Annotated in this window: 206 protein-coding genes and 3 pseudogenes (2 of these 209 only partly in view); 106 read left to right on the top strand and 103 right to left on the bottom strand. The window is 65.1% G+C overall.

Annotated features, from left to right (window positions below; all coding sequences use genetic code 11):
- Together ACCQ10_RS18170 and ACCQ10_RS18165 are read right to left on the bottom strand one after the other, a co-directional pair.
- A protein-coding gene (locus tag ACCQ10_RS18170) for a sensor domain-containing diguanylate cyclase (protein ID WP_372361490.1) crosses the window boundary here: on the bottom strand, window positions 1–757 show its 5' portion. The gene continues 194 nt to the left of window position 1, outside the view; 757 of the gene's 951 nt are visible here — the first part of the coding sequence; its start codon is at window positions 755–757; its stop codon lies beyond the left edge, outside the window.
- A gap of 157 nt (window positions 758–914) precedes the next feature.
- Window positions 915–1,529, bottom strand: a complete 615-nt coding sequence (locus ACCQ10_RS18165) for a LysE/ArgO family amino acid transporter (RefSeq protein ID WP_372361489.1) — start codon at window positions 1,527–1,529, stop codon at window positions 915–917.
- Window positions 1,530–1,633: 104 nt separating this feature from the next.
- Here ACCQ10_RS18165 and ACCQ10_RS18160 point away from each other — a divergent pair, with 104 nt between their 5' ends.
- From ACCQ10_RS18160 to map, 5 genes are all read left to right on the top strand, one after another.
- The gene (locus ACCQ10_RS18160; RefSeq protein ID WP_372361488.1) at window positions 1,634–2,557 is read left to right on the top strand and encodes a LysR family transcriptional regulator ArgP; all 924 of its coding nucleotides are present in this window, start codon (window positions 1,634–1,636) and stop codon (window positions 2,555–2,557) included.
- A gap of 350 nt (window positions 2,558–2,907) precedes the next feature.
- Complete coding sequence (locus ACCQ10_RS18155; RefSeq protein WP_372361487.1) at window positions 2,908–3,441, top strand: hypothetical protein; 534 nt, start codon at window positions 2,908–2,910, stop codon at window positions 3,439–3,441.
- Between the two features lie 416 nt (window positions 3,442–3,857).
- Window positions 3,858–4,934 carry a chemotaxis protein CheB gene (locus ACCQ10_RS18150; RefSeq protein ID WP_372361486.1) on the top strand — a complete coding sequence of 359 codons (1,077 nt, stop codon included), beginning with the start codon at window positions 3,858–3,860 and terminating at the stop codon, window positions 4,932–4,934.
- A 189-nt stretch (window positions 4,935–5,123) separates the two neighbouring features.
- Window positions 5,124–5,351, top strand: a complete 228-nt coding sequence (locus tag ACCQ10_RS18145; protein ID WP_372363171.1) for a ParD-like family protein — start codon at window positions 5,124–5,126, stop codon at window positions 5,349–5,351.
- On the top strand, window positions 5,348–6,124 hold the full coding sequence (map, locus tag ACCQ10_RS18140; protein ID WP_372361485.1) for a type I methionyl aminopeptidase: 777 nt from the start codon (window positions 5,348–5,350) through the stop codon (window positions 6,122–6,124). The genes ACCQ10_RS18145 and map overlap by 4 nt, the downstream gene beginning before the upstream one ends.
- A 56-nt stretch (window positions 6,125–6,180) precedes the next feature.
- Here the strand turns inward: map and ACCQ10_RS18135 are convergent, their stop codons facing one another.
- A complete protein-coding gene (locus ACCQ10_RS18135; RefSeq protein ID WP_372361484.1) occupies window positions 6,181–6,396 on the bottom strand; it encodes a hypothetical protein in 216 nt (71 codons plus the stop codon).
- 322 nt (window positions 6,397–6,718) lie between these two features.
- Between ACCQ10_RS18135 and ACCQ10_RS18130 the strand changes: the two genes are divergently transcribed.
- From ACCQ10_RS18130 to ACCQ10_RS18120, 3 genes are all read left to right on the top strand, one after another.
- Window positions 6,719–6,889: a hypothetical protein gene (locus ACCQ10_RS18130; RefSeq protein WP_068838522.1), complete on the top strand. Its 171-nt coding sequence runs from the start codon at window positions 6,719–6,721 to the stop codon at window positions 6,887–6,889.
- 257 nt (window positions 6,890–7,146) lie between these two features.
- Complete coding sequence (locus ACCQ10_RS18125; protein ID WP_372363170.1) at window positions 7,147–7,377, top strand: DUF1653 domain-containing protein; 231 nt, start codon at window positions 7,147–7,149, stop codon at window positions 7,375–7,377.
- A 35-nt stretch (window positions 7,378–7,412) separates the two neighbouring features.
- Window positions 7,413–7,745, top strand: a complete 333-nt coding sequence (locus ACCQ10_RS18120; protein ID WP_372361483.1) for a hypothetical protein — start codon at window positions 7,413–7,415, stop codon at window positions 7,743–7,745.
- A gap of 51 nt (window positions 7,746–7,796) precedes the next feature.
- On the opposite strand, the gene ACCQ10_RS18115 is transcribed toward ACCQ10_RS18120, so the two are convergent.
- The 5 genes from ACCQ10_RS18115 to ACCQ10_RS18095 all read right to left on the bottom strand — a co-directional run bounded on the left by ACCQ10_RS18115 (window position 7,797) and on the right by ACCQ10_RS18095 (window position 13,699).
- Window positions 7,797–8,534: a DNA/RNA non-specific endonuclease gene (locus tag ACCQ10_RS18115; protein ID WP_372361482.1), complete on the bottom strand. Its 738-nt coding sequence runs from the start codon at window positions 8,532–8,534 to the stop codon at window positions 7,797–7,799.
- Window positions 8,535–9,060: 526 nt separating this feature from the next.
- Window positions 9,061–11,196 (bottom strand): methyl-accepting chemotaxis protein, encoded by a 2,136-nt coding sequence (locus ACCQ10_RS18110; RefSeq protein ID WP_372361481.1) that lies wholly within the window; start codon window positions 11,194–11,196, stop codon window positions 9,061–9,063.
- Window positions 11,193–11,621, bottom strand: coding sequence for a type 2 periplasmic-binding domain-containing protein (locus tag ACCQ10_RS18105; RefSeq protein WP_372361480.1), 429 nt, complete (start codon window positions 11,619–11,621; stop codon window positions 11,193–11,195). The genes ACCQ10_RS18110 and ACCQ10_RS18105 overlap by 4 nt, the downstream gene beginning before the upstream one ends.
- Window positions 11,622–11,631: 10 nt before the next feature.
- Complete coding sequence (locus ACCQ10_RS18100; protein ID WP_372361479.1) at window positions 11,632–12,801, bottom strand: hypothetical protein; 1,170 nt, start codon at window positions 12,799–12,801, stop codon at window positions 11,632–11,634.
- A 484-nt stretch (window positions 12,802–13,285) separates the two neighbouring features.
- A complete protein-coding gene (locus ACCQ10_RS18095; protein ID WP_184375456.1) occupies window positions 13,286–13,699 on the bottom strand; it encodes a Rid family hydrolase in 414 nt (137 codons plus the stop codon).
- Window positions 13,700–13,823: 124 nt separating this feature from the next.
- Here ACCQ10_RS18095 and ACCQ10_RS18090 point away from each other — a divergent pair, with 124 nt between their 5' ends.
- Window positions 13,824–14,750, top strand: a complete 927-nt coding sequence (locus ACCQ10_RS18090) for a LysR family transcriptional regulator (protein ID WP_372361478.1) — start codon at window positions 13,824–13,826, stop codon at window positions 14,748–14,750.
- Between the two features lie 21 nt (window positions 14,751–14,771).
- On the opposite strand, the gene ACCQ10_RS18085 is transcribed toward ACCQ10_RS18090, so the two are convergent.
- Window positions 14,772–16,640: a M14 family metallopeptidase gene (locus tag ACCQ10_RS18085; protein WP_372361477.1), complete on the bottom strand. Its 1,869-nt coding sequence runs from the start codon at window positions 16,638–16,640 to the stop codon at window positions 14,772–14,774.
- Between the two features lie 216 nt (window positions 16,641–16,856).
- On the opposite strand from ACCQ10_RS18085, the gene ACCQ10_RS18080 reads away from it, so the two are divergent.
- From ACCQ10_RS18080 to ACCQ10_RS18070, 3 genes are read left to right on the top strand one after another with little or no spacing between them, the layout of a single operon-like run.
- The gene (locus ACCQ10_RS18080; RefSeq protein ID WP_184389369.1) at window positions 16,857–17,597 is read left to right on the top strand and encodes an ABC transporter ATP-binding protein; all 741 of its coding nucleotides are present in this window, start codon (window positions 16,857–16,859) and stop codon (window positions 17,595–17,597) included.
- A gap of 10 nt (window positions 17,598–17,607) precedes the next feature.
- The gene (locus ACCQ10_RS18075; RefSeq protein WP_372361476.1) at window positions 17,608–19,044 is read left to right on the top strand and encodes an ABC transporter permease; all 1,437 of its coding nucleotides are present in this window, start codon (window positions 17,608–17,610) and stop codon (window positions 19,042–19,044) included.
- Window positions 19,044–20,312 (top strand): DUF3526 domain-containing protein, encoded by a 1,269-nt coding sequence (locus ACCQ10_RS18070; protein WP_372361475.1) that lies wholly within the window; start codon window positions 19,044–19,046, stop codon window positions 20,310–20,312. The genes ACCQ10_RS18075 and ACCQ10_RS18070 overlap by 1 nt, the downstream gene beginning before the upstream one ends.
- Window positions 20,313–20,476: 164 nt before the next feature.
- Here the strand turns inward: ACCQ10_RS18070 and ACCQ10_RS18065 are convergent, their stop codons facing one another.
- The 5 genes from ACCQ10_RS18065 to ACCQ10_RS18045 all read right to left on the bottom strand — a co-directional run bounded on the left by ACCQ10_RS18065 (window position 20,477) and on the right by ACCQ10_RS18045 (window position 26,663).
- Window positions 20,477–21,139, bottom strand: coding sequence for a DUF2894 domain-containing protein (locus ACCQ10_RS18065; RefSeq protein ID WP_372361474.1), 663 nt, complete (start codon window positions 21,137–21,139; stop codon window positions 20,477–20,479).
- Window positions 21,136–21,810, bottom strand: coding sequence for an OmpA family protein (locus ACCQ10_RS18060; RefSeq protein ID WP_184555746.1), 675 nt, complete (start codon window positions 21,808–21,810; stop codon window positions 21,136–21,138). The genes ACCQ10_RS18065 and ACCQ10_RS18060 overlap by 4 nt, the downstream gene beginning before the upstream one ends.
- Complete coding sequence (locus ACCQ10_RS18055; RefSeq protein ID WP_372361473.1) at window positions 21,807–24,464, bottom strand: DUF802 domain-containing protein; 2,658 nt, start codon at window positions 24,462–24,464, stop codon at window positions 21,807–21,809. Before ACCQ10_RS18055 ends, ACCQ10_RS18060 begins: the two co-directional genes overlap by 4 nt.
- Window positions 24,465–24,474: 10 nt before the next feature.
- A complete protein-coding gene (locus tag ACCQ10_RS18050) occupies window positions 24,475–25,212 on the bottom strand; it encodes a DUF3348 domain-containing protein (protein WP_372361472.1) in 738 nt (245 codons plus the stop codon).
- A gap of 263 nt (window positions 25,213–25,475) precedes the next feature.
- Window positions 25,476–26,663, bottom strand: coding sequence for an MFS transporter (locus ACCQ10_RS18045; RefSeq protein WP_372361471.1), 1,188 nt, complete (start codon window positions 26,661–26,663; stop codon window positions 25,476–25,478).
- Between the two features lie 102 nt (window positions 26,664–26,765).
- On the opposite strand from ACCQ10_RS18045, the gene ACCQ10_RS18040 reads away from it, so the two are divergent.
- From ACCQ10_RS18040 to ACCQ10_RS18030, 3 genes and pseudogenes are all read left to right on the top strand, one after another.
- Window positions 26,766–27,698: a LysR family transcriptional regulator gene (locus tag ACCQ10_RS18040; protein ID WP_372361470.1), complete on the top strand. Its 933-nt coding sequence runs from the start codon at window positions 26,766–26,768 to the stop codon at window positions 27,696–27,698.
- A 165-nt stretch (window positions 27,699–27,863) separates the two neighbouring features.
- A pseudogene (locus ACCQ10_RS18035) lies at window positions 27,864–28,076 on the top strand (hypothetical protein).
- 289 nt (window positions 28,077–28,365) lie between these two features.
- A complete protein-coding gene (locus ACCQ10_RS18030) occupies window positions 28,366–28,683 on the top strand; it encodes a hypothetical protein (RefSeq protein WP_372361469.1) in 318 nt (105 codons plus the stop codon).
- Window positions 28,684–29,008: 325 nt separating this feature from the next.
- On the opposite strand, the gene ACCQ10_RS18025 is transcribed toward ACCQ10_RS18030, so the two are convergent.
- Complete coding sequence (locus tag ACCQ10_RS18025; protein ID WP_372361468.1) at window positions 29,009–29,224, bottom strand: hypothetical protein; 216 nt, start codon at window positions 29,222–29,224, stop codon at window positions 29,009–29,011.
- Between the two features lie 9 nt (window positions 29,225–29,233).
- Complete coding sequence (locus ACCQ10_RS18020) at window positions 29,234–29,485, bottom strand: YkgJ family cysteine cluster protein (protein WP_039405871.1); 252 nt, start codon at window positions 29,483–29,485, stop codon at window positions 29,234–29,236.
- 448 nt (window positions 29,486–29,933) lie between these two features.
- Between ACCQ10_RS18020 and ACCQ10_RS18015 the strand changes: the two genes are divergently transcribed.
- Window positions 29,934–30,101 (top strand): hypothetical protein, encoded by a 168-nt coding sequence (locus ACCQ10_RS18015; protein ID WP_068835607.1) that lies wholly within the window; start codon window positions 29,934–29,936, stop codon window positions 30,099–30,101.
- Between the two features lie 175 nt (window positions 30,102–30,276).
- On the opposite strand, the gene ACCQ10_RS18010 is transcribed toward ACCQ10_RS18015, so the two are convergent.
- The gene (locus ACCQ10_RS18010; RefSeq protein ID WP_372361467.1) at window positions 30,277–31,440 is read right to left on the bottom strand and encodes a zinc-dependent alcohol dehydrogenase; all 1,164 of its coding nucleotides are present in this window, start codon (window positions 31,438–31,440) and stop codon (window positions 30,277–30,279) included.
- Between the two features lie 254 nt (window positions 31,441–31,694).
- Here ACCQ10_RS18010 and ACCQ10_RS18005 point away from each other — a divergent pair, with 254 nt between their 5' ends.
- Together ACCQ10_RS18005 and ACCQ10_RS18000 are read left to right on the top strand one after the other, a co-directional pair.
- Window positions 31,695–32,312: a DUF4142 domain-containing protein gene (locus ACCQ10_RS18005; RefSeq protein WP_039564012.1), complete on the top strand. Its 618-nt coding sequence runs from the start codon at window positions 31,695–31,697 to the stop codon at window positions 32,310–32,312.
- A gap of 42 nt (window positions 32,313–32,354) precedes the next feature.
- Entirely contained in the window at window positions 32,355–32,537 is a 183-nt protein-coding gene (locus ACCQ10_RS18000) for a DUF3606 domain-containing protein (protein WP_039405862.1), read from the top strand.
- A 103-nt stretch (window positions 32,538–32,640) separates the two neighbouring features.
- Here the strand turns inward: ACCQ10_RS18000 and ACCQ10_RS17995 are convergent, their stop codons facing one another.
- From ACCQ10_RS17995 to ACCQ10_RS17970, 6 genes are all read right to left on the bottom strand, one after another.
- Complete coding sequence (locus ACCQ10_RS17995; RefSeq protein WP_372361466.1) at window positions 32,641–34,419, bottom strand: ABC transporter ATP-binding protein; 1,779 nt, start codon at window positions 34,417–34,419, stop codon at window positions 32,641–32,643.
- Window positions 34,416–35,567 (bottom strand): beta-glucosidase, encoded by a 1,152-nt coding sequence (locus ACCQ10_RS17990; protein WP_372361465.1) that lies wholly within the window; start codon window positions 35,565–35,567, stop codon window positions 34,416–34,418. Before ACCQ10_RS17990 ends, ACCQ10_RS17995 begins: the two co-directional genes overlap by 4 nt.
- An 88-nt stretch (window positions 35,568–35,655) precedes the next feature.
- Window positions 35,656–36,828, bottom strand: a complete 1,173-nt coding sequence (gene glf / locus ACCQ10_RS17985) for a UDP-galactopyranose mutase (protein ID WP_372363169.1) — start codon at window positions 36,826–36,828, stop codon at window positions 35,656–35,658.
- Window positions 36,828–38,012, bottom strand: a complete 1,185-nt coding sequence (locus ACCQ10_RS17980; protein ID WP_372361464.1) for a glycosyltransferase family 1 protein — start codon at window positions 38,010–38,012, stop codon at window positions 36,828–36,830. The genes glf and ACCQ10_RS17980 overlap by 1 nt, the downstream gene beginning before the upstream one ends.
- Before the next feature lie 34 nt (window positions 38,013–38,046).
- Window positions 38,047–39,228, bottom strand: a complete 1,182-nt coding sequence (galE, locus tag ACCQ10_RS17975) for a UDP-glucose 4-epimerase GalE (RefSeq protein ID WP_372361463.1) — start codon at window positions 39,226–39,228, stop codon at window positions 38,047–38,049.
- 491 nt (window positions 39,229–39,719) lie between these two features.
- Window positions 39,720–40,586 (bottom strand): SDR family oxidoreductase, encoded by an 867-nt coding sequence (locus ACCQ10_RS17970; RefSeq protein ID WP_372361462.1) that lies wholly within the window; start codon window positions 40,584–40,586, stop codon window positions 39,720–39,722.
- Between the two features lie 231 nt (window positions 40,587–40,817).
- Here ACCQ10_RS17970 and ACCQ10_RS17965 point away from each other — a divergent pair, with 231 nt between their 5' ends.
- Together ACCQ10_RS17965 and ACCQ10_RS17960 are read left to right on the top strand one after the other, a co-directional pair.
- Entirely contained in the window at window positions 40,818–41,459 is a 642-nt protein-coding gene (locus ACCQ10_RS17965) for a DUF6766 family protein (protein WP_372361461.1), read from the top strand.
- Between the two features lie 143 nt (window positions 41,460–41,602).
- A complete protein-coding gene (locus tag ACCQ10_RS17960; RefSeq protein WP_372361460.1) occupies window positions 41,603–41,794 on the top strand; it encodes a hypothetical protein in 192 nt (63 codons plus the stop codon).
- 139 nt (window positions 41,795–41,933) lie between these two features.
- Here ACCQ10_RS17960 and cydB read toward each other — a convergent pair whose 3' ends face one another.
- The 3 genes from cydB to ACCQ10_RS17945 all read right to left on the bottom strand — a co-directional run bounded on the left by cydB (window position 41,934) and on the right by ACCQ10_RS17945 (window position 44,887).
- On the bottom strand, window positions 41,934–42,956 hold the full coding sequence (gene cydB, locus ACCQ10_RS17955) for a cytochrome d ubiquinol oxidase subunit II (protein WP_372361459.1): 1,023 nt from the start codon (window positions 42,954–42,956) through the stop codon (window positions 41,934–41,936).
- Window positions 42,947–44,356, bottom strand: coding sequence for a cytochrome ubiquinol oxidase subunit I (locus ACCQ10_RS17950; RefSeq protein WP_372361458.1), 1,410 nt, complete (start codon window positions 44,354–44,356; stop codon window positions 42,947–42,949). The genes cydB and ACCQ10_RS17950 overlap by 10 nt, the downstream gene beginning before the upstream one ends.
- Before the next feature lie 249 nt (window positions 44,357–44,605).
- Window positions 44,606–44,887, bottom strand: coding sequence for a hypothetical protein (locus ACCQ10_RS17945; protein WP_047694764.1), 282 nt, complete (start codon window positions 44,885–44,887; stop codon window positions 44,606–44,608).
- Between the two features lie 529 nt (window positions 44,888–45,416).
- Between ACCQ10_RS17945 and ACCQ10_RS17940 the strand changes: the two genes are divergently transcribed.
- On the top strand, window positions 45,417–46,697 hold the full coding sequence (locus tag ACCQ10_RS17940; RefSeq protein ID WP_184555780.1) for a sigma-54-dependent transcriptional regulator: 1,281 nt from the start codon (window positions 45,417–45,419) through the stop codon (window positions 46,695–46,697).
- A complete protein-coding gene (locus tag ACCQ10_RS17935) occupies window positions 46,697–46,954 on the top strand; it encodes a hypothetical protein (protein WP_372361457.1) in 258 nt (85 codons plus the stop codon). The genes ACCQ10_RS17940 and ACCQ10_RS17935 overlap by 1 nt, the downstream gene beginning before the upstream one ends.
- Here the strand turns inward: ACCQ10_RS17935 and ACCQ10_RS17930 are convergent.
- The gene (locus tag ACCQ10_RS17930; RefSeq protein WP_039405835.1) at window positions 46,948–47,331 is read right to left on the bottom strand and encodes a response regulator; all 384 of its coding nucleotides are present in this window, start codon (window positions 47,329–47,331) and stop codon (window positions 46,948–46,950) included. The two genes, ACCQ10_RS17935 and ACCQ10_RS17930, sit on opposite strands and share 7 nt — an antisense overlap.
- A gap of 200 nt (window positions 47,332–47,531) precedes the next feature.
- Between ACCQ10_RS17930 and ACCQ10_RS17925 the strand changes: the two genes are divergently transcribed.
- Together ACCQ10_RS17925 and ACCQ10_RS17920 are read left to right on the top strand one after the other, a co-directional pair.
- Window positions 47,532–51,071 (top strand): CheR family methyltransferase, encoded by a 3,540-nt coding sequence (locus ACCQ10_RS17925; protein WP_372361456.1) that lies wholly within the window; start codon window positions 47,532–47,534, stop codon window positions 51,069–51,071.
- A gap of 567 nt (window positions 51,072–51,638) precedes the next feature.
- Window positions 51,639–52,211, top strand: a complete 573-nt coding sequence (locus ACCQ10_RS17920; protein WP_184441612.1) for a hypothetical protein — start codon at window positions 51,639–51,641, stop codon at window positions 52,209–52,211.
- Between the two features lie 168 nt (window positions 52,212–52,379).
- Here ACCQ10_RS17920 and ACCQ10_RS17915 read toward each other — a convergent pair whose 3' ends face one another.
- The 4 genes from ACCQ10_RS17915 to ACCQ10_RS17900 form a co-directional block, all read right to left on the bottom strand.
- On the bottom strand, window positions 52,380–52,718 hold the full coding sequence (locus ACCQ10_RS17915) for a hypothetical protein (protein ID WP_372361455.1): 339 nt from the start codon (window positions 52,716–52,718) through the stop codon (window positions 52,380–52,382).
- An 81-nt stretch (window positions 52,719–52,799) separates the two neighbouring features.
- Window positions 52,800–53,699 carry a manganese catalase family protein gene (locus ACCQ10_RS17910; protein ID WP_039405823.1) on the bottom strand — a complete coding sequence of 300 codons (900 nt, stop codon included), beginning with the start codon at window positions 53,697–53,699 and terminating at the stop codon, window positions 52,800–52,802.
- A 130-nt stretch (window positions 53,700–53,829) separates the two neighbouring features.
- Entirely contained in the window at window positions 53,830–54,354 is a 525-nt protein-coding gene (locus ACCQ10_RS17905) for a YciE/YciF ferroxidase family protein (protein WP_372361454.1), read from the bottom strand.
- A 218-nt stretch (window positions 54,355–54,572) separates the two neighbouring features.
- Entirely contained in the window at window positions 54,573–55,124 is a 552-nt protein-coding gene (locus ACCQ10_RS17900) for a cysteine hydrolase family protein (RefSeq protein WP_372361453.1), read from the bottom strand.
- Between the two features lie 245 nt (window positions 55,125–55,369).
- On the opposite strand from ACCQ10_RS17900, the gene ACCQ10_RS17895 reads away from it, so the two are divergent.
- Window positions 55,370–55,564 (top strand): hypothetical protein, encoded by a 195-nt coding sequence (locus tag ACCQ10_RS17895; RefSeq protein WP_039405970.1) that lies wholly within the window; start codon window positions 55,370–55,372, stop codon window positions 55,562–55,564.
- A gap of 18 nt (window positions 55,565–55,582) precedes the next feature.
- Here ACCQ10_RS17895 and ACCQ10_RS17890 read toward each other — a convergent pair whose 3' ends face one another.
- On the bottom strand, window positions 55,583–56,791 hold the full coding sequence (locus ACCQ10_RS17890) for an FAD-dependent oxidoreductase (protein ID WP_372361452.1): 1,209 nt from the start codon (window positions 56,789–56,791) through the stop codon (window positions 55,583–55,585).
- Window positions 56,792–57,070: 279 nt separating this feature from the next.
- Between ACCQ10_RS17890 and ACCQ10_RS17885 the strand changes: the two genes are divergently transcribed.
- The 4 genes from ACCQ10_RS17885 to ACCQ10_RS17870 all read left to right on the top strand — a co-directional run bounded on the left by ACCQ10_RS17885 (window position 57,071) and on the right by ACCQ10_RS17870 (window position 61,336).
- Window positions 57,071–58,369, top strand: a complete 1,299-nt coding sequence (locus ACCQ10_RS17885) for a sensor histidine kinase (protein ID WP_228314846.1) — start codon at window positions 57,071–57,073, stop codon at window positions 58,367–58,369.
- Window positions 58,366–59,142 (top strand): LytR/AlgR family response regulator transcription factor, encoded by a 777-nt coding sequence (locus tag ACCQ10_RS17880; RefSeq protein WP_372361451.1) that lies wholly within the window; start codon window positions 58,366–58,368, stop codon window positions 59,140–59,142. The genes ACCQ10_RS17885 and ACCQ10_RS17880 overlap by 4 nt, the downstream gene beginning before the upstream one ends.
- Before the next feature lie 51 nt (window positions 59,143–59,193).
- Window positions 59,194–59,565 (top strand): hypothetical protein, encoded by a 372-nt coding sequence (locus ACCQ10_RS17875; protein WP_372361450.1) that lies wholly within the window; start codon window positions 59,194–59,196, stop codon window positions 59,563–59,565.
- Between the two features lie 175 nt (window positions 59,566–59,740).
- Window positions 59,741–61,336 carry an APC family permease gene (locus ACCQ10_RS17870; RefSeq protein ID WP_047694783.1) on the top strand — a complete coding sequence of 532 codons (1,596 nt, stop codon included), beginning with the start codon at window positions 59,741–59,743 and terminating at the stop codon, window positions 61,334–61,336.
- Window positions 61,337–61,521: 185 nt separating this feature from the next.
- On the opposite strand, the gene ACCQ10_RS17865 is transcribed toward ACCQ10_RS17870, so the two are convergent.
- Window positions 61,522–62,121 (bottom strand): hypothetical protein, encoded by a 600-nt coding sequence (locus ACCQ10_RS17865; RefSeq protein WP_039405802.1) that lies wholly within the window; start codon window positions 62,119–62,121, stop codon window positions 61,522–61,524.
- Window positions 62,122–62,615: 494 nt separating this feature from the next.
- On the opposite strand from ACCQ10_RS17865, the gene ACCQ10_RS17860 reads away from it, so the two are divergent.
- A complete protein-coding gene (locus tag ACCQ10_RS17860) occupies window positions 62,616–63,542 on the top strand; it encodes an oxygenase MpaB family protein (protein ID WP_372361449.1) in 927 nt (308 codons plus the stop codon).
- A gap of 500 nt (window positions 63,543–64,042) precedes the next feature.
- Here the strand turns inward: ACCQ10_RS17860 and ACCQ10_RS17855 are convergent, their stop codons facing one another.
- From ACCQ10_RS17855 to ACCQ10_RS17830, 6 genes are all read right to left on the bottom strand, one after another.
- A complete protein-coding gene (locus tag ACCQ10_RS17855) occupies window positions 64,043–66,112 on the bottom strand; it encodes a M13 family metallopeptidase (RefSeq protein ID WP_372363168.1) in 2,070 nt (689 codons plus the stop codon).
- 148 nt (window positions 66,113–66,260) lie between these two features.
- The gene (locus tag ACCQ10_RS17850; protein ID WP_228314848.1) at window positions 66,261–66,956 is read right to left on the bottom strand and encodes a glycosyltransferase; all 696 of its coding nucleotides are present in this window, start codon (window positions 66,954–66,956) and stop codon (window positions 66,261–66,263) included.
- A 69-nt stretch (window positions 66,957–67,025) separates the two neighbouring features.
- A complete protein-coding gene (locus tag ACCQ10_RS17845) occupies window positions 67,026–67,214 on the bottom strand; it encodes a hypothetical protein (RefSeq protein WP_372361448.1) in 189 nt (62 codons plus the stop codon).
- Between the two features lie 49 nt (window positions 67,215–67,263).
- A complete protein-coding gene (locus ACCQ10_RS17840; RefSeq protein ID WP_372361447.1) occupies window positions 67,264–68,259 on the bottom strand; it encodes an aldo/keto reductase in 996 nt (331 codons plus the stop codon).
- A 383-nt stretch (window positions 68,260–68,642) separates the two neighbouring features.
- Complete coding sequence (locus tag ACCQ10_RS17835) at window positions 68,643–69,212, bottom strand: flavodoxin family protein (protein ID WP_372361446.1); 570 nt, start codon at window positions 69,210–69,212, stop codon at window positions 68,643–68,645.
- A 94-nt stretch (window positions 69,213–69,306) separates the two neighbouring features.
- Complete coding sequence (locus ACCQ10_RS17830; RefSeq protein WP_372361445.1) at window positions 69,307–70,203, bottom strand: LysR family transcriptional regulator; 897 nt, start codon at window positions 70,201–70,203, stop codon at window positions 69,307–69,309.
- Between the two features lie 188 nt (window positions 70,204–70,391).
- Between ACCQ10_RS17830 and ACCQ10_RS17825 the strand changes: the two genes are divergently transcribed.
- From ACCQ10_RS17825 to ACCQ10_RS17815, 3 genes are all read left to right on the top strand, one after another.
- Window positions 70,392–71,189, top strand: a complete 798-nt coding sequence (locus ACCQ10_RS17825) for a dioxygenase family protein (RefSeq protein WP_372361444.1) — start codon at window positions 70,392–70,394, stop codon at window positions 71,187–71,189.
- A gap of 114 nt (window positions 71,190–71,303) precedes the next feature.
- On the top strand, window positions 71,304–72,548 hold the full coding sequence (locus ACCQ10_RS17820; RefSeq protein WP_039405785.1) for a putative DNA modification/repair radical SAM protein: 1,245 nt from the start codon (window positions 71,304–71,306) through the stop codon (window positions 72,546–72,548).
- Between the two features lie 346 nt (window positions 72,549–72,894).
- Window positions 72,895–74,334: a UdgX family uracil-DNA binding protein gene (locus ACCQ10_RS17815; protein WP_372361443.1), complete on the top strand. Its 1,440-nt coding sequence runs from the start codon at window positions 72,895–72,897 to the stop codon at window positions 74,332–74,334.
- A 465-nt stretch (window positions 74,335–74,799) separates the two neighbouring features.
- Here the strand turns inward: ACCQ10_RS17815 and ACCQ10_RS17810 are convergent, their stop codons facing one another.
- On the bottom strand, window positions 74,800–75,357 hold the full coding sequence (locus ACCQ10_RS17810; protein WP_047696413.1) for a fasciclin domain-containing protein: 558 nt from the start codon (window positions 75,355–75,357) through the stop codon (window positions 74,800–74,802).
- A gap of 482 nt (window positions 75,358–75,839) precedes the next feature.
- Here ACCQ10_RS17810 and ACCQ10_RS17805 point away from each other — a divergent pair, with 482 nt between their 5' ends.
- The 3 genes from ACCQ10_RS17805 to ACCQ10_RS17795 all read left to right on the top strand — a co-directional run bounded on the left by ACCQ10_RS17805 (window position 75,840) and on the right by ACCQ10_RS17795 (window position 79,471).
- Window positions 75,840–77,477, top strand: a complete 1,638-nt coding sequence (locus tag ACCQ10_RS17805) for a Na+/H+ antiporter (protein ID WP_039405778.1) — start codon at window positions 75,840–75,842, stop codon at window positions 77,475–77,477.
- Window positions 77,478–77,768: 291 nt separating this feature from the next.
- Complete coding sequence (locus ACCQ10_RS17800; protein WP_372361442.1) at window positions 77,769–78,713, top strand: ABC transporter ATP-binding protein; 945 nt, start codon at window positions 77,769–77,771, stop codon at window positions 78,711–78,713.
- A complete protein-coding gene (locus tag ACCQ10_RS17795) occupies window positions 78,710–79,471 on the top strand; it encodes an ABC transporter permease (protein ID WP_372361441.1) in 762 nt (253 codons plus the stop codon). The genes ACCQ10_RS17800 and ACCQ10_RS17795 overlap by 4 nt, the downstream gene beginning before the upstream one ends.
- Window positions 79,472–79,700: 229 nt before the next feature.
- Here the strand turns inward: ACCQ10_RS17795 and ACCQ10_RS17790 are convergent.
- A pseudogene (locus ACCQ10_RS17790) lies at window positions 79,701–79,950 on the bottom strand (hypothetical protein).
- A 185-nt stretch (window positions 79,951–80,135) separates the two neighbouring features.
- Here ACCQ10_RS17790 and ACCQ10_RS17785 point away from each other — a divergent pair.
- Window positions 80,136–81,059: an IS110 family RNA-guided transposase gene (locus tag ACCQ10_RS17785; protein WP_184386145.1), complete on the top strand. Its 924-nt coding sequence runs from the start codon at window positions 80,136–80,138 to the stop codon at window positions 81,057–81,059.
- 239 nt (window positions 81,060–81,298) lie between these two features.
- Here the strand turns inward: ACCQ10_RS17785 and ACCQ10_RS17780 are convergent, their stop codons facing one another.
- Entirely contained in the window at window positions 81,299–81,565 is a 267-nt protein-coding gene (locus tag ACCQ10_RS17780) for a DUF3297 family protein (protein ID WP_047696423.1), read from the bottom strand.
- Window positions 81,566–81,728: 163 nt separating this feature from the next.
- On the opposite strand from ACCQ10_RS17780, the gene ACCQ10_RS17775 reads away from it, so the two are divergent.
- Window positions 81,729–82,280, top strand: coding sequence for a DUF6630 family protein (locus tag ACCQ10_RS17775; protein ID WP_047696425.1), 552 nt, complete (start codon window positions 81,729–81,731; stop codon window positions 82,278–82,280).
- Window positions 82,281–82,659: 379 nt separating this feature from the next.
- Here ACCQ10_RS17775 and ACCQ10_RS17770 read toward each other — a convergent pair whose 3' ends face one another.
- From ACCQ10_RS17770 to msrB, 6 genes are all read right to left on the bottom strand, one after another.
- Complete coding sequence (locus ACCQ10_RS17770) at window positions 82,660–82,944, bottom strand: DUF4031 domain-containing protein (RefSeq protein WP_039405763.1); 285 nt, start codon at window positions 82,942–82,944, stop codon at window positions 82,660–82,662.
- Between the two features lie 8 nt (window positions 82,945–82,952).
- Window positions 82,953–83,546, bottom strand: coding sequence for a hypothetical protein (locus ACCQ10_RS17765; protein WP_372361440.1), 594 nt, complete (start codon window positions 83,544–83,546; stop codon window positions 82,953–82,955).
- A 475-nt stretch (window positions 83,547–84,021) separates the two neighbouring features.
- Entirely contained in the window at window positions 84,022–85,224 is a 1,203-nt protein-coding gene (gene motB / locus ACCQ10_RS17760) for a flagellar motor protein MotB (RefSeq protein ID WP_372361439.1), read from the bottom strand.
- A 10-nt stretch (window positions 85,225–85,234) separates the two neighbouring features.
- Entirely contained in the window at window positions 85,235–86,089 is an 855-nt protein-coding gene (motA, locus tag ACCQ10_RS17755) for a flagellar motor stator protein MotA (RefSeq protein ID WP_039405757.1), read from the bottom strand.
- Window positions 86,090–86,186: 97 nt separating this feature from the next.
- Window positions 86,187–86,675 carry an MliC family protein gene (locus ACCQ10_RS17750; protein ID WP_372361438.1) on the bottom strand — a complete coding sequence of 163 codons (489 nt, stop codon included), beginning with the start codon at window positions 86,673–86,675 and terminating at the stop codon, window positions 86,187–86,189.
- Window positions 86,676–86,829: 154 nt separating this feature from the next.
- Entirely contained in the window at window positions 86,830–87,294 is a 465-nt protein-coding gene (gene msrB, locus ACCQ10_RS17745; protein ID WP_104579479.1) for a peptide-methionine (R)-S-oxide reductase MsrB, read from the bottom strand.
- A gap of 340 nt (window positions 87,295–87,634) precedes the next feature.
- On the opposite strand from msrB, the gene ACCQ10_RS17740 reads away from it, so the two are divergent.
- The gene (locus ACCQ10_RS17740; protein WP_372361437.1) at window positions 87,635–88,063 is read left to right on the top strand and encodes a hypothetical protein; all 429 of its coding nucleotides are present in this window, start codon (window positions 87,635–87,637) and stop codon (window positions 88,061–88,063) included.
- Between the two features lie 145 nt (window positions 88,064–88,208).
- Here the strand turns inward: ACCQ10_RS17740 and ACCQ10_RS17735 are convergent, their stop codons facing one another.
- On the bottom strand, window positions 88,209–88,688 hold the full coding sequence (locus ACCQ10_RS17735) for an Lrp/AsnC ligand binding domain-containing protein (protein ID WP_116906902.1): 480 nt from the start codon (window positions 88,686–88,688) through the stop codon (window positions 88,209–88,211).
- 148 nt (window positions 88,689–88,836) lie between these two features.
- Between ACCQ10_RS17735 and ACCQ10_RS17730 the strand changes: the two genes are divergently transcribed.
- Window positions 88,837–90,126: a D-amino acid dehydrogenase gene (locus ACCQ10_RS17730; RefSeq protein WP_372361436.1), complete on the top strand. Its 1,290-nt coding sequence runs from the start codon at window positions 88,837–88,839 to the stop codon at window positions 90,124–90,126.
- Window positions 90,126–91,223 carry an alanine racemase gene (alr, locus tag ACCQ10_RS17725; protein ID WP_372361435.1) on the top strand — a complete coding sequence of 366 codons (1,098 nt, stop codon included), beginning with the start codon at window positions 90,126–90,128 and terminating at the stop codon, window positions 91,221–91,223. The genes ACCQ10_RS17730 and alr overlap by 1 nt, the downstream gene beginning before the upstream one ends.
- A 513-nt stretch (window positions 91,224–91,736) precedes the next feature.
- Here the strand turns inward: alr and ACCQ10_RS17720 are convergent.
- A complete protein-coding gene (locus ACCQ10_RS17720; protein ID WP_166749352.1) occupies window positions 91,737–92,312 on the bottom strand; it encodes a DUF3016 domain-containing protein in 576 nt (191 codons plus the stop codon).
- A 249-nt stretch (window positions 92,313–92,561) separates the two neighbouring features.
- Here ACCQ10_RS17720 and ACCQ10_RS17715 point away from each other — a divergent pair, with 249 nt between their 5' ends.
- From ACCQ10_RS17715 to ACCQ10_RS17695, 5 genes are all read left to right on the top strand, one after another.
- The gene (locus ACCQ10_RS17715) at window positions 92,562–93,008 is read left to right on the top strand and encodes a hypothetical protein (RefSeq protein ID WP_372363167.1); all 447 of its coding nucleotides are present in this window, start codon (window positions 92,562–92,564) and stop codon (window positions 93,006–93,008) included.
- Entirely contained in the window at window positions 92,995–93,285 is a 291-nt protein-coding gene (locus ACCQ10_RS17710) for a hypothetical protein (protein WP_184555838.1), read from the top strand. The genes ACCQ10_RS17715 and ACCQ10_RS17710 overlap by 14 nt, the downstream gene beginning before the upstream one ends.
- Window positions 93,286–93,506: 221 nt before the next feature.
- The gene (locus tag ACCQ10_RS17705; protein ID WP_228314558.1) at window positions 93,507–95,450 is read left to right on the top strand and encodes a hybrid sensor histidine kinase/response regulator; all 1,944 of its coding nucleotides are present in this window, start codon (window positions 93,507–93,509) and stop codon (window positions 95,448–95,450) included.
- A gap of 219 nt (window positions 95,451–95,669) precedes the next feature.
- A complete protein-coding gene (locus tag ACCQ10_RS17700; protein ID WP_039414184.1) occupies window positions 95,670–95,978 on the top strand; it encodes a DUF3247 family protein in 309 nt (102 codons plus the stop codon).
- Window positions 95,979–96,066: 88 nt separating this feature from the next.
- Window positions 96,067–97,404: a PQQ-dependent sugar dehydrogenase gene (locus tag ACCQ10_RS17695; RefSeq protein WP_372361434.1), complete on the top strand. Its 1,338-nt coding sequence runs from the start codon at window positions 96,067–96,069 to the stop codon at window positions 97,402–97,404.
- Window positions 97,405–97,608: 204 nt separating this feature from the next.
- On the opposite strand, the gene ACCQ10_RS17690 is transcribed toward ACCQ10_RS17695, so the two are convergent.
- Window positions 97,609–97,869, bottom strand: a complete 261-nt coding sequence (locus ACCQ10_RS17690; protein WP_372361433.1) for a hypothetical protein — start codon at window positions 97,867–97,869, stop codon at window positions 97,609–97,611.
- Between the two features lie 188 nt (window positions 97,870–98,057).
- On the opposite strand from ACCQ10_RS17690, the gene ACCQ10_RS17685 reads away from it, so the two are divergent.
- The 3 genes from ACCQ10_RS17685 to ACCQ10_RS17675 are packed head-to-tail and all read left to right on the top strand — an operon-like array spanning window position 98,058 to window position 100,512.
- The gene (locus ACCQ10_RS17685) at window positions 98,058–99,125 is read left to right on the top strand and encodes a class I SAM-dependent methyltransferase (RefSeq protein ID WP_372361432.1); all 1,068 of its coding nucleotides are present in this window, start codon (window positions 98,058–98,060) and stop codon (window positions 99,123–99,125) included.
- Window positions 99,122–99,835 (top strand): pseudouridine synthase, encoded by a 714-nt coding sequence (locus ACCQ10_RS17680; RefSeq protein ID WP_179456754.1) that lies wholly within the window; start codon window positions 99,122–99,124, stop codon window positions 99,833–99,835. The genes ACCQ10_RS17685 and ACCQ10_RS17680 overlap by 4 nt, the downstream gene beginning before the upstream one ends.
- Complete coding sequence (locus tag ACCQ10_RS17675; RefSeq protein WP_372361431.1) at window positions 99,832–100,512, top strand: HAD family hydrolase; 681 nt, start codon at window positions 99,832–99,834, stop codon at window positions 100,510–100,512. Before ACCQ10_RS17680 ends, ACCQ10_RS17675 begins: the two co-directional genes overlap by 4 nt.
- A gap of 74 nt (window positions 100,513–100,586) precedes the next feature.
- Here ACCQ10_RS17675 and ACCQ10_RS17670 read toward each other — a convergent pair whose 3' ends face one another.
- The 6 genes from ACCQ10_RS17670 to ACCQ10_RS17645 form a co-directional block, all read right to left on the bottom strand.
- Window positions 100,587–101,393, bottom strand: a complete 807-nt coding sequence (locus ACCQ10_RS17670) for an SDR family oxidoreductase (RefSeq protein WP_372361430.1) — start codon at window positions 101,391–101,393, stop codon at window positions 100,587–100,589.
- A gap of 178 nt (window positions 101,394–101,571) precedes the next feature.
- Window positions 101,572–102,132 (bottom strand): DUF1415 domain-containing protein, encoded by a 561-nt coding sequence (locus tag ACCQ10_RS17665; protein WP_039415418.1) that lies wholly within the window; start codon window positions 102,130–102,132, stop codon window positions 101,572–101,574.
- 130 nt (window positions 102,133–102,262) lie between these two features.
- Window positions 102,263–103,126 (bottom strand): alpha/beta hydrolase, encoded by an 864-nt coding sequence (locus ACCQ10_RS17660; protein ID WP_372361429.1) that lies wholly within the window; start codon window positions 103,124–103,126, stop codon window positions 102,263–102,265.
- Window positions 103,104–104,843 carry an ATP-binding response regulator gene (locus ACCQ10_RS17655; RefSeq protein ID WP_372361428.1) on the bottom strand — a complete coding sequence of 580 codons (1,740 nt, stop codon included), beginning with the start codon at window positions 104,841–104,843 and terminating at the stop codon, window positions 103,104–103,106. The genes ACCQ10_RS17660 and ACCQ10_RS17655 overlap by 23 nt, the downstream gene beginning before the upstream one ends.
- Complete coding sequence (locus ACCQ10_RS17650; protein WP_184555854.1) at window positions 104,836–105,300, bottom strand: hypothetical protein; 465 nt, start codon at window positions 105,298–105,300, stop codon at window positions 104,836–104,838. Before ACCQ10_RS17650 ends, ACCQ10_RS17655 begins: the two co-directional genes overlap by 8 nt.
- 144 nt (window positions 105,301–105,444) lie before the next feature.
- Window positions 105,445–105,930, bottom strand: a complete 486-nt coding sequence (locus tag ACCQ10_RS17645; protein WP_039409242.1) for a YajQ family cyclic di-GMP-binding protein — start codon at window positions 105,928–105,930, stop codon at window positions 105,445–105,447.
- Window positions 105,931–106,036: 106 nt separating this feature from the next.
- Here ACCQ10_RS17645 and ACCQ10_RS17640 point away from each other — a divergent pair, with 106 nt between their 5' ends.
- From ACCQ10_RS17640 to ACCQ10_RS17620, 5 genes are all read left to right on the top strand, one after another.
- Window positions 106,037–106,933, top strand: coding sequence for a DMT family transporter (locus tag ACCQ10_RS17640; protein WP_047693918.1), 897 nt, complete (start codon window positions 106,037–106,039; stop codon window positions 106,931–106,933).
- 192 nt (window positions 106,934–107,125) lie between these two features.
- Window positions 107,126–108,133 (top strand): methionine ABC transporter ATP-binding protein, encoded by a 1,008-nt coding sequence (locus tag ACCQ10_RS17635; RefSeq protein WP_047693900.1) that lies wholly within the window; start codon window positions 107,126–107,128, stop codon window positions 108,131–108,133.
- Window positions 108,130–108,825, top strand: a complete 696-nt coding sequence (locus tag ACCQ10_RS17630) for a methionine ABC transporter permease (RefSeq protein WP_039564295.1) — start codon at window positions 108,130–108,132, stop codon at window positions 108,823–108,825. Before ACCQ10_RS17635 ends, ACCQ10_RS17630 begins: the two co-directional genes overlap by 4 nt.
- A 206-nt stretch (window positions 108,826–109,031) precedes the next feature.
- Window positions 109,032–109,835 (top strand): MetQ/NlpA family ABC transporter substrate-binding protein, encoded by an 804-nt coding sequence (locus ACCQ10_RS17625; protein WP_039409234.1) that lies wholly within the window; start codon window positions 109,032–109,034, stop codon window positions 109,833–109,835.
- A gap of 141 nt (window positions 109,836–109,976) precedes the next feature.
- The gene (locus ACCQ10_RS17620) at window positions 109,977–110,534 is read left to right on the top strand and encodes a CcdC protein domain-containing protein (protein ID WP_184438193.1); all 558 of its coding nucleotides are present in this window, start codon (window positions 109,977–109,979) and stop codon (window positions 110,532–110,534) included.
- A gap of 247 nt (window positions 110,535–110,781) precedes the next feature.
- Here the strand turns inward: ACCQ10_RS17620 and ACCQ10_RS17615 are convergent, their stop codons facing one another.
- Window positions 110,782–111,453 (bottom strand): OmpW/AlkL family protein, encoded by a 672-nt coding sequence (locus tag ACCQ10_RS17615; RefSeq protein WP_047693898.1) that lies wholly within the window; start codon window positions 111,451–111,453, stop codon window positions 110,782–110,784.
- A 140-nt stretch (window positions 111,454–111,593) separates the two neighbouring features.
- Here ACCQ10_RS17615 and ACCQ10_RS17610 point away from each other — a divergent pair, with 140 nt between their 5' ends.
- From ACCQ10_RS17610 to ACCQ10_RS17585, 6 genes and pseudogenes are all read left to right on the top strand, one after another.
- Complete coding sequence (locus ACCQ10_RS17610) at window positions 111,594–112,154, top strand: DNA-deoxyinosine glycosylase (RefSeq protein WP_372361427.1); 561 nt, start codon at window positions 111,594–111,596, stop codon at window positions 112,152–112,154.
- Window positions 112,155–112,174: 20 nt separating this feature from the next.
- Window positions 112,175–112,663 (top strand): annotated as a pseudogene (locus ACCQ10_RS17605) (DUF2884 family protein); the annotation flags it as partial.
- Between the two features lie 127 nt (window positions 112,664–112,790).
- Window positions 112,791–114,560, top strand: a complete 1,770-nt coding sequence (locus ACCQ10_RS17600) for a dihydrolipoyllysine-residue acetyltransferase (RefSeq protein ID WP_372361426.1) — start codon at window positions 112,791–112,793, stop codon at window positions 114,558–114,560.
- Window positions 114,557–115,204: a hypothetical protein gene (locus ACCQ10_RS17595; protein WP_372361425.1), complete on the top strand. Its 648-nt coding sequence runs from the start codon at window positions 114,557–114,559 to the stop codon at window positions 115,202–115,204. The genes ACCQ10_RS17600 and ACCQ10_RS17595 overlap by 4 nt, the downstream gene beginning before the upstream one ends.
- Window positions 115,205–115,220: 16 nt before the next feature.
- Entirely contained in the window at window positions 115,221–117,053 is a 1,833-nt protein-coding gene (gene lpdA / locus ACCQ10_RS17590) for a dihydrolipoyl dehydrogenase (protein WP_372361424.1), read from the top strand.
- A 62-nt stretch (window positions 117,054–117,115) separates the two neighbouring features.
- A complete protein-coding gene (locus ACCQ10_RS17585) occupies window positions 117,116–117,403 on the top strand; it encodes a hypothetical protein (RefSeq protein ID WP_372361423.1) in 288 nt (95 codons plus the stop codon).
- Between the two features lie 138 nt (window positions 117,404–117,541).
- Here ACCQ10_RS17585 and ACCQ10_RS17580 read toward each other — a convergent pair whose 3' ends face one another.
- A complete protein-coding gene (locus tag ACCQ10_RS17580) occupies window positions 117,542–118,354 on the bottom strand; it encodes a hypothetical protein (protein WP_372361422.1) in 813 nt (270 codons plus the stop codon).
- 656 nt (window positions 118,355–119,010) lie between these two features.
- Here ACCQ10_RS17580 and ACCQ10_RS17575 point away from each other — a divergent pair.
- The 10 genes from ACCQ10_RS17575 to ACCQ10_RS17530 all read left to right on the top strand — a co-directional run bounded on the left by ACCQ10_RS17575 (window position 119,011) and on the right by ACCQ10_RS17530 (window position 127,281).
- Window positions 119,011–119,376 (top strand): hypothetical protein, encoded by a 366-nt coding sequence (locus ACCQ10_RS17575; RefSeq protein ID WP_074059361.1) that lies wholly within the window; start codon window positions 119,011–119,013, stop codon window positions 119,374–119,376.
- Between the two features lie 25 nt (window positions 119,377–119,401).
- Window positions 119,402–120,202 (top strand): F0F1 ATP synthase subunit A, encoded by an 801-nt coding sequence (atpB, locus tag ACCQ10_RS17570; RefSeq protein ID WP_047693890.1) that lies wholly within the window; start codon window positions 119,402–119,404, stop codon window positions 120,200–120,202.
- Window positions 120,203–120,274: 72 nt separating this feature from the next.
- Window positions 120,275–120,577 carry a F0F1 ATP synthase subunit C gene (gene atpE, locus ACCQ10_RS17565; protein ID WP_115513946.1) on the top strand — a complete coding sequence of 101 codons (303 nt, stop codon included), beginning with the start codon at window positions 120,275–120,277 and terminating at the stop codon, window positions 120,575–120,577.
- A 114-nt stretch (window positions 120,578–120,691) separates the two neighbouring features.
- Window positions 120,692–121,162: a F0F1 ATP synthase subunit B gene (locus ACCQ10_RS17560; RefSeq protein ID WP_039409208.1), complete on the top strand. Its 471-nt coding sequence runs from the start codon at window positions 120,692–120,694 to the stop codon at window positions 121,160–121,162.
- Between the two features lie 3 nt (window positions 121,163–121,165).
- Window positions 121,166–121,693 carry a F0F1 ATP synthase subunit delta gene (locus ACCQ10_RS17555; RefSeq protein WP_039409206.1) on the top strand — a complete coding sequence of 176 codons (528 nt, stop codon included), beginning with the start codon at window positions 121,166–121,168 and terminating at the stop codon, window positions 121,691–121,693.
- 47 nt (window positions 121,694–121,740) lie between these two features.
- Window positions 121,741–123,288, top strand: a complete 1,548-nt coding sequence (gene atpA / locus ACCQ10_RS17550; RefSeq protein ID WP_372361421.1) for a F0F1 ATP synthase subunit alpha — start codon at window positions 121,741–121,743, stop codon at window positions 123,286–123,288.
- Between the two features lie 144 nt (window positions 123,289–123,432).
- Complete coding sequence (gene atpG / locus ACCQ10_RS17545; RefSeq protein WP_047693887.1) at window positions 123,433–124,296, top strand: F0F1 ATP synthase subunit gamma; 864 nt, start codon at window positions 123,433–123,435, stop codon at window positions 124,294–124,296.
- Window positions 124,297–124,428: 132 nt separating this feature from the next.
- The gene (atpD, locus tag ACCQ10_RS17540; protein ID WP_003484008.1) at window positions 124,429–125,835 is read left to right on the top strand and encodes a F0F1 ATP synthase subunit beta; all 1,407 of its coding nucleotides are present in this window, start codon (window positions 124,429–124,431) and stop codon (window positions 125,833–125,835) included.
- A 169-nt stretch (window positions 125,836–126,004) separates the two neighbouring features.
- The gene (locus ACCQ10_RS17535) at window positions 126,005–126,427 is read left to right on the top strand and encodes a F0F1 ATP synthase subunit epsilon (RefSeq protein ID WP_005992065.1); all 423 of its coding nucleotides are present in this window, start codon (window positions 126,005–126,007) and stop codon (window positions 126,425–126,427) included.
- A 266-nt stretch (window positions 126,428–126,693) separates the two neighbouring features.
- On the top strand, window positions 126,694–127,281 hold the full coding sequence (locus tag ACCQ10_RS17530) for a chorismate mutase (RefSeq protein WP_228888613.1): 588 nt from the start codon (window positions 126,694–126,696) through the stop codon (window positions 127,279–127,281).
- Between the two features lie 412 nt (window positions 127,282–127,693).
- Here ACCQ10_RS17530 and ACCQ10_RS17525 read toward each other — a convergent pair whose 3' ends face one another.
- Window positions 127,694–128,077, bottom strand: a complete 384-nt coding sequence (locus ACCQ10_RS17525) for a GtrA family protein (RefSeq protein WP_039409185.1) — start codon at window positions 128,075–128,077, stop codon at window positions 127,694–127,696.
- A gap of 145 nt (window positions 128,078–128,222) precedes the next feature.
- Here ACCQ10_RS17525 and glmU point away from each other — a divergent pair, with 145 nt between their 5' ends.
- Window positions 128,223–129,587: a bifunctional UDP-N-acetylglucosamine diphosphorylase/glucosamine-1-phosphate N-acetyltransferase GlmU gene (gene glmU / locus ACCQ10_RS17520; protein ID WP_372361420.1), complete on the top strand. Its 1,365-nt coding sequence runs from the start codon at window positions 128,223–128,225 to the stop codon at window positions 129,585–129,587.
- Window positions 129,588–129,795: 208 nt separating this feature from the next.
- On the opposite strand, the gene ACCQ10_RS17515 is transcribed toward glmU, so the two are convergent.
- From ACCQ10_RS17515 to ACCQ10_RS17485, 7 genes are all read right to left on the bottom strand, one after another.
- Entirely contained in the window at window positions 129,796–131,142 is a 1,347-nt protein-coding gene (locus ACCQ10_RS17515; RefSeq protein WP_372361419.1) for a sensor histidine kinase, read from the bottom strand.
- A gap of 8 nt (window positions 131,143–131,150) precedes the next feature.
- Window positions 131,151–132,494: a sigma-54-dependent transcriptional regulator gene (locus tag ACCQ10_RS17510; protein WP_047692947.1), complete on the bottom strand. Its 1,344-nt coding sequence runs from the start codon at window positions 132,492–132,494 to the stop codon at window positions 131,151–131,153.
- A gap of 163 nt (window positions 132,495–132,657) precedes the next feature.
- On the bottom strand, window positions 132,658–132,972 hold the full coding sequence (locus tag ACCQ10_RS17505; protein ID WP_372363166.1) for a hypothetical protein: 315 nt from the start codon (window positions 132,970–132,972) through the stop codon (window positions 132,658–132,660).
- Between the two features lie 213 nt (window positions 132,973–133,185).
- Entirely contained in the window at window positions 133,186–134,412 is a 1,227-nt protein-coding gene (locus ACCQ10_RS17500; RefSeq protein ID WP_372361418.1) for an ABC transporter permease, read from the bottom strand.
- 55 nt (window positions 134,413–134,467) lie between these two features.
- Window positions 134,468–135,769, bottom strand: coding sequence for an ABC transporter permease (locus ACCQ10_RS17495; RefSeq protein WP_372361417.1), 1,302 nt, complete (start codon window positions 135,767–135,769; stop codon window positions 134,468–134,470).
- An 11-nt stretch (window positions 135,770–135,780) separates the two neighbouring features.
- Complete coding sequence (locus ACCQ10_RS17490; protein ID WP_372361416.1) at window positions 135,781–136,500, bottom strand: ABC transporter ATP-binding protein; 720 nt, start codon at window positions 136,498–136,500, stop codon at window positions 135,781–135,783.
- A gap of 48 nt (window positions 136,501–136,548) precedes the next feature.
- Window positions 136,549–137,820, bottom strand: coding sequence for an efflux RND transporter periplasmic adaptor subunit (locus ACCQ10_RS17485; protein WP_372361415.1), 1,272 nt, complete (start codon window positions 137,818–137,820; stop codon window positions 136,549–136,551).
- 205 nt (window positions 137,821–138,025) lie between these two features.
- On the opposite strand from ACCQ10_RS17485, the gene glmS reads away from it, so the two are divergent.
- The 3 genes from glmS (at window position 138,026) to ACCQ10_RS17470 (ending at window position 142,096) form a co-directional block, all read left to right on the top strand.
- On the top strand, window positions 138,026–139,855 hold the full coding sequence (glmS, locus tag ACCQ10_RS17480; RefSeq protein ID WP_372361414.1) for a glutamine--fructose-6-phosphate transaminase (isomerizing): 1,830 nt from the start codon (window positions 138,026–138,028) through the stop codon (window positions 139,853–139,855).
- Window positions 139,856–140,242: 387 nt separating this feature from the next.
- Window positions 140,243–140,716 (top strand): hypothetical protein, encoded by a 474-nt coding sequence (locus ACCQ10_RS17475; protein WP_039564281.1) that lies wholly within the window; start codon window positions 140,243–140,245, stop codon window positions 140,714–140,716.
- A 234-nt stretch (window positions 140,717–140,950) separates the two neighbouring features.
- A complete protein-coding gene (locus tag ACCQ10_RS17470) occupies window positions 140,951–142,096 on the top strand; it encodes a hypothetical protein (protein ID WP_372361413.1) in 1,146 nt (381 codons plus the stop codon).
- 134 nt (window positions 142,097–142,230) lie between these two features.
- On the opposite strand, the gene ACCQ10_RS17465 is transcribed toward ACCQ10_RS17470, so the two are convergent.
- The 6 genes from ACCQ10_RS17465 to ACCQ10_RS17440 all read right to left on the bottom strand — a co-directional run bounded on the left by ACCQ10_RS17465 (window position 142,231) and on the right by ACCQ10_RS17440 (window position 149,673).
- A complete protein-coding gene (locus ACCQ10_RS17465) occupies window positions 142,231–144,087 on the bottom strand; it encodes an XVIPCD domain-containing protein (RefSeq protein WP_372363165.1) in 1,857 nt (618 codons plus the stop codon).
- A 106-nt stretch (window positions 144,088–144,193) separates the two neighbouring features.
- Window positions 144,194–144,952 (bottom strand): hypothetical protein, encoded by a 759-nt coding sequence (locus ACCQ10_RS17460; protein ID WP_372363164.1) that lies wholly within the window; start codon window positions 144,950–144,952, stop codon window positions 144,194–144,196.
- 326 nt (window positions 144,953–145,278) lie between these two features.
- Window positions 145,279–145,803: a lactoylglutathione lyase gene (gloA, locus tag ACCQ10_RS17455; RefSeq protein ID WP_372361412.1), complete on the bottom strand. Its 525-nt coding sequence runs from the start codon at window positions 145,801–145,803 to the stop codon at window positions 145,279–145,281.
- 159 nt (window positions 145,804–145,962) lie between these two features.
- On the bottom strand, window positions 145,963–147,030 hold the full coding sequence (locus ACCQ10_RS17450) for a copper resistance protein B (protein ID WP_372363163.1): 1,068 nt from the start codon (window positions 147,028–147,030) through the stop codon (window positions 145,963–145,965).
- A 215-nt stretch (window positions 147,031–147,245) separates the two neighbouring features.
- A complete protein-coding gene (locus tag ACCQ10_RS17445; protein ID WP_372361411.1) occupies window positions 147,246–149,030 on the bottom strand; it encodes a copper resistance system multicopper oxidase in 1,785 nt (594 codons plus the stop codon).
- Between the two features lie 226 nt (window positions 149,031–149,256).
- The gene (locus tag ACCQ10_RS17440) at window positions 149,257–149,673 is read right to left on the bottom strand and encodes a CopL family metal-binding regulatory protein (protein ID WP_372361410.1); all 417 of its coding nucleotides are present in this window, start codon (window positions 149,671–149,673) and stop codon (window positions 149,257–149,259) included.
- 134 nt (window positions 149,674–149,807) lie between these two features.
- On the opposite strand from ACCQ10_RS17440, the gene ACCQ10_RS17435 reads away from it, so the two are divergent.
- Together ACCQ10_RS17435 and ACCQ10_RS17430 are read left to right on the top strand one after the other, a co-directional pair.
- Window positions 149,808–150,911, top strand: coding sequence for a PLP-dependent cysteine synthase family protein (locus ACCQ10_RS17435; protein ID WP_039403655.1), 1,104 nt, complete (start codon window positions 149,808–149,810; stop codon window positions 150,909–150,911).
- Window positions 150,912–151,004: 93 nt separating this feature from the next.
- A complete protein-coding gene (locus ACCQ10_RS17430) occupies window positions 151,005–153,029 on the top strand; it encodes a M3 family metallopeptidase (RefSeq protein ID WP_372361409.1) in 2,025 nt (674 codons plus the stop codon).
- A gap of 98 nt (window positions 153,030–153,127) precedes the next feature.
- Here the strand turns inward: ACCQ10_RS17430 and fabB are convergent, their stop codons facing one another.
- Window positions 153,128–154,336, bottom strand: a complete 1,209-nt coding sequence (gene fabB / locus ACCQ10_RS17425) for a beta-ketoacyl-ACP synthase I (protein ID WP_372361408.1) — start codon at window positions 154,334–154,336, stop codon at window positions 153,128–153,130.
- Window positions 154,336–154,851 (bottom strand): 3-hydroxyacyl-[acyl-carrier-protein] dehydratase FabA, encoded by a 516-nt coding sequence (gene fabA, locus ACCQ10_RS17420; RefSeq protein WP_372361407.1) that lies wholly within the window; start codon window positions 154,849–154,851, stop codon window positions 154,336–154,338. Before fabA ends, fabB begins: the two co-directional genes overlap by 1 nt.
- Before the next feature lie 345 nt (window positions 154,852–155,196).
- On the opposite strand from fabA, the gene dinB reads away from it, so the two are divergent.
- The 4 genes from dinB (at window position 155,197) to ACCQ10_RS17400 (ending at window position 160,700) form a co-directional block, all read left to right on the top strand.
- Window positions 155,197–156,276: a DNA polymerase IV gene (gene dinB, locus ACCQ10_RS17415; protein WP_184555935.1), complete on the top strand. Its 1,080-nt coding sequence runs from the start codon at window positions 155,197–155,199 to the stop codon at window positions 156,274–156,276.
- 119 nt (window positions 156,277–156,395) lie between these two features.
- Complete coding sequence (gph, locus tag ACCQ10_RS17410) at window positions 156,396–157,046, top strand: phosphoglycolate phosphatase (RefSeq protein ID WP_184438263.1); 651 nt, start codon at window positions 156,396–156,398, stop codon at window positions 157,044–157,046.
- Window positions 157,047–157,474: 428 nt separating this feature from the next.
- On the top strand, window positions 157,475–159,691 hold the full coding sequence (locus ACCQ10_RS17405) for a TonB-dependent siderophore receptor (RefSeq protein ID WP_506191967.1): 2,217 nt from the start codon (window positions 157,475–157,477) through the stop codon (window positions 159,689–159,691).
- A gap of 97 nt (window positions 159,692–159,788) precedes the next feature.
- A complete protein-coding gene (locus ACCQ10_RS17400; RefSeq protein ID WP_372363162.1) occupies window positions 159,789–160,700 on the top strand; it encodes an alpha/beta hydrolase in 912 nt (303 codons plus the stop codon).
- A gap of 106 nt (window positions 160,701–160,806) precedes the next feature.
- Here the strand turns inward: ACCQ10_RS17400 and ACCQ10_RS17395 are convergent, their stop codons facing one another.
- The gene (locus ACCQ10_RS17395) at window positions 160,807–161,199 is read right to left on the bottom strand and encodes a TfoX/Sxy family protein (RefSeq protein ID WP_372361405.1); all 393 of its coding nucleotides are present in this window, start codon (window positions 161,197–161,199) and stop codon (window positions 160,807–160,809) included.
- The gene (msrC, locus tag ACCQ10_RS17390; RefSeq protein ID WP_184375394.1) at window positions 161,196–161,678 is read right to left on the bottom strand and encodes a free L-methionine (R)-S-oxide reductase MsrC; all 483 of its coding nucleotides are present in this window, start codon (window positions 161,676–161,678) and stop codon (window positions 161,196–161,198) included. Before msrC ends, ACCQ10_RS17395 begins: the two co-directional genes overlap by 4 nt.
- A gap of 239 nt (window positions 161,679–161,917) precedes the next feature.
- Here msrC and bioD point away from each other — a divergent pair, with 239 nt between their 5' ends.
- Complete coding sequence (bioD, locus tag ACCQ10_RS17385) at window positions 161,918–162,592, top strand: dethiobiotin synthase (protein WP_372361404.1); 675 nt, start codon at window positions 161,918–161,920, stop codon at window positions 162,590–162,592.
- 325 nt (window positions 162,593–162,917) lie between these two features.
- Here the strand turns inward: bioD and ACCQ10_RS17380 are convergent, their stop codons facing one another.
- A complete protein-coding gene (locus ACCQ10_RS17380; protein ID WP_104581755.1) occupies window positions 162,918–163,253 on the bottom strand; it encodes a phasin family protein in 336 nt (111 codons plus the stop codon).
- Window positions 163,254–163,445: 192 nt separating this feature from the next.
- Window positions 163,446–163,799 (bottom strand): 6-carboxytetrahydropterin synthase QueD, encoded by a 354-nt coding sequence (gene queD, locus ACCQ10_RS17375; protein ID WP_008576903.1) that lies wholly within the window; start codon window positions 163,797–163,799, stop codon window positions 163,446–163,448.
- A 262-nt stretch (window positions 163,800–164,061) separates the two neighbouring features.
- Between queD and ACCQ10_RS17370 the strand changes: the two genes are divergently transcribed.
- Together ACCQ10_RS17370 and ACCQ10_RS17365 are read left to right on the top strand one after the other, a co-directional pair.
- Window positions 164,062–166,695 carry a TonB-dependent receptor plug domain-containing protein gene (locus tag ACCQ10_RS17370; RefSeq protein WP_372361403.1) on the top strand — a complete coding sequence of 878 codons (2,634 nt, stop codon included), beginning with the start codon at window positions 164,062–164,064 and terminating at the stop codon, window positions 166,693–166,695.
- 166 nt (window positions 166,696–166,861) lie between these two features.
- Complete coding sequence (locus tag ACCQ10_RS17365; protein ID WP_372361402.1) at window positions 166,862–169,159, top strand: transferrin receptor-like dimerization domain-containing protein; 2,298 nt, start codon at window positions 166,862–166,864, stop codon at window positions 169,157–169,159.
- A 204-nt stretch (window positions 169,160–169,363) separates the two neighbouring features.
- Here the strand turns inward: ACCQ10_RS17365 and ACCQ10_RS17360 are convergent, their stop codons facing one another.
- A complete protein-coding gene (locus tag ACCQ10_RS17360; protein ID WP_039403615.1) occupies window positions 169,364–170,746 on the bottom strand; it encodes a DEAD/DEAH box helicase in 1,383 nt (460 codons plus the stop codon).
- Window positions 170,747–171,124: 378 nt separating this feature from the next.
- Between ACCQ10_RS17360 and ACCQ10_RS17355 the strand changes: the two genes are divergently transcribed.
- Window positions 171,125–172,114 (top strand): fumarylacetoacetate hydrolase family protein, encoded by a 990-nt coding sequence (locus ACCQ10_RS17355; RefSeq protein ID WP_372361401.1) that lies wholly within the window; start codon window positions 171,125–171,127, stop codon window positions 172,112–172,114.
- A 43-nt stretch (window positions 172,115–172,157) separates the two neighbouring features.
- Window positions 172,158–172,820, top strand: a complete 663-nt coding sequence (gene maiA / locus ACCQ10_RS17350; protein WP_372361400.1) for a maleylacetoacetate isomerase — start codon at window positions 172,158–172,160, stop codon at window positions 172,818–172,820.
- Window positions 172,821–173,287: 467 nt separating this feature from the next.
- Here maiA and ACCQ10_RS17345 read toward each other — a convergent pair whose 3' ends face one another.
- Entirely contained in the window at window positions 173,288–174,421 is a 1,134-nt protein-coding gene (locus tag ACCQ10_RS17345) for a PilT/PilU family type 4a pilus ATPase (RefSeq protein ID WP_039403605.1), read from the bottom strand.
- A 98-nt stretch (window positions 174,422–174,519) separates the two neighbouring features.
- Between ACCQ10_RS17345 and ACCQ10_RS17340 the strand changes: the two genes are divergently transcribed.
- From ACCQ10_RS17340 to ACCQ10_RS17305, 8 genes are all read left to right on the top strand, one after another.
- Entirely contained in the window at window positions 174,520–174,903 is a 384-nt protein-coding gene (locus ACCQ10_RS17340) for a DUF4398 domain-containing protein (RefSeq protein ID WP_166744243.1), read from the top strand.
- On the top strand, window positions 174,900–175,790 hold the full coding sequence (locus ACCQ10_RS17335; protein WP_372361399.1) for a hypothetical protein: 891 nt from the start codon (window positions 174,900–174,902) through the stop codon (window positions 175,788–175,790). Before ACCQ10_RS17340 ends, ACCQ10_RS17335 begins: the two co-directional genes overlap by 4 nt.
- A gap of 353 nt (window positions 175,791–176,143) precedes the next feature.
- Window positions 176,144–176,362 carry an HP1242/YdcH family protein gene (locus tag ACCQ10_RS17330; protein WP_005991804.1) on the top strand — a complete coding sequence of 73 codons (219 nt, stop codon included), beginning with the start codon at window positions 176,144–176,146 and terminating at the stop codon, window positions 176,360–176,362.
- A gap of 232 nt (window positions 176,363–176,594) precedes the next feature.
- The gene (locus ACCQ10_RS17325) at window positions 176,595–177,965 is read left to right on the top strand and encodes a pyridoxal-phosphate dependent enzyme (protein WP_039403582.1); all 1,371 of its coding nucleotides are present in this window, start codon (window positions 176,595–176,597) and stop codon (window positions 177,963–177,965) included.
- Between the two features lie 102 nt (window positions 177,966–178,067).
- The gene (locus ACCQ10_RS17320; protein WP_372361398.1) at window positions 178,068–179,264 is read left to right on the top strand and encodes a cystathionine gamma-synthase; all 1,197 of its coding nucleotides are present in this window, start codon (window positions 178,068–178,070) and stop codon (window positions 179,262–179,264) included.
- Window positions 179,264–180,103 (top strand): ABC transporter permease, encoded by an 840-nt coding sequence (locus ACCQ10_RS17315; protein ID WP_372361397.1) that lies wholly within the window; start codon window positions 179,264–179,266, stop codon window positions 180,101–180,103. The genes ACCQ10_RS17320 and ACCQ10_RS17315 overlap by 1 nt, the downstream gene beginning before the upstream one ends.
- Window positions 180,093–181,430: an ABC transporter ATP-binding protein gene (locus ACCQ10_RS17310; protein ID WP_372361396.1), complete on the top strand. Its 1,338-nt coding sequence runs from the start codon at window positions 180,093–180,095 to the stop codon at window positions 181,428–181,430. The genes ACCQ10_RS17315 and ACCQ10_RS17310 overlap by 11 nt, the downstream gene beginning before the upstream one ends.
- The gene (locus ACCQ10_RS17305; RefSeq protein ID WP_372361395.1) at window positions 181,430–185,929 is read left to right on the top strand and encodes a glycoside hydrolase family 99-like domain-containing protein; all 4,500 of its coding nucleotides are present in this window, start codon (window positions 181,430–181,432) and stop codon (window positions 185,927–185,929) included. The genes ACCQ10_RS17310 and ACCQ10_RS17305 overlap by 1 nt, the downstream gene beginning before the upstream one ends.
- 554 nt (window positions 185,930–186,483) lie before the next feature.
- On the opposite strand, the gene ACCQ10_RS17300 is transcribed toward ACCQ10_RS17305, so the two are convergent.
- The 11 genes from ACCQ10_RS17300 to ACCQ10_RS17250 form a co-directional block, all read right to left on the bottom strand.
- A complete protein-coding gene (locus ACCQ10_RS17300) occupies window positions 186,484–186,675 on the bottom strand; it encodes an integrase core domain-containing protein (protein WP_372361394.1) in 192 nt (63 codons plus the stop codon).
- A gap of 648 nt (window positions 186,676–187,323) precedes the next feature.
- A complete protein-coding gene (locus ACCQ10_RS17295; protein WP_372361393.1) occupies window positions 187,324–189,282 on the bottom strand; it encodes a hypothetical protein in 1,959 nt (652 codons plus the stop codon).
- 173 nt (window positions 189,283–189,455) lie between these two features.
- On the bottom strand, window positions 189,456–189,863 hold the full coding sequence (locus tag ACCQ10_RS17290) for a GtrA family protein (protein WP_372361392.1): 408 nt from the start codon (window positions 189,861–189,863) through the stop codon (window positions 189,456–189,458).
- Window positions 189,860–191,167 carry an NAD(P)/FAD-dependent oxidoreductase gene (locus ACCQ10_RS17285; protein WP_372361391.1) on the bottom strand — a complete coding sequence of 436 codons (1,308 nt, stop codon included), beginning with the start codon at window positions 191,165–191,167 and terminating at the stop codon, window positions 189,860–189,862. Before ACCQ10_RS17285 ends, ACCQ10_RS17290 begins: the two co-directional genes overlap by 4 nt.
- 22 nt (window positions 191,168–191,189) lie before the next feature.
- Window positions 191,190–192,134: an NAD-dependent epimerase/dehydratase family protein gene (locus tag ACCQ10_RS17280; protein ID WP_372361390.1), complete on the bottom strand. Its 945-nt coding sequence runs from the start codon at window positions 192,132–192,134 to the stop codon at window positions 191,190–191,192.
- A gap of 1 nt (window position 192,135) precedes the next feature.
- The gene (locus ACCQ10_RS17275; RefSeq protein ID WP_372361389.1) at window positions 192,136–192,864 is read right to left on the bottom strand and encodes an SDR family oxidoreductase; all 729 of its coding nucleotides are present in this window, start codon (window positions 192,862–192,864) and stop codon (window positions 192,136–192,138) included.
- 2 nt (window positions 192,865–192,866) lie between these two features.
- Window positions 192,867–194,168 (bottom strand): FAD-binding oxidoreductase, encoded by a 1,302-nt coding sequence (locus tag ACCQ10_RS17270; RefSeq protein ID WP_372361388.1) that lies wholly within the window; start codon window positions 194,166–194,168, stop codon window positions 192,867–192,869.
- Complete coding sequence (locus ACCQ10_RS17265; protein WP_372363161.1) at window positions 194,168–195,556, bottom strand: UbiA family prenyltransferase; 1,389 nt, start codon at window positions 195,554–195,556, stop codon at window positions 194,168–194,170. The genes ACCQ10_RS17270 and ACCQ10_RS17265 overlap by 1 nt, the downstream gene beginning before the upstream one ends.
- Before the next feature lie 103 nt (window positions 195,557–195,659).
- Window positions 195,660–196,646: a lysylphosphatidylglycerol synthase transmembrane domain-containing protein gene (locus ACCQ10_RS17260; protein ID WP_372361387.1), complete on the bottom strand. Its 987-nt coding sequence runs from the start codon at window positions 196,644–196,646 to the stop codon at window positions 195,660–195,662.
- A gap of 15 nt (window positions 196,647–196,661) precedes the next feature.
- Window positions 196,662–197,606, bottom strand: a complete 945-nt coding sequence (locus ACCQ10_RS17255; protein ID WP_372361386.1) for an electron transfer flavoprotein subunit alpha/FixB family protein — start codon at window positions 197,604–197,606, stop codon at window positions 196,662–196,664.
- Window positions 197,606–198,352 (bottom strand): electron transfer flavoprotein subunit beta/FixA family protein, encoded by a 747-nt coding sequence (locus tag ACCQ10_RS17250; RefSeq protein ID WP_372361385.1) that lies wholly within the window; start codon window positions 198,350–198,352, stop codon window positions 197,606–197,608. The genes ACCQ10_RS17255 and ACCQ10_RS17250 overlap by 1 nt, the downstream gene beginning before the upstream one ends.
- A gap of 230 nt (window positions 198,353–198,582) precedes the next feature.
- Between ACCQ10_RS17250 and rfbB the strand changes: the two genes are divergently transcribed.
- The 5 genes from rfbB to ACCQ10_RS17225 all read left to right on the top strand — a co-directional run bounded on the left by rfbB (window position 198,583) and on the right by ACCQ10_RS17225 (window position 203,535).
- Window positions 198,583–199,638 carry a dTDP-glucose 4,6-dehydratase gene (rfbB, locus tag ACCQ10_RS17245; protein ID WP_372361384.1) on the top strand — a complete coding sequence of 352 codons (1,056 nt, stop codon included), beginning with the start codon at window positions 198,583–198,585 and terminating at the stop codon, window positions 199,636–199,638.
- Between the two features lie 50 nt (window positions 199,639–199,688).
- Entirely contained in the window at window positions 199,689–200,576 is an 888-nt protein-coding gene (gene rfbA / locus ACCQ10_RS17240) for a glucose-1-phosphate thymidylyltransferase RfbA (protein WP_166749541.1), read from the top strand.
- Complete coding sequence (gene rfbC, locus ACCQ10_RS17235) at window positions 200,573–201,130, top strand: dTDP-4-dehydrorhamnose 3,5-epimerase (protein ID WP_166749303.1); 558 nt, start codon at window positions 200,573–200,575, stop codon at window positions 201,128–201,130. Before rfbA ends, rfbC begins: the two co-directional genes overlap by 4 nt.
- Window positions 201,127–202,026, top strand: coding sequence for a dTDP-4-dehydrorhamnose reductase (gene rfbD / locus ACCQ10_RS17230; protein WP_372361383.1), 900 nt, complete (start codon window positions 201,127–201,129; stop codon window positions 202,024–202,026). The genes rfbC and rfbD overlap by 4 nt, the downstream gene beginning before the upstream one ends.
- Window positions 202,027–202,368: 342 nt before the next feature.
- Window positions 202,369–203,535 carry a nucleotide sugar dehydrogenase gene (locus ACCQ10_RS17225; protein WP_039403520.1) on the top strand — a complete coding sequence of 389 codons (1,167 nt, stop codon included), beginning with the start codon at window positions 202,369–202,371 and terminating at the stop codon, window positions 203,533–203,535.
- Between the two features lie 275 nt (window positions 203,536–203,810).
- On the opposite strand, the gene ACCQ10_RS17220 is transcribed toward ACCQ10_RS17225, so the two are convergent.
- Both ACCQ10_RS17220 and ACCQ10_RS17215 read right to left on the bottom strand, forming a co-directional pair.
- A complete protein-coding gene (locus tag ACCQ10_RS17220) occupies window positions 203,811–205,214 on the bottom strand; it encodes a mannose-1-phosphate guanylyltransferase/mannose-6-phosphate isomerase (protein WP_047692983.1) in 1,404 nt (467 codons plus the stop codon).
- A 45-nt stretch (window positions 205,215–205,259) separates the two neighbouring features.
- Window positions 205,260–206,606: a phosphohexomutase domain-containing protein gene (locus tag ACCQ10_RS17215; protein ID WP_372361382.1), complete on the bottom strand. Its 1,347-nt coding sequence runs from the start codon at window positions 206,604–206,606 to the stop codon at window positions 205,260–205,262.
- A 134-nt stretch (window positions 206,607–206,740) separates the two neighbouring features.
- On the opposite strand from ACCQ10_RS17215, the gene ACCQ10_RS17210 reads away from it, so the two are divergent.
- Window positions 206,741–207,472, top strand: a complete 732-nt coding sequence (locus tag ACCQ10_RS17210; RefSeq protein ID WP_372361381.1) for a CoA transferase subunit A — start codon at window positions 206,741–206,743, stop codon at window positions 207,470–207,472.
- Window positions 207,472–208,110, top strand: a complete 639-nt coding sequence (locus tag ACCQ10_RS17205; protein ID WP_372361380.1) for a CoA transferase subunit B — start codon at window positions 207,472–207,474, stop codon at window positions 208,108–208,110. Before ACCQ10_RS17210 ends, ACCQ10_RS17205 begins: the two co-directional genes overlap by 1 nt.
- Before the next feature lies 1 nt (window position 208,111).
- Here ACCQ10_RS17205 and ACCQ10_RS17200 read toward each other — a convergent pair whose 3' ends face one another.
- Both ACCQ10_RS17200 and ACCQ10_RS17195 read right to left on the bottom strand, forming a co-directional pair.
- Window positions 208,112–210,178 (bottom strand): glycoside hydrolase family 99-like domain-containing protein, encoded by a 2,067-nt coding sequence (locus ACCQ10_RS17200; RefSeq protein WP_372361379.1) that lies wholly within the window; start codon window positions 210,176–210,178, stop codon window positions 208,112–208,114.
- Between the two features lie 10 nt (window positions 210,179–210,188).
- Complete coding sequence (locus ACCQ10_RS17195; RefSeq protein WP_372361378.1) at window positions 210,189–211,838, bottom strand: electron transfer flavoprotein-ubiquinone oxidoreductase; 1,650 nt, start codon at window positions 211,836–211,838, stop codon at window positions 210,189–210,191.
- Between the two features lie 125 nt (window positions 211,839–211,963).
- Here ACCQ10_RS17195 and ACCQ10_RS17190 point away from each other — a divergent pair, with 125 nt between their 5' ends.
- The gene (locus ACCQ10_RS17190; protein WP_372361377.1) at window positions 211,964–212,560 is read left to right on the top strand and encodes an alpha-ketoglutarate-dependent dioxygenase AlkB family protein; all 597 of its coding nucleotides are present in this window, start codon (window positions 211,964–211,966) and stop codon (window positions 212,558–212,560) included.
- Window positions 212,561–212,761: 201 nt separating this feature from the next.
- On the opposite strand, the gene ACCQ10_RS17185 is transcribed toward ACCQ10_RS17190, so the two are convergent.
- From ACCQ10_RS17185 to ACCQ10_RS17170, 4 genes are all read right to left on the bottom strand, one after another.
- Window positions 212,762–213,406, bottom strand: a complete 645-nt coding sequence (locus tag ACCQ10_RS17185) for an ABC-type transport auxiliary lipoprotein family protein (protein WP_372361376.1) — start codon at window positions 213,404–213,406, stop codon at window positions 212,762–212,764.
- Window positions 213,403–214,329, bottom strand: a complete 927-nt coding sequence (locus ACCQ10_RS17180) for an MlaD family protein (RefSeq protein ID WP_039412542.1) — start codon at window positions 214,327–214,329, stop codon at window positions 213,403–213,405. The genes ACCQ10_RS17185 and ACCQ10_RS17180 overlap by 4 nt, the downstream gene beginning before the upstream one ends.
- 2 nt (window positions 214,330–214,331) lie before the next feature.
- Window positions 214,332–215,168 carry an ABC transporter ATP-binding protein gene (locus ACCQ10_RS17175; RefSeq protein ID WP_372361375.1) on the bottom strand — a complete coding sequence of 279 codons (837 nt, stop codon included), beginning with the start codon at window positions 215,166–215,168 and terminating at the stop codon, window positions 214,332–214,334.
- A gap of 85 nt (window positions 215,169–215,253) precedes the next feature.
- On the bottom strand, window positions 215,254–216,366 hold the full coding sequence (locus ACCQ10_RS17170) for an MlaE family ABC transporter permease (RefSeq protein WP_039412538.1): 1,113 nt from the start codon (window positions 216,364–216,366) through the stop codon (window positions 215,254–215,256).
- 166 nt (window positions 216,367–216,532) lie between these two features.
- On the opposite strand from ACCQ10_RS17170, the gene ACCQ10_RS17165 reads away from it, so the two are divergent.
- On the top strand, window positions 216,533–217,792 hold the full coding sequence (locus tag ACCQ10_RS17165) for a threonine/serine exporter family protein (protein WP_372361374.1): 1,260 nt from the start codon (window positions 216,533–216,535) through the stop codon (window positions 217,790–217,792).
- Between the two features lie 60 nt (window positions 217,793–217,852).
- Here ACCQ10_RS17165 and ACCQ10_RS17160 read toward each other — a convergent pair whose 3' ends face one another.
- The 3 genes from ACCQ10_RS17160 to ACCQ10_RS17150 all read right to left on the bottom strand — a co-directional run bounded on the left by ACCQ10_RS17160 (window position 217,853) and on the right by ACCQ10_RS17150 (window position 220,948).
- The gene (locus tag ACCQ10_RS17160) at window positions 217,853–218,317 is read right to left on the bottom strand and encodes an H-NS histone family protein (protein ID WP_179456680.1); all 465 of its coding nucleotides are present in this window, start codon (window positions 218,315–218,317) and stop codon (window positions 217,853–217,855) included.
- Between the two features lie 143 nt (window positions 218,318–218,460).
- Window positions 218,461–220,155 carry a proline--tRNA ligase gene (locus tag ACCQ10_RS17155; protein WP_372361373.1) on the bottom strand — a complete coding sequence of 565 codons (1,695 nt, stop codon included), beginning with the start codon at window positions 220,153–220,155 and terminating at the stop codon, window positions 218,461–218,463.
- A gap of 391 nt (window positions 220,156–220,546) precedes the next feature.
- The gene (locus tag ACCQ10_RS17150) at window positions 220,547–220,948 is read right to left on the bottom strand and encodes a DUF4124 domain-containing protein (RefSeq protein WP_047695001.1); all 402 of its coding nucleotides are present in this window, start codon (window positions 220,946–220,948) and stop codon (window positions 220,547–220,549) included.
- 118 nt (window positions 220,949–221,066) lie between these two features.
- Here ACCQ10_RS17150 and pssA point away from each other — a divergent pair, with 118 nt between their 5' ends.
- From pssA to ACCQ10_RS17130, 4 genes are all read left to right on the top strand, one after another.
- Window positions 221,067–221,840 carry a CDP-diacylglycerol--serine O-phosphatidyltransferase gene (pssA, locus tag ACCQ10_RS17145; RefSeq protein WP_039412527.1) on the top strand — a complete coding sequence of 258 codons (774 nt, stop codon included), beginning with the start codon at window positions 221,067–221,069 and terminating at the stop codon, window positions 221,838–221,840.
- 10 nt (window positions 221,841–221,850) lie between these two features.
- A complete protein-coding gene (locus ACCQ10_RS17140) occupies window positions 221,851–222,318 on the top strand; it encodes an alanine acetyltransferase (RefSeq protein WP_372361372.1) in 468 nt (155 codons plus the stop codon).
- On the top strand, window positions 222,315–222,797 hold the full coding sequence (rimI, locus tag ACCQ10_RS17135; RefSeq protein ID WP_372361371.1) for a ribosomal protein S18-alanine N-acetyltransferase: 483 nt from the start codon (window positions 222,315–222,317) through the stop codon (window positions 222,795–222,797). The genes ACCQ10_RS17140 and rimI overlap by 4 nt, the downstream gene beginning before the upstream one ends.
- Before the next feature lie 964 nt (window positions 222,798–223,761).
- A protein-coding gene (locus ACCQ10_RS17130; RefSeq protein WP_039412517.1) for a pectate lyase family protein crosses the window boundary here: on the top strand, window positions 223,762–224,331 show its 5' portion. Its footprint extends 564 nt past the window's final position; only the first 570 of its 1,134 coding nucleotides appear in the window; the start codon lies at window positions 223,762–223,764; its stop codon lies off the right edge, out of view.

Genomic DNA, 224,331 nt, shown 5'->3' with positions numbered 1-224,331 from the left:
TGCTGCCCGGCAGGAACAGCGCGAACTCCCCATGCGCCAGCCGCGCCAGACTGTCTTGCGGCCGGGTGGCCTGTTTCAGCACGCCGATGGCCGCCATGACGTCCTGCTCGGCGCCGAGCGGGTTTCCCGAGCTGCTGGTATCCAGATCGAACAACAGGACGCCGCCCTGTTCGGTGCGATGGCGGTGATCCGCCGCTGCCTGAAGCAGCTCACGGAAGGCGCCGAGGTCGTAGAGGCCGGCCAGCGTCTGTGTGTCGTCCACGGCCGCGGCATCTGCCGCGGGCTGCGGTAACGCCCCGAGGTGCTGGGCCCAGGAGCCGGCCAGGACGCGCCCGAAGGTCTCCACCAGAGGCAGGAGATGCTCCACCTTTCCCTCCACGACGCGATCGTCCAGGCCGCACAACATGCCCTCCACCCTGCCGGGGATGCGGATGGGAACGCCCAGGTAACTTGCAATGCCGAGTCTGCTGGCCACCGGCGACTGCGCCAGGTGCTCGAACTTCTGCAGGTCCGGTGCGAACTGCGGCCCGCCCATGACCATCATGCTGCGGCAGACCGATTCGGGCCAACTCAAGAACTGGTCCACCGCCAGGCCGAAGGACGCGTCCGTGCAGGCCCGGATGATCCAATGGTCGTTCTTGATTTCTGCGAGCACCCAGGTTTTCAGCGGTGTCAGCTCCGCAAGGCGCTGCAGCAGTTCCCCGGCAGTGTCGTCCAGGCCAGCGAAGGGCACCTGGGTTGTGAGTTCGTTGGCCATGCAGGCTTGCTCCATTGATTCAACCCATAGCGGCAGGATCGATCGGAGCTATAGTGGATGCACCCTCGACTTTATGAACCGAGCAGGCGTCAGTGCGCGGGAGTGCCCGAACGCCCGATCGCTGGCGTCGTCGTCGTGTGCACCATGCCCTGCGCATTCACAGCGGGCGAGTGAGCAGGGCAACGCTCAGGCCGATCATGAACACGGCGATCCCTGCATCGAGGACGCGCCAGGCCCGTGGGGCGTTGAAGACGGGCCTCAGCCACCTCGCACCGAAGCCGAGTGCGGTGAACCAGGTCACGCTCGCCAGGCAGGCGCCCAGCGCGAAGAACCAGCGGTGCTGGCCGGCATAACGGGTGGAAATGCTGCCCAGCAGCACCATCGTGTCCAGGTAGACGTGTGGATTCAAAAACGTAAACGCCGCGCAGGTCAGCAGCACGCGATACGGGCCGGCTTGCGCTTCGGGTGCCGCGGACAGGCCGCCCGATCCGCGCCAGGCACGCCTGGCGGCGAGCACGCCATAGCCCGCCAGGAAACAGGCGCCGCCCACCCGCAGCACCTCCAGCAACCCGCCATAGCGGTGGACCAATGCACCGATGCCGGCAACGCCAAGCACGATCAGCAGGATGTCGCCCAGGGCACAGATGGCCACCACGCGTGCGACGTACTGCTGCTTCAACCCCTGTCGCAGGACGAAGGCGTTCTGGGCGCCGATCGCGATGATCAGGCCGGCGCTGGCGAGGAAGCCGGCCAACAGGGCAGTGATGGACATGTAGGGCACCGATCTCAATGACAGGTGCCAGCATTGGCGCAGGTCGCGCATTAGACAAACGATCCATTCTTCTACAGCATTAGCGTTTCTAATGGAGCGCCACGATGATCCTCATGCATCCACAGCTTGCGGCATTTTCGGCGGTTCTGGATGAGGGCAGTTTCGAAGCGGCGGCGCGCCACCTGTCCATTACCCAGTCGGCGGTCTCGCAGCGGATCAAGGCGCTCGAAGACCGGCTGGGCCAGATCTTGATCGTGCGAGACGCGCCTTGCCGCCCCACTGCGGCGGGCGAGCAGTTGTTGCGCCGCGTGCGCCCGTTGCAGGCGCTGGAGTCCGAAGTCGAAGACGTGTTTGCGCGCTCTGAGAAACGTCGTGGCACCCAGTCCATTGCAATCGCGGTCAATGGCGATTCGCTCGTCACCTGGGTGATCCCGGCCATTGCGGGGCTGCACGCCGCGCATGGCTATCTGCTGGATGTGCGGGTGGATGATCAGGACCACACGCTGCGCCTGCTGCGCGACGGCACGGTGCTCGGCGCGGTGACATCCGAGCCTCGCCCCATCCAGGGCTGCAACGTGCATGCGCTGGGCGTGATGCGGTACGTGGCGATCGCTTCGCCGGCATTCGCAGGCCGGCACTTCGCTGACGGCGTGTCGGCCGCGTCGCTGGCGCGGGCGCCGTTGCTGGCCTTCAACCGCAAGGACGACCTGCAGGCACGATTCATCCGCCATGTGACGCGCGCCAGGCTGCAGCCACCGATTCATTACCTGCCCACGTCCACCGGCTTCGTCCGTGCCGCTGCCAGCGGGATGGGCTGGTGTCTTGCGCCGGATGCACTGGCATTACCCGCCGTGGATGCCGGGGATGTGGTGTTGATTTCGCCCACGCGTCATATCGATGTGCCGCTGTACTGGCAGTATTCGGCGGTCAGGTCCAGCACGCTCCAGCACATCACCAGCGCCATCCGCGACGCCGCCGCCACGGTGATGCATTCGAAAAAGGCACGCAGTTCCACCGTGCGCCGTTGAGCCGATCCTTCCGGACGATACCCACATGCACGCTCTGCGCATCAGCACCGACACTGCCGACATCGACATGGATGTCGTGCATGGATACCTCTCCGTCCACATGCCTACCTCTGAGGCCGGTGCCGGTGTGCAGTCGCACTGCAGCGTTTGCCGGTGCGTGGTGGTGACCTTGCGTGCACGATTGCGCCGATGATCACGTCCAGAAGTCATGGTGCCGCCCAGCACACGTGGCGCGCCGACGGCTGCGGCAAAGTGGTCGTGCGTCAGCGCATGGCGACGCAGGGCGCGCAATGACCACCACCAGGAGAGCACGGATGGCACAGCGGGACAGATCTTGGTGGCGTTGGGGCATGCCGTTGCTGGGTGTGCTGGTCGCCATCGCGCAACTGGCGTGGGAGCACAGCCACGGCGGCGTGCGTAGCCATCACCTGCTGAACCGCGCAGACCTGCCTGCCATCTCCAACTGGTGGGGGCTGCTCAGCTTGCCGCTGGTGGGCTGGCTTGCCGTCAGCGTGGTGGCACGCCGGGCCGCTGGCGATGGTGCGGTGTTCCGCAACGCGGTGGCAGGCGCGGTCGGCGCGTGGGCAGCTGGCGGGTCGCTATCGGTCGCCTTCGTGCTCGGCAACGAATCGGTCGCGTTCGGTGTGCTGGTGACGCTGCTGCTGTGCGCAGTGGTGGTCCGCGCGTACCGTGCCGAATATCTGTTCGGCTTCGTGTTGGGCATGACCTTCGTGTTTGGGGCGGTGCTGCCCTGCATCGTCTTTGTCGCGATCGCCAGCGTCTCTGCAATTGCTCATTTTGCGTTGTGGCCGGCGCTGCGGCGGCTGATTGGCAAGACGCGCCGGCGTCAACCGCAGGTCCAGGGCGGCGCCGTGCGCGACTGATCAGGTCCCCGAGCGATCGCCGCCGTGCCAGGCTTGCCGGTTGAAGGTGGAACGTGCAGCGGCTGTGCCGTTGGTGCTGCCGTGCAGGACTGCGCCGGCACCGGTGCCAACGATCCGCATGCACGTCCGGGCCATCCTGGGTGACCGCTTCGCCAGCGGACTGCGCCTGCGCAGGCTGCTGCCTGTCCGGATCGGGCGGCCCTCGCTTCCTTTGCGATGTCGCGCCGCAGAAGATCAAGCGATGTCATGCGTGTGAACCACGCATGCGCGCGGTGTGCCAATGCACTGCGCGTGCTGCAACGCGCTGCCAGGTCATGGTGTTGCACAGGCGCTGATCTGCGCTGGCCGTACATCTAACAAGCCATGCACGGCCACGCGTGCAGGTTGGTGACCTCAGGTTGTGTGTGAGGTCTACAATGCAACGCGATATCGTGGTCATCGGGGGCTCTGCGGGCAGTGGCGCGGCATTGCGCGCGTTTCTGGGCGAGCTGCCGCACGATCTGCCCGCGTCGATCCTGATCGTCATGCATCTCTCTGCGCGCGGCGATGGCATGGGCAGCATGGTGCGTCGCGCCGCACCGCAGTTCGCCGTACACGTTGCCGAAGACGGGCAGGTGCTGCTGCCAGGGCACATCTATGTTGCGGTGCCGGATCGGCATTTGATGCTCAACGGTGAGCGCCTTGCCCTGGGTGTGGGGCCGCGCGAGAACATGTCGCGTCCGGCCATCGATGCGTTGTTCCGGTCGGCCGCGCTCGCGTTTGGCCCGCGCGTGGTGGGGGTGTTGCTGTCCGGCATGCTGGGCGACGGCGCCGCCGGGCTGGAGGCGATCCAGGCCTGCGGTGGTGCGGTGATCGTGCAGGATCCGGCCGACGCCGATGCCGACGAAATGCCGCGTGCCGCCCTGCAGCGGCTGAGGCCCGATCGCATCGCCCGCGGCGCGGGATTGGCAGAGGCCATCGTGCAATTGCTGCAGCAGCGCCCGTCGCCGAACCAGGCCGATCTGGGTGCGCTGACGCTGGAGGTGGATATCGCGCTCGGCAGGCCGTCGACAGGAGAATTGATCGCACAGATCGCATCCCCCTCCACGCTGAGTTGCCCGGCCTGTGGCGGCGTGCTGAGCCAGATCGCAGGTGACGGCGGGCTGCGTTTCAGGTGCCAGGTGGGGCATGCGTATTCTGCGCAGGCGCTGGAAATGGAAAAGGAAGGTGCGGTGGACGAGGCCTTGCGGGTGGCGTTGCGCGTGATCGAGGAGCGTGTCGATCTGGTGACGCGGCTGGCCAGCAAGGATGGCCGGCGCCAACCCTCGGTGGCGGCGATGTATGCCGACCGCGCGGCCGAATACCGCAGCTATGCGGACCTGTTGCGCGGCGTGCTGCTGGGTTCGTTGAAGCCGGCAGTGGCCGCGGACAACTACCAGACACGCCAGCGTGAGGCGGTTGCCGACAAAGAAGTCATGGGCACGCTCGATGATGAGCGCCCCTCGAGACGATGAGTGTCCATCGAGCCAGTTAGGTTGTGCCCACCGGAGTGACGCGCAGTAGGTGGCGTGTGGCGATGCGGAGTTTGTGCAGTGTCCTGTCTGATGCCAGGGCACGCGGCCGAAGCGACGTTCGGTAGCGGCTGCTTGCTGCGAATATATGTTTCATATACGTTGCGTATATTCGCGACCAGGAGCTTACCGATGGGCATCGTCAATATCGACGACGAGCTGCATGACCAACTGCGCCGCGCCTGTACGGTGAGCAGCCGGTCGATCAATGCGCAGGCCAATTTCTGGATCAAGGTCGGCATGCTGTGCGAGATGCATCCGGCGATGTCGTTCCAGGACATCGTGGCGCAGGAGTTGCGCGCGGCGGGGGTGCGGCCGCAGGCGTTGAAGCCGCAGGTTCTGAAGCCTGGACGGGCATGATCAAGCAGCCGGAAGAGGTCGCAGCGATGGCCACGGCCGGCCAGCTGTTGGCGCAGGTGTTTCATGCGCTGGACCAGGTGCCGCTGGAAGGACGCAGCACGCTGGAACTCAATGCCCTGGTCGAGCGCATGATCGTGCAGGAGCTGGGTGCGCGGCCCGCCAGCAAGGGCCAATACGGCTTCGAGTACGTGCTCAACGCGTCGATCGACGATGTGGTCTGCCACGGTGTGCCATCGGCCGATGACGTGTTGCGCAGCGGGCAGATCGTCAACCTGGATATCACGCTGGAAAAGCACGGATTTATCGCCGACTCCAGCACTACCTATCTGGTGGGCGAGGTGTCCTATGCCGCCAGGCGGCTGGTGCACACAGCGTACCGGGCGATGTGGAAGGGCATTGCCGCGGTGCGGCCGGGCGCGCACGTGGGCGATATCGGGCATGCCATTGCCCGGCATGCGCGCGAACATGGCTACAGCGTGGTCAAGGACTACTGCGGGCACGGCATCGGGCGGCAGATGCACGAAGAGCCGCAGATCCTGCATGACAGCCGCCCGGGCACCGGCCTGCCCCTGCAGGAGGGCATGGTGTTCACCATCGAGCCGATGATCAATCAGGGACGCGCGGCGATCCGCTCGCAGCCGGACCAGTGGCCGGTGTACACGCGCGACGGCAAGCTGTCGGCGCAGTTTGAACATACCGTGGCGGTCACGCGCACCGGTGTGCGTGTGCTGACGTTACGGCCCGGCGAAACACCGCTGTGCGCGGTGGGGTGAGACTGCCAACCGCGCCAGGGCAGGTCGCCTCGGCCGGCGCCACCCGCCGCGCCTGATTAGAGCGTGGTGGTGGCGATTGGATGCGTGTGGGCAGCCACGGCCACGTCGGCCGTTGGCGGGTGCGCGCTGTGGCTGCCCAGCAATGCCGAGAGCCGGCGATGGCAGTCGCGCAAGGCCAGGGCAGAGGCGGGCATGTCGCAGGCATCAAAGGTGCGTGCTTCCGCCTTCCAGGCGGCGAGCAGGTCTTCCAGATCACGGTGCAGGCTCGGCATGGTGGGTGTCTCGATGGGTGTTCCTCTCTACGCAGGCAGCTGGCGCGCGGATGCAGGGCGGGCCCGCGGCGCGATGACGCAGTTCAGCCGCAGACGCGTGCAGCCTGCCGACGCGTGGCGTAGCGCGAGGCTGCGGCTGTCGTGACCGGCCGGGTGCGTGCGCCGGCCGGATGTGCGGGCATCGCCTGATGGCGCTGGTTTACCAAGCAGCTGCGTTGTGACGGCCATGCGTGCCTGCGCGCTGCGCATGCGTACGGCACACGTCCACATCACGGCGGCGGGGGGAAGGTGGCTGCGCGGCCTTCTGCCGCAGGAGAGCAGCATGCGTACCCAAGACAGCGGCGCGACACGGATCGACGACCCCACCCCGCCCAATGGCGTCAAGGCGCCGGGCAAGAACGAAGACCTGCTGCAGGATGGCCCTGCCCAGGACAGCGAGATCGACGACGACGATGGCATCGAAGACGACGTCGACGCGGACGAAGACGAATAGGTACCGTAGACGCCGCTCCAGGTGCCGCGTCGCGGCATCCGGAGCCGCGTGCGTGCCCGGTCCGGGTGCGCACGCCTGCGGGGTCAGTGAATGCCTGCCCGATGGCGTGTGTGCCGGTGCCACGGCCGTCATGACTTCGTTGGGCCAATGGAACGAACATGCTGCAGGTACACGACGATCGGCGCATGCGCGCCCGCCGGCTCGTCAGCAGCCGCTACCCGGCCTACACTCCACAGCCCTCGCTTGCGCTGACGACCATGCAGACACTGCCACCGCTACCGACCATTGCACTGGGCGAATATCGCCACTTCAAGGGCGGCCGCTACGAGGTGCTTGGCGTGGTGCGCAGCAGCGAGACGCTGGAACCGCTGGTGCTGTACCGGCCGTTGGACAACGACGTTGGCCTGTGGGTCAGGCCGTATGCGATGTTTCTGCAACAGGTGGACGTGGATGGCGCTATGCGCCCGCGCTTCGCACCGGTTGCCTGAGCAGGCATGCCGACCGCCGTGTCCCGGACACCGCAATGAGCACGACCGAGGCGCCGCTGCTGACGCCGGACGGGCGCTATGTCATCGTGCGTGGCCGGCTCTGGCGCACGGCCAATCCGCATCTAGGCGAAGATGCCCGTGCGGCGCTGGTGAGGGAATTGATGGATGCGCGGCGCGCGGTCAAGGCGGCCAAACGCGCTGACGATGCACACGCCCTGACGGCGGCACGTCGCCGGGTCGATGCCGCCAAGGTGGCCCTGGGAGAACGCGGCCCGGTGTGGTGGACCGACGGTGCCGACGATCTCAATCGGCATCTGGTCAGGAACACGCCCTACGCCGCATGGTTTGCCGCACGCGATGGCGCATGACCCAACCCGGCGCGTGCCGGGCTGGGTGCAGTGGCGTGGAGGCAGGGCGGCTCAGCCCAGGTCGCAGTTGCTCGGCTGCGGCCAGGTGGTGGCAGGCAGCATGGCCTTGACGGCGGCCGGCGCGGTGATGCCGATGGTGCTGGCGCCGTACAGGTCTTCGAGTTCGTCGATGCTGACGATGTAGCTGTCCAGCGAGCCGAGATTTTCGCGATTGGGAATCAGCCAGCTGATGGCGCGCGTGCCGCCGCCCGGATTGGCGGTGATGATGGTCTTCCAGAAGAAATCCGGGGTGCGGATGCCGTGGCTGGTCAGGAAGTAGTCGTTGCTGGTGTCGCTGTAGATCACCCCGCCATAGACCTGCACGCTGGCGATATCGCGGTAGCACTCGGCGACGTTTTCGGCGCGCACCCAGATGCCCTGGTTGAAGCTGGCCACCTGCGGCACGATGTTGGACATCAGGTTGGCGCGACGGATGTAGGTGGCGTTGTAGTCCATGTGGTTGGAGGTCACCAGATGGCCGCGGTCGTAGCCGCTGCGCACGCTGGCATAGGAGGCGGTGGAGGTCTGGCCGGCGCAGCCGCTGGGCAGCTCGGTGTCCAGATTGAAGCCGGACGGGCGCGCGGCCGAGCCGGTATCGGCCTGCAGCACATATTCGTAGCGTAGCGTGGTGTGGTTGGTACAGTCGTAACGCAGCGTGTAACCGCCTTTGTTGAGCGTGACGACCTGTGCCTGGGCAACGGCACTGAACGCGGTAAGAAGCACAACGGCAAGCAGGGTCCTGAAACGCATGCGGCAAATCTCCTTCGAATCGGTCGGACGCACGACGCCGCCGCCGATGTGCCAGGAGCAGACCGACGTGATGCGCAGTGCGCTGAGAGAGGTCAATGGCTCGCCCGTCCCCTAGCGAGCGCGACAGCTATCGCATGCCAATGTTGCTTGCGTGTGACGAACGTGACAACACACCTGCGCCAGGCGCGCCGCAGCGCCAGGCTGTGACGGACTTGGCATCTACTGATGTGCCGGGATGGGTGCAACAGCGCGATGCTGCCGGTCATTGCGCAGCTGCCGCGCAGGCGGCTGACGTCGTGTCACGTCGAATGGCGTAGGCACTAACCGGCGCCGTGCTCCCGCGCCGCGCCTGCCCGCAGCGCCTGCGCGACGCACTTGCCAAACGCTCCCTCAGGTCACGCAGCTCTGGTCGCCGCGGTCGCCGCGCGGTCGTCATCCAGCACACAAAAAAACCCCCTGCTGCATCGATGCAGCAGGGGGTCGTTGACGATCCAGCGAAACGATCCGCACGGCGGATCGCGATCTGCTATGCGACTTCTTCGAGCGCACGTTCTTGTTGGGTTGCCGCGTCCAGCTGGAACAGCGACACCAGCTGGGTGAGGGTGCTGGACTGCTTTTCCATCGCGCGGGCGGCGGCCATGGCCTCTTCCACCAATGCCGCGTTCTGCTGGGTGGTTTCGTCCATCTGGATGACGGTCTGATTGACCTGCTCGATGCCGGCCGACTGCTCGCTGGAAGCGGCAGTGATCTGCCCCATGATGTCGGTGACGCGATTCACGCTGGCCACGATCTCGGTCATGGTGGTGCCGGCCTTGTGCACCAGCGCCGAGCCTTCGGCCACCTTGCCCACCGAGGCGTCGATCAATTCCTTGATCTCCTTGGCGGCACCGGAGGAGCGCTGTGCCAGCGTGCGCACTTCGCTGGCCACCACCGCGAAGCCACGGCCCTGTTCGCCCGCGCGCGCCGCTTCCACTGCCGCGTTCAAGGCCAGGATGTTGGTCTGGAAGGCAATGCCATCGATGACGGAGATGATCTCGGCGATCTTCTTGGACGACGCTTCGATGCCGCTCATGGTGCCGACCACCTGGCTCACCACCTCGCCACCCTTCGACGCCACGCCGGCGGCGCTACGTGCCAGTTCGTTGGCCTGATGCGCGTGTTCGGCGTTCTGCTTGACGGTGGAGGTGAGCTCTTCCATCGAGGCAGCGGTTTCTTCCAGGTTGGCTGCCTGCTGCTCGGTGCGCCGCGACAGGTCCTGATTGCCGGCGGCAATCTCGCCGGCAGCGGTATCGATTTCCGCCGACGACTGCTGGATGCGCGCGACGATGTCGGTCAGGCGCTCCACCGTGGTGTTGGCATCGTCGCGCATGCGCGCGAACACACCGGCGAAGTTGCCGTGCATGCGCGTGGTCAGGTCGCCGTTGGCGATCGCCTGCAGTACCTGCGACAACGCACCCAGGCTCTTGTCGGAGGTGCCCATCAGGTGGTTGAGGTCCACCACGATCTGGCGGAAGTCGTACTCGAACGCGGTCTCGTCGCCACGCGCGCTGAAGTCGCCCGCCGCCGCGGCCGCCGCCAGGCGCTTGATCTCGCCATTGATCGACAGCAGGCTGGCCCGCACGTCGTTGATCGACTGGCTGATCACCGCCTTCTCGCCCGGCAATGCCTCCAGTTGCTGCGACAGGTCGCCGGCCGCATAGCGCTCGGTCAATGCCACGATCTGCATGGTGACCGCGATATGGCTGGACACCAGCGTGTTGCTGGCGCGCACCATGGTGCCGAACTCGCCGGGGAACTCCTGCTCGGCGATGCGGTGGCTGACGATGCCGGCCTCGTGCTTGTCGCCCATGTCGGTTTGCGCCTGGATCACGCGACGCAGCTGGCGCTGCATGCTGTCCATGGCCTGCAACAGCTGGCCGACCTCGTCATTGCGGTCGATCGAGATGGCGTTGTCCAGCCGGCCCGACGACACCGCATGCGCAATGCCCACCGCGCGGTTGAGCGGCTGGGTGATGGCACGCGCCACGATCCAGCCGAACGCGATGCACACCACCGCGCCGACCAGGCCCAGCAGCAGGCCGGTCATGCTGGCGGTGACCGAACTGTCCACCGCTTCCTGCACGGTGCCGCGAAAACGCGCATCGGCGCGCTTCTGCATGGCGGTGAGCGTGGTGCGATAGGTCTCCAGCGCCGGCGCCATGGCGCTCATCTGTGCGGCATCGGGTTCACGTTGCTCCACGAACGCCGCGGCCACGCCATGCGCCAGGCTGTAGTACTGATCGAACTGCTTGCCCAGGCGTGCCAGTTCCTGGGCGTTGGCCGGGTCGGCCTTCTGCAGTTTCACGTAGGAGTTGTGGATGTCGTCGGCCACCGGTTTGGTGGCCGCCAACATGTCCGCATCGCCTGCCGCGGCTGCGCCATTGAGCCCGCTGATGAGCTTGTCCAGCGCGGCCACGTTGCGCGTCATCGCGTCGAGCATCGGGAAATGCACGTCGCGCACCGCTTCCAGGCGGTCGTTGTTGCGATGGAACACCAGCGTGCTGAAAGCCACATAGCCCGATAGGCAAATGATTGCCACCGCTGCCGGCATCAGGATTTTCCAGAACAACGGTAGCGACAGAATGCGTCTCATGAGAGGGCTCTCGAGCAGGTGGCGGGTCACGGCTTCAGGACGACCTTGACGCTGGCGTCCACGGCTGTGGCACTGATGTAGCCGATCGCGCCGGGCGTGGCCGCCACGGCCTTCTTGACCGCGTCGTCGCCGCTGACGCGCTTGGGGCGTTGCGCCTTGCCGGTGAACATCAGCTGCGACCAGTACGACTTCAGCTGCGCCGCATCGCGCGAGGCGACCTTCTTGTAGAACTCATCGCGCGTGGCGGCACCTTCTTCCTGGTCGATCGGCACCGCTGCGCCGCCGCCGGGCAGACTGTTGGACTTGGCCAGGAAGATCTGCGAGACCTGCGCCGCGCTCAGGCTGTCCGGGCCGCCCTTGGCCGCCATCACCACCACCACATCGGCGTTGGCCGAGAATGCAACCAGCGACAACAGCGCAAGCGCGCAGCCTGCGGAATACTTGGAAAGTTTCATGGGGGCTCCCTTAGAACACGAAGTCGACGGACGCCGACAGCAGGTTGTAGCTGCCGCCCGGACGGAAGCCCGGCTGGATGTTGTTCAACGAGCCGAACGAGCCGGCGTTGTTGTTGATATGGCTGGCCTGCAGCTTGAACGCCATGCTCTCGCGCGCATCCCAACGCAGCGAGGCGGTGACGCTGTGACGGCCGCTTTCGGCCTGCGCCAGCGCACGGGTCATGATGCCGACCGGGTCCTGGCCCGGGGCGATGCGCGAGGCCTTGCGATCGACGCTGCCGAAGGTGACCGACGGGGTCAGCGTGCCGAACCGGCCGCCGACGCTGAGGTAACCGGAGGTGGTCTTGCCGTTGAGCGAGGGCGAGTAATCGGCCTGGATCACCTCGGTGCGCAGGAACCAGTTGCCCGGGTCGTAGGCGTAGCCCACGCTGGCGAAGCTGCCGTCCACGCCATAGGTGGTCAGGCGATTGGCCAGCGCCGGGTTGATGCGCTGGTAGGCGGTGAACAGGCGGTCCAGCGATGGCGTGTCGAAGGTGCTGGTGCCGACGATGTAGCCGGCACGGAAAGTCGATGCGCCCGATTCCAGGCCGATGGCCAACCCGCGCAGCGCGTCTACGTCGGCCTTCTTGGAATCGATGCGGCCATAGAAGCCCTGCACGCTGACCACGCTTTGGCCAACGTTGACGGTGTACACGCCTTCGATGCCGTCCATCGGCAGGAGGTAGTTGTAGACCTCGTAGGGCGGGCGCACCCACGGGGTGGCATAGCCCACGCGCTGGTACTCGGAGAGCATGTACAACGGCGCGGTGATGCGGCCCAGACGTGCGGCGAACTGCGGGCCGAACTGGTACTTCACGTGGGCCAGGGTCACCTTGGGCGCGTAGTCGGCGCGCTCGGCGTATTCGCTGGTCACCTGCAGCACGCCGGTGAAGTTGTCGGTGAAGTTGGCATTGACCTGGCCGGCGATGCGCGAGTCCGGGCGGGCGGAGGTGGAGTGGCTTGCGCCAACGCCTTCCACGGTCTGGATGTCGGGCGTGAAGTCGGCCTGATCCTCCGTCGAGTGCACCACGCCCAGCGTGCCGAAGCCGCTGAAGGAAAACATCGAGTCCTCCTGCGCGTAGGCGCAGGTCGACGAGGCCAGGGCGATGGCGCCACTGAGCAGTTTGACGGTCAGGTTCATTGCGGTCTCGCTAGGAAGATGATGGACGCCGCGCCAGGAGCGCAGCGGGCAGAACGGCGATGCGCATCTGGTGGCGCTGATCCCCGGTAGCGGCCGCCTCTGGTATCGCTTTAGCGAGTTTTTTACGAATTTAAGAAACGGTTAATTCGTCGTGGAAAATACCGAAATGAACGATAGTCCGGCGCTATCGGAATGCCTGGATTACCCAATCGCCACGGCTGGATGGACGTTTTTGTCCGGCACTGCTTCGATGTTGAGCGCAGCCGATGGCGCAGGAGTTGAAGATCGCGGGCGATGGCGCCACCAGGCGTCTCCTGAGCGTGCCGGCCTGTCGCACACGACAACGCCACGCGTGGGCGTGGCGTTGTCGTGTGGTGGCCAACCACCGGGAGTCATCCGCGTCGCTGGCATCGTCGCGGTCACCCGCCTGGCGCTCGACGGCCGTCAGCTCGTTGCCATCATGGCGTGGGGGCCCACGCCAGGATCAGGCCGCCGACGCGTGATCGGTCGCCGGCAATTTGACGATCACCTTGATCTCGAACCGGAAGCCGGCCAGCCAGGTCACCCCCACGGCGGTGACGGTGGGGTAGGGGGCCGGGCCCCAGTAATCGGCCCACCGGTTCCAGGCAGCGTCGAACACCACCTCGGGATCGACCATGAACAAGGTGACATCCACCACGTCCTGCGAGGTGCAGCCGGCCGCGCTGAGGATGGCGTCCAGATTGCTGAAGGCGCGCGCGATCTCCGCGTCCAGGTCGGGCTCGGGCGAGCCGTCTTCGCGGCTGCCGACCTGGCCGGCGACGAAGAGCAGGCCATCTGCACGTACCGCCGGCGAATAGCGATGGCGCTCATACAGGGCGTGGCGGCCCGGCGGTAAAACAACGTCACGTGTGGCCATGGAGGTCTCCTTCGAAGTGCGACAGAACGGACCTCCACCCTAAACGCGTGGCCGCGCGCGATAAATCCGCAGCCTTGATCAACACTGTTTGTAGAATCCAAACAATCTGGGTGCGGGAGTGGCGATGGATCGGTTCGATGCGATGCAGGCGTTTGCGCGGGTGGTGGAGGCCGGCAGTTTCACCAAGGCCGCAGACACGCTGCACATGAGCCGGGCCAGCGTCACCCAGCTGGTGCAGCAGCTCGAAGCGCGCCTGCGGGTGACCCTGCTCCACCGCACCACGCGCCGGGTGCAGGTGACCGCCGATGGCGCGGCCTACTACGACCGCGTGGTGCGTCTGCTGGCCGACATGGACGACGCGGAAACCAGCCTGTCCGATGCCTCGACACTGCCGCGCGGGCGCCTGCGCGTGGATGTGCCCAGCCCGTTGGCGCGGCTGATCCTGATGCCGGCGGTGCCGGCCTTTCATGCGCGCTATCCGGATATCCAGCTGGACATGGGCGTCAGCGACCGTCGCGTGGACCTGATCGGCGAGAACGTGGATTGCGTGATACGCGGCGGCACCATCACCGACCAGTCGTTGATCGCGCGCCACGTGGCCGACCTGCAGGCCGGCGTCTACGCCGCGCCCGCGTATCTGCAGCGGCTGGGCATGCCCACCCATCCGTCCGAGCTGGAAAACACCCGGCATCGCTGCGTCGGCTTCATGCGCTGGGGCACTACCACGACAGTTCCCTATGTGATGCAGCGGGGCGACGACGCGGTGCGCGTCCACGGGCGGCACGTTGTGGCCGCCGACGATGGCAATGCGTATCTCGCCGCCGGGCTGGCGGGAATGGGCGTGCTGTGGCTGCCGGTGTACATGGCCAACGCGCATGTCGCCAGCGGCGAGCTGGTTCCGGTCTTTGCAGACTGGCAACTGGAGCCGATGCCCTTGTCGATTGCGTTCCCGCCCAACCGCCACGTCAGCGCCAAGCTGCGGGTGTTCATCGATTGGGTGATTGCGCTGATGGCCGAGCATGCGCCGCCGATGGCGCCCGCTCTGCGATAAGCGCTGCGCATAAGGGCGGCGCTATTGCGTCACTTCGCGCCGCACCGGATACCGCCAGCCAGTGATCGCCGCGTAGGGTGAGCGTGCGTAGATCCACTGCAGTCGCGCATCGCCATCTGCGCGGAACGCAGCATCGCTGGCCAGCTTGTGCTCGAATTCGCGACGTAACGCGGCGTCGCTGCGCAACAGGCGTTCGGTAAAGTCCACCAGCTCGGCGCCGTATAGCCCGCTGTCGGGGCTGCCGGCGTTGCGGAACCGTCCGCTGGCCAGCAGGGAATCGCTGCTGAGCGGCTCCAGCAATGCGGCGGCCAACATGCGCATCGGTTGATCGGCGGGCACGCGGATGCTGCCGGCAGGAAAGAGCTCGTCCACGCTGTCTGTGCGCGCGACCTGCTTGCCGGTGGCGTCGGTATTGGTGTTGGTGTTGGTGATGCGAATCTGCTGCACCGTGTGCTGGCGCGGCTGCTGCAGACGTTCGTACTGGATGCCATGCGTGTCGAGCAACGCAAGCACGTCGTCGTAGCCGGGGGGGATCCACCAGGCCACCGGATACTGCACCGCCTGCGTCTGGCGGTAACCGATCACCGGCATCGTCCAGGTTTCATCGCGGCCTTCCCAGCGCAATTCCTGCCGGCCGGAAACCGGCGACAGCGCGCGGGTATAGGTCACGCCCTTGAACGCGATGTGGTCGATCGGCTGCGGCAGGCGTTCCCAGGCCACCATCAGTTCCTGCGGACGTGCGGCACGATCGGCCCGCTTGGCAGCAGCGATCTTGTTTGCATCGCGACCGACCAGGCGCAGCGCTTCTTCGAGCAGGACGTAGTCGCCGAGCACGCGCTGCCGGTACGACTTCAGCCGGTGGTTTTCCACCAGCACGGTGGGAATGCCGGCGAAATCGCCGTAGCCGGTGGAATAACGCGGGCCTTCCGGCGAATAGCGCAGGCCCGAGCGCGGCGCATCTTCGTCGATCAGGCTGGGGTAGATCGCAGGTGTGTGGCCCTGGTTGCGCAGCGCGGCGTTGACGGCCGGCGTGAAGCGTTGCTGCAGCCAGCCGGCAGTGGCGCGCGAACGTGCATACGTGCCCCAACCGGCGAAGGTAAAGGTGATGTCGTACTGATGATCGAGCCCGCCGCTGACATGCAGGTCGATGTACAGCGCAGGGTCGAGCGTGTGCAGCAACGTGACCATCGCGCGCGTCTCCGGCGCCTCCAGGTTGAGATAATCGCGATTGAGGTTGATGCCGCGCGTGGTGGTGTTCCAGCCCATCTGTTGCGGGCCACGCAATGCAGCGCCGACCAGCGGGCCGCGTTGTTCGTGGCCGTCGCTGTTGAGGATGGGCACGAACACGAAGTCCACCGCATCCAGTAGATCGTCCTTGCCGCGTTGGGCGATGTCGCGCAGCAGCATCAGCCCGGCGTCCTTGCCATCGATCTCGCCGCCATGGATGCCGGCCTGCGCCAGCACCACCGGTTTGCCCGGCTTGCCCTTGTGTGCGCGCACCAGCAGCAGGTCGCGCCCTTCGCTGGTCTTGCCGAAGACTTCAAGCGACAGCAGCGGCGAGGCCGCAACCAGGCGCTGCAACCACGCACGCGTTTCTTCGTAGCTGGGCGTGCTGACGAAATCGCTGCGCTCGGCCGGCGTGATCCACGGATCGCCCGGCGCCACGATCAACGCCTCGCTCGCCCCATGCCAGGTGCGCACCGGCGGCAACAGGGCAGTGGTTTCCAGTGGCTGTGCGCCAAGCGGCGCTGCAGCAAGACATGCGGCCGCGAGCAGGCAGGCAGAGGCGGCACGTGTCGCGCGGTGAAAGCCGGGGCGCGGGGAGCCCGGCGGGGCGACGCGGTGACCGGCGTGCGTGGAGTCGGGGCAGGTGCGTGGATCGGAACTCATGTGGCGTGTGCAATCTCGTGTGGAGGTGGTGACAGTGATGGGCCTGATGAAGGCAGTGGCCGTGCGCTCTGCCGCCAGTGTCGGGTGGCGGGTACGGCACTGGCCGCAACGGTCGGCTGCAGCCTGCGCAAGGCCACGCGGGCGTCGCGTGCGGCCGGGCATCTCAGGCCCGGGTCGGCAATGTGATAACGTATCATTTTATCCATGATCGGCACGATGTCCCCATCTCCACAGCCAGCGCCGGCGATCTCGATCGACAACCTGCATGTCGCCTACCGCGGACGTGCCGTACTGCAAGGCCTCACGCTTCAGGTCGCCGCCGGCAGCGTCTACGCCTTGCTCGGTGGCAACGGTGCCGGCAAGTCCTCGACCTTGTCTGCCTTGCTGGGCTTTGTGAAACCCGCATCGGGAACGCTGCTGGTGGATGGTGTCGACCCGGTGTCCGCGCCCGGCAAGGCACGTGCGCGGCTGGCTTATCTGCCGGAAAACGTAGCGCTCTATGAGCATCTCAGTGCCATGGAAAACGCCGACTACCTGCTCGCGCTGGCCGGGCAGCGCTGCGCCCACGCCGAGATCGGCCAGGCATTTGCCGCCGCAGGCCTGCAGCGCGAGGCGTGGGCGCAGCGCCTGGCCGGGTTCTCCAAGGGCATGCGCCAGAAGGTGGCCATCGCCGTCGCCAGCTTGCGCCAGGTGCCGGTGCTGCTGCTGGATGAGCCCACCTCCGGGCTGGACCCACGCGCCATTGCCGACTTCAACCGCCTGGTCGGCGGCGTGCGCGAACGTGGCGGTGCGGTGTTGATGGTCACGCACGATCTGCTCGGCGCGGTCGACGTTGCAGACCGTATCGGTTTTCTCGAAGACGGGCGCATTGCCGAACAGATCGGCGCCGGCGACAGCGGGTTCGATGTGCGCTCCCTGCATGCGCGCTTTGCGCGTCCGCAGGATCACGCTGCATGAGCCGCTGCGCATGAGGGCGGTGTGGTTGGTCGCCCGCGAAGAACTGCGCTTCATGGCACGCAATCGCTCCGCCGCCATCGGCGTGGTGTTGCTGATGCTGCTGACGCTGGCGGCCACGCTGACTGCCGCGCATCACCAGCGCCAGGTCACCGAGTTCCGCGCGCGTCAGCAACAGGCCGCGCAGCAGGCCTTCGAGGCCCAGCCGGACCGGCATCCGCATCGCGTGGTGCATTACGGCCACTTCATCTATCGCCCGTTGCCGGCGCTGGCCGCCTTCGATGCGGGCGTGGATGCGTTCACCGGCAACAGCATGTTCCTGGAAGGCCATCGCCAGAACACCGCCAACTTCGGCGACGTACGTCAGAGCTCGTTGCTGGTGCGGTTCGGCCAGCTGACTCCGGCGTTCGTGTTGCAGGTACTGGCACCGTTGCTGCTGGTGTTCCTGGGCTATGGCGCGGTGGCGCGCGAACAGGAGGCCGGCACGCTGCGCGTGTTGCTGTTGCAGGGCGCCACGCGCCGGCAAGTGCTTGGCGGCAAGTATCTGGCATTGGCTGCGGTGGCCGGGGCCTGCCTGCTGCCGGCGCTGGTCGGCCTGATACCGATTGCCCTGGTGCCCGGCCAGGCCGGGGCGGTGGCGCTGCTGGTGCTGGCGTATGCGGCGTATCTGCTGCTGTGGTGCGCGTTGGTGCTGGCGGTCTCGATGCTGTGCCGGCGCGGGCGCGATGCGCTGCTGGTGTCGCTGGCGCTGTGGGTGTGGCTGGCCGTGCTGGTGCCGCGGGTGGCACCGGATGTGGCCAGCGCGGCGTACCGGCTGCCCACGCGGCTGGAAACCGATGTGGCCATCCAGCGCGATCTGCGCACGCTCGGCGACAGCCATAACCCGGATGACCCGCACTTTGCGCAGTTCAAGCAGCAGGTGCTGCGCCGCTACGGTGTCCAGCGCGTGGAAGACCTGCCGGTCAATTACAAGGGCCTGCTCGCACTGGAAGGCGAGCGGCTCAGCGCCAGCCTGTTCGAACGCTACGCCGCGCGCGATGCCCGCATCCAGCAGGACCAGAACCTGCTGGTGCGCAGCTTCGCGGTGCTGAGCCCGACGGGGGCGCTGCGCGAGGTGTCGATGGCGTTGGCACGCACCGATCTGCGCGCGCACGCGCACTTTCTGGCGCAGGCCGAGCGCTATCGCTACACGCTGGTGCAACAGCTCAACCAGTTGCAGGCCGATGCGGTGCGCATGGCCGACGACACCGCGCAGGATGCCGGTGCGGACCGGCGCAAGCGCATTTCCGCAGCGCACTGGCATGCGATTCCGGTATTCGCGTTCGTGCCGGCGTCCACCGACGAGGTGATCGGCGCGACGCGCATCCCGCTGGGACTGATCGGGGCGTGGTTGCTGGTGGCGCTGTGCATGCTGGTCGTCGCCGGCCGACGTGTGGGAGTGACGCGCTGATGCTGCTGTGGAAATACGAACTGCTGTTGCTGCTGCGCGCGCGCGCTGCAGCGGCCGGCCTGGTGCTGCTTGCGTTGTTGACCGTGTGCAGCCTGCTCTCCGGGCAGCACGTCATCGCTGCGCAGCGCGCCAACATCGCACGCATTGCAGCGCTGCAGCAGGAAGACACCGCGGCGGTGGCCGCCTATGTCGCGCGCAGCAACGATGCCGGCAGCGCGGCCTACTACAGTTTTCACCCGACCTGGGATGCGCCCGCGCCGCTGGCATTTGCTGCGGTGGGCATGCGCGATGTGGCGCCGTACATCCTGCGCGTGCGCGCGCTGGGGCTGGAGGCGCAGATCTACGATGGCGACAGTTACAACCCCGAGCTGGCGCTGGCCGGCCGCTTCGACTACGCGTTCGTGCTGGTGTTCCTGCTGCCACTGTTCGTGATTGCGCTGCTGTTCGACCTGCGCTCCGGCGAGCGCGAAGCCGGGCGCGCGCGCATGCTGGCGGCCCTGCCAGGTGCCGGCGCCAGGGTGTGGATGCGACGGGTGACGGTGCGCGCATTGGCGGTACTGCTGTGCCTGGCCGCGCCGTTCGTCATTGCCGCCGGCGTCAACGGCGTACCGCTGCTGCAGCAACTGGCCGTGCTGGCGCTGACCTGCGCGTACCTGCTGTTCTGGGTACTGCTGGCGGTGGTGGTGGGCCGCCTGCGCTGGCGGCCCGCCGCGCATGCCACGGCACTGGCCACCTGCTGGGTGCTGCTGGCCCTGGTGGCACCGGCGCTGGCGCATGTGGCGATCAACGAGGCGGTACCGGTCACCCAGGGCACCGAGATCGCACGATTGCAGCGCGAGGCGGTCAACCACGCCTGGGATATTCCGCGCCAGGCCACCATGCAGCGCTTCTACGCGCGCAACCCGCAGTGGGCCGATTCGGCGCCGTTGACCGACGCCTTCCACTACAAGTGGTATTTCGCCTTCCACGAAAACGGCGACCAGTACGTGGCCACGCAGGTGGCCGCGTACCGCCAGGGGCTGGTGCGCCGCGAAGCGCTCGCGCAGCGTGCCGCCATGGTGCTGCCGCCGGTGGCGCTGCAGGCTGCGTTGACGCGGCTGGCGCAGACCGACCTGCGTGCACAACTGGCCTACCAGGACCGCATCCGCGCCTACCATCAGCGGTTGCGCACGTTCTACTACGGTTACCTGTTCCGCGACCGCCCGTTTACGCGCGCGGACTTCGAGCGCGCGCCGCGCTTCGATGCCATCGCCGAGCCGGCGTCGTAGGGCCATGCCGCGTTGCACGCGATGTGCAGCGTCGTGTTGGCGGAGCATGCCGCAGGCTGCATGCGCAAGATGGCGCGCAGTGCGCGCAGGATGAACACCCGGTGCCGGCCGTGCTAGATGAACAAGCGGATCGCCCCCCACGGGTTGCCGCACCGCGCACTAACTTAAGCCGGGCTGCGCCGCTTGGTGGTGCCGCTGCGGCTGCGCTTCCTGGGCGCTGGCAGCGGCGCGGCGGCGTCATCGGCCAGCACGCCGCCGCTTTGCATCTGCTCCAGCCACGACAGCGCATCCACATAGCCGAGGAAGTGCTGCAGATAGCCGGGTGAGCGTTCGCGCATCAGGGTGATGCAGCGGTGCACCAGCACGCTGGAATTGAGCGGGCCGGCGTCCTTGGGCGCATCCTGCAGCGACTGCCGCACCTGGCTGGCAGTGCGCACGGTGGTCCAGGTACGGCGGAAATCGTCCAGCGCCGGCAGTTCCGGGAACAGCTGCGCATCGGGCGCTGCGGTCTTTCTGCTGTCCACTTCCATCAAGGCGGCATGGCCTGCCAGCTGGTCGGTCACTGCGCGCAGGGCAGTGCGTTGCAAGGTACCTGGATCGGCAGGGCCGGTGGCACGACGACGCGCCGCATCCTTCAGCGTGGCCGCATACGCATCGACCAATGCAGCCAGCCTGTCTTCCAGCACCGCACGCACCGCATCGGCCTGCGTCTGCGCGCGTGCGGCCAATGCCTGCATCAGATGGAAGCGCGCCGGGTCGAGCTGGTCGGCACCCTCGTTGCGCCAGCGCGCCAGCCGCGCGTAGGCGGATGTCGCCGAGGTGGTCATCGCGTGGCCGGTGCCGGGGCCGGCGCTGTGGACGAGGGCGCACGCGCGGTCGAGGGGCGTGCGATCGGTGCGATTTCCACGCGGCGGTTCCTGGCGCGGCGCGCTTCGTCGGCGTTGGAATCCACCGGTTGCTGCGCGCCGAATGCGGCGGCGAACACCGAGGCGGCCGGCACACCGTCGGCGATCAGCGCCCGGGTCACGGTGAGCGCGCGCTGCGCAGACAGTTCCCAGTTGTCGGCATAGCGGCGGTTGCCGCCCAGTACCGGGCGGTCGTCGGTAAAGCCGCTGACCATCAGGATCTCTTCGCGGGCGCGCAGGTACTGCGCCAACGGGGCGGCAAGCGACTTCAGGACCTCGCGGCCGTCCGGCTGCAATTCATCGGAGTTGAACGCAAACAGCACGTTGCCGCGAATGCCGATGCGGCCATCCACCAGCGTCACGCGGCCGGCGGCCAGCGGCGCGGCCAGCGCCTGTTCCAGCGTCTTGCGGCGCTGCGCTTCGGCCTGGCGCTGCCTGACCTCCTGGTCCAGGCGGCTGGACAGCTGCAGTTGCACGCCGATCACGCCGACCAGGATCAGCACGAACGCGCCCAGCAGCACCGACATCAGGTCGCCGAAGGCGGCCCAGATCGGCGTGCCGGACTCGCCGTCGCTTTCGATCTCGTCGCTCATGCCGGCTCCGCTGCGCCGGCATCGCTGCGGCGGCCGTCGAACTGACGCAGTTCTTCGATGATCTGCTTCTGCGACAGCATGCTGAGGTCCACCACCTCACGCGCCTGCGCCACGTAGTACGCCAGCTGGTCATCGCTGCGCGCGAGCGAGGCATCCAGTGCGGTGGCCACGTGCTGCAGGCGCTCGTTGAGCTCGCCGGTGGCGCCGCTGAACAGCTGCACCGCCACGCCGAAGGCTTCGCCCAGGCTGGCCACTTCCACTGCGCTGCCGCTGACGTGCGCAGCCACTGCGCCGAGCTTGCCGGTTTCGCTGCCGATCTGCTCGGTGAGCTGGGTGCCCACCCGGTGCAGCAGGTCTGCCGAGGTGGTGACCAGCGCGTCCACGGCCTGGCGTTGTTCGGTGGAAGCGTGATTGACCGCGTCGAGCAAGGTGTCCAGCGTGGCCAGCAGGCGGGTGCGTTCTTCCAGCATGGCGGTGTCGCGCACCATGCTCTCGGACAGGTTCTGGCGCAGCTCGGCCACCACGTCGGCGGCGGCCTTGGGCGCTTCGGCGGCGATCTGCATCAGGCGCGAGACCTCGCTGATGGTGGCGCTGGCCTGCGCCTGCGCCTGCGTGGACAACTCGCTGGCGGTGCTGGCCAGGGTGTCGCAGATGGCCTGCTGTTGCCGGGTGACGCGCTCGCCGGTCTGTTCCCATTGCGCGGTAAGCGTGGCGCTCATCGCGGTGAAGCGCTCGCTCCACAGGTCAAGACGCTGCGCATCGCGCGCTTCCAGCGCGGCCTGCAGATCGCCATGCGCGTGCTGCAAGGTGCCCACCAGCGATGCGGCCTGTGCGTCGAAGCTGGCGGTGGCGGCGGCCAGTGCGGCCTGGTGCTGGGTGGCCAGCGTAGCGCTGGCCTGCTGCTGCTGTGCCAGTGCGTCCGTCCACGCGGTGGCGGCCTCGCTGCTGGACTGGTCCATGCGCGTGGCCACCGCTTCGACCAGGGCGCCGGAGCGCGCCTGGAAGGTACTGGCGAACTCGGTCAAGGCATGTTGCAGGTCCTGCGTGAGCGCGTGGTTGCTGCGCTGCTGCTCGGCCACCGCAGCGGTCCAGCTGGCCGCAGCCGCGGCCGTGCTGGTCTCGAACCCGCTGTTCAAGCCCTCCAGCTGCTGCTGCACGGCCTGCTGCACGCCGTCCTGCAGGGCGCTGGTCTGGCGGGCCAGCTGTTCCAGCGTGGCTTGCAGCTGGGTGCTGAGCGATTGGGTGGCGCGCTGTTGTTCGTCAAGCACCGTGGCCCAGTGCGCGGCGGTGGCGGCATGGCTGCGTGCAAGGCCGGCGTCGAGTGCGCTCAGTTGCTGCTGCACCGCGCGGGTGACGCTGTCCTGCACGGCGCTGCTGCGCTCATCGACCTGCGCCAGCAGTGACTGCATTTGTTCCGTGAGTGCCTGCTGCGCGCGCTCCTGCGCGGCCAGGGCGGCCTGCCACTGGTCGGCGGCGGTGCGTGCGCTGTCCTGGAAGCCGGCGCTGAGCCCGTGCAACTGCTGCTGCACGGCCGTGCTCACGCCTTCCTGCACGGCGGTGCTGTGGTGGGCGACCTGCTCCAGGGTGTCCTGCAGCTGGGTGTGGAGCGCGCGCTGCGCCTGTTCCTGCGCGGCAAGCGCGCTGGCCCAGTGGCTGGCCGCACTGCTCGCACTGCGATCGAAGCCGCTGCTGATGCCGTCCAGCTGCTGCTGCACGGCCTGGGTCAGGCGTTCGTGCAGCGCGGCGGTGTCGCGTGCAATGCCGGCCATGGTGGCTTCCATCGCCGGCTGCAATGCCGCGCCGACCGCGCGCGCGCTGTCGGCAACGCCGGCCTGCAGCGACTGTTCCATCGACGTGGCCAGCCGCGTGTACGCCGCCTCGGTTCTGGCATGGAACTCGGCCTGGTGCGCGGCCAGGCGTTGGTCGGCCGCGATGCTGTGCTGCTCGATGCTGCTCATCAGCGCCTGCATCCGGTCGATCAGGGCCGGCATCAACGCGCTCTGCTGCCGCTGCAGCTTGAACGCTTCGTCACGCTGGTGCGCTTCCGAATGCGGGTGCAGTTCGGCGGCGATCTTCAGGTCCAGCCGCTGCACCGCCTGCAGGCGCTCGCGCCGGCACAGCGCCGACAACAGGCCCAGCATGGCCGAGCTGGCGACGCCGGCGATGGATGTGCCGAATGCAAACGCCAGGCCTTCCACCGGCGCGGCCAGCGAGCCGCGGATGGCCTGCAGGTCGGTGGCGCTCTGCAGGGCAAAGCCGGTGCCCTTGAGCGTGGCCATCATGCCGAGCAGGGTGCCGAGCATGCCCAGCAGCACCAGCAGGCCCACCAGGTACGGGGTCAGCACGGGCGCCGGCAACGCCACGCGCGCGCCCTGGATGCGCAGACGCACCGCATTGCGCAGGCTCGGGTGCAGCTGCGCCAGCCACGCATCCAGTGCCGACGGCGCGGCGGTCAGCCCGGACACCGCGGTGTCCAGCGTGGCGCTGGCCTGGCGATAGCGATACAGCTCCAGCGCACCGGCCAGATAGCAGGCACCGATCACCGCGGCGATGCAGGCGCCCAACGGATTGGAGCCCAGATAGCCGAACCCGACCCAGCAAACCGCCAACAGGCCGACGAGAAACACACACACGTGTACAAGAGTTTTGAACATGACGTCCCAGTTAGCGGGTACGAAGCGCTGCAAGCAGGCCTTCGATCGGGTGAAAACGAACATCCAGTTCGGCGAGCAACACGCTCTGCATGTCCTTGCGAAAAACATCCAGCCAGCCATCGGACACCGCGCGCGCGGCGGCCTGGTCATCGCTTGGCGGGTGATGCGCCTGCGCGGCATGGCGCAGGCGTTCGAAATGCGCGCCGAGCAGGCTGGGCACGGTGTTCAACAGGGTCTGCTCGCGCGGGCTCAGGGTCAGCTCCATCACCGCATCCACTTCGGCCAGCCGAGCCATTTCGCTGGAGACCAGCGTCAGCAGGTCGCGCAGCCGCCCGCGCAGATCGCCGGTGGCGGTGCGCATGGCGCGCTGCATGGCCAGGTAATGCTGCCGGAACGGGGCATAGTCGGGCACCGGCGGCGCCGCGCCCGCCTCGGTGGCAGCACGTGCTTCGGTGCGCAAACGTGCCACCAGCGCATCCAGATCCGCCACGCTGCTGGTTGCCAGACCGGCGCGCACGCGGGCGCAGGCGTCGGCATCGAGCGGGCGCGGCTCGGGCAGGTCATCGGTGTCGGGCAGCTTGCCATCCAGCGCCTTGGACACGGCCACTGCGCGCGTCCAGTCGATCCATTGGCTCAGCCGGTCGGCCAGCGCGTGGTTGGACTGGGCGACGCGGACATCGCTGAGGCGTGCGAGCAGGCGAATGAACGCCGGGCCCGAGAGGGGCGCCCGTGGAGCAGCTTTCGCCATTGTTCCGGTCAAAGACCGCGCATTTTACACGGGAATGCGCGCGCCACCGCCGCCGCGCCCAGGCCCACGCTGCCTGGGCTGGCGGCATTCAGCAGGGGCTGGCGTGCAGTGCTGTCAGGGGGCGCTGCGGGGCAGCTCCAGGTCGCCGGGCGCGCTGGTGGCAGGGCACATGCGCGCCACCTGCGCCGATCAGCGCGTCACCCGCTGCCATGGGGGGCGCGTGCCACCTGATGGCCCGGGCGCAGCCTTGCCACAGGCGCCACTCACCGCCGGGCGCGGTGCACCAGCGGAATCAGCACCACCCCCAGCGCGGCGACCGCCGCGGCGACGTAGCCGATGCTGCCCAGGCCCCAGACCGGAATCGCCAGCCCGCCGATGATGGCGCCGACGCCGATGCCGGCATTGGCAGCGGACACGTTGGTGGTGCCGGCCAATGCCTGCGAATGGCCGACCGACTGCATCACCCGCACCTGGCTGATCGGAAACAGCGCGGTATACGCAATGCCCCAGATCGCCAGAGTCAGACAGAGCAGCACGCCGGTGCCGGCCACCGGCACGCACAACGCCATGCCCAACGCGAGCAACAGCAGGAACACCGCCGTGGCGCGCAGCGGTGAGCGGTCCACCACCCGGCCACCCAACCAATTGCCGATCAGGCCGACCGCACCGAACCCCATCAGCCACCAGCCGACGTTTGCCGCCGGCACGCCCACGTTGCGTTCGAGCAGGTCGGCCAGATAGGTGTAGGCGGTGAACATGGCGGTGAACACCACCACCGACAACGCCACATTGGCCAGGAAAAAGCGCTCGGTGAAGATCCCGGCCTGCTGGCGCAGGTTGACCCGTTCGGTGCGCGCCACCGTCGGCATCCACAGCGCCAACGCGGCGGCCATCGCCAGCGACAGCGCCGCCAGACTCCAGAACGCGCCGCGCCAGCCGATGCTGTTGGCCGCCACCGTGCCCAGCGGGATGCCGAACAGCAGCGCCGCCGAAATGCCCAGATACACCCGCGACACCGCTTGCCCGGCCTGTTGCGGGCCGGCCAGTTGCCCGGCGGTGTCGCTGGCAGTGCCCCAGAACACCGGCAATGCCAGCGCCGGGAGAAAGCGCGCGACCGCCAGCACCCAGATGTTGGGCGCCAGCGCAGCTACGGCGTTGGACACCGCGAACACCAGCAGGATCGCCACGAACAGGCGCTTGCGGTCCAGGTGCGACAGCCAGGCGGTCAGCGGCGGGCCGGACAGCATCACCGTGAAGGCGAACAACGTCACCAGCTGGCCGGCAGCGGAGATCGAGATGCCCATGTCGCGCGCCAGACCGGGCAACAGACCGACGATCAGGTACTCGGTGGTGACGATCACGAATGCGGCAAACGCCAGGATGAAGATCGCCAGCCCGCTGCGCCCGGTGGCGGCGGGGCTGGTCGCTGGAAGGGAAGGGGGAGCAGGCATGGCATCGGCCGGAATGGGGCCGGCCATGGTAAGAAAGAACTGAAGTCGTATATCGGGAGTATTTTCCGTACATTACGGATTCAATTTCTTTAATAGGTCAACATGCATCCTTCCGAACGCGTCAAGGGCATCGACGTCTTCGTCGGCGCTGCCGACGCCGGCAGCTTCACCGCCGCTGCCGAGCGCCTCAGCCTGACTAGCTCAGCGGTCGGCAAGGCGATTGCCCGGCTGGAGGCGCGCCTGGGCGTGCGCCTGTTCGCACGGACCACCCGGCGGCTGGAGCTGACCGATGCCGGCGCGGCGTTCTATCGGGTGTGCGTCAAGGTGCTCGACGAACTGGAGGACGCCGAGCACGTGCTGCGCGCCGAAGGCCAGGCGCCCACCGGCCGGTTGCGGCTGGATGTGCCGGTGAGCTTTGGCCGGCGCAAGGTGCTGCCGGTGCTGTTGCCGTTCTTTCAGCAGCATCCCGGCCTGCAGCCGAGCCTGTCGTTTACCGACCGCTTCGTCGACATGGCCGAGGAGGGCATCGACGTGGCCGTGCGGATCGGCGGGCCGGAGCAGTGGCCCGGCAGCCTGGGCCACCGCTATCTCGGCCACGAAACCTACGTGTTCTGCGCGGCGCCGCAGTACTTGGCGCAGCGCGGCACGCCGCAGCGCATCGACGAGGTGGTGAACCACGCGGCGGTGATCTACGCCAAGGCCGATGGCAGCAGCAGCCCCTGGCTGCTACGCCACGACGAAGGACCGGTGGAACAACGGCCGATGCACGGACACGTGGTGCTGGGCAATGCCGAGGCACAGGTGGATGCGGTGGCCGCCGGCCTGGGCATCGCACAATTGCCGACCTGGCTGATCGATGACCATCTGCAGCGCGGCAGTCTGGTCACGGTGCTGCCGCAGTGCGATACCGATGGCCTGCCGCTGCATCTGGTGTGGATGCGCGCACGGCAGCTGCTGCCCAAGGTGAGCCGCTTGCTGGAATGTCTGGAGCAGGGGCTGCGCGGCGCCACCCGGGCGGCACGCATGCATGCCTGAGCCGCAGCGGATGGCGTGGCGCATGGGAGGTTCCGCCACGACGGTGGCGTCGGCCGCGCTGCCTGACCGATTCAGCGCCGCCCGCCCGGTCGTCTGGCTGACCCGGTTCTGTCAAATGAACGGGTATAAGCTGCGGGCCGGGGAATTCCCCAGCGAGGTGACGCAATGGACCACTCCGACATGCAGGTGTCCGATCTGCTGGTCTTGGAGCTGCAAGGGTTCCATGCTGCCTACGGCAGCGGCCCGGACTTCTGAGATGCGTACCAACGCATCATGGGCATCGCGGCGCAGGCTGGCGGCAACCTGATCGACCTGGCCAACGAAATGGCCTCCCTGGCACAAGGGCTGGGCGCGATCGATCACGCGCAGTTGCTGTAACCGCCTGGTGCCGCGCGTCGCCTGCGTTGTGCCACTTGATCGACCGATCCGGGCACGCCATCACTGAATTTTTCTGCCGTGTTCACGCACGGCTGCTGCGCCCGTTTTTATCGTAGTGGCGTCGATGGCATTACGTGGTCTGGTTCGATCACGCAGTGCCGATCGGGGCGCCATCGGGCGATGCGCTGAGTGTGAGGCTGCACACGGAGGTGTTGCAGTCCCCCCGCAATGGCGCCCCCAACACCCGTGCCGGATGCGGACGTCCGGCACCTCGTTGAGGAGCTTGGTTGTGAATGAAGCAGGAGAAGGCGTGCGGGTGCATCTGGTTGGCGGGCCGCATGACGGGCAGATGCTGTGCGGCGCCACGCTCCCCGAGCTTGCGCTGCCGCAAGGCTACCGGATGGCACCCTGGCCGGGCGGGCAGACGGGCATCCACTGGCACCGTGAGTTCAATCTGGCCAGTGCACACGAGTCGGTGGTAGCCGAGCAGCTGTGTGATGCATTGAATGCGCGGTGGCGGCATTACCTGGCGACGCGGCGGCAGCAGGCGGCTGTGTCGCGCGGCGGCGATGTAAACAGCGGCTGTGCAGACGCTGCGCTTGCGTAAGGCCCGCTGATCGACCAGGGGTGATGGCGTGATGTGATGGATCGGCGCGCGCAGCCTGCGCCTCGAGGGCGCGATGCATGTCTGTCATGCCGCGCTGTGGTCGCCCGACATTGCGCTGGCGCGCCTGGTGAGGCACTCGGGGGTCAACAATGGCGGCCTTACCGACATGCCGGTGTTCACGCCCTCCCACCTGCAACGCATACGTGCACCGGCTACGGCGCAGTACCTATTCGCAGGATAAGTCGGTGGGCCCTCAAGCAGGCCCTAGCGCTGGAACCACAACGCAGCGTGGCGAGACGCCCACCGCCTGTGCTCCAACGCAGGTCTATTCCGCGTCAGCGCCCGACTTGACCGGTGTTGCTGGTATCGCTGCCGACGCACCGCGCGTCTTCTCGCGCCGCAGCGGGGTATCGCCCAGGCGTTCGATCGCACCGCCGGACTGCTGGAATGCTTCCAGATCGGCGGCCAGGCGCTGTTCGGACAGGCGCGGCTTGCCGGGTTGATTGCTGACGGTCATCGACTGGCGGCGGGAGTTATTCATCGCGAATCCTCATGCGTTGTAGAGCGTCAAGGGGATGCCCCGCCGGCGTTGATCGTCGTAGGTGGCACGCACGTCGCGGCAATACGGGCCGGACATGACGAAACGCCGGCAGATGGCCGGTCGCGTGTCGTAGATCGAGCAGCACATCCGCGCCGCATCGATCGCCACGCACCACCCTTCTTCATCGCGCGCCATCACGTGCCAACCTTCCGGTGTCACGCTGGTCAGGTGGTTGGGGATGCGGTCGGAAGGATCGACCATGACGGTGAGCCGGCAACAGACGGCGTCGCAGCGTTCGCAGAGATTCTTGATGGGGAGGCCAGAGAGAATGAGGGCGGCGCCGGGCGTCAGGCGCACTGGCACCATACACCTTGGGCGCGCCAGGATGTGAACCTGCGCCTGGTGCCGCGCGTGTCAGGCGGCAGCGACGCCGGGCAAGAACGCAACGTCAGGGACACATCGCCCCATCCAGCGTGCCGCACATTGGGGATTGCTGCGTCCATCGCGATCTCGGCAAATATATTGGCGATGCACCGTTGACGCCCGTTCGTGCTGGTCATGCCGTCTGTCACACAGAAGCCGAAACGCACACTGCGGCGGCGTTGCCAACGGTTGCCTTTGTCGCGCCCATGCGAAGACGGTTTTCACCTGTGCCATCGCTGCGGCGCCGTAGCGTGGGCAGTACCGATGCACGTCACAGGAGACAGGTATGAGCCCATCCAATCAGATTCCGTCTGCACACGATCAGGCCACAGGCCACGATCAGGACCACAGCGACAAGAAGAAGCAGGACGCGCTGCAGGACGAGGCGGTGGAAGAAACCTTCCCGGCCAGTGATCCGGTATCGCCGTTTGTGCCTGCAAAACCGCTGGACTGAGCGACTGCACACAGACGTCGCTTGCGCGAGGCGGCGTGTGCGCATCGCCCGGCATGCAGGTATGCCGATGTTTGCGTAGCGAGTTTTACGCCGCATCGCACGGCACCAGTTGAGGAGCGAAAACAACAAAGGCGCGGTCGGTGACCGCGCCTTTGTTCGTCCGTCTAGCCGAGGTTTACGGCGTCAACACCACCTTGCGGCAATCGTCCTGCTTCCTGTCGAACACCTCATAGCCGCGCGCTGCATCAGCCAGCGGCATGCGGTGGCTGATGATGGCGCTGGGCTTGAGATCGCCATTGCCGATGCGTTCGAGCAGATGCGGCATGTGCTTCTGCACGTGGGTCTGGCCCATCTTGAAGCTCAGTCCCTTGTCGAATGCATCGCCGAACATGAAGGCGTGGATGAAACCGGCGTACACACCCGGCACGCTGACCACGCCGCAGCGCCGGGTGGCGGCGATGCACTGGCGGATCGCCACGCCGCTGCTGCCCTCCAGCTTCAAGTTGGTGAGCGTGGTTTCCAGCGCACTGCCCTCGGCCTCGAAGCCGACCGCTTCGATACTGGCATCCACACCGCGGCCGTCCGTCTGCGACACGATCACATCGGCCGGGTCGTCGATCTCATCGAAATTGATCGGAATCACGCCATAGGCCTTGGACGCGAAATCCAGGCGATAGGCATGCCGGTCGACCATGAAGATGCGCTCGGCGCCGAGCATGCGGCAGCATGCCGCGGCCATCAGGCCGACCGGGCCGGCGCCGAAGATCGCCACCGTGGAGCCTTGCTTGACCCCGGCATCGACCACAGCCTGATAGCCGGTGGGCAGGATGTCGGACAGGAACAGCACCTGCTCGTCGTGCAGTGCATCGGGCACCACCAGCGGCCCGACATTGGCCTTGGGGACGCGCACATATTCGGCCTGGCCGCCGGAGAGCCCGCCATACAGGTGGCTGAAACCGAACAAGGCCGCAGGCGGGCGCATGTCCTTGTGGTTGAGCGCGGCGCCCTTGCCGGTGTTGGTGGTTTCGCAGGCAGAAAATTCCTGCAGCATGCAATGGAAGCACTGCCCGCAGGCCACCACGAACGGAATCACCACCCGGTCGCCGCGTTTGACAGCGGTCACGTCCGGGCCGACGTCTTCGACGATGCCCATGAATTCGTGGCCGAGGATGTCGCCATGCCGCAGATCCGGAATCTTGCCGCGGTACAGATGCAGATCCGATCCGCAGATGGCAGTGGCGGTGACGCGCAGGATCAGGTCATCGCGTTCCACCAGCACCGGGTCCGGCACGGTTTCGACCCGCACATCGCGTGAGCCGTGATAGTTGAGGGCAAGCATATCGATCTCCTGTTGAGCCGTAGGTTGCGGCAACGCACAACAGTGTTCGGGCACGTGCGTTAAGGACGTCAGCACGGTGCGTGGGCATGGTGTGCACGATGCCCGCGGCCACGCGCCGTTGATGTGCAAGTCACGGCTGGATAACCCACGCACTCGCACGCTGGATGTCCACGCCGTACTGCACGCGAGCCCGCCTGCAGTGGGCAAACCGACAATCAACGATCGCCAGACGGCGACCACTCAAGGAGACATGCATGGGACTTTTCAAGATGGTGACCGCCGGCGCTGTGGGCTATGTGGCCTACAAGGCGTGGCAACGCCGCCAGGGCCAGGCGAACGAGGGCGCACAGCAGGATCGACAGAGTGGGCAGGCCGCCATCGGCGCAACGCCGCCGCATGGCGACCCGTTGCGTGACAGCGTGGGCGATGCGCGAGACCGCAAGCAGGCGCTGGGCGCACTGGCGATCTTCAACGAGCAGGAGCGCACGCTGGCGCAGCTGGCCGTAGTCAAGGGCGTGGAAGGCGAAGTGCTGGACTTTGCGCGCAAGATGGACGAAGCGCACAGTGCCGCACTGACCGATCTCAGCCGGTTCGCACCCGATCGCAGCGGCAGCCTGGGGCAGGCAGCGTCCGTGCGTTCCAAGGCAGCACGCGACCAGCTGGAATCGCTGCATGGCCAGGCGTTCGAAAAGCAGTACCTGCAGACCGCCATCAGCAGTCACGAGCAGGCGTTGACGCTACTCGATGCACAGCTGAGCAGCGAGCCTGGCTCCAGCGACCTGGGCAAGGAACTGCAGCGTGCACGCGAGACCATCGCCGAGCATCTGGAACATGCCAAGACCCTGAGCACCAAGCAGACCCCGCCGCACTGAGGCGGGCCCGCACCTTCTGCGGGATCGAGAGCGGAGATCGCCATGGGCGAACCACAGGACGCAAACCGGCAACCCACCGACATGCACACGGTCAGCATCAGCGAGGAATGGGAGTTGCAGTACTGGGCGCGCGAATTGGGGATGTCCGAAGACGACCTCAAGAAAGCGGTGCAGGAAATCGGCAACGTCACCACCCAGCTACGCGACTACCGGCCACCGCACTGAGCGGAGCGATGCACACACGACAGGCAGCCTCGGCTGCCTGTCGTGTGTGCGATGTTCAGTGGGATAGCACCCTGCAGCAGCCCGCAGTCGTTGCCGCAGCGCACTAGGTTGCTGCGGACAAGAGTTGTTCGAAGCCGGCCGCCTGCCGCTGCCAGAGGCCATCGAACACACCGCCACGCCCACGCAGCGCCGCCGGTGCGCCGTCTTCCACCACGCGGCCGTCCTGCAGCACCACGATGCGGTCGAAGCCGATCACGGTGGACAGGCGGTGCGCCACTGCCAGCACGGTGCGGTCGCGCATCAGGTGATCCAGCGCCGCCTGGATTTCCGCTTCCGACTCGGTATCCAGCGCCGAGGTGGCTTCGTCGAGGATCAGGATCGGCGCATCCTTCAGAAATGCGCGCGCAATGCCCAGCCGCTGGCGCTGCCCACCAGAGAGCATCACCCCGCGCTCGCCGACCTGGGTGTCGTAGCCCTCCGGCAGCTGGCGGATGAAGCCATCGCAGAACGCATGCCGCGCGGCCTGGTGGACCTCCGCGTCGGTGGCGTCGGGACGGCCATAGCGGATGTTGTCGCCGATGCTGCGGTTGAACAGCGCCGTTTCCTGCGGCACCACCGCGATCTTTTCACGCAGGCTGTCCTGGCTGACGCTGCGGATATCCTGCCCGTCGATCAGCACGCGGCCGGATTCCACATCGTCCAGACGCTGGATCAGCGCGATCAGGGTGGATTTACCGGCACCGGACGGACCGACGATGCCCACCTTCTGGCCGGCGGGAATATGCAGGTCCACCCCATCAAGCACTGCCTCGCGCTCGGGATAGGCAAAGCGCACCTGCTCGAAACGCACATCGCCTTCGGCCAGCGCCAGCGGCGCATCCGTATCGACGATGGCATGCGGCTGCAGGATGATCTGCAAGGTGTCGGCGATCGCGCCCAGCTGCTGGGTGGTGTCCACCAGGGTCAACGCCAGATCGCGCGAGCCGTGCAGGATGCGGAAGGTCAATGCGCTGACCAGCACCACGTCGCCGGCACTGACCGCGCCGCCGCGCCACATGCTGATCGCCCACAGCAGCATGCCGCCGGCCATCAGCGACAGGCAGATGTCGTGGATCACGCGGGCTTTTTCCACGTACATCCAGCTGCGCCGATGTGCGACCGCTTCGTGGCCGATCTGTTCGGCCAGGCGCGCGCTTTCGCGATCGCGTGCGGCAAATGCCTTAATCGTCCAGACATTGGACACCGCATCCACCAGCTCGCCGCCCACCCGCGCGGCCTGCGCGGCAAACCGCTGATGCTTGGCACGCCCGCGGATGCCGAAGCTGGTGATGATGGCCGCCACCAGCGCAACAAAGCCGATCAAGGTAGCCGCCATGCGCCAGTCCACGGTCAACAGCAACACGACGGCTCCGATGAAATCCACGATAGGCGGCAGGATCTTCCAGGCCAGCCCGCCGTAGATCTGCCCGGCCGCGCCGCCAAGTGCGGAGATGCGGTTGCCCAGCGCGCCGGCAAAGTGCTCGGTGAAATAGCGCATCGGGTGGCCGGTGAGGTGGCGGAACAGGTCTACCCGGATATCCACCACGCTGGCCACCACGGTGCGGCACCCCAGCCAGCCGCCCAGCCGCCAGAACAGGTTTTCCACTGCAATCAGGCCGATGAACAAGCCCAGCGGCAGCCACACATCGGCGTGCTCGCGCTGCTCGGTGGCCATTGCATCGACCAGCATCTTCATGCCGTATTGCACCGTCACCGCGCAACCGGCCGCACCGATGATCAGCACCAGCAGGCCGCCGAAGTGCCAGGGACGTTGGCAGATGTAGTGCCACAGGAAGCGCGCCGGCGTATCCCGCAACAGGTCCGGCCGGGTGGATGTGCTCACGTGGCCATGTCCGCAAGCGGGAACTGCGGTGCACGCAGGCCGAAGCGGTCGTGTTCGCGCCTGAGCTGCGCCGCCAGGCGGGCATCGACGGGGCGCTGGCCGTGTTCATCGGCGTAGCCGAGCAGGCCGGTGGGGCAATGCCGGTAGTTGTCCCAGCCAGGGTAGTCCAGCACCGGATACAGGCAGATCCCTTCCATGGCCACGCCGTGCTGCAGGGCCAGCGCCACTTCGTCGCAGACATGCGCAAGCCAGGGGGCGCGTTGGTCGGCCTCGGCACCGGTTTCAGCCACGATCATCGGGCGTTGGTAGCGCTGCCAGAACTCGCCCAGGATGGACGAGAACGCGCGGTGATCCGGCGAACTGCGCAGGATCGGCGTGCCACCGGGGTACCACTGGTTATCGGAGTAGTAATTGACGCCGATGATGTCCAGATACTCCGGCGCACCGCCCAGCCCCGGCCATTGCCGGCCGCAGACCATGTCCCAGGCCTCGAATTGCGCCAGACGCAGACGTTCGGCTTCGCGGCGCGGGCCGGGGCGGTCGTTGGGGGCGGCCACATGGATGGCCGGATCCACCTGCACGAAGCGTGCGCGCGGCTCGACCTGGCGCACCGCATCGATGGCCGCGATGGTGGCGCGCACCAGCTGGTGCTTGAGCTCGAACCCGCGCCCGCGTGCCATCGGATGCATGCGCGCGTGATCGCCGCCATTCCACGCCCAGAACGAGATCTCGTTGAGCGGCGCATAGAACGGCACCGCATCGGTTTCGTTCCTGATGCATTGCGCGGCTGCCGCGGCAAACCGTGCGAAGCGCTCGACGAACTGCGGGGTCCAGATGTCCACATCGTCCGGCCAGCCGTAATGGCACAGGTCCCAGATGACCTGGGTGCCGGTGGCCTGGGCGGCATGCAGCATCGGCAGGAAGCTGGACCAGTCGTAGTGGCCAGGACGCTGCTCGATCAGGTGCCAGCGCAGGCCGTCGCGTGCGGTGCGCAGACCGTGCGTGCCGACGGCGGCATAGTCGTTGGCCGCCCAGCGGTCGTGCCGGGTGCCGGCCAGCAGATCCAGCCGGCGGCCGTCGCGACGGCGGTGGCTCGAACACTCGAAGCCCGCCATGAAGAAACTGTCGAACACTGTGGGGGTGTGCATCTACCATCCTGCTGCACGCGCACCGCTGGTGGCGGCATCGCGTCGATAACGGCCCTGCAGCGGGACTGCTGCAGGGCAGGGGAGCCAGTCAGACCGCCAGCGCGGCCGGCGCGTGCTGCGCGCGTTCTTCGATGCGCTTGTACACCGCCAGCGCCTGGCCCACCACCTGATCCATGTTGTAGTACTTGTAGGTGCCCAGGCGCCCCAGGAAGGTGACATCGGGCGTTTCCGCTGCCAGCCGCTCGTAGCGGCGGTACAGCTCGGCGTTCTCGGCACGCGGGATCGGATAATACGGGTCGCCCTCGGCCGACGGGTATTCGTGGGTGAGGCTGGTGCTGGGATGCTGCTGGCCGGTGAGATGCTTGTATTCGGTGATGCGGGTGTAGGCCACATCCTCGGCCGGATAATTGACTGTCGCCACCGCCTGGAACCGTTCCTGCTCCACCGTGCTGTGTTCAAAGCGCAGCGAGCGGTACGGCAGCTTGCCGTAGCAATAGTCGAAGTATTCGTCCACCGGACCGCTGTACACCAGCTGGTCGTACTCCAGCTCGTCGCGGATCTCGCGGAAATCGGTATTGAGCATCACCTTGATGTTGGGGTGATCGAGCATGCGCTCGAACATGCGCGTATAGCCATGCAGCGGCATCTGCTGAAAGGTGTCGGTGAAATAGCGGTCGTCGTCATTGGTGCGCGTGGGCACGCGCGCAGTCACCGACTTGTCCAGCTGCGATGGGTCCAGGCCCCACTGCTTGCGCGTATAGCCACGGAAGAACGTCTCGTACAACTCGCGCCCCACCTGGTTGATCACCACATCCTCGCTGGTCCGGATGTCCGCCACCGGCTCGGCGCGGCTGGCCAGAAACGCCGCCGCCTCGTCCTCGCTGGTCAGCTGCAAGCCGTACAGGCGATTGAGCGTGGTCATGTTGATCGGAATCGGCACCTGTTGCTCGCCCACCTGCGCGAGCACGCGATGTTCGTACGGGCGCCACTGGGTGAAGTTGGACAGGTAATCGACGATGCGCTGTGCATTGGTGTGGAAGATGTGCGGGCCATAGCGATGGATCAGCACGCCGGCATCGTCATGAAAATCGTAGGCGTTGCCGCCGATATGCGGGCGCTTGTCGACCACCAGCACGCGCTTGCCCAGCCCGGCGGCCAGGCGTTCGGCGAGCACGCTGCCGGCAAATCCCGCACCGACGATCAGGTAATCGAAGCCGCGCCGCGCCCGGGTGCGCGGTGGTGTGGCGCTGCCGTGAGGCATCACTGGTTCCAAGAGAGTGTCTCCTTCATCAATGCGTAGGTGTGGTCCCAGGACATGTCGCCCAGCACCTGGTCGGCGGTCGCGTACAGGCGCTCGGTGTCGGCGCTGTCCTGCAATGCGACCTCGCAGGCGGCAACGAAGGCGTCGGCCGTGTCGGCAATGCGCACCACGCCGGTATCGCCATAGGTGCGCACCACGTCGCGGATGGGCGTGGACACCACCGGGCAGCCGCCGGCCAGGTATTCGGGCGTCTTGGTCGGGCTGATGAAGCGTGTGGACGCGTTCATCGCAAATGGCATCAGTGCCACGTCCCAGCCAGACAGATACGCAGGCAGTTCGTCATAGGTCTTGCCGCCCAGATAATGGATGTTGTCCGCGCGCGGCAGCTCGGAGGGGTCGATCTTGACCACCGGGCCGATCATCACCAGCTGCCAGTGCGGGCGCTGCGCAGCCAGGCTGCGCAGCAGCGCGACATCGAAACGCTCGTCGATCACCCCGTAAAACCCGAGCCGCGGATGCGCGATGCCGGCCTGATCGGCGGGCTCGGGTTGCGGCGCGCGTGCGGCGGCAAAATGCGCCACGTCCACGCTGCTGGGAAAGGCATGCGCGTTGCCATGCAGTGCGCGCTTGGCCTCCCAAATGCTGTAGCCGCCGGTAAACACCACGTCGGCACGCTGCAACAGCGTGCGTTCGTGTTCGACCAGCTCCGGTGGCGCACCGCGGAACGCCGACAGCTCATCCATGCAGTCGTACACGGTGATGCGCGGCTGCAGATGCGCGCTGAAGCCCAGGCTCATCGGCGTGTAGTACCACAGCAACAGATCGGCAACGCCCAGTTCGGCCAGGTAGCCATCCAGCAACTGGCGTTGCACACGCACCGCCGCCTCGCCCTCGCAGCCGGCCGGCAGGCGCGGTACCAGCACGTGCACGCCCCCGTCCTCGCCACGCACCTGCAGCCATGGGGTGGGCTCGTCGCAGGCGATGGGTTCTTCCCAGAACAGCACGTTGGCATCGTGCGCAAAGCGCGACATCAGATGCTGGGGGCGCTGATAGACAAAACTCCAGCGCAGGTGCGACAGACATAACAGCGTCGGCCGGCCTGGATCGAACTGCGGTGCGCTGTCGGAAGCGACGGCACGGCGTGTCTTGCCGATGGCGTATTGAAACTGACCTGCCCAACTCATGAAATGCCCTCGCTAGGAAAGAAGTGACTGCGCCTCATGCGCGGGAGAAGCCGTCGGCGAGGACCAGTGCGCGTGTCGGCTCGCTGCGGCGGCGCGTGTCCGGTGCCGGCAAGGCGCGGCATGCCGGGGCCGCCAGCTCACGCGCGGCATCGCGCCCGGGCGATGCGGACGGCATGGCAGACGGCGTGCGTTGCCGCGCAAGACGCGAGTTGGCGTAGCCCTGTGGATGCATCGACTGCCAACGCCAGGTGTCGCGGCACATGCGGTCCAGATCGTACTCGGCCGTCCAGCCCAGCAGCCGGTTGGCCAGTGCGGTACTGGCGAAGTACACGGCCACATCGCCCTCACGGCGCGGCACGATGCACAGTGGAATGCGCCGGCCACTGGCGCGCTCGAACGCGGCCGCCACCTCGCGCACGCTATAGCCGCGCCCGGTGCCCAGGTTCACCACCAGGCCCGTGCGCTCGCGCTGCAGGTAGTCGATGGCATCCACGTGTGCGCGGGCCAGGTCCATCACGTGCAGGTAGTCGCGTACACCGGTGCCGTCGTTGGTGGGGTAGTCGTCGCCGAAGACCTGCAAGGCGTCGCGACGACCGACCGCTACCTGCGCAATGTAGGGCATCAGGTTGTTCGGCACCCCGCGCGGATCCTCGCCGAGGTAGCCGCTGGGATGCGCGCCGACCGGGTTGAAGTAGCGCAGCAGCGCGGCGTTGAATTCCGGCCAGGCCGCACTCAGGTCGCCGATCATCTCTTCCATCATCAGCTTGGTGCGGCCATACGGGTTGATCGCCTTCAGCGGTGCGCTTTCCTCGATCGGGCTGGTATTGGCGTCGCCGTACACCGTCGCCGACGAACTGAACACCAGGTTGGCCACCTTGGCGGTGCGCATCGCGCGCAGCAGCGCCAGCGTGCCGGTCACGTTGTTGTTGAAGTACAGCAAAGGTTCGCGGACCGATTCGCCCACCGCCTTGAGCGCGGCAAAATGCAGCACCGCCCCGATGCGTTTGCTGCGCATCAGCTCGGCCAGCTCCGGCGCGCGCACATCCATGCGGTGGAATTCCGGCCGATAGCCCATCAGGTGCTGCAGATGGTCGAGCACGCGCTCGGATGAATTGCTGAGGTTGTCGACGATGCATACCTCGTGACCGCGCCGTGCCAGTTCGACGCAGGTATGCGAGCCGATATAGCCGGTGCCGCCGGTGACCAGAATTCTCATAGTTGTCTGCCTTGTGGGGAGCGCGGATGCGCTGGCCTGCCTATGGCGCGGATGCACCACCTCGCATGTCTCGATGCGTGTTGCGTGATGTCGCGCCAGCCGTGCAGAGCACCTGTGCCACGCACATCGGCGGGCAGGTCTGGGCAAGAGGAAGGGGTGTGTGCATCACTGTCCAACGCCACCCACGGTAGGCCGCGGCGCGTGAGAACCGTCGCAGCGATGGGTGTGTGCCACGCGAGTGCGACGTCGACCGGAACCTCATCTGCACGGTGCGTTGACGATCGCCCGTGTTAAGCGGCCGACCGATGCAGTGCAGGTCGCGCAAGCCGGCTGTACACCGGTTGTGTGGTCGATAGGGGCCGGCATGATCGCGCGCGCCCTGTGCTTGGCACGACGTTGCGAGCAGCCGCGACCGGGTGGAATGAATCTCTGCAGACACAAAAAAGCCCGCATCACCTCATCGGTGATGCGGGCTCTGCAACGCGCAGGCGTCAGAGCGTGACGGCGCCGCCGGCGATGGTCAGCAAGGTGCCGGAGGTGTAGCTGGCCGTGTCGGACGCCAGCATCACGTAGGCCGATGCCAGTTCCACCGGCTGACCGGGCCGGCCCATCGGCGTTTGCGAGCCGAAATTCTCTACCGACTCATCGTCCATACCGGAGGGAATGAACGGGGTCCAGATCGGCCCCGGCAGTACCGCGTTGACGCGGATGTTCTTCTCCGCCAGTACGCCGGCCAGGCCGATGGTGAGGTTGGCCAGCGCCCCTTTGGTGGCGGCATAGGGCAGGATGTTCGGCGTGGGTTTCTTGGACTGCACCGACGCGGTGTTGATGATGGAGCCACCATCGGTCATCAATGGCGCAGACAGGCGCACCAGGTTGAACACGGCATGCACGTTGGTGTCGAAGGTCTTGCGCCATTCGTCCAGCGTGATGTCCTCGAAGGTTTCGAAATACTTCTGGTAGCCGGCATTGTTGACCAGGATATCCAGCCCGCCGAAGGTGCTGTTGACCTTGTCGACCAACGCTGCCGCCTGGCTCGGGTCGCTGATGTCGCAACCGACCAGCAACGCCTTGACGCCGGCCTTCTCGATCAGCGCGCCGATCTTGGCCGCATCTTCCTGCTCGTCGGGCAGGAACGCGATTGCCACGTCTGCACCTTCGCGGGCGTAGGCAATGGCCACCGCCGCGCCGATGCCGCTGTCGCCACCGGTGATCAGGGCGCGCTTGCCCTTGAGTTGCCCGTGACCGACATAGCTGTCTTCGCCATGGTCCGGACGCGGGTCCATCTGGTCGGTGCGGCCGGGGAAGCTCTGCGGCTGCGGCTTGAAGGGCGGGCGCGGATAGTTGGGTACGGGCATGGTCGTCTCCTGACGGTTGCGGTGGAAGCGCGGGTTGACGGCCAGTGTGGATATGCAGACGTAAACATCCGGGTGAGGCGATGTCAGCGGCGCGTGTGCTGGCAGCCCCACACGCGCCGCTGCATTCACGCCATCGGTCGTACCGCGCAACGCACTGCTGGCGCTTGACCAAACCTTCATGCGCTTTTGCCGGCAGCACTCGATACTGCGCGCACCTGCAGGAGGTCACCCATGTTCTTTCGCCGTAACGGGCTGTCGTTGTGTCTGCTTGCGTTGACGCTGTTCTTTATCGGATGTCAGATCTACGCGGGTCTGCATGCCTATAACGCGGAACTCCGCGAACAGGGGCTGCCCACCTTGCAGCTGGCGGCCTATCTGCACAGTCCGCACTTCATGTCTGCGCTGTTCGAGAACTGGGAGAGCGAATTCCTGCAGATGGGCATGTACGTGCTACTGACCGTCAAGCTGCGTCAGGTCGGGTCGGCCGAATCACGTCCGCTCGATCCCGAAGAGGAGCGCACCGAGATCAAACCCGGCACCGCGCCATGGCCGGTACGCGCAGGCGGCGTATGGCTAAGGTTGTACGAGCATTCGCTGGCGATTGCGTTCGGCGCGCTGTTTCTGATGAGTTTTGTGCTGCATCTGATCGGCAGCTGGCGGCTGGAGCTGCTGGAGCGTGCGCAGAAAGGCTTGCCGCCGATCAGCGTGTTCGCGCATTTCACCGACGCCGGCTTCTGGTTCGAGTCGATGCAGAACTGGCAGAGCGAATTCCTGGCGGTGTTCTCGCTGGTGGTGTTGACCATCTGGCTGCGGCAGAAGGATTCGCCGCAATCCAAGCCGGTGCGGGCACCGCATTCCCAGACCGGCGGGTAACCGCAACGGCACCCTCGCAGGGCGCCGCCAGGCGGGCGCGGCCGTTGGTGCCGATACGCACCACTTCACGCCGTCACCCGGCGGCGTTCACCGCGTTGCAATGCGCGCCTGCCTAGGTTGGGGCCACGACGAACGCGCAGGAGATGAACGTGGGTAGCGAACCGAAAAAGCCGTGGGGCCCTGACGATGATCAGAGCAAGCCGTTTACGCCGCAGGAAAAGCGCAACGAGAACGTGGAGTGGAAGGTGCACGACATGCCCGACGAGGACCCGGATGTGAACAAGGCCGACCCCGAGCACGATTACGAACGTCCGGACGGCTCGGAAAAGCGCTGACACCGCACAGCGCGCAGCATGCACGGTGCCCGCAGATGCGGGCACCGTGCGTTTTGGGCCCATTCCCCGGCGCCATGCCTGCGGTACCCAGGATCGATGCACTGCGGCCACACCCAGCGGCCGCACTCAGCGGCCACATTTAGTGATGGTGGTGATACCCCACATCGGCCGCGATCTTGCCGCGGAACACGCGGTACGACCACACCGTATAGCCCAGCACCAGCGGCAGCAGCACGATCAGCCCGACCATCGGAAACATCTGCGACGAGGTGGGCGCGGCCGCCTGCCAGATGGTGTAGGTCGGTGGTACCAGATACGGCCACATGCCCAGCACCAGCCCGATGAAGCCCAGGACGAAGATGGCCAGCGTGAGCAGGAAGGGCACCGCATCATGGCGTGAGCGGTCGCTGCTGCGCCACAACGCCAGCGCTACCGCTGCGGTGACCACCGGAATCGGCGACAGCCACCAGAAGTTGCCATGCGCGAACCAGCGCGCCATCACGTGCGAGCTCAGAAACGGCAGCCAGGCGCTGACCAGCACCACGAATGTCACCACCACGCCGACCAGTGGCTTGGTGAGTTGCCGTGCCAGGGTGTGGGTGCGGCCGTCGGTCTTGAGGATCAGCCAGGTGCTGCCGAGCAGGGCGTAGCCGAACACCAGCGCCGCACCGGTGAGCATGGTGAACGGGCTGAACCAGCCGAATACCCCGGCCGTGTAGCGGCCGTTGTCCAGCGGCATGCCTTCCACCAGTGCCCCCAGGATGAGGCCCTGCGCGAAGGCGGTGAGGATCGAGCCGCCGATGAAGGACAGCGTCCACAGCCGGCGCGAGCGCTGCGCCTTGAAGCGGAACTCGAACGCCACGCCACGAAACACCAGCGCCATCACCATCAGCAGCACCGGCAGGTACAGCCCGGACAGGATCACCGCGTAGGCCGCCGGAAAGGCGGCGAACAAACCGGCCCCGCCAAGCACCAGCCAGGTCTCGTTGCCATCCCAGATCGGCGCGGCGGTGTTCATCATCAGATCCACCTCCTGCTCGTCGCGTGCGAACGGTGCCAGCATGCCCAACCCCAGGACGAAGCCATCCAGCACCACGTACATCAGTACGCCAAAGCCGATCACGCCGAACCACACCACCGGCAACCAGTAGCTCAGTTCCATGGAGTGTTCTCCTGTTCCAATGCGGTATCTGCTGCCGACAGCGGGCGCGCCGGCGTGTGCTCGCCGCCGGCCACGTCCGGGCCGTCGCGGCTGGCTTGCGGGCCCGCACGCACCAGCTTGACCAGATAGAAGATGCCGAACCCGAACACGAAGGCGTAGCCCAGCACATACACCAGCAACGACACCGTCACGGTGGCGGTGGACTGCGCACCCACCGCGTCGGCGGTGCGTAGCAGCCCATAGATCACCCACGGTTGCCGCCCGATCTCGGTGACGAACCAACCGGCCACCAGCGCGATGAAACCGGCCGGCAGCATGACGTTCCAGGCCAGCACCAGGGCCTTGGCATGCAAGCGCCCGCGCCACCAGGCAAGCGCAGACACCCAGGCCAGCAACAACATCGCCATCCCCAATCCCACCATGATGCGGAAGGCGAAGAACACCGGCGCCACCGGCGGTCGCTGATCGCGCGGCACCGAGGTCAACGGCGTGATGTCGCCGTCGGTCGTGTGGGTCAGGATCACGCTGCCCAGCCGCGGAATCGCCACCTCGTAGTCGTTGCGCTCGGCCTCGGCATCGGGCACGGCAAACACCACCAGCGGGACGCCGGCGCCATCGGCCTGCCGATGCCAGTGCGCTTCCATCGCGGCCACCTTCAACGGCTGATGCTCGAGCGTGTTCAAGCCATGCTGGTCACCAACCAGTACCTGGATCGGCAACACGATCGCCGCAAACGCCACTGCCAGCCGCAACATGCGCGCCGCGGCGTCCACATGCAGGCCCCGACGCAGGTAATACGCCCCCACGCCGCCCACCACGAAGCAGGTGGTGATGAACGAGCCCAGCGCCATGTGCGCCAGACGATACGGAAACGAGGGGTTGAAGATGATCTGCATCCAGCGTACCGGCTGCACGATGCCGTTGACCATCGCATAGCCCTGCGGTGTATGCAGCCAGCTGTTGGACGCCAGGATCCAGAACGTGGATACCAGCGTGCCGATCGCCACCATGCAGGTGGCAAAGAAGTGCAGCTTCTCCGAGACGCGTCCCCAGCCGAACAGCATCACGCCCAGGAAGCTGGCCTCCAGGAAGAACGCGGTCAGCACCTCGTAGCTCAGCAGCGGCCCGATCACACTGCCGGCGATGCGGCTGAGTTCGGGCCAGTTCGCGCCGAACTGGAAGGCCATCACGATGCCGCTGACCACACCCATGCCGAAGGACACCGCAAAGATGCGCAGCCAGAAGAAATACAGCCGCTTCCAGAGCGCATCGTGCGTGCGCAGCCAGCGCCACTCCAGAAACCCGAGCAGATTGGCCAGCCCGATGGTGAACGCGGGGAACAGCACGTGAAACGAGATGACAAAGGCAAACTGGATACGGGATAGCAGCAGCGCTTCCACAGGGGTCTCCCTAGTGCCGGGTGCGCGTGAGCGCGGTCAGGTGGTCACGGCGTAGTGGTCCGGGCAGGCGCGAGATGACACCGGGGCACGTCGTTGCCGTCTGCATGGGCGCTGCGCGCGCCGTCGGGGCGTCTGTCGCCAGCGTGCGCGCATGCGACCGCAAAAAGCGTGACGTGCCGCACCGGACGCAGCCGCAAGGCAGGGAATCGGCGGTGACCGCGCAAAGACCACACCGCAGCGCCGGCGACCTCAGGCGCTGCGCAGATGACGCAGGCAGCGTGGCGCCAGCCAGTCCGCCAGTGCAGCGTTCATCGAACCCGGGGTCAGGCACAGCGCATCGCGGACTGCCTTGATCGCCTCCTGTTCGCTGAGCTGCGGGCGGGCGTTGTAGGCCGCGCACACTGCGCGCACGGTGGCATCGGGCACGCCGTCGAACGGGTAATACCCGAGTTGTCCGCGGCGATGTTCGCCGCGCCAGTACTCCAATTGGTCTTGCACATCGGCCGGGCGATGTGCGGAAACTGCCTGCATGGGACACCTCTTGCGACACAATGGCGCCAATGTCTGCGGCAACACGGAACGGGCACGTGAGCGCGCCGTGCACGCGCTCTCCACACAGTGTGCGTAGGCTGTGGGTAACCCAGCGGGCCCGACATCGTCATCGAACGGGCTGTTCCGGCTGCAGCTGCGGCCACTCGCGTCGGCGCTGGCCACATCCCGTCGCCCCGCAACGCACCAGCGAGCTGATCCACTGGTTCGATCACACGACCTGACGCCGACGCGCGTTGCAGCGGCAGCAAACCTTGCACTGTTTGGCGTTTCGACACTCCCGGTACGGCGACCGGACCCAACCATGACCCTTGGCACTGGCAAATTCCAGCGCAGCCGTGCGTACTTCTGGCACATCATTCCGGCGAGCTCGACTTGGGGGAAGAGCGCCGTACGATCACGATGGTCGTGACCGCAACGTGCAATCTCGTGGTGACGCGCAGGCGCTTTTTCGCGCCGCCGTCACAATTCTCAACTGAACATGTATTAGGCATTGCGGACAGAAGCGCTCATGGACCGTCTTTCCTGCGCCATCATCGACGACGACGTGGAGTTCTGCGATCAGGTGGTGGAGTTGGCCACCGATAGCGGCTTCCGTGCCAAGGGCATCCACACCCTTGGCGAAGCCAGCCGTTGGCTGGACAGCAACTTTCCCGACCTGCTGGTCGTGGACGTTGGCCTGCCCGACGGCAGCGGTTTCGATCTCATCGAACGGCTCGACCCGGACCACACCCCGCAGATCGTGGTGGTCTCGGGCGATTACGCCTACGAGACCCAGGGCCGCGCCCACCAGTTCGGTGTCAGCGAGTTCCTGACCAAGCCGTTTGCACCCGAGCGCCTGGAGCGGGTGCTCGGTGGCCTGCGCGAAGCGCAGCAGGGCAACCTCGGCATCGTCGGCAACAGTGACAGCATCGTGATGCTGCGCAAGGACATCGTGCGAGTGGCGCCAACCGATCTGAATGTGCTGGTGACCGGCGAAACCGGCACCGGCAAGGATCTGGTGGCGCGTGCCATCCATCGGGTGTCGGGCCGTCGCGGCCGCTTCGTGCCGGTCAACTGTGGCGCGATCCCGGAAGAGCTGCTGGCCAGCCAGTTGTTCGGCCACGAGCGCGGCAGCTTCACCGGTGCCGATCGCCGCCATGCCGGATTTCTGGAGCAGGCGGCGGGCGGTACGCTGTTTCTGGATGAAATCGGCGAGATGCCCAAGCGGCTGCAGGTGTATCTGCTGCGCGCGATCGAGTCGCGCAGCTTCATGCGCGTGGGCGGGAACGAAGAGATCCCGCTGGACGCGCGCGTGGTGGCGGCCACCCATCAGCATGTGCAGCGCGAGCAGGCGGTATTGCGTGAGGACCTGTTCTATCGCCTCAACGAGTATCCCATCCAGGTGCCGCCGTTGCGCGAACGGCGCGGCGATGCGCGCGTGCTGGGGCTGCGGGTGATCGACGAGCTCAACGTCAAGTACGGCAAGCGTAAGCTGCCGACCAAGTCGCTGCTGCGCTATCTGGCGTACCACACCTGGCCGGGCAACGTGCGCGAGCTGCGCTCGTTCATCCACTATCTGTACCTGCGCTCGGACGGCGATCTGCTCAGTGCACCGGATGTGGAGCAGACCGTGCCGCAGGCCGACGAAGACGGGTTGCTGATTCCGGCCGGCTGGACCATGCGCCAGGCCGAGGACGCCATGATCGAGTCGGCGCTGGCGCGCACGCGCTTCAACAAGAAGGCGGCCGCACGCGAGCTGGGGATCAGCGTGCGCACCCTGCACAATCGCCTCAGCGACAAGGACGCCTAGTGGTCGACGCTTCGCGGGGACGGCGGCGCGAGCTGCTGCATCAGTTGCGCAACCGGCTCAATGTGATGGGCTTTGCGTTGTATGCCTTGCGCAGCGAGGCCTCCAAACCGCTGGAGACGCTGCGCAACGCACATCAATCGGCCACCGAATTGCTCAACCAGCTGGGCGAAGAAGAACGCGCGCAGCACCGCGCCGACGGCCTCCAGGCGGAGATGCCGCCAGGCGACATGTCCCGCAACGATGCCGCCGGTCAGTGATGCTCGGCCGCTTGCGCCTGGTCGCTCAATAGCGTGGTGATGGTGCGCGGGTTGTAGGGCTTCATGCAGTACGACAGGTGCGCAAAGCGCTGCGGCAGGGTGTAGCGGTCGTAGCCAGAGCAGAACGAGAATGGCACGCCACGCTCGAGCAGGGCGTCTGCCACCGGAAAAACCGCCTGCCCCCGCACGTTGACGTCCAGCAGCGCGCCATCGATGGCCTGGCCCGAGGCGACCAGCGACAGCGCTTCTGGGACGTTGCCCACCGGCCCCACCACACGGACACCGGCTTCCACCAGCAGGTCGTTGAGCGATTCGGCCAACAGGTAATCGTCTTCCACCACCAGGATGCGACGGCCGTTGAGCGGATTGTCGAGCATGTGACCTCCTGAGCGACGCGCGATCAGCCGATGCGCGGCACATGGTGCGCGCAGCGGCGGTTAACGCAGTGCGTAAGCAGGCACTTCCAAGACCGGTCCGTGCAAGGCAGCCGGCACACCTGAGGTTTGCTGCAAGTGCCGGGTGTGCGCGATCATCCCGGCTTGCGCTTGATCACCGGCGCCGACGATACGACGCGGACATGATCGAAGACGACGCTTTTCCCGACGACACCGTGCCGGAGTCCTCCAGGCACGCGCCATTGTTCATTCTTGGCGTGGGTGCGGCCGGCCTGGACGCCACACGGCTGGCCGAACTGCTCGACGCGGTTGCAGGCGCGGCCAACCTCACGGTCATGCTGCTGCTGCGCGATCGGCAACTGCTCGACCCGGTCCGCCTGCGCGAACTGCTTGGTGCGCAGGCCAGTCTGTTGCTGGTCCCCGACGATGGCGACCGCCTGCAGCCGGGGCGTTTCTACCTGCCGCCCGACGGCGCCGTGGTCACCCTCGAAGAAGGCTGCCTGCGGTTGCGGCCGCTCAATGGCGAAAGCGGGCACGGCTTGATCGACAGCTTCTTCGTGTCGATGGCGCACGACCAGGATGGCAACGTGATCGGTCTGATCATGGGCAATACCGAAGGCGACGGCACCCTGGGCACCGCAGCGATCAAGGAGTGCGGTGGGCTGGCGCTGGCGGTGGACGACCCCTCCCTGCACGAACTGGATCTGCGCAGCGCCAGCAACCCGGCCGCAATCACCGACGACATCCTGCCGTTGCCACGGGTGGCTGCGCGTATAGCCGCGCACATGCAGCGCCACCACAGTTTCGGGCATGCGCTGCCGGTCGGCGTGCGCAACGGCAGCGAAAACGATCAGTTGAGCCAGGTGGCCAGCATCCTGCGCAACACCACCGGGCACGACTTCCACGGCTACAAGCGCGCGACCTTCCTGCGGCGGGTGCAGCGCCGCATGCAGGTGGTGCAGGTCGAGGCGCTCGAGCACTACCTGGAGGTGCTGCGCAACCGTTTCGATGAACCGCTGCTGCTGTTCAACGATCTGTTGATCGGGGTGACCCAGTTCTTCCGCGATCGTCGCGAGTTCGAGTTTCTCGAAGAGCAGGTGATTCCGCGCCTGTTCCAGGGCAAGCACCTGGGCGATCATCTGCGCGTGTGGGTGCTGGGATGCTCCACCGGCGAGGAGGCCTATTCGCTGGCGATGCTGCTGCGCGAACATGCCGAAACGCTGGACGCCCCGCCGCGCATCCAGATCTTCGCCAGCGACATCGACGGACGGGCACTGGCCACCGCGCGGGTAGGGCGCTACTCGTCGAGCATCGTCGGCGAAGTGGCACCGGAGCGCCTGCGGCGCTGGTTCGTGAAGGAAGGCGATACCTATGTGGTGCGCAAGGAGTTGCGCGAGCTGTGCGTGTTTTCCCAGCACAGCATCGTCAAGGACCCGCCCTTCTCGCGGCTGGATCTGGTGTCCTGCCGCAACCTGCTGATCTATCTGGATGCAGAGTTGCAGAACCGGGTGATCCCGATCTTTCATTTTGCGCTCAAGCCAGGCGGCTACCTGTTCCTGGGCAACGCGGAAAACGTCTCGCGGCACGCCAAGCTGTTCGCGCCGGTGGAGCGCAGCTTTCGGGTGTTCCAGAAGATCGATGCCGACAACCGTGTGCATGCCACCTTTCCCACGTTGCCGCACGCGCCCGCCAGCCGGGTGCTGGCACCGCCGCAGCCTCAGCGCAGCTCCAGCAATGCGCTGGTGCGAGCCGGCGAGCGGATCGCCGACCGTTACGCGCCGGCGTATGCAGTGCTCGACGAGCATTTCGACGTGCTGCATTTTTCCTCGCAGGCCGGGCGCTTCATCCGTCCCGGCGGCGGCGCGCCCAGCCTCAACCTGGTCAACCTCATCCATCGCGACCTGCGGCTGGACCTGCGCAGTGCGTTGACCCGCGCCGAAGCAGAAAGGGTGCCGGTGCAGATCAGGGGCATCCAGATACACGAAGATGCCTCGGCATGGGCGGTGGACCTGTTTGTGGAGCCCACCTCCGATTCGGAAGTTCCGCGCGGCTATGTGGTGCTGTTTCAGGAGGTGGAAGCGCGCGAGTTGCTGGAACTGACCGGCCCGCGCGATGCGGCTGCCGACAGCGGTCACGTGCAGGTGCTCGAGAACGAGCTGCGCATCACCCGTGAACGGCTGCAGTCGATGATCGAGGAGCTGGAGAGCACCAACGAAGAGCTCAAGTCCTCCAACGAAGAATATCAATCGCTCAACGAAGAACTGCAGAGCGCCAACGAGGAGCTGGAAACCTCCAAGGAAGAGCTGCAGTCGGTGAACGAGGAAGTCACCACCGTCAATGGCGAGCTGGCGCACCGCGTGCAGGAGCTGGCGCATGCCAACAGCGACCTGAAGAACCTGCTGGAAAGTACCCAGATCGCCACGGTGTTCCTGGACAACGACCTGCGCGTGACCAACTTCACCCCGGCGGTGACCGACATCCTGCCGCTGGTGGAAAGCGATATCCACCGGCCGATCAGCCATATCAAGCTGCATGTGGCCTACGACGAATTGCAGGACGATGTGCGACGGGTGATCCGCACCCTGGCCGTGCTCGACCGCGAGGTCGAGAATCCGTCCACGCGCGCGCGCTACATGGTGCGCGTGCTGCCGTACCGCACCGTGGACAACTTCATCGGCGGCGCGGTGCTCACCTTCATGGATGTCACCCCGCTGACGCGCGCCGAGCGCGCGCTGCGCAGCAGCGAGCAGCGCCTGCGAACCTTGATGGAAGGCATCCCCCAGCTGGTCTGGCGCTCGCTGGATGGAGGCCACTGGACCTGGTCGAGCCCGCAGTGGTCCAGCTATACCGGGCAGAGCGATGCCGAAAGCCTGGAGCTGGGCTGGTTGCAGGCGGTGCACCCGGATGAGCGCGAGCTCACCATGAACGCGTGGCACGCCAGTGCACGGACCGGCGGGCTGGATGTGGAGCACCGCCTGTTCAATGCAGCCGAGCGTGGCTATCGCTGGTTTCATACACGCAGTGCAGCGGTGCGTGACGAGCGCGGCCGGGTCCTGGAATGGCTGGGCACGTCCACCGAATCGGACAACCTGCGCCGGCTGCAGGAACAACAGCGCGTGCTGGTGACCGAGCTGCAGCATCGCACCCGCAACCTGATCACCGTGGTGCAATCGGTGGCCAAGCAGACCATGCAGAGCAGCCACGGCATGCCGGACTTCGCTGCCAAGTTCGAAGACCGGCTATCGGCGTTGTCGCGCGTGCAGGGGTTGTTGTCGCAATCGGACAACGAGCCCACCACCATCGGTGCCTTGCTGCGCATGGAGCTGGATGCGCTGGGCGCCGCACCGGATCAGCATCGCATCATCGTCGATGGCCCGGATGTGGCCTTGCGCAAATCCACCGTGCAGACGCTTGCGTTGGCGTTGCACGAGCTGGCGACCAACGCGCTCAAGTACGGTGCGCTGGCAGTGGACACCGGCACCTTGATGATCCGCTGGGACGTGGTCACGACCGACGACATCCCGGCGCGCCTGGTGTTGCGGTGGATCGAGGAAGGTGCCAACCAGCAGCTGCGCGACGACCGCGACGAGGCCGGCGGGTTCGGACGCCGCCTGATCGAAAAAGCGCTGCCCTACAGCCACGGCGCGCAGACCCGCTACGAGCTCAGCGACACCCGGCTGGAGTGCGAGATCCAGCTGCCGCTCAATCCCGTGAACGGGTAAGCCGGCGGGCATTCGCTGCGTGTGGACGGGTGAGGGTGCAGCAACGCAGGTTGTCTGAGCGACCGGTGGGAAGCCGTGCGCGTCAGGGGTAAAGGCTGCCTGCCTTGGTGTGCGTGACTGCACGCGAACGCACGACGCGCGTGCATGCCGCAACCTGGCCATCGCGTTGCTCAGCCGAGGCCAGCAAGCGCTGCGGGCAAGGCCCGCGCACGGTTGTGCTGCGTCATTGCTGCATGTGCTTTGCAAGGCGCTGCCGTCGCGCTCGGCGCTGCGGTGGAGCGACATGCAACGTACGGTTGTGCCGGTGCCCACGGCAGATCCTGCAGCTGCCATCCGCCACAGCAACCTCTGCTGCGCGAATCTGGCACACCTGCTCGCGGCAGGCGCGCTCGATGCGGAAAATCCTGCGCTGCGGTGCATATCTTGCGACCCATTCGCGCCTCGCAATGACAGCGTGCTGGGTGAAGCAGGCGCAAACGCCTGCACCGTCAAGGTCTGCGCCAGTCAAAAACTTGGCGCGCATTGTGCGTAAGCACTGATGTCATCTAGATGCACAGTGGAGTAGTCATGATTACCCGCATTTTTCAGTTGTCCGCCCGTGTGGCGAGCAACGCGTGGGTCGAGGTCGGTGTGGGGGCCGATGCCGACATCCTGGTCGCCGATCGTGGTGGCAAACGCGAGGAGCGCGCCACCTTCGGACGGCGTCCGCCCGGCCAACAACGTTCGATCCATATGCAGGAGCCGGCCTGGTTGGGCGGTGTCGACCTGGCCATCTGGGAGACCCAGCGCTGCGCCATTCCGTTGTGCGGATTTGTCTGCACGGCGTCCGCCGATGGCACCACCGCAGCGACCTGGCTGAGCCCGGATGGCGGCGCGCTGTATGCGGCAGGCTTGCGCAACGTGATGGACATCGGCGGTCGTCTCCAGATGGGATTTTCGTTGTTGGTGGCCTCGTCGGCGAGCATGCCCACGCATCGTCCGCTCTGCATCGCTGGCGACGTGCGGTCATGGTTGCAGATGGGTGGCACCGAGGCCATGCGGCATCTGGCGCCGTGGCGGCTGGAGCGTTGCACGGCAGCGGCGGGCGTGCGGCCGGAATGGGCGAACGAAACACGTCCGCCGTCCGTGGCTCGCGCGTGAGCCTGCCGCCACGCAACAACGACAAGGGGCCCGTCGGGCCCCTTGTTGATTGCGGTAATGCCTTGCAGTGACGCCTGCCACAGCGAGCGGTCATCACCAACAGCGATCCGCTCGGTCCTTCAGGCGATGACGTCGCGCAATCGGTCCGTGCGCCCGCGCATCGCCCAGCTATGTCTGCGACGTGTCGTCGTCGGTTTGCTCACGCGCCCGCTGCTGTGCGTCGATGTGCTGCTGCTTGCCATAGGTGCCGCTCTGGCCAAAGTTGGGCTGCGTGCTGCCATCGCGCTCGGCGTGCCCGTCGGGCTCGCCTTCGCCCAGACTGCCGCCACGGCCATGGCCACGCTGGGTGAGTTCTTCCGGCTTGCCGTCACGCGGCGGCGGCATGTCGCCCGTCTGCGACGCAGAGGGATCGGCGCGGCCGCGGCCATCTTCGGATGCGTCGGTTCCGCTGCCGCGGTAAGCCGACTGACGCGCGTCGTGCGTATCGAGTGTGGTCTTGTCGTTCATGCCAACTCCTGAAGTGTGCCAATAAAAAGCCCGGGTCGCTGACGGCCCGGGCCGGGATGGGCGCGGTGGCGCCCATCGGGTCTAGCGCTGAATGTCGCCGGTGGTGGAGCCGGCGCCCGGGCCTGCCCCCAGGTCTGCACCGGTCACGCGATCCAGTTCCGGGTTCGACAGCAGACGCTGCGACATCGCATCCAGCGCAGCGGTCTGTGTCTTGTCCAATGCCACCGTCGCCGAGCCATCGCCACCGTCCACGGCCGCCTGCTGTTCGCGGTCGGCCACCACTTCCCACTGCTCGCCCGCATTCCATGGGCCAACCATGTCGCCTTCGCCTTGGGAGGTGTTGTAGTACTTGTCGGTAAAGCGCGGGTCGCCCGGCAACTTGCCCGGCGGGAAGTTGGGTTCGATCGAATACAGCGCCTTCTCGAACGACTTCTGGTGCGCCACTTCGCGCGTCATCAGGAAGCGCAACGCATCCACGATGCCCGGGTCGTCGGTGACATTGATCAGGCGCTCGTAGACCAGCTTGGCGCGTGCTTCGGCGGCGATGTTGGAGCGCATGTCGGCGGTGGGGCAACCGATGCTGTCCACATACGCCGCCGTCCACGGCACACCGCTGGAATTGACCAGCGCCGGGCCGCCACCATACAGAATCTGCTGAGTGTGGCTGGTGCTGTTCTGGGTCATGGAACGCATCTCCATGGCCTCTTCCATGCCTTCGGACAGCACCGCCTTCGGCCCCTTGTTGAGCATGGCGATGATCGAGCCAATGATTTCCAGATGGCTGATTTCTTCGGTGGCGATATCGAACAACAGGTCCTTGCGGCCCGGATCGTCTTCACCCAGCGCCTGGGTGAAATAGCGCATCGCGGCGGCGAGTTCGCCTTGCGGTCCGCCGAACTGTTCGAGCATCAGCGTGGCCAGATCCGGATTGGGCTGGGCGACGCGGACGGTGTACATCAACCGCTTGTTGTGCATAAACATAGAGATGCTCCATGGCTGGCGCCCAGCAACTACAACCACTCAGGGAGCGGGCAGAAACGTGGGGCTTGGCTTTCAGGATGACCGCACGGGGCGGCAAACGCAGGGCGGCAGGGCCGCCCTGCGCGATGACTCAGGCCGCTTTGCTGGCCTTGGATGCCTTCTGATTGCCGGATGCCTTCTGATTGCCGCCCTGCTCTGCAAGCAGGGTCAGCTTCTCGTCGGTGGCTTTTTCTTCTTCCAGCGTGGCCAGCAACAGCGGCAGCGCATCGGCATAGCCCAGCTGCTTGGCCATCGCGGCGATGGTGCCGTACGAGGCGATCTCGTAATGCTCCACCTTCTGCGCGCCGCCGATCAACGCGGCATCGCGCACCGGGCCGGCTTCGATTTCGTCGATGACTTCGCGGCTCTCTTCCACCAGGCCTTCCATGGCGGCGCACTTGATGCGCTTGAGCTTGATGCCCAACACCTCGACCACCTGGTCGATGCGTTCGATCTGACCCTGGGTTTCTTCCAGATGGGTTTCAAAGGCCTCTTTCAGCTTCGGCTCGGTGGCAGCACGTGCAAGCCGCGGCAGCGACTTGGTCAGCTGCTTCTCGGCGCTGTAGATATCGGACAGTTCGTGGATGAAAAGCTCTTCGACAGTCTTGATCGCCATGGATGGCTCCTTTCGGTTGGTCAGAGGTTGAAACGCGGCACTTCACCGCTTGGCGGTGACGCGTGACTTGTTGTGCGCGTTCGAGAAGCAAGCACGATGACTGCCGTAAACTCGAAGCGTTGCTGCGTGATCGCTAAGCTAGTCCTGCGAGTGTTAGCGCGATTGGTGGAAACGGTGATCCCGACGCGATGCCGGCCTGGGCCGTGACGCAATGCGCGTCACCCAAGGGTGATCGAGCCGGAGCGTGCGAGGCTGGCTTCGAAGCCCTCCTGAAGCACGGTGCGCGCGCAGCTCTCGCGCGTATCGGTCTCGGCCGTCGTGCAATCGCGTGGCACCGCAATGGACAGGCCGCGCGCAACGGCGTCGACGGCGGTGGCCAGCACGCACACGTCCAGTGCCACGCCGGTGATCACCACCTGGTCGACCTGCAGGTCCTTCAACAGGGGCGCCAGCGGCGTATGCCCGAACGCCGAATGCGTGGGCTTGAGCATCCGGTAGTCCTGCGGTTGCGGCGCCAGCAGCCGTGCGATGTCGCAACCGCGCGCGTCGGGCTGCGCAGCAAGGGCGATGATGCTCGGCAGGTCGGCGTGCCAGTCTGAAACGTTGTCGTTGATGTAGATCACCGGCCGCTGTGCCTGGCGGAAGCGCGCAGCCAGTGCGTGGATGCTGTGGGCCGCACCTTGTGCACGGTGTGCGAGCTGCTCGCCGCCGTCGAAGTCGAAGCGGTTGAACATGTCGATGATCAGCAAGGCCGGGCGTGACAGGCTCATGCGGCACTTCCGGCGCAACGCGGTGCGCTGGCGTTGTGTCGTGCGGACGTGGCTGCGTGCGTCGGCAGGGCCGTGCCTGCGTGCAGCGTGAGATCGAACACCATTGCGCATGCACCTCATCGTTGGGGATGTGGGCAGGCTATGCGCGCGGCGTACATCGGCAATGAACGTCTTGTCGAGGACATGTCTGCGCACGCCGCGCGCAGATGCGCTACAACCGTGTTTCCTTTGCACGGGAGATGCGCATGACGCCACTGGATAAACCGCTACGCCGCGAGCTGCAGATCGGCGAGCAGGCCTATACGCTGATCATCGATCCGGACGGCCTGAAGCTGGTGGAGAAAGGCAAGCGCAAGGGCGTGACCTTGCGCTGGGACGCGCTGGTCAGTGGCGATGCGGCGCTGGCCACCGCGTTGCAGGCATCGCTGGGCGAGGCATGAGCCCGCCGCGCAGGCAGCTCAGCCCGATGCGAACAGGCGCGCCAATTCGCGTACCGCCGCTTCGGAGGCGGCCCGGTCCGGTGCGGCATCGGCATTGTTGAAGTCGTTGGCACCTTGCGACTGCACCAGCAGCCCGTCACGCCGCGGCACCACGTTGAGATTGTGGCCGCGCCAGACCAACCCGTAGGTCACTTCCGGTTGCGGGATCAGGCGCGCGGTCTGCCCGCGCACCGGGATCACGCTCTCGTCGCCCAGCAAGGCGCGTGCGCCATAGCCGGTGGCGTTGATGAGGATCTTTTCGCGCAGGTCGCCGAACTGGCGCGGACTGTCGAAGTTGCGCGTGACCAGCTCGCCGCCGGCCTGCAGGAAGTCCTGCAACAACAGGCGTGCATAGGCGCTGATGTTGAAGGTCAGCTGGCTGTAGCGGCGCACGAATGGTACCGGAAACGGATGGCTGCCGGCAGCGACCGGTTGCGAGTGCGGGCCCAGATCGTGCAATAGCGTGCGTTCCAGCGCGGGATAGTCCGGCTCGTGCGCCTCGGCCGAGGCGATCGGTTGGTCGAACGGCACATCCGACAAGGCGTAGCCATCGCGCCATTCGATCGGCTCGCCCGGCAGGCCCAGCAAGGTCTGGTATCGGCGAAAGGAAATCCGCGCCATCTCCTGCCAGCGTGTCTTGAAGTCCGTCGTGGCGTACTCACTGGTGCACACACGCGAATCCGGCGACCACACGCCGGTGGCATAGAACGAGCGCACGTCCGGCAGGCGCTCGCGCGCATAGATGCGCACGCGCAGCCCGGCGCGTTGCGCCACCAACGCCGTGGTCAGCCCGATCGCGCCGCACCCGATCACCGCCAGCTCGCGCGCATCCGCATCGGCGGCGCGCACCAACCGCACTGCGTGCTCGGCAGCACCCCACGACAGCGACCAGCCGCTGCCACCGTGGCCGTAGTTGTGCACCACCGTCTTGCGCCCGATGCGCTCGGCCTCGATGCGCGGGCCCTGCGCCCGGAACGGGCGCGTGCAGCCATCGATGGCGATGATGCGATCGACCGAGGCGCGGATCGGTACCAGTGCAGGTGCGGCGGCGAAGGGCAGCGGTGCGCCGATCGGCAGCGCTGCAGAGGGCAGGGCTGCGGCCGCCGGCGTGCGGCTCGCGGCCCAGCCGCCGGTCGATGCAGCCGCAAGCGCCACGCCGGCGCTGCGCAGGAAGTGACGGCGGTCCATGCGACTCCTTACGATCTGATCGGGTGTGGGCGGCACGCTGCAGCGTGCGGCAACGCCGCTCCGCCCAGCATGATACGCGCGCTGGCGCGGCCGCACCGGACGACCCACACGGCCGCGCTGGCTGCGCACACCGGGCCTGCCGTGCGGGTACGCCGCCCGGGTTCGTCGCCCGATCGCGGCACTTGAGGCGGCGCTGGTGGCCATTCGTCGCTTCGGGCGTTGGCGACGGCAGGTGCCGGCTATGCTCGCTCCTGTCCCAGCCCTGCGAGTTGCCCGTCCGTGTCTGCCAGCGTCTTCCTGATCGTACGCATCGTGTTCGCCTGGGCTGCCGCCCTGGTGGTGGCTGCCATCATGTGGGCGCAGCTGTTCGGTTCCACCGGGGCGTTCTTCGGCCTGATCTGCACCGTGCTGCTGACGCTGGCGTTGATGAGTTCGATCACGCATGTGCGGCGCGTGCGGCTGATCGCCGGGCGGCTGGATCACGACACCTTGTCCACCCGCCAGCGGCGCCAGATCGAAGTGCCGCTGGATGTGCGGGCCAGCTTTGCGGTGGTGGAAGAGGCGGTGCGCGCCCTGCCGCGCGTGCAGGACATCGAATGCGCGCCGGGCAGCCTGCTGATCCGCGCCAAGATCCGGCGCATCGACCCGTACGAGGGCCGCCAGCCGTCGCGCTGGAATCTGTTTGCACGCTTTGCCATCACCCACAACACGGTGCTGGTGACGATTGCGCCAGGGCAGGGCACCAGCAGCGTCACCGTGCTGTGCGAGCCCGACGCCGGCGCCTGGGTGGACCTGTTTGCGGTGGACGAGGGCAGCAACTTCGAAAACGCCGAGGCGATCAATCGCGCGGTGGTGCGCCGGGTCGGCGAGCAGCGTCGCGACGAACAGGCTGCAGCCGAGCAGTCGGTGATGGAGAAGGAACTGGCGGTGGCGCGCCTGAACCTGCTGCACGCCCAGGTCGAACCGCACTTTCTGTACAACACCCTGGCCAGCGCGCAGGTGCTGGCGCGTACCGACCCGCCACGCGCCGACATCATGCTCGGGCACCTGATCCAGTACCTGCGCAGCTCGCTGCCCAGCGCCGACGGCGCCATCTCCACCTTGGGCGAAGAACTCGAGCGCACCCAGGCCTACCTGGAGATCCTGCGCATCCGCATGGGCACGCGGTTGGCCCTGCAGGTGGAAGTGCCGTACGAGCTACGCGGCCTGCAGCTGCCGTCGATGATGCTGCAGACGCTGGTGGAAAACGCCATCAAGCACGGCCTGGAGCCCAAGCCCGGCGGTGGCACGGTGTGGATCCTGGCGCGTCGCCTGGACGACCACGCCACGCTAACCGTGGCCGACGACGGCCAGGGCTTCAACACGCACAGCCAGGGCACCGGCATCGGCCTGAAGAACCTGCGCGAGCGCCTGCAGCTGATCTATGCCGGCAAGGCGAGCTTTGCCATCGTGTCCAATTTCCCCAGCGGCGTGGCGGCCACCCTCACCCTGCCGCTGCCGGCGCAGCTGGTCGCGACGCGGTCGCCGCCGCCGTTGCCCGGCACCGCAACCGCACCCGCCCCGCAGGTGCAGGCATGAGCGCGCTGCGTGCGGTGATCGCCGAGGACGAGGCGCTGCTGCGGCAGTCGCTGCTGACGTTGCTGGGCGAGGTGTGCCCGCAGCTGCAGGTGGTGGGCGAATGCGAGGACGGTGCCGGCGCGCTGGAGACCATCGCCACCGAGCAACCGGATGTGGTGTTTCTGGATATCCGCATGCCCGGCCTCACCGGCATCGAGGTGGCGCGTGGCATGCGCGAGGTCAGCCCGCGCACGCAGGTGGTGTTCGTCACCGCCTACGACCAGTACGCCATCGATGCGTTCGAACACGGCGCGGTGGACTACCTGCTCAAACCGATCAGCCGCGAGCGGCTGCAGGCCACCTGGCAACGCGTGCAGCAACGTGCCGCCGCCGGCCAGCCGGACAGCAGCCTGCTGGAGGCGTTGTTGCAACGCCTGTCCGCGCGTCCCGCCGCGCCCGCGGCCGCTCCGCCGCTGGCCTGGCTCACCGCCAGCAGCGGGCGCGAGACGCGCCTGATCGCGCTGGATGAGGTGGCGTATTTCCAGGCCGATCAGAAATACACCACGGTGATGACCGCGGCCGGCGAAGCGGTGTTGCGCACGCCATTGCGCGAACTGCTGGATGTGCTGGACCCGCAGGTGTTCAAGCAGATCCACCGCTCGACCATCGTCAACATGAAGGCGGTGGCCTCGGTGGTGCGCGAGGACACCGGCAAGGGCCGGCTGGCGCTGCGCGGCCGCAGCGAGACGCTCACCGTCAGCCAGCCGTTCATGAGCCTGTTCCGCGGCATGTAACCCCGCCCATCCCCCATCCCCCATCCCGCATCGATACGAAGGACTGCCTCCATGCGCCTGATCGCCTCCCTGGTGTATTGCCTGCTCGCCCTGGCCGGTTGCCACGAACGCAACGGCACCACCTCGATCACCCGCGCCATCAGCGATGGCCGCGAGGTGATCTTCAGCAAGACCCTGGTCACCGCCACCGAAACCAACGTGCATTGCCTGGCCAGCAGCAGTGGCCGCTGCCACTACCTGATCTACGAGGAGCACTGCCCGCCGGCCACGGTTGCCGGCAACGTGCCGGCGCCGGCCTGCGTGCGCCGGACCCTGGACAGCTTTGCGCTGACGCCGGGCCAGGTCCGCGCAGTGCGTGGCATCCCGGCAGCGGCACACACCTGCGTGGATTTGAGTGTGCCCGGCGCCGATTGCCACGGCTGAGCCGCAGCACACAGCCTGCGTCTGCTGTCCGCCGGGGGGCCGATGCCGCGTTCCGGGCACGCGGCCGCATAGCCGTCTCGAGACAAGCCTGAATACGCACTGACGATCAGCGGCCGCTTCTGCGATCATTGCCGGCTTGTTGCCGGTTCACGGCGCCCTCACTGCCAGGCTACTCATGTCCGAACACTCGTTGCGCCGCGACGTCGGCCCCTTTGCGCTCATGCTCACCGGGCTGGGCTCGATCATTGGTTCCGGCTGGCTGTTCGGCGCCTGGCGCGCGGCCGGCCTGGCCGGCCCGGGTGCGATCTGGGCCTGGATTCTGGGCGCGGCGATCATCACCACCATCGCGCTGTCGTATGCCGAGCTGGGCGCCATGTTCCCCGAATCCGGCGGCATGGTGCGCTACAGCCATTACTCGCATGGCTCGCTGGTGGGCTTCATCGCCGGCTGGGCCAACTGGATCGCCATCGTGTCGGTGATCCCGGTGGAAGCCGAGGCCTCGGTGCAGTACATGGCCTCCTGGCCCTGGGCGTGGGCGCAAGGGCTCTACGTGCAGGCACCTGGCGGGGCCGGTGAATTGTCGGTGCCGGGCCTGCTGATCTCGGCGGTGCTGGTGCTGGTGTACTTCTTCCTGAATTTCTGGAGCGTCAAGCTGTTTGCGCGTTCCAACACGCTGATCACCGTGTTCAAGCTGGTGGTGCCCGCGGCGACCGGCGTGGCGCTGATCGCCAGCGGCTTCCACAGCGAGAACTTCAGCGTGGGCATCCACGGCGATGCGCACGTGATCGATCTGGCCGCGGTGCTGACCGCGGTGGCCACCGCAGGCATCGTCTTCAGCTTCAACGGCTTCCAGAGCCCGGTGAACCTGGCCGGCGAAGCGCGCAATCCCGGGCGCAGCATTCCGTTCGCGGTGCTCGGTTCGATCGCGCTGGCCACGGTGGTCTACGTGATCCTGCAGGTGGCCTACATCGGCGCGGTGCCGCCGGACCTGCTGGCCAAGGCCGGCTGGCACGGCATCGATTTCCGCTCGCCGTTCGCCGAGCTGGCCATCATCGTCAACCTGCATTGGCTGGCGATGCTGCTGTACATCGATGCCTTCGTGAGCCCCAGCGGCACCGGCATCACCTACACCGCCACCACCGCGCGCATGGTCTACGGCATGGAAAAGAACGGCACCATGCCCGCCGTGCTGGGCAAGCTGCACCCGGTGTGGGGCGTGCCGCGCATGGCGATGTTCTTCAACCTGGCGGTGTCGTTCGTGTTCCTGTTCTTCTTCCGCGGTTGGGGCACGCTGGCCGCGGTGATCTCGGTGGCGACCATCATTTCCTACCTCACCGGGCCGATCAGTGCGATGGCGCTGCGCCGCCATGCGCCGGAGCTGCATCGCCCGCTGCGCATCGCCGCCTTGCCGGTGCTGGCCGGCGTCGCGTTCGTGATGGCCACCGAGCTGCTGTACTGGGCGCGCTGGCCGCTGACCGGCGAGATCATCCTGCTGATGGTCGTGGCGTTGCCGGTGTACTGCTACTACCAGGCCAAGCAGGGCTGGCCGGACCTGCGCCGCAACCTCAAGGGCGCGGCCTGGATGATCTGCTACCTGCCCACCATCGCGCTGGTGTCCTGGGCTGGCAGTACCGACTTCGGTGGCCATGGCTACCTCAGCTACGGCACCGACCTGGCCGTGGTCGCCGCGGTCGGCGCGGTGTTCTACATCTGGGGCGTGCGCAGCGGCTGGCGCACCCCCTCGGTGGAGAAGGCGGTGGCACAGGCGTGAGTGCTCACAGGTTCGGCTGCGCTGCCAGGAGCCGGCGCCCGTCAACCGGCTGGCAGTGACCGCTGGGACTCAACAAGAACGGCCGGTGCAGTGCGCACCGGCCGTTCTTGTTTGCAGCGGAATCAGTGCTGCAGGCAGCGCGTTTTATCGGTCAACGCGTCGCTGCATCGCCATCGCGGCCCTGGTCAGGAATTGACCACCAGCCGTGGCGCGCCATCGAAGCGGTCGAGGTCGCGCAGCAGCTCCGTATAGCGGCGCAGCCGGCCCATTTCGCGCATGTTGACGATGTCTTCGTGGCGCAGCTCGCGCTTGGAGGTCACTTCCTGCTTGTAACGCAGCACTTCCGGGTAGCGGCGGGTCATGTCCAGCGCGTCGGCAACACATTCCACCGAGTCGGCGTCCGGCGTCACCCGGGCGCGGCTGTTGAAGGCGCGCAACCAGCGCTCGAAACCGGCGCTGTGGTCGAACAGGTCGGCGATGTACCACATGATGAACAGGATCGACACCCACGAGGTAAAGATGATGACGATGCGACTGAAGGTGAGGTGGTAGTCGTTCTGCCACAGCTGGTGCGTGATCACGCCCAGCAGCACCAGCGAGATCGCCTGCCAGCCGATGATCGAGGCGATCACCCATTGCTTCTTGGCCACCTTGAGCAGATCGAGCTCTTCGTCGAGCTGCGCGTCGGTCTTGTCGCGCCAGTAGGCCACCTGCTCGTCGAAGGAGCGCCGATGGAGTGCATTGTCCTGCAATAGCAGGCCCAAACCCTGGAACAAAGCGATCATGACAAGCTCCTGACGGATGGCTGGTACGAACGGCTTGCTGCAACGGCGGTTGCCGTGCCCTGGAGCGACCGGTATGCCACTCGCGCGGCGTGCGGCTGTCGGACGGCCCTAGTTCTAGCACTTTCGCCGTGCATGGCAATGCCCGAGGCGAACCGGTGGCCGCGAAATCCTGCGCACCTGCGCACAAAACGCTGAATTCAGGCGAATTTGGCGCGGCGGTGCTACATCGCGCATGTTTCGCTCGCCCGATCTTGTTGCACTGCACACCAGGTGATGCGGCAATGACGCGGTGCGGCGAATGTGGGCAAGCCGCATTGCCGGGTATCGTCGCGACGAAGTGGCCTGTGTTGCCTGGCGCACTCGCCGAGCCTGCTTCGGGCCGCACTGGGTTGCTTCGCGCGCGATTGAATTCGCGCGATTGAACCGGTCGAAGGCCGCGATGCCGTGCCGGGCACACTGACGTGGCGTTGCGACTGCCTGCGTATCATTGCGGCATGTCAGCCGTCCTGCGTACCCTCACCGCCCCCGCCGCCGAACAGATCCGCCGCTGGGTGCTTGGGGCATTTCCGCGTGGTCAGAGCATCATCGAATACGACCAGCCGCTGGGCGACCCCGGCCTGTTCGGCCCCGACAGCGTGACCTGGCGCGTGCACTCCGAATTTCCCGGCATGCTGTCGGGCGGGTTATGCGCCTTGATGCTGCAGCTGCTGCACCCGCGCGCACTGGCCGGGGTCTATGACCACTCCAACTTTCGTGCCGACCTGGTCGGGCGGCTGCGCCGCACCACCAACTTCGTTGCCGGCACCACCTACGCGCCGCAGGCCGAAGCCGAGCAATTGATCGCGCGCGTGCGGCGCATTCATTCGCATATCCGCGGCCACACCGCCGATGGCGTGCCGTACGAGGCCAACGATCCGGCGCTGCTGACCTGGGTGCACGTTACCGAGGCCTACGGGTTCCTGCAGGGCTGCCGCCGTTATTGCCGCGACGTGCCCACCGCGATTGCCGACCGCTACTACGACGAGGCGCGCCGCGTGGCCGACGCATTGGGCGCCCGCGACGTGCCCGCCAGCGAGGCCGGGGTGGACGCGTATTTTGCGTCGGTGCGTGGCGAACTGCGCATGGACGCGCGCTCGCGCGAGGTGCTCGACATCCTCACCAGCATCCAGTTGCCGGTGCCGGCAGCAGGCCTGTCGCGCGGCGTGTTCCTCGGTGCCGGTACCGCCCTGTTGCCGGGCTGGGCGAGCGACATGCTGGGCCGCACCGCCACGCAGCGCTTCCAGGCGCGGGCATCCGCGCGCGTGCTGCGCGGCCTGGCGCCGCTGTTCCGCACTGCGTTGCGCGACGGCCTTTCGGCACGCGCATGCAGGCGCATGCAGCTGCCCCCGGCGATGTTGCTGAAGTGGCCTGACAAGGTCTGATATTGCATGGCAGGGTTGGCTGAGCGTTCTACTGCGGCAAGCGACGTGGCGTGTTCCAGGAGTGGCTGACACGCCTGCTGCAGCGTGGTGGAGCAGGTGCGGACGAAGTGTTTGGCGTGGAGCACTGCTCATCGGAGCGTGCGCGCAAGCGTGCCGTTTTTTGGGCGCCATCGGCAGCTGCGTTGCGGCGCGCGCGCGTGTTTGCGGTGCAGGACTGACGCACCGATGTATCGCGTTGTTGTCTAGCTTAAAAGCAGGGTGATATGCGTGGGCGGCAGCGTGTAGCGACACCGTACCCTCTCCCCAACCCCTCTCCCGGCGGGAGAGGGGCGCGTCTACGCGGCACGCGGCGCTGTACGTAGCAGCCGCAGCAGAGGTCTAACGCCCCTCTCCCCTCGGGAGAGGGATTGGGGTGAGGGTAGGGCGCAGGTCGAGCAGCAGTCCATGCATCACGGGTGTCGAAGCAAGAACTCCAGCACAGGCATCGTTCGTGCCGCCTTTTACCAGATCCTGACCCGCTGCTCCGGTGCCAGATACAGCTGCTGCTCCGGCTTCACGTCGAACGCCGGATACCACGCGTCCACATTGCGCACCGTCTGCGCACGGAAGCGGCCAGGCGCGTGTACATCGGTCAGCACGGCGTTGCGCAGCGCTGCATCGCGATACTTGCCACGCCAGGCCTGCGCGAAGCCGAGGAAGAAGCGCTGGTCCGGGCTGAAGCCATCGATGGTCTGTGACTGCTTGCCCTGCAGCGACAGCTGATAGGCGTCGTAGGCGGTGGCCAGGCCGGCAACATCGGCAATGTTCTCGCCCAGCGTCAGCTTGCCGTTGACGCTCAGGTCGTCGAACGGCTTGTATGCGCTGAACTGGGCGGCCAGCGCATTGCCGGCGGCCTCGAATTTCTTCAGGTCCTGCGGCGTCCACCAGTTGTGCAGCTCGCCGTGTTCGTCGAACAGCGCACCCATGTTGTCGAAGCTGTGGCTGATCTCATGCCCGATCACCGCGCCGATCGCGCCGTAGTTCACCGCATCGTCGGCGGCCGGGTCGAAGAACGGCGGCTGCAGGATCGCGGCAGGAAAGATCAGCCGGTTCTCCAACGGCACGTTCAACGCGTTGACTTCCTGCGGCAGCATGTACCACTCGCGATGGTCGACCGCCTTGCCCAGCTTGGCGAGGTTGCGGCGGTACTCGAACAGCTGGGCGCGTTCCACGTTGCCCAGCGCATCGTCGCGACGCACCTCGAGCGCGCTGTAGTCGCGCCAGCTGTCCGGGTAGCCCACCGCCACCGTCAGCCCGGCGATCTTGGCCTTGGCGTGCTGTTTGGTCTCCGGGGTCATCCATTCCAGCGCATCGATGCGCCGGCCGAATGCGGTGACCAGGTTCTTGACCATCTCTTCGGCGCGGGTCTTGGTCTGGGCGCTGACGTATTTCTGCACATAGCGCTTGCCGACCGCCTCGCCCAACGCGGCGTTGGTGGCGTCGATCCCGCGCTTCCAGCGCTGGCGCTGCTGCGGCGTGCCTTCCAGGGTGGTGCCATAAAACGCAAAGCGCTCATCGGCAAAGGCCTTGGACAGATACGGCGAAGCCCGGTCCAGGGCACGGAAGCTCAGGTAGTCCTTCCAGGTCTGCAACGGCTCCGATTGCACCAGGGCCGACAAGCCGCGCACCGCCTCCGGTTGCCAGACGATGAAGTCCTGCTGCGCCTTGAGCCCGGCGGCATCGAAGAACAGCGTCCACTCCAGGCCGGGGGCATTGTGCGCAAAATCGGCCTGTTTCCAGGCGTTTGCGCCGGCCTGCACGTTGTTGGTCCGTTCGGGCGTGGCATGCACGCGTGCCATGGCCGTTTCGAGCGCGACGATGCGCTCGGCCCTGGCCGCCGCGTCGGCGATGCCGGCCAGCTCCAGCACCTTGACGATGTGCGCGCGGTAGGCCTCGCGCAGATCCGCCATGCGCCCGCCGTCCAGGTAGAAGCTGCGCTCGGGCATGCCCAGGCCGCCTTGCACCAGATACGGCGCGTAGCGGCCGGGATGGTGCAGATCCTGCGACACCCACAGCCCGAACAGGCGGTCGGTGTAGAAGTTGGTCGCGTTGAGCAGGTCCACGTCGGCGCGCAACTGCCCGCCCAGCGTGCGCGCCAGCGCCTGCTTGTCGCCCAGTCGCGCGATGGCCTCCAGTTCCGGTTGTACCGGGCGCACGCCCTTGGTCTCGATGCTGGCCTCGTCCATGTAGGCGGCGTAGTAGTCGCCGATCTGCTTGTCTTCACCGGTGACGCGGTCGTTGGCGGCCGCGCCTTCGATGATGTCGCGGCTGTGGCGTTCGGTCTCGATGGCGATGCTGACGAAGCTGTTGAAGCTGGAGCGGTCCTCGGGAATCTGCGTGGTCCTGACCCAGTTGCCGCTGGCATAACCGAAGAAGTCATCACCCGGCGCGACGCTGCGGTCCATGCCGGCCGCATCGAAGCCGAAATCGCCGAGCTTGGGTGTGCTGGGGGCGTGCTCGGCGTGATTGTCGGCGGCAGGCTGCGCGCCCTCGCGGTGACACGCTGCGGCGGTCAATGCCGCAGCGGCCATGGCGGCGATCAGGACAGGGCGATGCAAAGAGGCCATGCGGCGCGACTCGAAACCGGGACAGGTGTCGCAGTGTAAGTGGCCTGCGGTGCCACGTCCCGATTTGAGGGCAGGCACCGCCGCGTCACGCGCCGGTGCGGACACGCTCGGTTCAGCGCCGTCGTTGGTACCAGAAACCCAGCGCATCGCGGGTCTGCAACATGCGCCGTCCGCGCCACAGAAACCGCAGCAGCAGGCCCAGATGCTCGCGTTTGGAAAAACTGCGCAGCTTGCGATCGGAGGTGTGCACGGTCTGGCGCAGGATCACAAAGCGCCCGCAGCGTGCCAGCGCGCGGCTGAGCGCGACATCTTCGCCGGCGTAGTAGCGCGTGTCGAAACCACCGGCCGTGACGAAGGCGGCGCGTGTGCAGAACAGAAAACACCCCGGCGCGATGCCGGCAATGCGGAAGAACCAGCCGAACACCGCTTGCGCGGTGCGTTCGGACCACACCCGGTTGCCGTGCAGGTGGACTTGCGCGCCGCCGCCCACCGCACCGGCGTCCAGCGCTGCCAGTGCGGCGCCGACCACCTGTGGGTTGATCAGGGTGTCGGCATCCAGGAACAGCAGCCGCTCGCCCTGCGCCGCCTGTGCGCCGGTGTTGCGCGTGGCCGCAATGTGCCGCAGCTGGACCTCCAGCACCTGCGCGCCGTTGCTGCGTGCGATGACGGCAGTGTCATCGGCGCAGGCGTCGGCCACCACGATCACTTCGTAGTCCAGCTGGAGCGCGCGTGCGCAGGCGTGCAGGCACTGCAGCGTGTCGCCGATCAGCGCGGCCTCGTCATGGGCGGGGATCACGAAGGACAGCATGGGCGTGCGTGGTGTGAGGTACTGCCAAGTGTGCAGGCGCCGGCGATGCGATGGTGTGAGTAGTCGCAGTCAATCCGGCGGCGCGACGGCGAAGCGACCGCAACGGCCGCGCACCCGCACCGGGAACGCGGCCATCTTCCACGGATGGCAGGCACCCACGCCTGCATGCTCGAGCGCGCTGCGATGGACGCGCTGGCCCAGCGCGCCGTTACGGCCGGATGGCGGCAACCGGCAACCGGTTGCGACGGTTTCTGTCACGGCCCGGTACCACTGCCGTGCGGTCCAGGTGCCATCACGCCGCGTCGGCTCAGCGGTTGACCGCGCCCATCATCGCTTCCGGGTAGCGCGTGCCGGCGGCGGCCTGCGGCGGGAAGATCGCATCGATGCGCGCCAGTTCGTCGGGCATCAGCGCCACGTCGAGCGCTGCGATGTTTTCCTCCAGATACGCCAGACGCTTGGTGCCGGGAATCGGAACCAGATCCTGGCCCTGTGCCAGGACCCAGGCCAATGCCAGTTGCCCGGGCGTGACGCCCTTGTCCGCCGCGATCGCCTTGACCTGCTCCACCAGCTGCAGGTTGCGGGTGAAGTTCTCGCCCTGGAAGCGTGGCGAGTGACGGCGGTAGTCGTCTGCGTCGAAATCGTCCGGCGAGGAGAATGCCCCGGTCAGGAAGCCGCGCCCCAGGGGCGAGTACGGCACGAACCCGATGCCGAGTTCGCGCACGGTGGCGAACACGCCGTTGTCTTCCGGCTCGCGCGACCACAGCGAATACTCGGTCTGCACGGCAGTGATCGGATGCACCGCATGCGCGCGCCGGATGGTGGCGGCGGCCGCTTCCGACAGCCCGAGAAAACGCACCTTGCCCTGTTCGACCAGCCGCGACATGGCACCGACGGTGTCTTCGATCGGCACGTTGGGATCGACGCGGTGCTGGTAGTACAGGTCGATGTGCTCCACGCCCAGGCGGCGCAGGCTGGCTTCGCAGGCAGATTGCACATAGGCCGGGCTGCCATCGATGCCACGTACCGACGGATCGCCGGGGTCGAGCTTGATGCCGAACTTGGTGGCCAGGAACACCTCATGCCGGCGCGAGGCGATGGCCTTGCCGACCAGCACTTCATTGGTATGCGGGCCATACATGTCGGCGGTATCGAGCAGGCTGATGCCAAGGTCGAGCGCGCGATGGATCACCGCGATCGAGGCAGCCTCGTCGCTGCGGTTGCCATAGAACGCGCTCATGCCCATGCAGCCAAGGCCGAGTGCGGAAACGGTGGGGCCGGAACGGCCGAGGGTACGGGTTTGCATGGTGGGGGAGGCTCCGTGCAGCAGGTTAGGCGGGGAGAGTGGCGCGGTGTGCGTTAGCGCGGCGTGGCCCACGCGCTAACGCCTGAGGTCGGTGTGCGGTGGTGCAGGTGTGACACGGCACGGCAACGAGCGCGCCGCGCGACGCCTGGGAGTGCCGTGCGAATCGAAGTGGTTTGCATGGCTCCAGCCTGTGCCCATTGCGGAGCGGCTGCGATGGGCAGGCGCATGCGATGCGCTGGCGACCGGGCCGTGCACACGTCTTGCGTGGCGCTGGTGACGGGGGGTGCGGCAGCGTTGGCGTATGGCGGCGTGGCGATGCTCTTCAACCGCACCCGCGCGCATCGCCTTGTTCGGCACGCGCGCGGGTGCGGTGATATGCCAGCTTAGCCCTTGAGCTTGTTGGTGAATTCGGCGACGCGCTTGCCCAGCAGCCGCGCGGTTTCCAGATCGCCTGCGCGCGGGGCTTCGTCCGGCGAAGCGTCCGATGGCGAGATCGCCAGCGCGCCGCCCCAGCCACCGGTCCAGTTCACGTCCTGCGGCCCGTGCGCCTTGGTGTTGGCTGGCGGCAAACCGGTGCCCACCCAGATCTGGCCGTGCTGCTGCGACAGGGTCCAGAAATACTGGATGGTGGTGGCCTTGTCGCCATTGACCGAGGCCGAGTTGGTGAAGCCGGCGGCGATCTTGTCCTTCCACGCCTGCGTAAACCACGGCTTGGAGCTGCCGTCGGCAAATTTCTTGAACTGCCACGCCGGCCCGCCCATGTAGGTGGGGCTGCCGTAGATGATGGCATCGGCGGCACTGATCGCGTCCCACGCGTCGTCAGGCAGGTTGCCGTCCTGGTCGATGCGGTACAGCGTGGCCTCGGCCACACTGGCGGCCCCCGCATGCACGGCTTCGGCCTGCTTGACGGTGTGGCCGTAGCCACTGAAATACACGATGGCAATCTTGCTCATGGATGCTCCTGCTCAACGAGGGGAGGGGGATTGTGTGCATACCGGCCGCGACAGAAGAATGACCACGCGCGGGACGAACTGTTGCCGGGCCCGTTCAGCCGGGTGCTGGTGCGGCCAAGTGCTCGAGCAGGTAGTCGATGAAGCTGCGCACCTTCGGTGCCAGGTGGCTGCGGCTGGTGTAGACGGCAAAGATGCCGATCTGGCCGAGTTCGTACGCCGGGAGAATGCGCACCAGGCGGCCTGCAGCCAGATGCGCGTCGGCCAGGAAGTCCGGCTGCATCACGATGCCCTGGCTGGCCAGCGCCGCCGCATTGAGCACATGGCCATTGTTGGCGCGCAGCCCACCGTGCAGGCGCACATCCACATCGCCATCGGGCCCGTGGAAGCGCACCGTGTCGCCGGTGGGCGAGTAGTGGTAGAGCAGGCACTCGTGGCCAGCCAGATCGGCCGGGTGTGCCGGCGTGCCCGCGCGCGCCAGGTAGGCCGGCGCCGCGCACGGCACCAGCCGCACCGTGCCCAGCTGGCGGGCGATCAGCATCGGTGCCGGCTCGCGGGTGATCCGGATGGCGACATCGAAGCCTTCCTCGACCATATCGACCAGGCGATCGGTCAGCGACAGGTCCAGCTCTACCTGCGGGTAGCGCGCACGAAAGCCCGGCAGCAAGGCACCCAGGCGCTCGATCCCGTAGCTCACCGGGGCATTGACCCGCAGCACGCCGGCCGGCTCCAGCGCCTGCGCGCCGATGGTGGCCTCCAGGTCGTCCAGGTCGGCCAACAATTGCAGGCAGCGCTGGTAATACGCGGCGCCGGCGCTGGTCAGGCTGACCCGGCGCGTGGTGCGATTGAGCAGGCGGGTGCCCAGGCGTTGTTCTAGCGCAGCCACCTGCCGGGTGACGCTGGCGGTGGAGCGGTCCAGTGCGTCGGCCGCGGCGCTGAAGCCACTGCGTTCGGCCACGGCGGTGAAGACGCGCATCGCATCCAGGGTATCCATCCGGGCTCCGATTATTGCTTGTGGTGCAACAAATTATCCGACCTCGCGCCCTTTATCCGAATGCCGTGGGTCATAGGCTAGGGCGGTCCTCAACGGAGTGCTCGCATGTCCACCACCCTTGCACCCCCGCGCACCGCGGCCTACGGCGCGGCCTTGCTGCGCATCAGCCTGGGCGCATGGAGTTGCGCATGAGCCGCCTGCCATCGTTGTACATCTCGCATGGATCGCCCATGACGGCGTTGCAGCCGGGCCAGGTGGGGCAGCGGCTGCAGGAACTGCGTCGGCAGCTGCCGCGGCCGCGCGCGATCATCGTCGCCAGCGCGCATTGGCTGGGCCGTCGTCCGCTGGTCAGTGGTGCAGCGCGGCCGCAGACCATCCACGACTTCGGCGGCTTCCCTGCGCCGCTGTATGCGCTGGACTATCCGGCGCCGGGCGAGCCGGCATTGGCGCAACAGGTCGTGCGCCGCCTGGAGCAGGCCGGGCTGCATCCGCACCTGGACCCGCAACGCGGTTTCGACCACGGCGTGTGGGTGCCGCTGCGCCTGCTGTACCCGGCGGCCGACATCCCGGTGGTGTCGGTGTCGATCCAGCCCGAGCTCGGGCCGGCGCACCAGTTCGCGCTGGGCCGCGCGCTGGCGCCGTTGCGCGATGAAGGCGTGCTGGTCATCGGCTCCGGCAGCATCACCCATAACCTGCACGACTTCGGCCAGGGCTACAGCGCCGAGCGCGAAGCGCCCTACGTGCGTCCCTTCATCGCATGGACCGAGCGCGCACTGGCGGACAACGACATCCCGGCATTGCTGGACTACCGCCGCCAGGCACCGTTTGCAGCGCGCGCACATCCCAGCGACGAGCATCTGCTGCCGCTCTACGTCGCGATGGGTGCGGCCGGGGGCGACCAGCTCGGCGCGCAGCGCATCGATGCCGGCATCGATGCGGGGTTTCTGGCGATGGATCTCTATCGCTTCGATGGCGCCGCGGCCTGACCGGGCCGCAGGACGGTGCCGGCGTGTGGGCCGGCAGCGCTGCGCTCTGAAGCGTTCACGATCGGCTGCCGCGCAGTCTCATAGGCTGAGACGCCCCGGCTGCATGCTGCTTGCGTGAAAATCCTCGACAAGCTCGCCGTCCTTGCCGACGCCGCCAAATACGACGCCTCCTGCGCCTCCAGTGGCGCGAACAAGCGCAACTCGCTCGGCACCGGCGGGATCGGCAGCACCGAGGGCATGGGCATCTGCCACTCGTACACGCCGGACGGCCGCTGCGTGTCGCTGCTGAAGATCCTGCTGACCAACTTCTGTGTGTTCGACTGCGCGTACTGCGTCAACCGCGTATCCAGCAACGTGCGCCGCGCACGTTTCACGCCCGAAGAAGTGGTCACGCTGACGCTGGACTTCTACAAGCGCAATTACATCGAAGGCCTGTTCCTCTCCAGCGGCATCATCCGCAACTCCGACTACACCATGGAGCAGCTGGTGGAAGTGGCGCGCCAGCTGCGTGAAGAGCATCACTTTGCCGGCTACATCCATCTCAAGACCATTCCCGATGCAGCGCCCGAACTGCTGGCGGCGGCCGGCCGCTATGCGGACCGTCTGAGCATCAACGTGGAGTTGCCCACCGAGCAGGGGCTGACCCAGCTGGCACCGGAGAAGAGCGTCGGCGGCATCCGCTCGGCCATGGGCGAGCTGCGCTGGCGCATCGAAGAAAACCAGCTCGAACGCAAGGCCGAAAAGGTACGCCGGGCCAAGCCGCCGCGGTTTGCCCCGGCCGGGCAGAGCACGCAGATGATCGTCGGTGCCGATGATGCCAACGACCGCAGCATCCTGGACACCAGCCATAATCTTTACGGCAATTACCGCATGCGGCGGGTGTATTACTCGGCCTTCAGCCCGATCCCCGATGCCTCGTCGAAACTGCCCTTGCAGGCACCGCCGCTGCAGCGCGAGCACCGGCTCTACCAGGCCGACTGGTTGCTGCGCTTCTACGAATTCAGCGTGGAAGAAATTGCGCCCGCGCAGTCCAGCGGCATGCTCGATCTGGACGTGGACCCCAAGCTGGCATGGGCATTGCGCAACCCGGAGCGGTTTCCGGTGGATCTGAACCAGGCGCCGCGCGAGATGTTGCTGCGGGTGCCGGGGCTGGGCACCCGAAACGTGGAGCGGCTGCTGTTGTCGCGGCGGCACGCGCGGTTGCGGGTGGGCGACCTTGCCCGCTTGCGGGTACCGATGAAGAAGCTGCTGCCGTTTGTGAGTGTGCTGGATCATCATCCGCGGCAACGCCTGGACGACCCGGTGCGCTTGCGTGCGCAGCTGGCGCCTGCACCGCGGCAGGCGAGCCTGTTTGAGTGATGCCTCATCGTCGGCAGGGCGCTGCCTTCTCCCCGGACGAGGGTGCCCGACAGGCGGATGAGTGGCAGGCCGCTCGCCGGACGTGCGGCGCACGGCCGTGTGTTGACGCAGCAACATGGCGCTGCCTTGCAAATTCCCGCTCCCGTCATCCCACGCTCTGCCCCAGGCGCTGCGGCACCGGGCGGCGTGGGGCGCTCCTGCGTCAAGGCGGGGTGGGGCAGCAACCTCAGGGGTGGGCGCAGTCACGGTCGCGGAGCAGCGCTGGCGGCATCGGGTGTAGCCGCGTCGGAGGCTGGTTGGCCAGTGCGCGTTGCTGCGTGGGAACCAGGATGATCGGGTGTGAGTGATGTTCAGCGCTGAGGTGGATCCACCGTGGAGTTTCGAGGCATGGCGTGCGTTGGCGCGGGCCGGCTGGTGTGCGCAGGCCGAGCCGGATGACGTGGCATGGAACGGCGGGGCGCAGGGCGGGTTGCTGATGGGGCAGCGGCTGCAGGACCTGCCGGTGGTGGTGGCACCGCCACGGGTGTCGGCGGACTTCATGCAGTTGGCGGCGTCGGTGCTATGCCATCGTGACCCGCAGCGGCATGCGGTGTTGTATCGGTTGCTGTGGCGGATCGCCTCCGGCGAGAAGGCGCTGCTGGAGCGCGCCACCGACGTGGATGTGCATCGTTTGCGGCAATGGCAGAAAGCGGTGCAGCGCGATACCCACAAGATGAAGGCATTTGTGCGGTTTCGCCGCCTGCCGGGCGAGGTGGAGGATTTCGTTGCCTGGTTCGAGCCCGATCACTGCATCGTGGACCGCGTCGCCCCGTTTTTTGCGCGGCGGTTTGCCGGCATGCAGTGGGCGATCCTGACGCCGTATCGCAGTGTGCGCTGGGATGGCGAGGCATTGTCGTTCGGCGATGGTGCGGTGCGGACGCAGGTGCCGGCCGACGATGCGCAGGAAGCCCTGTGGCGCACCTATTACGCGCATATCTTCAATCCGGCGCGGCTCAATCCCACCATGATGCGGCAGGAGATGCCGCAGAAATACTGGAAGAACCTGCCCGAAGCGGCACTGCTGCCGGAGCTGATCCGCGAAGCCGGCGTGCGGGTGCGCGAGATGGCCGAGCGCGCCCCCGAGCCGGTGCGACGGCGGGTGCCGGTGGCACCCGTACCAGCCGTGGAAGTGGCAACCCAAAGCCTTGCGCAGCTGCGTGTGGCAGCGCGCGATTGCCGGCGCTGCGAGCTGTGGCAACCGGCCACCCAGACCGTGTTCGGCGAAGGGCCGGACGATGCCGCGGTGATGGTCATCGGCGAGCAGCCGGGCGACGAAGAGGACCTGAGTGGGCGTCCGTTCGTCGGCCCGGCCGGGCGTCTGTTCACGATGGCACTGGGCGAGTTGGGTGTGGACCGCACGACCTTCTACGTGACCAATGCGGTCAAGCACTTTCGGTTCGAGCAGCGCGGCAAGCGCCGCCTGCATCGCAATCCGGAGCGTTCGCATGTGCAAGCCTGCAGCGGCTGGCTGCACGCCGAGCGCGCGCAACTGCGGCCGGCGCATATCGTCTGTCTGGGGGCGACGGCCGCACAGGCGGTGTTGGGAAGCCGCTTTCGCTTGATGCAGCAGCGCGGCCAGTGGCAGGTGCTGGACGATGGCACGCCGGTGCTGGCCACCGTGCATCCCTCGTGGGTCCTGCGGCAAGGCTCGGAGGCCGCGCGCGAGGAAGGCTACCGCGGCTTTGTCGACGACCTGCGCCAGCTGCTGCATGCACCGGTCGCCGCAGATCGCACCGTGAGGGCATAAAAGATGCGCGTGCAGCTGCACGCGCATGGTGTCGGAGAACGATGACACCAAATCGGGGCCACTGGCGAACCGGTGGTCCCGCACCGCCGCTTCGCGGTGTGGTGGCGCCGCCCGACGTCTGGTGCCCGGACGCGTGCGGATTCGCTGTTCACTTGTGTCTATGTGTCGTAGCGGGAAGCGGACGCGATGGCGCCGGAGTGCAACGCCATCGCATCCAGACAGGTCACTCAAGTGCAGGCAGTGGCTGCTGAGCCGTCATCGAATGGTGTCGAGATCAGCGCTTACCACCGGTGCGCTCCGGTTTGGAGCGCATCTGTCGGGACAGCCACGACCGCTAGATGCTCGTTACGATTGAACTCCCTGCAAGTGCCGCCTGCACGGTCGGCGTCGACCATCGACGGAACGTGGCTCCGTTCCGCCGATGACGTCGCGCGCAAGCCACTTGCAGGCGTGCAGCAACTGCCGTTACGGCATCAACACCTTGTCGATCACGTGGATCACGCCGTTGCTCTGGTTGACATCGGCGATGGTGACTGTGGCGGTATTGCCCTTGACGTCGGTGAGGGTGACCTTCTTGCCATTGAGCTTTGCGGTGAGCGGCTCGCCCTGCACCGTGGTCAGCGTGGCGCTGCCGCCGCCGGCCTTGATCTTGGCGATCAGCGAGGCGGCGTCCACCTTGCCCGGCACCACGTGATAGGTGAGCACCTTGGTCAGGGTCGCCTTGGACTCGGGCTTCAGCAAGGTGTCCACCGTACCGGCCGGCAGTGCGGAAAACGCCGCATTGGTCGGCGCAAACACGGTAAACGGGCCCGGGCCCTTCAAGGTCTCGACCAGTCCGGCGGCCTTCACCGCGGCAACCAACGTGGTGTGATCCTTGGAGTTGGCGGCGTTGTCGACGATGTCCTTGGTGACCAGCATCGGCGCACCACCCACCGTCGGGTTGGACGCAGCGTAAGCAGGAGCCATCGCGCTGGTCAGGGCAATGGCGGTAGCAATGGCAAGCGACTGCAGTGACGTCTTCATGAGGCATCGATCCTTTGGGTTGGCGATCGCCTGGATGGCAACCGTAGGGTCAATACGCCTGCCGGTGCGGGCCGGATGCATCACGTGGTCTTGATGTTCATTACGGCGTTTGGCGTGGTGAGTGCGGCGTCAGGAACGACGTTGAATCGCTTCGCCTGGCTGTCGACGCGATGGCTGGTCGCGTGTGCAGCATCAGGTGCGCTGCCGCCGGTTGCGCCATTGGTATCGGTGTTGCGTGGCCTGTCTCACGTCCCGGGATGCGGCAGTCCCCGCAGCATTGGCGGACTATTCGTATCCGGGCGCTGCGCAGGTCACCTGCGATCGCGTGGCCGAGGACAGGCGGCGCGATGGGCTGGCAGGGCCGAATCGATCGCGCCTGATGGTTTCATCACCGGTTGCAAACCGGTATGTTCCCGTCAGTGCGTTGTTGTGCGTCGCAAGATGATGCCGCACGTGCGGCCGTTTCTTCTTCCGGGTTTTACATGCATTCGATCGATGTCGTCCTCGCCATGTTGCTGGCGGTCGCGGCCAGCGGTTATCTGATCCGCATCCTGCCGTTCTCGCTGCCGTTGCCGTTGGTCCAGATCGCGCTGGGCGCGGTGGTCTCCGGTGTGTTCGATGCCGGGCACGAGCTGGAACCGGAATTGTTCTTCCTGCTGTTCCTGCCGCCGCTGCTGTTCCTGGACGGATGGCGCATTCCCAAACAAGGCCTGTTCCGCGACAAGGCGGCGATCCTGGAGCTGGCGCTGGGCCTGGTGGTGTTCACGGTGATCGGTGCCGGCCTGTTGATCCATTGGCTGATCCCGGCCATGCCGCTGGCGGTGGCGTTCGCGCTGGCCGCCATCATTTCGCCGACCGACCCGGTGGCAGTGTCCTCAATCGCCTCCAAGGTGCCGATTCCCAAGCGCCTGATGCACATCCTGGAAGGCGAGTCACTGCTCAACGACGCCTCCGGCCTGGTGTGCTTCCAGTTCGCCGTGGCCGCGGTGTTGACCGGCACGTTCTCGGTGGCGACCGCTTCGCTCACCTTCCTGTGGGTGGCGCTGGCCGGGTTGGCGCTGGGTGTGGCCACCACCTTCGGCCTGAGCCGGATCCAGGCCTGGATCTGGCGCCATTTCGGCGAGGAGCCCGGCTCGGCGATCCTGGTCAACCTGCTCACGCCGTTCGCCGCGTACCTGCTGGCCGAAGCCTTCCACGCCTCCGGAATCCTGGCCGCGGTGGCCGCCGGCATCACCATGAGCTACGTGGAAATGGCCGGCAACGCGCCGGGCAACATGCGCCTGCAGCGCTCGGCGGTGTGGGACACGGTGCAGTTCACCTTCAACGGCATCATCTTCGTGCTGCTGGGCGAGCAGTTGCCGGGCATCCTGGACGGGGCGGTGCGCAGCGTGCAGGAGGCCGGGCACCTCAATCCGTGGTGGCTGGCGGTGTACGTGGCCACCATCAGCACCAGCCTGATGGCGCTGCGCTTTGTGTGGGTGTTCCTGTCGCTGCGCTGGAACATCTTCAAGGCGCAACGGCGGGGCGAGGCGCATGTCAGCCCGCCCTGGCGAATCGTGGTGGCGGTGTCGCTGGCGGGCGTGCGCGGGGCGATCACCCTGGCCGGCGTGCTGACGCTGCCGTTGATGCTGGAAGACGGCTCGCCGTTTCCGGCCCGCCAGCTGGCGATCTTCCTGGCGGCCTCGGTGATCCTGGTCTCCTTGCTGGTGGCCAGCGTGGCGTTGCCGCGGCTGTTGCGCGGGCTGGAGTTGCCGGAAGAGGAAGACGAACAGCAAAAGGAAGACCTGGCCGTCAAGGCCGCCTCGCAGGCGGCCCTGGAGGCAGTGGAAAAGCTGCGCCAGCGGCTGGTGGAAGACAGCGCGCATGCCGAGCGCTACAACGCCGCCGCCAATCAAGTCAGTCAGCGTTACCAGCGCAAGCTGGGTGCCGTGGACATGGCCGAAACCGATCCGGAAGAGGCCGGCGCCTACGAGCAGGCCTTGCGCCAGTTCCGTCACACCGCCCTGGTGGCCGAGCGCAACGAGCTGTTCAAGCTTGCGCGCCGTCGCGAGATTTCCGACGACCTGTCGCGGCGGCTGGTGCGCAACCTGGATCTGATCGAGTCGCGCAAGCGCGCGTGAGCGCGCGGGAATGGGGAATCGGGATTGGGGAATCGTAAAGCCACGGCGCTCGTGCAGTCGTGGTTGCGTAGGAGCGCGCTTGCGCGCGATGGGGCTTTCCCGCCAACGCCCCATCGCGCGCAAGCGCGCTCCTACGTGGAGATGCGCCATCACACGGACGCAGCGAGCGTGCGCGGCTGGGTTCGCTGACGCTCCTTGGCGCGCGTCGGGAGACACCATCCCATCAGCCCCCCTCCCATCGTCACGGCGCAGCGCCTACCCTGTGGCGCTTCTGGTCCCCGTGCACAACCCATGACGCCCATCGTTTCCATCCAGGGAGTGAGCAAGACCTACGCCGGCGGTTTCCAGGCGCTCAAGCAGGTGGATCTGCAGATCCAGCGCGGCGAGATCTTCGCGCTGCTTGGCCCCAACGGTGCCGGCAAGACCACGCTGATCAGCATCATCTGCGGGTTGATCAACCCCAGCACCGGCACCGTGCTGGCCGATGGTCACGACATCGTGCGCGACTACCGCGCGGCACGTACCAGCATCGGGCTGGTGCCGCAGGAGTTGGCCACCGACGCCTTCGAAACGGTGTGGGCCACGGTGCGTTTCAGCCGCGGGCTGTTCGGCAAGCCGGCCAACCCGCAGTACCTGGAAACGGTGTTGCGCGAGCTGTCGCTGTGGGACAAGCGCAACAGCAAGATTTCCACATTGTCCGGCGGCATGAAGCGACGCGTGCTGATCGCCAAGGCCCTGGCGCACGAGCCGCGCATCCTGTTCCTGGACGAGCCCACTGCCGGCGTGGACGTAGAGCTGCGCCACGAGATGTGGCAGATGGTGCGCCGGCTGCGCGAGCAGGGCACCACGGTCATCCTGACCACCCATTACATCGAAGAGGCCGAAGACATGGCCGACCGGGTCGGGGTGATCAACCGCGGCGAGCTGGTACTGGTGGAAGACAAGCACACGCTGATGCGCAAGCTCGGCAAGAAGCAGCTCAGCCTGAGCCTGCAATCGCCGCTGCAGGCGGTGCCGGCCGGGCTGGCGGATCTGCCGCTGGAGTTGTCGGCCGACGGCAGCAGCCTGATCTACACGTTCGACACGCAGGCCGAGCAGACCGGCATCGGGGCGGTGTTGCGCCGGCTCAACGAGCAGGGCATCGACTTCAAGGACCTGCATTCCAGCGAGAGCTCGCTGGAAGAGATCTTCGTCACCCTCGTGCATGGCGCCCGTCAACCGGAGATGCGCGCATGAACATGCATGCGATTGCCGCGATTTATCGCTTCGAAATGGCGCGCGCCTTCCGCACGCTGACCCAGTCGATCGCTTCGCCGGTGTTGTCGACCTCGCTGTATTTCGTGGTGTTCGGCGCAGCCATCGGCTCGCGCATGGGCGATATCGACGGCATCAGCTACGGCGCCTTCATCATTCCCGGCCTGGTGATGCTGTCCTTGCTCAACGAAAGCATTTCCAACGCCTCGTTCGGCATCTACATGCCGCGCTGGGCCGGCACCATCTACGAGGTGCTGTCCGCGCCGGTGGCATGGTGGGAGATCGTCATCGGCTACGTGGGCGCGGCGGCCACCAAGTCGGTGATGCTGGGCCTGCTGATCCTGCTCACCGCACGGCTGTTTGTTCCGTACGAGATCGCGCATCCGGTGTGGATGCTGGGCTTTCTGGTGCTCACCGCGCTGACCTTCAGCCTGTTCGGCTTCATCATCGGCATCTGGGCCGACGGCTTCGAGAAGCTGCAGGTCATCCCGCTGATGGTGGTGACGCCGCTGACCTTTCTGGGCGGCAGCTTCTATTCGATCAACATGCTGCCGCCGCTGTGGCAGAAGGTCACGCTGTTCAACCCGGTGGTCTACCTGATCAGCGGGTTCCGCTGGAGTTTCTACGGCAAGGCCGACGTGCACATCGCGGTGAGCACCGGCATGACGTTCCTGTTCCTGCTGGTGTGCCTGGGCGTGGTGGCGGCGATCTTCCGCAGCGGCTACCGGCTCAAGGCCTGAGCGGGTCGCGTGTGCGGTGTCCTCACCGCTTGCTGGCTGTCTGATCGAAAGCCATGCGCACCGACCAACGTGCCTGGTCCTTGCCCGCTCACCGTCGCGGGATCTTGAGCGGCATGGATGCCGCGCCAGAGCTCACAAGGCCGTACTTGCAACACGTCCCGCGAGGGTGGGCGGAAGCAAAGGCGCAGCGTCGAGTGCGCGGTGCCCTCATCGCTCGCGGGACACGCTGTTAACCCGTCCATGGGGGCTCGATGGCGGCATCCATGCCGCCAACGGTCCCGCAATCGGCGAGGACACCGCACCAGATAGTTGGCTGGTGGTTTTGTTGAAGATCGAGGGCACCGCGTCGCAAGTTAGCTAATCGCTTGTTGAAGACTCTGCGCACCGACCAACTTGACTGGTCCTTGCGCGCTCACCGTCGCGGGACCTTGAGCGGCATGGATGCTGCGCCAGAGCCTTATCTGTTCGGAATGTGGCAGCGTAGGTGTCGAGAGCCGGCGTGGGCTGCCGTATGAGCCTGGATCTAAGCGATCGCCTTGGAGCTTGGCACCCACGCCGGAATCTCCCTTGTTTCGCCCGAACAGTTGCCCGAGGTGACACTCGAAACGATAAGACTGGGCAGGCGAGGGAGCTCTCGACATTTCCAGCCTAGCGGAGATCTCCCATGAGCGGAATCGGGATCGATGTGTGCAAGAAGTCCCTGGATGCGGCTGTCTTTCAAGGTGAGGCCCGCCAGTTCAGCAACACGGCAAGCGGGCACTGCAAGCTCGTCCATTGGCTGAGGACACTGCCAGTTAGGCAGGTGGTGCTGGAGGCGACCGGTGGCTACGAGCTGGCCGCGCTGGACGCGCTGCATCAGGCGGGAATCCCGGTGGCACGCGCCAATGCGTCTCGGGCGCGTCACTTGGCCAACGGCTTGGGACTGGCAAAAACCGATCGGCTGGACGCGGGCATGCTGGCGTGTATGGCCGAGAAGATGGAGCTTCATCCCTATGTTCCACTGCCGCCGTGGCAGCGTCATCTGGGCGAGCATGTCCGCGCCCGCCGCCAGCTCATCGATCTGCTGAAGACGGCCAAACAACAGCTGTTGCAGGTGGCGGACAAACCGCTACGCAAGCTGCTGCAGGCCAACGTGAACCAGCTCGTGCGCAGTGTGGCGCGGCTGGATGAACTGATCGCCGGGCAGCTAAAGACGCTGCTCATCGAGCAACCGCACCTGGCGGCGTTGAAGACGCTCAAAGGGGTCGGTCCGGTATTGCTGGCCGTGTTGGCGTGCCGGTTGCCGGAGCTTGGGACGCTCAACGGAAAGCAGATCTCCCGATTGGTGGGGGTTGCCCCGCTATCGCGCGACAGCGGCAAGATGCGTGGGAAACGAGGGATCGGCGGAGGCCGTGCCGATATCCGGCAAGCGCTGTACATGGCGGCGATGTCCTCGGCGCGTCACGAGCCCCGCCTGCGTGATTTTTATAGAGCGTTACGGACACGCGGCAAGGAAGGCAAGGTCGCGATCGTGGCGGTGATGCGCAAGATGCTGGTCATCCTCAATGCGCGCGTGCGCGATGAAAGAGCCGCCACGCAGCCAGCCTGAGCATGCTCGATGGCCATGAGCAGACGCAAAAGCGTGCCGGCCAGCGGCCGCCACCTATGGATGAACACGTCTGAAGGAAACCGATCAGAGCTCGCGGATCGAGATCCTGATCAACACAGTTGCTCCAGGGACGGATTCACGGCGTGTCCCGCGATGGTGGGCGTGCAAGGGCCCTGCAGCCAGGTCGCAGCTCAGCCGCTTCGCAATAGAGCAACGTGAAGTCGTTTGGTCAGCCGCGCTTACTCGGCAGCAGGCGCGGCGTCGTTCTTGGTGTCCAGGTAATACGCCACCACCTCGCCCTTGATCTTCATCGTCATCGGATTGCCGCGGCGGTCGCGGGCCTTGCCGACCTGCACCTTGATCCAGCCTTCGCTCACCGAATATTCCTCCACGTTGTCGCGTTCGATACCGTTGAAGCGCACGCCGATGCCGCGGTTGAGGGCGTCGGCATCGTGGAACGGACTACGTGCGTCGATGGCCAGGTGATCGGGAGGGGTATCGCTCATGGGGAAGGCGCCATGACGGGCCGGATGGCCGTCTTCGGTCGCACAGGATACGGACCTGCGCCGGGAAGACCAGCCCTGCTGGCGCAGCGGCGGGCCGGCCTCGGTTTGCTTGCGCCGCCGCAGGCCTCACACTTGGCGTCTGCAATCCTTCAGCGAGACCGCCATGCCCGACAACAGTGCCGATTACGAAGACGACGAAGGCCTGCAGCCCGAAAGCGACGAAGACGATGTCGACGACCATCCGGCGCGGGTCTGGAATCTGCTGGTGTTGATCAACCCCGGCGACGAAGACACCGCGCTGGCCCAGTTCGATGCCTGGCGCGAAGCGCAGGCCGATGCAGACGATGGCGACGGCGACGATGCGTGGCTGTGGACGCTGAAAGACGTCATCGACTGGCGCTCGGGATTTTATGTGGACTGGAAGGACACCGACTCGTTCATCGCCGCCATCGACGAACTCGGCGCGCGCTGGAACCTGCGCATCGACTGGGGCGGCGACCTGGACGACGAAGACTTCGCCCGCGATCTCGACGTGCCCGACCTGATGGCCGTGGCGTTCGACCGCCTGCGCGAACACGGCTACTCGCTGTGGAACTGGAACACCGGCGGCGACGCCTATGCCGGCTGGATCGCCCTCAGCCGCGACGACGACGCCATGCTGGCGCTGACCTCGTTGCTGGGCGTGGAAGTCCGGCTGGGCAACGAGGCCTTTTGAGCGCCGGGAGTGGGGAGTCGCGAGAGCGGTCTCCGGGTGCGTGGGTCTGGCAGGCATTGTCCGCGGCCAGATGACTGCCCCGTAGGAGCGTGCTGGCGCGCGATCGGGCGTTACCGGGACAGCTCCTCGCGCTCGGGCGCGCTCCTACAACGGCGTGGCGTCATGGTGCAGAGGGGGATGCCGCCGTCGTGAAGTTGCAGGCCTCTTTACCAGGAGGCTCACACGGCCCAGCGATGGCCACGTAGGAGCGTGCCTGCGCGCGATAGGCGTTACCGGGACAGCTCCTCGCGCTCAGGCGCGCGCCTACTAAGGCGCGCCGCCAATCAGGTTGCGGCCACCGCCGTTGCGAATCCCGAATCCCGAATCCCAAATCCCCGCCTCAAGGCGCCTCGCCCCGTGCCTGCGCACGCGCATTGGCGATCAAGGCCTTGAGCAGGACGCGATCGGTGTGACGTGAGATCGCGATAGCACCGAGTGCGATCGCCTCGATACGCAGCGAGGCGGGCACGTCGTAGTGCGCGCCGCTGAGTTTGTTCTGGAAGGCGCGGCGGGGAATGCCCAGCCGCGCCGCCATGGCATGCAGCTCGTCCAGCGTATCGCCGAGCAGGTGCGCCCAGCGCTGGTCGCGCCACAGGTGCACCGCATCGTCGACGTAGACGGCCATTTGCCGGGTCAGTCCTGCTTCTTGGACTTCTTCGGCTTCTTGCCGGCGCTCTCGCTGTCGGCGTCGTCCGCGACGGCGTCGGCGGCCTCGTCGCTGGTCGCCTCGTCTGCAGTGCTGTCGTCTTCGGCCGTCGCGGCATCTTCGGCAGCGGCATCGCTGTCGGCCGCAGGTGTTGCATCGGCGTCGTCGGCGTTTTCATCGCTGTCTTCATCCGCATCGGCGTTCTGGAACTCGGACACCAGCTTGGTCAGGTATTCCTCGGCGGTCTGGCCTTCGTCGGCGGCCAGGTCGTCGATCATCTGCTGCAGCTGGGTCGAATATTCCAGCGAGATGGTCTTGCCTTCGGCTTCCTGCAGGTTGGCCAGGTGCTTGAGCATGGCCAGCATCGGCACCGGGTTGTCGGCGCTGCCCATGGTCTGGCCGCCGATCGACAGCATCCACTCGCTGCCACCTTGCAGACCGATCGCCGCGACGACGCGGCCGTCGGCATCCTGCAGCACGGCATGGTTGCTGACCTGGGGCGCCTGGCCCAGACGGGCGAAGGGGCGCTTGGGTTGCTGCTTCTTGCGCTTGTCGCGCTTGGCCTTGGAATTACGGGACACGGTGTTCTCGACGCTGGGAATGGCCGGCCATTCTAGAGCGTGCGCCGCACGATGCGATGAGCAGCCGGCTTTGGGGGGACCAGGCGCAGGCGGTCCCGCCTGCTGTCGATCACAGTGTCGATCGTGATGCCGCGGCAATCCCCGCTCGCCGCGAGCCTGGATGAAGCGGGCAGCCGCGCCGATGGTTCGGCAAGCGCCGCAACTGCCAGGCCGGTGGCAGGGCGCCAGCCTGGCCTGCAGGGAAGGCGGCGCGTGTGCCAGACCCTCCCCATCGCCGGCCCCGCAGCAGGCGTGGAGATCGGGTTCGCCGCGTTGCCGATGGATTCGGCAAGGCACGTCTGGTGGACCGGCAACCAGAGCATGCGGCCGTCCAGGCACGTCAGCCGCAGATCACCGGCTCGACGATACCGCCGGCAGCGATACGTCAGTTAAGCAGACCGGGCATGCATCTGGAACTCCAACCCCGGCCTCGCAATCAATGCGCTTCGACCGCCACGCGCGGCGCTGCCACGGCGGCTTCGGCGGCCTTGGCGAGTGCGGCGGCCGAGGCGACCTGAGCGCTGGTGGACACGCGCGGTGCCGCCGGGCGTGCAGAGGCGGTGCCCGGCGGGCGCGCGGGCGAGCCGCCGGCGGCGCCTGTCGCTGCCGCGGAACCTGGCGCAGCCGCTGCAGCCGCTGGCGCCGTAGCACCCAGCGTGGGGCTACTGGCCGGTGCACCCACCGTCGCGGTAGCGGTGGCAGCGGCGCCGCTGAGGTCCGGCACCTGGGTGTCGGCGTCATGGACGGGCTTGCCCAGCGCCACGCCCTGGCCGGCGCCGGCCAGGGCCGCTTCTTCGGCGTCCTGGGTCATCACCACGATGCTGATGCGGCGGTTGATCGGGTTCTGCGGGTCGGTCTTGTCGAACAGCACCGAGGACGACAACCCCACCACGCGTGTCACCTTGGCATCGGCCATGCCACCGCCCACCAGGGCGCGGCGCGCAGCATTGGCACGGTCGGCGCTGAGTTCCCAGTTGGTGTAGCCGGCATCGCTGCTGTAGGCGGTGGTGTCGGTGTGACCGGTGATGCTGATGTGGTTGGGCACCTGATTGATGAAGCTGGACAGCTCGCGCAGGATGTCCACCGTGTACGGCTTGAGCTGGTCGCGGCCGATATCGAACATCGGGCGGTTCTGCTTGTCCACGATCTGGATGCGCAGGCCATCGGGCGTGAGATCCAGCAGCAACTGGTCCTTGAACGGCTCCAGCGCCTGGCTCTTGTCGATGGCCTCTTTCAGGTCCTGCATCAACGCTTCCAGGCGCCGCTTGTCCTTGGCGCGGCTGTCCACGTCGGTGTCTGCCGCGTTGTCGCGCTTGCGGCCCATTTCGTCCTTCTGCCCCTTGGCCATGTCGGCGGTGCCGCCGAGCTTGATCATCGAGGTGCTGGCGCCGCCGGGGCCATTCATGCCCGGCGAGGGCGCCGGCGACTTGCCGGACAGCGGGCTGGGATTGCGGAAGTATTCGGAGATCGCCGCGCGCTGCTCCTTGGTGGTGGCGGCCATCAGCCACAGCACCAGGAAGAAGGCCATCATCGCGGTCACGAAGTCGGCAAACGCCACCTTCCAGGCGCCGCCGTGATGGCCGCCGCCCTGCACCTTCTTGACCCGCCGGATGACGACGGTGGATTTGCCCTCGGCCATGACCGCGGTCCTACTTGATCGTCTTCAGGTGCGTTTCGAAATCGCCGAAGCTCGGACGCACGTTGGAGGGCAGGGTCTTGCGCGCAAATTCCAGCGCAATCTTGGGGTTGTAGCCGCGCAGGCAGGCCAGCAGCGCGGTCTTGACCGCCTCGTAGATGCGCCCGTCCTGCTCGGCACGCGCTTCCATCGCCGCCGACAACGGCGACACGAAGCCGTACGCCAGCAGGATGCCCAGGAAGGTGCCCACCAGCGCGGCGCCGACGTGGTGGCCGATCTCTTCGATCGGCCCGCCGATCGAGCCCATGGTGATCACGATGCCGAGCACTGCCGCCACGATGCCGAAGCCGGGCAGGCCGTCGGAGACCTTGCTCAGCGCATGCGCTGGCGCCAGGGCCTCGTGGTGGTGCTTTTCCAGTTCCAGTTCGAGCAGCGGTTCCAGTTCGTGCGGCTCGATATTGCTGCCGATCATCAGGCGCAGGCAGTCGGTGATGAAGTCCAGCAGGTGATGGTCGGCCACCACCTTGGGGTAGTTGCCGAAGATGGTGCTGTCCTGCGGCTTTTCGACGTGGTCTTCCAGCGCCATGAAGCCGTCGCGACGGGCCTTGTTCAGCAACTCGTAGATCAGGCTCAGGGTGTCCTTGTAGTCGTCGGACTTGTACTGCGGGCCCTTGAACACGCCCAGCACGCCGGTCAGCGTTTCCTTGACGATCTTGCCCGGCGTACTGACCAGGAACGCGCCCAGGGCCGCGCCGCCGATGATCATCAGTTCGTACGGCTGCCACAACGCACCCAGCTTTCCGTGCGACAGCACATAGCCGCCGAGGACGCTGACGATGACGACGATGAAGCCAACGATGATGAGCATGGCGAAGCCGAAAGCAATCTGGGAGTGCTAGTGGTTTCGGCTTGCGCGGCGGATTCTTGAAGCGCACGGCGTGAAGATGTGCGCTGTGACTGAACGATCAGCCGATTGTCGTTGCGGCCTCATGCACGCATTTGACCGCATCGCCGCCTGCCAACGACAGCGTCGCCTCGCCGGCATGCTCCCAGAACTGGTTGCCATGGGCGTCGGCAAACCGCGCGCCGGAGGCGGCCTGGGCACTGAGCAGGGTCAGCGCACGGCCGTCCAGGATCAGCCGCAGGGCATCGGTGGCGGGGTCGAAGCGGGTGGTGATGGCGCGCTCGCCGCAGCGCCAGGCTACGGTGTCCGCGGCCTGGGTCGGGGCGGGTGGCGGCGTGGCCGGCCCCGGATGGCCGGCATGGGGCAGCGGGCCGGTCACGCTGGCGTCGGTGGCCATCGGCGGCGGGCTGTCTTCCGGGCCTGCGGTTGCGATGGGCGGTGGGTCCGTCGCGGCTGCAGGTGCGGTGTCAGCAGAGCGATCGCCTGCGGTGCAGCTGGCCAGGGTGGCGGCCAGCACTGCGGCGAGCATCAGGGTCGAGGACGTGTGCATCTGCGTACTCCTGCCTGGAACAGGCCGTCGCCGGCGTGGCGACGGTTGGGACATGGTGTGGCCAGTGCTTAAGGGATCTGGCGCTGCGCATGGTGCCCTGCGACGTCAGTGGGTGCCAGATCGGCGCCACCGCCGACCGGCACCTGGTCTGGCCTCAGGCCGGCTGTGCCTCAGCGCCATCGCGGTGCAACGGGTTGGGCAGTGCCTGGCCGTCCTCGGTGAAGCCCAGCGAGACCGAGTTGAGACAGTGCCGTTCGCCGGTCGGCGGCGGGCCGTCCGGGAACACGTGGCCCAGGTGGCTGTCGCAACGCGCGCAGACGATCTCGGTGCGGATCATGCCGTAGCTGGTATCGCGGATCTCGCGCACATGGGCGGTGTCGTAGGGCGCGAAGAAGCTCGGCCAGCCGGTGCCGGAGTCGAACTTGGCGCTGGAGCGGAACAACGGCAGCCCGCACAGGCGGCAGGTGTAGACCCCGTCCAGCTTGTTGTCTAGAAAGACCCCGCAAAACGGCGCTTCGGTGCCGTGGTGCAGCAGCACGCGCTGTTCCTCATCGCTGAGCCCGGCGATCAGGGCGTCGCGCTGGGCGGGGGAGGGAGGGGTCAGATCGAACTGGCTCATGAGGCTCTCGCATGCGCTCGCCGGCGGGGTGCCGACGCCTGCCCCAGTGATGTGGGCGCTGCGCGGGTGGTTCAACCGGTCGACGTGTTCGAGCAAGTCACGCGTGCGCTGGAGAAGCCCGTGGCTGCGCCCGTACCCTCATCCGGCGCTGCGCGCCACCTTCTCCCCATGAAGGAAGACAATGTCCCGATGGGAGAAGGGAACGGCCCGGCGGGAGATTGGCGTCTTCGCAGTGCAACGACTTGACCAAAGCGTTCATCCCCCGGCCGGTTGCGTGCATTGCTGCCGCCTGGTCGCGCCCCCATCGATTACCCACTCCCGATCAATCACGGTGCCTGTCATGGCGATCCATTCCTCATCGCGTGGCCTGCTGTTCTGCGGTCTGCTGGCGATGGCCGGCGCGGCGGTGGCGCAGTCGGCCACCACCACGCGTTCGTCCAACACGTTGCAGCCCATCACCACGCCGACACCGGTTCAGCCCACTGTGACGCCGCCGCGCGCGCTACAGCCGGCTAACTCGACCGCCCCCGTGCCCTCGCAGCTGGGGCAGCGCCCGGTCGCGCCGAGCATCCCCACCCGTGGTCCGGCGCAGACACCTGTGGCGCCAGCCGGCAGCCAGGTGTCGCCGACGACGCCGATGGTCTACGACCGCAATGGCCGCTTGCTGCAGGGCATGCAGCCGGCCGGCGTGAACCGTGTGCTGGATACCAAGACCGGCCGCTACTACGACGCAGTACCGGCAGGCGATGGCATGCGCGTTGTGCGCTGACGGCAGCGATCCGGTCTATTGCCGACCGCCAACCACCAACCACAGCCACCAGCCACCACTGCTAGCGATTCCCCCCGATGCCACCGGTACCGGCAACCCACAACTGTCCAAACCCTAGTTCCGATTCTCCAATCCCATTCCCGATTCAATCGGCAATCGGCAACGCCAGCGTCTCCTTGACCTCCTCCATCACGATGTAGCTCTTGGATTCGCGCACGTGCGGCATGGTCAGCAAGGTGCTGCCGAGCAGCTTGCGATAGGAGGCCATTTCGCTGATGCGCGCCTTGAGCAGGTAGTCGAAGTCGCCGGAGACCAGATGGCACTCCAGCACGTTGGGCAGCTTCAGCGCGGCGCGGCGGAATTCTTCGAAGATGTCGCCGGATTTGTAGGCCAGGCTGATCTCCACGAACACCAACAGGCTGGCCTTGAGATAGTGCGGATCCAGCCGCGCGTAGTAGCCGGTGATGGCGCCGTCGCGCTCCAGTCGGCGCACGCGCTCGGTGCACGGCGTGGTCGACAGGCCCACCCGCTCGCCCAGTTCTGTGAACGAGATCCGCCCCTCCTGCTGCAGGATGCGCAGGATCTTGCGGTCGATCTTGTCCAGTTCGCGGGTGCGGGTGGTCATGCGGTCTGTCTCGGCAGGGTTTGGCAGGGAGTTTCACTACAAAGGCGTGCCGATTCCAGAAATGGCACTGCCTGCCTCGCAATATACTGCGGCTAACTGTCCCTCTCAGTGTCTTGTTGTGGGGGAATACCCTTTTCAGGAGAACGACATGCGGGTGCTCATTCTCGGCAGCGGCGTCATTGGCGTGACCAGTGCGTGGTACCTGGCGCAGGCCGGTTGCGACGTGACCGTGGTCGACCGCCAGCCGGCGGCGGCGCTGGAGACCAGCTATGCCAACGCCGGCCAGCTGTCGTTCGGCTACACCTCGCCGTGGGCTGCGCCTGGCGTCCCGGGCAAGGCGATGAAGTGGCTGTTCGAGCAGCATGCGCCGCTGTCGATCCGCCCCACCCGTGACCTGCGCCAGCTGGCCTGGCTGAGCCAGATGCTGCGCAACTGCACTGCCGAGCGCTATGCGGTGAACAAGGCGCGCATGGTGCGCATGTCCGACTACAGCCGCGATTGCCTCAACGCATTGCGCGCCGAGACCGGCATCGAATTCGAAGGCCGCCAGCTGGGGACCACCCAGTTGTTCCGCACCCAGCAGCAGCTGGATGCGGCCGCCCAGGACATCGAAGTGCTGGCCCAGTACGGCGTGCCGTATGAGCTGCTGAGCCCGGCGCAGATCGCGCAATTCGAACCCGGCCTTGCCGGCGGCGGCGCGCAGATGGCCGGCGCGCTGCGCCTGCCCGAAGACCAGACCGGCGACTGCCGCCTGTTCACCCAGCGCCTGGCCGAGCTGGCTGCGCAGGCGGGTGTCACCTTCCGCTACGGGCAGCAGATCGAGCGCCTGGCGCATGCCGGCGGCCGGGTCACCGGCGTACAGATCGACGGCCGCATCGAAACCGCCGACCGCTACGTGCTGGCGCTGGGCAGCTATTCGGCCGATCTGCTGCTCTCGCTCGGCCTGCATCTGCCGGTGTACCCGCTCAAGGGCTATTCGCTGACCATCCCGATCGTCGATGCGCAGCGCGCGCCGACCTCCACGGTGCTGGACGAGAGCTACAAGATCGCGCTGACCCGCTTCGACGACCGCATCCGCGTCGGCGGCATGGCCGAGGTGGCCGGCTTCGACATGTCCTTGAATCCGCGTCGTCGCGCCACCCTGGAAATGGTGGTCAACGACCTGTTCCCCGGCGGCGGCGATCTGGCCCAGGCCGAGTTCTGGACCGGCCTGCGCCCGGCCACCCCGGATGGCACCCCGGTGGTGGGCGCTACCCCGTTCGCCAACCTGTTCCTGAACACCGGCCACGGCACCCTGGGCTGGACCATGGCCTGCGGCTCCGGGCGCTACCTGGCCGACCTGATGCAGGGCCGCACGCCGGAAATCGATACCGAGGGCCTGGACGTGTTCCGTTACCTGTCGCCGCGCAGCGCGCGCCCGCAGCGGGAGGCCGCGTAGTGCGTCCTGCGCAAGCGTCGATCGACCTGGATGCATTGCGCCACAACTACCGCCTGGCCAAGCGCCTGGGCGGCAGCAAGGCGCTGGCGGTGGTCAAGGCCGACGCCTATGGGCATGGAGCAGTGCGCTGCGCGCAGGCGCTGGAGCCGGAGGCCGACGGCTTCGCAGTGGCCTGCATCGAAGAAGCGCTGGAGCTGCGCCAGGCAGGTATCCGCGCACCGATCCTGCTACTGGAAGGTTTTTTCGAACACGACGAACTGCGCCTGATCGCCGAGCATGATCTGTGGATGGTGGCGGCCACCCCGCAACAGGTACGCGCGCTGGCCGAGTTCCAGAGCCCGCGCCCATTGCGTGTCTGGTTGAAGATGGACAGCGGCATGCACCGGCTGGGCCTGTCGCCGGACGATTTCCGCGCCGCCTGGCTCCGCTTGCGCGGGTTGCCGCAGATCGCTTCGCTGGTGTTGATGACGCATCTGGCGCGCGCCGACGAACTGGACTGCAGCCGCACCGACGAACAGGCCGTGGCATTCGCGCTGACTGCCGGCGGCATGCGCGCGGAAACTAGCATCCGCAATTCGCCCGGCCTGCTCGGCTGGCCGGCGCTGCGCAACGACTGGTCGCGCCCGGGCCTGATGTTGTACGGCGCCAACCCGTTCCCGCAGGACACCGAAAACACTGCGCAACTGCGTCCGGTGATGACGCTGCGCTCGCGCATCATCTCGGTGCGCGAGCTGCCCGCTGGCGAACCGGTGGGGTATGGCGCGCGCTTCGTGGCCGAGCGCCCCACGCGCGTGGGCGTGGTCGCGATGGGCTATGCCGACGGCTACCCACAATTCGCGCCCAACGGCACCCCGGTGCTGGTCGACGGCCAGGTCTGCCCATTGGTCGGGCGCGTTTCGATGGACATGTTGACGGTGGACCTCACCGATCACCCGCACGCCGGGATCGGCGCGCCGGTGCAGTTGTGGGGCGATGCACCCCAGGTCAGCCCGCTGGCCGCGCAATGCAACGTCAGTGCGTATCAGCTGCTGTGCGGGCTCAAGCGCGTACCGCGGGTGTATGCGGGCGAGGCGGCGGTGAGCGAAATTTCGGCCTAGATGCATTCCCTTCTCGGTAGCTGCGGCGTTCTTCCCTTCTCCCATCGGGAGAAGGTGGCGCGTAGCGCCGGATGAGGGTACGGGCGAACTCCGTGTGGTTGGAACGGCACGTGGGCTTCGCCCCGTACCCTCACCCCGACCCCTCTCCCGGCGGGAGAGGGACTTGATCGGTAGCTGCGCCGTTCTTCCCTTCTCCCGCTGGGAGAAGGTGGCGCGTAGCGCCGGATGAGGGTACGGGCGCAGCCTCGTGCAGTTGGAACGCCACGATGGCTTCCCAACGTATCTCACCTCAATCCCCGCTCCGCGCCCGGCCTGCGCGCGCTCCGAGGCACACGCGTCTGTGGCGCGCCAGCCATGCCTTCTCGCCCCGCAGGGAGCGGGGCTTTAGGACGCAAATCTCGCGTTGGGGATGCGTCACTATTGTTGCGCGTCCATAAACAAAAACGGCGCGTTGCCACGCGCCTTTACCCTTCGATGCCTAGCTGGTTTGGCGGCGATATCCGCGCCAAACCATCACAATCCGGCCGTGCTGCGGTCGCCACGGAACTGTTTGCGCAGCCAGTCGTCGATCATGGCTTTCTCGAAGCGCAGCGGGTCGCTGTCGGTCAGCCGCGGGCCGCTCATCAGGAAGGCCGAATCCACCAGCTTGCGTTCGCCCTGGTCGATCACCCGGCCATCGGCCCCGGTCAGCGTGTAGCTGAAGCTCAAGCGCGGCGGGTAGATGTCCTTCACCACGCGGACGTCCTGCATGCGTGGACCGTGCCACGGCTCGTACTGGCCGGCGCGGCGGATGTCGGTGATGGTCACGCTCAGGTGCTGGCCGTCGGGCAGCTGACGTGCGGCGCTCTGCTGGAAGTGGGTGGCCAGCTGGGTCACCCAGTCACCGCGCTGCGCCTCCCAGCGATTGCCGCTGAAGCGCACTTCGGAAAATTCGGCCGGGTCGGTCCAGCGCACATCCACCTTGCCGTCGCTGCTCAGCGCGCGCGGCGCCTGCGGGTCGGTGACGTTGCGTACGCGGGCCTGCACACCGGTCGCTGCGAGCAGTCCTGCCAGCAACAGGCCGGCGCCGGAAACACTGGAAAGTTTCATGGAAAGCCTCCAAGCGGTAGGTACGTCGCGTACCGGGCGTGCCAGCAGTGTGGGGGTGCGCAAGAGCGCCCGCAACGCGCGCTGCGCCCGGGGCCGCTAAGGCATTGCCGCACGGTTAATCCGCGCCGTGGCAGCCATGACGGCGGGTTCACTGCGCCTGCGCCCACGCTTCACGGCACAGCCCGGAAGATCGGCGCCATGGACACCCACTCTTTCCGCACAAAGTCAGTTTCTTCGGCGCCGGCGCATATGCCGGCGGACGTGCGCCTGCAGTTCATCGACTGGGCAAAACAGCACGGCCACAACCCCGCCACCGGGGCCGCCGCCTTCGTCGCGCTGCAAAGCGATGTGGATCTGGATCTGGCCACGCGCACGCTGCGCCTGGAACCGGGTGCCGACCCGCGCGATGTCCTGCGCGAGCATCTGGCCGAGCTGTCACACCAGGTGGATGTGGCGGTGCAATTTCCGCCGGTGTATGCCTACACCGCTGCCAACGGCCTGGAGTATCGCTATTCGCTGATGCTGGTGATTGCCGAGGACTGCGTGGAGTGGACCGGACGGGTCTGGCAGGACCTGGATTACCAGGGAATGCTCACCGGTCGCGGGCAGGGGCCACGTGCCAACTACACCCAGCTGGCGCGCATGGCGCTGGAACACGAGTTAGACCAGGAGCATCCCCGTTATGTCCAGGCATGAACTCGAACTGGAGCTGCCGCTCGGCGCGCAGGTCGCCAGCGGTGAGGACGGCTTCAGTCAGCGCTGCCGCAATGAATGTGCCGCGCTCGGGTTGTCGCGTGTGCGCCTGTTGCTGCTCGATGCCGACTATGCGCGCTCCACGGCCTGGCGCGAGGAAGCGCAGCGCTGGATGGACGAACAGCTGCGCCGCGAGGGCGAATGGGTATTCCGTGGCGTGATTGCCGGCATCGTGCTGATCACCGCCTGCATCGCCGTGGCGGCGGCCACCTTGTGGTGAATGCCCGCCTGGGGTGACCGACGTGCGATGGGCCGTGATCGCCTGCGGCCGCCCGTGCACCCGCTGACGACATAGGGCATGGTTTCATCTGTCCGTCATCCGCACTGGCAGCACCCGTGGCCCCCCATTTGCGTCCTTCGCCCCCCAACCTTGATCCGAGCAGCCTCGATCCAAGCGCCGGCCTGCCCGCCGCCATTGCCGAGCCGTTTCTCGACCCGGCGATGTATCACGAGATCTTCCACAACATCGATGCCGGCTTCTGCGTCATCGACATGGTGTTCGAAGGCGATCAGGCCGTCGATTACCTGATCCGCATGACCAATGGCGCCTTTGAGCGCTACACCGGTCTGTCCAACGCGCTCAACGTGTCCATCCGCAACATGCTGCCCGAGCATGAGCAGGAATGGTTCGACCGCTACGGGCAGGTTGCCCGTACCGGCAACCGTATCCACTTCGAGATGCAGGCCAAGGCGTTGCGTCGCTGGTATTCGGTGGACGCATTCCGGGTCGGGCAACCGGAGCAGGCGCGGGTGGCGGTGTTGTTCATGGACATCACCGAACGCAAGCGCGTGGAGCGCGAGCTGGCCGAGAGCGAGGCGCGTTTCAGTGCGCTGGCCGACGGCCTGCCGATGCCGGTCTGGGTGCTGGATGCGCAAGGCGTGGTGCGCTTCGTCAACAGCGCCTATGGCGAGTTCTTCGGCCTGGACATTTCCAGCGGCACCGTGTCGGCCTGGAGCGAGTTGCTGCATCCGGACGACCTGCCGATCTTCCAGTTTGAACTATCGGCCGCACTGGAAGAACAACACGGCCTGCGCGCCCTGGTACGTGCGCGCCGCCACGACGGGCAGTGGCGCTGGATCGAAATGACTGCCACCCCGCGCTATTCGGCCGATGGTCGGTTCATCGGTCTGGCCGGCAGCAGCCCGGACGTGACCGAGCAGCGCGAAATCGAACTGGCCCGCGAGCAATTGCTAGAGTCAGAGCGTAGCGCGCGCAACGAAGCCGAGAGCATGGCCCGGCTGAAGGACGAGTTCCTGGCTACGCTGTCGCATGAACTGCGCACGCCGCTGACCACCATCCTGGGCTGGAGCGAATTGCTGCTGCAACGGGTCGAAGAAGGCCACCCCAACTTCAAGGGCCTGTCGGTGATCGCCAGCAGCGCACGCGCGCAGAAGCGGCTGATCTCGGACATGCTCGACCTCAGCAGTATGCTGCTGGGCAAGGTGCAGCTGGAAGTCGAATCGCTGGATCTGGCCGAGCAGGTGCGCGAGGCCCTGAATACCCAGGAACTGGCCGCCGAAGGCAAGGACCAGGTGCTGGAGCTGCACGTACCGCCAACGCCGTGCCTGGTGCTGGGCGATGCAACGCGGCTGCAGCAGGTGCTGTGGAACCTGCTCTCCAATGCCATCAAGTTTACCCCGGCCCATGGCCGGATCGATGTCACCATCGAGCGCGACGACGGCCATCTGCTGGTGGCGGTGCGCGATTCGGGCGATGGCATTGCCGCCGAATTCCTGCCGCACCTGTTTGGCCGCTTCCGCCAGGCCGATGGCACCACCACCCGTCAGCATGGCGGCCTGGGGCTGGGCCTGGCGATCGTGCAGCAACTGGTGGAAATGCATGGCGGCCAGGTCGGCGCCACCAGCGGCGGCCGCGGCAAGGGCGCCACGTTCACCGTGCGCTTGCCCGAGCACGTTCCCGACCAGGCCAAGCGCCCGCGGCGCGAACTGCGCCGCCGCCTGATGTCCGAACAGATCGTCGAGGCGCGTGCGCTCAACGGCCTGCGCCTGTTGGCGGTCGAAGATCAGCCCGACATGCTCGATTACCTGCGCCGTCTGCTCGAAGAGCAGGGCGCCGAAGTGGTTACCGCCGGCAGCGCCACCGATGCGCTGGCGTTGATCGACCACCGCGGCCATGCGCGCTTCGATGTGATGCTGACCGACATCGGCATGCCCGGCATGGATGGCTACGGATTGATCCGCACCGTGCGCGACAACCTGGGGTTGGATGCCAATGCCCTGCCGGCGGTTGCGGTGACGGCGCTGGCGCGCGATGACGACCGCAAGCGCGCGCTGGAATCCGGGTTCCAGGAGCATCTGGCCAAGCCGTACAGCGTGGCGCAACTGGTCACCGCAGTGCGCGCGGCGCGCGAAGCGATGGAATGACGCGGGGCGCGGCGGTAACGCCGCGCAGTGCCACGCTCGCAGTTGCCGGTGCATCGGCGTGCGCCCTGTCGCCGATCGCTCATTGCATGGTGCCCATCACCTGCACGCCTGCAGGCTGGCATCGCCTTGCAGGCGTGCTCACCGTGACATCGAGGCGTTTGCTGTGTCTTTCACGCCGCGTGGCCTAGCGTGAGGAACTCCGTTGATGGAGAAATCGCAATGCCAAAGTACGCCCCACACGTGTATTCCGAACAGGTGCAGATCGCCACGCTGGAGCATTGGGTGTCCTTGCTCGATGGGCAGGAGCGGGTGCGGATCGAACTGGACGACGGCAGCATGCTGAGCGGCACGGTTGCGGTGCGCCCCAGCATCCAGACCTATCTCGACGACAACGACAACGAAGGGCTCAACGGGCAACTGCGTCTGGATCAGTTGGACGCCTCGCAGGAGCCGCAGTGGATCTGGATGGATCGCATCGTGGCCGTGCATCCGCTGCCCCTGGGGGCCGATCCGCAAGTCATGCCGTGAAGGCGGCGTGTTGACGATGTGTTTACTTCTCCCTGGCGTGTTGCCGGCATGATGTCCGATTGCCGCAACCGTTCAGGAATCGTCTGCAATGACAGCCTTTCTGCGCTCTCACATTCGCTGGCCGCTATCGCTGATGGCGGTCGCCGTTCTGGCCGGCTGTGGTGACACCGCCACCCTTGCCATCGAACAGGGCACCGGCCCGAACCCGCAATTGCCCGAGCCGGTCAAACGCCTGATCCCCACGGTGAAGGTGGCGCCGGTCAAGCGCTGGGCCGCCACGGCCAAGCCGATCGCTGCCGACGATCTGCAGGTCAACGCGTTCGCGCGCGACCTCGATCACCCGCGCTGGGTGTATGTGCTGCCCAACGGCGACGTGCTGGTCGCCGAGACCGCGCAACCGCCCAAGCCTGAAAACGCCGAGAGTGGCGGCGGGCTGCGCAAGAAGGTGCAGGGTGCGGTGATGAAGAAGGCCGGTGCGGTGGTGTCCAGCGCCAACCGCATCACCTTGTTGCGCGACGCCGATGGCGACGGCGTGGCCGAGGTGCGCACCCAATTCATCAGCGGGCTGTTCTCGCCATTCGGCATGGCCCTGGTCGGCGACCGCTTCTATGTGGCCAATGCCGATGCACTGGTGAGCTTTCCATATACGCCGGGCGACACGCATATCACCGCCAAGCCCACGTTCGTGGCCAATCTGCCGGGCGGACTCAACCATCACTGGACCAAGTCGCTGCTGGCCAGCCCGGACGGCAGCAAGCTGTACGTGGGCGTGGGCTCCAACAGCAACGTGGCCGAAAACGGGATGGAAGCCGAGCTCAATCGCGCTGCGATCCTGGAGATCGACCCGGCCACCGGCAACAGCCGCGTCTTTGCCAGCGGCCTGCGCAACCCGGTGGGCACGGCCTGGGAGCCGCAGAGCAAGGCGCTGTGGGTGGTGGTGAACGAGCGCGATGAGATCGGCAGCGATCTGGTGCCGGATTACCTGACCTCGGTGCGCGATGGCGGCTTCTATGGCTGGCCATACAGCTATTACGGCCAGCATGTGGACGAGCGGGTCGAACCGCAGAATGCCGAGCTGGTGGCCAAGGCGATCAAGCCGGACTACGCGCTGGGCCCCCATACCGCATCGCTCGGCCTGAGCTTTGCCAGCGGCACGCTGCTGCCGGAGCGCTTTCGCCAGGGCGCCTTCATCGGGCAGCACGGCTCGTGGAACCGCGACCCGCCCAGTGGCTACAAGGTGCTGTTCGTGCCGTTCGCCAACGGCAAGCCCAGCGGGACGCCGATCACGGTGCTGGACGGCTTTCTGGATGCCGAAGGCAACGCCCAGGGGCGCCCGGTCGGCGTGGCGCCCGACAACAGCGGCGCGCTATTGGTGGCCGATGACGTGGGCAACGTGATCTGGCGTGTGACACCGAAGACGCGCTGACGCATCGACTGAAAAAAACCGGGCGGCTGCCCGGTCTGGTTGGCTGTACATGCGTGCTCGACGTCCAGTCCTTGAGCTTGTCCGTGAACGCGGCAAGCTACTGAATATGTGTTCGAGTCGGCGGCATGCCTGACGACAAATTGGCATTGCACGCTGCGAACGCTCCACAGAGCAACGTGAGAGAACGCGCGGCACCACTGTAAGTTAGCGTGGCGCCTCGGGCGTGGCACTGAAACGGCGTGCGTAGTCGCGCTCTTCGATGATGCGGTTGATCTCGTCGTCGGCCATTTCCGGAGCGCCGTAGACCGCATACGCCACGGTGCCGTCTTCGCGCTCACCTACCTGGTGCAGCCGGTAGCGGGGACGGCCGGCGCCGGTGTTTTCGGGGTAATGCATCGGTGGTGGTGTGTCGTCCAGATCCATTTCGCTGTTGTCGACAACTCCTCCTACGAACAAGGCTCGCATCGCGTCTCTCCGGTGTGGGCTTGGATTCCAGCCTAGGCGGGCGGATGTTGCGTACGCATCAATAGCCCGTATACACATTGGAAGGCGCATGGCGGCGATGCACACACGCAGGCAACCTCGCGTCGGGCGCGGCGGGCAGGCGGCAATGGTCCCTTACAATGGCGGCCTGTTCCCGACCCGATGATCCGATGGCTGGCCCGCCCGATGCCCCGCTTCAAGCCCTGTTCCTGCCGTTTGCCCAGGGCGCGCTGCCATGGCCGCAAGGCCCGGTGTTGTTCCTGCGCGCACGCGACGGCTTTCCGCTGCGCGAACATGCCAGCGCTGAGGCGTTGATCTGCGAGCAGAGCTTCCGTCCCTTCGCCCAGGCGCTGGAGCGCAGCGGCTGGAGCGTGCGCGAAGAAAGCCAGATCGAGGCCGACACCACCCGTTATGCCCTGGTGCTGGTGCTGCCGCCGCGCCAGCGCGACGAAGCGCGTGCGCTGTTCGCGCGTGCGGTGGCCCTGACCGCGCCCGGCGGCCGCGTGGTCGCTTGCCAGTCCAACAACGAGGGCGCGCGTTCGGGCGAAGCCGATCTGCGCCAACTCACCGGCCTGGCCGGCAGCCTGACCAAGCATCACTGCCGCACCTACTGGACTGCGCCGCTGCCTGCCGAGACCGATGCGGCGCTGCAGGCGCGTTGGGCGGCGCTGGATGCGCCACGCAAGATCCTGGACGGGCGTTTTGTCAGCCGCCCGGGAGTGTTCGCCTGGGATCGCATCGACCCGGCATCGGCGTTGCTGGTCGAGCACCTGCCCGCCACCCTGGCCGGGCATGGCGCCGATCTGGGCGCCGGGTTCGGGTATCTCTCGGCCGAGGTGCTGGCGCGCTGCCCCAAGGTCACTGCGCTGGATGTGTATGAGGCCGAAGCGCGTGCGCTGCAGCTGGCGCAGCGCAACCTGCAGGGCCTCGCGCATCCGGCGCAGCTGCACTATCACTGGCGCGATGTCACCGCCGGGCTGGAGGCGCAGTACGACTTCATCGTCAGCAATCCACCGTTCCACACGCCGTCCCGTGCCGATCGCCCGGATATCGGGCAGCGCTTCATTGCCGTGGCCGCGCAGGCGCTGCGCCCGGGCGGGCAGCTGTTGCTGGTCGCCAATCGCCATCTGCCCTACGAACAGGTGCTCAACGACAGCTTCGGGCAGGTGCGCGTGGCTGCCGAGCGCGACGGCTTCAAGCTGATCGCCGCCACCCGTGGACGCGGAGCGCGCGCATGAAACTGGTCAAGCACATCGCCAATCTCGGCTACGGCAGCCGCAAGCAGGTGACCCAGCTGTTCCGCCAGGGCGCGGTCACCGACGCGCAGGGCGAGGTGCTGTACGCCGACGACCAGGTGGAACACGACGCCATCCGCATCGATGGCGAGCCGCTCGATCCGCCCCCGGGTTTCAGCCTGTTGCTGCATAAACCCAGCGGTTACACCTGCTCGACCAAGGACACCGGCCGGCTGATCTACGAGCTGCTGCCGCCACGCTTCCGCTCGCGCGCGCCGGTGCTGGCGCCGGTTGGGCGGCTGGACCGCGAAACCAGCGGCCTGTTGCTGATGACCGACGACGGCGCGCTGCTGCACCGGATCATTTCGCCCAAGTCCGCGCTGGACAAGGTCTACGAGATCACGCTGGCAGATGACCTGCGCGGCGATGAAGCGGCATTGTTTGCCAGCGGCAGCGTGTTGCTGGAAGGCGAAACCAAACCGCTGCTGCCGGCCGAACTGGAAGTGCTCGGCCCCCGCCAGGCACGCCTGACCCTGCACGAGGGTCGCTATCACCAGGTGCGGCGCATGTTTGCCGCCGCCGGCAACCACGTGGTGGCGCTGCATCGCAGCCGCATCGGCGGGTTGGGGCTGGATGCGCTGCCGTCCGGGCAGTGGCGCGCGCTGGAGGCGAGCGATCTGGAGGTATTGTTCGGCCGTGGAGCATCTGCATGACGGCGGTCGCACCGCTGCCGTTCCGTCCGCAGGCGGTGATCTTCGATATGGATGGCCTGATGCTCGACAGCGAGCGCGCCATCACCGCCTGCCTGGCACAGGCGGCCGATGCGCAGGGGCTGCAGATCGAGCCGGCCTTCTGGCTGCGCATGGTGGGCACGGGCGATGCGGCGTGCCGCCGTCTGCTTGGCGAACGTGTCGGCGATGCCGCTGCCGAGCACCTGCTGGCGCGGGCCCAGCCGTTGTATGAAGCTGCGGTGGAACGCGGTATCCCGCACCGGCCCGGCATCACCGCGCTGCTGGAGTATCTGGCGGCGCAAGGGCTGCCGCGTGCGGTGGCCACGTCCACCCAACGCCCGCTGGCCTTGCGCAAGCTGGAGGCTGCGGACCTGTTGTGGCGCTTCGCGGCGGTGTGCACCGCCAGCGACGTGCGACATCCCAAGCCGGCGCCGGACATCTACCTGCTGGCCGCGCGCACGCTGGACGTGGACCCTGCGCAGTGCCTGGTGCTGGAAGACTCGCCCACCGGCGTGCGCGCCGCCCTGGCGGCCGGCATGACGCCGATCCAGATCCCGGACCTGCTCGAACCCGATGCCGATGTGCGCGCGCTCGGTCATCGCATCCTGCCCTCGCTAAGCGATGCGCAGCACCTGCTGGAAGCGCAGCTGGCGGGCTGATCGCCGGATGGCGGGAGCGCGGACACACATCGGGACCGCAGCGCTCGATGCCAGGCGACACGAACGGTACGCCCTCACACGTACTGCATCTTGCGCGACATACCGCCGTCGACGACGAAATCCTGCCCGGTGACAAACCCGGACAGCGGCGGCGACAGCAGGTACACCGCCAGCTGCGCGATATCTTCCGGAGTTCCCACGCGTCCGGCCGGATGCTGCGCATGGTCGCGTCGCGACAGCTTGGGCGCACGTCGGCGCTGCGGTGCGCGCCAGGCATCGGTACTGATCCAGCCCGGGCTGATGCTGTTGACGCGTACCTGCGGGCCTTCGCTCAGCGCCAGCGCATGGGTAAAGGCGACCAGGCCACCCTTGGCGGCGGCATAGGCCTCGCTATGCGGTTCCGACTGCCAGGCGCGGGTGGAGGCGATGTTGACGATCGCACCGCCGCCCTCGGCCTGGGCCAACGCGGGCAGCGCCTGTTTGCTGCACACAAACGCGCCGTGCAGACTCGCAAGACGCCGGTTCCACTCGTCCCATGCCAACTGCGGCAAGGGCGCGATGTGCGGATCGGGGACGCCGGCGTTGTTGACCAGGCCATCGAGCCTGCCGAAGCGTTTGAGCGCGGTGGCGATCAAGCGCGCTGCGTGCGTCTCGCGCGCGGCATCGCAGCGCACGAAGGCGCTGCGTCGCGGCAGCGCCCACTCCTGCAGGCAGGCCTTTCCGGCCTCGGCGTCGAGATCGCCGATCACCACGGTGCCGCCGGCACCGAGCACTGCCTGCGCAATGCCGCGCCCAATGCCTTGCGCACCGCCGGTGATCACGACCACGCGGTCCTGCAGGGGGGAAGGGTTCCATGCGGAAACGCCGGGAGTCAGGGCCATGGCATGCGCACCGTGCGAAAGAAGGCGGCACTGTAGCGCGCACGCTGTCAGCGTCGTAGCAACACCGCGTGCACCGGCGCGCACGATGCGCTCGCGCCGGCCTTGCGCTTCAACAGTTGCCGAACGGCACCGCGCGCGCTCGGCTCTGCTGCATGCCGGCGCGCGGCGCGTTGCAGGCTCAGTGCTCGGCGCCGTTCAAGACGCGTTCCCAGCCAGCGTGGCCCAGCCGTTCCAGCGTCTGGATGTTGCGCTCGACGATGACGTCCGGATCCGGGAACGCGGCCACCGCACGCTCCACGCTGTCTTCGCGCAGCAGGTGCAGGGTGGGGAAGGGCGAGCGGTTGGTGTAATTGGCCACGTCGTCCGGCGCAGCGCCTGCAAACTGGTAGTCGGGGTGGAAGCTGGCAACCTGCAGGACACCTTGCAGGTCCAGCGCTTCCACCGCCGCGTCGGCGTTGTCGAGAAAGTCGTTGTAGTCCAGGAAATCGGTGAGCACGTCCGGGTGCACGATCAGCGTGGTGTCGATCTGCTCGGCCGGCGTATCGCGCAGCAGCACCAGCTCCTCGGCCAGTTGCTCCAGCAACGCCTCGGGCGTGCTGGCATCGCTGAGCACCAGCCGCACCTGCTCCTTGACGTATACCGCCTTGGCGAACGGGCACAGGTTCAGGCCGATCACTGCGCGTTCGATCCACGTGCGCGTGGCGGTCAACGGATCGGTCGGGGCAGGCGTGGTGGTCATCGTGGCGGCGGCGTGATGGCGCGCCAGTGTATGCGATCGCCGTGGGCGCAGCGGCGCATCCATCCACGGCGAATGACCCGGCAGACGCAAGCGCGCTGCGGGCGGCAATGCTCCAACGCATGCGCGAAGATCAACGCGTGCTTGCGCTGCTGGGCTCGCCATGCCTCGCATCGCCGGGAGGTGCGCCCACCTGCGTACGCAGAAATTCCACCGACACCTGTGCGACGTGGTCGGCCAGCGGCGTCTTGTGCGGCGACCCGATCGCATGCGCGCCCGCATCGAATGCCATCGCCTGCTTGTGCGAAGGCGGCGTGCCCAGCGCCTCGAACATGGCCAGCATTGCCGGCACCGAGGCGATCTGATCTTCGTCGCCGTTGGGCGCGCGGTAATAGCCAAGCAACACCGGGCAGCGCACCTGCGGCCACGGCGGCGCAGCGGTCACCGCGTGGAACAGGCCGCGCAATGCACGAAAACCGTCGGGGTGGACGGTGTCCGACCAGTACGCCAGTGCCGCCGCCGTGCGCGGGTACGGGTCGGTCACCGGCACCTCCGCAGCGCATAGCCGATCGAGAAAGCCCGGGTTGGCAGGCTGCACGCCGGGCGACCACGCGACCACGGCCGCGATGTGCGCCGGATGCTGTGCGGCCAGCCACAGGCCCAGCGTGCCGCCCATCGACGAGCCCACGATCGCCACCCGCTCGCCCATGCGCTGCGCCTGCGCAAGCGCCTCCACCGCCGACGCCTGCAAGGCCGCTGTGGTGAGCCCGTGCATCGCGTCCGCTGCGCTGTGCCCGTGCCGGGGCCAGCGATGCACGTAGCAGTTGGCCTGCAGCGCATCGGCCATCTGCTCGGGTAGCGTGCCGGCTTCGCCCGGGCTTGCGGAAAACCCGTGCAGGTAGAGCAGCGCCAGCGTGGTGCGCGCCTGCGCGGCGGTGCGCCAGTGCCGGCGCGCCGCATTGCCCGGTTTCAGTTCAGTGCGGTGGTCGGTGGGCATGGCGGGCAAGCAGCGCGAGCAGTTCGTGCGCGTTGATCGGTTTGGACAGGTATCCGGCCACGCCGGCGGCGGACGCCTCGCGCATCGAGTCGGTACGCGTGTCGGCAGTCAGCACGATGATCGGCGGCAGCGTGGCGATCGCATCGCGTGCCTGCCCCAGCGCATCCCAGCCGGAGGTGCCGGGCATGTGCAGATCCAGAAACACGATGTCGGGTGCGGCCTGTGCGATGCGTTGCACCGCATCGGTGCCATCGACATGGAAACTCACGCGATGCCCGGCGCGGGTCAGCAGGTTGCCGATCACCAGGCGGTTGGTATCCAGGTCCTCGAACACCAGGCAGTGCAACGATGGCACCGTCTGTGCGTGTTGCGCCAACGCATCGCGCAGGTCCAGCGTGCGGCTGCCCTCGGCGGCGGTGGCAGGCAATTCGAAGATCCAGCGGAAGATGCTGCCACCTGCGGGGTTGTCGCTCACCGTCAGGCTGCCGCCCATCGCATCGGACACCGACAAGGCGATGTACAAGCCCAGCCCCACACCGCCTTCGACGCGATTGAAGCCGGTGCTGAGCTGGGTGAACGGCGTGAAGATGTAGGCCTTCTTGTCGTCGGGCACGCCGATGCCGGTATCGGTGACGGTCACCTCGATGGTCCAGCGCTCGTGCGCCAGGGTGGCCTCCACCAGCAGCTCGACCGCGCCGCCGGTCGGAGTGAACTTGATCGCGTTGATGACCAGGTTGCTGATCACCTGCTCGATGCGGCCCTCGTCGCCCAGCACGTGCGGCGGCTGCGCAGCCTCCAGGCGCACGCCCAGCGACACGCCCTTGGTGGACGCGGCGGTCGTGCACACCGCCTTGACCGTTGTCAGCACGTCCAGCAGGCTCACTGGCTTGCTGTGCAGCTGCAGCCGTCCACCGTCGATGCTGGCCACGTCCAGCACCTCGTTGACGCGATGGCGCAGCGCCGTGGCGTTGACCGTCACCGCCTGCATCAGGTCGCGCTGGTCGGCCGGCATGCTCTGGGTGTCGATGAGCTGCGCGCAATTGATGACCGCATTCAACGGCGTGCGCAGTTCGTGGTTCATGGTGCTGATGAAGCGGCTTTGCGCATCGCGCGAGGCCAGCGCCTGCAGCGCCACTTCCTGCATCGCAATCACGATGCGGGCCACCAGGAACGGCAGCACCATGCTGAGCGCCACCGCATACACAAAGTACGCAGGCCGCGACAGCCAGTAGCCGGTGGGCGCGGTCAGCAGCATCAGCACGAAGGTGCTCAGCAGCACCGGGACCATCGCGCGCTGCCCGTAGCGCGCTACGGCAGCGATGGTGATGAAGGGCAGGAATGCGTTCAACGACATCAGCAGGATGAAGGCCTGCGAGGTCTGGATGCCGATGAACAGCAGGCTCATCGCAAAGCCGAAGGCATCCATCCATTCGCCCGGCGCAATGCGTTTGCTGCGCACCACCACCATCCATGCCACCGCCACCACCCACAGCAGCACCGCGGTGAGAAAGACGTTGTGCGCGTCTTTCACCAGTACCGGCTGCGGCCCGTACAGCCAGCCCAGGCACCACAGCATCACGATGGTCTGCACGATCACGCGGCCCACGCAGGCCCGGTATTCCAGGAACGACTCGAGCAGCTGCACGAGCCTGTCGTTGCGCAACTGCCTGGCCGCCGGAATCAGGCCGGGCGCAGCGCGGTGGGAAGTACTACGCATGAGGTTCCGCGTCGTCGAGGGGAAGGGTGCGCCGGTAGTGCCTGACCAGTAGACCAGCGGCGGTCGCCACCGCGGTGAAGCGGTGCGCAAGCGTGTCGCTCAGGGCGTCGCGCTCCACGTCGCGGCGCAGCTGGTCGCAGGCCCTGAGCAGTTGCTGCGAGCCGGTCAGCGAGATCGTGTTCTTCAACGCATGGATCTGCTCCAGCGCCTGCTGCCGGCTGGTGGCGGCCTGGCCGAGCGTGCAGCGTGCGATGGCATGGTCGATCTCCACCGCGAAGGCATCGGCAAAGGACGCCGCCGCCACCGGGTCAAGGCCGGCCATGGCGTGCAGCGTGGAGCCGGCTTCGATGCGGGGCTGTGCCTGGACGGCGGCCGCCTGCCCCCCGCTCGCGACAGCCGCGCCCGTCTGTGGGGCGACGCGCAGGCGATTCAACAGACGGCCGAGCAGCGCGCGCATCGGGCTGCTAGACCAGCGGCCCGATGCAGCGTGCGTTGCCGCACGCTGCCTGCGGCGGGCAGGGGCGGTGCGCCGTCACGCGACCGACGTCAACCATGGGCATGGCCTGGCGGCTCGACGCGTTCACCGGCATGCCCGCCGCGCTCAGTCGCGGAAGTTGTCGAACTGCAGCGGCAGCTCGAAATCGGCCTTTTTCAGCAGTGCGATGGCGTCCTGCAGGTCGTCGCGCTTCTTGCCGGTCACGCGCAGCTTGTCGCCATTGATCTGCGCTTCGACCTTCAGCTTGGCCTCCTTCAACTTGGCCACCAGCTGCTTGGCCTGCTTCTGCTCGATGCCCTGCTTGACGGTGACCTTCTGCCGCGCGCCGGCCAGGTTGGTTTCCACATCGCCAAACTCCAGGCAGCGGATGTCGATGCCGCGGGCCAGCAGCCGCGCGCGCAGGATGTCGGTCATTTGCTTGACCTGGAAATCGCTGGGTGCGGACTGGTTGATCACCTTGCCGTCTTCCAGCTCGAACCTGGCCTCGACTCCCTTGAAGTCGAAACGCGTGTCCAGTTCACGGTTGGCCTGGTCCACCGCATTGGTCAGTTCGTGCTTGTCGACTTCGGACACCACGTCGAAGGAAGGCATGCAAAGCTCCTGCTGTCTGAAAACAGCGGCCATTCTAGGGCATCGCACCGGGCTGCCCGTCACCGGCGCGTGGCGGTCGATGGGGCGCGGCGGCGATAATGCGGCCATGCCCACCACCCGTTCTCCGCTCCCCGCCATCGCCTGGATGGTGGCCGCCGTGGCCTGCTTCTCGCTGATGGATGCGGGAATGAAGCTGCTGTCGGCCCATTACCCGCCATTGCAGGTCACCTTGCTGCGGGGCGCGGCCTCGTTGCCGTTCGTGCTGGTGTGGGTGTTCGCCACGGCCGGGCCGCGCTCGATCGTGCCGGTGCGCTGGGGCCTGCATCTGCTGCGCGGGGTGCTGGGCATGGTGATGATCGGCTGCTTCGTCTACGGCCTGAAGCGCATGCCGCTGTCCACCGCCTACACGCTGTACTTCGTGGCGCCATTGCTGGTGGCGGCGTTGTCGGTGCCGCTGCTGGGCGAACACGTCGGGCCGCGGCGCTGGACGGCGATCGGCATCGGCCTGGTCGGGGTGATCGTGGTGCTGCGCCCAGGCGTGGACGGGCTGATCTCGCTGCCTGGCCTGATGGTGCTGCTGGCGGCCACCGCCTATGCCATCGCCGCGGTCACGGTGAGCCTGCTGACCCGCACCGACACCCCGCAGGCGATGGTGGTGTGGTTTCTGCTGTTCATGGCGATCGGCGCCGGGCTGCTGGCCATCCCCGACTGGGTGCCGCTGCAGCCGCGCCACGGCTGGCTGATCGCCGGCATGGGCCTGGCCGGGGCGCTGGGGCAGATCGCGCTGACCCAGGCATTCCTGCGCGGCGAAGCCTCGATGATCGCACCGCTGGAATACACCGGCCTGGTCTGGGTGATCGGCTGGGACTGGCTGCTGTGGCAGACCCTGCCCGACGGCTGGACCTGGACCGGCGCCGGCATCATCGTCGCCAGCGGGCTGTATTTGTTGCGGCGGGAGCGGATTCGCAAGGCGGATCGCCCGTTGCCGCTTGAGCGGCCGTGAGAACGGGATTGGGGATTGGGGATTCGGCAAAGCAAGGCGCGCGCGCTCCGATGAGTCCCAGATCTAGCGCCTGGCAGCTGGAGATAGCGGGCGCAAATCCCGACTCCCGAATCCCAACCGTTAGAACCTAATGGAATGACGGCCCTAAACATTGACTGGTAGGCTTCACGACCCCCCAATCGGCCACGCGCGGTGATCCAGTTTCAGCGCCTGCACAAGTCCTATTCCGTTGACGGTCGCCAGATCGTGGCGCTGCATCCGCTCGATCTGCGGATCGGCCCCGGCGAGGTGTTCGGCATCATCGGCCATTCCGGTGCCGGCAAATCCACCCTGATCCGGCTGATCAACCGGCTGGAAGAACCCAGCGGCGGTCGCCTGCTGATCGGCGACGAAGACGTCACCGCGCTGGACAGCCAGGGCCTGCGCGCCCTGCGCCGGCGCATCGGCATGATCTTCCAGCACTTCAATCTGCTGTCCTCACGCACCGTGGCCGGCAACGTGGCCTTTCCGCTGGAACTGGCCGGCACGCCGCGCGCGGAGATCGATGCGCGGGTGGCCGAGCTGCTGGCCCGGGTGGGCCTGCAGGACCACGCCAACAAGTATCCGGCACAACTGTCCGGCGGACAGAAGCAGCGCGTCGGCATTGCGCGCGCGCTGGCCACCCGGCCGCAGATCCTGCTGTGCGACGAGGCCACCAGCGCACTGGACCCGCAGACCACCGCCTCGGTGCTGCAGCTGCTGGCGCAGATCAACCGCGAGCTGGGCCTGACCATCGTGCTGATCACCCACGAGATGGACGTGATCCGCCGCGTCTGCGACCGCGTGGCCGTGCTGGATGCGGGCCATCTGGTGGAAACCGGTCCGGTCACCGAGGTCTTTTTGCACCCCAAACACGCCACCACCCGGCGCTTCGTGTCCGAAGCCGAACATGTGGACGAAGCCGAACTACACCGCGATTTCGCCGCGGTCGGCGGGCGCATCGTGCGGCTCACCTTCCTGGGCAACGGCACCTACGAACCCGTGCTGGGCCGCATCGCCCGCGAGACCGGGGTGGACTACAACATCCTGTCCGGGCGCGTGGATCGCATCAAGGACACCCCCTACGGTCAGCTCGTCGTCGCGCTGACCGGCGGCGACCAGAACGCTGCACGCGCCGGCTTTGTCGCCGCCGGCGTGCATGTGGAGGATCTGCGCGTATGAACCCGATCGTTGCCGCTGCCGGCGGCTTCTTCCGCAATCTCGATGCCGCCAAGTGGGGCGACATCGGGCAGGCGACCCTGGACACCTTGCTGATGCTGGCCGGCGCGTTGCCGCTGACCTTGCTGATCGGCCTGCCGCTGGGCGTGGCGTTGTTTCTGTGCGGCGCGCCGCAGCTGCGCCGCCGTCCGGTGCTGTACGGCGCGCTGGCGCTGGTGATCAACCTGCTGCGCTCGGTGCCTTTCATCATCCTGATGATCGCGATGATTCCGCTCACGCTGATGCTGATGGGCACCTCGCTGGGCGTGCGCGGTGCGATCCTGCCGCTGGTGGTCGGTGCCGCGCCGTTCTATGCGCGCCTGGTGGAAACCGCACTGCGCGAGGTGGACCGCGGCATCATCGAAGCCAGCCAGGCGATGGGCGCCACCACCCGCCAGCTGGTGCTGCGGGTGCTGCTGCCCGAAGCGCGCCCCGGCCTGATCGCCGGCGCCACCGTCACCACCATCGCGCTGATCGGCTTCACGGCCATGGGCGGTGCGATCGGTTCCGGCGGGTTGGGCGATGTGGCCTACCGCGAGGGCTACATGCGCTCGCATGCGGATGTGGCGCTGATCACCGTCATCGCCCTGCTGGTGCTGGTGCAGCTGCTGCAGATGCTGGGCGACCGCCTGGTGGCGCACTACAGCCGGCGCTGAGCCGCGCAAGGCAGGGGCGGGGCGGCGGACGCTGGTCGTGCGCCCTGGCCATGGCCGCGCTGGCCGCGGTGGGGCAATCCGCGCGCCTGTCTGCATGGCATCGTGCGCCGTGCGTTGCGGCGGCGCGCTGCATCGCCGCCGCCGCCACGGTCTGCTAGGTTTAACGCCTGCGGCCTTTCCGCACTCCTCCTCCCACGGATCCCTACATGAGCACATTCGCGTTTCGTTCCCTCCTGGCTGCGGCCACGCTGGCGTTGGCGTCCTGCGGTGGCACCGGCGGCAGCAGTGGCGGCGACACCCTCACCGTGGCGGCCACGGCGGTGCCGCATGCCGAGATCCTGGAAGTGGTCGAACCGCTGCTGGCCAAGCAGGGCCTGACACTGGACGTGCGCGTGTTCAACGATTACGTACAGCCCAACGACCAGGTCGTGCAGAAGCAGATCGACGTCAATTATTTCCAGACCGAGCCCTACCTGGACGCGTACAACCGCGACCGCAAGAGCCAGCTGGTGACCGTGGTCGGCGTGCATATCGAGCCGTTCGGTGCGTACTCGCGCCGCTTCAAGGCGCTGGCCGACCTGCCCACCGGTGCCGATGTGGTGATCCCCAACGACCCCAGCAACAATAGCCGCGCGCTGATCCTGCTCGACAAGGCCGGCGTGATCAAACTCAAGGACCCGAGCAATGCGCTGTCGACCCAGCGGGATATCGTCGACAACCCCAAGCAGCTCAAATTCCGCGAGCTGGATTCGGCAATGCTGCCGCGCGTGCTGGATCAGGTCGACCTGGCGCTGATCAACACCAACTACGCGCTGGACGCCGGGCTCAATCCGACCCGCGATGCCCTGGCGATCGAAAGCAAGGAGTCGCCCTACGTCAACTTCCTGGTGGCGCGAGCGGACAACAAGGACGATCCGCGCGTGCAGAAACTGGCCAAGGCGCTGACCAGCCCGGAAGTGAAGGCCTTCATCGAGCAGAAGTACAAAGGCGCGGTGCTGCCCGCTTTTTAAGAGCGGCCGACACTAAGGCGTACGCAGCCGCCAGGTAAGCGCGGTTGCGATGCCGGAACTGCGGCGTCGATAGCGCCGAACACGCGCAGCTGCGCGCCTGCGTAGTAGCGTGGTCGGCCATCTTTCCCCGGCCACGTCCCGATGCCCTTGCTGCTTGCCATTCCGCTGGCCGTGATCATTGCCCTGGCAGTGTTCGCGGTGTTGTTCCCGTTGTCGCTGCTGCAGCGGTTCCGCGTGGGCACCGCACGTCGGCAGGCACGTGGCTGGCTGCTGATGATCAACCTGGTCTCGGCCGGCATCTCCAGCGTGCTGTTTGCGATCTTTAGCTTGATTGCGGCGGCGTTCTGGCCCGGCGCGATCAGCCATGCCGCGTTCGGATGGGCCTGCGGGCTGGCGCTGGGCGTGCTGGCCTTGCGCCTGACCCGCTTCGAGCGCACCGCGCAGGGCCTGTTCTATCGGCCGAATCTGTGGCTGGTGCTGGGCTTGACGGCGTTGGTGGTGGTGCGGGTGATCGCCGGGATGGTGCAGGGCTGGCGCAGTACCTGGCAGGGCGCCACGTGGCCGGTGGACGGCTGGCTCAGCCACGCCAGCCTGCTCGGCGCAGCCGGCGTGCTGCTCGGCTACGCGCTGGCCTACGCCACTCTGTTGTGGTGGCGGTGGCGCACCGCGCGCCTGCGCGGCAGCGTCTACTGGCGTTGAAGGCAGCGCCACGCTCGACTGCCTGCGCGACGATCAACGCTGCTGCGGTGTGGCCAGGGTCATCGCCCGTGCGCTGATGGGCGAGCTGCGCACCAGTCACTGATTGCGCACCCCGATGTCGCCGCCAGCTAAGCCCACGCGCGGGGCAGGTACCGCGACCCGCGCAACGCGCAAGCGACGCGCACAAAAAACGGGCCTTGCGGCCCGTCTTTCGTCAACTGACACATTGCGTACGGCAGGTGCGTGCTTAGAAGCGCGCGCCGATGCCGAAGCCGACGGTCCACGGATCCAGTTCCAGCTCGCTGCCGGTGCCCTGGCCGCCAACCCGCAGTTCCGGACGCGAACGCATGTAGCGGGCGTCGGCGCGGGCGAACCAGGTGGAGTTGATGTTCATGTCCACACCGACGGTGCCGATCACGCCCTTGGCGGTATCCACGCCGACGTGCTGGCCGCTCGGCGAGGCCGCGTCGATCTTCTCGTTGCTGAAGTTCGACTCGTAGTAGCCCACGCCCACGAACGGACGGAACACGTTGTCGGCTTCGCCGAAGTGGTACTGGCCGCTGATGGCGATCGGCTGCTGCTCGACGGTACCGACCTTGCCCACGCCATCGGCGTTGACGCGGTGGTTGAACTTGTCGGCAGCGCCCCACAGTTCAACGGCCCAGTTGTCGTTGATGTAGTAGCTGGCGCTCAGCGTCGGTGCCGGGCCGCCATCGACGTCCAGGCCCGGAGCCGGATCGTTCTTCGGGTTCAGCAGGGCCACGCCACCGACCACGGCCCAATGCTTGCCGGAGGCAGTTTCAGCAGTGGAAGAAGTCGAGGAGGTGTCACTGGAATAGGTGGTGTCCTGCGCGAACGCGGACGGTGCAATCGCAAGTGCAGATACAGCAGCCAGGCTCAGGATGGAAATGGAACGCATGAGGATCTCCTCGTCTTGTTGTTAGGCCCGTGGAGTGGGCCGCGCCAAAACTATTCCTAAAAATCTGAATCCACGCCCACCTGCGGCTCGCTAAAATTTCGTTTGTTCAGGAACGTTCCCAAGAAGGCCGTGGTTGCACGATGCAGGCAGAAAAAGACATTCACGCAGATGCGAGTGCCGTGACGAAAAACGGCACATGTGAGGGCTTGCCAGCGCACGTTCGTAACGATTGTCGCGTGCTGGTGCTCGGCTCGATGCCCGGCATCGCCTCGCTGGATGCTGGTCGCTACTACGCGCATCCGCGTAATCGGTTCTGGCCTGTCATGCATGCCCTGTTGGGCATCGATGCGGCCGTTCCCTATGCCTTGCGCATGCAGGCACTGCTCCACGGCGGGCTCGGTCTGTGGGACGTGATCGGCCAGTGCGTGCGCCCCGGCAGCCTGGACACCGCCATCGTTGCCGACAGCATCGTGATCAACCCGCTGCCCACGATGTTGTCCACGTTGCCGCAACTGCGGCTGGTGGCCTGCAACGGCGCTGCCGCCGCCAAGGCCTGGCAGCGGCATGTGCACCGGCTGCTCCCGGAACAGGCGCGCGCGGTGCCGATGCTGGCCTTGCCTTCCACCAGCCCGGCCAATGCTGCCTGGTCGTTGCCTCGCCTGTGTCAGGCATGGCAGCCCGTGCGTGATGCGTTGAAGTAAGCCGCTCGCCAGCGTATCGCCGCTGGTGTGCAATCGGTGCAACACACAGACCGCGCAGGTACGGCGGCTGTCGCCATCAGTCACGCCAGCCTCTGGCACAGGTGCAGCGGAGGCAGCGGCGGCACAGTGCAGGCAGCACACGGGGGAGCGAGAAGCTGGACCTGCGGTTGACGCGAAGCTTCAGCAAGCGCCAGCTCACGCCCATCGATATCGACCAGCAGATCGGTGCGCTGGTTGCCGAGCTGCTGCCGCAGCTGATCGGTGATGTGATCGCCGCGGCGGTGCAGTCGGCACTGACCGGAAACGACGCGCAGCTGCGCTCGCTCGATGGCCTGCAAGCGCGCATCGAGCGCATGGTCGAGCCGCAGGCACGTGCATTGCGGCCTCGCGCGCAGCAGCTGTGCACACGGGTCGACGCCCTCGATGCGCTGGACAATGCGCTGGCGTATCGTTTGCCCTCGGGCGAGCTACTGCAGCTGTTGCGGGTGGATCTGCGCATGTCGAAATAAGCGTACAGGTGCGCGCGCGGACGCTGCATCCTGCCGGGCGCGCGATTTTTTCCGCGGCAATGGTTGGCGCTGCGGCCCGCAGCCGGCCACAATAGGGGTTTCCCCATCTGTTGCCGGAGTTCCCCGTATGGCCGAAATCAAGGAAGCACTTGTCCCCGATATCGGTGACTACAGCGACGTCCCGGTAATCGAGGTGCTGGTGTCCGTCGGCGATACGGTCAGCAAGGACCAGAGCCTGGTCACGCTGGAATCGGACAAGGCCACGATGGAAGTGCCTTCGTCGGTGGCCGGCGTGGTCAAGGAGATCAAGGTCAAGGTCGGCGATTCGCTGTCGCAGGGCGCCCTGGTGGCGCTGATCGAAGTGGCCGATGCCGGCGCAGATACCGCCGCCAAGCCGGCCCCCGCCGCCGCGCCCGCCAAGGCCGCGCCCGCTGCGGCGCCGGCACCTGCCGCCAAGGCCGAGCCGGCTGCACCGGCGGCCGGTTCGGAAGGCGGCCTGATCGAGGCCACCGTGCCCGACATCGGCGACTACACCGACATTCCGGTGATCGAAGTGCTGGTCGCCGTGGGCGACACCGTTGCCAAGGACCAGAGCCTGGTCACGCTGGAGTCGGACAAGGCCACGATGGAAGTGCCGTCCTCGGCCGCAGGCGTGGTCAAGGAACTCAAGGTCAAGGTCGGCGACACGCTCTCGCAGGGCAATGTGGTGGCGATCATTGCCGCCAGCGATGGCGGCACCGGTGCGGCGCAGTCCCCGGCCAAGCCGACCACCGACACCGCCGAAACCGCGGGCAAGGTCGAGCCGGTTGCCGTCCCGGCCGAGCCGGACAAGTTGGCCCAGCGCGAAATCGCGCAGGTGCAGGGCGCGCGTTCCGGCGCTGGCACGCAGGCAGCGCAGGGCGGCCAGCCGTCCTCGGGCAAACCGAGCAGCCCGCCGGTGACCTTCGATGCCGACAGCGTGCTGCCGTCCAAGGTGCCGTATGCCAGCCCGGTGGTGCGCGTGTTTGCACGTGAACTCGGCGTGGACCTGGGCCAGATCAAGGGCAGTGAAAAGGGCGGCCGCATCACCCGTGAGGACGTGCAGCGCTTCGTCAAGGCCGCACTCAGCGGCGGCGCACCTGCCGCAGCCGGTGCCGCACCGGCCGGTGGTGGCAACGGCCTGAACCTGCTGGCCTGGCCGAAGGTGGACTTCAGCAAGTTCGGTGACACCGAAACCCAGCCGCTGTCGCGCATCAAGAAGATTTCCGGTGCAAACCTGGCGCGCAACTGGGCCATGATTCCGCACGTCACCCAGTTCGAATCGGCCGACATCACCGACCTGGAAGCCCTGCGCGTTGCCCTCAACAAGGAGAACGAGAAGGCCGGCATCAAGCTCACCATGCTCGCCTTCCTGGTCAAGGCCAGCGCCGCAGCGCTGAAGAAGTTCCCCGAGTTCAACGCCTCGCTGGATGCGGCCGGTGAAAACCTCACCCTGAAGAAGTACTTCCACATCGGGTTTGCCGCCGATACGCCGAACGGCCTGGTGGTGCCGGTGATCCGCGACGTCGACAAGAAGGGCGTGCTGCAGATCGCCCAGGAAAGCGGCGAGCTGGCCAAGAAGGCGCGCGACGGCAAGCTGGGCCCGGCCGACATGAGCGGCGGCTGCTTCTCGATCAGCTCGCTCGGCGGCATCGGCGGCACCGCGTTCACGCCCATCATCAATGCGCCGGAAGTGGCGATCCTGGGCGTGTCCAAGTCGGCGATGCAGCCGGTCTGGAACGGCAAGGACTTCTCGCCCAAGCTGATGCTGCCGTTGTCGCTGAGCTACGACCACCGCGTCATCGACGGCGCCTTGGCAGCCCGTTTCACCACCTACCTCAGCCAGGTGCTGGCCGACATGCGTCGCGTCCTGCTGTGAAGCCTGCGCTGCTGACGATCGCCCTGCTTGGCGCGTTGCCGTGGACCTGTGCCGTGGCGCGCGAGTGCGACAGCACGCTCGGGCGCGGCTGGCCGCCGGCAGTGGGCAACTACGGCACTGCGGTGACCACGCTGCTCGATGGCGCCAGCAAGCCGGCCTTGTCGTTGCTGACCCTGCCCACACGTGGGGTGGAGAGCGGCGTGTCGCTGGTGCCGGGCAAGGACGGCGCCGACTGGACCCTGCGGCACAGCCGCGCCGACGAGCGCGTCTACAGCTGGGTCAGTCAGGCCGATCGCGGCAGCGTGCAGTTCCGCACCGAGCAGACCCCGGAAACGGTCGAGATCCCGATTCCGGCGGCCCTGGCCAGGCGCCTGGTCAGCAGCTGGACCGCTGCACTCACCCAGCTGGCGCCGACCGGCCGTACTGCGCCGGTGACCGAGGGCGAGGTTGTGTCGTTCCAGGTGGAGGGCGTGCGCTACAGCGGCACGCGCCCGAACTGCGGTGCCGGCGAGCTGCTGCTGCAACAGGCCGCGCTGCTGATCGAAGCCAGCGACGGCAAGGAAAAGAAGCGCGACAAGCGCTGGACCCAAATCGAATCGTCGCTGGATGAACTTCAGCAGACGCTTGCCGGCACGGCCGGTTGAGCCACAGGAGAAGCAAATGGCGGTCATTGAAATCAAGGTTCCCGACATCGGCGATTACAGCGATGTCCCCGTCATCGAAGTGCTGGTTGCCGTGGGCGACAGCGTGGCCAAGGACCAGGGCCTGGTGACACTGGAATCGGACAAGGCCACGCTGGAAGTGCCGTCCTCGGCCGCCGGCGTGGTCAAGGAACTCAAGGTCAAGGTGGGCGACAACCTTTCCGAAGGTGCGGTCGTGCTGCTGCTCGAGACCGAAGGCGAAGCCGCCGCGCCGGCAGCGCCTGCCAAGGCCGACACCAAGGCGGCCCCGGCCGCTGCAGCGCCTGCCGCCGCTCCGGGCAGCAAGCCGCCGGTGACGCCGTCGCATCGCGCTCCGGTCGAGCCGGCAGCGCCCAAGCCGGCGCTGGCCAGCGGCAAGCCCGCCGATATCGAATGCAAGATGGTGGTGCTCGGCGCCGGCCCCGGTGGTTATACCGCCGCGTTCCGCGCGGCCGACCTGGGCCTGGACACGGTGCTGATCGAACGCTACGCCAGCCTCGGCGGCGTCTGCCTCAACGTGGGCTGCATTCCGTCCAAGGCGCTGCTGCATGCGGCAGCGGTAATCGACGAGGTCGCCCATGCCGGCGACTTCGGCGTGGACTTCGGCCAGCCCAGGATCACCCTGGACAAGCTGCGCGAGTACAAGGAAAAAGTGGTCGGCAAGCTCACCGGCGGCCTGGCCAGCATGGCCAAGCAGCGCAAGGTACGCACCGTCACCGGTGTGGCCAGCTTCGTCTCGCCCAACGAGCTGGAGATCGTCGGCGACGACGGCAAGACCCAGCTGCTGCGCTTCGAGCACTGCATCATCGCGGCCGGCTCGCAGGCGGTGAAGCTGCCCAACTTCCCGTGGGACGACAAGCGCGTGATGGACTCCACCGACGCGCTGGAGCTGCACGACATTCCCAAGACCCTGCTGGTGGTCGGCGGCGGCATCATCGGCCTGGAAATGGCCACGGTGTACAGCGCGCTCGGCAGCAAGGTCACCGTGGTCGAGTTCATGGACCAGCTGATGCCGGGCGCCGACAAGGACCTGGTCAAGCCGCTGGCCGACCGCCTGAAGAAGCAGGGCGTGGAGGTCCATCTCAAGACCAAGGCCACCGACGTCAAGGCCGATACCAGCGGCATCACCGTGTCGTTCGAAGCGGCGGTGGAAGGCGAAAAGCCGGGTCTGCAGGCCACCGCCTACGATCGCGTGCTGGTCGCCGTGGGCCGTACGCCCAACGGCAAGAAGATCGGCGCGGAGAAGGCCGGCGTCACCATCACCGACCGCGGCTTCATCCCGGTGGACCGGCAGATGCGCACCAACGTGCCGCACATCTTCGCCATCGGCGACATCGTCGGTAACCCGATGCTGGCGCACAAGGCCACCCACGAAGGCAAGCTGGCCGCCGAAGTGGCTGCCGGCGAGAAGAAGGAATGGGTGGCGCGGGTGATTCCGTCGGTGGCCTACACCAACCCGGAAATCGCCTGGGTCGGTGTTACCGAAACCGAAGCCAAGGCTAAGGGTCTGAAGGTCGGCGTAGCCAAGTTCCCGTGGGCCGCCAGCGGTCGTGCGATCGGCATCGGCCGCACCGAAGGCTTCACCAAGCTGATCTTCGACGAAGAGACCCATCGCGTGATCGGTGGTGCCATCGTCGGCGTGCATGCCGGTGACCTGCTGGCCGAAATCGGCCTGGCCATCGAGATGGGCGCCGAAGCCGAAGACATCGGCCACACCATCCACGCGCATCCGACCCTGAGCGAATCGGTCGGCATGGCGGCCGAGGTCTACGACGGCACCATCACCGACCTGTACATCCCCAAGAAGAAGTAAGCGCCGTGCCGCACGGCCGTGCCGCCACGTGTGGTGCGGTTGTTGCGGTGGTGAGTCGACGCATGGAGGTCGTCATGGGGCAGGGCAATCTGTGTCCTGAACTGCAGGCGCTGCTGCAGCGCGAACTGGCCAGTGGCAACCGTATCGCCGAGCCGCCGCAGCGAACCGACTGGCCACATCCGGGCTCGGTGTTCGTCTCGCTCAAGCGCGACCTGCGCAGCGACGCGGCGTCGCTGCCGGCAACGGTGCAGCATGCGATCTGCACCGATCCCCACTACGGTTGGCACGACGAGTGCTACTGCACCACGCACCGGCATCTGTTGGTCGCGGGTGCGACCAAGCCGCCCTGAGCGTGTGTCCGCTGCTGCCATGGGTTGCAGCCGCGTCGGTTACTTGCCATGCATCCGTAAAACGACAGAACCCCGCATCGCTGCGGGGTTCTGCATGAGGCTGCTTTTGCGGGTCCCGGGTACCGGGGCCCGAAAGAATCAGAACGCGAACGTCACGCCTGCGACCGGGCCCTTGAACTCCTGCTTCAGGCCGATCAGGCCGTCGCTGCCGCGCTGGTCGACGTCGAGCTTGAACCAGTCGTAGCCGGCGAAGATGCCGAAGTTCTTGGTGAAGCGGTATTCGGCCATCGCGTTGGCGCGGCTCAGATCGCCTTCGTAATCACCGAAGTCGCCCCAGCTGGTGTTGAGGTACTGGCCCTGCACGTTGAACAGCCAATGCTCGCTTGGGCGTGCGGTGAAGCGGATACCCACCACCGGCGCGGCGCCGTCTTCGCTTTCGTCCAGCACGTCGCCGGAGAACACGCTGCCCAGATCGGCATACGCATTGGCTTCGACCTTGGCGTACTCGGCACCGATCTGCAGGCCGAGGCTGAATTCGGGGGTGTCGATCACCGAGTAGTCGTACACCAGGGTCGCAACCTGGTACTTCAGCTCGCCCTTGATGAAGCTGCCGGTCGGCACGGTCACGCCACCGGCGCTCAGATCCTGGGTCAGGGTCTCGCGGCGGTCCTTGTCGTACTTGAAGTAATCGAAGATCAGGCGCTGACGGGTGCTGATGCGGAACACGCCATCCACGCGCGGCTCCCATTCCTTGCCGCCGAGCTTGAAGTCTTCGTTGACCGACACGTTGTTGCCAGCCACCAGCGTGTTGCCACGGATGGTGTTGTCGTTGTCGACGTTCATCGCACCGAGGCGAAGCTGGAAGCGGTCGTCGGTATCTTCGGCGTGTGCGGGCGCGACATAGCCGACGGCCAGAACGCACGGGATCGCCAGTGCGAGAAGGTGTTTCATGGGGAGCTCCGAATTCTTGGAATGGTCAGGCCGTTGAGCCAGTGCGGCGCATGTTCGATAAGGCGGCGTCGTCCAAAAGTGAAGAACCCGTCGCATGTCCGTGAAGGTGCATATAGCAATCGGACAAAACGGTCCGCAACGCCAGCAGGCACAGGCGCCGCCGCTGTCCAGCCCTGAAAACGCTGCCGGTCGCGATGGGCCCAAAATGTGCGGCAGTGCATACCCTGCGGTACGTTCGACTGCGCAGACTGCGCAGACTGCGCAGACTGCGCAGACTGCGCAGTGACTTCTCGATGTCGCCGGGCCATGCTCGTTCCGCGCGCTGGCGAAGCGAGCGGTCGTGCACCGCAGCGGATTGGACCGCGGATGGGAAAGTGTCAGGGTGCGACAAAATGCGTAAAAAGCAGGAGCCCCGGTTTCCCGGGGCCCCCAGACGCGGCCTGCGGCGCGACCTTTCGACGAGGATGTGCAGGCCTCGCCGGTTATGACCGTCGGTTTGTGGCAAAGTTCCCACCCGTCGCCGCCATCGCCACATGGTGCATCGCAACAACGAATGACCTTTGCCGGTTGTCTCGCAATTTGTCCCATTGCTATACTTTCGCGGCTCGACGAGGCGCAACTGCGCTTCCCACTCATTCACACGTAAGGTAACCGTGGTGCTGAACTCCGTTGACGCGGGTCGGCGGTTGATGCTGCGCGCTGCGGTATATCCGCTTGCTGCCGTAGCTATAACCAGTCTGGGGTTGCTGTTGGTCGGTCCCCGTTACTCTGCCGGTCTGGCATTGACCGGGTTTGCGACGGTGCTGGGTGGTTGGGTGGCGGCACGCACCGCGCTCGGTGGCGGCATCCAGGCAGCCGGTATCGCCATGGTGCGGCTGGTGCTGGCGATGGTGCTGAAGTGGGTGTTGGTATTTGCGGCGTTGTCGCTGGGCTTTGCCCTGTGGCGGCTGCCTCCTCTGGCTCTGTTGGCGGGTATCGCCATCGGGTTGATTTTTCAGGTTCTGGCCCTGGCCAGACGTTGATTCGAACTTAAAGGGCTCCAGACACATGGCGGGCGAGGCAGCAACCCCTACCTCCTATATCCAGCACCACTTGCAGAACCTGATCTATCCGGTTCGCGAGGGTGGCGGCACGTTTTGGACCATCCACGTCGACACCCTGGTCATGGCCGTGTTGATGGGCCTGGTGATGGTGCTGGCATTCTGGACGGCGACCCGCAATGCCACTGCCGGCGTGCCGGGCAAGTGGCAGGCATTCGTGGAAATCTGCCTGGAGTTCGTCGACCGCCAGGCCAAGGACACCTATCACGGCAGCAGCAAGCTGGTGACGCCGATCGCGATCACCATCTTCTTCTGGATCCTGTTGATGAACCTCATCAAGATGATTCCGGCCGATTTCATCGCCATTCCGCTGGGCTGGGCCGGTATCCATGCCTGGAAGCCGGTACCCACCGCCGACGTCAATGCCACCTTGGGCATGTCGATCAGCGTGTTCTTCCTGATGATCGTGTTCTCGCTGCGCTCCAAGGGCGTGGGCGGCATGACCAAGGAATTCCTCACGGCGCCGTTCGGCAAGTGGATGATGCCGTTCAACCTGCTCTTGAACATCGTCGAGTGGCTGAGCAAGCCGATTTCGTTGGCGATGCGACTGTTCGGCAACATGTTCGGCGGAGAGATCGTCTTCCTGCTGATCTGGGTGCTGGGCGGTGCGGGCATCGCCGGCATGGTCGCTGGCGGCGCGTTCGGCCTTGGCTGGATGCTGTTCCACCTGCTGGTGATTCCGCTGCAGGCGTTCATATTCATGATGCTGTCGATCGTGTATCTGAGCCTGGCCGAAGACAGCCACTGAGTTTGCGTCACCCTTCATCTGCTTCATTCCGCTTCATCCATCACCCTTAGAAACTTTCGTTCGGAGATCACCATGTACCTCGCCGTCCTGACCAACCTCGCTCAAGTCCAGAGCTCCACCGTCCTCGCCGTCGGCATCATGATCGGCCTGGCCGCGCTGGGTGCCGGCCTCGGTCTGGCCATCATGGCTGGCAAGTTCCTGGAATCGGCTGCGCGCCAGCCGGAACTGATCCCGGTGCTGCAGGTTCGTATGTTCATCACCGCCGGCCTGATCGACGCCGCGTTCATCATCAGCGTCGCCGTCGGCCTGCTGTTTGCCTTTGCCAACCCGTTGGTCGGTGAGTTCGTCAAGCGTCTTCCGCAGGTCGCCGGCTGATCCAGCGGTAGCAGGATGTGGATGCGGCCGCATGCGGTTGCATCCGCGGATGAAGGTCGGAAAGCGCCGCCCGCGCGGTGGCGCTTTCACCCCTAAACAGCGATTGAGCGACCCATGGATATCACCCTTACCATCTTTGCCCAGGCGCTGGCCTTCGCCGGTCTGATCTGGATCGTCGCGACCAAAATCTGGCCGCCGCTGTTGCAGGCGATCGAAGAGCGTCAGCAAAAGATCGCTGAAGGTCTGGCTGCGGCCGATCGCAGTCAGAAGGATCTGGCGCAGGCGCAGGAAAAGGTCAACGAAGCATTGAAGGACGCACGCACCAAGGCCAACGAGATCATCGATCAGGCCCATGCGCGCGCCAACCAGATCATCGAAGCGGCCAAGCTGGAGGCAATCGCCGAAGCCAACCGTCAGAAGGATCTGGCCCAGACCGAAATCGACGCATCCGCCACCCGTGCCCGCGAAGAACTGCGCAGGCAGGTCTCGGTGCTGGCCGTCAGCGGCGCAGAAAAGCTGCTCAAGCGCGAAATCGACGCCAACGCCCACAAGGCGCTGCTCGACGAGCTGGCGGCGGAGATTTAAGCGATGAGTCAGGCCCTCACACTTGCCCGTCCCTACGGCCGTGCCGCGTTTGCGATCGCGCGTGAGGGCGGCACATTCGCGCCCTGGTCCGATGCGCTGGCGTTTTCGGCGCAGGTGGCTGGCGATCCGCGCGTGGCTGCATTGCTGCTCAACCCGGCCCTGGGCCAGGAACAGGCAGTGACGCTGCTGGCGCCGCCGCAGGCAGGCGAAGACTATCTGCGCTTCCTCGGCCTGCTGGCCGATGCGCAGCGGCTGTCGCTGCTGCCGGAAGTAGCGGGGCTGTACGAACAGCTGCGCGCCGAAGCCGAACACGTCGTCAAGGCGACCGTGACCTCGGCCACCGAGATGAGCCCGGCCGAGCTGGACACGATTGCCGTCGCGCTGAAGAAGCGTTTCGGCCGCGAGGTGGACATCACCACCGCGGTGGATGCGTCGCTGATCGGCGGCGCGGTGATCGACACCGGCGACGTGGTCATCGACGGCTCGCTGAAGGGCAAGCTTGCGCGTCTGCAAAGCTCGCTCGCCCACTGAATTCACATAAACGCATGGCCCTCGCGGCCGGCACCTAGGACTGAACGATGGCAACCACGCTCAACCCCTCCGAAATCAGCGACCTGATCAAGACCCGCATCGAGACGGTCAAGCTGTCCGCGGAGTCGCGCAACGAAGGCTCCGTGACCAGCGTGTCCGACGGCATCGTGCGCATCTTCGGCCTGGCCGATGTGATGCAGGGCGAAATGATCGAACTGCCGAACAACACCTTCGCCCTGGCATTGAACCTGGAGCGCGATTCGGTCGGCGCCGTGGTGCTGGGCGACTACGAGAGCCTGCGCGAAGGCGACGTGGCCAAGACCACCGGCCGCATCCTGGAAGTGCCGGTGGGTCCGGAGCTGCTGGGTCGCGTGGTCAACGCACTCGGCGAGCCGATCGACGGCAAGGGCCCGCTGGGCGCCACCCAGACCGCACCGGTGGAGCGCGTGGCGCCCGGCGTGATCTGGCGCAAGTCGGTCGACCAGCCGGTGCAGACCGGTTACAAGTCGGTCGATGCAATGATCCCGATCGGCCGCGGCCAGCGCGAGCTGGTCATCGGTGACCGCCAGACCGGCAAGACCGCGCTGGCGATCGATGCGGTGATCAACCAGAAGGGCACCGGCATCAAGTGCGTGTACGTGGCGATCGGCCAGAAGGCCTCGACCGTTGCCAACATCGTGCGCAAGCTCGAAGAGAACGGCGCGCTGGCGCACACCGTGGTGGTGGCTGCGACCGCGTCCGAATCGGCCGCGATGCAGTACATCAGCCCGTACGCCGGCTGCACCATGGGCGAGTACTTCATGGACCGCGGCGAAGACGCGCTGATCGTGTACGACGATCTGTCCAAGCAGGCCGTGGCCTACCGCCAGATCTCGCTGCTGCTCAAGCGCCCGCCGGGTCGCGAAGCCTACCCGGGCGACGTGTTCTATCTGCACTCCCGCCTGCTCGAGCGCGCTGCGCGCGTGTCCGAGGAATACGTGGAGAAGTTCACCAACGGTGCGGTGACCGGCAAGACCGGCTCGCTGACCGCGCTGCCGATCATCGAAACGCAGGCCGGCGACGTGTCCGCATTCGTGCCGACCAACGTGATCTCGATCACCGACGGCCAGATCTTCCTGGAAACCGACCTGTTCAACGCCGGTATCCGCCCGGCCGTCAACGCCGGCATCTCGGTGTCGCGCGTCGGTGGTGCAGCCCAGACCAAGATCATCAAGAAGCTGTCCGGCGGCATCCGTATCTCGCTGGCGCAGTACCGCGAGCTGGCGGCGTTTGCGCAGTTCGCCTCGGACCTGGACGAAGCCACCCGCAAGCAGCTCGAGCGCGGTCAGCGCGTCACCGAGCTGATGAAGCAGAAGCAGTACGCGCCGATGTCCATCGCCAACCAGGCGCTGTCGATCTACGCGGTCAACGAGGGTTTCCTCGACGACGTACCGGTCAACAAGTTGCTGGCGTTTGAAGAAGGCCTGCACGCGCACTTCGCCAACACCCAGGGCGAGTTGGTCAGCAAGATCAACAGCACCGGCGGTTGGGACAACGACATCGAAGCGGCGTTCAAGAAGGGCATCGCAGAGTTCAAGACCACGGGTAGCTGGTAAGAGCCGGGACCCGGGACCTGGGACCGGGGACCCGCGCAAGCGGAGATCCCGGTCCTCCGCCCCAGGTACCAGGAAACAATAACGACGCGTGATTGCGGGGCCTGCCGGGTCCCGGGTCCCGGGTCCCGAGTCCCGAGAAGAGAAATGGCAGGCGGACGCGAAATCAAAACCAAGATCAAGAGCGTGCAGAACACCCGCAAGGTGACGCGCGCGCTCGAAATGGTCTCGGCCTCCAAGATCCGCAAGGCGCAGGACCGCATGAAGACCTCGCGTCCGTATGCGCAGGCGATGAAGCAGGTGATCGGGCATCTGGCGCAGGCCAGCACCGATTTCCAGCATCCGTTCCTGGTCGAGCGTGAGCAGGTCAAGCGGGTCGGCTACATCGTGATCTCTTCCGACCGCGGCCTGGCCGGTGGTCTGAACAACAACCTGTTCCGCAAGATGCTGGGCGAAGTGCGCCCATGGCAGGACAAGGGCGCCGAGGTCGACGTAGTAACCATCGGCCAGAAGGCCTCGGCGTTCTTCCGTCGCATCAAGGTCAACATGGTCGGCAGCGTGACCCACCTGGGCGACAGCCCGCAGGTGGAACAGCTGATCGGCGTGATCAAGGTGATGATCGATGCCTTCATCGAGGGCCGTGTGGATCGCGTGTACTTGGTCTACAACCGTTTCGTGAACACCATGACGCAGAAGGCCAGCTTCGATCAGCTGCTGCCGCTGCCGGCCGCCGAGCACAAGGTGGCGCAGCACGATTGGGACTACCTGTACGAACCCGATGCCGCCACCGTGCTGGAGCACGTGATGACGCGTTACATCGAGTCGCTGGTGTACCAGGCGGTGCTGGAAAACGTGGCCTCCGAACATGCCGCGCGCATGGTGGCGATGAAGGCCGCCAGCGACAACGCCAACAAGATGATCGGCACCTTGCAACTGGTCTACAACAAGGCGCGCCAGGCGGCGATCACCCAGGAAATTTCGGAAATCGTCAGCGGCGCGGCCGCTGTGTAGCCGGGAATGGAGAATCGGGAAACGGGAATAGGCAAGGCCGTCGGTGCTCTTGATCTTCCCATTCCCCATTCCCCATTCTCGATTCCCCATTCCCGACACCAGAATCGAACAGACATTAGTGGAGTTATCCAAATGAGTCAGGGCAAGATCGTTCAGATCATCGGCGCGGTCGTCGACGTCGAATTCCCGCGTAATGAAGTGCCGAAGGTGTATCACGCGCTCAAGGTCGACGGCACCGAAATCACCCTGGAAGTGCAGCAGCAGCTGGGCGACGGCGTCGTGCGCACGATTGCGCTGGGCTCCACCGACGGCCTGAAGCGCAACCTGGTCGCCACCAACACCGAACGCGCCATTTCGGTGCCGGTCGGTGCCGGTACGCTGGGCCGCATCATGGACGTGCTGGGTCGCCCGATCGACGAAGCCGGTGACGTGCAGGCCTCGGATCACTGGGAAATCCATCGCGGCGCACCGTCGTATGAAGACCAGTCGTCCAGCACCGAATTGCTGGAAACCGGCATCAAGGTCATCGACCTGATGTGCCCGTTCGCCAAGGGCGGCAAGGTCGGCCTGTTCGGCGGCGCCGGCGTCGGCAAGACCGTCAACATGATGGAACTGATCAACAACATCGCCAAGGCGCACAGCGGTCTGTCCGTGTTCGCCGGCGTGGGCGAGCGTACCCGTGAGGGCAACGACTTCTACCACGAGATGAAGGACTCCAACGTCCTGGACAAGGTCGCAATGGTGTACGGCCAGATGAACGAGCCGCCGGGCAACCGTCTGCGCGTGGCGCTGACCGGCCTGACCATGGCCGAGTACTTCCGCGACGAGAAGGACGCCAGCGGCAAGGGCAAGGACGTGCTGCTGTTCGTGGACAACATCTACCGCTACACGCTGGCCGGTACCGAAGTGTCCGCACTGCTCGGCCGCATGCCGTCGGCAGTGGGCTACCAGCCGACGCTGGCCGAAGAAATGGGCGTGCTGCAGGAGCGCATCACCTCGACCAAGAGTGGTTCGATCACCTCGATCCAGGCCGTGTACGTGCCCGCAGACGACCTGACCGACCCGTCGCCGGCGACCACCTTCGCCCACTTGGACTCGACCGTTACGCTGAGCCGTAACATCGCTTCGCTGGGTATCTACCCGGCCGTGGATCCGCTGGATTCCACCAGCCGCCAGATGGACCCGCTGGTGATCGGGCACGAGCATTACGACACCGCCCAGCGCGTCCAGCAGACCTTGCAGAAGTACAAGGAACTGAAGGACATCATCGCGATCCTGGGCATGGACGAGCTGAGCGAAGAAGACAAGCAGTCGGTGTCGCGCGCACGCAAGATCGAGCGCTTCTTCAGCCAGCCCTTCCACGTGGCCGAAGTGTTCACCGGCTCGCCGGGCAAGTACGTCTCGTTGAAGGACACCATCCGCGGCTTCAAGGCGATCTGCGACGGCGAATACGACCACCTGCCGGAGCAGGCGTTCTACATGGTCGGCAGCATCGAAGAAGCGGTCGAGAAGGCCAACAAGATGAGCGCCAAGGCCTGATGCGATCCCAGCCGCTACGCGGCTGGAATCGGGAATCGGGAATCGGGAATCGTAAAGGCGGGTCATCGGTGGATTGGAATTGAACGGAATCGGAAAAGCGTGCAGCCAGCCGCTCTTCCCATTCCTGATTCCCGATTCCCGATTCCCCGCCTCACTACAGTGAGGCACCATGAGCACTATCCGTTGCGACATCGTCAGCGCCGAGAAGGAAATCTTCCACGGTGAGGCGACGCTGGTCGTGGCTACCGGCGAGCTGGGCGAGCTGGGCATTGCGCCCAAGCACGCACCGCTGATCACCCGCCTGAAGCCGGGCAAGGTGGTGGTCACCACTGCCAGTGGCGAACAGCTGGACTTCGCCATTTCCGGCGGCATCCTGGAAGTGCAGCCGCAGGTGGTGACCGTGCTGGTCGACACCGCGGTGCGTGCGCAGGACATCGACGAGGCCGCCGTCCGCAAGGTCAAGGAAGAAGCCGAGCGGCTGCTGGCCAACCGTGGTGACACGGTGGACGTGGCCCAGGCGCAGCGTCAGCTGGCCGAGGCGACGGTGCAGTTGCAGGCGCTCGAACGCCTGCGTCGTAATCTCAAGCACTGAGCGCGTGCCTGGCCCTTCAAGGGTCAGGCATCGCGATGCCCGTGTACTGCCGCACCCAGGTGTGGACCGCAAACGCCGACCTTCGTGTCGGCGTTTTCGTTTCTGGAGCCGCGGTTGCGGGACAGCACGCCATGTTCTGTGGGTAACAGGCACACTGCGCGCTTGTGCCGTGGTGCGATGCGGGATGCGCCGTTACGACGGTTTGTGTGCCTTGGTTGGCGTCTGCGCGTCATCGCCGCAGGCAACCTGTCGTGGAGGATCGTTACATGACCCACTGGGTGGATGGCTTCCGTCGTTACGTCATGACCGGCATGCTGACGGCCGCACTGCTGGGGTGCGCGTGGCCGGCGCGCAGCCAGCCGTCGCTGGACCCGCTGCTGGACCGCATCGTGGCGCGCAATGCCATCGGCGATGCCGTGGCGTTGAGCAAGTGGGACAGCGGCAAGCCGGTACTGGACCAGACGCGCGAAGCCGCAGTGTTGCTGAGCGTGCGCGATCAGGCATCCCACCATGGGCTGGAGCCCGATGACGCGGTGCGTTTTTTTGCCGCGCAGATCGAGGCCAACAAGGCGGTGCAATATGCACTACTGAATCGCTGGCACGAGCGCGGCCGCGCGCCGGATACCGCCCGGCCGGATCTGGCCGCGTTGCGCGCACGGCTGGACCAGCTGCAAGGCGAGTTGCTCGATGCACTGGCCGCCGCAGGTCCCGCACGCGCGGCGCGGGAGTGCCCGACCGATACCGCACGCGCGGCTGCGCGCTATGCCGCGCAGTGGCAACTGGACGCACTGCATCGCGCGGCACTGGTGCGTAGCCTGGGCGACTTCTGCCAGCAGGTGGGCAACAAGACCTAGCGGGCGGCAATCGGCGCGACGGGTTCGACAGGCGAGCAGACCATGCAGGGGCGTGTGTGGGTCTATGCGCTTGCAACGTGTGCTGGAACGAGTGGCCGCATCTGCAATCAGGTGGATAACCGCGCGGTCAGCGATCGGCCGCGTGGTCTGGCGACCTGTGGGTGACGCGGTTGTTTACCAATAGCGTCCAACGACGGCGACGCCGGGTTCGTGCGCGGTTGTCAGCCTGAGGTCCGCGTGGGCGCCGCTGGCGGTCGTCTGCGACGGGAAAGGCAGGGGTCTGAACGACATGCCTGTCGCATGGAGGCTGTTCGCCAGCGCTCCCTAAGCGAAGGCAGGCGCATTGTGCAGGACAGGTCGCGCCAGCGCGGCGCGTTCCATGCGCCAGGTCGCTGTACTCACTTGCCTGGCCTCAGCGATACACCACGTGCCGGCCCAAAAAAAACGACACGATTGCCAGCCCGCCTTCGACCAGCGGTTTGGCCAGCCAGGCCTGGCGCAGGCCGACCAGATCGACGGTGACCGACAGCAGCCAAGTGCTGATCAGCGTCAGCGCCAGCCACATCACCGCAAAGCGTCGGAAACGCTGCCAGCCAAGGCGAGCATCGCCTTGCCGGGCAAAGGTGTAGCGGCCGTTGAGCCAGAAGCCGAGCACCGCGCCGCTGACGCGCCCGAGCAGATTGGCCGGCACCGCAGGCATGCCGGCGGCCGTGGCCGCGATGAAGATGCCGCAATCCACCGCCAACTGCAGCGCGCCAATGAGGATGAACTGGCTGCCTTGGCGGAACAGGCTCATGCGGACCGAAGAGGAAGAAAGGGCGCCCATCCTAGCGGTCGCCGCGCTTAACGGTGTGTCATTGCCTGCCGATCCTCTGTGACGGGCACGCCGTGTTGCACTGCTGCGACTAGAATTTACGCATCTATCGTCTCGGGAACTGTTGATGACCCTGCCTTTGCACGTTGTGATCCTGGCCGCAGGCGAGGGCAAGCGCATGCGCTCGTCGCTGCCCAAGGTGCTGCAGCCGCTGGCGGGCCGGCCGATGCTGGCGCACGTGATCGCCACCGCACGCCAGCTGCAGCCGGCGGCGATCCATATCGTGTACGGGCACGGCGGCGACCAGGTGCGGGACGCATTCGCTGCGCAGCAGGATCTGCAATGGGCCGAGCAGCGCGAGCAACTGGGCACCGGCCACGCAGTGCAACAGGCAATGGATGCGATTCCGGATGCGGCCACGGTGCTGGTGCTGTACGGCGATGTTCCGCTGATCCGCAGCGAGAGCCTGCTGGAACTGCTGCACGCGCCGGGGCGCATGGCGGTGCTGGTCGCCGAACTCGCCAACCCCACCGGTTATGGACGCATCCTGCGCGATGCCGAAGGCAAGGTGGCAGCGATCATCGAGCAGAAGGATGCCAGCGAGGAGCAGCGCCGTATCCGCACCATCAATACCGGCATCCTCACCGCCGAATCCACCGCGTTGCGCCGTTGGCTGGGTGGCCTGTCCAACGACAACGCGCAGGGCGAGTTCTATCTCACCGATGTGTTTGCCAGCGCGGCCAGCGATTTCACGCCGGCCGACATGGTCTACGTGGCCGACCCGCAGGATGTGGAGGGCGCCAACGACCCCTGGCAGCTGGCCCAGCTGGAGCGTGCGTGGCAGACACGGGCGGCGCGGGCGCTATGCCTGCAGGGCGTGCGCATGGCCGACCCTGCGCGCGTGGAGCAGCGCGGCAGCGTGCAGGTGGGCCGCGACGTGCAGCTGGATATCGACGTGATTCTGGAAGGCGATGTGACCCTGGGCGATGGCGTGGTGATCGGTCCGTTCGTCCGGTTGCGCGACGTAAACCTGGGCGCGGGTACGCAGGTGCGCGCGCACTGCGACCTGGAAGGCGTGGTCACCGAAGGTGCGGTGCTGGTGGGCCCGTTCGCACGGCTGCGCCCCGGCACCGTGTTGGCCGATGGCGTGCATATCGGCAATTTCGTGGAGACCAAAAAGGTCACGATGGGCGTGGGCAGCAAGGCCAATCACCTCACCTACCTGGGCGATGCGGTCATCGGCAGCAAGGTCAACATCGGCGCCGGCACCATCACCTGCAATTACGATGGGGTGAACAAATCGCAGACCACCATCGGCGATGGCGCCTTTGTCGGCTCCAACAGCGCGTTGGTGGCACCCATCGAGATCGGCACCAATGCGACCATCGGCGCGGGGTCGGTGATCACCCGCGATGCACCGCCGGGCCAGCTCAGTGTGTCGCGTCCGCGGCAGACCGTGATCGAAGGATGGGAGCGACCTGCTAAAAAGTAGGCCGCCCTGTTGGCGGACAATACAGTGCGCTGCGGCCCCAGATCGACTGCGTAGGAGCGCACCCAGGCGCGACTGACAATGCCGGGAAGCCTGGTCGCGCCCGGGTGCGCTCCTACAGCTGAACGACGGTGTTCTGATGCGGACGGTCTGATGCAACGATGACGCGTGCTGATCCCAGGCGCTACCGAGCGTGGACGGAGTGCTGCCTTCACGCGGCCAGTGGCAACAGCAAGGTCACACACAGCCCGCCATGCGCGCGGTTGTGCAGCGAAATGCGCCCGCCGTGCGCCTCTGCGATTTCGCGGGTCAGTGCGAGCCCCAGGCCGGTGCCGTTGCGCTTGGTCGAGTAAAACGGCATCAGCGCATTGTGCAGCACCGCTTCGTTCATGCCATTGCCGCGGTCGAGCACTTCGATGCGCAGCCATTGCGGCACGCGGCTTACGCGCACGGCGACCTCGCTATTGGCCGGCTGCGCTTCGCTGCAGGCTTCGTGCGCGTTCTTGAGCAGGTTGAGCAGCGCCTGTTCGACCTGGGCGGCATCGATGCGGCTGCTGACATCGCTGAGGTCGCCCTGCAACTGGAACGGGATCTGTTGCCGCAAGCGTTCCAGAAATGGTTCCCAGGCGATTGTCTGCAGCTGCGGCTGCGGCAACTTTGCAAATCGCGCATAGCCGCGGATAAACCCTTCCAGATGGCGCGCGCGTTCTTCGATGGTTTCGAACACCGTGCCCAGGCGGTCGGTGCGTTCGCGGCGCAACAGCTCGGCGCCGGAATGCGCCAGCGAGGCGATCGGAGCCAGCGAGTTGTTCAATTCGTGGCTGATCACCCGGATGACCTTCTTCCAGGTCTGCACTTCCTGCCGGCGCAGCTCGGTGGTCAGGGTGCGGATCAGCAGCAGCTCATGGCCGCGCCCATTGAGGTGGAAGCTGCGCCGCGACAGGTGGTAGATCTGCTCATCGTCTTCGTCGTCACCCTCTTCGCGTACCGCAAACAGGCAGTCGCCGCCGCGGGCCAGGGCATCGCGCAATTCGCCCGGCATGCGCTCCAGCACATCGTCCAGATGCTGGCCTTCGAGCTTGCGCCCGCCATGCAGCAGTTTGCGTGCGGCATTGTTGGAGAAACCGATCCGTCGCAGGCCATCGCCGCCGGCCACCACCAGCAGCATCGCGACCGGCGTGTTCTGCAGCATGGTGTCGAGCATCAGTTCGCGTTGCACCAGGTCGCGGCGTTGCGCACGCAGCACGTCGCCGAGTTCGGCATGCGCGTGCACCAGTTGCGCCAGTTCGTCATTGCCGCGCCAGTGGACACCGAAGTTGTATTCGCCATCGCGGTAACTGCTGGTGGTGCCGGCCAGCGCCCGGAACAGCGAGCGCATCGGCGCGGTGGCGCGGCGCAGGCTCCACCACATGGCCGACAGCAGCGCCACGGCCGAGACCAGGGCCACCTCCCAGCTACGGTCCAGCCAGTACGCGATCAACCAGGGCAGGGCAGCGGCCAGCGCGAGTACCGGCAACAGCCGCAAGAACAGGCCAAGGGTGAAGGAGCGATTCCACATGCGATGGCTCATTCGGCAGTGATGCCATAGCGGTCCATGCGCCGGTACAGTGCCTGCCGGCTCAGGCCCAGCTCGGCGGCCGCTTGTGCAATCACGCCTTGCGCGCGGGCCAGCGCCTGTTCGATGCGCGCGCGATCGGGCTCGCCGGCCACTGCAGCCACCGGGCGCGGTGCGGGCGCCCGTGGCAGATTCAGATCGCCGGCCTCGATGCGCGCGCCCTGCGCAAGCAGTGCGGCACGTTGCAGCACGTTGCGCAGCTCGCGCACATTGCCCGGCCAGGCGTGCCGCTGCAACGCGTCGCGCGCCTGTGCGGACAAGGGCTTTTCGCCGGCGAGAAAGTGATCGGCCAGTGGACCGATGTCGCCTGGCCGCTCGGCCAGTGCCGGCAGTGCGATCTCCACCGTGTTGAGGCGGTAGTACAGGTCCTCACGAAAGCCGCCCTCGCGGATCATGCCCTGCAGATCGGCATTGGTCGCGCTGATGACGCGTACCTTGGTGTGGCGCTCGCGGTTGGAGCCCAGGCGTTCGTAACGGCCGGTTTCCAGCACGCGCAGCAGTTTCATCTGCCCCGCCAGCGGCAGGTTGCCGATTTCATCCAGGAATAAGGTGCCGCCGTCGGCCGCCTCGAACTTGCCTTCGCGCGCCTTGTTGGCGCCGGTGTACGCACCGGCCTCGGCGCCGAACAGTTCCGCTTCGATCAGCTCGCCTGGCAAGGCGCCGCAATTGAGGGCGATGAACGGCCCCTGCCTGACGGCGGAATTGGCCTGGATGATCTCGGCGATCTTTTCCTTGCCGCTGCCGTTGGGGCCGGTGATGAGCACCGGAAGATTCGAGCGTGCCACCTGGCAGGCGAGCGCAATGGCGCGCTCGCTGGCCGGGTCGGCGAAGACCGCACCGCGCAGGTCATAGCGCTGGGTGAGTTGCTCGCGGCCGCGATGCTCGCGCTCGCGGCGGCGCTGCAGCTCGCGCCGCGCTTCGGACAGCTCCAGCAGGTTGTTGACCGTGGTCAGCAGCTTGGTGTCGTCCCAGGGCTTGGCGATGTAATCGGCCGCACCGGCCTTGACCAGGCCCACCGCGCTGCCCAGATGGGTCCAGGCGGTGAGCAGGATCACCGGCAGGTCCGGGTGGCGCTGACGGAGTTGGCTAAACAGCGCCTCGCCTTCTTCGCCGGAGGTGGTGTCGGCGGTGAAGTTCATGTCCTGGATCACCAGGTCGAACACCTGCTCGTCCAGCAGCGCCAATCCGGCCTGCGGCGAATGCGCATGCCGTGCCTCGATGTCGTGCAACGAAAACAGCACCTCCAACGCAGTGGCCACGGCCGTGTTGTCGTCGATGATCAGGATGTGCGGCATCGCATTGCTCAAGAAGGCGCGGAAGGGATCGGCACAGAATACCGGCAACACGCAGCGACAACGCGCCGCTCGGCAGGGGTGCGGCAGATCGTCGGGCGGGAACGTCGGCGGACTCAAGCGGCCGGGCGCATGGTGCACCGCCTGTGTGCCGGCACGACGCTGGTTATGGAGCCGCGGGCGGCAACAGCGGTGTGTACGTGGCCGCTGTCCAGATCAGATGCACCTGCACACCATCGCGCATGACATCCACGGCGACGGGGTTGCCTGCAGCAGCCCGCAGTGCGGCCAGCAATGTTGCGACTGTGGTGATCTGGGCTCGGCCCGCGGTGTGCACGCGGTCGCCGCGTTGCAACTGCAGGCTGAGCGACGCGCTGGCCTGGGTCACCAGCAATCCGTCGCTGCTGGCGACGAGCTCCAGAATTTGATCGTTATGGCGCCAGTCCAGCCGGGTGTCGTCGATGGCGAGCACCTCTTGCATCGAAGTGCTGGACGAGGCCGACGCCGCGTGCGCCCGCGTTGCCACACCTTGGCCGGGGTGAAAGAGGCAGCAGGCGGTCAGGGCGATCAATGCCGATGATGCAAGGGAGCATGGCATGGGGGAATCCGGTTCGTAACGAGGGTAGAAACGCACGGTGGATGGCAAGCCTGGTTGCTTCCCCACCGCCAAGCGACGGGGAATCAACGCCGGCCATCATGCACTGCGGGTGGCCACAGCCGGTGGCACTGCGGCTGCGCGCCGGGCCGGCCAGAACACCGCCAGCTGGCCGAGCATCCATAGCAGCAACGCGCCAATCGGCAGATAGATTGCCGGCAGTCGCGGCAATTCATAGCGTGCCATCAGCCAGACGTTGATCGAGTAGGCCATCAGCATGCCGAGCACGATGCCGATCGAGGCGAGCAGGAAATTCTCGATCTGGAAGTAGCGCAGGATCTGGCTGCGCGTTGCACCCAGCGCGCGACGAATGCCGATCTGCTTGGTGCGTTGCTGCACCCAGAAACTCGCCAGGCCGACGATGCCCAAGGCGGTGACGATCAGTAGTGCGATGCACACTGCGCCGAGTAGCCAGATCATTGCGCGATCGTTGCGGAAATGCGTATCGCGGATTTCCGTATAGGTCTGCTGCTCCCGTACCAGTCGGCTATTGTCCACCTTCATCAAGGCTGCGACCGCTGCCTGCAGTACTTCTCCTCGCCGCAAGGTGTCGCTGACGCGCAGAATGTATCGGCCATCGGTATAGGGAGTGCGGATGGGCAACAGCATCGAATAGTCTTTCTCCGACAGCCCATTGACGTTGTTCGGTCGCGCCAGCGTTTGCACGATTCCAACGATGCGCAAGGGTACTTCGCCGGAATAGATGGTTTTGCCAAGAGCGCTGTGATCGGGGAACAGCTTGTCCGCTGCCGCCTGCGTCAGAATGACCGCCGCGCCCTTCTTGCGGACTTCATCGTCGTTGTCGGCTTTTTCCTGGGTGATGTACTCCTCCGGAGCGAAGTCGCGCCCCGCATTCAACTGCAGACCCAGCGCGCTCAGGCTGCCTTCGCCGACCAGATACTGCGCGGCGTTGAGCGTGGGGCGTTCCTGCTCGACCGTCAGTGCCAGCCCCGTGTTGGATGAAGGATCGTCGAATGGGACCTGATTGATGATGACCGCGCTGCGCACCCCGGACACCGCGCGCAGCGCCGCCAGATCCTCCTGGGTGCGGGCGTCGGCATTGGTCTGGGGGCCGATACCGTCCACCTGGATGCTGAGCAGCTGCTTTTCGGCGATGCCGCTGGCGCTGTGGAGCGTGTCCAGGCGATTGCCGATCAAAAACAGCGAATTGCAGATGATGGCGCAAGCCAGTGCGATCTCGAGCACGATCAGTGCAGCGGCCGTCTTATGGCGGCGCAAGGTGGAGATGATGGGTCGGATGTCCATGGGCTGACCTTGAAGATAGGAAGCGTGGCTCGCCGCGATGCAGCGGGCAGGAGGTTCAGGACGACTTCAACTGCAGTGCCGGTGCGACCTGGATGGCGCGCCAGGACGGCAGGATGCCGGCGAGCAGGCTCGCGGCGATCGCAATGGCGAACGTCAGCAGCAGCATCGTGATATCCAGGTGTGCCAGTGCGGCGTAATCCACCGGTTGCTGACGCACGGCCCACAGCCCCAGCCACGCCAGCCCAAGTCCGCCGATGCCGCCGGCCAAGCCGATGGTCCCTGCCTCCACCAGGCACTGCGCAAAGATTGCGCCACGCGACGCGCCAAGCGCGCGCCGCACGCCAATCTCTCCGCTGCGGCGCAGGAATTTCGCCAGCAGCAGGCCGACCGTGTTGAGCAGGCACACCAGCAGAAAGCCCATGGCCAGCCACAGCTGCAGGCGGACGTCGCTGGGCACCACCTTGTTGTAGTCCAGCCACTGCATCACGTTGCGCAGGCGCACATTGTTGGGCCGGGTAAAGCGCCCGGCGGCACGTTGTTGATCGGAATAGTTTTCGAGGTAGGCCTTGTAGTCGCCTGCCTGCTTGGCATTTTCCAGCTCCACCCAATATTGCACCCAGTTGCAGGGGGCATTGAGCGCAGTACTGTCCCCTCCCTCGACCTTGCCGGAACAGTTGGTGCCGCCGGAGTGACCCAACTTCAGATCCATCGCTGCACTGAACGGGACATACAGCTGTTCTTTGGAGCCGTAGGTCTTGGTGATGTCGTAGAAGCGTGGTTCGACCTTCCAGGTATTCAGTACGCCGACGATACGGAAGGTGTTCTTGTCCACGCGGACCTCGCGGCCTACGCTGTTGCCGCCGTCGAACAACTTTTCGTTCAGCGACTTGGTGATCACCGCGACGCGTTCGTGCCGCTCGTCGCTGGTGCTCGACCATCCTTGTCCGTAAAGGAACGGCGTGTCGAACATCGCGAAGAAATCGGCCGAGGTGTAGCGCAAGTTCAGCAGGAACGGGCTCAGCCCATTGCGCTGCGGCTCGAGTATGGCGTATCCGCCAGTCATGATTGCCTGACGCATGGCGCGCTTCTCACGCAGCAGCGCTTCGGCGTCGAAGCGGGTGGATTGGTAATCGGGCTCGTCTCCCGGCTGATAGCCGGACTTCGGTTCCGCATCCACCTGCACATGGAACAATCGATCGCTCTTCTGCGGAATCGGGTCGCCCGACAACACATAGAACACCGTCAGCGTGGTCATGCTGGCACCGATGCCGAGCGCGATGGCCAGCACCATCAGTGCGGTCAGCACCTTGTTGCGGCGGAAGCTGCGCACCGCCAGAGTGAAGTAATAGCCGAACATGAGTGGGCTCCTTAGCCGGCCAGGGTTGCAGTGGCGCTGGGCGCGCGCATCAGGCTGGGGTTGCGTTCCAGATCGGTGGCCTGCCCATCGACGATATGCACGTTGCGCTGCGCGCGTGCGGCCAGCTCCGGGTCGTGGGTGACCATGACGATGGTGGTGCCCTGGCTGTTGATCTCTTCCAGCAGTTCCATCACCCCGCGGGCCATTTGCGAGTCGAGGTTGCCGGTGGGTTCGTCGGCCAGCAGCAGGCGTGGGCTGCCGGCCAGTGCGCGCGCGATCGCGGCGCGCTGCTGCTGGCCGCCGGACAGTTCGGTGGGGTAGTGCTTCAGGCGCGAGCCCAGGCCGACCTTGGTCAATGCCTCTTCAATGCGCTGCTTGCGCTCGGCCGCGGCCATGCCGCGATAGCGCAGCGGCACATCGACGTTGTCGAACAGGTTGAGGTCGGGAATCAGGTTGAAGCCCTGGAAGATGAAACCGATCTTTTGATTACGCAGCCGCGAACGCGCGTCGTCGGACAGATGGCTGACGTCTTCGCCATCGAGCAGGTACTGGCCGCTGGTGAAGGTTTCCAGCAGCCCGGCCAGGTTGAGGAAGGTGGTCTTGCCCGAGCCGGAGGGGCCGGTGACCGCGACGAATTCGCCTTCGCGGACATGCAGGTCCAGCGACCGCAGCGCGTGCGTTTCCACCTGTTCGGTGCGGAAGACCTTGGAGACCGCTTGCATCTTGAGCATTGCCGATTCCTTTGCGAGGAGAGAGTGCGACGAGGTGGAATGACTGAATCAGTGGACGGTGACGCGCGGCGCATCGCCGAAGTTGTCTGCGCCGGACACCACCACGCGGTCGCCGGCCTGCAGCCCGGACAGCACCTGCACTTCGCCCAGGCTGCTGACGCCCATGCGCACCGGGCGGCGCACTGCGGTGTTGCCATCCATCACGTAGGCGTAGCTGCCGCCGGATTGTTCGACGAAGGGGCCGCGCTCGACCTTGAGCACGTTGCGGCGCGTGTCCATCACCACGCGTGCGCTCATGCGCTGGCTCTGGCGCAGGCCCGGCGGCTGCTTGTCGGTGAAGCGGATGCGCGCAGTGACTTCGCCGTTGACCACTTCCGGCGACACCGCCGAGATGGCGCCGGGGAACGGTTCGCCGCTGCCGCTGGTGAGCTGGGCTGGCATGCCGATCGCCAGATCGCGGGCGAAACTTTCCGGCACCTTGATCTCGACTTCGAACTTGGACAGGTCCACCACGCCCAGGATCGGCGCGTTTGCGGCGACCTGGGTGTGCTGCACGGCCTGCACCTGGCCGACCTGGCCATCGAACGGCGACAGCAGCGTGAGGGCGTCCACCTGGCGCTGCACCTCGGCCACCACCGCGCGTTGGCGGTCGGCCAGCAGGCGCTTGTTGCGCGAATCCAGATCTGCGCCCTGGCTCTTCAGCGCCGCATCGCGCTGGGCGTGCTGCAGGTCGATGTCGGTCTTCTTCAGGGTGTCCTGCGCCTTGGCCAGCTCCACCTGCGGCACCGCACCGCCATCGTAGCCACGCTGGTAGCGCTCCAGGTCGCGTGCGGCGGCCTGCTTGTCGATCCGGGCCTGGTCGGTGAGCTTGCTGGCGTTGGCGCGGGCAAGCGTGGCATCCAGGGAGGCGCGGCTGGATTCGGCCTCCAGGCCGGCCAGCGTGGCCTGCTCCTGCGCCAGCTTGCTGCGCAGCTCCGGGCTGTCGATGCGCGCCAGCTCCTGGCCCTGCTTGACCACATCGCCGGCCACCACGCTCAGCGTTACCGTGCCGGCGGAGATGGCGTACAGCACGGGGCTGTTGGCAGCGATCACGCGGCCGTCGGCGGCGATGTCGCGTACCAGGTCGCCCTGGCTGACCGTGGCGATGCGCACCCGGCTGGCGTCGAACGAGCGGCTGCCGGCGCTCCATGCAGTGACCGCCCAGCCAATACCGGCCAACACGGCGACCGCCGCGATGCCGGGCCATAGCCAGCGGCGCCACGGCGTGCCCCGGGTGGGGGTGCGGAGAACCTGGTCCTGGGCAGAGGTGTCACGAATCATGGTCGGCGGGCTCGGTGGCGTCACGGTGACAAAGCAGGACGCGTGCCAACCGGCAAGTGGCTGAAATGATTGCACTTTAGGGCCGCAGTGCAGGTGTCCGCAGTGTCCGCGGACACCTGCGCGGACACGCTGTCCGGGGACGGTCATGCAGTGGACAAGAGCGCACACGCTAAAATGCCGGTCTTCTTCCTAAAGAGCTGTCCCTATGTGCGGCATTGTCGGAGCGATCGCCGGGCGCGATGTGGTCCCGGTCCTGATCGAAGGACTCAAGCGGCTGGAATACCGCGGCTACGATTCCTCCGGCATCGCGGTGCTCGATGGCGACCAGGTGCGCCGGGTGCGACGCACCGGGCGCGTGGCCGAAATGGCCCAGGCCGCGCAGGCCGAACAGTTCGGCGCCACGTTGGGCATCGGCCACACCCGCTGGGCCACGCATGGCGGTGTCACCGAAGCCAACGCGCACCCGCATATCAGCGCCGGCGTGGCGCTGGTGCACAACGGCATCATCGAAAACCATGAAGCGCAGCGCGAAAAACTGCGTGCGCTGGGCTACACCTTCGAGTCGCAGACCGACACCGAGGTCATCGCGCACCTGATCCATCACCATCTGGGCAGCGCGGGCGACCTGCTGACTGCGCTGCAGTGCACCGTCAAGGAGCTCACCGGTGCCTACGCGCTGGCAGTGATGAGCCAGGCCGAGCCGGAACGTTTCGTCTGCGCGCGCATGGGCTGCCCGTTGCTGATCGGGGTGGGCGAGGGCGAGAACTTCGTCGCCTCCGATGTGTCGGCCATCGTGCAGGCCACCCGCCAGGTGATCTTCCTCGAAGAAGGCGACACTGCCGAACTGCGTCGCGATGGCGTGCGCATCTTCGATGGCAACGACGCCCCGGTCGAGCGCCCGTTGCACCTGTCGGACGTGTCGTTGGCGTCGCTGGAACTGGGCCCGTTCCGCCATTTCATGCAGAAGGAAATCCACGAGCAGCCGCGTGCGCTGGCCGACACCATCGAAGCGGCCATCGATGCCAAGGGTTTTCCGGCGTCGCTGTTCGGTGCCAACGCGGAAGCGGTGTTGCGCGACATCGAAGGCGTGCAGATCCTGGCCTGCGGCACCAGCTACTACGCCGGCATGACTGCGCGCTACTGGATCGAAGCCATCGCCGGCCTGCCGTGCAGCGTGGAAATCGCCAGCGAATACCGCTACCGCGCCGCGTATGCCAACCCCAAGCACCTGATCGTCACCATCTCGCAGTCCGGCGAAACGCTGGACACGATGGAAGCGCTGAAATACGCCAAATCGCTGGGGCATCTGCATACGTTGTCGATCTGCAACGTGCCCGAAAGTGCCATCCCGCGCGCCAGCGAACTGGTCTGCTATACGCGCGCCGGCGCCGAGATCGGCGTGGCCTCGACCAAGGCGTTCACCACGCAGCTGGCGGTGCTGTTCCAGCTCACCATGGTGCTGGGCAAGCTGCAGGGCCGCATCAGCGAGACCGAGGAAGCCGATTATCTGGAGCAGCTGCGTTTCCTGCCGGGCAGCGTGCAGCACGCGCTGAATCTGGAACCGCAAATCATGGCCTGGGCCGAGCGTTTTTCGGTCAAGGAAAATGCGCTGTTTCTTGGCCGCGGCCTGCACTACCCGATCGCGCTGGAAGGCGCGCTCAAGCTCAAGGAAATCTCCTATATCCATGCCGAAGCGTATCCGGCTGGCGAGTTGAAGCACGGCCCGCTGGCACTGGTGGACGCGGCGATGCCGGTGGTGGTGATCGCACCGAACGACCGCCTGCTGGAGAAGGTCAAATCCAACATGCAGGAAGTGCGCGCACGTGGCGGTGAGCTGTTCGTGTTCGCCGACCAGGACAGCCACTTCAGCGAGTCCGAGGGCGTGCATGTCATCCGCACGCCACGCCACGCCGGCGTGCTGTCGCCGGTGATCCACACCATCCCGGTGCAGCTGCTGGCGTATCACACCGCCCTGGCACGCGGCACCGATGTGGACAAGCCGCGCAATCTGGCCAAGTCGGTGACGGTGGAGTAAGCGCGCGAGCGGGACGACCGTGCCCGCCTTGGGGCAGGCGCGGCTAGTGCGTTGTTTAGGCTGAGTCTATGCCGCCGGAATGCAATGCTTGCGCGCTGCCGGTGCCGGCCTCTGGCCGACGACCTGCGTGCCATATCCGCATCGAGCCACTGCACCGAAGCCTGAGCCCGCAGCTTGTACAACGGCGGTGCACAGCCAGGCTGCGTGGCTGCCTCGCTGCTTCTGCTCAAGAGAGTAGCGATCGTCGTCCTCGGGCAGCCAGGCGATGGGCCCTCGTTAAGGCCGCTGCGTGTAACGCCGCTTAGCAGCCGCGCTCCGAGGCTGCCAACGCTTTGGCCCAGGTTATGCATAAGCTTCTTGCAAGGGTCACACCACGCAGGAGGACGTATGCACGAGTCTTTCAAACAGGGGGCGCCAGCGGAATTGTGGCAGGCGTTGGTGCGCGAGGCGGGGCAGCGGATCGCACGTCCGCTGGACGAGTCGCGTGAGCATTATCTGGTGTTTGTGTTGTTGCGTTTCCAGCGCGATGCGCATCTGCTGTCGCGCACGCAGGCGCTGGCATGGTTGCATGCGCAGGATCAGGTCGGCAGCGTACGGGCCGATGCATTGCGCGACGTCGGCGACGGTTGCCTGCTCATTGCGGGCCTGTTCCCGGGCGTGGCGCAGCGCCGTCGGCTGAGCGTGGACTACTTCATCGACCTGGGGCGCGGTGCGTATTCCGAAGTAGCCGACACCCGCTACAGCGATGCAGGTCTGTTTGCACAACTGGCCGGCAGCTATCGCGAGCTGGTGCGCACACTCGCTGCATTGCGCACTCCACACGATTGGCAACCGAGCGCTGGCGGGATCTTGCATGCGTAACCAGTGAACGTGCGCAGGGACGGTCCCCACATCGGCGTCGGGACCGCCCCGACTGCGATGGCTGCCGTGTGCGGGCACACTATCCCTGCAGGACGATCTGCGGGTGCGTTGTGCCATTACCTGTCGATCCGAACCCTGCAGTGTTGGAAGCCATCGCGTGCAAGCGTTGGTGCATCGGTCGCGCTGCATGGGGGACATGCAGCGCGTCGCAGTCATCCATAGGGACAGGGATCCATGAAGACGTGTATCGCGGCGGTGCTGTTGGCACTGCCTGGGCTTGCCGTTGCGCAAGATCTGCCGCTTGGCTATGCGGGTCAGGGTGGAATGACGCTGCAGGAAATCGACCCGGCCATCTATGCGTATCACTACGACCACGGGTTCGTAGGCGAAGATGCGATGGGTTGGGACCCTGCGCTGCAATTTGCCTGGTCGCGTATCGCCGCCGCCAAGGTCTGCGCACAGCAAACGCCATCTGATGCAGTGATCGGCAAGCTGGTGGAGCAGTACGGCAAGGATGCCGTGGTGCACCAGATCAACGGTATCGGCTTTCATGAAGCGCAGATGCGTGCGGCTGGGACGTTTTGTACGCCGACGCGCGTGACCGAAGCCACAGCAGTAGGGCCTGCGTTTGCAGGCGGTGACTTCTCTGCGGCAACTGCCTATGCGGCGGCAGCTGAGGCGGGGACGATTGTGGTTGTGGCAGCCGAAGGGCAGCCATCGTCACAAACGCAAGCCGATGCAGATGTCGTCATTGCAGCATCGGCTGACTGGGCCTTGCAGCTGCCGTTGCATGCCAGCATGCGCGTAGGCTCCAACGGGCTGCCCAATGGCGATGAAATGTTGCGCGTGGTTCGTCGCGGGCATACCGGGGCGGTGGTGGGCTTGCAGATCGCCACCAGCTTGTTTGCACGCGGCATCGCAGTATCGGCCTTCAACAAAGGACAGTTGAAAGGCGAGAAGATGGAAGGGGTAGGCAATCCGGGTTATCAATTGCAGCGCGATGCGGTCAACGCGCACTTGAAGACCTATTTCACCGGGCATCCGACTGCGCTGCCGGTGGATCCGTTTCCATTGCAGGTGCTGATGTCCGACTGGCTGCTGGTGTATCAGAGTCTGGCCGATACCAAATCGCCCTACGAATTGCGCTATGCAGTGACGATCGGCGGAGAGCGCACCGGCCTTCTCAAGCGCAAGGCGAGCCCGGTCAGCATGGACTGTACGCCGACACCGCGTACTGCTTCTCTGGAGCAGTGGGAAGCCAACGATTACGCCTTGGTCAAAGAGGCCGCACAAGCCTACAGCGACGAATGCGCAGCGAAATTCGCCGAGCGGTTGCCGCAGTGGTTCCCCGATAGAGAGGCTGTTGCGACGTCCAATTGAACGGCCGGATCTGTCGACGCCGGACATCGGGCACCCGATGTGCTCTGACAAGAATCACGCTAAACATATCGCTAAACCACAAGGGGCACTGATCCATCGATCAGTGCCCCTTGTGTCTTTCCATTGCAGAGCGATCAGCCTACGCTGCGCGCCTGGTTGCGTTGCTGCTCATGCTGATCTTGCGCCTGCGTCTGCGATTGCGCTTCCTGCCGCACGGCATTGCTGCTTTGCTCCAGGGGCCGTTCCGCAGCGGTTGCCTTGTCGGTATAGATCCGCTGATGCGCCGGGTCGCTCGGCTGGCCCTGTACGGCAAACAGCCCGCTGCCGTCCTTGCTTTGCGCCACCATGTCGATTCGCTGCAGGCCACTGACTTTTGCTTCGAAGGTCATGTGGCCGGCAGCGTTCACCAACTGCTGCCGGTTGGCGAATGCATTCGGACCCAGTTGTTCCAGCTTGCTGACAGCCTGGTTGAATAGCGGGTGGTCGGGGTTGGTTTTCTCCGAGAGCAGCGGTGTTTTTTCTGCCTGCTTCAGCGCATTGAGCGTATCGCGGCCAACCACGCCATCGTCCTGTAGCCCGTGTGCACGCTGGAACGCCTTGACTGCCTCGCCCGTCCGCTGGCCATAGGCGCTGTCGGCTTTGAGCTCATTGCCGTTGGCGTCCTTGTAGCCCAGCTGTTGCAAGGTTTGCTGCAATTTTTGAACGTCGGCACCGTGGGCCTTTTCGCGCAGCACGCCGGATGTTTCGGCCGCAGCCTGTGCATGCGCGGGCTTGTGCGCGTTGCTGTCGTGCGACTGCTGCTTGGTCTGGCTGCGGTCCTGCAGCAACTCGCGCGCCTCGGAGAGCGGGTCGCTGGCATAGAGTTTGACGCCCTTGGCGTGCTTGCGCTCAAGGTAGGAATCCAGCGAGCTGAGTTCGACACCCTCGCCGCCACGCGACTGGCTGATCTTGAGCTCGCCATCCTTGGGGTCGCGCACCACCATGGTGATGTGGTCGATGCCCTTGTAACGCCCTTTGTCCCATCCCAAGGAACCATTGTCCTCGCCGATGATCATGCCCTCCTTGAGCTTGTCGGCGGTGACGTCCTTGCCTTCGATCAGAGGCCCGGAACGCTGCTCGGACTTGCGCAGTAATTCAGAGGCACTGTCATAGCCTGAAACAAATTTTTGCTTATCACTGAATACTAATTTTCCGGCGCCCTGATTGATCTCATCCATGGTGGCGTTCTGCAATTTTACGACCCAGCCGGAACAGTCGACCTTTCCTTTGTCTGGATCCTTCGAGCCCATGCCGTACTTGACGTGGTCATACTTAATACTCAGATCGTACGCTGCGCTCAGCGCGACGCCGTGTGCGGCAGGCGCTTGCTGCTGCGGCGATGCCGACTGCGTCGGCGATTGCACCTGCTGACTCTCCGAAACAGGAACAATGCCTTTTTCGGGAATGCGGATACGGTCCATCTTCGTATCCCAATACTGGACAAACGTTTGCGCCATGTCTTTGTCGGACATGCGCTGAAACGTCGCGGCATCCACGCCGGTCAGCGCCTTCATTTCTTTCTCGCCAACATTGTTGAGGATGTTGGCGCGTGTACTATCGAGTCCGAAAGATCCGGTGGCAATCGCGGTCTGAAGAGAGCGGTAACCGCTAGCGCCCTGCTGGTGGGCCATATACATGTCTAGGCCGTCAGGCGCCGGTTTGCCCGAAAGATAAGGGCGGCCATCGCGTTCGTGCCGGTCAACCAGGCTCGTTCGGTTATTCAGATACAGCCGTGCGGCTGCGTCGGTATTGACCACTGCATCCAGTTCGCGTCCAGCGATGCCGTATTCGCCAGCGGTTCGGGGGGTGAACTGGAACAGCCCCTTCGCACCACTTGCCCCGCGGTTGGCCAACTCGTCGAAGTTGCCGCCAGTCTCTACGTGCGCAAACCGCAGGAAGTCGTCACGCGGAATATTTCGTTCGGCAGCTTCGCGTTCAATGATATCGAGCACTTGGGCCCGTGAATAATTCGTTGGCATCGCTCAAGGTCCTTGATTGAGTGCTGCAGCCCAGTAGCTGCAGCGGTACGCCGCCCGAACCGATTCCTTTGGTTCTGTATTAAGGGGTCGGCAAATACGATTTCTGTGTCGCATCGTAACGGTAGACAACCGTTTCGTCAGCCTCGCTCGTCTTCGGGTCAGCCGAAACCGTTACCCGTAATGCGGGCAGGCCGCCCTGTGGAACGAACTCAAGCGTGCTGGTGTTCTTGATGCACTGGATCTTCCCAGGCGCGTTATCGCCGCAATTTGCACTATTGTCTTCACCGGCCGGGAGATTGCCGATGTAGGTCCAATGCCTGTCGTCGACATCCTTGGTTTCCTTCGGGTCGTACACAAGTGCATCGTACGAAAGGATCCGTACGCCCGACTGCAGGCTCCACGTTGGCACGGCTAGCACCAGTCGACCGTCGTCGGTGACGCCGGTCTTTGCTTTGCGCGTCGTATCGACCGTGTTGCCCTTTTCCATCCCGCCGAACTCCCCGATGTAGGGCTCAGCGCCGAGAAACTTCCACGGCGATTTGCTGCCCGGTTCGCTGGTCACGAAGGTCGCGTGGGCCAAGGTTACCTTGGTGTCGGGCGCGGGGTAGTGATTTTCGCGCTCCGCCCCGAACAGCTGGGGGGTTTTCCAGGCAAAGCCGGTGTAGTACTGCGTACCATCAAGTTCGAACTGGAGGCCGTACCAGAAATGGATCCAGCTGCCATTGGCGATTTCGTAAGAAAGTGCGCCATCGCCATCTACATCACTGATGAAGTACAGCACGCTGTCCGGGCGGGGCGGCTGGAGCTGTTGAGTGGAACCCTGGGTTGCGTCCTGCATGGGAGAAGCGTCCTTGTCTGAAGATATGGTGGCGCCGCTGGCCGCGGTGGTGGCTGTCTTAGGAGGTGTGGTATCCGGTGTCGCCGGCTTGCACGCGGCGATCGTTGCTAGCGCAAGGATCAGTGGAATCTTCCTGACGAGCATTGGGGTGCATCCATTGCGGAGGGCGGCGAAAGTCTACTCCTACCCGCGGTTGTGTCCAGTCGTCGCGCCGCGCCTGGTGGTGCCGGCTTTCCGCCGTGGCGTGGGACCTTGGGGCGGTATGGGAGGAGTTTTCATGTCCACTCCCATCCGCTGAAACGTCACGGTTGCCGAGCGTCCCGCTCTTAGGCCAGCGGCGTATTGGAAATGATCTCTACCCAGTATCCATCCGGGTCCTTGATGAAGGCCAGGTGCTTCATGCGGCCGTCTTCCAGGCGCTTTTGATACGGCACATCGAGGCTGTCGAAGCGCGCGCAGGCAGCGTGGATGTCCGGCACCGAGATGCAGATGTGGCCGAAGCCGCGCGGGTCGCTGTTGCCGTCGTGATACACGGGACCGTCTTCGGTTTCGGTGCCGTGGTTGTGGGTCAGTTCGAGCACGCCGGGGATGCCGGCCATCCACAGGCGACGCTGTGCGTCGTCATCGGGAATGGCCGTGTTTTCCGGCAACAACGCCAGAAAGTACAGGCTGAATTTCGCGTCTGCATAGTGACGTGCATCCAGCAGGCGGAAGCCGAGCACGCGCGTGTAGAAGTCCAGCGAGCGCGGTGCGTCCTTGATGCGCAGCATGGTGTGGTTGAACACGAAGCCGTGGGTCTGTGCCGGCGCCGCACTGGCACCGGGAACATGCTGCAGATCGGTCAAAGGCATGGTGATCTCCTCTTGAAAGTTGAGTGCGCAGGGTGAGCGCCGGGCGGCGATTTTAGCGGGGGCGGGGTTGTGTGCGTGTCATGGCAGCGCGCTGCCACCATCCGCGCGCCTGTCAGCGGCAGGGGCCAGATAAGCAGTCCGGGCCCCCTTGCCACTGGCTCAGAACCAGATGCGCACGCCGGCGACGAAGCGACTGTCGCGTGCAGGCTCCTCGTCCATCGTGGCGGTGGCGCGGTCACCGAAGCTGCGGTGATGCACCCAGCCGATGTAAGGCGCAAACCGCCGGGTGATTTCGTAACGCAGCCGCACGCCTACTTCGACCTGTTGCAGCCCGCTGTCGATAGCGCGTCGATCGTCATCGGTCACTGCGATGGTCGCCTCTGCACGTGGCTGCAGGATCAGGCGGTTGGTGAGCAGCACGTCGTACTCACCTTCCAGCCGCACCGCGGCGCGACCATTGCCGACAAACAGCGTGGCTTCGGTTTCGAACTTGTACGGCGCCACTCCCTGCACCCCGAACGCGGCCCAGCTGCGATGGTCTGCACCCACGTCCTGACGCACGCCTGCCAGCAGATCCCACCACGGTGAGATGGCATGACCGTAAAACGCTTCGACCGATGCATCCCGGGTGCGGCTGCGGTGTCGCTCGCCTTCGCTGCGGAGCCAGAGCCGGTTGATGTCGCCGCCGACCCACGCCCGTGCTTCCCACGCTTGCCCGCTGCCGCGGTCGGTGTCGAAGGCTTCCAGGCGATCGAGCAGCACATACCGGTTGATGCCGGTTCCGTGCATCGCATGGCGACGCAACGGGGCAAAGGCCGCCGCGATGTCCTCGGTGGTGGGCTCGGGAATTGGCTCGCGTGGCAGTGCGGTGTTGCCACGTGGGGCAGATGTGGACGCGGGCGTGCTCGTGGCTGTTGCATGACCCATCGTTGCGTGATCCATCGCCGTATGATCCATCGCCGCGTGGTCGGCTGCAGCGTGCTCCATCGAGGCATGATCCGTCGGCCCATGATTCATCGCGCCATGGTCCATGCCCTCGTGCGCCATCTGGCGTTGCTCTGCCGGTGAAGGCGATGCGGCTTGCTGCGGTGTTTGCGGGATGTCTGCATGCTGCGGGTGCGCTGTGCCGTGAGCATGCGCCGGGTGTCGTGCCGGAGCGTGCGTGGCAGCATCCGGCTCCGTCGAAGCGACGTCATCGCTGGCGTGCTGCGCATGCGCATGCGTCATGTCCATCGCGGGCGTCGCATCGCGCGCAGACGACGGCGCTTCCGGAGAGTCGGGCGCCTGCGTGCCGGTTTCGCCGGGCTGGTCTGCTGCCTGCATCGAATGGGCGTGATGGTCGTGCGCTGCCATGTCCACAGCAGCATGCACGTGCTCCTGCGCCGCCAGCGGTGCACTGAACAAGACGCTGCCCGCTACCAGCGCCGTGAGCCGAAGCGCGCTCATGCCTCCACCCGCACTTCGCGCATCATGCCCGCTTCCATGTGGTACAGCAGATGGCAGTGATACGCCCAGCGGCCCAGCGCATCGGCGCGCACGCGGTAGCTGCGGCGGGTGCCCGGCGGCATGTCGATGGTGTGCTTGCGCACCTGGAAGTTGCCGTCGGCATCTTCCAGATCGCTCCACATGCCGTGCAGATGGATGGGGTGCTGCATCATGGTGTCGTTGACCAGCACGATGCGCAGCCGCTCGCCGTACTGCAGGCGCAACGGCTCTGCAGAAGCGAAGGCGATGCCATCGAACGACCAAGCGAATTTTTCCATATGCCCGGTCAGATGCAGCTCGATCTCGCGTCCGGGATCGCGCCCATCCGGGTCGTCGAACAGGCTGTGCAGATCGCCATAGCGCAGCACGCGGCGGCCGTTGTCGCGCAGGCCCACGCCGGGGTCGTCCAGCCGCGGTGCGGTGGCGTTGCTGCGCATGTCGATCAGCGGATTGCCGGCCTCGCTGGCGGGGTGATGCGGGGTCTTGTCGTGTGCCTTTGCATCGTCATCCGAGTGCATGTCGTGCATCGCATGTGCCGCCGGCATCCCGGGTGCGTCATGCATTGCGGGCATTGCGTGATGCATCCCATCGCCATGCCCCATGTCCTGCATGGCCAAAATCGCACGCGGGTCCAGTCCAGGAATCGGCGCCTGCAGGCCGTGCCGTACCGCCAAGGTGCCGCAGGCGAAACCGGTACGCCCCATGTCCTGCGCAAACAACGTAAATGCATCCTGTCCGATCGGTTCGACGATGACGTCGAAGGTTTCGGCTGCGGCAATGCGCAGTTCGTCCACGCTGACCGGATGGACGTACTGGCCATCGGCGGCCACCACCGTCATGCGCAGCCCGGGGATGCGGAGGTCGAAGTAGGTCATCGACGAGCCATTGATGAAACGCAGCAGCACCTTCTCGCCGGGGGTGAACAGCCCGGTCCAGTTGCCGGCCGGTGCCACGCCGTTGAGCAGGTAGGTGTAGGTGTTGGCATTGACGTCGGACAGGTCGGTGGGGGTCATGCGCATGCGCCCCCACATGCCGCGGTCTGCCAACGTTGCCCGCACGCCGTCTTCGCGCGCATCGCGCAGGAAATCGCCCACCGTGCGCTGCGCGTAGTTGTCGTGGCTGGGCATCTGCTTGAGCCGGCGGAACAGCGCGGCCGGGTCCAGATCGGTCCAGTCCGACAACAGCACCACGTGCTCACGATCGTGGCGATACGGAGGTGGCGTCAGCGGGTCGATGACGATGGCGCCGTACAGGCCCGCCTGCTCCTGGAACATCGAATGGCTGTGGTACCAGTAGGTGCCGGATTGGCGCAGCGCGAAGCGGTAGTGATATTCCTGCCCCGGCGCGATGCCATCGAAGCTCATGCCCGGCACGCCATCCATGTTGGCCGGCAGCAACAATCCATGCCAATGCACCGAGGTGTGCTGGTCGGGCAGCGCGTTGCGCACGCGCACGCTCACCGTGTCGCCCTCGCGCCAGCGCAGCGTGGGTGCGGGCAGGCTCTGGTTGACGGTGATCGCCGGGCGGGTGCGCCCGGTGATGTTGACCGGCAGGCGGCCGATCTGCAGCGACTGGCTGCTGCCGCGCAGGACGGGCGCAGCCATGGCGCCGGTTGCGCGCGCATTGTTGCGCCACAGCCCGGCGGTGGCGGCAACCCCGCCCAGGGCCAGGCCCTGCACGAAGCGGCGCCGGCTCAGGCCTGGCGCGGGGGTTGGATCGAACACATGGGAATCGGAAGACATGACACCTCCGGTGCGTCTGCGCCAACTGGCGGACGCAACGCATCGCTGGGAACTCCCGCGTGCATGCACGCAGGGCGAAGGGCATAAGACGTGGCTGACAGACGATGCGGAGCCGACGTCAGGCTGCGGCGAGGGCGCGATTGCACGCGCCGCGCGCATGCACGACCTGACGACATCGGGCAACGAGCATGCCCGCCTGCTGGTGGGCACAGGGTCCGTCGGCCGCTTAGCCGATGGGAGGTCGCACCGGTTGCTCGCGCGCCGGGCTGCTGCGGCCCTCGTCCAGGGCGGCAGGCACTGCAAGATGGCCCGGCATCGCCGTCGGCAGCGCAGGCAGCGTCAGCAGGGCCAGGCTGCAATGCTGCAGGCAGTCGCAACTGCCCAGCTTGCAGCAGTCGGCGGCATGCGGGTGGTCGCCTTTGACCGGCGCGGCCAGTGCGTCAGGCGCAGCGTTGTGCGGCGCCGCCATGGCGTCATGGCAGGGCATGGCCTGTGCGGTCGACGGGTGCGCCGCCATCGCATGCGCCGTGGCCTGCGGCATGACCGTGTCCGGCATCGCCATGCCAACCGACGCCCACGCGCCGGTGGCCGTATTGGCGACCAGGCACAGGCACAGCAGCAGGCGGAGCAGGCAATGCAGCACGGGCAGTGGAGGCGGCGGACAGGGGCCACGAGCATACCACCGGCCCGTCAACCGTTCGCCGGATGACCGCCCGCCCCGGCAGCGCACCTGGCGGCGTTAGAATTGCGTTCTTCCTTTGCATCACGTCCGTGCCCATGTCGCAGCGCCAGTGGGTGGCCGCCGCCATCCAGAAGATCGAAGCCGATTTCAATCGTTCGGCCGACACCCATCTGATCCCGATGGACCTGCCGGGTTATCCGGGCATCGACCTGTACTTCAAGGACGAGTCCAGCCACCCCACCGGCAGCCTCAAGCACCGGCTGGCGCGCTCGCTGTTCCTGTACGCGCTCACCAACGGCTGGCTGCGTGCCGGGCGCCCGGTAATCGAGGCATCGAGCGGCTCCACCGCCATTTCCGAAGCGTATTTCGCGCGCCTGCTGGGCGTGCCCTTCATCGCCGTGATGCCGGCGTCGACCTCGCCTGAGAAGATCGCCGCGATCGAATTCCAGGGCGGCCGCTGCCATCTGGTGGAGCGCGCCTGCGACCTGGACAGCGCCTCTCATGCGCTTGCGCGCGAGACCGGTGGGCACTTCATGGACCAGTTCACCTATGCCGAGCGCGCCACCGACTGGCGCGCCAACAACAACATCGCCGAATCGATCTTCAAGCAGCTGTCCGAAGAGCCGCACCCGATTCCGGACTGGATCGTCTGCAGCCCCGGCACCGGCGGCACCAGCGCCACGTTGGGTCGCTATGTGCGCTACCGCCGGCATGCCACCCGCATCCTGTGCGCAGACCCGGAAGTGTCGGTGTTCTTCGACGGCTACTGCCGTGCGGTGGACGGGCAGTGCCCCAAGGAGCTGGCCATCACCGGCGGTTCGCGCATCGAAGGCATCGGCCGGCCGCGGGTGGAATCGAGCTTCATCGCCAGCTGCGTGGACGTGATGATCAAGGTGCCCGATGCGCTGAGCCTGGCGGCCATGCGCCATGTCAGCGCCACCCTGGGCCGGCGCGTCGGCGGCTCCACCGGCACCAACTTCGTCGGCGTGCTGCAGGCGGCGCAGCGGATGCGCGAGGAGGGCCGGCAGGGCTCCATCGTCACCATCCTGTGCGATGCCGGCGAGCGCTACGCGCACAGCTATTACGACCCGGCCTGGTACGTGGCGCGCGAAATCGATGTCAGCGGCAGCGATGCCGCCATTGCGCTGGCCGTGAACGGCGGCGATCTGCCGGCCTTGCCTTGTGCCGCGCTGGAATGACCGCCATATCCACCACGCAGTGACACGTAACGTGTCGGTGCGTGTCACCAGACAACGTCGTCATTCCTGATCCAGTCCCCGCCGGAGCGCCCCATGACCAACCCGCTGCTCGACCTGTCCGGACTGCCGTCCTTCGATGCGATCCGCCCCGAACACGTGGGCCCGGCGATCGACCACTTGCTCGCCGATGCCGAAGCGGCAGTGAAAGCGGCCGAGCAGGTCAGCCCGGTGAGCTGGGACAGCTTCGTGACCCCGCTGGACGATGCCACCGAGCGGCTGTGGCGCGCCTGGGGCCAGGTCGGCCACCTGCAGGCGGTGATGAACACCCCGGAGTTGCGCGAGGCCTACAACAGCAACCTGCCCAAGGTGAGCCGCTTCGGCAGTGCGCTGGGCCAGAACCTGGCGCTGTATGCGCAGTACAAGGTGTTGGCGCAGTCGCCGGAGGCGGCGTCCTACGACGAGGCACGTCGCAAGGTGCTGGACAACGCGCTGCGTGATTTCCGCCTGGGCGGTGCCGAACTCGATGATGACGCCAAGGCGCGTTTTGCGCAGATCCAGGAAGAACTGTCGGCACTGGCAGCGAAGTTCTCGCAGAACGTGCTCGACGCCACCGATGCCTGGTCGCACGTGACCGAGGACGAAACGCAGCTCTCCGGCCTGCCGGCCGAAGTGATCGCCGCCGCGCGCATTGCCGCAGAAAAGGACGGCGTGGCGGGCTGGAAGTTCACCTTGCAGATGCCGTGCTATCTGCCGGTGCAGAGCGACGCCGACAGCCGCGAACTGCGCGCGCTGCTGTATCGCGCCAACGCCGAGCGCGCTTCCGAATTCGGCGATGCCGCGCTGGACAACAGCGCCAATATCGACCGCATTCTTGCGCTGCGTGCGGAACTGGCGCAGCTGCTCGGCTTTGCCAGTTACGCCGACTATTCGGTGGCCACCAAGATGGCGCAGAGCCCGGACGAGGTGATGGGCTTCCTGCGCGATCTGGCCGTGCGCGCCAAGCCCTATGCGCAGCGCGACCGCGCCGAGCTTGAAGCCTTCGCACGCGAAGAATTGGGATTGGACGAACTGCAGGCCTGGGATCTGGCCTACGTCAGCGAAAAACTCAAGCAGGCGCGTTACAGCTTTTCCGAGCAGGAAGTGAAGCAGTACTTCACCGAGCCGAAGGTGCTGGCTGGTCTGTTCGATGTGATCCACAGTCTCTACGGCTTGCGCGTCACGCAGGACAGCGCGCCGGTGTGGCACCCGGATGTGCGGTTCTACCGGCTGGAGGATGCGCAAGGTGCGCTGGTCGGCCAGTTCTATCTGGATCTGTATGCACGCGAGGGCAAGCGCGGTGGCGCGTGGATGGACGACTGCCGCAATCGCCGCGAAACGGCCAACGGCGTGCAGACGCCATTGGTGTACCTGGTGTGCAACTTCGGCCGCGGCGGCGGCGACGCACCGGCCACCTTCCGCCATGGCGAAGTCACCACGCTGTTCCATGAAATGGGCCACGGCCTGCATCAGCTGCTGACCCGGATCGGCGAGCTGGGCGTGGCCGGCATCAACGGCGTGGAATGGGATGCGGTGGAGTTGCCGAGCCAGTTCATGGAGAACTTCTGCTGGGAATGGGAGCGCGTGCAGGCGATGACCGCGCATGTGCAGACCGGCGAGCCGCTGCCGCGCAACCTGTTCGACCGCCTGCTGGCTGCGCGCAATTTCCAGAGCGGCATGTTCACCGTGCGCCAGCTGGAATTCGCCTTGTTCGACATGCAGCTGCACAGCAGCTTCGACCCGGCGCAGGACAGCGTGCTGCAGTTGATCGAGCGCGTGCGCGACGAAGTGGCGGTCAATCGGCCACCGGCGTGGAATCGCTTCCCGCACCAGTTCAGCCACATTTTTGCCGGCGGTTATGCGGCCGGTTACTACAGCTACAAATGGGCCGAAGTGCTCAGCGCCGATGCCTATGCCGCGTTCGAGGAAGCACCCGAGCAGGTAGCCGAGACCGGCGCCCGTTTCCGCCACGAGGTGTTGTCGCGTGGCGGCAGCCGCAGCGCGGCCGACAACTTCCGCGCCTTCCGTGGCCGCGCGCCCCGGATCGACGCGTTGCTGCGGCATAACGGCATGGCTGGCTGAACCGGGAGTGGGGAATCGGGATCGGGGAGTGGCAAGAGCGATCTCCCGGCACACCGATTCCCCATTCCCCATTTCGCGCGGCGTCCAGCGCCGCGTACTTACACCCGGCCGAACACCAGCGTGCCGTTGGTGCCGCCAAAGCCGAAGCTGTTGGACATCACCGTATTCAAGCTGGCGTCCTGGGTTTGCCGCAGGATCGGGAAACCTTCCGCGCGCGGGTCCAGTTCTTCGATATGCGCCGAGCCGGCCATGAACCCATCGCGCAACATCAGCAGGCTGAAGATCGCCTCGTGCACGCTGGCCGAGCCCAGCGAATGGCCGGACAACGCCTTGGTCGAAGACAGCGGCGGCACGTTGTCGCCAAACACCTCGCGCACCGCGCCCAGTTCGGTGACATCGCCCAGCGGTGTCGAGGTGCCGTGCGTGTTGAGGTAATCGATGGGGCGATCCAGCCCCTGCATGGCCATATGCATGCAACGTACCGCGCCCTCGCCGCTGGGGGCTACCATGTCCGCGCCATCGGACGTCACGCCGTAGCCCAGCAATTCGGCATGGATGCGTGCGCCGCGCGCGATGGCGTGGTCGTAGTCTTCCAGCACCAGCATGCCGCCGCCGCTGCTGATGACGAAGCCGTCGCGCTGCGCGTCGTACGGGCGCGATGCCACCGCCGGGCGATCGTTGAAGCCGGTGGACAGCGCACCCATCGCATCGAACATCACGCTCATGGTCCAGTGCAGTTCTTCGCCGGCGCCGGCGAACATCACGTCCTGCGCGCCATGGCGGATCAGATCCGCTGCCGCACCGATGCAATGCGCCGAGGTCGCACACGCGGCCGACAACGAATAGCTCAGCCCACGGATCTTGAACGCGGTGGCCAGCGATGCAGAGACCGCCGAACTCATCGTGCGCGGCACCATGTACGGTCCCACCTTGCGCACGCCACGGTGGCGCAGCAGATCGGCGGTTTCCACCTGCCACTGGCTGGAGCCGCTGCCGGAGCCGGCAATCACGCCGGTACGCAGATCGCTGACCTGCTCGGCGCTCAGGCCCGCATCGGTGATCGCATCGCGCATGGCCAGGTATGCATAGGCCGCGCCATCGCCCATGAAGCGCTTGAGCTTGCGGTCGATCAACGCGTCCAGGTCCAGCGCCACCGCGCCGCCCACCTGGCTGCGCAGGCCGGCTTCGGCGTGATCGGGCAGTGCGGTGATGCCGGAGCGGCTTTCGCGCAGTGCAGTGGAGACGGTGTCCAGATCATTGCCCAGACACGAATTGATGCCCATTCCGGTAACGACAACACGGCGCATCAGAAGCTCTCCGTTGAAGTGAACATGCCCACGCGCAGATCCTTGGCGGTATAGATCTCACGCCCGTCCACGAGCATGCGTGCATCGGTCTGCGCCATCACCAGCTTGCGGTTGATCACGCGGTTGACATCGATCTCGTAGCTCACCAGGGTGGCGCTAGGCAGCACCTGTCCGGTGAACTTGACCTCCCCACAGCCCAGGGCACGGCCGCGGCCGGGCGCGCCGATCCATGTCAGGAAAAAGCCGGTGAGCTGCCACATCGCATCCAGGCCCAGGCAACCGGGCATCACCGGGTCACCGATGAAGTGGCAGCCGAAGAACCACAGGTCCGGGCGGATATCCAGTTCGGCGCGAATCACGCCCTTGCCATGTGCGCCGCCGGTGTCGCTGATCTCGGTGATGCGGTCGAACATCAGCATCGGATCGTTCGGCAGCCTGCCGCTGTCGGGCCCAAACAATTCTCCACGCGCGCTGGCCAGCAATTGGTCGCGCGAGTACGCACTTTGACGAGTCATGACGAACGTGTCCTGCAAGGAGCGAGAGGCAAGGTCGGCAAGGGTGCATGAGCCTGCGCGGTTCAATCAAACGTTTTATCCGTACGCATGCGTGCTGTTTTCAGCCGCTTGCGCCGTGCAGCACGGCCGGACTGCACGTGAAACGGCGGCATGCCGACATGCCGTCTCTGGGGAGCTGGCGAGTCCGCATGGTTGGCTCTGCAGCTGTGCCTTTCAGGCGTGATCGCTGGTGTTCGATGGCCGGTCGCGCCCGTTTGCCGCTTGCATCGCGCGTGATCGCCGCTCAAGGCATGAGACGGCGCTGGCTTATCATGGATGCAGACCTGCAACAGAGAAACCAGCTTGATGCGCAAGATCGTGCACGTGGACATGGATGCGTTCTACGCATCCGTGGAGCAACGTGACGACCCGAGCCTGCGCGGCAAGCCGGTGGTGGTGGCCTGGCGCGGTGCGCGCTCGGTGGTGTGCGCGGCCTCTTACGAAGCGCGCACCTTCGGCATCCGCTCGGCAATGCCGGCCCTGCGCGCCGAGCGCCTGTGTCCGGATGCGGTGTTCGTGCCACCGGATTTTGCCCGCTACAAAGCGGTGTCGCGGCAGGTGCGCGAGATCTTCCATCGGCATACCGACCTTGTGGAGCCGCTGTCGCTGGACGAGGCCTATCTGGATGTCACCCAGGCCAAGACCGGCATGCAGCTGGCTACCGAAATCGCGCAGCTGATCCGCACCCAGATCCGTGAAGAAACCCAGCTCACCGCATCGGCCGGCATCGCGCCGAACAAGTTCCTGGCCAAGATCGCCTCGGACTGGCGCAAACCCGATGGCCAGTTCGTGATTGCGCCCAGCCGCGTGGACGCGTTCCTGCTGCCGCTCAAGGTCAATCGCATTCCCGGCGTGGGCAAGGTGATGGATGGCAAGCTGGCGGCACTGGGCATCGTCACCGTGGCCGATCTACGCCTGCGCCCGCTGGAAGAATTGCAGGCGCATTTCGGCAGCTTCGGGCAGAGCCTGTATCGCCGCGCGCGGGGCATCGACGAGCGCCCGGTGGAGCCGGACCAGGAAGTGCAATCGGTCTCTTCGGAAGACACCTTCAGCGAAGATCTTGCGCTTGATGCGCTGGACCCGCACATCCTGCGCCTGGCCGAAAAAACCTGGCTGGCCACGCGCCGCACCGAACGCATTGGCCGGACGGTGGTGCTGAAATTGAAGACCTCCAATTTTCGTATCTTGACGCGCTCCCACACGCCCGAGCAGCCACCGGCCTCGTTCGAGGCGTTGGCGCAGATTGCGCTGGCGCTGACCCGGCGCGTGGAGTTGCCTGCCGATACGCGTTACCGCCTGGTCGGTGTCGGGCTGAGCGGTTTCAGCGATGTGGAAGAGGGCGCGGTGCAGGGGCAGTTGTTCGGCGAGGTCTCGCAGGCGCCGTGAGCGCGTGCCTGCCGGCGTTGCCGCGCGCGTCGACGGGTAAAACGGCTGCGCTCGCGCGGTGACGCGGCCTGAATCCCGCACTGCGTACACTGCCACGTTCCCCGCACGAGGCCGTCCGAATGTTTGCGTATCCGCTGGTGATTTTCGATCTGGACGGCACCCTCGTGGACAGCGCGCCCAATATCGCCGAAGCCCTCAATGACACCTTGCAGGAGTTGGGGCTGGAGCAGTTCAGCGAATCCACCATCCGCGGCTGGATCGGCGAAGGGGTGCAGGTGCTGCTGGCCGCCGCACTGCGCGAAGCCGGCAGCACGGACGATGCGGCCACGGTCATGCCGGTGATGATGCGCCATTACGAAGCATGCCTGCTGCACGACCCGCAGCTTTATCCGGGTGTAGCGCAGGCATTGCACGGCCTGCGCGATGCCGGGGCGACGCTGGCGCTATGCACCAACAAGCCATCGCGATTCATCGCACCGCTGCTGGAGCATCTGGGCATCGCCGCGTCCTTCAGCAGCGTGCTTGGTGGCGATTCGTTGCCGCAGCGCAAGCCCGACCCGACGCCGCTGCTGCACCTGGCCACGCAGTTCCGGTACACGCCACAGCAATGCCTGATGGTCGGCGATTCGGGCACCGACGCGGCAGCGGCGAATGCCGCCAACATGCCGCTGGCCATGGTGCGTTACGGTTATCTGCGCGGCTTCGACGTGCAGGGCTCCGGTGCGGTGGCCATTGTCGATGACATGCGGGAACTGCTGGCGTTGACGTAGTCTGCTCGGCGGGACCAGCGCAGGAACAGGCATCGCCCGCCACGTCGTGCAGCGACGACCATCGCCGGAGCTGGCGGCGTAGGTCGCCCTGGGTGATGGTCTTTCGCGTGATCGCCGCCCCGGCCAGCTGCCAGGTGCCGCCACTGCGATCCACGCGCGTCATCGGTGGTGGATGAGCTGCGCCACGCTGCGCAGCCCGTACACGGCCACGCCCGCATGGCGTTTCGTTTTGAGAATGAATCGCATCTGTGTAGAATGCGCGGCCAGGCTTGACTGCATCGGCGCGCCCGCGCGTCGTTACGCCTGTTGACGCATTACCCCCACCGTATCACCTCAAGCCGTCGCCAGAGGTCTATCTCCTGTCGAGAGGTTTGAGAATGTCCGCATCACGCCGGTCATGGATGTCTGCGTCTGCATGTCGTCCTGTGTTGTCCCACCGTCAGCTGGTCCAGGCTATTGCGCTCTGCTGTGGCAGCGGCATTTGCAGCGCATCGGCTGAAGACGTTGCCGCTGAGCCGCGGTCGCTGGACACCGTGCACGTCACCGCCGCGCAGATTGCACGCCAGGCCTTGGGGTCATCCGTGATCACCGCCGAAGACATCGAACGGCGGCCACCGGTCAACGATCTGTCGCAGTTGCTGCGCACCATGCCGGGCGTCAACCTCACCGGCAACAGCGCCTCCGGCCAGTACGGCAACAACCGCCAGATCGATCTGCGCGGCATGGGCCCGGAAAACACGCTGATTCTGGTCGATGGCAAACCGGTGGGATCGCGCGATGCGGTGCGCATGGGCCGCAGCGGCGAGCGTAATACGCGCGGCGACACCAACTGGGTGCCGGCCGAAGCGGTGGAGCGCATCGAAGTGCTGCGTGGCCCGGCCGCGGCACGGTATGGCTCCGGTGCCTCCGGCGGCGTGGTCAACATCATCACCAAGAAGCCGACCGGCGATCTGAGCGGCTCGATGAGCATGTTCGGCCTGGTGCCGCAGCACAGTGCCGAAGGCGGCGGCCAGCGTGCCGGCTTCCAGCTCAGCGGACCGCTGACCGATACCTTCTCCTTCCGCCTGTATGGAAACATCAACAAGACCGATCCGGATTCGCTGGAGCTCAATCGCCGCTTCGCGAGCAGTGCTGCGGCAGTGCCGCCGGCCGGGCGCGAGGGCGTGCGTAACAAGGACATCAATGGCCTGCTTCGCTGGGATCCGAGCGAAGGCCAGGTGATCGAACTCGACGCCGGCCTCAGCCGCCAGGGCAATCTGTATGCCGGCGATCGCGCGGTCAGCGCCGATGGCCTGGCCGGTGCCGATCTGGGCGCACTGTTCGGCAGCGAAACCAACACCATGCTCCGCCGCACCGCCTCGCTGACCCATCGCGGCACCTGGGCGCTCGGCACCTCCCGCCTCACCGCCGCGTACGAAGGCACCGACAATACCCGCCTCAACGAAGGCCTGGCCGGCGGGCCGGAAGGCTCCATTGCCGCGGGCCTGCTGGACTCCACCGCCACGCTCGACAATCTCAATATCGATGGCGAATTCAACCTGCCGCTGCAGGCCTGGGCCGAGCAGGTGCTGACGTTCGGCTTCGAGCGCCGCCAGAGGCGCCTCAGCGATGCGTATTCGATGTCGCAGACGGTGAGTGCCGGCGGTGGTTTCCCCGGCCTTCCCAACGGGACGCGCAGCCCGCGCAGCGAGGCCACGCTCAGCGCGGTGTATCTGGAAGACAACATCTACGCCAGCGAGCGGCTGACGCTGACGCCGGGTGTGCGGCTGGATCACCACAGCCAGTTCGGCAACAACCTCAGCCCCAGCCTCAACGTGCAGTACAAGCTCAGCGAAGACTGGTTGCTCAAGGGCGGCATCGCGCGCGCCTTCAAGGCGCCAAACCTGTATCAGTCCAACGCCAATTATCTGTATTACACGCGTGGCAATGGCTGTCCGGTGCTGTTCCCCAATCTTGGCTCGGGCTGCTATATCCAGGGCAACGACGATCTCGATCCGGAGACCAGCATCAACAAGGAAGTCGGTATCGAGTGGGCCCCACAGACCGGTCACCATGCCTCACTGACGTACTTCCATAATGCCTACGACGACAAGATCGTCGCCGGGATGGTGCCGGTCGGCGTCACGGTCGACAGACGCGGGCAGGTGTTCCAGTGGACCAATGCATCGGAAGCGATCGTGCAAGGGGTGGAAGGCAATCTCACCCTGCCGCTGCTGGGCGAGCAGGGCCGCGTGTTGAAGTGGAATACCAATGTCACCTACATGATCGAGAACAAGAACACCGCAACTGATCAGCCGCTATCGGTGATCCCGGAATACACGGTCAACACCACGCTCGATTGGCAACCGACCCAGGCCTTGTCGTTGCTGCTTACCGGCACCTTCTACGGCAAGCAGGAGTCGGCCACGCAATCGAGCACCAGCGGCGGCGCCATCGCCCCCGACGCGCGCGACCCCTACGATCTATGGGGCGTCAGTGCACGTTACCGCATTACCCGTAAGGTCAGCGTGGGCATCGGTGTGGACAATCTGTTCGACACCCGCCTGTTCCGCGAAGGCACCAATAACACCGGCGGTGCAGCGGGTGCAGCCACCTACAACGAGCCCGGTCGCGCGTATTGGGCGAGCCTGAGTTTTGGTTTCTAACAGCAATTTAGCACCGCGCGCGAACGTGGGCGCAGGACAAGGAGAGCATGCAGTGACGCGACATGATTCCTGGCGGCCTGCGTGTGCCGGTGTGCTGATGTGGATCGTCGGCACGGTGCCGGCATTCGCACAGCCGGACCTGAGCCGCACGATCGGCAGCACAGTTGCCGATCGTCCCAGTGCCTCGTATGTCTTCAGCGCATTGCGCCTGGATTCGGCCGATGGCCAACGCCACTACCGCGTGCGCATTGCCACCCCCAAAGCGGCGCCGCCGGCCGCGGGATATCCGGTGGTGTATCTGCTGGATGGCAATGCGGCATTGATGGAACTGGATGAACGCCTGCTCGACAGCCTGTCCACCCACGGCGATGCGCCGGTGCTGGTGTTCATCGCCGACGACAGCGCGTTGCGCATCGATGCGGTGGGGCGCAGCCTGGATTACACGCCTGCGCGCTACGGCGACGGGCGGGTGGAAACCGATCCGCTGAATCCGCAGCGCAGGACCGGCGGTGCGGCAGCATTCACGCAGCTGATCGCAACACGCATTCGCCCACAGGTGCAAGCGCGTGTGGCGGTGGATCGTCAGCGGCAGACCCTGTGGGGCCATTCGTATGGCGGGCTGTTCGTGCTGCAGGTGTTGCTGACGCAGCCGCAGTTGTTCCAGCACTACGTCGCGGTCGATCCATCGCTGTGGTGGGGCGATGGGCTTGTCGTGCAGCAGGCACAGCGTGTGGTCGCCCATGCACGGGAGGGTTCGGCAGGCACGCAGCCATCCAGGCGTCGGCTGACGCTGATGGCAGGTGAGGGCGCATCACCAGCGAACAATGCAAAACCGGATCGTCCGGTGCGGCCGCGTGCAGATCCACAGGCCGCACAGCGCCTCGTCGCGTTGCTGTCGTCGTTACCTGGCCTCACCGCCGACTATCAACCGCTGCCAGGCCTCAGCCATGGCCAGACGTTAGGCGCATCGCTCGCGCCAACGTTGCAGGATGTAGCGACGCATCGATGACCTTCCATCAAGCAGGCGTTCGAGGATAACCCGCTCGACAAGCACGCTGCTGCGGATCGCAGTGTTGGCGCCCACGCATGCTGCGGTGACACCTCGGCGTAGGCACTTAATCCTCGCGCGTTTCGCTCAGGTCCGCAGTATCTGCGCCTGCTTCGCCCATGTCGCCATGCGCGTCGTGATTGTCGGCACGCGCGTAATGCACGGTTTCCACCGGTCCGCAAACCGCACGGCCGCGCACTGGCAACAGCGCGCTGGCCGCTTCGTATTCGGCCAGCAGGGCGTGGCGGCGCGCTTCCGGCACGTCCTGCCAATGGCAATCGGACAGCGCGCCTTCCAGCGAATACAGCAGATTGAGGCTGGGCTTGAAGCCGGCACGGCGTACTTTCACGAATGCGCCCACCGCACCGACGGCTTGCAGGTCCTGCTGCGTGCGCAGCCCGACCTGGCGCAGCCACGCCGCGCTCTTGGGGCCGATGTTGCGCAGCCGTTCGGTGGTCACGTCAGCGCGTCCACAAAGACCTGAGCGATCGCTTCCAGGCCGCGCTGGTCGTCCGCATCGAAGCGGTCCAGCTCCGGGCTGTCCAGATCCAACACGCCGATCAACGCATCGCCCCTGACCAGCGGAATCACCAGTTCCGAGCGCGATGCCGAGTCGCAGGCGATATGCCCGGGAAACGCATCCACGTCGGCAATGCGCTGGCTCTGCCGGGTGCTGGCGGCCGCGCCGCACACGCCCTTGTCCAGCGGAATGCGTACGCATGCCGGCAGACCCTGGAACGGACCCACCACCAGTTCGCGGCCGTCGTAGAAATAAAATCCCGCCCAGTTGAGCGAGGGCAGGGAGTTGAAGATCAGCGCGGCCAGATTGGCGGCATTGGCGATCCGGTCCGGCTCGCCGTGCACCAGGGCCTGGGCCTGGGCGGTGAGCTGGGCATATTGTTCCGGCTTGCTGCCGGTCAGCGAGGAGGTGGCGAACATGGCCGAAGTTTAGCAGCGGCGCTCTGTGGCGGCATGGCGCGCCAGCGCAGGGCGGCGCTGGTGGCGCTTGCCCGCATGGCAGCCGTGCGACTTGGCGTTTCGCGGCGCCGCCCGCCGCCCGGCACCCGTGGCCGGTGCGACGCCGCAACGACTGCTTGCCGGCTCAGCGTCGAGTACGGATGCGCACGCTATGCTGCGCGCCCTCACGGCAATGGCGGCGCGGCCGCAGGACCTGACCGATGCAGCATCCGGCGTTTTATGTCACCGGCACCGATACCGGAATCGGCAAGACCATGGGCAGCACCGCGTTGCTGCATGCCTTACGGGCGCGAGGGCGCACGGCGGTGGGCATGAAGCCGGTGGCCAGCGGGTGCGAGCGCACCGCGCAGGGCTGGCGCAACGAAGACGCGCTGGCCCTGCAGGCCGCCAGCGACCCGCAGCCGGACTACGCCACCCTTAACCCCTACGCCTTGCCCGCACCGCTGGCACCAGAACTGGCGGCAGCCGATGTCGGCGTGACGCTGTCGCTGGACCCGATCACCCAGGCCTTTGCACAATTGCGCACGCAGGCCGACGTCGTGGTGGTGGAAGGCGTCGGTGGCTGGGCCGCGCCGCTGAGCGCCGATCTGGATCAGGCCGATCTGGTGCGCGCGCTGCAGCTGCCGGTGGTGCTGGTGGTCGGCGTACGGCTGGGCTGCATCAATCATGCGCGCCTGACCGCCGCCGCCATCGCCGCCGACGGCCTGGACTGCATCGGCTGGATCGCCAACGAGGTGGATCCGCAGATGGAACGCACCGAAGACAACATCCGCATGCTGCACGCGCGTCTGGCGATGCCGTGCTGGGGACGGATTCCGTGGCGGCCGGGTGCCGATGCCGCCAGCCAGGCGCAGGGGCTGCAATTGCCGGCTTAGGTCAGACCCGGCAAGTACGCGAGCCTGCTGGCTCGCAGCGTGGTCGGCGTCTGGTTGGTCCGCGCCCAGCGCGCGTGTGGTGGCCAACCAGGGAGTGCACCGCGCTCCACTCGCGTGGGGCACTGCGCGCCGTCACTCCGTTTCTGTACGGACGCCGTTTGCATGGTCGTTGCGGCCAATGCGCGCTCCGGCAGCGTCTCCGAGTCATCCCTGCGCAGCGAAACCCAGCGATCGGACAATAAAAAAGCCCGGCAGAGGGAGGGATCTGTCGGGCCGGATTGCACGGGGGGAGGGACCCATGCAAAGACGCTGAATTTATTGGCGGTTACTTGCGCCGGGTCTTGCCTGCTGCGCCGGCCTGATCGCTGCCGGTGTCGAACTGCTGCTTGGCAAATTGCCCAAGCTCGCTGGACATCTTCAACCCCATTCCCACCACTTCCTGATTGACCGAAGCCAGACGTTCCAGGTTGTCGCGGGCCAGTTGCAGTCCTTTCGGCCAGAGCGTCTGGTAGGCGCCCAAGTCGCGTGCCTGCGCAAACTCACCGAAGAAGCTGGTGGTTGCGTTGACGTTCTGTTCCAGCGTGTCCAAGGCCAACTGGTTGGCACGTGCTGCAGCAGAAGCAAACTGACTGGTGAAGCTGTTTTCGAACTGCGCCGACATTGCAAACCCCTTGGGGAAGCGTGTGACCGTTTGTTGCGTTGCAGCATACGCCGATATTGTTGCGATGCAACACGTTTGCTGAAGATTTGCAAAATTTCTGCAGAAGTCCTTCCGTATCAACGGGTTGGAAAGGTCTGAAACGACAAAAGCCGCCCAGCGGGCGGCTTCAAGACAAGAAAATGCGCGGCGCGGTCAGCCGCGGTAGCGGCAGCCGGACGTGCAGGTCTCATGCACCACGATCTCGCTCAGCTGCGGCAGCGCCGGCTTGAGCTGCTGCCAGATCCAGATCGCCAGCCGCTCGCTGGTGGGGTTTTCCAGCCCTTCGATGTCGTTGAGGTAATGGTGGTCCAGGCGGTCGTAGATCGGCTGGAAGGCGGCCTTGATGTCGCCGAAGTCCATGATCCAGCCGGTCTCGGCACCGGGTTCGCCGCTGACGTGCAGTTCGACCCGAAACGAATGCCCGTGCAGGCGGGCGCATTTGTGCCCAGGCGGCACGTTGGGAAGACGGTGCGCGGCCTCGAGCGTAAAGACTTTGAAGATATCCATGCGCGGCATTGTAAGTGCGCCGGGCCGTCTGCAGCCGACGGCCAGCGCAACGCGCAGCGATATGGCCGCGTCACGGTGCCAATCGGTGATCGCCTGGTTGCATTCCCCGACATGCAGCGCAGCGCCGAGGTTCGATGCGCTGGCCAGCGTGCCCGTGTGTCTGTGTGCGTCACCGCAGCGCATATCCGTACGCAGATATGTAATTTTTGTTAGTAAAACGCACATGGCTCACTGCACAGCCCCCTGTTCATGGATGCCGTGCGTGAAGCGCCCTACGCCTTACCTGCTGTCTCTTGCCGTGTTGTCGGCGCTGATTCCCCTTGCACACGCCGACGAGGCGCCACCGGAAACGGGCAAGACCCTGGCCACCGTCAGCGTCACCGGCTCCAACATCAAGCGCAGCGACAGCGAAGGCCCGAACCCCGTGCAGGTGATCGACCGCCAGCAACTGGAGCAGTCCGGCAAGGTCACCGTGGCCGACGCGCTGCGTTCGATCTCGGCCAACACCGGCAACGCCACCAACGAGACCACCAATAACGGCTGGGCTTCCGGCTCGGCGGGCATCGGCCTGCGCGGGCTGTCGCAGAAGAACACCCTGGTGCTGCTCAACGGCCGCCGGCTGGCCAACTACGGCTTTCCTGCCAACGGCCTGGGCGACACCTTCGTCAATCTCAATGCGCTGCCGCTGGTGGCGGTGGAGCGTATCGAAGTGCTCAAGGACGGCGCCTCCGCCGTATACGGTTCCGATGCGGTCGCTGGCGTGGTCAACATCATCACCCGCCAGGATTTCCAGGGCGCCGAACTGGGCGTGAGCGGCGGCACCTCCGATCAGGGCGGCATGGACACCCAGCGCGCCAAGCTCATCGGCGGCATCGGCGACCTGGACAGCGACGGCTACAACATCCTTTTCAGCTTCGACGCCTACAACCGCGACCGGCTCGATCAGGACCAACGCGCGCTGACCCGTTCGGGCATCTATACCGATCTACCGGGTGGGCGCTGGAACGGCTGGTCGGCCAAGGGCGCCCGCTATCTGATCGGTGGCCGCTCGGTGCCGCTGCTGGATGCGCAAGGCAATTGCCCCACCGGCACCGTGCTCACCGCCAGCGCGCCCATCGACGGGCTGGCCGGCGACACCTGCGGCTTCAACCAGGCCCCGTTCACCACGCTGATTCCCTCGACCAAGCGCTATCAGGCCTACACCAACGCCACCTTCCGGCTCAGCGACACCGTCGAAGCGTTCGGCGAGGCGCTCTACAGCGAGATCAAGGGCGTGTCGATCTTCGGCTCCAGCCCGTACTTCACCCTGGAAGGCGGCCGCTTTGCATTGAACGCCAGCACCGGGCTGGCCGAGCCGGTGTCCAACCTGCTGCCGGCCTCCAGCCCGTACAACCCGTATGGGGTGGCAGTGCCGATCGAATACACCTTTTTTAACCTGGGCCAGACGGTCAAGACCAATCGCTCGCAGTCCTACCGATTTCTTGGCGGCGTGCGCGGCAAGACCGAGCGCTGGGACTGGGAAGCGGCCGCGTTCACCGCGCGCAGCACCGAGCACGAAACCGTCTCGGGTGGCTTCGCCAATCGCTTCACCCTGGCGCAGGCACTGGCCGATGGCAGCTACAACCTGCGCAACCCATCGGCCACGCCGCAAGCGGTGATCGACGGCATCAACCTCAGCACCTTGCGTCCGGCGCAATCCACCTTGCGTGGTGTCGATGCCAAGGTCTCCGGCAATCTGTTCGCGTTGCCGGCCGGTAGCGTCGGGTTCGCCGCCGGAGCGGAGTGGCGGCAGGAGGAGCTGGTCTCGCGTAATCCTGTGCAGATCGACCAGGGCCTGCAGATCCGCCCGGCGATCGCCGCGGTGGATGGCGAGCGCAAGGTCTCGGCGCTGTATGCCGAAGTCAACGTGCCGCTACTGCAATCGCTGGAACTGCAGCTGGCCGGGCGTGGCGATCATTACAGCGATTTCGGCAATGCGTTTTCGCCCAAGGCCAGCCTGCGCTGGCAGCCGCTGGACGCGGTGCTGGTGCGCGCGGCGGCCTCGCGCGGGTTTCGTGCACCGTCGTTGTCGGAGAATGCGGCCAGCACCAATATTTCTTACGGCTCGGTGGTCGATCCGTTCGATCCGGACGTGCCCGGCTCGCGCCAGAACCCCACCTTTTTCACTGTCGGCAACACCGACCTCGACCCCGAACGCACGCGCAGCTACAACCTGGGCGTGGTGCTGTCGCCGTGGGCCGACACCAGCCTGAGCGTGGACTGGTACAAGATCGAACTGGACAACCTGGTCGGCACCGGCAACAACGCCACCATCGTGCAGAACAACGACCCGGCCGATGTGATCCGCAATGAACGCGGCACCCTGGTGGCGGTGTACAACCGCTATCAAAACCTCAGCGAGCTGACGACCTCCGGGATCGATGTCGAATTGCGCCAGCGCTGGCGTACCGAAGCGGCCGGCAACTTCGGCCTCAACACCGCCTACACGCATGTACGCGATTACCGCCGCCCCACCGTGGTCGGTGGCCCACTGCAGGATTACGCCGGGAGCAATCTCGGCCCATCGTTGCCGCGCAACAAGGCCACCACCACGCTGGACTGGAACCTGGGCACGATCAGTGCTGCGCTGACCTGGTACTACACCGGCGGCTACGACCAGAAGGCCAGTGCGGCGGCCAGTGCGGTGCAGTCGCGCGTGGGCGACTACAACCAGTTCGATCTGTATCTGGGTTACACCGGCATCGACAAGCTCACCCTGTACGCCAAGATCGAGAACCTGGCCGACAAGCAGCCGCCGGTGGATGCCTCGTTCCCGGGCATTCGCGCGCCTTACGATTTCACCCAGTACGACCTGCGCGGGCGCTATTTCACGGTTGGACTGGATTACCGGTTCTGACCCGCGCAGTGCAGCGCCGATGCGCGCGGTGGTGGTTTGCCGTCAAACCGCCGTCGCGCCATCGCCTGTTGGTTGCGCGTGCCTGGCCATGCGATGGTGGCCCTGGCTGCCATCGCCTCGAACGATTCCACTCGCTCTTCGCCCTGAACACTCTCAAGGACGCACGATGACCTCTTCGCAGCATGCCTGGCTGATCGCCTTGGCCTTGGCCGCACCTTCGCTGACCGCACAACCCGCCGCAGATCCTGCAGCGCCACCGGCCGCGCTGCCCGGGTACGATGCCGCTGCCGCTCAGGCGCAACGCGCGCTGGAAGCGCGTTTCGATAGCGGCTTGAAGGACGCCGATTATCGTGGCTGGTTGAAGCAGTGGTCGTCGGCGCCCAACCACGTCGGCGCCCCGCACAACCTGGAAAACGCCCGCGATCTGCAAACGCGCCTGCGTGCCTACGGCTGGGATGCGCGCATCGAAACCTTCGAGGTGTTGTGGCCCTCGCCCAAGACCTCGCAGCTGGAATTGCTGGGCTCCACGCCGTATGTGGCGCGCCTCAAAGAGCCGCCGCTGGCGGGCGACAGCACCTCCGCCCAGACCGAAAACGTGTTGCCACCGTATGTGATCTACGGCGGCAATGGCGATGTCACCGGCGACCTGGTCTACGTCAATTACGGCATCGCCGAAGACTACGAAGCACTGGCGCGCAACGGCGTGGATGTGCGCGGCAAGATCGTGATCGCGCGCTACGGCAAGGGCTGGCGCGGGCTCAAGCCGCGGCTGGCGCAGGAGCATGGTGCCATCGGCGCGATCATATATTCCGACCCGCGTGACGACGGTTATTTCCAGGATCAGGCCTATCCGGATGGCCCGGCGCGCAATCAGTGGAGCGTGCAACGCGGCTCGGTCGCCAACTTCGCCATCTATCCGGGCGATCCGCTGACCCCGGGCGTAGGCGCAAGCAAGGGCGCGAAGCGGCTGAAGATCGAACAGGCCGGCAGCGTGTTGAAGATCCCGACTTTGCCGATCAGTTGGGGCGACGCACAACCGTTGCTGGCTGCCCTCGGTGGACCGGTGGCACCGGAAGACTGGCGTGGCGCCCTGCCCATCACCTACCGCATCGGTGGCGACAACACCGCGCGCGTCCATCTCAAGGTCGATGCGGAGTGGGGCAGCAAGACCATCTACAACGTGATCGCCACCCTGCGCGGCAGCGAGTATCCCGACCAGTGGGTCGTGCGCGGCAATCACCGCGACGGCTGGGTGTTCGGCGCGGCCGATCCGCTCTCGGGCACCACCGCCTTGCTGGCCGAAGCCAAGGCGATCGGCGAGCTGGCCAAACAGGGCCAGCGCCCCAAGCGCACGCTGGTGTATGCCAGCTGGGATGGCGAAGAAGCCGGGCTGCTCGGCTCCACCGAATGGGCCGAGCAGCACGCCGACGAGCTGCGTCGCAAGGCGGTGCTGTACGTCAACACCGACGGCAACGGGCGCGGCTTTCTCAATGCCGGTGGCAGCCATGCGCTGCAGCGGCTGGTCAATGGCGTGGCGGCAGACGTGCGCGACCCCGACAGCGGCGTGAGCGTGCTCGAACGGCAACGCGCGCGTGCACGCATCGATGCGTTGGCGCCCACCGCCAAGCCGGCGCAAAAAGAGATTGCCAAGCAGGTGGCCGCCGGTGGCGACATCCCGCTCAAGGCGCTCGGTTCCGGCAGCGACTACAGCCCGTTCCTGCAGCATCTGGGGTTGGCGACACTGGATCTGGGCTATGGCGGGCAGGGTGGCGGCAGTGGCGTCTACCACTCGTTGTACGACTCCTACGACTACTTCGCGCGCTATATCGATCCGGATTTCAGCTATCTGCCGCTGCTGTCGCAAACGGTGGGCCGCACCGTGTTGCGCGTGGCCAATGCTCCGGTGTTGCCGCAACGTTTCGGCGACTTCGCCGATGCGGTGGCCGGCTATGCACAGGAGCTCAAGCAGCAGGCCGATAGCGACCGCGCCGCCGCGCGTACGCAGGCCGAGCTGTTGCAGGCCGGGGCCTACGCGGCGGTCGATAACCCCAACCGTCCGCAGCGTGCTCCCGAGCCCAAGGCGGCGGTGCCGCCGATCGATTTCGCCGCCTTGGATCAGGCGATCACGCGGCTGCAGACCAGCGCCAAGCGCTACGACGCTGCACTGGCCGCGCGTGGCGGCAACCTGGAGGCGAACGTGCGCGGCAAGCTCAATGCCTCGCTGCAACGCATCGATCAAACGCTGCTGGTCGCGGGCGGTTTGCCGGGGCGGCCGTGGTACCGCAACCTGATCTACGCACCGGGCCTGGCCACCGGCTACGAGGTCAAGACCTTGCCGGGTATCCGCGAAGCGCTGGAAGACCGGCGCTGGGACGATCTGCGCAACTACATCGTGCAGACCGCGGCGGTGCTGGATCGGTATCGCGAGTCCATCGATCGCAATACCACGTTGATCGAGGGCTAGCGGAGCGCTGCACGGCAAGACTGGCAGCACGCTAGCTCAGCGATGCCGCCGCAGCCGCCAGTCTTGCCTGATGCCTGATGCTTGTTGCGCGCAACCGGTTCGCTACAGCGCATCCTCTGCACCGCGCACAAAAAAGCCGCCCGGAAAGGGCGGCTTTTTCAGTTCAACGCGAACCTAAGCGCCGGTCGCACCGGCGCGCAGGAATCAGCGCGTGCCGCTCGGACGCTGGCCGCCACGGCCACCATCGCGACGGCCGGCGCCCGCACCGGCGTTGGCCTGACGCGGCCCGCTGCTGCGTTGGCCACCCGGCTTCTTCGGGCCGGCATGCGCGTGCGCCTGACGCGGCGCATCGCCATGCGGACGACGCGCGTGGCTCTTGCGCGGTGCGCGGTCGCCGCCCGGCTGCTCGGCGCGGCCCGGCGCGCTGTTACCCCAGCGGATCGGGGTCTGCGGCTCGTAGCCCGGCACGTCGCGGATTTCCACGTCGCGGCCCAGCATGCGCACGATCTGGCGCAGCAGCTTGGCTTCGTCCTGCGCCACCAGCGAGATCGCCTCGCCGGTGGAACCGTTACGGCCGGTGCGCCCGATGCGGTGCACGTAGTCTTCGGCCACCATCGGCAGGTCGTAGTTGATGACCTTCGGCAGCTGATCGATATCGATACCGCGCGCGGCGATGTCGGTGGCCACCAGCACGGTGACGCGGCCGGCCTTGAAGTCGCTCAGTGCGCGCATGCGCTGGCCCTGGCTCTTGTTGCCGTGGATCGCCGCGGTCTTGATGCCGGACTTCTCGAGGAACAGCGCCAGCTTGTCGCTGCCATGCTTGGTGCGCGCGAACACCAGGGTCTGCTCGCGGCTGTCCTGCGCCAGCAGGTGCAGCAGCAGATCGCGCTTGCGCGCGCCATCGACCGGGTGCACGCGGTGGGTGATGCTCTCGGCCACGGTATTGCTCGGGGTGACCTGGATCTGCATCGGGTTGCGCATGAACTCCAGCGCCAGCTGCTTGATGTTCTCTTCGAAGGTGGCCGAGAACAGCAGGGTCTGGCGGTTCTGGCGCGGCAGCTTGGTCAGGATGCGCTTGATCGACGGCAAAAAGCCCATGTCGAGCATGCGGTCGGCTTCGTCCAGGATCAGCACTTCGATGCCGGACAGGTCCACGCTGCGACGCTCGATATGGTCGATCAGGCGGCCCGGGCAGGCGATCAGCAGGTCCACGCCACGGCGCAGCGCATCGAGCTGGTTGCCCATGCCCACGCCGCCGTAGATCACCGCGCTGGGAATGCGCAGGTACTTGCTATAGCCGCGCAGGCTGTCATGCACCTGGGTGGCCAGCTCGCGGGTGGGGGTCAGGATCAGCGCGCGCGGCTTGCGCGGGCCGTTGACCGGCTGCGGCGAGGTGCCCAGGTGCTGCAGCAGCGGCAGGCCGAACGCGGCGGTCTTGCCAGTGCCGGTCTGTGCGCCGGCCAGCAGGTCGTGGCCTTCCAGCACCAGCGGGATCGCCTGCTGCTGGATCGGGGTAGGGGTTTCATAGCCCTGCTCGGCCAACGCGCGTAGCAGGAAGGGCGCAAGGCCCAGGGATTCAAAAGACATCAGGAAGCTCCAAGTAAAGCGTCGCCGCCAAGCCAAGCCCGGAGCGCAAACGCATTGCAGATGCAAGAAGGTGAGGCTCGGAGCGTTCCCGTGAACCGCGCTGCGAGATGGTGGATCAACCCGATCAAGAAGCGATGGGTTTGTCGGCACCACGAAAGGCGTCGGGTGGGGCGGGCGAGCGGATCGATCGATCCTGGCCTCGCCGGCGGTCCCAGAGGGAAACGGACGGCCGCATGCAGACCCGGCAAGTGTACGCGGGTTTGGCGCGCTGCACAAAATTCACGTGGTGCGGTTGTGCTGCGGCTCAGTTGTTTCAGGTGTAACGGCTGTTGCAGCAGGTCGTACAATCGGCCGATCCGTCACTGCAGCAGGAAGGTCATGAAGCTAGGTTCCCTGAAGGAAGGCGGCCGCGACGGCAGCCTGATCGTGGTCTCCCGCGACCTGGGCAAGGCAGTCCGCGCCACCGGCATCGCGCCGACACTGCAGCGCGCGCTGGAGGACTGGAGCAATGTCGCGCCGCGTCTGAACGCCTTGTCGGCCTCGCTCAATGACGGCAGCGCCGACGGCGTGTTCGATCTGGATATGCAGGCCCTGGCCGCGCCGCTGCCGCGCGCCTACGAGTTCGTCGACGGCAGTGCCTACCTGCCGCACGTGGAGCGCGTACGCCGCGCGCGCAACGCCGAGGTGCCGGAGAGCTTCTACACCGACCCGCTGATGTACCAGGCCACCAGCGCCGGCTTCTACGGCCCGCGCGATGCCATCAAGGTGATCAGCGAAGAGCACGGCATCGACCTGGAAGCCGAGCTGGTGGTCATCACCGATGACGTGCCGATGGGCGCTTCGCCCGAGCAGGCGACTGGGCACATTCAGTTGGTCGGCCTGGTCAACGACGTCTCGCTGCGCAACCTGATCCCGGCCGAGCTCGCCAAGGGCTTCGGTTTTGTGCAATCCAAGCCGCGCTCGGCGCTGTCGCCGGTGTTCGTGACCCCGGACGAGCTGGGCGATGCCTGGCGCGACAGCAAGGTGCATCTTCCGTTGGTGACCCACGTCAACGGCACCTGGTTCGGTGCGCCGGAAGCCGGCAACGACATGCAGTTCGACTTCGCCCAGCTGATCGCCCATGCCGCCAAGACCCGCCCGTTGTCGGCCGGCACGATCGTCGGCTCGGGCACGATTGCCAACCAGGACACCAGCCTGGGTGCCTCGTGTTTTGCCGAACAGCGCGTGGTCGAGACCCTGCGCGACGGCAAGCCCAGCACGCCGTTCATGGCCTTCGGCGACGTGGTGCGGATCGAAATGTTCGCGGCCGACGGCGCCAGCATCTTCGGGGCCATCGAGCAGCGCGTCGAACGGCAGCCGCTGCCGTGAGCTGCGCTGCCGCGTCGCGTGACGTCGCCACCGGCGGCCGCGCATGAGCACGCCGCTGGAGCTGTTTTCGTACTGGCGCTCCAGTGCTGCCTATCGCGTGCGCATCGGCCTGCACCTGAAGGCGTTGGACTATCGTGCGCATCCGGTGCATCTGGTGCGCGGCGGTGGCGAACAGCATGCGCCGGCCTATGCGCAGCTCAATCCGCAGGAACTGGTACCCACGCTGCGGCATGGCCCGGTGGTGATCGCGCAATCGCTGGCGATCCTGGAGTATCTGGAAGATGCCTTCCCCGAGACGCCTCGTCTGCTACCGGCAGCGCCTGCCGAGCGCGCCCGTGTGCGTGCGCTGGCGCAGGTCATTGCCTGCGATGTGCATCCGCTCAACAACCTGCGCGTCATGCAGTTGCTGGAGCGCGAGTTCGCGCTGGATGCGGTGCAACGCCAGCACTGGACGCGGCACTGGATGGAGCGCGGCTTTGCCGCACTGGAACAGCAGCTGGCACGCGACCCGCTCACTGGCCGCTTCTGTCATGGCGATGTGCCAGGCCTGGCCGATGGGGTATTGATCCCGCAGCTCTACAACGCGCACCGGTTCGAGGTCGATCTGGGCCCGTATCCCACCCTGCAGCGCATCGAACAGGCCTGCCTGGCGTTACCGGCCTTCGACGCGGCACGGCCGGAGATGCAGGTTGATGCGGTGGCGTGAGGGCTGCGCATCGAGGCCCTCATCCGCCCTTCGGGCACCTTCTCCCGTGGTACGGGAGAAGGGAAAGCCGGGCGTCTGGCCCGAACCGGGCCGTTGCGATGCTGGATGAAGTTGCGACGCAAAGCCGTAGGGCTCAAAGCGCCAGCGCCAAGGCGCCGCACGCTCACTAGTGCACCTTCTCCCGTGGGACGGGAGAAGGGCAGGCCAGGCGTCTGGCTCGATCCGGGCCGTTGCGATGTTGGCGGATGTTGCGACGCTAACCCGTACGGTTCAAAGGCCAGCGCCAAGGCACCGCACGCTCACTGGTGTCCCTTCTCCCGCATGCGGGAGAAGGTGGCGCGCAGCGCCGGATGAGGGCGCCTGTCGCAGCGATATCGCGAACGAGGGGCTCGTCGCAGCGTCCGCCCTGACAGTGCAGGAGCCGGCAACCCGAGCGCCGCAATGACCGACCCTCGCTGCCAGACCGATCAGATGAACCCGTGACTGATCTTCGGCGAAGCCGCCGCTTCGTAATCCGCGTAAGGGTCGTGCTCGCCCGAGCCACCTTCCGACAGGCGGAATTTCAGCGCCAGGCCATCGCGTGAATCGGCGGCGCGCAGCGCCTCTTCCTGCTCGATCTCGCCGGTCTTGACCATCCGGAACAGGCATTGGTCGAAGGTCTGCATGCCTTCTTCCAGCGACTCCTCCATCGCCTGCTTGACCTCGTGCACCTGCCCGCGCCGGAGCAAGTCGCGGATCATCGGCGTGTTGAGCAGTACCTCGGTCGCCGGCCGGCGGCGTCCGTCCACGCCCTTGACCAGGCGCAGCGACACCACCGCGCGCAGATTCAGCGCCAGATTCATCAGCACGTTCTTGTGCGCGCTCTCGGGGAAGAAATTGAGGATGCGCTCGATGGTCTGGTCGGCATTGTTGGAGTGCAGCGTGGCCAGGCACAGGTGGCCGGTTTCGGCGAACGCGATGGCCGCCTCCATCGTCTCGGCATCCAGGATCTCGCCGATCAGGATCACGTCCGGCGCCTCGCGCATCGCGTTCTTCAGCGCGCTCTGGAAGGCGTGGGTGTCCAGGCCCACCTCGCGCTGGTTCACGATCGACATCTTGTGCTTGTGCAGATATTCGATCGGGTCCTCGATGGTGAGGATGTGCCCGGTGGTGGTGCTGTTGCGGTGGTCGATCATCGAGGCCAGCGAGGTCGACTTGCCCGAGCCGGTGGACCCCACCACCAGCACCAGCCCGCGCGGGGTCATGATGACGTCCTTGAGCACCTGCGGCAGGTTGAGCTCTTCGATGCTCGGGATGCGGCTGCGGATGGCGCGGATCACCATGCCCACTTCGCCGCGCTGCTTGAACACGTTGACGCGGAAGCGGCCCGCGTCGGGCAGGGCGATGGCCATGTTGAGCTCGAGCTCGCGCTCGAACTGCGGCACCTGGCCTTCGTCCATCAAGGAATAGGCGATTTTCTTGACCATTCCCGGCGGCAACCCCGTATTGCCGAGCGGGTAGAGCTTGCCTTCGATCTTGATGTACACCGGCGCGCCGGTGGTCAAGAACATGTCCGAGGCATTCTTTTCGGTCATCAGCTTCAGGAAGTAGCCGATATCCATGTGCAATGGTTCCCCAACAAACAGCAGCGTCTCGTTGCAAGTCCGCCGCAGGCTTCCGACAATGGCCGTGCTCGAGACTTCTCGCTACGGCTCCCCTAATGACGGCTAGCTTCGCATACTTGCGGCGATCCCTGTATGGCATCGCCTGTTTCATGGTTCTTTCCTCTCCGGCCGCCGCCCAGGTGGCACCGGAGCTCACCGCCGCCGAACAGGCGGTGCAACGCGCCACCCAGGCCGATGCCGACCAATACGCCCCGGATCTGGTGAACCTGGCCCGCCAGGAATTGATGCAGGCCCAGCAGGCGCAACTGGACAAGCGTCAGCGCAAGCAGGTGCCGCAGATCGCCCTGCGTGCTGCCGCCGACGCCGATCTGGCCAAGGCCCGCAGCGAGGAGGCGGTGGTCACCGCCCAGCTGGAACAGCGCAAGCGGGAAGTGGCGCAGTTGCAGAACAGCCTCAACACCGGGGAGGGTGGCCGATGAAACTGCGCCCACTGCTCTACATCGGTGTATTGAGCCTGGCCAGCTTGCCGCCGCTGGCGATGGCGGCCAAGGACGACCCGCAGGCCGACGCGCTCAACCGGCGCCTGGCCGCGCTGCAGAACGACCCGCAGACCAGCGACCTGGCCCGCTTCGAGCGGCTGCAGGCCCAGCAAAGCGTGGCCGCACTGGCCGAGGCCAAGCGCCGCGACCGCGACGAGCTGGTGTTCCTGGCCGACCGCCGGGTCGAAATTGCCGAGCTCACCGCCCGCACCGCACTGGCGCGGCGCGAGCTGGATCGGCTGGAAGGCACCCGTAATGATTTGCTGATCGAAGCCAGCCGCCGCGATGCCTCGCGCGCGCGCCAGGAGGCCGAGCGCTTGCGCGTGCAGGCGCAGATCCAGGCCGAAGAGGCCGAGCGCATGCGTCAGGCCGCCGAACAGGAGACCCTGGCCCGGCAGGATGCTGAGCTGGCCTTGACCAGCGTGGCCGGCAAACAGACCGCCAAGCTCAATGCGGCTCAGCAGAAGGCCGTGCAGCTGGCGCACGAGGAGGCCGAACTGGTGGCCGGGGCCAAGTTGCCGGCTGCCAAGTTCGATAGCCGTGGCGAAGTGTTTTCCCTGGGTAGCGGTGCCTTCGGTGGCAAGACGGCGTTGTCCGGTGATGCCGCCGGGCAGGCCAAGGCTCTGGCCGAATACCTGAACATCGGCAAGAAGGGCCGGGTCAGCATCGTCGGCTTCGACAACGACGCGGCCACGGCCAAGAAGCGTGCCGAGGTGGTACGCGATGCGTTGGTGGCCGGCGGGGTGGCTGCGTCGCGGTTGCAGGTCAGCGGCGCCAAGGGTGCCGCCAGCAAGACGCGGGCGGCCGAGGTCGTTGTTGCGCCCTGATGGCAAGTGGTTGGAAGTTAAGGTCTTTTAACTCCGGCATGACGCCCGGTTGAACCGCAGTCACTGATTGACGCCAAGAAGCGGCGGAGCGGCCCTTTCGGCCTTGAACCCCCTGCGCGACCGGCGTAGGGTCGTACTTCCAGGCAGCAACTCCGCTGCCTGGAAGTACGGAGGGCCGGGCCAGTGACGCAAGGGCACGCAGCGACGCAACGTGGTGGAAGAGCAGGTGGTCTCGCCAGTGCGTGTGCCGTTGTCACCTTTGCTACCGTGACTCGTGGGTCTTCCATCCCCAAGCAGCGCCCCGTGCCGCCCGCGGCCGGGGCGTTCTTGTTTTAAGTGAAGGAGGCAACGCCATGTTCGAAGGGCAACCGCAGACCGAAATCGACGCATTGATCAAGTCCGATCCCGAGTTCAAGCAGCTGTACCAACGCCACAAGCTCTTGAACAAGAAATGCATGGATGCCGAACTTGGGGTGCTCCCCATCGACGACGTGACCTTGGGCCAGATGAAACGCGAGAAGTTGCAGGCCAAAGAAAAGCTCACCCGGATGTACGACCAGCTCACGCACTGATCCTTCCCCACCGCTAGAACAAGTTCACCGTCGCGGGCGGTGGCGGCCTCCTCGTCGGCTTGCCACCGTCCGCGTCTTTATTTAGCCAGCACCGGTCGTTGCATGTTGCCAAGGGCGGTTGGGCACGCTTGTTCATCGGGGCGCGCAATCGCTTCACGCCTGAATGAGCATTCCCCGCCGGTTCGTCGGATAATGACCGGTCTAGCCCGCGCGGCGCAGCGACGATATCCCGATGGCGATTCATTCCTCCGTACTCGAACTGATTGGCAACACGCCGATCGTCAAGGCCCAGCGCCTGGACACCGGCGTCTGCGAGCTGTTCCTCAAGCTGGAGGCGAACAATCCCGGCGGATCGATCAAGGACCGCATCGGCCTGTCGATGATCGAGGCAGCTGAGCAGCGCGGCGACCTGAAGCCCGGCGCCACCCTGGTGGAAGGCACCGCCGGCAATACCGGCCTGGGTCTGGCCCTGGTGGCGCAGCAGAAGGGCTACCAGCTGATCCTGGTGGTGCCGGACAAGATGAGCCGCGAGAAGATCTTCAATCTCAAGGCCATGGGCGCCAACGTGGTGCTGACCCGCTCGGACGTGGCCAAGGGCCACCCGGAGTATTACCAGGACCTGGCCGCCAAGATCGCCGCCGAGACCCCAGGCGCCTACTTCATCAACCAGTTCGGCAATCCGGACAACCCGGCCGCGCACGAATTCGGCACCGGCCCGGAAATCCTGGCGCAGATGGACGGCCAGCTGGACGCGATCGTGTTCGGCTGCGGCAGCTCCGGCACCATGACCGGCCTGTCGCGCGCGTTCGCCAGCGCCTCGCCGCACACCGAACTGGTGCTGGCCGACCCGGTCGGCTCGATCCTGACCCAGTACATCGAAGAGGGCACGGTCAGCGAAAAGTCCGGCAGCTGGCTGGTCGAAGGCATCGGCGAGGACTTCCTGCCGGATATCTCCGACTTCACGCGCGTCAAGAAGGCCTATTCCATCAGCGATGCGGAGAGCTTCCATACCGCGCGCGAGCTGCTGGCCAAGGAGGGCATCCTCGGCGGCTCGTCCACCGGCACCCTGCTGGCCGCCGCGCTGAAGTACTGCCGCGAGCAGACCACGCCCAAGCGCGTGTTGGTATTCGTCTGTGACACCGGCAACAAGTACCTGTCGAAGATGTACAACGACTACTGGATGCTGGACAACGGCTTTTTGGAGCGCCCGCAGCACGGCGACCTGCGCGACCTGATCCTGCGCCCGTACAACAAGCGCGACACCGTCGTGGTAGGCCCGAAGGACCTGCTGACCACCGCGTACCAGCGCATGAAGCTATACGACGTCTCGCAGTTGCCGGTGATCGACGACGGCGAGCTGGTCGGCATCGTCGACGAGAGCGACGTGCTGCTGCATGTGTATGGCGACGAGGCGCGCTTCCGCGACCCGATTTCCACTGCCATGGTCAGCAAGCTCGATCGCCTGGATGTCGCGTCGCCGATCGAAGCGCTGCTGCCGGTGTTCGACCGCGGACAGGTTGCCATCGTCATGGACGGCAAGCAGTTCCTGGGCCTGATCACCCGTATCGACCTGCTCAACTACCTGCGCCGCCGCGTGCAGTGATCGCATGCAGTGATCAGCCAGCGCCGCGCGCCCGGATGAGACGCGCGGCACCGGCCATTCAGACCTGCTTGCTACAATCCGCCACTTTTTCCGGGAACCTCCATGTCCAATCGCACCACCAATAGCCGTGATGGCGAGCGCGCACTGTCGCTCGCGACGCTGGCGATCCATGGAGGGCAGTCGCCGGATCCCAGCACCGGGGCGGTGATGCCGCCGATCTATGCCACGTCCACCTATGCGCAGTCCAGCCCGGGCGAGCATCAGGGCTTCGAGTACTCGCGCACCCACAACCCCACGCGCTTTGCCTATGAGCGCTGTGTTGCATCGCTGGAAGGGGGCACGCGTGCATTCGCGTTCGCCTCCGGGATGGCCGCCACCTCCACGGTGATGGAACTGCTGGATGCCGGCAGCCACGTGGTGGCGATGGACGACCTGTACGGCGGCACCTTCCGCCTGTTCGAGCGCGTGCGCCGCCGCACCGCCGGCCTGGATTTCAGCTTCGTCGACCTGACCGACCCGGCCGCATTCGAAGCTGCGATCCGCCCCGACACCGAGATGGTGTGGATCGAAACCCCGACCAACCCGATGCTCAAGCTGGTCGATATCGCCGGCATCGCTGCGATCGCGCGCAAGCATGGCCTGCTGATCGTGGTCGACAACACCTTCGCCTCGCCGATGCTGCAACGCCCGCTCGGCCTGGGCGCCGACATCGTGGTGCACTCGGCCACCAAGTACCTCAACGGCCACTCGGACATGGTCGGCGGCATCGCGGTGGTCGGCGACAACGCCGAACTGGCCGAGCAACTGGCGTTTCTGCAGAACTCCATCGGCGGCGTGCAAGGCCCGTTCGACAGCTTCCTCGCGTTACGTGGATTGAAGACGTTGCCGCTGCGCATGCGCGCGCATTGCGAGAACGCCCTGGCGCTGGCGCAGTGGCTGGAGACGCATCCCGCGATCGAGAAGGTGATCTACCCCGGCCTGGCCTCGCACCCGCAGCACGCGCTCGCGAAAAGCCAGATGTCCGGCTTCGGCGGCATCGTCTCGATCGTCCTCAAGGGCGGCTTCGACGCGGCCAAGCGTTTCTGCGAGAAGACCGAACTGTTCACCCTGGCCGAATCGCTGGGTGGCGTGGAAAGCCTGGTCAACCATCCAGCCGTCATGACGCACGCCTCCATCCCCGTGGCCCGCCGCGACCAGCTTGGTATCAGCGATGCACTGGTAAGACTGAGTGTGGGGGTTGAGGATTTGAGGGATTTGCGTGGGGATTTGGAAATTGCACTGCAAGAGGGACGTTTTTGATGAGCCGGACTTTACTTGGTCGAGGACGCCTAACAAGGTTAGTACTCGGCCCTTTCGACGCACTTAGGGAGCGTCGGGATTTGACATTGGAATTATCCAAGCGCGAAATACTGGGTCGCTATCGCGGAGCAAGCTTTGGCCTACTCTGGTCGCTGATAAGTCCATTTCTGCTATTGATTGTTTATACGATTGCGTTTGGTTCCATCATGAAAAGCCGCTGGCCCCAGGTCGCCGAAGGCCAAGCGCACTTCTCATTGGTGCTGTTTGTTGGCTTGATCGTGCATGGCTTCTTTGCAGAATGTCTAAGCCGTTCACCATACTTGATTATGGGTAACCCGAATTTTGTCAAACGGGTCATATTCCCACTTGAAATTTTACCTTGGCCAATGGTCGCATCTGCACTTTTCCATGTGCTGATGAATACAGTTGTATTTGCGCTGCTCCGGTTAGCTATGGATGGCCAGATATCCTGGACAATTTTATTACTGCCGGTTGTACTGCTGCCACTGGTAGTACTGGGGCTGGGAGTGTCTTGGTTTCTAGCTTCGCTTGGAGTGTACTTCCGCGATATCACCCAGGTTACCGGTGTGCTTTCCACTGCGCTGTTGTTTCTGTCTTCGGCCATGATCCCAGAACAGGCGATCCCAGAGAGCTTTGAACTGGTTTTTAAGTTGAATCCGCTAACATTCATTATTGACCAGGCGCGCGAAGTAGCGCTTTGGGGGAATCCGCCAAATTTCATTGGTCTCGGAATTTATATGTGCATCGCGATAATTGTGTTCTATGCAGGCTTTGCATGGTTCAAGGCGACTCGTAGAGGATTCGCAGATGTCATCTGAGCCGATTATCCAAGTTCATAATATTGGCAAGATATTTCCTGTTTACCAAAAATCGCATCATCGATTGATGCAGATGCTGAGTCCGAATGAACGCAAGGCTCAGTGGTTTCGTGAGTTCCACGCGCTTGACGCGGTTAGTTTTAATGTGGGGAAGGGGGAAAGTGTAGGTATCGTCGGGCGTAATGGTTCCGGTAAATCGACTCTTTTGCAGATTATTTGCGGCACATTGGCACCCACGACGGGCACTGCGGTTGTAAATGGGCGGGTCGCCGCTCTGCTGGAGCTTGGGGCTGGCTTCAACCCAGAGTTCACCGGACGAGAGAATGTCTTCGTTTACGGCGCGGTCCTTGGTCTTTCGCGCAAAGAGATTGAAGAGCGCTTCCAGCACATTACGGAATTTGCTGATATCGGCGAATTCATCGATCAACCTGTAAAGACCTATTCCAGCGGTATGTTTGTCCGCCTAGCGTTCGCCGTGGCTATCAATGTCACCCCGGACGTTTTGGTTGTGGACGAGGCGCTCGCGGTAGGTGACGCGAAGTTCCAGTCGAAGTGCTTTGCAAGATTGCGCGAGTTGCGTGAGCAAGGTACGTCCATCCTGTTCGTATCTCATTCCACTGAACAAATTGTTACGCATTGTGATCGCGCGGTACTTCTAGATGGAGGCCGTTTGCTGATGGATGGCGCGCCCAAAAAAGTGGTGCACCACTATATGGACCTGCTCTTCGGAAAAAGTCGTCCGTTGCAGACCCCGGTAAAAATTGAAGGCAGCGGCGAGGTGGAAAGCCAGCATGGATTCTTGGCGGTGCCGCCAGCAGGGAGCGATCCATTTTCTGGTCATCCGAATTACAACCCCCATGAATATCGCTGGGGGGATCGAGCGGCCATCCTGCAAGATTTTTATCTGCAAGTTGGCGCCCAGCCGTTTCCCCAGGTCGTTTCTAGCGGCGAGGCCGGCTGTCTAAGTCTTGCCGTTCGTTTCGAACGAGAAGTAATGCGCCCGGTGCTTGGTCTTACCATCAAGAACACCGAGGGTGTGACTGTTTATGCGACCAACACCGAGATGCAAGAGATTGTCGAGATGGCGCAATTAGGCGCTGTGGGAAGCGTCATACGAATTGATGTCGACTTTGAATGTAGATTAGGGAGTGGCGATTACTTTGTTTCGGTTGGCGTTGCTAGTCGACAGGGCGATGATGTGATTCCTCACGATAGGCGCTACGATTCGATCCACTTCCAGGTCATTTCGGAAGGATTTGTCGGATTCAGTGACGTTGGAGCTGTGATTCGTCCTAAATTGGCCGTTCAACAAGGATTGGCAAGTTAATGTCTAACTCGTATGTGGGAATAGCAAGCGCATATATACTGTCTGAAGGAGTCTGGCTACCTAAAGATCAGGCAGAAGAGTTCGGCTATAGCGATGGTGATGAAGCTGAGCAGCGAGTAGCTGCTGCGATAGCTGGTTGCGACGACGTCTCATTGTTTTCGCGATCATTATCTGAGCACCAGATCGACTGGCCATCGCGCTATCACCTTAGTGCCAGCCGTGCGAACCTTTTGCGTCCTTTGGCAGATGTGCTAACTGGCCGTGTTCTGGAGGTCGGCTCAGGCTGTGGCGCTATTTCCCGCTACTTGGGTGAGCTCGGAACTAAACTGGTTGCGTTGGAAGGCAGCCAGCGCCGCGCGCGAATGACTGCGTCACGTTGTCGGGACTTGCCGAATGTGCAGGTGGTGAATGACGTCCTGGAGAACTTTTCGGCTGAAGATGCGTTTGACGCAGTGACGCTCATCGGCGTCCTTGAGTACTCGAGGATCTATGGCAAGGCTGCAGATCCCACAGCTACTTGGCTGCGTAAGGCGCACTCATTGCTGGCTGACGATGGTGTGTTGGTTGTCGCGATCGAAAACCAATTGGGCCTTAAGTATCTGGCTGGCATGCCTGAAGACCATGTTGGTAAAGCCATGTATGGCGTTTCGGATAACTATGGTGAAAAAACCGTAGTGACTTTTGGTCGGCTTGAGCTGACGAGAATGCTTCAAGACGCAGGTTTCGAGCACACTGAGTTCTTATTGCCATTTCCTGATTACAAGTTTCCTGGTGCGGTAGTTTTCCCAGCAGGTTACGACGGCTCTTACCCGCAGTTCGATCCAAGTTCTCTAGCCAGCCAGAGTGCATCGAGCGACCCACAGCTTCCCTATGCTCCACTGTTCGCATTGGAGCGTGCTTGGACGGTGATCGGTCGCAACGGTTTGCTGGCGGACATGTCCAATTCATTTCTGGTGGTAGCTCGTAAACGGGCTGCTTCAGTTTCCAACAGTGGACCTGTGCCCTTGGCACTGCACTTTGCTAGCGAACGCGTCCCGGTATTTTGCAAGCAGGTTCAATTTCAATCGGGCATAAGTGGTAACGAAATAGAAGTCGTCCGCAGTCGCCTCGCAGAAGATGACAATCTTGAGCGCTCGCGGCCCATCAGCATGCGGTTGCTACCGGAGCCATTTCTACACGGACGGATACACAGTCAGGCATTGGAAGCCATAGTAACTCGCGATGGTTGGACAGCTGCGGAGGTGGCCGAATGGTTGGGGCAATGGAAGGATGCCCTGCTACACGAGGTCGAAGTGGCAGGTGATTCCACGAGTGCTGGCATGCTTCCAGGCTGGGCTCTGGATGCTCTGCCGCGTAATCTAATGCAAATGGAAGACGGTGGTCACCAGTTTATCGATTTGGAATGGGTCTGGCACGGGGAGCTTGAGCTATCCTATTTGATTTATCGGGCCATCATTGGTTCATTTACCTCGTTGGTTGCAGTAGGCGCGCCCGAAGATATTTCTCATCTTCATCTCCCGACGCTGCTTCGCCTCCTGATGGATATGATGGGCGCGCCAGTTGGAGAGGGCGATGTCGAACGTTTCATCGATCTAGATGGCATGGTCACACGTTTGGTCTACGGGCGGGACAGTGGGTTAGGTCTGAAAAGTTTTTCAAATTTCAATTTACGATCGCTTCCTGATGTGGCAAGGATGTCAAGAGATTGGAATTCCTTGATGTCCGATACTGCGCAGCGAATTAGCGATATTAGTCGTCATTTTCAGGAAGGACTCAAGGAAGGCCAAGACGATGGGGACGCGCTTCGTCAAAGGCAAGCGCAACTGTTGGCCGAGCTGGCAATCAATGCTGAGAAAGAGCAGCTAAAGGATGCGGAGATTCGGCAGCATATGGCAGCCATGGAAGATGCGGAAAAACGGAGGGAAACGGAAGTGGAAGCATTACGTGAATCGTTAACTGAAAAGCTTCGCCTTAAGGAACTGGAGATCCAGGCCCTATTAGCGGCGAGCGCGGCACGTGAGCGATTGAAGGATGCTGAAATACAGGCTCTTGCCGGGAACGATCAACTCAAGGATGCTGAAATCCAGTCGTTGATAGAAGCGCGCGCTGAACGTAATCGTGCACTGGAAAGAAATAACACAATTCTAGAGAGAATGTTTCAGCTCGCTGAGCAAGCTCGAGAAACCGAAGTCAGGCTAGGGCGCGATTTGATTGAAACCAAGGATGCGCTTGGAATATATGAGCAATCGCTTCGCCTGGCGTCAGAGCGTGCAGCTGAGCTGGATCGGCTGCTGGCATCAACTAGTTGGCGAATTACCATGCCATTGCGAGTGCTCAGGAATATGCTTCGCCCACAATTCGTTAGGCAATCGGTTGGACGTAGCCTGCGCCGCGTTTATCGCGCGCTTCCTGTGTCGGAGGCGACGCGCCAATCAATCAAGTCCGCATCCTTCCGGCTGATGCCTAGTGTATTTGGAAGGACTAATGCTTACAGGAACTGGTTGGCCGCCCGCCAGCCTGATCAGCCACAAGAGATTGTGTTGTCTCCTGCGTCGGAGTCTGTTGAGGACGGCGGCGATTCTTTCTTGCATCGTTACACGCAAGCCATCCTGCAGCTGCCCAAACCGTCTGAAAGTGAGTATGTCGGTATTGCAGCTGGGATTGATCCCCGCGCAAACGCTGCGCGTGTCATTGCCTTCTATCTCCCGCAGTTTCATCCCTTTCCCGAGAATGACGCATGGTGGGGGCGCGGCTTCACCGAGTGGACGAATGTCAGCAAAGCAGTTCCGCAGTTCGTGGGGCATTATCAGCCCCATTTACCGGGTGAACTTGGCTTCTACGATTTGCGTCTGATCGATGTTATGCGCCGTCAGGCGGAGCTTGCAAAATTGTATGGCATTGAAGGCTTTTGCTTCCATTATTATTGGTTCGCTGGTAAGCGGCTTATGGAGCGCCCGCTCGATCAGCTACTCGCTTCTGATGTCGACCTGCCTTTCTGTATTTGCTGGGCGAACGAAAACTGGACCCGCCGCTGGGATGGCCTTGAGAACGATGTGCTCATCGCTCAGGATTACAGTGCTGAAGACGACCGTGCCTTTATCACAGAATTGGAGCCTCTGCTAAGGGATTCACGCTATATCCGTGTTGATGGGCGCCCATTAGTCATTCTTTATCGACCCTCGTTGCTGCCTGATGCTGGCGCAACGTTGGAACGTTGGCGGCAGCATTGCCGCGAAGTGGGAATCGGTGAGCTGTTCATCTGTATGGTGCAGTTCGATAAGCTTGATCCGCGTGAATACGGCTTTGACGCCGCGGTTGAATTTCCACCTCACAAAGTCGCGGCAGGTTTGTCTTCGATTAATCACGAGTTGGAGATCGTGAATCCTGCCTTCCAGGGTAATGTGGTTGATTATGCCGATGTCGTTAGTAGCGCCTTTGCCGAGGCAAAGCCGGAATACGACCTGATCCGAGGCGTTTTTCCTGGCTGGGATAATGACGCGCGCAAGCCGGGTAAAGGCTATACAGTCGCCCGTTCCACTCCGGAACGCTATCGCACTTGGCTAAGAGGAGCAATTGACTATGCCCGTCAGCACCCGGTGCGGGGAAATTCCCTAGTGTTTGTTAATGCCTGGAACGAGTGGGCTGAGGGCGCGCATCTGGAGCCGGATCGTCGCTACGGATATGCGTATTTGGAAGCGACTCGGCAGGCACTACGTCGTGTACCTATGCCGCGCACGCCGGAGCGGGTGGTGGTGATTATCCACGCCTTCTATCCAGAACTTCTTCCTGAGATGTTGGCGTCACTATCCGCGTGGACCGTACCATACCGTCTTGTAATCTCTACAGTCGCTCGCAATGTGCAGGATGTGAAGGCGCGACTTGCCGATGCGGGAATGGACGCCGAGGTGCAAGTTTACGAGAACCACGGACGTGACATTCTGCCTTTTCTGGAAACCCTAAAGACGCTGGACGCTTCCGAGTCACTGGTACTGAAGTTGCATACCAAGCGTTCGCTCCACCGTGAGGACGGCGAGTCATGGCGGCGAGACATGCTCGACAAGCTACTGGATCCCTATCTGGCCGCCCGCAACTTTGATGCATTCCGCCAGCAGCCAGAGCTGGGTCTCTCCGCGCCCGATGGGCATATTTTGCCGATGACGACCTACTGGGGCGCGAATGCTGATGCGGTGCATCGTCTGTCGCGACAGATGCATAGCGATCCTGTCGATCCTGCCATTGCAATGTTCGCTGCCGGTTCGATGTTCTACGCTCGTATAGAGGCAATCCAGCCAATTATTGATTTAGAGTTGACACGCGAAGATTTTGAACCTGAGGCCGGGCAGGTGGATGGGACGCTAGCGCACGCGATAGAACGCTGCTTTAGTATCGCGACATGTTCGTCGGGATATTACATTGCTTCCAGTAATACACCATTTACCGAAGCCTACGGCTCTTTCAAGACATACGCTTACGCCAAGCCGACCTTGCATAAATCCTAGACGTGGTCTGGGATTGGCCCATTCTTGATGTGAAGAATGGGCCAATTACGAGCCCGCTTCCCGAATAAGACTCAATTTGGATCCCGTCGCTAATAATGTCGGTTCAGGAAATTGCTAAGCGCAAGCTGACGACATCGTATCACTTGTCCTCTCATTTATATTCTAGATGTAACCGCATCGCGGCGTTCGATTCCAGAGCAAAGACAAAGAGGTGTTGTAAATCTGCACTTGATGATGCCATTTGGCTAACGGATTTCTGTTAAATGGCTGAGAGTGTGTGCTTTAATTCAGTTGCCATGCTGGGGTAGTATTAATTGCATGCCTCTGACGCATATACTCGAGAATTTACTACCCTGCAGGTCTCGCAGGGCAAAAATTTAGCACAGTCCTGATCTCACTTGCGTCAGGCTACGGCCGCGTATGAGCCGGTCGAGCTCGCGGGTCGGATCCTGGGCAGTGATTGTCGCTCCCCGCAATTCAGTACCAGCTGACATTAAAGGGCTGCGATTGGTGTTGATCGTGGAGCACAGCGGCCGTTAGTACGCCCAGGCGTCTTACGGTATCAGTTGCTTGTAGTAGTGGGCCAGCCACTGCGCGGTTCGCTCGCGAACTTCGCCCGGCGCGCGGAGGATGTGCATGTCAAGCTTGCCGCGCCGGTAGATGTCGTTTAAGCATTCGATGAAACCCTTCTGTATCGGACGTCCCGGCTCGATAAAATATAATGAGATATCTTGTGCTCGGCCCACTTGGCCAAGACCGGCATGAAGAAATTCTGGCCGGTCGTCTAAACAAAGCTTGTTCGGCTAGTCGCGGCAGTCGGTGATGCGTTCCTATTCCAAAATCTATGCTCGGGTAATGCTAATAACTGCGCAACTACCTCCTCATCACGATCAGAACGACGTCGATAATGTGCTGCCGAGCGAGCTAAGGCGTTCGCCGAACCGATCCGTCGGCAGAGCTCCAGCCATGCTGCTTACGAGCTTGGCAAGAGGCGGGCGCGTATGCGCAGGGCCTACAGTTCTTTGTGATGATATCGTTCACTGCATTGTTCTCAATCGCAAGGTCGGCATAAACCTCTTTGAGCTTGCCGTGCTCGGTCTACAGGTTGCAAGGCGTTGCACATTAGCGACCTCCATGTCGCCGTACTTGGACTTCCGGGCGTACTAGGTCGCCTCGAAAACGCCCAGCTCGTAATAAACATCTTTGACTTAGCGTCAGCTCCCGACTTGTTTCAACGTGGCGACGATCTGGCTTTTGGTGAACTTGCCTTTGCGCATCCTTATCTTTTCCTTGGGCTTAGTTTGCCCAGAAGCGTTTAAATGTGGCTGGATCAGTTTTACCAGATGCTGCGAACAAGAAAAAGTGAAGTCTTAATCTGGATGTATGTCGATCCCTCAGAAACGCAAAAATGGAAGCGCGGGCGCATCAATTTTCACTGAATGGCCCGTGTCGCAGACAGAATTTGTGTTGGTCCCTACTAAGATTCGGTATGTGCCGGGCTTTAAGTCCTGAGGGTCGATATACACATCAAAGCCGCTGTACATATAATTTTTATTCTTAAAAAAATCAGCTACATCAGGACGGTTGATGCGCCAATGCCCGGTGTCAAAACTATAGGCCTGCGCACCATCTGATAGTACTATTCGCAACTCCGACCAATTGAAATTTTTGAAGTTAAATTGTGTCGGCGTAGTCCAGCCCGCGAGTCTGATTGGAAGGCCAATGGAAGATGTTATGGGAAGCTGACCTGCAGGCCGCTCGTTGAACGTATCAAGCGCGCATTTTCCTGTATTTAACGTAAGGGTAGGAATTACCCTGCCTCTTGGGAAAATTGAGGTATTTGCCTTTTGGCGGAAGAGCATCAGCGCCGTAGATAACGGTCCGGTCGCTATCGAAACAAAATTAGGATTGGAAGCAGCAGGGGCGCTACAGTCTGCCTGAATTCTAGCAAAGTTGTCTTTCGGATCCGACGCTACATTGCAACGCTCCGCGATAGCCGGATAACGGCCCGATACGGCGAGGGCTCCAAGCAATGAGGTGGGTAGTGATTCAATTTGCGCATTATTCCGAAGGCTAGCGCCAAGGTGGACTGGATCAGGATAAGGCACATGACCATGTGGCTTGCCCTGGAATGCCTCGTCGTCGCCAGCAAGGAATTTTGCCGTGTTTAATGTCGACATACGAAGCCAGTAAGCTCGCTCCTCCAGTTTTGGCCATTGAATATAAGATTGGCAGAAGATACCGAGGACGACTGCTATGTAGCTACCGTAGGATATGCCGCGAGTTGATACACCACGTACTCCTGATCCGATAAGGCGTGAGGCAAAGTAAACAGTAGCTATGCTAGAGGGCAAGATGGTGTCTGTATAGCGTGAAGTAACTTCAGCTAAGTCATGTCCTCGGGAATAGGCTATTGCAACCGCATTTAGTATGCCGAGAGCATTGATGCCTAGAAAAAAATAGTCAGTTTGAGTCTGGCGATTGCGTCCGACTATCAACATCCAAAATGCAGCTGGAACAAATAAAGCTAATTGGCCGATTCCGGGCAAGAGTGGCCAGCTGCTTGTTATCAGTAATGCGGAAGCCGCTTCTGAGATATCCTGGGCCTTCAACTGTGCGTGGTACGCTGGGGAAGGGGTGATGATGAAGCCAGCGATTCCAAGCAGCGTGACAAATGCAGCAAGCATCGCGCCGCGATTGAGAAGATCACGTTGGTTAGCTCCGCGAGCAATCAATACTCCAGCGCAAGCAAATGCAGTGAGTACACCATTTGCCATGGATGCGAGAGAAGCCAGGATCAAGATAGTAAGAGCGATCGCTGTGCGGATTTTTATTGCACCGAATGATGAGACTGCAATTGCTATGAATGCAAGTAAGGTGTTTATGTAAAATTGGCTCTGAAAGCCTACTAATGTATTTTCCCAGCCAAATGGAAGTATTCCCATCAATGTTACAGCTACGGCCACGGAAATCGCCTGATTTTTATGGCTTTTAATTGATGTAATTAGTACGGGTATAGTGAGCGATATGCTGTAGATAAAGTTTGACGCGAAGGCTTCAACTTGATTATCCCATTGATGGCCGTTTAGCTCAAACAGGATAATGGTAAGCAATCGTGTCCAGAAGATTCGATGTTCGTTGTGAGGTGCAAACATTTGTGCCAGAGTCAGGGATCCACTCTCAAATGCACTGAAGATTGAATTTTCGCCACCCCATTGATCCCAGAAAGGAACAGAGCCGCCCGCGCTCATTAGCAAAAATAAGCGTGAGAGAAATATTGCTATGAACACAAGAGCACAGGATTTGCTGGTGAAACTAATAATGGCTCTTGGTTGTGGATTCATGGTGCGCACAGCTGACTCCATGGTGAATTTTATGCATTCGGTGGTTTGTTTCGATTATTTTTAATAACGATGCAGGCTTGCGCCTTACGTTGAGGCGCTCAAGAATTTCGTTTGAATTTCATTCGGAGTTAAGCTCCGATGCCATCTTCGACTAAATTATTTTTGTAGGGGGGTGGTAATGTCTATTTTAAATATTTTGATGATGAAAAAGAAAAGTGTTTGTGGCCTAAGTAACTAGTAATCACAGGCACAGCAACTCCAAAGGCGTGTGCTACGGTTTCGTTATGAAAGTTGATTTGAAGCGCAGGTAGCAACCAGCGGGAGAGCAACAAGCTGATCATGACCGTCTGCAATACCGCAGCCAAGTTGACAATAAGAAACCACGTCATCTGATGGCTGAGATCGTTCTGCGCTTTTTGGAAAACCAGTGCCTTGTTAAGTATGAAGGCAGTAATCATACCGAGGCAGTAAGCCAAAATGATTGCTGGGACGTAGGGCATCCAGCCACTGAAAATAACGCGAGAGCCGAAATTTACAGCTGCGGCTATGCCCCCGGCGACCAAAAAGAGCGAGAACTGTCGAGAGATCACCTTAGGGCCGTCCCTTCGTCCACGACATGAGCGAGCTTCGCGCCGACTGCAATGCTTTCGTTGATGGAACGGTCTTCGGGATAGTAGTAGGCGGTGTCTGCCATGAAAAACCCACGCAGTGGGGTCTTCATCGGCGGCAGCATGTCCTGGAATCCCGGCGGACAGATGGTTTGCGCGTACTCGTAACGGTGGCAATGGGTAGCGCGGATCCACTCCGGCTTGAAGCCCGGGTTGATCATCGGCAGGAAGCTGATGACCTCGTCGATCAGCTGCTGATTGCTCCACTGCCACTTCGGGTGGGTCTTGGGCATGTAGTAGGGGGCATAGACGATGTGCTCGCCGGGGCCCTTTCCCGGGTTGAGATTGCTGTACTCGATCAGGCCGGGGATGGCGATGCGGTCGTCGCTGATGTTCATCCAGAAGTTCTCGCTGACCGGCTTGGACAGCTTCAGGATCACGCAGGCAACAGGGATATTCTCGATCGCGGCGCCCTGGTCGGCGAAGGTCTTGGGCAGGCCGGGCACCATTGCAGGCACGTATTGGATTGGTGCCGTCGATACCACGCCGTCATAGGCATGATGGCCGTCGCGGGTGCGGATGCCCGTGACCTTGCCGTCGGCCGAGGTGACCTCTTCGATCGGTTGCGACAGCAGGATGCGTCCGCCCAGGCGCGTGACTTCCGCGGCCATGCGTTCCAGCAGCACGGCCGAACCGCCCTCCAGATAGCCCATGCTTTCGTTGAACAGATTGCGCCGCGACAGCGCAACGCGCTTGATGCGGGTACCGATCCACGACGCGGACAGGTCGTTCTGGTACTCAAAGAACTTCAGCGCAAAGGCCTTCTCCCACATCACCTTGTAGGCCTTGGGGCCGATCCAGCGGGTGATCCAGTCGCGCGCGTTTTCCTTGTCCAGCGCGGTCCAGTCGCTGATGCCCTTGGTGTGCATGACGTGCAGGGCGTAGCGGATCTTGTCGACCAACCCCAGGTGCGGGAAGCCGAGCAGGGCGAACGGCGTTCCCCACTTGTGCAGCTTGCCCTGGTAGTAATACCCCATCTTGGTATCCGTCCAGTGCAGGCGGTCGGACAGCTTCAGGTCCTCGAGCAGCTTGAACAGCGGAAAATCGGTCTTGCAGATGAAGTGGTAGTAGCGCTCGATGCGCAGGCCGTCGAAATCGAAGTCCGCGGACATGCCGCCGATGCGGTCGTCGCGTTCGTAGACGTCGACCTGGTGGCCCTTCTTCAACAGTTCCATGGCAGCCATCAGGCCCATGGGGCCGCTGCCGACGATCGCGAATGTACTCATGATTCTGGTCTCGTATGACGGTTCAGCGCTTGAGCACGATGTGGCTGTAGCGCGGGTCGGTATAGCTTTCGCGGATGGCGTCTTCGAACGGCGTCTGGCGTACGCCGAACACCGCTTCGGTATCGACGCCCTTGAAGTCGTCGCCGGCGCTCAGCGCCTTCAACTGGTCGGCGGTGAACGGCGGCTTGGAACTGAAGAGCGAATACACGCGCAGCAGGAAGGCGAAGAAGCCGATCGGGATATGCACGATCAGGGTGTGCAGTTTCTTGACCCGCTTGATCGTCTTGATGATGTCGACGTAGTCCACGCGCGTATCGCCGACGATGTCGTAAACCTCGCCGTCGGGCTCGCGTTCGATGCACTTGGCGATGCAACGGCAGAAGTCGCGCTCGTACAGCGGCTGGCGCATGAACCGACCATCGCCCGGAATCGGGAACACCGGCGTTTTGGCCATGAAGCGCGACAGCCAGCCCAGGTGCTTGGGGTCGAACCAGCCGAACATCAGGGTCGGACGCAGCACGCAGTGACGCAGGCCACTCGCGACCACCATCTCTTCCTGTGCGCGCTTGGTGTTGGTGTAGTCGTCCTTGGCCACCGAGTTCACCACCGAGGAGCTGATGTGCACCAGATACGGCACCTCCGCCGCGCGGCAGGCATCGAGCACGTGCGCGGTCGCAGTCAGATTGTTGCGGGTGAATAGGTCAGTGGTCTTGCCGGTGATCTGCGCGTGCAACTGGGCGACACAGGCTGCACCCCCGAACTCGCGTGCCCAGTCGCCGGGCTCGGCAAGGTCTGCCTGCACCACGCGCACGGCCGGGTGCAGCTCGCGCAGGATTTGCAGGTTGTGCGCGTGTTTGTCGATCGCTACCAACTGGGTGTAGCCCTGCTGTTCGAGTTCGACGATTAGGTTCTGGCCGACCAGGCCCGCGGCGCCGGTGATGACGATCTTGGCGTGTTTGTCCGTCATGTCAGAGCTTGATCCTGCGAAAAATGAATTCCGGGATGTTTTTGATTACCAGCATGATTACCCACCAGAAACCAGGCAGGTAAGCCACAGCGCGACGGCTGTCCACCGCGCTGAGTATCCCCTTGGCAATCTGATCCGGCTTCGCCCACAGTGCGCCCTTTTTGAAGGCCGCAGTCATGGGGGTGTCGACGAAGCCCGGCTTGATCGTGAGGACGTTGATACCTTGCGGGCGCAGGCGTTGTCCCAGGCCGCTCAAGTAGGCGGTCACGGCGGCCTTGGCACTGCCATAAAGGTAGTTGCTGGCTCGGCCGCGATCTCCCGCCACAGAAGAAATGACGGCCAGCGTGGCACCCGACGTCAGTCGCGGCACAATCGCTGCGCACAGCGCAATCGTGGAGGTGCCGTTGGTGGCGAATTCGCGCAGCGACAGTTCGACCGACGCGTCACACGCAGCCTGATCCGGCAGCGTGCCGTGTGCGATCAACGCGACATCGACACCGCCCAAGGCAGCCCAGGCTGCATCCAGAACTTCGCCATGATGCGCATTGTCGTTGACATCCAGCACGCCGATGCTGCTTCGCGCGCCGCGGGTGGTGAGGTCCGCCGCAATTGTTTCCAGGCGCGCGGCCTGCCGGCCGAGCAGGTGGATGGCCGCCCCGCGTGCGGCGTAGCGTCGGGCGGTTGCTTCGGCAATGGCCGAGGTGGCCCCAATAATAAGGACGCGTTGCATGTCTACTCCGTGACCCGGCGCCAGAAGCCGGAAGAAAAACGTGGGTCGAGATAGCTGCCGAACTCGCGCCAGCGGCCATAGGCACGCTGAAACGACTGCGCTGTCATACGTGCGTCCTTGGCAGGGTACAGAGCACCGCCGGCCTCGTCGACGATGCGGTCCAGTCGCTCAAGCAGGCGGAAGACGTCAGGACCGGTATTGGGAAAGTCCAGTGCCAACGTCGTCCCCGGCCTCGGGAAAGACAGCATGCCGATGGAGGGCGTGTTGCCGAATTCTTTCAGCACTGCCAGGAAAGAGCCGCTGCCGCTACGCGCGATCTCGGCAAGTAGCGCGTCGACCCCGTCCCGTGCGGCTGCAGGCGGTAATACACATTGATATTGCAGAAAGCCGGACGGGCCGTACATGCGGTTCCAGTCACGGATGCCGTCCAGCGGGTAGAAAAAGGGCAACAGGTGGCTGACGAAGCGTTTGCGCGGAGCGGGCTGGCGCCAGTAATAAAGCGTGTTGAAAGGCCGCAGAGATAACTTGTTTACCAACGAAACCGGTGGCGTGACAGGCATAGACAAGCCTGCGCCTGGCGTTGTCGGTCGCTCTTGGGCAAGTCCGGTGCAATGATCAGCGCGAGTAAAGTGCCCGCGTCCGCGTGACTTGCCGCTTGCCAGGCAATCGATCCAGGCCACGCTGTACTCGTGGCTGTCGGCAGATGCCGCCGACAACTCGAAGAACTCGTCGAGCGAGCCGAATCGAATGTTTTCTGCTTCCAGGGAGGGACTGCCGACACGGCGCAACTGAATGTCCGCCCAGGTGATCAGGCCGGTCAGGCCCAGCCCTCCCACCGTGGCCGCAAACCAGAGATCGGCGTCGTCCGGGGTGCACAGCCGCCGCTCGCCGTCACTACGCAGCAGCTCGAACGCCCGCACATGATGGCCAAAATTGCCGGTGCGATGGTGGTTCTTGCCATGCACGTCGTTGGCGATTGCACCGGCTACGGTGACGTAGCGCGTGCCGGGCGTCACGGGCAGAAACCAGCCTTGCGGCAACACCAGCTCGATGATGTCGGCAAGGGTGACGCCTGCCTCGCAGCGCAGGACGCCATTGCCCGGATCAAAGGCGATAAATCGATCGAGTCCGCGTGCGCACAGCAGTGCACCATCCGGGTTCAGGCAGCTGTCGCCATAACTGCGTCCATTGCCACGGGGCAGGGCAAAGCCATCAAATACCGGCAGGCTTGCCACGCGATCGTGGATAGGTAGCAGCGTCTGCTGTGCTTTGGGATAGCGTCCCCAGGACTGCCCCGCTGCCATCAGATGGCGCTCAGGGCGAACAACCCGCACAGCACGACGACGATCTGGCTCACGCGATCGGTGGCAGCGAACACGATCGGGTCGTCGTGCATCTCTCCGCGATGGGCGATGATCCAGACCCGGCTCACCCAATACAGCAGCACCGGACACACCAGCCAGAGCAACTTGGGATTGCGGTACAGCTCCACGCTCTCGGGACTGTTGATGTACAGCGCCATCACCATCACCGCGATGTAGCCAGCCGCCGCGCCCATGGATTGCAGCAGCGAGAGATCCTCCACCGAATAGGCGCGACCGCTGGCCCTGGTCTTGCCGCTGCTCAACATGGCATGCAGTTCGGTGTAGCGCTTGAGCAGGGCCAGCGACAGGAACATGAACATCGAAAAGGCCAGCAGCCAGAATGAGAGTTCGACGCCGATCGCCATGGCGCCGCCGATGATGCGCACGGTGTAGAGCGCTGCGAGCAGCACGACATCGATCATCACGATGCGCTTCAAGCGCAGCGAATACGCCAAGGTCATGACGTAGTAGGCAAGCAATACCAGGGTGAACTCGATGCTGCATGCCAGCGACAGCAGCAGCCCGGCGACGGTCAGCGCAGGGGCGACCAGCAGACCCTGCAAGAGAGGAAGCCGACCTGCCGCAAACGGGCGCTTTCGCTTGCGCGGGTGCTGGCGATCAGGCGTCAGGTCCAGCAGATCGTTGAGCACATAGACGCCGGAGGCGCATAGCCCGAACGCCACTAACGCAAGCGCGGACTGCAACACCGATTCCAGATCCAGGAAGCGGTGCGCGGTCAGCAAGGGAACGAATACCAGCAGATTCTTCAGCCACTGATGCAGGCGCAACGCCTTCAGCCATGCACGGGCACGCGGTGGTGCCGGCCAATGCGCATGCACCGTGGTGCGCTGCGCTGCGGCCCGGGCGAGCGTGGCGCCATTGTTGACGACCCAGGCGCCACCGGCCTTTTCCCACACGTGCAAATCCACACTGCCGTTGCCTGCGTAATCGAAATTGCCCTGACCAAAGACGTCGACCAGCACGTCCGCCTTGTTGCGACCAGACAGATTGCGTTTGCCATCACTGGCGATCACCTGCTCGAACAGGCCCAGATGGTCTGCAATAGGCTTCACCAAGAGTGCGTCGGACGCAGTACACAGCACGCGGGGGCGCTGTGTCGTGGCGCGCAGCAGCTCCAGCACCTGGTGGTTATAGGGCAGGGTCTCCGCAGGCAGGACGACGCGAGAGGCAAGTTCCCGCTTCAGCGCCGCCTTGCCACGCAACAGCCACAGCGGCAGCAGGAACAGGTACAGCGGATTTCGCGCCAGTAGGGCTAGCACCGATTCGTAGAGGATGTCGGAATTCAAAAGCGTGCCATCCAGATCCACGCAAAGGGCGCGTCCAGAAACCGCCGGACGGGTGGAGCTGATGGTAGGGGCGGACATCGACTGCCTGGCGATCCATTGCGGGGCCGCGATTATACCTAGTCGATCAACCCGCTTCTTCCCGCGATGCAAATTCTGCGATCAGCATGGCCGCAGCACCGACGACAATGGCATACCAGAGCGTGACCAAGCGCGCCGCGACGGCGACCGCAATTGCGTCCGGGGTAGAGATCCCAAGCCGATTGAGCATCAACACGATGGCTAGTTCGGTGGTGCCGACCCCACCGGGAACGAACGACAATGCGCCGATCAGCATCGCAAGTGGATAGATACCGAGCGCGACCATGGGGTTCAGCTGCAAGCCCATACCAGCGCACAGGCTCACGAACACAGCCGATGTCAGTCCCCAGGCGACGAATCCGGCGAACATGCTTTGCCCGAACGCGCGCAGATCCAGGCAACTACGCAGCTCCAATGCGGCTACAAGGCCGAAGCGGGCCAGGCGTCGCAACCAGCGGCCGGGAAGACGTTCGCTCACACGTGCCAGACTATTCAATAGTGCAGGCCACGCCGCCGCCCCGAACAGCACGCAGACAAATCCCAGTACCACGGCCACCAGGGTGCCCAGGGTGGGAAACACCGACGCGGCCAACAAGGACAGCGACAGGATGACCAGCAGATCAGACGCGCGCTCGAAGATGAAGACGCCCAGCGTGCGCTCGGCCGGAATGCCCATGCGCGCGAAATAGCGGATCCGCATCAGTTCGCCGGCCTTGCCGGGCGTTGCTGTCAGGGCAAAGCCCGCCAGATAGCCAGCCAGGCCAGGTAGTACTGGTACGTGATGCCCCTTACGGCGGAGGAGCCAGTGCCACCGCCAGTACCGGAACAGATACGTGATGGAGACGGGCACGATGGCGAGCGCCATCGACTGCCAGACCTCGCTCAGCCGCGAAAAGGTCCCGTTTCCGTGGTCCACCCAGACCAAGACGGCGATGTATCCGGCGCACAGCAGGAAAACGAAGGCGGCAAGATAATCCAGGCGGTGCCGCCATCTTGCGGCACCGCCGATGCTGGGGGGCGAAGGTGAATCCATTGCAGCAGAAGGGCCTCAGCCCAGTGCAGCCTCCAGTTCCGGCAACAAGGTGAACAGGTCGCCGACCAACCCGATGTCGGCAATCTCGAAGATCGGCGACTCCGGGTCCTTGTTGATCGCCACGATCGTGCCGGCGTCCTTGATGCCGGTCAGGTGCTGGATCGCGCCGCTGATGCCGATTGCCACGTAGAGCTCGGGGGCGATGATCTTGCCGGTCTGGCCGACCTGCAGCTCGTTGGGCACGTAGCCGGCATCGACTGCAGCGCGCGAGGCGCCCACGGCGGCGCCGAGTTTGTCGGCCAGGCTGTAGATGTGCTGGAAGTTTTCCGCCGAGCCGACGCCGCGGCCGCCGGAGACCACGCGCTTGGCGCTCTGCAGGTCCGGGCGATCGGAGCTGCCTGCGGCCAGGCCGACGAAGCGGCTGTGGGTCGGCAGCGTGGCGTCAACCGAGACGGATTCGACCGCCGCACTTCCGCCCTTGGCGGCCTCCGGCCACGACGCGCTACGAATGGTCGCAACCACGATCTGGTCGGCCGGGGCCTTGACGGTGATGATGGCGTTGCCCGCATAGATCGGACGCTTGAAGGTATACGCGTCTTCGACAGTCATCAGATCGGAGATCTGGTTGACGCCCAGCAATGCCGCCACGACCGGCATCAGATCCTTGCCAAAGGTGGTGGAGGGGCCGAAGACATGGGTGTAGCCCTGACCCGCCAGTTGGGCGATCTGCGGTCCCAGCACCTGCGCGATGGCGTGTTCGTTGGCCGCGTTGGCCACGGTCAATACGCGCGCGACGCCGGCCAGCTGCGCGGCCTGTGCGGCAACGCCGGTCGGGTCGGCGGCCAGCACGACCACATCGATGGAGTCGGCCGAGATCGCCTGTGCGGCGCTCAGGGTCTTGGCAGTGGCCGCATTGAGCTGGCCGTTGAGATGTTCGGCGACGATGAGAACCTTGGCCATTACAGCAACCCCTTTTGCTTGAGTGCGGCCACCAGTTCGGCGGCATCCTTGACCATGACCCCACGGCTGCGCTTGGACGGCGCCGCGTAGTGGGTAGTGGTCAGGCTGTCATGCGCAGCGACTCCGAGATCGGCAAACGCCAGCGTTTCCAGCGGCTTGCTCTTGGCCTTCATGATGTCGGGCAGCTTGATGAAGCGCGGCTCGTTCAGGCGCAGGTCGGTGGTGATCACCGCCGGCAGGTCCACCTCCAGCGTTTCCAGGCCGGCGTCCACCTCGCGGGTCACCGTGGCCCTGCTATCGGCAACGACGAGCTTGCCGGCGAAGGTCGCCTGCGGGCGGCCCCACAGGGTGGCCAGCATCTGGCCAGTCTGGTTGGCGTCGTCGTCGATGGCCTGCTTGCCCAGGATGACCAGATCCGGTTGCTCCTTCTCGACCAACTTGAGCAGGGTGCGCGCGGCGGTCAGTGGCTGGATGGCGGCATCGGTGACCACATGGATGGCGCGGTTGGCGCCCATGGCCAGGCCGTTGCGCAGATGTGCCGCGGCGTCGGCCGGGGCAAGCGTGGCGACCACCACCTCGCTTGCGATGCCGGCGTCGCGCAGGCGCAGCGCTTCTTCCAGGGCGATTTCGTCGAACGGGTTGGGCGAGAGCTTGACGCCCTCGGTGACCACGCCGGAGCCATCCGGCTTGACCTGAATGCGGACGTTGTAGTCCACCACGCGCTTGTAGGCGACGAGGATTTTCATCGTGTACGAGATCCTTCAGCTGTTGCGGGAAGGCCCGGCCGCGGCGGCAGGCTCGGGAGTGGGGCCATTCTAACCGGGCAGGGCGCACCATGCGATGGCGTATGGATGGTGCGGTGCAATAGATTCGGAGCCACTCATTCGAAGATATACAAGCTCAGCGCAGCTCGACCGTATATCCTGTGCGGTTTGAAGACGCAGCGCAGTTCGCGCGCGACTAGGAGGGGTAGACAGTGGCGACTTGGCTAGTGACCGGCGGGGCCGGTTTTATCGGCGGAAATTTTGTTCTTGAGGCAGTGGCGCGCGGCATTCGCGTGATCAATCTCGACGCGCTCACCTATGCGGGGAACCTGAACACGCTGGCGTCGCTGGAAGGCAATGCCGGCCATGTCTTCGTCAAGGGCGACATCGGCGACGGCGCGCTTGTGGCCAGCCTGCTGCAGGAACATCAGCCGGACGCAGTGCTGAACTTCGCTGCCGAAAGCCATGTGGATCGCTCGATCGAAGGCCCCGGCGCGTTCATCCAGACCAACGTGGTCGGCACCCTGGCATTGCTCGAGGCCGTGCGCGACTACTGGAAAGCGCTGCCGGACGCGCGTCGCGAGGCCTTTCGGTTCCTGCATGTGTCCACCGACGAGGTCTATGGCACGCTGGGTGAGACCGGTAAGTTCACCGAAACCACGCCGTACGCGCCCAATTCTCCGTACTCGGCATCCAAGGCGGCCTCGGACCATCTGGTGCGCGCGTTCCATCACACCTATGGGCTGCCGGTGCTCACCACCAATTGCTCGAACAATTACGGGCCGTACCATTTCCCGGAAAAGCTCATTCCGCTGGTGATCGCCAAGGCGCTGGCGGGCGAGGCGTTGCCGGTGTACGGCGATGGCAAGCAGGTACGCGACTGGCTGTTCGTCAGCGACCACTGCGAGGCGATCCGCACCGTGCTGGCCAAGGGCCAGGTCGGTGAGACCTACAACGTGGGCGGCAACTCCGAGCGCCAGAACATCGAGGTCGTGCAGGCCATCTGTGCGCTGCTGGATCAGCATCGTCCACGCGACGACGGCAAGCCGCGGGCGAGCCAGATCACCCATGTCACCGACCGGCCTGGGCACGACCGTCGTTACGCGATCGATGCGTCGAAGTTGAAGAACGAACTGGGTTGGGAGCCTGCCTACACCTTCGAGCAGGGCATCGCGCAGACGGTCGAGTGGTATCTGACCAATCAAGTGTGGGTGCAGGGCGTGCTTGACGGAAGCTATCGCCTGGAACGCATTGGCGCCACCGCCTGATACTCATCTCAGCGTCCGTACATGCTGTGCGGACCTCCAAGGACGCTCTCATGACTCAACGTAAAGGCATCATCCTCGCGGGCGGTTCCGGCACGCGTTTGTATCCGATCACCAAGGGCGTCAGCAAGCAGCTGTTGCCGGTGTACGACAAGCCGATGATTTACTACCCGCTGAGCGTGCTGATGCTCGCGGGTATCCGCGACATTCTGATTATCAATACGCCGCACGAGCAGGCGCTGTTCCAGTCGCTGCTGGGAGATGGTTCCCAATGGGGCGTCAATATTCAGTATGCCGTGCAGCCCAGCCCTGACGGTCTGGCGCAGGCCTATCTGATCGGTCGCGAGTTCGTTGATGGCAAGCCGAGCTGCCTGGTATTGGGCGACAACATCTTTCATGGTCATGGTCTGACCGATACGCTGCGTCGCGCGGATGCGCGTGAGCAGGGGGCGACGGTCTTCGGATATTGGGTCAATGATCCCGAGCGTTACGGCGTGGCCGAGTTCGACCAGCACGGCAAGGTGATCGACATTGCCGAAAAGCCGGAAAAACCGCGTTCCAATTATGCAGTGACCGGTCTGTATTTCTATGACGGAAAGGCCAGTGATTATGCCGCTGCCTTAACGCCTTCGCCGCGCGGCGAGCTGGAGATCACCGATCTCAATCGCTGTTATCTCGATGCTGGCGACCTGCATCTCGAGCCCTTGGGGCGCGGCTATGCGTGGTTGGACACCGGCACGCACCAGTCGTTGCACGAGGCAGCCAATTTCATCGAAACCATCCAGATGCGTCAGGGTTTGCAGGTGTGTTGCCCGGAGGAGATTGCCTTTGGGCATGGCTGGATCGATGCCGAACAACTGGAGCGACTGGCTGCGCCATTGCGCAAGAACGACTACGGTAAGTATCTGCACGAATTGGCTGTGAGAGGAGTTGTTCCATGAAGGTGATTGAAACGAAGTTGGCTGGCTGTGTGGTGATCGAGCCGGCTGTGTTCGGCGACGAGCGCGGATACTTCTTCGAGACGTGGAATGCCGAGCGCTTTGGTCAGCACAATCTGCCGACCCGGTTCGTGCAGAGCAACGTGTCGACCTCGGCCAAGGGCGTGCTGCGTGGCTTGCACTACCAGTGGCCGCGTCCGCAGGGCAAGCTGGTCAGCGTTCTGGAAGGTGAGGTCTATGACGTTGCTGTGGATGTTCGCCACGGCTCGCCAACCTTCGGGCAGTGGGCGGCGGTTGTACTGAGCGCGGAAAACAAGAAGCAGTTCTGGATTCCGGAAGGCTTTGCCCATGGGTTTGCGGTGCTGTCGGAGCGTGCAGTGTTCAGTTATCTGTGCACCGACGTCTACGTCAAGGAAGCAGATGCGGGCGTGCGTTGGGACGATGCGGCGATCGGCATCGACTGGCCGATCAGCGATCCGGTGCTCTCGGCCAAGGATGCCGCAGCACCTTTCCTGGCAGATGTGCCGGGCGAGCGTCTGCCGGTCTTTGCACCATGACGACATTGGTACTGGGAGCCAATGGACAGGTCGGCACGGAATTGCTGCGCGCATTGGCAGGCGATGGTCCGATCCTGGCCACAACCCGCAGTGGTCGGTTGCCGGACGGTACCGCATGTGAGGTGGCCGACTTCGAGGCAGCGCATCGCCTGAGCGAATTGCTGGATCACCTTGCGCCCACCCGCGTCGTCAATGCGGCTGCCTACACTGCCGTCGATCGTGCCGAGCAGGAGCGTGATGCTGCCTTCCGTGCCAATGCCGAGGCGCCGGCGGTCATTGCGCAGTGGTGCGCGCGCGCCGGCGTGCCGCTGGTCCATTATTCGACCGACTACGTCTTCAATGGGCAGGGCACTCACCCCTATCGGCCGGACGACGCCACCGCGCCGCTCGGCGTCTACGGGCAGAGCAAACTGTCCGGCGAACAGGCGGTGCAGGCGGCCGGCGGCCGGCATCTGATCTTCCGCACCGCCTGGGTCTATGCGGCGCACGGGCACAATTTCCTGCGCACGATGCTGCGCGTGGGAGCCGAGCGCAACGTGCTGCGCGTGGTCGCCGACCAGATCGGCACGCCAACGCCGGCGGCGTTGATCGCTGACATCACGGCGCACGCGCTGCGCCAGCCCGGTGAACCCTCCGGTCTGTGGCATCTGACCGCCATCGGGGAGACCAGCTGGCACGGCTTCGCCGAAGCCATCTTCGCCCAGGCGCACGCGCGCGGGCTGATTGCCCGTGCGCCGCGCGTGGAGGCGATCACCACCGCCGACTATCCAACGCCGGCCACGCGCCCGGCCTATTCGCGGCTGGATACCCACAGCCTGCAGGACACGTTCGGCGTCCGCCTGCCCGACTGGCAGGACGGACTGAGCCAGGTGCTGGACACGCTCGCCCAGGGTTGAGCGGCTTCAATAGCGGCCTAGATCGGGGCGGCTTCAGCACCGACTCATAGCTTGCCTCTCGCTTCGGCTACCATCGGTGACTGGTCCACGCCAGGCCGGCGACCTGCTCTGCGCAGGTCGTGGCCAACGTGGATGTGCCGCTGAAGCGGATGCGATGCGTGATGCATGGGCTGGATGTGTGCATGTGTGTGCGCTACGTCGCATCGGTTGGCACCGTGCAGGTTTTCGCGTGTCCCCCAGCGGGCGCGCCGGCCCATGACGGGCTCGGCCGTACCGTCATCACGCCATGACCTGCGCGCAGCGCGCTGCCTCCTCCCCCATCCAAAATCGCAAGGAATCCCAATGAAGATCGCTGTCGCGGGTACCGGCTATGTCGGTCTGTCCAATGGCGTGTTGCTCGCCAAGCACCATGAGGTCGTGGCGCTGGATATCGTCGAGGCCAAGGTCAAGCTGATCAACGAAGGCCGCTCTCCGATCGTCGACAAGGAACTCGAGGCCGCGTTGGCCGAGGGTGGCCTGAACTTCAAGGCCACGCTGGACGCCAACGAAGCGTTTGCCGGCGCCGAGTTCGTGATCATTGCCACACCCACCGACTACGATCCGGACACCAATTACTTCAACACCAGCTCGATCGAGGTGGTGATCGCCAAGGTGCTGGAGATCAACACCCAGGCGACGATGGTGATCAAGTCGACCATCCCGGTTGGCTACGTGGCCAAGCTGCGCGCGCAGTTCGGCACCGACAACATCATCTTCTCGCCCGAATTCCTGCGGGAGGGCCGGGCGTTGTACGACAACCTGTACCCGTCGCGGATCATCGTCGGCGAGCGCTCGGCGCGCGCGGAAACCTTCGCGCGGCTGCTGCAGGAAGGCGCACTCAAGCCCGACGTGCCGGTGTTGTTCACCGAGCCTACCGAGGCCGAAGCGATCAAGCTGTTCGCCAACACCTATCTGGCGATGCGGGTGTCCTACTTCAACGAACTGGACACCTACGCGCTCACCCACGGGCTGGACAGCCGCCAGATCATCGAAGGCATCTGCCTGGATCCGCGCATCGGCAGCCACTACAACAATCCGTCCTTCGGCTACGGCGGTTACTGCCTGCCCAAGGACACCAAGCAGTTGCTGGCCAACTACCAGAGCGTTCCGCAGACCATCATCCGGGCGATCGTCGATTCCAACACCACCCGCAAGGACTTCATTGCCGCCGACGTGCTGCGGCGCAATCCCAAGGTGGTTGGGATCTATCGCCTGATCATGAAAGCCGGCTCGGACAACTTCCGTTCGTCCAGCATCCAAGGCGTGATGAAGCGCCTCAAGGCCAAGGGTGTGGACATCATCGTGTACGAACCGACGCTGAGCGATCCGGAGTTCTTCCGCTCGCGCGTGGTCAACGACCTGGAGGCCTTCAAGCGCGAGGCCGACGTCATCATCAGCAACCGCATGGCCGACGCGCTGCAGGACGTGCAGGACAAGGTCTATACGCGCGATCTGTTCGGCGACAACTGAGCCCGGCAGGTCCTGCGTCTTGGCGGGTGGCGATGCCACTCGTCCAGGCCATCCATGATGTTGTCTTGGGCTACGGGGCCGTTCGCGGCCTTTCGGGCGAACGCCAACGGGGCGGCAGCAGCATTGCCCGCACGCATCGACGTGCGATGCAGCCTGCGGAAGCAGGCGACCTGTGATCTGCCTGCGCAGCGTGTTGTGATCGAAGCGAGGCAGGGATAACGCAAAACGGCGGCCATTGGCCGCCGTCGATGTTGCCGTCTACGTCGAGTGCGCGATCAGGCGCGGCCGTAGGTGTCCTCGAAACGCACGATGTCGTCTTCGCCCAGATAGCTGCCGGACTGGACTTCGATCAGTTCCAGCGGCAGTTTGCCCGGATTACGCAGGCGATGCGTGACGCCCAGCGGGATGTAGGTACTCTGGTTTTCGGTCAGCAGCAGCACTTCCTCGCCACGGGTGACTTCGGCAGTGCCGCTCACCACGATCCAGTGTTCGGCGCGGTGGTGGTGCATCTGCAGGCTCAGCACGGCACCGGGCTTGACGGTGATGCGCTTGACCTGGTGACGCTGGCCCATGTCGATCGAGTCGTAGGCGCCCCACGGGCGATACACCTTGCGATGCCAGGTGGCTTCGGAGCGGCCGTCGGACTTGATCCGGCCGACCACATCCTTCACCTCCTGGATGCGATCGCGGTGACCGACCAGCACGGCATCCGGCGTCTCGACGACGACGACGTCTTCCAGGCCGACCATGGCGATCAGGCGCGAACCATAGGCGTAGGTGTTGCGGCAATCCAGCTGGATCACATCGCCATGATGCGCGTTGCCCTGGCCATCCTGCTCGGACACGTCCAGCAGCGACGACCACGAGCCGACGTCGTTCCAGCCGGCATCCAACGGCACCACGACCGCATCGGCGGTCTTTTCCATCACCGCGTAGTCGATCGAATCCGACGGGCTTGCTGCGAAGGCGTCCTTGTCCAGGCGGGTGAAGTCGGCGTCGCGCTTGCCGTTCTGCCACGCGGTCTGGCAGGCATCGGCAATGGCCGGATGGAACTTGCGCAGTTCTTCCAGGTAGCGCGAAGCACGGAACAGGAACATGCCGCTGTTCCAGTAGTATTCGCCGCTGGCCAGGTAGCCTTGTGCGGTTGCCAGGTCGGGCTTCTCGACGAAGCGTTCGACCGCACTCGCGCCAGTGCCCGCGCCGGCCTTGATGTAGCCGTAGCCAGTTTCCGGTGCGGTCGGCTTGATGCCGAAGGTCACCAGCTTGCCTTGTTCTGCGGCAGCCACTGCCACTGTCACCGCTGCCTGGAACGCAGCTTCGTTCTGGATGACGTGATCTGAGGGCAGGACCAACAACAAGGGGTCGGCGCCATCGCGGCTGGCTTCCAAGGCTGCGACTGCAATTGCCGGGGCAGTATTGCGGCCTTTGGGTTCAAGCAGGATGGCAGAAGGTTTGACGCCGAGCTGCTGCAGCTGCTCGGCGGCCATGAAGCGGTGCTCCTCGTTGGCCACCACGATGGGAGCATGGCCTGCGACGGGAGCCGCGCGCAGCCAGGTGGCCTGCAACATGCTCTTGTCGCCGACCAGCGGCAGAAACTGCTTGGGATAGGACTCGCGCGACAGCGGCCACAGGCGCGTGCCGGAGCCACCGGACAAGATAATCGGAAGGACGTCGCTCATGAGCGGGGGAAACTCCAGTGCGTCAAGGTGGGGGAGGAGGGTAAATCAGCCGCGAAGCAGATCGGAAATCTCTTGCGTACGGCTTTCCAGCAATGCGGCATCGCCGCGGGTTTCCACGTTCAGACGCAACAGCGGCTCGGTGTTGGAACTGCGCAGGTTGAAGCGCCATTGGCCAAAGTCCGCGCTGATGCCGTCGGTGTAGTCCAGCTCAGGCGATAGATCAGCGTAGTGCTCCATCACGCGGGCAACCGCGGCCTTGGCGTCGGCCACCTTGAAGTTGATCTCGCCGCTGCAGGGGAACTTCTGCATGCGCGCCTCGACCAGATCGGCCAGCGAACGACCGGACTGCGACACCAGCTCGGCGATCAGCAGCCATGGAATCATGCCGGAATCGGCGTAGGCGAATTCACGGAAGTAGTGGTGCGCGCTCATCTCGCCGCCGTACACGGCGTTCTCGCTGCGCATCTTTTCCTTGATGAAGGCGTGGCCGCTCTTGCACAGCACCGGAATGCCGCCGGCTTCTTCGACCTGCTCGACCGTGTTCCAGGTCAGGCGCGGGTCGTGCACGACCTTGCCGCCCGGCTGCTTGGCCAGGATGGCTTGTGCGAGCAGGCCGACCAGGTAATAGCCTTCGATGAAGCGGCCGGTGTGATCGAAGAAGAAGCAACGATCGAAGTCGCCGTCCCACGCGATACCGAAATCGGCGTCGTGGTCCTTGACCGCCTTGGCAGTGGCGTCGCGGTTTTCCGGCAGCAGCGGATTGGGGATGCCGTTGGGGAAGTTGCCATCGGGCTCATGGAACACGCGGACGAACTCGAACGGCAGATGCGGCGCAAGCAGATCCACGATCAGGCCGGCGCCGCCGTTGCCGGCATTGACCACCAGCTTGAGCGGCTTGAGCGTGCTGCGGTCCACGTAGCTGAGCAGGTGCTCCAGGTAGGCGGTCTTGTCGGTGCGGCTCTGCTCGGCGGCTGTGGGCTCGCCGGGTGCGGCGGTATCGGCCGCGACGGTGTCGCGGATGGCGAACAGGCCGGTATCGGAACTGATCGGTCGCGCCTGCTCGCGGACCAGCTTCATGCCGTTGTAGTCCATCGGGTTGTGGCTGGCGGTGACCATGACGCCACCGGCGGCCTTGAGGTAATCGGTCTGGAAATAGACCTCCTCGGTGCCGCACAGACCGATGTCGATGACCTCGCGGCCGCTGGCGCGCAGGCCGGCCGAGAGCGCTTCCTGCAGCGCCGGGCTGGCCAGGCGCACGTCGTGGCCCAGGACCACCGGCCCCTGATCCAGCTGCGCCGCCAGTGCCACGCCAATGCGGCGGGCCAAGTCCTCGTTGAGTTCATCCGGCACGCGGCCGCGAATGTCGTAGGCCTTGAAGGCGGGTAGCGTCATGGGCAATTCCTAGGGTGGGGGACACCCGAGTTTAGCGGGTGCGCCGTGTCTTGGGTGTGGCGGAATTGCGACCGAGGACAGGGAACAGTCAGCGGATAGAATGGCCGCTTCACATCAGCGAGGTGAGGGCGGTGATGCGCAATGATGGACGTGACAAGGCAGCTGGCAAGCGCTACGCCGGTGCCGAGGCGGCGCTCGAGGGCGTGCTGGCCGATGGCCAGACCCTGGCAGTAGGCGGCTTCGGGTTGTGCGGGATCCCCGAGGCGCTGATCGCCGCCGTGCGCGACAGCGGGGTGGGCGGGTTGACGGTGATTTCCAACAACGCCGGGGTCGATGGATTCGGGCTTGGTCAATTATTGGCCACGCGGCAGATTCGCAAGATGATTTCGTCCTACGTGGGCGAGAACAAGGAGTTCGAGCGTCAGTATCTGGCTGGCGAGCTCGAGCTTGAGTTCAACCCACAGGGCACGCTGGCCGAGCGCCTGCGTGCGGGCGGTGCGGGAATCCCTGCGTTCTACACCGCCACCGGCTACGGCACGATCGTGGCCGAGGGCAAGGAGACCCGCGAATTCGACGGCAAGCACTATGTGCTGGAAACCGCACTGCAGGCCGACGTCGCGCTGGTCAAGGCGTGGCGAGCCGATACCGCGGGCAACCTGATGTTCCGCAAGACGGCGCGCAATTTCAATCCGGCCTGCGCCATGGCCGGTCGCGTCTGCATTGCCGAAGTCGAAGAAATCGTGGAGTTGGGCGCCATCGACCCGGACCACGTGCATCTATCCGGTATCTACGTCGACCGCTTGGTGCTCAACGCCACGCCGGCAAAACGCATCGAACAGCGCACCGTGCGCGAAGGACAGCAGTAATGGCCTGGACCCGAGACCAGATGGCCGCCCGTGCGGCGCGCGAACTGACCGATGGCGCCTACGTCAATTTGGGAATTGGACTGCCGACGCTGGTGGCCAACCACATCCCGGAAGGCGTGGACGTGTGGCTGCAATCAGAGAATGGACTGCTCGGCATCGGCCCGTTTCCTACCGAGGACGAAGTGGATGCGGACTTGATCAATGCGGGCAAGCAGACCGTGACCGCGCGCGCTGGCGCCAGTTATTTCGGCAGCCACGATTCGTTCGCGATGATCCGCGGCGGCCATATCGACCTGGCGATCCTGGGCGCAATGCAGGTCACCGACCGCGGCGACCTGGCCAACTGGATGGTGCCCGGCAAGATGGTCAAGGGCATGGGCGGCGCGATGGACCTGGTGGCCGGCGTCAAGCGCGTGGTGGTGCTGATGGAGCACGTCGCCAAGGACGGCAGCCACAAGATCCTGCGCGAATGCGACCTGCCACTGACCGGCGTCGGTGTGGTGGATCGCATCATCACCGACTTGGCGGTGTTCGATGTCACTGCCGACGGGTTGATCCTGGTGGAGATTGCAGAAGGGGTAAGTGAGAAGGAAGCGCGGGCTAAGACAGGAGTGCCATTTTTGACGGCAGCGACTTGAACTAGCTTTTATGCGCGTATTTGTACGGAGCCATGGCCTGTTCCTTGGCTCCGACGATGGAGGCGGCACTGGCTAATGCATAACCTGTGTCAATTGTAGAAAGACTTAGTAGGCGTTCAATTGCATGTGCCATTGTGCCGTCTACCTGACCTGCTTCTTTTTCAAACTCACTTGGTCGCAGATGACAATCTAAAATTGGCTGAATTGCTTGTAGGCGCAGCCAGAACATGCTTCCGCATGCGAAGCTCGCAGAGCCTATGTCTGGTTGAGTTATCCCTATCCGGGTGGCTAGCGACCGCACTGCGGACTCATTTGCTCCCCAATAGAAGCTCAGCGGCTGGATATGGCCTTCAGGTGCAACCAGTCCTAAATTAGGCCGCTGATCAAATGCATCGATAATGCTCCTGACACGTTCGCGGGCGAGCAGGCTGCTAACCATATCTCGTCGCCATTGATCGCCATCTCGGCGATGTGTGGAGCGCTTGGTGTGCAACTTGAGTATCACCGATACGCCCGCATCGATAAGCCGATCTGCAACCCTCAAAAACGGCAGGATGTCACGACCATGATTTTCATGTACTACTACCTCTGCCTCCATTCCCTGAAGTTTGATGATGCGATTGACTGCAAGGAGGTTGTTATCCGTTGTCGTAATAATAAGGTGATGATCGAATGCCGCTTCGCGTAGTTGTATCAAAAGTTCTTCTAGAACATCAACGTACCAAGCGTGGATGATCACATGAGGTAGTACGTTGCACGGACGTCGCGGTTGCAACGCCCTACGGGTCGCCTCAAGCCAAGCATAACCGAGTCGCGCGTCTGGCTCTAGCACAGCACCTTCTGCCCATTCGTTCCAAGCATTGATAAATACCAGGTTCCTATTGGCTGGAACGGCTGCGAGCCGCTCGTGAATGGTCTGAGATAACCATGCTTGATAGCCGCGTGGCGAAGAGTGGTGATACACGCGGCCGTTCCCAGAGCGACGCGGCTCATTGTCCCAGCCAGGATTGACGCCCGGATAAAGCGTGTATTTCGGTAAAGGCCTAGCCGCCATTTCGGCAGCGAGAGCACGCCAGTCCAACACTTCCCCTGAAAAATCAGGGTTTATCAGCAGCTGCGCCTGAGATAACGACGGCGGAGAACTCATGTTTGGGGGGAATTCCACTGCCGCATCGAAGCCGATATCCCGAGGGTCAGGACGTTCGAATCCTTGGACGTATGCGAGGTGAATTTCGCCAATGCCGTGAGTCATACACCACTCGCGCCACCGCAATGCAGTTGCGCTAGGGTCCGGCATCAAGTTCGGGCGATAAACGAGGAGCAGTGGCTTCCCATCTACACGCAAGTATCGAGGGTCGCTGAGGTAAGTGCTAACGTGAGAAATGAACGCTAGATCATCTTCAAGACTATGTTGCTGTTCGATCAAGATATCGGCGTTGCGCCCATCCCAACGACGGGCCCAATTCTCGTTGGCCCAGCATAGACAATAGGGCAAAAGGATGCTTGCATCATCGCGCCATTTGCGTACGGGCTCCTCAAGCAACGTTTTTCCCGCAAACCAATAAAAGTAAAAACAAAACGCGCCAATTCCGTACTCTGATGCTAGCTCGGCCTGCTGACGCATAACGTTCCGGTCGCGAAGATTGTAAAACCCGAGATCTGCAGGAATCCGTGGCTGCATGTGGCCATAGAACTGCGGTAGGGCGCGGCTAACATTGCGCCATTCGGTAAAGCCTTTGCCCCACCATGCGTCGTTTTCCGGAATCGGATGGAATTGTGGTAGATAGAACGCGATCAACGTCGCTGGCATAGGCACTGGCAGAACATCGTATCGGTAGGGAGTGTGGCCGATCGCTGCTTCATCGCTTCGCTGTAGCAGGCGCAGAGCCATGGTGCCTACCTCTGCGGCTCGACCCTTTTGAGGGGCCGGGACCCAATTGGTGTATCTGTCAAGAAACCAGTTCCTACAGCGGTCACGCAAGCCATCCGAAATTGGCACTATGCGAAAGCCAGCACGTAGCATGTAGTAACCAATGGTGCGGAGGCGTTTAAAAAAGAACTGGCTCATACGTGATAATTCACAGATTCTGGTAGTTCGGACCCGAACCACCCTCCGGTGTGACCCAGTTGATGATCTCGTAGGGGTCCTTGATGTCGCAGGTCTTGCAGTGCACGCAGTTGGCGGCATTGATCTGCAGGCGTTTGCCGGAGGGGCTGGCGGTGTCTGCGACCATCTCGTAGACGTTGGCGGGGCAGAAGCGAGTGCAGGGGTTGTCGTACTCTTCCACGCAGCGGGTGGCGCAGATGTTGGTGTCGAGCACCTGCAGATGCACCGGCTGGTCTTCGTCGTGCTCGGTGGCGGCGAAATACACCGCCTGCAGGCGGTCGCGCGGGGCGAGCTCGCGGCTGACGTAATCGCGCTTGGGTTGTTCGTAGTCGCCGATCTTGCGCAGGGCCGACCAGTCGGGCTTGTTCTTCAGGGTCCATGGCGAGGCGCCCTTGAGGGCGGTCTCCCAGGCGGCGTTGAGCAGGCCGAACCACAGCCCCTTCTTGAAACCGGGCTTGATATTGCGGACGGTCTTCAATTCGGCCATGGCATCGGAGGCGCGCAACTTGGCGTCGAAGCCCTGCGGGGCCAGCTGCGATTGCACCAGATGCTCGGCCGCCAGCATGCCGCTGCGGATCGCCTGATGGGTGCCCTTGATCTTGGGCACGTTGAGCAGGCCGGCAGTGTCGCCGATCAGCAGGGCACCCGGCATCTCCACCTTTGGCAGCGACTGCCAGCCGCCGGTGACGATGGCGCGCGCGCCTGCCGACAGGATGCTGCCACCCTCCAGCAGCGACTTGATCAGTGTGTGGTTCTTCCATTGCTGGAAGACTTCCCACGGCTGGTATTCGGGGTCGCTGTAGTCCAGTCCGCTGACATAGCCGAGCGCAACCTGGTTATTGTCCAGGTGATACAGAAAGCTGCCGCCGTAGGTTCGATTGTCGGCCGGCCAGCCGATGGTGTGCACGATCTTGCCTGGCGTAACGCGGCCTTCGGGCACCTGCCACAGCTCCTTGATGCCGATCGAATACCCTTGCGGGTCGCTGTCGGCAGTGAGGTCGAAGCGCTTGAGCAGCCGCTTGGTCAGGTGACCGCGCGCGCCCTCGGCCAGTACGGTGACCTTGGCGCGGATGTCGATGCCGGCGGTGTAGCCGGGCTTGTGCGACCCGTCCTTGGCCACGCCCATGTCGCCGATACGCACGCCCACCACCTGGCCGCTGTCGTCATGCAGGGTCTCGGCAGCGGCAAAGCCGGGGTAGATCTCCACGCCCAGCGCTTCGGCCTGCGGCGCGAGCCAGGCGCACATTGCGCCCAGGCTGACGATGAAGTTGCCGTGGTTGCGCATGCCCGGCGGCACCACCGGGAACTTGCGTGCGCTGTCCTTGCCGAGAAACCAAAATTCGTCGTCGGTGGCAGCCACGCAGATCGGCGGCGGGTTGTCGCGCCAGCCCGGCAGCAGGGCATCCAGCGGGCCGGGCTCGATCACCGCACCGGACAGGATGTGTGCGCCGATGGTGCTGGATTTTTCAATCACGCAGACGCTCAGCTCGGGGTTGAGCTGCTTGAGCCGGATTGCGAACGACAGCCCGGCCGGACCGGCACCGACGGTGACGACGTCGTATTCCATGACGTCACGCTCGACCGCCTCTGACGCTTGCGCGCCGATTCCCGCTTCCGACATTGCTCCGCTCCCGTTGGCTCGATGGCTGGTGCGCATTTTCCGGGATTGCATGTGATGGCGGCAAATCGCTGCGATTCATCCGCCGTGGACAGCGCCGCCAGGGGCCTGCGTGCTAGCGTTCGGGAATGAAGATTCCGGTCCCATTGCCGGGCGCGCAGGTCCAGTGGTGGCGCGGCTGGTTGCAGGCGGCGGCAGCCGATGCGCTGCTGCAGACATTGCTGACACAGGTGCAGTGGGAGGTGCACCGCATCCGCGTGTTCGGGCGGGTGGTGGATTCGCCGCGCCTGAGCAGCTGGATCGGCGATCCGGAGGCAAGCTATCGCTATTCGGGAACGCAGTTTTCGCCGCAGCCGTGGCTGGACGCATTGCAGCCGTTACGTGCTCGTCTGCAGGAAGACACCGGCCGCCCGTTCAATAGCGTGCTGGTCAATCGGTATCGCAGTGGCAATGATGCGATGGGCTGGCACAGCGACGACGAGCCGGAGTTGGGCGCCCAGCCGTTGATTGCCTCGGTGAGCCTGGGCGCAACGCGACGCTTTGCGTTCAAGCATCGCGACGATGCGGCCTTGAAGCAGACGCTGGAACTGGGGCACGGCGATTTGCTGCTGATGGGTGGCGACACCCAACGCTGCTACAAGCATGCCCTGCCACGCACGGCGCGGCCGGTGGGGGAGCGGATCAATCTTACTTTTCGGCAGATTGCATCGGCTGCTGCAGGATGACGGTGGTTCGCGGCGGGCGTGAGATCAGGCTTGGGGCAGTGCGTGCCCTCATCCGGCGCTGCGCGCCACCTTCTCCCGCTTGCGGGAGAAGGGAGGCGGGTGGATCCCGTCGCGTGCAGGATGCTGGATCTGATGCCGATGCAAAGTGCTGGATCTGATGCCGGGTGAGATGCGTCCGGGGCTGCAGGTGGACGTGTCGGATTACGGTGTGCGTGGCAGCGCCGCACTGTCCTGTTGCCCGGTGGTGAGCGTCCAGCCCACCAGGTCGGTGGTGACCTGGGTCAGCGCCTGCTCGAACGCTGCGGCAACCGCTGCCACATCGGTGCCGCTGGAAGGGCGGGCAACCAGGAAGGTCCGCGAGGCGACCACGCGCTGATCCGAGGAGTGCAGCAGCTTGGCGTTGAGTTCGATGGTGGCCGACGGCACCGGCTGGCCGGCGTAATCGGACTCGAAGCGGCGCAGGTCGATCGCCAGTTTGTAGTCCGAGCGGATGCCGGTGCCGATGCGCGCGACCGCCGCGATCTTGCCGGAGTCCTCGAACCCGCGCACGACACTGTCTTCCAGCATGTCGGTGGCCGGTTGCGCCCAGCCGGCGCCGTGGTAGATCTGCAATTCGCCCGGCGTCGGGCGCACGTTGATGCGCGGGCTGTCGATCACGCGCGCAGCGTTGGGCTTATTGATCGCCAGCTGCCAGGTGACCTGTGGCCAGGACGGATTCGGCGTCACGCGCACGGTGGGCGCGTAGATCGTGGCCGGCTTCTTGTCGCCGCCGGTCAGGACCGAGCAGCCGCCCAGCGCCAGCAACGAGACGCACAGCAGGGGACGCAACACGCGCATGGCAGTCATTTCGGTTCGAACTCCTTGGGTGCGTCGCGGCCGAGCAGGTAGCGCGCAGGGTTGTTGTCCAGTTTGTCGCTGACCCGGCGCAGGTCGCGGATCAGGCCGCGCAATTCGGTCAGCGTGGGGCCGAGCTGGCCCAGCCCGTCGTTGGCAAAACTGTTGATGGCCGCGCGGTTCTCGCCAAGGATGTTGTCGGCATTGCCGGCGGCCGAATCCAGCTTGACCAACGTTGCATCGAGCTTGCTCAGGATGCCCGGCAGCTGCTGCACCAGGTTCTGATCCAGCCGTTTGATGGTGCCGTTGGTGGTGGTCAGGGTGGTGTCCAGGTTGCGTGCGGCATCGCGCGCGCTGACGATCAGCGCCTGCATGCCTTCGTCACGGTCGGCGATGCCACCGCTGATCTTTTCCAGGTTCTGCAGCGTGGCCGAAATGCTCGCCACGTTCTTGTCCGAGAGCATCTCGTCCATGCGTTCGACGATGCGGTTGGCGGTGTCGGTGATGTTCTGCAGTGCCGACGGCGTGGTCTGGATGATCGGCGCATCGCTCTTGTCGATGGTGGTCAGCGACGGCGCCTCGGGCGTGCCGCCGGAGAGCTGGATGATCGACGGGCCGGTCAGGCTGGTGATGGCCAGCTTGGCGCGGGTGTCGCTCTTGATCGGCGTGGTGGAATTCACCCGCACGTGGGCGACCACCTGGCGCGGGTCGTTCGGCGCCAGCGTCAGCTCGGTGATCGAGCCGACTGCGATGCCGTTGTACTGCACCGGGCTGCCGACCGACAGGCCGGTGACCGCCTCGCGGAACACCACCCGGTACTGCTGCCAGGTGCGGTCGGAGGAGTATTTGGCGGCCCACAGCCCGAACAGCAGCAGGGCCAGGCCGGCCACGATGGTGAAGGCGCCGATCAGGACGTAATTGGCTTTGGTTTCCATGCTCAGGCGGTCTCGGTGGAGTCGGTCTTGGCCGCGCGTGCGGCGCGTGCGCGCGGACCGTGGAAATATTCCTGGATCCAGGGGTGGTCGAGTTGTTCGACCTCGGCCAGTGGCGCGTTGGCGATCACCTTGCGATCGGCCAGCACCGCGATGCGGTCGCAGATGGCGTACAGCGTATCCAGGTCGTGGGTGATCAGGAACACGGTCAGGCCCAGGGCCTGCTGCAGGGTACGGATCAGGCGGTCGAAGGCGGCCGCGCCGATCGGATCCAGCCCGGCAGTGGGTTCGTCCAGGAACAGCAGCGGCGGGTCCAGTGCCAGCGCACGCGCCAGGCCCGCGCGCTTGCGCATGCCGCCGGACAATTGCGAGGGCAGCTTGTCCAACGCATCGGCCGGCAGGCCGGCCAACTTGATCTTCAGCAGCGCCAGCTCGAAATACCAGCGCTCCGGGAACTCGCCGTGATGTTCCTTCAGCGGCACCTGCACGTTCTCGCCCACGGTCATGGAAGAGAACAGCGCGCCGTCCTGGAATAGCACGCCTGTGTTGCGAGTGATCAGCTGCCGGTCGGCGAAGCTGCCCGAACGCGCATCCGCCCCCAGCACGTGGATGCTGCCGGCATCCGGCTCGCGCAGGCCCAGGATGCTGCGCATCAGCACCGACTTGCCGGTGCCGGAGCCGCCGACCACGCCCAGGATCTCGCCACGACGCACGTCCAGATCCAGGTCTTCGTGCACGGTCTGGCTGCCGAAACGGTTAGTGAGCCCGCGCACGGAAATCGCCAGCTGGTCGTCGTCGGCCTCTGGGGAGGGATTGGGGAGTGGGGATTCGGGATTGGTCAAAGCACTTTTCTCCCGAATACCAGTGCAAGCGCTTTGCGCCTGCTCTGCACAAATCCCAAATCCCGAATGTCCAATCCCGGCTCCATCACCACCCCATCTTCATGAACCACAACGCCGCAATGGCGTCGAGGATGATGACCAAGGAAATCGTCTGCACCACCGAGGAGGTGGTGCGTTCGCCCACCGACTGCGCGGTGCCGCTGACCTTGAGCCCTTCCAGGCAGCCGATCAGGCCGATCACCAGCGCGAACAGCGGCGCCTTCGACAGGCCGACCAGGAAGTGCCGCAACTGGATGGTCTCGTGCATGCGCGCCAGATACATCTGCGGCGGGATATCCAGGTCGAACGCGCCCACGGTGACGCCACCGGCCAGGCCGGCGATCATGGCGATGAAGGTCAGCAGCGGCAGGGTGAAGATCAGCGCCAGCAGGCGCGGGATCACCAGCAGGTCGATCGGGTCCAGGCCGAGGGTGCGGATGGCATCGACTTCCTCGCGCGATTTCATCGCACCGATCTGCGCGGTGAAGGCGCTGGCGGTGCGTCCGGCCAGCACGATGGCGGTCAGCAGCACCGCGAACTCGCGCAGGAAGGCGATGGACACCAGTTCCACCACGTAAATCTCTGCGCCGAAGTCGCGCAGGATGGTCGAGCCCAGGAACGCGATCACCGCGCCGACCAGATAGGACAGCAGCACCACCAGCGGCACCGCGTCCAGGCCCACCTGTTCCATGTGGTGCACGGTGGAGGTCAGGCGGAAGCGGCGCGGCTCATGGATCAGCCGCATGATCTTGACCAGGTTCTCGCCGAGAAAACTGTTCAACTCCAGGATGCCCTGGCCGACGCCATGGGTGGTACGGCCCAGACGGTCGAGCGCGGCGACGAAGCCGTAATCGCGCTTGGGCTTGGGGCGTTCGTCGTTGAGTTCCTCGATGGTGCACACCAGGGCCTGGTGCTCGTCGCGGAAATCGATGGCGTCTTCCTTGAGCCCGAGGCGGCCGGCAAAGCGCAGCAGCTGCAGCACGCCGGCCGAATCCAGTTGCCCGATACCGCGCGCGTCGATGCGGCGCACCCCGTCGGGCACGGTCTGCAACAGTTCTGCCTGGGGCAGGGCGGTCGCCAGGACCCAACTGCCGGCGAGGCGGATCTGTGCCTGATCCTGCGAGTCTTGTTCGATGCGGGGAGGTTGCGGTTTGATCATGGGTGGCCTGTCCGTGGCACCAGCATACAGGGCCGGCGTGAGCGAAAGATGGGGACGCGGCGGCGGCGATCGCCCTGCCTCCGGCAATCAGGGCGCCGGCTACGCGCGCTGCGGCATACACTGGCGGCCTCGCCACACGGCGTTTCTCCGATCCGACCCGCCACGCATGTCCGCTGCCACCGTCGTCTTACCGTCCGCCAGCGCCACCTACGCCCAGCGCGTCGCCTTCGTATCGGAAATCGCCGGGCGCCTGCATTCCTATGGCACCACTGCGCAGCGCCTGGAGGCGGCAGTGGTCGGGCTGTCGCAAAAACTCGGTCTGGACTGCGAACCCTGGTCCAACCCCACCGGCATCATCCTGAGCTTCAGCGACCCGACCAAGGCGATCGGCTCCAGCGACATCACCCGGGTGATCCGGCTCGCGCCCGGCGAAAACGATCTGTACAAGCTCAGCGTGGCCGACTACGTGGCCGACAGCGTGGCCAATGGGCGCATGAGCATTGCCCAGGGGCACACCGCCTTGCGCCGGTTGGACCGGGAGGTCGATCGGCGCGGCAAGACCATGCAGGTGCTGGCGTTCGGGCTGGCCGCCGCCGGCGTGGCCGGGTTGTGGAAGCTGCCCTGGCTGGACATCGCCACTGCCGGCGCCATCGGCATGTCGATCGGCCTGCTGACCCAGTACACCGACAAGCGGCCGGCGACCAAGGAGGCCGGCGAAGCGCTGGCCGGGCTGCTGGCCGGCGTGGTGGCGGCAGTGGTGGCCTCGCTGGTCGGGCCGTTGAACCTCAATACGGTGATCATTGCCTCGCTGGTGGTGTTGCTGCCCGGCATGTCGCTGACCAACGCATTCAACGAGCTGGCCAGCCAGCACTGGGTGTCCGGGACTGCGCGCCTGGCCGGTGCGGTCACCACGGTGCTCAAACTCACGGTCGGCGCGGTGATCGCGGTGACGCTGACCCAGCTGGTCGGTCTGCACCCACGGGTGGCCGCCTTGCGTCCGCAGTCGGGATGGGTGGAGTGGGCCTCGCTGCTGGTGGCCGCGTACGCGTTTGCGGTGTTGTTCAAGGCCAATCGGCGCGATTATTTATGGATCATGGCCGCGGCAATGTCCGGTTATGTCATCGCGCGTTATGCCGGGCATGCCTGGGGCGGCCCGGCTGGCGTATTTGCCTCGGCCATGTCACTGACCGCCGCCGGGAATTTGTTTGGGCGGGTCGTTCAAAAACCCGGTGCGCTGATCCGGTTGCCGGGCATCATCATGCTGGTTCCCGGAAGTGTCAGCCTGCGGGGATTTTTGACCCTGGTGCAGCAGCAGGATGTCAGTGTCGGACAAGCGGCATTGTTGGCGGTGACCAATATCGTGATGGCATTGATGGCCGGCCTGCTGTTCGGCAATCTGCTGATTCCGGCGCGCAAGAATTTATGAATAAGCCGATCATCGCCCAATAAAAACGCCGGCAATGCCGGCGTTTTTATTGGTCTGGATTTAAGCGGCCTTGGCTTTCTTACTGGCGCGCTTGGTTGCCGTCTTGCGCGGCGTGGTCTTTTTTGTCGCCGCCTTCTTCGTACCACCGCCCACCTTGCTGATCAGAAAGTCTTCCACTTTCTTGCCGGCAGCGGTCAATTCGGCCAGCCAGCGCGGCTGCTTGCCACGGCCGGTCCAGGTTTCCTGGGCATTGGCGGGGTTGCGGTATTTCGGCGGAACCTTGCCCAGCTTGCGGCCGGCACGCGGGCCCGGCTTGCCGGCCGCGGCGGGACGACCCGGCCCGGCACTGGCGGCGCTACCGAACAATTCTTCGATGGAATATCCCTGGGCTTTTGCCGCACGGGTCAGCTGAGTGCGAACCTTGGCGATCGGGGCGCGCTTGGCAACCACGGTCTGTTGCTTCTTTGCGTTTTTGATCAAGGCGCCCAATTGCTTGGCCGACAGGCCGGTGAGATCGATCGACATCACTACTCCGGAAGAATGAGAGAGAAAGAATGCCGGTCCGTGGCAGCGGCGGCCATCATAATGTCAGAAAACCGGTATGACAAATGCGCCGAAATACTTCGGCGCCTTGCGTTCATCCAATTGGAGCGGGGGGCGTTGTTTGATCAACGGCCCAGGCGGGAGAATAATCCGGCCTTATCCAGGTTTTCTGCCGAATCGGCGGTGCGGGCGCGATATTCAAATGTGCCGGCGGCCAATCCCCGTTCCGAGACCACCACCCGATGCGGAATGCCCAAGAGTTCCATATCGGCAAACATGGCACCCGGACGTAGACCGCGGTCATCCAGTGCTGCATCGATGCCGGTGGCAATCAATTCGTCCAGCAATGCCCGGGCGGCGGCCACCACGCTGGGGTCCTGTTTGGGATTGATCACGCACACCACCACCTGCCACGGCGCCATCGGCGCCGGCCAGATGATGCCGGCCTCGTCGTGGTTCTGTTCGATCGCTGCGGCCACGATGCGTGAAATGCCGATGCCGTAGCAGCCCATCTTCATCACTGCGGCCTTGCCGTTTTCGTCGATGACGGTGGCCTGCAGTGCCTGCGCGTACTGGCTGCCCAGCTGGAACACGTGGCCGACCTCGATGCCGCGCGCCAGACGCAGTTCGCCGCCATCGGCGGCGCGCTCGCCTTCGACCACGTTACGCACATCGGCCACGGTCTCCGGTTCCGGCAGGTCGCGGCCCCAGTTGACGCCGACCAGATGCGCGCCGACCACATTGGCGCCGACCACGAAATCGGCCATTGCCGCGACATCGCGGTCGGCGACCACGCGCACCGGGCGCGCAGTGTTCACCGGGCCCAGGAAACCCGGCTCGCAGCCCAGGTGCTCGCGGATTTCGGTTTCGTTGGCCAGGCGGTAGTCGGCCAGGCCAGCCACCTTGCCCAGCTTGATCTCGTTGACCGCATGGTCGCCGCGGACCAGCACCAGCACGAAGCCGGCCTGCGTCATCACCGCCACCGACTTGACCGTGCGCTGCAACGCGATGCCCAGCAGCTGTGCGACGTCTTCGCAGGTCTTCTGGGTGGGCGTCGCCACCTGCTGCATCACTTCGCTGGCGTCGGGGCGCGCGGCAGGCAGCGCGGCGCTGGCGGTTTCCACATTGGCCGCGTAATCGGACCCGGTGGAGAACGCCAGCGAGTCTTCGCCGGAGGCGGCGATGACGTGGAATTCCTGCGAGGCGTCGCCGCCGATGGCGCCCGAATCGGCCTGCACCGCGCGGAACTCCAGCCCCAGGCGGGTGAAGATGCGGGTGTAGGCGGCGCGCATGTTGTCGTATTCGCGCGCCATGTCCTCGTCGGTGAGATGGAAGGAGTAGGCGTCCTTCATCAGGAACTCGCGCGCACGCATCACGCCAAAGCGCGGGCGGATTTCATCGCGGAACTTGGTCTGGATCTGGTAGAAGTTCAGCGGCAGCTGCTTGTAGCTGTTGATCTCCTGGCGCGCGAATTCGGCTGCGGCTTCTTCGGCGGTGGGGCTGTAGCAGAACTCCTGCTCCTTGCGGTCCTTGATCTTGAGCAGCTGCCCGCCGAACTTTTCCCAACGGCCGGTGGCGTCCCACAGCTCGCGCGGCTGGATGGTGGGGAACAGCACTTCCACTGCCCCGGCACGGTTCATTTCCTCGCGCACGATCGCCTCGACCTTGCGCAGCACGCGCAGGCCCAGCGGCGACCAGGTGTACAGCCCGGAGGCCAGCTTGCGGATCATGCCCGCGCGCAGCATCAGACGGTGGCTGACCAGCTCGGCGTCGGCGGGGGTTTCCTTGGTGGTGTGCAGGTGGAACTGGGAAAGACGCATCGGGCTTCGCTTGGGCGGAAAGCCCATAGTTTGCCAGTCTCGCGCCCTGCCGGTCATCGCCGGGCACGCTTTGCCGGTGGTCGCCGGCCGGCAGGGCGGCTGCCCGGCGGCTCTCGGGCGCCCTGGCCTGCGCTCGCGAGTGCCTCGCCAGGGGAGCGGCCGTGCGCGGACATCGGCAGTGGGCGAGTCATCCGATGCCGGTTCCAGGTGGTCACGACGCGAGCCCGGAGATCGTGCAATGGGTCAGGCCACTGCGGCCATTCCGGTAGTGCAGTCGTGCTGCCAGGACGTCAGCCGCGTGGATGCGTGCGGTATTGGCAGCATGAGCGGTGCATGGGCCTAGGTCCACAGGCAGGACGGCGCCGCTCGTGCGCTGGCAATGCCGTCCGGCTCAGGTGGCCGGGGTGCCGGTGGCTGCTGGCTTGCAGTAGGCCTTGACGGCGGCGTCGGCAAGATTGCGCTGCGCGGCGCGGGCGTCCGCATCCAGCACCGCGCCGGGCTTGCCGTCGGCGCCGGCGCTCATGCTCACCTCGCCCTTGCCGCTGAGCAGCTCCAGGTTGCGGCGGGCGGTCAGGCAGTCGGCCGACTCGGGCGCGGTGGTCTCCGGGGCCGCAATGGCGGCAGTGCCGCTGCGCGCATCGATCCGGCGCGCCTCATAGCGCTGGCCGGTCGGTGGCGGGGTTTCGGTGTAGTGGGTCACGCCCTTGGCGTCCTTCCACTTGTACAGATCGGTAGCGCCGGCGGTGGCGCTGACCAGCAGCAACAGGGCGCAAAGCCCGGACGGCAGGTGCATGTGGCTTTCCCCTGGATGATTCCCGCCGCGATTGCAGCATCCGGCGCCTGCCCTGGCAAGTGATCGCGCCTGCAGGGCGCGCTACCGCCGGACGGACCTCAGGCCCTACACTTGGCGGATGGATGAAATGAGACCGCCTCCGCGCTCGCGCACGATTTACCTGCTGCCGAACCTGTTCACCACCGCCGGGCTGTTTTCCGGGTTCTACGCCATCATCGCCGCTGCCAATGGCCAGTTCGTGCAGGCGGCCATGGCGGTGTTCGTGGCTGCGGTGATGGACGGGCTGGACGGCCGGGTGGCGCGCCTGACCAACACCAGCAGCGAGTTCGGTGTGCAGTACGACTCGCTGGCCGATCTGGTCAGCTTCGGCATGGCCCCGGCGCTGGTGATGTACCACTGGTCGCTGTCGGCGCTGAAGTACGACAGCAACGTGATGGGCCGGGTTGGCTGGTCGGCTGCCTTTTTGTATGCAGCCTGCGCGGCGTTGCGGCTGGCGCGCTTCAACACGCAGGTCGGGGTGGTGGACAAGCGCTGGTTCATCGGGCTCGCCAGCCCGGCAGCGGCGGGGCTGATGATGTCCTTCGTGTGGGCATTCGCCGACGACAGCCTGGGCTTCGATGGCGAGCAGCTGCGCTATGTGGCGCTGGCCGTCACGGTGGTGTCGGCGCTGTTGATGGTCAGCCGGATCCGCTTCTGGAGCTTCAAGGGTGGCGCTCGCGGCCCGCGTGCCGACCGTGTGCCGTTTCTGGCGTTGGCCATCGCCACGGTGGTGATCGCGTTGCTGGTGATCGATCTGGCGCGCTCGCTGCTGGTGATCGGCGTGTTGTATGCGTTGTCCGGCCCGGTGATGTGGCTGTGGCGGCGCTGGCGGCGCGTGCCCGAGCTCCCGTGAGCCGGCGTCCATGAACCAGGCAGCCAGCGAACCGGTGTGGTCCGATCTGCAGGTGTCGTGCCTGCAGGCGATGGGGCACACCGTGTATCTGGACCGTGATGCGGCCGATGCGTTGCCTGCACCGGTGGACGTGGCCGACAGCGCGCCGGTGTCGGCGCCAGTGCGTGCGCCACGCGCAGCGCAAACCGCGCCGGCTGCCAGCGCATCGCCGCGGCGTCCGGCGCCTGTAGCGCCGGCCGAGCCGCCGCGCGTCCCGGACACCACCGCCACGACCGCGCCCCAACGGCGCAGCCGTGTCGGTCTGCCCGATCGCCTGCAGATGGCGCTGTTGCGTGCGTCCGGTTGCAACCCCGGTGATCCCAGCACCCAAGCCTTGATGGCGTCCTGGCCGTTGGCCGAATTGCGTGGCAACCCGGCCGCCAAGCGGGCACTGTGGCCGCAGCTGCGCGCCTTGCGTCGTCGCCAGGACCCGGCATGAGCGCGATGAACGCGCCGCTGCCCGCCACGTTGCGTGCCATGCGCGAAAGCGATCTGGACGTGGTGATGGAGATCGAGCTGCGCGCCTACCCGTTTCCTTGGACGCGCAGCATCTTTCGCGATTGCCTGCAGGCCGGTTACCCGGGATGGGTGATGGAGCAGGCTGGCCAGGTCATCGGCTATGGCGTCATCAGCGTCGCTGCCGACGAGGCACATGTGCTCAATGTCTGCATTGCGCCCGAAGCACAATCGCAAGGGCACGGGCGCGTGCTGTTGCGCGCGCTGATCAAGGGCGCCTGCGACCGCGGCGCGCGGCGCGCATTTCTGGAAGTACGCCCATCCAATCCGTCGGCGATTGCGCTGTATCACTCCGAAGGCTTCAACGAGATCGGGCGGCGTCCGCGGTACTACCCCTCCCACGCCGGCCGCGAGGATGCGTTGGTGATGGCGATCGAGTTGTTCTTCGAAGGCTTCTCCTGAGCGAGCGCGGCAGTCCTGCCATGGCGGGGCGCTGTGCGCTGACTTGAGTGCGGATCTGGCGCGCATCGGTGCGATGCGAGAGGCGCAAGCGTACGCGTGAGAAGGCCACGATCCTGGCGATGGACACGGCTCGCCATAGCGGCTGGAGCAGCGAACGAGACGGTTACGTGCCCCGCAGGCGGGCGCGGCCGGTGCCCGAGATGGACAGCTGTCTGTCGATTCCGGGTCCTGCATGCCGCCCGCACCACTAGACGGCTGCTCGCGACATTTCGCTGAGCGCTCGTGAAACATACGTGCACCGTTGCGCCGCATGCGTGCCGCTACGGATGCTGCGCTTGGTCGCAGGCGAGACGGTCCAAACGCGCTGATGGACCGCATCATCGCCAGCAGTTGCGGTGAGATGCTTCGTCTGCGATCACGGCGTCTCTTGCGTGCCTTGCGTCAAGCACCCGTGCGCGGGATGTCTCGGCCGGATCGCGCACGCCACGTGAGTCTGTCGGGATACGTGTCGCTCATGCAGCGCGTCGACGAACTTCCAACGCGTACGGCATCACCGGTTGCGTTATCGCGGCAACCACATGCGCAGCGATCGAACGCGTGGCAAGCGACACGTCACTGTGCACCGCACGCAGCTTGACGCTGCCTGTGTGTGATCGCAGCGACACCCGGTATCCGACCCATGCACGGCTGCACTGCGACACGCATCATGTTGCGTTGCAGTGTCCCTGGCGCTGTCCTCGCGTGTCTTGATTGCAGCGTTTTGTCCTCTCTCGCGTGTCTCGCAACCGTTTGCGTGACTGCGCGTGCATATCGATGCATTGCCTAGATACAAGCGATTGCGATGCTCCTAGTATCGGTGGCGCGGAACTGAAAATTACAAACCTGAAAAGTACGTTCCGTAGTCGATAGACGAGGGATGTGCCGCTGCGCGGTGCATCGAACCCATTCGAGGGAGACATCCAAGATGAAGCCGAAATTGTCAACGGCGGCCGCCGCGTCGCTGTTTGTCGGGTCGTTGCTGCTCACCGGCGTTGCCTATGCCGATCCTGCGCTGGAAGTGGCAACCACCGGGTGGGCAACGCAGAACGGTGGCACCAAGGGCGGTTCGAAAGCCGCCGCCGCCAACATCTACACGGTCAAGACTGCTGCGGAACTGAAGAACGCGCTCAAGGCCAGCGTGGGAAGCAACGGACGCATCATCAAGATCAGCGGCATCATCGATATCAGCGAAGGCAAGGCCTATACCACGACGGCCGATATGAAGAGCCGCGCACGTCTGGACATCCCGACCAAGACCACGCTGATCGGCATCACCAGCAACGCCGAGATCCGCGAAGGCTATTTCTACGTCAAGGCCAATGACGTCATCATCCGTAACATCACCATCGAAAATCCGTGGGACCCGCAGCCGGTGTGGGACCCGGATGATGGCAGTGCCGGCAACTGGAATTCCGAGTACGACGGCCTGACCGTGGAAGGCGCCACCAATGTGTGGGTGGACCATGTCACCTTCACCGATGGTCGCCGCACCGAC

Source organism: Xanthomonas sp. NCPPB 1325 (genome assembly GCF_041477645.2).
GTDB classification, from domain to species: Bacteria; Pseudomonadota; Gammaproteobacteria; order Xanthomonadales; family Xanthomonadaceae; genus Xanthomonas; species Xanthomonas cannabis.
The sequence above is the reverse complement of the archived record's forward strand: the minus strand, read 5'-3'. Positions and strand labels throughout refer to the sequence as shown.

Bases quoted from the DNA above. Each gene is read 5' to 3' on its own strand.
- ACCQ10_RS17660 (WP_372361429.1), bottom strand. From the start codon at position 103,126: ATGCCCACCGACCACCGCACTGAACTGAAACCGGGCAATGCGGCGCGC.
- ACCQ10_RS17630 (WP_039564295.1), top strand. From the start codon at position 108,130: ATGAACCCGATCGTTGCCGCTGCCGGCGGCTTCTTCCGCAATCTCGAT.
- ACCQ10_RS17305 (WP_372361395.1), top strand. From the start codon at position 181,430: ATGTCTAACTCGTATGTGGGAATAGCAAGCGCATATATACTGTCTGAA.
- atpB (WP_047693890.1), top strand. From the start codon at position 119,402: ATGGCGGGCGAGGCAGCAACCCCTACCTCCTATATCCAGCACCACTTG.
- ACCQ10_RS17780 (WP_047696423.1), bottom strand. From the start codon at position 81,565: ATGAGCGATACCCCTCCCGATCACCTGGCCATCGACGCACGTAGTCCG.
- rimI (WP_372361371.1), top strand. From the start codon at position 222,315: ATGAGCGCGATGAACGCGCCGCTGCCCGCCACGTTGCGTGCCATGCGC.
- ACCQ10_RS17160 (WP_179456680.1), bottom strand. From the start codon at position 218,317: ATGTCGATCGATCTCACCGGCCTGTCGGCCAAGCAATTGGGCGCCTTG.
- ACCQ10_RS17615 (WP_047693898.1), bottom strand. From the start codon at position 111,453: ATGCGTTCCATTTCCATCCTGAGCCTGGCTGCTGTATCTGCACTTGCG.
- fabA (WP_372361407.1), bottom strand. From the start codon at position 154,851: ATGACTCGTCAAAGTGCGTACTCGCGCGACCAATTGCTGGCCAGCGCG.
- ACCQ10_RS17220 (WP_047692983.1), bottom strand. From the start codon at position 205,214: ATGAGCGACGTCCTTCCGATTATCTTGTCCGGTGGCTCCGGCACGCGC.
- galE (WP_372361463.1), bottom strand. From the start codon at position 39,228: ATGAGAATTCTGGTCACCGGCGGCACCGGCTATATCGGCTCGCATACC.
- ACCQ10_RS17865 (WP_039405802.1), bottom strand. From the start codon at position 62,121: ATGATCGCTTTGTTCCAGGGTTTGGGCCTGCTATTGCAGGACAATGCA.
- ACCQ10_RS18115 (WP_372361482.1), bottom strand. From the start codon at position 8,534: ATGCGTTTCAGGACCCTGCTTGCCGTTGTGCTTCTTACCGCGTTCAGT.
- ACCQ10_RS17930 (WP_039405835.1), bottom strand. From the start codon at position 47,331: ATGCTCGACAATCCGCTCAACGGCCGTCGCATCCTGGTGGTGGAAGAC.
- ACCQ10_RS17585 (WP_372361423.1), top strand. From the start codon at position 117,116: ATGGAGGTCGTCATGGGGCAGGGCAATCTGTGTCCTGAACTGCAGGCG.
- msrC (WP_184375394.1), bottom strand. From the start codon at position 161,678: ATGTTCGCCACCTCCTCGCTGACCGGCAGCAAGCCGGAACAATATGCC.
- ACCQ10_RS17335 (WP_372361399.1), top strand. From the start codon at position 174,900: ATGAAACTGCGCCCACTGCTCTACATCGGTGTATTGAGCCTGGCCAGC.
- ACCQ10_RS17690 (WP_372361433.1), bottom strand. From the start codon at position 97,869: ATGCGAGCCTTGTTCGTAGGAGGAGTTGTCGACAACAGCGAAATGGAT.
- ACCQ10_RS17625 (WP_039409234.1), top strand. From the start codon at position 109,032: ATGAGCACATTCGCGTTTCGTTCCCTCCTGGCTGCGGCCACGCTGGCG.
- ACCQ10_RS17970 (WP_372361462.1), bottom strand. From the start codon at position 40,586: ATGCCCGTACCCAACTATCCGCGCCCGCCCTTCAAGCCGCAGCCGCAG.
- ACCQ10_RS17730 (WP_372361436.1), top strand. From the start codon at position 88,837: ATGCGGGTGCTCATTCTCGGCAGCGGCGTCATTGGCGTGACCAGTGCG.
- ACCQ10_RS17965 (WP_372361461.1), top strand. From the start codon at position 40,818: ATGTTCTTTCGCCGTAACGGGCTGTCGTTGTGTCTGCTTGCGTTGACG.
- ACCQ10_RS17285 (WP_372361391.1), bottom strand. From the start codon at position 191,167: ATGAGTACATTCGCGATCGTCGGCAGCGGCCCCATGGGCCTGATGGCT.
- ACCQ10_RS17735 (WP_116906902.1), bottom strand. From the start codon at position 88,688: ATGACCACCCGCACCCGCGAACTGGACAAGATCGACCGCAAGATCCTG.
- ACCQ10_RS17510 (WP_047692947.1), bottom strand. From the start codon at position 132,494: ATGCCGCACATCCTGATCATCGACGACAACACGGCCGTGGCCACTGCG.
- ACCQ10_RS17555 (WP_039409206.1), top strand. From the start codon at position 121,166: ATGAGTCAGGCCCTCACACTTGCCCGTCCCTACGGCCGTGCCGCGTTT.
- ACCQ10_RS17225 (WP_039403520.1), top strand. From the start codon at position 202,369: ATGAAGATCGCTGTCGCGGGTACCGGCTATGTCGGTCTGTCCAATGGC.
- ACCQ10_RS18150 (WP_372361486.1), top strand. From the start codon at position 3,858: ATGCAACGCGATATCGTGGTCATCGGGGGCTCTGCGGGCAGTGGCGCG.
- ACCQ10_RS17710 (WP_184555838.1), top strand. From the start codon at position 92,995: ATGTCCAGGCATGAACTCGAACTGGAGCTGCCGCTCGGCGCGCAGGTC.
- ACCQ10_RS17170 (WP_039412538.1), bottom strand. From the start codon at position 216,366: ATGATCAAACCGCAACCTCCCCGCATCGAACAAGACTCGCAGGATCAG.
- ACCQ10_RS18010 (WP_372361467.1), bottom strand. From the start codon at position 31,440: ATGCTTGCCCTCAACTATCACGGCTCACGCGATGTGCGGGTCGAAACC.
- atpA (WP_372361421.1), top strand. From the start codon at position 121,741: ATGGCAACCACGCTCAACCCCTCCGAAATCAGCGACCTGATCAAGACC.
- cydB (WP_372361459.1), bottom strand. From the start codon at position 42,956: ATGGAACTGAGCTACTGGTTGCCGGTGGTGTGGTTCGGCGTGATCGGC.
- bioD (WP_372361404.1), top strand. From the start codon at position 161,918: ATGCAGCATCCGGCGTTTTATGTCACCGGCACCGATACCGGAATCGGC.
- ACCQ10_RS17805 (WP_039405778.1), top strand. From the start codon at position 75,840: ATGCATTCGATCGATGTCGTCCTCGCCATGTTGCTGGCGGTCGCGGCC.
- pssA (WP_039412527.1), top strand. From the start codon at position 221,067: ATGGATGAAATGAGACCGCCTCCGCGCTCGCGCACGATTTACCTGCTG.
- ACCQ10_RS17810 (WP_047696413.1), bottom strand. From the start codon at position 75,357: ATGAAGACGTCACTGCAGTCGCTTGCCATTGCTACCGCCATTGCCCTG.
- atpG (WP_047693887.1), top strand. From the start codon at position 123,433: ATGGCAGGCGGACGCGAAATCAAAACCAAGATCAAGAGCGTGCAGAAC.
- glmU (WP_372361420.1), top strand. From the start codon at position 128,223: ATGACCCTGCCTTTGCACGTTGTGATCCTGGCCGCAGGCGAGGGCAAG.
- ACCQ10_RS17340 (WP_166744243.1), top strand. From the start codon at position 174,520: ATGACGGCTAGCTTCGCATACTTGCGGCGATCCCTGTATGGCATCGCC.
- ACCQ10_RS17185 (WP_372361376.1), bottom strand. From the start codon at position 213,406: ATGACTGCCATGCGCGTGTTGCGTCCCCTGCTGTGCGTCTCGTTGCTG.
- maiA (WP_372361400.1), top strand. From the start codon at position 172,158: ATGAGCACGCCGCTGGAGCTGTTTTCGTACTGGCGCTCCAGTGCTGCC.
- rfbD (WP_372361383.1), top strand. From the start codon at position 201,127: ATGACGACATTGGTACTGGGAGCCAATGGACAGGTCGGCACGGAATTG.
- ACCQ10_RS17150 (WP_047695001.1), bottom strand. From the start codon at position 220,948: ATGCACCTGCCGTCCGGGCTTTGCGCCCTGTTGCTGCTGGTCAGCGCC.
- ACCQ10_RS17505 (WP_372363166.1), bottom strand. From the start codon at position 132,972: ATGCAAGAGGTGCTCGCCATCGACGACACCCGGCTGGACTGGCGCCAT.
- ACCQ10_RS17905 (WP_372361454.1), bottom strand. From the start codon at position 54,354: ATGGCGATCAAGACTGTCGAAGAGCTTTTCATCCACGAACTGTCCGAT.
- ACCQ10_RS17665 (WP_039415418.1), bottom strand. From the start codon at position 102,132: ATGACCACCACGCCTGCCCCGACCGATCCGTTGACCGCCACGCGCACG.
- glmS (WP_372361414.1), top strand. From the start codon at position 138,026: ATGTGCGGCATTGTCGGAGCGATCGCCGGGCGCGATGTGGTCCCGGTC.
- ACCQ10_RS17920 (WP_184441612.1), top strand. From the start codon at position 51,639: ATGATTACCCGCATTTTTCAGTTGTCCGCCCGTGTGGCGAGCAACGCG.
- ACCQ10_RS17530 (WP_228888613.1), top strand. From the start codon at position 126,694: ATGACCCACTGGGTGGATGGCTTCCGTCGTTACGTCATGACCGGCATG.
- ACCQ10_RS17210 (WP_372361381.1), top strand. From the start codon at position 206,741: ATGCGCAATGATGGACGTGACAAGGCAGCTGGCAAGCGCTACGCCGGT.
- ACCQ10_RS17650 (WP_184555854.1), bottom strand. From the start codon at position 105,300: ATGCGCGCGCTGCTCGGCCGTCTGTTGAATCGCCTGCGCGTCGCCCCA.
- ACCQ10_RS18045 (WP_372361471.1), bottom strand. From the start codon at position 26,663: ATGCCTGCTCCCCCTTCCCTTCCAGCGACCAGCCCCGCCGCCACCGGG.
- ACCQ10_RS18130 (WP_068838522.1), top strand. From the start codon at position 6,719: ATGCGTACCCAAGACAGCGGCGCGACACGGATCGACGACCCCACCCCG.
- ACCQ10_RS17195 (WP_372361378.1), bottom strand. From the start codon at position 211,838: ATGTCGGAAGCGGGAATCGGCGCGCAAGCGTCAGAGGCGGTCGAGCGT.
- ACCQ10_RS18085 (WP_372361477.1), bottom strand. From the start codon at position 16,640: ATGAGTTCCGATCCACGCACCTGCCCCGACTCCACGCACGCCGGTCAC.
- ACCQ10_RS17980 (WP_372361464.1), bottom strand. From the start codon at position 38,012: ATGAGTTGGGCAGGTCAGTTTCAATACGCCATCGGCAAGACACGCCGT.
- ACCQ10_RS18165 (WP_372361489.1), bottom strand. From the start codon at position 1,529: ATGTCCATCACTGCCCTGTTGGCCGGCTTCCTCGCCAGCGCCGGCCTG.
- ACCQ10_RS18100 (WP_372361479.1), bottom strand. From the start codon at position 12,801: ATGAACCTGACCGTCAAACTGCTCAGTGGCGCCATCGCCCTGGCCTCG.
- ACCQ10_RS17850 (WP_228314848.1), bottom strand. From the start codon at position 66,956: ATGCTGTCCTTCGTGATCCCCGCCCATGACGAGGCCGCGCTGATCGGC.
- ACCQ10_RS17620 (WP_184438193.1), top strand. From the start codon at position 109,977: ATGCCCTTGCTGCTTGCCATTCCGCTGGCCGTGATCATTGCCCTGGCA.
- dinB (WP_184555935.1), top strand. From the start codon at position 155,197: ATGCGCAAGATCGTGCACGTGGACATGGATGCGTTCTACGCATCCGTG.
- motB (WP_372361439.1), bottom strand. From the start codon at position 85,224: ATGGCCGAGGGCAAATCCACCGTCGTCATCCGGCGGGTCAAGAAGGTG.
- ACCQ10_RS17825 (WP_372361444.1), top strand. From the start codon at position 70,392: ATGAGCCGCCTGCCATCGTTGTACATCTCGCATGGATCGCCCATGACG.
- ACCQ10_RS17855 (WP_372363168.1), bottom strand. From the start codon at position 66,112: ATGGCCGCTGCGGCATTGACCGCCGCAGCGTGTCACCGCGAGGGCGCG.
- ACCQ10_RS18090 (WP_372361478.1), top strand. From the start codon at position 13,824: ATGGATCGGTTCGATGCGATGCAGGCGTTTGCGCGGGTGGTGGAGGCC.
- ACCQ10_RS17700 (WP_039414184.1), top strand. From the start codon at position 95,670: ATGCCAAAGTACGCCCCACACGTGTATTCCGAACAGGTGCAGATCGCC.
- ACCQ10_RS18065 (WP_372361474.1), bottom strand. From the start codon at position 21,139: ATGACCACCTCGGCGACATCCGCCTACGCGCGGCTGGCGCGCTGGCGC.
- ACCQ10_RS17310 (WP_372361396.1), top strand. From the start codon at position 180,093: ATGTCATCTGAGCCGATTATCCAAGTTCATAATATTGGCAAGATATTT.
- ACCQ10_RS17740 (WP_372361437.1), top strand. From the start codon at position 87,635: ATGGCGATCCATTCCTCATCGCGTGGCCTGCTGTTCTGCGGTCTGCTG.
- ACCQ10_RS17270 (WP_372361388.1), bottom strand. From the start codon at position 194,168: ATGGCAGCGGGGCAGTCCTGGGGACGCTATCCCAAAGCACAGCAGACG.
- ACCQ10_RS18080 (WP_184389369.1), top strand. From the start codon at position 16,857: ATGTCCCCATCTCCACAGCCAGCGCCGGCGATCTCGATCGACAACCTG.
- ACCQ10_RS17180 (WP_039412542.1), bottom strand. From the start codon at position 214,329: ATGGAAACCAAAGCCAATTACGTCCTGATCGGCGCCTTCACCATCGTG.
- ACCQ10_RS18060 (WP_184555746.1), bottom strand. From the start codon at position 21,810: ATGAGCGACGAGATCGAAAGCGACGGCGAGTCCGGCACGCCGATCTGG.
- ACCQ10_RS17795 (WP_372361441.1), top strand. From the start codon at position 78,710: ATGAACATGCATGCGATTGCCGCGATTTATCGCTTCGAAATGGCGCGC.
- ACCQ10_RS17715 (WP_372363167.1), top strand. From the start codon at position 92,562: ATGCCGGCGGACGTGCGCCTGCAGTTCATCGACTGGGCAAAACAGCAC.
- ACCQ10_RS17190 (WP_372361377.1), top strand. From the start codon at position 211,964: ATGAAGATTCCGGTCCCATTGCCGGGCGCGCAGGTCCAGTGGTGGCGC.
- ACCQ10_RS17155 (WP_372361373.1), bottom strand. From the start codon at position 220,155: ATGCGTCTTTCCCAGTTCCACCTGCACACCACCAAGGAAACCCCCGCC.
- ACCQ10_RS18020 (WP_039405871.1), bottom strand. From the start codon at position 29,485: ATGGTCGATCCTTCCGACCGCATCCCCAACCACCTGACCAGCGTGACA.
- ACCQ10_RS18000 (WP_039405862.1), top strand. From the start codon at position 32,355: ATGGGCGAACCACAGGACGCAAACCGGCAACCCACCGACATGCACACG.
- ACCQ10_RS17315 (WP_372361397.1), top strand. From the start codon at position 179,264: ATGAGCCGGACTTTACTTGGTCGAGGACGCCTAACAAGGTTAGTACTC.
- ACCQ10_RS17205 (WP_372361380.1), top strand. From the start codon at position 207,472: ATGGCCTGGACCCGAGACCAGATGGCCGCCCGTGCGGCGCGCGAACTG.
- ACCQ10_RS17380 (WP_104581755.1), bottom strand. From the start codon at position 163,253: ATGTCGGCGCAGTTCGAAAACAGCTTCACCAGTCAGTTTGCTTCTGCT.
- fabB (WP_372361408.1), bottom strand. From the start codon at position 154,336: ATGCGCCGTGTTGTCGTTACCGGAATGGGCATCAATTCGTGTCTGGGC.
- ACCQ10_RS17685 (WP_372361432.1), top strand. From the start codon at position 98,058: ATGGCTGGCCCGCCCGATGCCCCGCTTCAAGCCCTGTTCCTGCCGTTT.
- ACCQ10_RS18075 (WP_372361476.1), top strand. From the start codon at position 17,608: ATGAGGGCGGTGTGGTTGGTCGCCCGCGAAGAACTGCGCTTCATGGCA.
- ACCQ10_RS17675 (WP_372361431.1), top strand. From the start codon at position 99,832: ATGACGGCGGTCGCACCGCTGCCGTTCCGTCCGCAGGCGGTGATCTTC.
- ACCQ10_RS18145 (WP_372363171.1), top strand. From the start codon at position 5,124: ATGGGCATCGTCAATATCGACGACGAGCTGCATGACCAACTGCGCCGC.
- ACCQ10_RS17495 (WP_372361417.1), bottom strand. From the start codon at position 135,769: ATGTTCGGCTATTACTTCACTCTGGCGGTGCGCAGCTTCCGCCGCAAC.
- ACCQ10_RS17815 (WP_372361443.1), top strand. From the start codon at position 72,895: ATGTTCAGCGCTGAGGTGGATCCACCGTGGAGTTTCGAGGCATGGCGT.
- ACCQ10_RS17940 (WP_184555780.1), top strand. From the start codon at position 45,417: ATGGACCGTCTTTCCTGCGCCATCATCGACGACGACGTGGAGTTCTGC.
- ACCQ10_RS17840 (WP_372361447.1), bottom strand. From the start codon at position 68,259: ATGCAAACCCGTACCCTCGGCCGTTCCGGCCCCACCGTTTCCGCACTC.
- ACCQ10_RS17860 (WP_372361449.1), top strand. From the start codon at position 62,616: ATGTCAGCCGTCCTGCGTACCCTCACCGCCCCCGCCGCCGAACAGATC.
- ACCQ10_RS17610 (WP_372361427.1), top strand. From the start codon at position 111,594: ATGCAGGCAGAAAAAGACATTCACGCAGATGCGAGTGCCGTGACGAAA.
- rfbA (WP_166749541.1), top strand. From the start codon at position 199,689: ATGACTCAACGTAAAGGCATCATCCTCGCGGGCGGTTCCGGCACGCGT.
- ACCQ10_RS17280 (WP_372361390.1), bottom strand. From the start codon at position 192,134: ATGACGGACAAACACGCCAAGATCGTCATCACCGGCGCCGCGGGCCTG.
- rfbC (WP_166749303.1), top strand. From the start codon at position 200,573: ATGAAGGTGATTGAAACGAAGTTGGCTGGCTGTGTGGTGATCGAGCCG.
- ACCQ10_RS17500 (WP_372361418.1), bottom strand. From the start codon at position 134,412: ATGGACATCCGACCCATCATCTCCACCTTGCGCCGCCATAAGACGGCC.
- ACCQ10_RS17770 (WP_039405763.1), bottom strand. From the start codon at position 82,944: ATGGCCGTCTACGTCGACGATGCGGTGCACCTGTGGCGCGACCAGCGC.
- ACCQ10_RS18070 (WP_372361475.1), top strand. From the start codon at position 19,044: ATGCTGCTGTGGAAATACGAACTGCTGTTGCTGCTGCGCGCGCGCGCT.
- ACCQ10_RS17640 (WP_047693918.1), top strand. From the start codon at position 106,037: ATGCCCACCACCCGTTCTCCGCTCCCCGCCATCGCCTGGATGGTGGCC.
- ACCQ10_RS17720 (WP_166749352.1), bottom strand. From the start codon at position 92,312: ATGAAACTTTCCAGTGTTTCCGGCGCCGGCCTGTTGCTGGCAGGACTG.
- ACCQ10_RS17360 (WP_039403615.1), bottom strand. From the start codon at position 170,746: ATGTCTTTTGAATCCCTGGGCCTTGCGCCCTTCCTGCTACGCGCGTTG.
- ACCQ10_RS17600 (WP_372361426.1), top strand. From the start codon at position 112,791: ATGGCCGAAATCAAGGAAGCACTTGTCCCCGATATCGGTGACTACAGC.
- ACCQ10_RS18025 (WP_372361468.1), bottom strand. From the start codon at position 29,224: ATGAATAACTCCCGCCGCCAGTCGATGACCGTCAGCAATCAACCCGGC.
- lpdA (WP_372361424.1), top strand. From the start codon at position 115,221: ATGGCGGTCATTGAAATCAAGGTTCCCGACATCGGCGATTACAGCGAT.
- ACCQ10_RS18050 (WP_372361472.1), bottom strand. From the start codon at position 25,212: ATGGCGAAAGCTGCTCCACGGGCGCCCCTCTCGGGCCCGGCGTTCATT.
- ACCQ10_RS17895 (WP_039405970.1), top strand. From the start codon at position 55,370: ATGACGCCACTGGATAAACCGCTACGCCGCGAGCTGCAGATCGGCGAG.
- ACCQ10_RS17670 (WP_372361430.1), bottom strand. From the start codon at position 101,393: ATGGCCCTGACTCCCGGCGTTTCCGCATGGAACCCTTCCCCCCTGCAG.
- ACCQ10_RS17215 (WP_372361382.1), bottom strand. From the start codon at position 206,606: ATGACGCTACCCGCCTTCAAGGCCTACGACATTCGCGGCCGCGTGCCG.
- ACCQ10_RS17475 (WP_039564281.1), top strand. From the start codon at position 140,243: ATGCACGAGTCTTTCAAACAGGGGGCGCCAGCGGAATTGTGGCAGGCG.
- map (WP_372361485.1), top strand. From the start codon at position 5,348: ATGATCAAGCAGCCGGAAGAGGTCGCAGCGATGGCCACGGCCGGCCAG.
- msrB (WP_104579479.1), bottom strand. From the start codon at position 87,294: ATGAGCCAGTTCGATCTGACCCCTCCCTCCCCCGCCCAGCGCGACGCC.
- ACCQ10_RS18125 (WP_372363170.1), top strand. From the start codon at position 7,147: ATGCAGACACTGCCACCGCTACCGACCATTGCACTGGGCGAATATCGC.
- ACCQ10_RS18055 (WP_372361473.1), bottom strand. From the start codon at position 24,464: ATGTTCAAAACTCTTGTACACGTGTGTGTGTTTCTCGTCGGCCTGTTG.
- ACCQ10_RS17990 (WP_372361465.1), bottom strand. From the start codon at position 35,567: ATGCACACCCCCACAGTGTTCGACAGTTTCTTCATGGCGGGCTTCGAG.
- ACCQ10_RS17830 (WP_372361445.1), bottom strand. From the start codon at position 70,203: ATGGATACCCTGGATGCGATGCGCGTCTTCACCGCCGTGGCCGAACGC.
- ACCQ10_RS17325 (WP_039403582.1), top strand. From the start codon at position 176,595: ATGGCGATTCATTCCTCCGTACTCGAACTGATTGGCAACACGCCGATC.
- ACCQ10_RS17680 (WP_179456754.1), top strand. From the start codon at position 99,122: ATGAAACTGGTCAAGCACATCGCCAATCTCGGCTACGGCAGCCGCAAG.
- ACCQ10_RS18040 (WP_372361470.1), top strand. From the start codon at position 26,766: ATGCATCCTTCCGAACGCGTCAAGGGCATCGACGTCTTCGTCGGCGCT.
- ACCQ10_RS17330 (WP_005991804.1), top strand. From the start codon at position 176,144: ATGTTCGAAGGGCAACCGCAGACCGAAATCGACGCATTGATCAAGTCC.
- ACCQ10_RS17560 (WP_039409208.1), top strand. From the start codon at position 120,692: ATGGATATCACCCTTACCATCTTTGCCCAGGCGCTGGCCTTCGCCGGT.
- ACCQ10_RS17655 (WP_372361428.1), bottom strand. From the start codon at position 104,843: ATGCGTAGTACTTCCCACCGCGCTGCGCCCGGCCTGATTCCGGCGGCC.
- ACCQ10_RS17140 (WP_372361372.1), top strand. From the start codon at position 221,851: ATGAACCAGGCAGCCAGCGAACCGGTGTGGTCCGATCTGCAGGTGTCG.
- ACCQ10_RS17900 (WP_372361453.1), bottom strand. From the start codon at position 55,124: ATGAGCCTGTCACGCCCGGCCTTGCTGATCATCGACATGTTCAACCGC.
- ACCQ10_RS17915 (WP_372361455.1), bottom strand. From the start codon at position 52,718: ATGAACGACAAGACCACACTCGATACGCACGACGCGCGTCAGTCGGCT.
- ACCQ10_RS17255 (WP_372361386.1), bottom strand. From the start codon at position 197,606: ATGGCCAAGGTTCTCATCGTCGCCGAACATCTCAACGGCCAGCTCAAT.
- ACCQ10_RS17345 (WP_039403605.1), bottom strand. From the start codon at position 174,421: ATGGATATCGGCTACTTCCTGAAGCTGATGACCGAAAAGAATGCCTCG.
- ACCQ10_RS17250 (WP_372361385.1), bottom strand. From the start codon at position 198,352: ATGAAAATCCTCGTCGCCTACAAGCGCGTGGTGGACTACAACGTCCGC.
- ACCQ10_RS17525 (WP_039409185.1), bottom strand. From the start codon at position 128,077: ATGAGCCTGTTCCGCCAAGGCAGCCAGTTCATCCTCATTGGCGCGCTG.
- ACCQ10_RS17800 (WP_372361442.1), top strand. From the start codon at position 77,769: ATGACGCCCATCGTTTCCATCCAGGGAGTGAGCAAGACCTACGCCGGC.
- ACCQ10_RS17925 (WP_372361456.1), top strand. From the start codon at position 47,532: ATGATCGAAGACGACGCTTTTCCCGACGACACCGTGCCGGAGTCCTCC.
- ACCQ10_RS17785 (WP_184386145.1), top strand. From the start codon at position 80,136: ATGAGCGGAATCGGGATCGATGTGTGCAAGAAGTCCCTGGATGCGGCT.
- ACCQ10_RS18005 (WP_039564012.1), top strand. From the start codon at position 31,695: ATGGGACTTTTCAAGATGGTGACCGCCGGCGCTGTGGGCTATGTGGCC.
- ACCQ10_RS17535 (WP_005992065.1), top strand. From the start codon at position 126,005: ATGAGCACTATCCGTTGCGACATCGTCAGCGCCGAGAAGGAAATCTTC.
- ACCQ10_RS18015 (WP_068835607.1), top strand. From the start codon at position 29,934: ATGAGCCCATCCAATCAGATTCCGTCTGCACACGATCAGGCCACAGGC.
- ACCQ10_RS17775 (WP_047696425.1), top strand. From the start codon at position 81,729: ATGCCCGACAACAGTGCCGATTACGAAGACGACGAAGGCCTGCAGCCC.
- ACCQ10_RS17200 (WP_372361379.1), bottom strand. From the start codon at position 210,178: ATGAGCCAGTTCTTTTTTAAACGCCTCCGCACCATTGGTTACTACATG.
- ACCQ10_RS18160 (WP_372361488.1), top strand. From the start codon at position 1,634: ATGATCCTCATGCATCCACAGCTTGCGGCATTTTCGGCGGTTCTGGAT.
- ACCQ10_RS17275 (WP_372361389.1), bottom strand. From the start codon at position 192,864: ATGCAACGCGTCCTTATTATTGGGGCCACCTCGGCCATTGCCGAAGCA.
- ACCQ10_RS17320 (WP_372361398.1), top strand. From the start codon at position 178,068: ATGTCCAATCGCACCACCAATAGCCGTGATGGCGAGCGCGCACTGTCG.
- ACCQ10_RS17945 (WP_047694764.1), bottom strand. From the start codon at position 44,887: ATGCAGGCAGTTTCCGCACATCGCCCGGCCGATGTGCAAGACCAATTG.
- ACCQ10_RS17960 (WP_372361460.1), top strand. From the start codon at position 41,603: ATGAACGTGGGTAGCGAACCGAAAAAGCCGTGGGGCCCTGACGATGAT.
- ACCQ10_RS17580 (WP_372361422.1), bottom strand. From the start codon at position 118,354: ATGAAACACCTTCTCGCACTGGCGATCCCGTGCGTTCTGGCCGTCGGC.
- ACCQ10_RS17485 (WP_372361415.1), bottom strand. From the start codon at position 137,820: ATGATTCGTGACACCTCTGCCCAGGACCAGGTTCTCCGCACCCCCACC.
- ACCQ10_RS17705 (WP_228314558.1), top strand. From the start codon at position 93,507: ATGTATCACGAGATCTTCCACAACATCGATGCCGGCTTCTGCGTCATC.
- ACCQ10_RS17470 (WP_372361413.1), top strand. From the start codon at position 140,951: ATGAAGACGTGTATCGCGGCGGTGCTGTTGGCACTGCCTGGGCTTGCC.
- queD (WP_008576903.1), bottom strand. From the start codon at position 163,799: ATGGATATCTTCAAAGTCTTTACGCTCGAGGCCGCGCACCGTCTTCCC.
- ACCQ10_RS17880 (WP_372361451.1), top strand. From the start codon at position 58,366: ATGAGCGCGCTGCGTGCGGTGATCGCCGAGGACGAGGCGCTGCTGCGG.
- ACCQ10_RS17645 (WP_039409242.1), bottom strand. From the start codon at position 105,930: ATGCCTTCCTTCGACGTGGTGTCCGAAGTCGACAAGCACGAACTGACC.
- ACCQ10_RS17835 (WP_372361446.1), bottom strand. From the start codon at position 69,212: ATGAGCAAGATTGCCATCGTGTATTTCAGTGGCTACGGCCACACCGTC.
- ACCQ10_RS18095 (WP_184375456.1), bottom strand. From the start codon at position 13,699: ATGGCCACACGTGACGTTGTTTTACCGCCGGGCCGCCACGCCCTGTAT.
- ACCQ10_RS18120 (WP_372361483.1), top strand. From the start codon at position 7,413: ATGAGCACGACCGAGGCGCCGCTGCTGACGCCGGACGGGCGCTATGTC.
- ACCQ10_RS17365 (WP_372361402.1), top strand. From the start codon at position 166,862: ATGACCTCTTCGCAGCATGCCTGGCTGATCGCCTTGGCCTTGGCCGCA.
- ACCQ10_RS17515 (WP_372361419.1), bottom strand. From the start codon at position 131,142: ATGTGGAATCGCTCCTTCACCCTTGGCCTGTTCTTGCGGCTGTTGCCG.
- ACCQ10_RS17445 (WP_372361411.1), bottom strand. From the start codon at position 149,030: ATGTCTTCCGATTCCCATGTGTTCGATCCAACCCCCGCGCCAGGCCTG.
- glf (WP_372363169.1), bottom strand. From the start codon at position 36,828: ATGCCTCACGGCAGCGCCACACCACCGCGCACCCGGGCGCGGCGCGGC.
- ACCQ10_RS17450 (WP_372363163.1), bottom strand. From the start codon at position 147,030: ATGACGCATGCGCATGCGCAGCACGCCAGCGATGACGTCGCTTCGACG.
- ACCQ10_RS17875 (WP_372361450.1), top strand. From the start codon at position 59,194: ATGCGCCTGATCGCCTCCCTGGTGTATTGCCTGCTCGCCCTGGCCGGT.
- ACCQ10_RS17435 (WP_039403655.1), top strand. From the start codon at position 149,808: ATGTCGCAGCGCCAGTGGGTGGCCGCCGCCATCCAGAAGATCGAAGCC.
- ACCQ10_RS18155 (WP_372361487.1), top strand. From the start codon at position 2,908: ATGCCGTTGCTGGGTGTGCTGGTCGCCATCGCGCAACTGGCGTGGGAG.
- atpD (WP_003484008.1), top strand. From the start codon at position 124,429: ATGAGTCAGGGCAAGATCGTTCAGATCATCGGCGCGGTCGTCGACGTC.
- ACCQ10_RS17260 (WP_372361387.1), bottom strand. From the start codon at position 196,646: ATGGATTCACCTTCGCCCCCCAGCATCGGCGGTGCCGCAAGATGGCGG.
- ACCQ10_RS17165 (WP_372361374.1), top strand. From the start codon at position 216,533: ATGTCCGCTGCCACCGTCGTCTTACCGTCCGCCAGCGCCACCTACGCC.
- ACCQ10_RS17890 (WP_372361452.1), bottom strand. From the start codon at position 56,791: ATGGACCGCCGTCACTTCCTGCGCAGCGCCGGCGTGGCGCTTGCGGCT.
- ACCQ10_RS17870 (WP_047694783.1), top strand. From the start codon at position 59,741: ATGTCCGAACACTCGTTGCGCCGCGACGTCGGCCCCTTTGCGCTCATG.
- motA (WP_039405757.1), bottom strand. From the start codon at position 86,089: ATGCTCATCATCGTTGGCTTCATCGTCGTCATCGTCAGCGTCCTCGGC.
- gph (WP_184438263.1), top strand. From the start codon at position 156,396: ATGTTTGCGTATCCGCTGGTGATTTTCGATCTGGACGGCACCCTCGTG.
- atpE (WP_115513946.1), top strand. From the start codon at position 120,275: ATGTACCTCGCCGTCCTGACCAACCTCGCTCAAGTCCAGAGCTCCACC.
- ACCQ10_RS17430 (WP_372361409.1), top strand. From the start codon at position 151,005: ATGACCAACCCGCTGCTCGACCTGTCCGGACTGCCGTCCTTCGATGCG.
- ACCQ10_RS17400 (WP_372363162.1), top strand. From the start codon at position 159,789: ATGTGGATCGTCGGCACGGTGCCGGCATTCGCACAGCCGGACCTGAGC.
- ACCQ10_RS18135 (WP_372361484.1), bottom strand. From the start codon at position 6,396: ATGCCGAGCCTGCACCGTGATCTGGAAGACCTGCTCGCCGCCTGGAAG.
- ACCQ10_RS17750 (WP_372361438.1), bottom strand. From the start codon at position 86,675: ATGCACACGTCCTCGACCCTGATGCTCGCCGCAGTGCTGGCCGCCACC.
- ACCQ10_RS17695 (WP_372361434.1), top strand. From the start codon at position 96,067: ATGACAGCCTTTCTGCGCTCTCACATTCGCTGGCCGCTATCGCTGATG.
- gloA (WP_372361412.1), bottom strand. From the start codon at position 145,803: ATGCCTTTGACCGATCTGCAGCATGTTCCCGGTGCCAGTGCGGCGCCG.
- ACCQ10_RS17460 (WP_372363164.1), bottom strand. From the start codon at position 144,952: ATGCAGGACGCAACCCAGGGTTCCACTCAACAGCTCCAGCCGCCCCGC.
- ACCQ10_RS17490 (WP_372361416.1), bottom strand. From the start codon at position 136,500: ATGCTCAAGATGCAAGCGGTCTCCAAGGTCTTCCGCACCGAACAGGTG.
- ACCQ10_RS17910 (WP_039405823.1), bottom strand. From the start codon at position 53,699: ATGTTTATGCACAACAAGCGGTTGATGTACACCGTCCGCGTCGCCCAG.
- ACCQ10_RS17355 (WP_372361401.1), top strand. From the start codon at position 171,125: ATGAAGCTAGGTTCCCTGAAGGAAGGCGGCCGCGACGGCAGCCTGATC.
- ACCQ10_RS18105 (WP_372361480.1), bottom strand. From the start codon at position 11,621: ATGAAACTTTCCAAGTATTCCGCAGGCTGCGCGCTTGCGCTGTTGTCG.